Source organism: Nocardia sp. NBC_00511 (assembly GCF_045161165.1).
In the GTDB taxonomy this organism is placed as follows: domain Bacteria; phylum Actinomycetota; class Actinomycetes; order Mycobacteriales; family Mycobacteriaceae; genus Nocardia.
The window spans coordinates 4,994,207-5,224,185 of the sequence record NZ_CP107849.1 but is presented as its reverse complement, the minus strand read 5'-3'; the positions used below and the strand labels follow the sequence as shown (position 1 = coordinate 5,224,185).

Sequence of the window (229,979 nt, the reverse complement as noted above, 5' to 3'; positions counted from 1 at the left end):
CGTCCCAGGCGGCGGCGAGTTCGGCGACCTTGTCGGGGAGTTGCTCGGACAGGTCGTGCAGTTCGGTGGGGTCGGTGCGGACGTCGAAGAGCTGCCAGCGCGGGTTGTCGATGCCGCGTTCGGGTTCGTAGAGGGCCAGGAGTTTCCAGCCGTCGCGGTAGAAGCCGCGGTGGCCGGTCATTTCGGAGTACTGCTCGACGTGTTCGGAGACGGCGGCGGTGTCGCGCAGGACTTCCACCGCCGAGACGCCGTCGAAGTCCTTGGCGGGCAGGCCGTTGCGGACGGTGGGGATCTGTAGTCCGGCCAGTTCCAGCAGGGTGGGGGTGAGATCGGTGATGTAGACGTATTCCTGGCGGACGCCGTCGTCGGATCCGTTGCGGGGCAGGCCCTTCGGCCAGGAGAGCACGAAGGGGACGCGGACGCCGCCCGCGAAGGTCTGGCCTTTGTAGAAGCGGAAGGGGGTGTTGGAGGCCTGGCCCCAGCCGCGCGGGTAGTGCACGCCGAGCTTGGCGGTGCCGATGAGTTCGTCGTCGTGTGGGACGTCGCGTTCGAAGTCGGGTTCGTCGACCTGTGCGAACTGGGCGAAGTAGGTGCGGGTGCCCTCGGGGCCGCCCTCGGCGGTGCCGCCGTTGTCGGAGGTGAACACGATGATGGTGTTGTCGAGTTCGCCGAACTGCTCCAGGGTTTCGACGATGCGGCCCAGGCTCTGGTCGATGCTGTCGACCATGCCCGCGTACACCTCCATGTAGCGTTCGAAACGGGACTGCTGCTCGGGGGTGAGCGAATCCCATTCCTGCGCTTCGTAACCCGGCTCGGTGTTGCGTGGCTTCTGCTGGGTGCCCTCGGGGAACAGGCCCTGCGCCAGCTGGGCGGCGAATCGGGTCTGGCGCAGTCGATCCCAGCCCTCTTGGTAGCGGCCCTGGTACTTGGCCTGGTCGTCCGGCTTGGCCTGGAGGGGGCCGTGCATGGCGGTGTGGGCGAAGTAGAGGAAGAAGGGTTTGGTCGCGTCGTGGGCGCGCAGGTCCTTCAGGTAGGAGATGGCGCGGTCGGTGTAATCGTCGGTGAGGTAGTAGCCCTCGGGGTATTCCTCGATGTTCACCGGGGAGCTGTCGGAGACCAGTTGATTGGGGTGGTAGAAGGAGTTCAGGCCCTCGAGGGAGCCGTAGTAGCGGTCGAAACCGCGGTGGGTCGGCCAGGAGTCGCGGGGGGCGGCGGGGTGCAGCGTGGCGTCGCGCACCAGATGCCATTTGCCGACCGCGTAGGTGGCATAGCCGTTGGCGCGCAGGATCTCCGGCAGGGTCAGCACGTCGTCGGCGAGTTCCAGGCGCAGGCCGGGGTAGCCGGGATCGGCGTTGGCGACGAAGCCGAAACCCGCGCGGTGCGAGTTGACGCCGGTGAGCAGGGCCGCTCGCGACGGGGAGCAGAGCGGGGTGGTGTGGAAGTTGGTGAGGCGCAGGCCTGCCGCGGCCAGGCGGCTCAGTGTGGGGGTGTCGATTTCGGAACCGAAGGGCGCGATATCGCTGAAACCCATATCGTCGACGAGGACCACGACGATATTGGGTGCGCCCGCGGGGGCGGTGGGCGGGTAGAGCCAATCGGGCGTCGAATCGGCGGTGGTGCGACCGGCGGTACCGGCGAAGTCGTCATAGCCACGGGCATGGGAGGGGACAGCCATGCGCCCAGCAAAGGATGGCATCCGGTCCTCGGGCCAGGTTTGAATTCTGGCTGCGCGCAATCGCTGATCTGTGCTGTGGGCGCTGTTAGCGTCGCCGCATGCTCAGCTGTCGAAACTGTGCCTGACGCGCAGGCCCGCGCGTCCCTCATTGTTCTTCTCGCCCCCTCGGTGCAGGTCTGCACCCCCGCCGCCCCCGACGCGGCTCGTATCTCGAGGATTTCCAGATGAATTCGTCCCCCGGCGGGCTCGATCGCCGTCATTTCCTGCGCAGCTCCGCGGTCGCCGCGGCCGCCATCTTCGGCGGTGGCGTGCTGGCCGCGTGCACCTCGGCGGTCAACCAGTCCAAGGGCAGCGGTGACGACAACGCGCAGCCGGTGCGCGGCGGCACCCTGAAGTACGGCGTCGCGGTGGACCTGGTGCCGTCGAACATCCTGACCAACACGGGAACCACGCCGTACGTGGTCGGCCTGGTCTTCGAAAGCCTGACCCGCTACCCGCACGACAAGCTGGAGCCGCAGCCGCTGCTGGCCACCAAGTGGACGGTGTCGCCGGACGGCAAGACCGTCACCCTGGATCTGCGCGACGACGTCAAGTTCCACAGCGGGCGTCCGTTCACCTCCAAGGATGTCGAATTCTCGATCCGCACCTACGCGGATCCGAAGTGGTCGGCGCAGCTCAAGAGCACGGCGGCCGTGGTCACCGGTTTCGACACCAGCGACCCGCACCGGGCGGTGCTCACCCTGGCCCACCCGCTGAGCAACCTGTTCGATCTGCTCGACACCGTGCCGATCCTGGACAGCGAATCCATCGACCAGCTGGGCACCGGTGACAAGATCGTCGGTACCGGGCCGTTCAAGTTCGCCCAGCGAGTTCCCAACTCGCAGTTGGTGTTCGAGCGCAACCCGGATTACCGGATCAAGGACCGGCCCTACCTCGACCGCGTCGAACTCAATGTCATCTCCGACAGCCAGGCTCAGCTCAACGCGCTGCGCACCGGGCAGATCCACCTCGCCGACGCCATCACCTACCGCGACCTGGAGAACCTGGCCAAGACCGACGGCTACGGCACCGTCCGCTACGAGGGTGCGGAACTGCAGTTCTACGTGGGCGCCAATGTGGCCAACCCGGCGCTCGCCGACGTCCGGCTGCGGCAGGCCATCGCCTACGCGCTCGACCGCGACCGCATCGTCAGCGAGGTGTTCCGCGGCGCGGGCTACGCGCTGAATGTGCCGTGGCCCAAGAACTCTCCCGCCTACGACGAGTCCCGCAACACCCGGTATTCGCGAGACCTGAACAAGGCCAAGCAGATTCTCGCGCAGCTGCCCAAGCCGCCGAAGCTGCCGCTCACCTACAACACCTCGCTCAAGACCTACGAGGAGACCGCGCAGATCGTCCAGGCCAACCTGGCCGAGATCGGCATCGAGGTCGAGCTCACCCCCGTCGACAACGCCACCTTCGTCAAACAGCTGATCGGCGGCCAGTTCCCGGGGCTGTGGGTCACCGACCACTCGTGGGCGCAGTTCGTGCCCTCCACGCTGACCGTCAGCGCCTACCCGTTCAACGCGCTCAAGAACGCCTCGCACTACGAGAATCCGGCCTACGTGGCCGCCGCCGACGCCGCCTGGCAACTGCCCGACGGCAGCGGACCGGACGCGGTGCGCGCCTACCAGGCGCTCAGTGATCAGCTGCTGGACGGGCTGTTCCTGATCGAGATCGGCGTGCGCCTCGCGCAGGCGGGCGTGAGCAAGAAGGTGCACGGGTTCAACTGGACCAAGCGCCGCGAGACCGTGTTGACCGAGGCGTTCCTGGCATGATCGCCTACCTGCTGCGCCGGGTGCCGTCGGCGGTGGCGGTGCTGTTCGGGGCGTCGGTGCTGATCTTCCTGCTGCTGCGGCTGGTGCCCGGCGACCCGGCCACCATCCTGGCCGGGCCGGACGCCACCCCGGCGACGGTGGCGGCCATCCGGCATCAGCTGGGATTGGATCGGTCCATTCCGGCCCAGTACCTGAGCTGGCTGCACGGCGTGGTGACCGGCGATCTGGGCCGGTCCTACCTCATCGGCGGGCAGATCTCCGAACTCATCGGCCGCGGTCTGGCCAACACCCTGGTGCTGACGCTGTCGGCACTGAGCCTGGCGGTGGTGGTGAGCCTGGCGCTCAGCGTCTCCGCCGTGCTGTTCGATCGGCGGTGGCTCAATGCCGTTGTGGCCGCGATCAATACGGTCGCGGTGGCGGTGCCCGCGTTCGTGACCAGCGTGCTGCTGGTGCTGCTGTTCGCCGTCGTGATTCCGGTGCTGCCCGCGGGCGGGATCCCGCCGGACGGGTTCCTCGCGCATCCGGACATCACCGTGCAGTACCTGCTGCTGCCCTCGGTGTGCCTGGCGTTGCCGGTGACCGCGGCGCTGACCCGGTTTCTCACCGAGGCGCTGCGCACCGAGCTGCGGCAGCCGTATGTGCTCACCGCTCGCGCGCTGGGAATTCCGCACGGGCGCATCGTGACTCGCGGGGCGCTGCGCAACGCGCTGCCGACCATGCTGACCGTGCTCGGTATTCAGACCGGGCAGCTGCTGGGCGGCGCGGTGCTGGTCGAGGCGGCGTTCGCGTGGCCGGGCATCGGGGAGTTGATCGAGCAGGGCATCAGCCGCCGGGACTATCCGGTGGTGCAGGCGCTGCTGCTGTTCTCGGTGGCGGTGTTCGTGGCCATCCAGCTCGTCACCGATGTGGTGCACGCGTCGCTGGATCCACGGATCCGGATCGGAGGGCGGGCATGAGTACCGACGTCATCGTGGCCGACGAGACCGAAATCGTGCGGCATGCGGAGGATTCCGCGCCGGCACCGCTGCGCTCGCTGCTGCGGGGGCAGGGGCTGGCGGGGCTGGTGCTGATCGCCATCGTCGCGGTGTTGGCGCTGGCGGCCGGACTGCTCACGAATTACGGTCCGCTCGAACAGATTCCGAACGCCAATCTGCTTGGACCGAGTGGCGCGCACTGGCTGGGCACCGATCAGCTCAATCGCGACGTGTTCGCGCGGCTGCTGCACGGCACCCGGGTGGACCTGCTCATCGCGCTCACCGCGGTGCCGCTGGGGGCCGTCGCGGGGTCGCTGGTCGGGCTCGCGGCCAGCCTCAACGGGTTCGCGGATGTGCTGGCGCAGCGGGTGTTCGACCTGATCCTGGCCTTTCCGACGCTGATCTTCGCGATCGCGCTCACCGCGGTCACCGGACCGGGGGCGCACGCGGTGGTGATCGTCATCGTGGCCACCGAGATTCCCATCTTCGGCAGGCAGATCCGTACCGCCGTGCTGGCCGTACGGGAGCAGCCGTACGTCGAGGCCGCCGCGGTGATCGGGGCGGGCAACGGGTGGATTCTTCGAAAGCATGTGCTGCCCAACGTGATCGAGCCGCTGAGCGTGCAGTTGGCGTTGTCGCTGTCGCTGGCCGTCTTCGTCGACGGGGCGATGAGCTTCATCGGCATCGGGGTGCGGCCGCCGGATCCGTCGCTGGGCTCGCTCATCGCCGAATCCACCCGCACCCTCGACGCCAACCCGGCCATGGCGGTCGGACCGCTGCTGGTGGTCTCCGCCCTCACCCTCGGATTCCTGTTGATCGCCCAGGCACTGGGCCGCGCCCGGAGGCTCGGATGAGCGACCACGACGACACCGCACCCCTGCTCGACATCCGGGATCTGGTGATCCGCTTCGGCGACCGCACCGTCGTGGACGGCGTGAGCCTGCGGGTGGGGCGGGGCGAAACCCTGGCACTGGTCGGCGAATCCGGCTCCGGCAAGTCGCTGACCGCGCGGGCCGTGCTCGGGCTGCTGCCCGACGGCGCGACTGTGAGCGGGTCGATCCGGTTGGACGGCACCGAGATCGTGGGGGCCGCCGAGGCGGAACTGCGACCGCTGCGCGGGACCCGGGCCGCCATGGTCTTCCAGGAACCGCAGACGGCACTGAATCCGGTGCAGCGCATAGGAACCCAGATCGCCGAGGCGCTGCGGGCGCACGGGAGGATCGGCAAGGCGCAGGCGCGGGCGCGGGCGGTGGAACTGCTCGGGCTGGTCGAGATCCCGGAACCGGAGAAGCGGGTCGACTGGTATCCGCACCAGCTCTCCGGCGGGCAGAAGCAGCGGGTGGTGATCGCGCTGGCGCTGTCGGGCGAACCGGAGCTGCTGATCGCCGACGAACCGACTACGGCTTTGGACGTCACCGTGCAGGCCGAGATTCTCGAGCTACTGCGAGACCTCCAGCGGCGCAACGGGACCGCGGTGCTGTTCATCACCCACAATCTCGGTGTGGTGGCGGCCATCGCCGATCGGGTGACCGTGCTGCGGGCGGGGCGGGTGGTCGAAACCCAGCCGGTGCGTGAGCTTTTCGCCGCCCCGCGCGAGGACTACACCCGCGAGCTGCTGGCGGCGGTGCCCTTGCTGCCGGATGCCGGGGCCGCCGCGTCGGACGTGGACGCGGACGTGAAGGCCGCGACCTCGGTGCAGAGCGGTGCGGCCGTTGTGGCGATCGCATCCGCACCGCAGGTGGCCGCGACGTCTGCGGCTGCGCGCGTCGACCACCGCGGGCTTGGTGATGACGGAGTCCACGGCGGTGAATCCGGTGGTCGCGGTGAACCGGAACCGGTGCTGGAGATCTCGGACCTGTCGGTCGTCTATCGCAGCCGGGGGCGCAAGTTCCAGGCGTTGCACGAGGTGTCGCTGACCCTCGCGCCGCGCGAGGTGGTCGGGCTGGTCGGTGAATCCGGTTCCGGCAAGAGCACTCTCGGCCGGGCCGCGCTCGGGCTGGTGCCCGCGAGTTCGGGTCGGGTGGTGTTGCAGGGCATTCCGCTCACCGGGTTGTCGCAGCGTGATCTGCGCGGGCTGCGCAAGCAGGTGGCGCTGGTGCACCAGGATGTGACCGCGTCGCTGAACCCGCGGCGCTCGGTGGTCGACGCCATTGGGGAGCCGCTGGTGGTGCATCGCGCGGCCTCGGGGGCGCTGTTGCGTGCCAAGGTCGGCGAGCTGCTCGAATCGGTGCGGCTGCCACGCGAATACGCGCAGCGGCGGCCGGGGGAACTCTCCGGCGGGCAGCGGCAGCGGGTCGCGCTGGCGCGGGCGCTGGCTCTCGCGCCGCGGCTGCTGGTGGCCGACGAACCCACCAGTGCGCTGGATGTGTCGGTGCAGGCGCAGGTGCTGGAGTTGTTCGCGGACTTGCGTGCGGAATATGGATTCGCGTGCCTTTTCATCAGTCACGATCTGGCCGTGGTGCATCAGGTGGCGGATCGGGTGCTGGTGCTGCGGGAGGGGCGTACGGTGGAATCCGGGCCGGTGGCAGCGGTTTTCGGGGCGCCGCGCGAGGAGTACACGCGCCGCCTGCTGGACGCGGTTCCGGCACCGGATCCGGTGCGGGCACGAGCCTCGGAATCGGCGCCGATCGCGGTGCCCCTGGCGCTCGGGGCTTGACGGAATTCGTGAAGCACTAATTCCGCATTGCGTGCAGAGACACACCGGACATATACCAACAGGAGTATTCGGTGATACTGATTGGATTAGTCGTACTGACCGGTTTGTTCTGAAATCTGTGTAATTATCCGTCCCGAAGGTGATCTCGGCGGCGCTTCCACCGGGAAGCGCGGTGGGCGTGGAGATTCCGTGAAGGAGGGACCGTGGTGGGTGTCGGAGCTGCATGTGGACAGGACTATCGGGAACTCGAGGCGCCCACCTTCGGAAACATGCTCCGGCGGTTGCGCGACAATCGCGGTGTTTCCCGCGAACGTCTGGCATTCAACGCCGGGGTAAGCGCCAGCTATATAACGCATTTGGAGAAGGGCGACCGCGGCAACCCCACCCGCGAGGTGGTCGAGGCGCTCACCCGCTACCTGGACCGGCTGCTGCCGCTGTCCGCCTCCGACCGGCGCCAGCTCACCGACCTCGCGGGCCTGGTCGGAGGCGAATTCCCGACCGTGGAGCAGCTGCGTGCGGCCATCACCCCGGAGATGCGGCGGGTGCTCGAACTGCATCGACCGAATCTGGCCGCGCTGCTGGACACCCGGGCGAACATGCTGGCCAGCAATGAGGCTTGGGAACAGGCTTTCCCGGGCGTGTCGGAAGACGGCAATATGTTGCGTTGGTTCTTCGGCAATGAGCTGGCCACCCGCGTCATGGTGAACTGGGAGGCCGATGCCCGGCAGATCGCACGGTGGATGCGCGGATTGATCGGGCGGTCGGGCCACGCCGAAGGATTCGCCGATCTCATTCGCGAACTCGGGGAATTCCCGAAATTCCGGCAGGCGTGGTCGGACGGCGGTGTGGAGTTCGCGCCGCACGTATGGACGCTGCAACTGCGCAACCCCGTGACGGGGTTGCGGCGCAAGATCTACGCGCAGACCGGGCGAATGGACGGCGGGGCGTACCCGGGACATTTGCTGGCGATTCTCGGACTGCCCGGCTGAGGGGGTGCTGACGCCGCGCTGTCAGCGAGAGGTACTGCAAAAGCATTGGAGTGCAGCGGTTCTGCCGTGGGCGAGCCGTGGGGTACCTTGGATGCGGCACGGATACTAGACGGTTGGTTCAGCCAGGATGGTGTGGTCATGCGAGACGCGGTGATCGTCGCGGCGGTACGGACGCCCATCGGACGGGGCAAACCCGGCGGTGCACTGGAATTCGTGCACCCCGTGGATCTGATGGCGCACAGCCTGCGCACCGTCGTCGACCGCACCGGCCTCGATCCCCGGCTCGTCGACGAGGTGATCGGCGGCGTCGTCAGCCAGGTCGGCGAACAGGCCACCAATGTCACCCGCCGCGCGGCCCTCGCCGCCGGCTACCCGGAATCCGTGCCCGCCACCACCGTCGACCGGCAGTGCAGCGCCAGCCAGCAGGCCCTGCGCTTCGCCGCGCACGCCGTCATCGCCGGAGACTGCGAGATCGCGGTCGCCAGCGGCGTCGAATCCGTCAGCCGCATCCCCATGGGCACCAGCCTGCTCGACGCCGACAACCTCACCGGCGCTGCGTTTCTCGAGCGATATCCGCAAGGCGTGCCCTGGCAGGGCATCAGCGCCGAACTCATCACCGCCCGCTGGAATCTCAGTCGCGCCCAACTCGACGACTACGCGCTCGAGAGTCACGCCCGCGCCGTCGAAGCCACCAAGAACGGCCTGTTCGACACCGAACTCACCGCGCCCGTCGAGGACCTCGCCGTCGACGAGGGCATCCGCTTCGACAACAACGCGGCCGCGGTCCGCACCCTGCCCGCCGCCTTCCACAACGACGCCATCGCGCGGCGCTTCCCGGAGATCCGCTGGCACATCACCGCGGGCAACTCCTCGCAGCTCGGGGACGGCAGCGCCGCGGTCATGGTCACCACCACCGAGAACGCGCGGCGGTTGGGGCTCACCCCGCTGGCCCGCATCCACAGCCACATCGCGGTCGGCGACGACCCCTTCCTGATGCTGACCGCGGTCGTACCGGCCACCGCGAAGGTGCTCGGCCAGACCGGATTACGGCTGTCGGACATCGATCTCATCGAGGTCAACGAGGCGTACTCGAGCATCGTGCTGGCCTGGGCCCGGGAGACTGGCGCGGATCTGACCCGGGTCAATGTGCACGGCGGCGCGATCGCCCTGGGGCATCCACTCGGGGCCAGCGGCGTGCGCATCACGGCCACCCTGGTGCATGCCCTGCGCGCTCGCGGGGCCCGCTACGGACTACAGACCATGTGCGAGTCCGGTGGTCAGGCCAACGCGATGATCATCGAAGCGCTGTACTGACGAGCGAATCGGGCCTCAGCCGCGCAGCGGGATGAACTCGGCCAGTGCGCCGTCCTGCGCGTCGGCGGGCACGATCACCACGCCCTCACGGTCGAGTAGGTCTGCGAGATGGGCGGTTTGGAGGCGGAGGTCGCCCTGCCAGCCGCCGGTCGCCAGGGCGCGGGCGGGCACGATGCGGGCCACGGGGGCGGTGAGTTCGGCCGCGTTGACCAGCGGGCCCAGCAGTGGGCGGGGGGCGCTGGCGCCGGTCAGGCCCTCGACGGTGGCGGGCAGCAGGGCCAGCAGGGTGGCCACGGCGGCGAAGGGATTGCCGGGCAGGCCCAGAAGCATTGGGCCGGAGGACAGTTGAGCGGCCACCGTGGAGCCGCCGGGGCGCAGGCGCAGGCGGCGCAGCAGCAGGGTGGCGGCGGTGCGGTCCAGGGCCGCGCGCAGCTGGTCGGCCGCGCCGCCGCCGGTCGCGCCGATCACCAGCAGCAGATCGCAGTCGGTGGCGGCCGCGAGCACCTCGTCGAAGGCGTTGGCGGTATCGCGCAGATGCACCAGGTCGAGGGTGGTGACGCCGTACCAGGACAGGATGCCGGGCAGGATCGGGCCGATCGAATCGCGGGTCTGGCCGGGATGCAGCGGACCGCTGCCGCGAATCTCGTCGCCGGTCATCACGATTCGCGCGCGCACCGGGCCGCGCACCGCGGCGGTGATGACCTCCGCGCTCGCCGCCACCGAGATCAGCGCCGCGGTCACCGGGGTGCCCGCGGGGGCCACCGGATCGCCGGGCTGCCAGTACTCGCCGCGGCGGCGGACGTCCCCGCGGATCGGGGTGTCGGGTAGTCGATGCAGCAGGCCGTCGGGGCCGTGCTCGGCGAACTCGTCGCGGACCACCGAGGTGGTCCCGTCCGGCACGTGCGCGCCGGTGGCGATGCGCACCGCCTCACCGCTCAGCAGGCCCGCCGGGCGCTCGCCGCCCGCGAATCCGATATCGCGGCGCAGCCGCCACGGGCCCTCGCCGCCGACCGCGTAACCGTCCATGGCCGAAACATCGAAGCGCGGCAAGGCATCCGCGGCCAGCAGCGGTTCGGCGAGGGTGGCCCCGCGGGCGGCGCGGAGGGTGGCCGGGCGCACCGGCAGCCGGGAGATGCGGGTGCGCAGCACATCCCGGGCCTCGTCGAGCCACAGCGGTTCGGCCGCGCGCCCGGCGGCGGTGCGGGCCTTGCGAATATCGTCGGGGGTGTCGCAGTCCTCCACCCCGGCCAGTGGCAGCGTCGCGGTGTCGGCGGGGACCAGGGCCTTCATCGGCCGATTCACCACGGAGTCCAGCTCATCGAGCGCCCGGGTGAGCGCGGCGCGCCGCCACACGCCCACCAGGTACTGCGGTCGGCCCGAGGCGTCCGCGGCGAACACCGCGTCGCTGCCGGATTCCTGTGCGCGGGAGAGCAGTTCGTCGACCGCCTGCGCGCTCAGGAACGGCATGTCGGCGGCCAGCACCACGATCAGCGCGGCCGGGAACTCGCATCCGGCCAGGGCGCCCAGGCCCGCCGCGATGGCCGCGACCGGACCGGCTCCGGCCGGTACCTCCTGTGCCTGAAGGACTTCCGGCGGCAACTCCGGCCGGTGCGGGCCGACCACCACCACCCGGGTGCAGGCGGTGACGGCGGCCAGCGCGGCATCCAGCATGGACTGGCCGCCGACCACGATGGCAGGCTTGTCGACGCCACCCATCCGGCTGGCCTTGCCGCCCGCGAGCACGATCGCGTCGATGGTCGTCACGATTCGAGTCCGCGCGCGCCGAGGGTCATGGTCGAAGATCGTAGTGGTGGCGGGTGCCGTCCGAACCAGCGGTGCCCGTGGTCCGAATACTGGTCGGCACTGTCCGATAGTTGGTACGTATCACCCGAAAGCTGTGCTTGCTAAGCAATTGCCGATAGCCGTTACGTTATGCGATTGGTCACGACACATAGTAGAAATGGTGATGTTTTAACCTTTGACACAATGGCATATGGCAGTATCCGAGCCGAGTGACCGGCGGAGTATGAGGCGTTCGGCTGTTTGCACCAGACGTCACACCGAGTCCCACTGTCCGGAACCAGAGGGTCTCAGAGCGATGAAGGTTGGTTTGCTGAATGTTTGTGGAGAGGGAACGGCGTGGGGCTTGGCGTGAAACCGAATAGGGACTCCGATGATCTGAAGCCACCGACATTCGGACTGCTGCTGCGCCGCCTGCGTGACGCCCGGGGTGTATCGCGCGAAAGGCTCGCCTTCAACGCGGGCGTGAGTGCCAGCTACATCAGCCATTTGGAGAAGGGTGATCGCGGCCATCCCACCCGCGAAGTGGTCGATGCGCTGCTGCGATATCTGGACCGAATAACCCCGCTGTCCGCCGTCGAGCGTCGTCACCTGCTCGACCTGGCCGGACTCGGGGTGGGGGAATTCCCCACCGTGGATCAGCTGCGCGCCGAAATCACCGACGACATGCGCCGGGCGCTGGACCTGCACGAACCCAATCTGGCCGCCTATGTCGACACGCGCTGGAATGTGCTGGCCTGCAACCAGAGCTACGAGCGGGCGTTCCCGGGCCTGGCGCAGGACGTGAATATCCTGCGCTGGCTGCTGGGCAACGAACGCTCCCGCGAGGTCATGGTCGAGTGGGAGGACGAGGTCCGGTTGACCGTGCACTGGTTGCGCGGTCTCATCGCCGGTTCTGGAGATACCGCCTGGTCGGTTGAATTTCTCGCAGAACTCGGGCGATTCGGACTATTCCGGGAAATGTGGGACGAAGGCGTCGCCGCCTATGGGCGACCCCGCGCCACCATGCATCTACGCGAATCCGGCTCCGGCCGCCGCCGCGATATCGCGGTGCAGATGTTCAGCGTCTTCAACGCGGCCTACCCCAGCCAGATTCAGATCTTCCTCGGCATTCCCAGCTGGTACGAGAACATCACCGCCGCCGAATAGGGCGATCCGCTCCAGCAGCCGGATCAGCAGCGGCGCAACCACATCCGGATGCGTCCAGGCCGCGCCGTGCCCCGCGCCGGGGATGGTGACCACACCGGCGGCCCCCGCCAGCCCGGCGGCCAGCGCCTCGGACTTCTGCGCGGTGCTGGTGCCGTCGTGACTGCCGCGCACCACCAGCGCGGGCGCGGTGATCTCCGGTAGTCGGTGCAGCACCGAGCGGCGGTCCATCAGGCAGCGCGCGGCCGGGATCACGGCCTGACGGTCCGAGCCGTACCAGGCGCTGGTCCAGGTGCGCCACTGGCGCGGATCGGTGCCGCCGATCAGCTGCGGGGCCAGCTCGGCCACCAGCGGCGCCAGGGGCTCGGCGCTCGCCCAGCGGTCGAAGAACTCACGGTAGTAAGCCAATTCGGCCGCGCTGCAGGCTCCGGCCTCGGTATCCACCAGCGCGAGCCCACGCACCCGCTCGGGCGCCAGCAATGCCATGCGCAGGGCGGCCCAGCCGCCCTGGCCGGTGCCGCCGACGACTGCGGTGTCGATGCCGAGCGCATCGAGCACCGCCAATCCGTCGGCCGCCAGATCCCAGCTGCTGAAGGGTTCGCCATCAGGTGACTGGGTAGCTCCGTGGCAGCGCGCATCGAATGTCACGAGATTGATGCCGGAGGCTGCCAAAGGTTCGCGCAACGGCTGAAACATGGTGGCGTCCATGAGGAATCCATGGGCGAGCAGGAGGGTGGGTCCACTGATATCGCTGGTGACGTAATGGATTGTGGCTGAACCGGATCGCACATAAGGCATGGTCAGACCGTAAACGTCGGGAGTGGTCGCTCCCTATATGTTTGCCCGAGTGGTGCCAGGCACCCTTCGGTGACGTTCCCGATGGGTACCCACACTGGCCAGTGTCAGTACTGCTAGGGGTTTGCCCCAGATCTCCCCAAAACTGGACAACAAGATCACGCGCCATTTTTAATCAGGCCGTAGCGCTTTTGGGACAAGCGCAAATTTCATAGGGAGGTAACAATGTTCGACGTCACCACCGCAGCTCGCCGCAACGACTTCCGAGTCGACCGCGGCGCCGGATTGCGAGCGTCGCTGGAGGGATTGCTGCTTCACGACGGTGTCGGCCTGGACGCGCGTATGCGCCATGCGATTGCCGCCGTAGTCCACCTCGCAGTAGACGCGCCGCTCGGGATCCCGGAAGACGCCGAAGAATTCCTCGGTCGCCTCGACGCCTCCTGGCTGTTCGCGGCCTGGAACGACAGCGATCAGGAACTGTCCATGCTCAACACCCTTGCCGGGGGCGAAGTTCCGGCATTGAGCTGGTGCGAACTCATGTTCACCACGGCATTGGCGCCGTGGTCGGGCACCCCGGCGGCAGTGCACGCCAGGCGCGTCTTCGTCAGCGGCGAACAGGCCAAACTGGCCGCCGTCAGCGGTGACTGCGCAATGGGCCGCGGGTAATCCACGGCGCGCACGTATTTCGAACCGAAAACGTTTTGAAGGGATGTCAGAAGTGAAACTGCTTTTCACCAATTTCGATGCGATGTTCGAAAACCTTGCGCGCCGCGATGGATTCGAGAACGAATCCTGGCATCAGCAGGCGCTGTGCACCCAAACCGATCCGGAAGCGTTCTTCCCCGACAAGGGCGGCTCCACGCGCGAAGCGAAACGCATTTGCTCGGGCTGCGAAGTTCGCAAGGAATGCCTGGATTACGCGCTGAGTCACGATCAGCGCTTCGGCATCTGGGGTGGGCTCTCACCGCGTGAACGCCGACGGCACGAACGCGGCGCCGCCTGAATTAGCGCTGCAGCAGACAGAATTCATTTGTTTCCGGATCGGCCAGCACCACCACCGGACCATTCGCCGGTGGAATGCCCGGGCCGACCGGTAGGGCGCCCGCGGCCTGCAGCCGGGCCGCCTCCGAGGCGGGATCATCGGCGGGGAAGGCGATGAGATCCAGATGGAGGCGGCCACGATCGCCCGGAGCGTCCGGCGTGCGCAGGAACTCCAGCCACGGGCCCTGCCCGGTGGCCGCGCGAATGCCCGCGTAGTGCTCACCGTCATGGGTCAGCGGCCACCCGGACGCCGCCGACCAGAAATCGGCCAGCCGCCGCGGGTCACGGGTATCCAGCACGATGGCCGCGACCGCACCCGTATCCACATACTGCTCACGCGGTTCCAGGACACAGAACTCGTTGCCCTCCGGATCCGCCAGCACCGCCCACGGCACCTCGCCCTGGCCCACATCCACCCGGCGCGCGCCCAGCGACAGCGCCCGATCCACCTGCACGCCTTGATGGTCCAGCGAACGACTCGACAGATCCAGGTGGATGCGGTTCTTCGGCAGCGGGCAGTCGGGGACGCCGCGGCGGGTGGCCAGGAAGGTCAGCGACACATCCGGGGCATCGGGATCCGGGGCGGCGACATCGACCGCGACGGCTCGCTCCACGGTGACCTCCCAGCCCAGTAGCTCCGCCCAGAAATGAGCCATCGTCCTGGGGCACACCGCATCGAACACCACGCAAGCCAGCCGGGTGGACATGCGTTCCACGGTAGCCGCCCGGCGGGGTGGCGCGGGTCAGGTTTCGTCGAACCGAAAGCGGGCGCGCCGCAACACCACCCGGCCGTCCGCGACGGGACAGCCCTCGGCGATCAGCTCGGCCAACTGCCTGTGCGCCAAATGCGGTGCGGGCGTACCGTTCGCGCGCAACACCCGATGCCACGGCAGGTCCGCGGAATCGGTGCGCATGATCCAGCCGACCGTGCGCGGCGTCGACAGACCGGCGGCCGCCGCGATATCGCCGTAGGTCGAGACCCGGCCCGGCGGAATCGAAGCCACCAGTTCCCGCACCCGCTCGATCTCGGCGTCGGTGGTCGCCATCTCAGAGCACCGACCGCAGCAGCGCCGCCGTCTCGGCGGGACGGGACTGCGCGACCATGTGATCGCAATCGAATTCGTGCACGGTGAGATCGGCTCCCAGTCGCTCGGTGAGGGCGGCGCGGAACGCGGGTGTCACGAAGGGCGGCTGCACCTTCATCGCCTGCACCAGCACGGTCGGCAGACCGCGCGGCGGCAGCACGAACGGGCGGGCCAGCTCACCCCAGTAGGCGACGATGGCGGGCAGCGTCATCCGCCAGCCCACCCGGCCGCCGGGGGTCGGCACCAGGTGCTCGGCCAGTTCGGCCTCCAGGATCCCGGGGTCCACATCCGCCCACGCGGTCTCGAGCTTGTCGAAGCGGGCCTGCTCGACGTTCGCGTAATCCGGGGACTCGAGCATGGCGGTCGCGATGTGCAGCATGAAGTCCGGATCGAGGCCGATCGCCGGATCCAGCAGCACCAGCGCGCGCACCAGCTCCGGATGGCGGTGCGCCAGCTGCACTCCCGTGGCCGCGCCGAACGAATGCGCCAGCACCACCACCGGTTCGCCGGTCTCGGCGCTCAGCGTGGCCACCAGATCATCGACGAGGGTCTCGAAATCCCAGGGCGGCACGCCGGGCGACCTCCCGTGGCCGCGCAGGTCCGGTGCGATGATCCGCACGTCGGGCAGGTGCGATTCGGCCAGCGCCGCCCAGCGTGCACCGTGCCCGGTCAGCCCGTGCAGCGCCAGCACAACCGGACCGGTCGAGGGACCGAAACGATGAATATGAAGATCCGCCACCCCGCCCATTCTGCTGCCTCGCGGCCCGATGAACAGCGCCTGCACTGTGACCGGCGGCACGGACAACTCATGGCAAACGAAAACTGTCGGGCCGGTCTGTTGAAATAGCCGACGTGATGCGATCGGATAGCTCGGTGCAGTTGGTGCGCCGAGCCGAGGCAGAAACCCACTCCCGGGAGTGGTCTGCCGAAATCCGCCCGCTGCTCGAGGACTTCGGAGCCGACCCCGGCTGGCGGCCGTGGCAGGTGCTGGGCGGACCCGGCACCGGCAAGACCACCCTGCTGGCCGAGGTGGCCGCCGCCCGCATCCTGGCCGGGGCCGATCCGGAATCGGTGCTGGTGCTCACCTACACCAAGCGGGCCGCCACCGCCGTGCGCACCGCCATCACCGCCCGCGTCGCCGCGGCCGCCCCGGAAATCGGCGGGGTGCCCGGGGCCACCCGCGCACCCCTGGTCCGCACCCTGCACTCCTACGCCTTCGGACTGCTGCGCACCTTCGCCGCCGAACAGGGCAATCCGCCGCCGCGGCTGCTCACCGGATCCGAACAGGACATCGTGATCCGGGAGATGCTGCGCGGCGACCTCGACGACGGCGCCGCGGACTGGCCCGAGCGACTGCACCCCGCGCTGCCCGCCGCCGGATTCGCTGAACAGTTGCGAGACCTCATGTTGCGGGCCACTGAACGCGGCCTCGGACCCGAGGACCTGATCGAACTCGGCCGCGCGCACCGGCATCCGGAATGGGTCGCCGCCGGGCGCTTCGCCGAACGCTACGAGCAGGTGATGATGCTGCGCTGGTCGGTCGGCATCGACGTCCCCGAGGCCAGCGCCCCCGCCCTGGACGCCGCCGAACTGGTCACCGCCGCCCTCGACGCCTTCCTCGCCGACCCGGAACTGCTTGCCGCCGAACGCAATCGACTGCACTGCCTGCTCGCCGACGACGCGCAGCACCTGGACCCGCATGCCGCCCAACTGATCCGCGCCCTCGGCAGTGGAGCCGCCACCACCGTCCTCGCCGCCGACCCGGACCAATCCGTCTTCACCTTCCGCGGCGCCGACTCCCGCTTCGCCACCGACCCCGGAGCCGCACCCGACCGCCGAATCATCCTGCGCCACAACCACCGTTCGGTCCTGGCTGTCCAGGAAGTAGCCGACCGGCTCGCCGCTCGCATCCCGGGGAGCCCGGCCCACCGCACCCCGCCCACCGCGCCGCCGAATCCCGAAACCGGTGGAAACGACCACCGGGCGAAGCGATCATCCCGGCCCGACAGCGGCGCGGCGGTTCCGTCCGGATCCCATGGCGAACCGGGGTATCCGTCGGAGAGCGGCGACCGCTTCCACGGCGCGCGGGTGGCCAGGGACCGAGCGGTCGAGGCCAGGCATGCGCGCACCGCCGCGGACGAGAATGCCTGGGCCAGTGCGCCACCCGAGGGCGATGTGCAGGTCCGCGTACTGACCACGCCCGCCAAGGAAGCGGCGCTCATCGCCGACCATCTGCGCCGAGCGCATCTCACCCATGGCGTGCCGTGGTCGCAGATGGTCGTGATCGTGCGCTCGGTGCCGCTCTCCCTGGCTCCGCTGCGCCGCGCCCTGCTGGCAGCGGGCGTACCGGTCCGGCAGCCACCGGCCGATGTGCCACTGGCTCGCCGTCGCGGTGCGGCCTGGATGCTCCAGGCCCTGCGCGCGATCACCGCGGGGGATCCGACCGCGCGACGTCATCCACGACCCATGCCGTTCACCGCCGACGACGCCTTGGACCTGCTCGCCGGTCCGCTCGGCGGCGCGGATCAGATCAGCCTGCGCCGCCTGCGTCGCGGAATCCGCCGCGCGGTCCTGGAACTCGGCTACCCGGAGCAGGCCGAGGACGAAGACGCGGCTGATGCGGAAAGCGGTGCCAGCCGGGCGGATCGGGCTGCGGTCGTCTACGAGGGTGGGGTGGACGGGGAGGCGGCGCGGTTCGCGGATCTGGATCGGTCGTCGGCGGAGATACTGCGGGATCTGCTGGTGGGCAAGGGGAATCGGGTACTGCTGGAGAAGTTGACGCGGGTCGAGGCCGCGCCGTTGCAGCGGGTGTTGAAGGCGCTGGGGCGGGCCGGGAAGGTGCGGCGGGACGGGGGCGGGCTCGAGGACGTGCTGTGGGCGGTGTGGACGGCGTCCACGCTGGAGCGGCGGTGGGTGGGGCAGTCCGAGCGCGGGGGAGCGGTCGGGATGCAGGCGGATCGGGATCTGGACGCGGTGGTGGGGATGTTCGAGGCGGCGGCCGCGTATGTGGACCGGCTGCCGCGCGCCACCATCGAAGGGTTCGTGGAATACCTGGAGCAGCAGCAGATTCCACAGGACAACGCGCCGGTCACCGACCCGGGGGAGGCTGTGACCATCTGCAGTGCGCACGCCGCGGCCGGGCGGGAGTGGGACACGGTGGCGGTCGCCGCTGTGCAGGAGGGGATCTGGCCGAACCTGCGGCCGCGCGGCACCCTGCTCGGCGTCGAGGAGCTGGTGGATCTGCTTGCGGGCGTGGGTGGTTCGGGCGAGAAGGTGAGCCGGGCCGCGCCGCTGCTGGCCGAGGAGCGGCGGCTGCTGCTGGTGGCGTGCAGCCGGGCGAAGCGTTCACTGCTGGTGACCGCGGTCGAATCCGTCACGGGGGACCAGGATCTGGTGCCGTCGCGGTTCCTCGCCGAACTCGACGCCGACGCGGACGCCGGGCAGCCGGGCCGGATTCCGCCGCCGATCGACCCGGGGCGGGCGCTGGCCATGCACGCCCTCATCGCCGAATTGCGCGCCGCCGCTTGCGATCCGGAGGCGCTGCCGGAACGCCGGGCGCGGGCCGCCCGACAGCTGGGACGACTGGCGGAGGCAGGCGTACGCGGCGCGCACCCCGACGACTGGTACGGCACCGCCGAACTCTCCAGCACCGATCCGCTGTGGGACAACGTGGACGGGGCCATCGCGCTGTCGCCGTCCACCGTGGACCAGCTCTCCACCTGCCCGCTGCGCTGGGCGCTGGAACGCCACGGCGGCGGTGACGGCGAGAACCCGCACGCGCTCAAGGGAAATCTGGTGCACACCCTGGTGCAGGCGCTGGCCGGGCAGGTCAGCGAGGCGCAGGTGAAGCAGGCGCTGGTGAAGGCGTGGAAGAAGGTCGACCCGGGCGCGCAGGAGGGCGAGAACTGGTATTCCCGTGCCGAACTGCGCCGCACCGAGACCATGGTCGACACCTTCCTGTCCTGGCTGCGCAATACCCGCGACGAGCTCACCTCGGTCGGCGTGGAGGTGCCGGTGGACTGCATCCTGCCCGCGCGCGGACCGGGCGAGCAGGCGGTGCGGATCAGCGGCCGGGTGGATCGGGTGGAGCGGGATGCGTTGGGGCGCTTCGTCATCGTCGACGTCAAGACCGGCAAGACGCCCATCTCCCGGCAGGCCGCCGAGGACCACGCGCAGCTCGCCACCTACCAGGTGGCTGCGGCGGAAGGCGCGCTCGGCGACGGCGAACCGGGTGGCGCGCGACTGGTGTACGTGGCCAAACCGAACGCGAAAGAAGGTGCGACTCAGCGCATGCAGCCGGGTCTCGACGCCGACGGCATCGACGCCTGGCGCGGAGTCATCCACGACGCCGCCGACGCCTCGAAGGGACCCAGCTACCTGGCCATGCGCAATGACGGCTGCCGGCACTGCAAGGTCGCCGGCAGCTGCCCGGTGCAGGACACCGGTCGGCAGGTGACCGACGAGTGATCAGCCCGCGTCAGCTCGCCGACGCTCTGGGCCTGCCGCCCCCGACCGACGAACAGGCCGCCGTCATCTCGGCCGAGCCGGGACCGACGCTGGTGGTGGCCGGTGCGGGCGCCGGCAAAACCGAGACCATGGCCGCCCGGGTGGTGTGGATGGTCGCCAACGGCCTGGTCGAACCCGAACAGGTGCTGGGCCTCACCTTCACCCGAAAAGCCGCCCAGCAGTTGACGACCCGCATCCGCACCCGCCTGGCCCGCCTGGCGGGTGCGCCGCTGCTGCGCGACGTCGACCCCACCGGCCGGTTGCGCGGCGTCCTGTCCAACTCCGAACCCGAGATCAGCACCTACCACTCCTACGCGGGCCGCCTGCTCACCGAATACGGCCTGCTGCTCCCCGTCGAACCCACCGCCACCCTGCTCACCCAGACCCAGCTCTGGCAGCTCGCCTACCGGGTCGTCTCCACCTGGGACGGCGACCTCGACACCGACCGCAGCCCCGTCGGCGTCACCGAAGCCGTCCTCGCCCTGTCCGGCCAACTCGCCGAACACCTGGTGGAGCCGCACCAATTGGCAAGCGCCCACCTGGAATTGGAGCGCCTGGTCGATACGCTGCCCGCCGGTCCGAGGCAGAAGGGCGGCCCGAAGAAAGCCCTGCGCGACATAGTCGACGCCCAGAAGGACCGCGTCGCCCTCCTGCCCCTGGTCGAGCGTCTGGCCGAAGAACTCCGCCGCCGTGGCGCGCTGGACTTCGGCGCACAGATGTCACTGTCTGCCCGCCTCGCGGCGACCCATCCGGAAGTCGGTGCGGCAGAACGCGACCGCTTCGGCCTCGTCCTACTCGACGAATACCAGGACACCGGCCACGCTCAACGCATCCTGCTCTCCGCCCTCTTCGGCGCGTCCCGCCCGGCCGCCGCATCGGACAGACGCGACGGTCGCGCCGCCCGGCGGACGGATGCCTCGGCGGCGAAATTCGCTGGCGAAGAACCGCCTACAGGCAGTGGTATTCCGAGGGAAGCCGATCTCGTCGGCCGGACCCCGCCCGACACCAACGATTCATCGGTGGAGTCTGCTGCCGGTGCGGGCCTCGAGAATGGCCGCGATGCGCGCGCGGGTGGACCTGCCGCGCTGCTGGGGGGTGGGGCGCGGCGGAGGCTGGCGGTGACCGCGGTCGGTGATCCGATGCAGTCCATCTATGGGTGGCGTGGGGCTTCGGCGGCGAACCTGCCACGGTTCGCGACCGACTTTCCCTTTGCGCCAGGGGTTCCCGCGCCGATCCTGCCGTTGCTGACCAGTTGGCGGAATCCGCCGGAGGCCCTCGATCTGGCGAACCTGGTGGTGGACCCGCTGCGGCAGCAGGCGATACGGGGCGGTGGGGTCACGGTGGACGCGTTGCGGCCTCGGCCCGGCGCGACCGCTGGGGTGGTGGCCTTCGCGCTGGCGGAAACTGTTGCTGAGGAACGGGATTGGGTTTCGGAGCGGATCGCCGCGGAATGGGCGGCGGCGGCGGACGCGGGGGAGCAGCCGCCCACTTCGGCGGTGCTGGTGCGGCGCAATGCCGATGCGGCGCCGCTGGCGGAATCGCTGCGTGCGCACGGGCTTCCGGTGGAGATCGTGGGTCTGGGCGGACTGCTGCACACGCCCGAGGTCGCCGATATCGTCGCCACCCTGCGCCTGATCGCCGACCCCGCGGCCGGTAGCGCGGCGATGCGGCTGCTGACCGGGGCTCGCTGGCGCATCGGGCTTTCCGATATCGCCGCGCTGTCGCGGCGGGCGCGGGAACTGTCCATTCGGCGACCGGCGGGGCAGTCCGACGCCATCACCGACACCGCGACCCTCGACGAGGCGCTGCGCGAGGTCGCGCCCGAACCGGCCGAGAAGGCGGGGCTCGGCGATGCCATCGCCGATCCCGGTGAGGCGGAGGAGTATTCGCCGCTCGGGTTCGCCCGCATCACCGTGCTCGGTCAGGAACTCACGGCGCTGCGTGAGCGGGCGGGGCAGCCGCTGGCCGAACTGGTCGCCGATGTCGAGCGCACCATCGGCGTGGGTGTGGAGACACAGGCGCGGCGCGCGGTGGCCGCCGCCGGGCGCGAGCACCTCGACGCCTTCGCCGAAGTGGTCGCCGGATACTCCGTGGATCACCGGTCATCGCTCAGTGGCCTGCTCGAATTCCTTTCCGCCGCAGAAGAAGTCGAGAACGGCCTGGAACCCGGCGAGGTCGAGGTCGCGCACGACCGGGTGCAGATCCTCACCGTGCACGCCGCCAAGGGCCTGGAATGGGAGGTGGTCGCGGTGCCGCACGTGGTGGAGGGCACCTTCCCGTCCGGCACCGGCACCGCCACCTGGATGGGCGCGCTCGCCGAACTCCCCACCACCCTGCGCGGCGACCGCGCCCAGGAAGACGCCACCGACGGCGTCCCGGTCCTCGACCTGTCCGACATCTACGACCGCACCGACCTCGAACGTGTTCTGGAGCAACACAAGAAGGCCCTCGCGCACCGCCGCCTCGACGAGGACCGGCGGCTGTTCTACGTGGCCCTCACCCGCACCGAACGCGCCCTGTTCGTCTCCGCTCACCACTGGTCGGAGACCGGCGCGAAACCCAAGGGGCCGTCGGACTTCCTGCTCGAACTCAAGAACGAACTGGAATCCCCGGATTCCGCGCTGTCGCAGGCCATCAGCGTCGATCGCTGGGACGATCCGCCGCTGCCCGACACTCCCAACCCGTTCACCGACAACCCGCAGAGCGCCGCCTGGCCCCGCGACCCGCTCGGCGATCGGCGCGAATCCGTCGAAGCGGGTGCGGCACTGGTGAAGACCGCGCTCACCACCCTGCGCACCGAAGCCCGCCCCGAACAGGCCGCCTTCGACTTCGGCCCCGAATTCCGGCTGCCCGCAACGCATCCCGGCCGCCACGATCCCGCCGAGGACGATCCGGAGGGCTGGGCCACCGACGTGGACGCCCTGCTCGCCGAACACCTCGCCGCCGGGCAATCGGTGCGCGAGGTGGAACTGCCCGGCCAGCTGGCCGCCACCGCCCTGGTCGACCTGCGCGCCGATCCGGCCAAACTGGCCGCGCGCCTGCGCCGTCCACTGCCGTACCCGCCCAGCCCGTACACGCGCCGCGGCACCGCCTTCCACGCCTGGCTGCAACGCTGGTTCGCGGGCACCCGCCTGCTCGGCTTCGACGACCTGCCCGGTGCGGCCGATGTCGCCGACACCGACGCCGACCTGATGCGCCTGCAGGAGGCCTTCCTCGCCTCGCCGTGGGCCGAACGCAATCCCGTCGAGGTGGAGATCTCCTTCGAAACCTCCATCGCGGGCACCGTGATCCGCGGCCGCATGGATGCCGTCTTCCGCACCCCGGACGGCGGCTGGCTGGTGATGGACTGGAAGACCGGCGCGGAACCCGCTGCCGCGGAAGAGGATTCGGTTTCGGTTCAGCTGGCCGTCTATCGGCTGGCCTGGGCGCGCCTGGAAGCCGCCCGCAGCGGCCTGCCGGAAGCCGACATCCTCGCCCGCATCGGCGCGGCCTTCCACTACGTCCGCAGCGGCCGCACCATCTCTCCCGAACACCTCCCCGGCCCGACCGAACTCGCCTCCATCATCACGACCGCCGCCCCCCGCAAACTCCCCCCGATCCCACCTCACGACCCGGAGGACGACGCCCCCACCGCCGTCGAATTCCTGCGCCCCCCTCCGGATCCCGCCGCAATTCCCCTCCCCTTCGACGACTACGACCCGGGCCCACCACCCGAGGACCGCATCTACCCGCCGATCGACCCGGCCTATCCGCCGATCGATTTCGAGCCCCCGCCGGACCCCGAATGGTTCCCACCCGACCCGCTCGGCGGCTGATTCCGCGCGCGATCGCCGGGCGACGCGCGCGCCCGGCGACCGCGTCCCGCGGCCGTTCGCCCGGTACGCTGCGGACCTGTGCCGCAGCTAGCAATCCCCGAAATGGCCGGTGATCCCCGTGTTCGGTGATTCGTCGCGCGGATTCGCGGGTCTCACCGCCCGCCCCGATTTCGCCCTGGTCGGCATTCTGCGAGTGCCGTCCGCGCAATCGAGCCCCTGGTATTCGCTGGTCCGACGGCTCGGACTGGCGGTGGGACTGCTGGTGCTGGCGACCGTGGTCGTCTACATCGGGCGCGAGGGCTATCACGACAACGCCCGCGAGGAGATGGGCTGGCTGGACGCCGCGTACTACGCGACCGTCTCGCTGTCCACCACCGGCTACGGCGACATCACACCCGTCACGCCGACGGCGCGGCTGATCAATATCCTGGTGGTCACCCCGCTGCGGATCATGTTCCTCATCGTGTTGGTCGGCACCACCCTGGCGGTGCTCACCGAACGATCCCGGCAGGCGTTCAAGATTCAGCGATGGAGGCGCTCCGTGCGTAATCACACCGTGGTCGTCGGCTACGGCACCAAGGGCCGTACCGCCGTCGACGCCATGCTCGCCGACGGCGTCCAAGCCGCCGACGTGGTGGTCGTCGACACCGACCCGCAGGTGCTCGAGGCCGCCGCCAACGCCGGACTGGTCACCGTGCAGGGCTCGGCCACCCGCTCGGATGTGTTGCGGCTGGCCGGAGTTCAGCACGCGTCCGCCGTCGTGGTCGCCGCCAACCGCGACGACACCGCCGTCCTGGTCACCCTCACCGCCCGCGAAATCAACCCGCGCGCAAAGATTTCCGCCGCCGTGCGGGAAGCCGAGAACACCCACCTGCTGCGGCAGTCCGGCGCGGATTCGGTGGTCGTCTCCTCCGAGACCGCGGGCCGCCTGCTCGGCATCGCCACCACCACCCCCAGCGTCGTCGACATGATCGAGGACCTGCTCACCCCAGAAGCCGGATTCGCCATCTCCGAACGTGAGGTGGAGACCGAGGAGGTCGGCGGCTCCCCGCGCCACCTGCGCGACATCGTGCTCGGCGTGGTCCGCGAGGGCCGTCTCTACCGGGTCGGCGACCCGGAAACCGATGCCCTGGAATCTGCCGACAAACTGCTCTACGTACGGCGCGTCCAGGGCTGAGCACCCGACCCGGCTAGTCTCGACCTGTGTCAGGTTTTCAGCTGAATGCTGTTCCGCTGCTGTCTCGTACCTCGCTCGACCGCGCGGAGGACCTCCGCGCCGACGAGCAAGCACTCAAAGAGGGCTGGGCGCAGGCAAAACTGCTACGCATGAACAAGCGCGGGCAGGTCCGGGTCGAGGACGGCACGGTGGTGCTCGAACCGGCCGTCGGCCTCGCCGCCGACCCCGCGCCCGAGGCCGTGTTCCTCGGTGTCCGCGACGGCATCCACCTGTGGGCGGTGCGTGACAACGCCCTCGACGGCACCCTGGCCGACCTGCGCGCCTACGGCACCACGCTGCAACTCGACGATTTCGGCACCGGGCTGCTCTCCACCGCCATCGCCCTGCTGAACTGGCACGACCGTGCCGGATTCAGTGCGGCCGACGGCGGCACCACGCGCTCGACCAACGGCGGCTGGTCGCGTACCAGCGAGACCGGGCACGAGGAGTTCCCGCGCATCGACCCCGCGGTCATCTGCCTGATCCACGACGGTGGCGACCGCGTCTTGCTGGGCCGTCAGAACAGCTGGCCGGAAGGCCTGTTCTCGCTGCTCGCCGGATTCGTCGAGGCGGGGGAGTCTCTGGAGCGCTGCGTCGAGCGCGAGATCAAGGAGGAGGTCGGCGTCGACGTCCGCGACATTCGCTACCTGGGCAGCCAGCCGTGGCCGTTCCCGCGCTCGCTGATGCTGGGCTTCACCGCGCAGGCCGATCCGGAGCAGCCGCTGACCTTCCATGACGGTGAGATCGTCGAGGCCCACTGGTTCACCCGCGCGGAGGTGCGCCAGGCCCTGGCGGCCGGGGCGTGGGGCGCGCAGGACTCGGGCGAGTTCGCGGCCACCGACCGCAGGCTGCTGCTGCCGGGCTCGATCTCCATCGCCCGCACCATCGTCGAATCCTGGGCGGCCGCAAGCTGATTCGGGCTCAACGCACAAGAAGTAGCCGCACGCCGGAAAGGTGTGCGGCTACTTTTCTTCCCCGGGGCAGGCTCAGCCGATGGCGGCGAGCGCCTCTTTGACCTGTACGAGGGTCGGGTTGGTGGCGGTGGAGCCGTCGCGATACTTGATCGTCGGGACCACGTGGTTGCCGTTGTTCACGCTGCCGACGAACTCCGCGGCGTCCGGGTGCTCTTCGATATCGATCACCTCGTAGGTGATCCCCGACTCGTCGAGCTGCGTCTTCAGGCGGCGGCAGTAGCCGCACCAGGTCGTCGAGTACATGGTCAGGTCGGTTGCAGTCACGGTTCGTGCAACGCCCGCCCGGGTGATCGTGTTCCCTGCGAAAACTCGTTCGCTACCGGGGGTTGACGGAAAAGTACTAAGCGCGCATACTAAATGCATGACGCACATCGCCTCCGCCACCGCCACTTCGACCGCCGCCCCCGAGGCCTTCTTCACCAAGTGGGCCGACATGGCCACCTGGCCGGAATGGAACGGTGACACCGAATGGGTCACCCTCGACGGCCCCTTCGTCCAGGGCGCCACCGGCACCCTCAAGCCCAAGGGCGGCCCCAAGACCAGCTTCGTCGTCGCCGAGCTCACCGACCGCTCCTTCGTCGACGTCTCCAAGCTCTTCGGCGCCCGCCTCACCTTCGACCACCGGATCGTCACCGGCGAGCAGACCACCGTGTCCGTGAGCATCTCCATCGACGGCCCGCTGGCCTTCTTCTGGACCAAGATCCTCGGCGGCGACCTCGCCAAGTCCGTCCAGGCCGACCTCGACTCGCTGGTCACCTTCGCCGAGGCGGTGCGGGCATGACCAGGTACTGGCTCGCGGTCGTCTCCCGCGATCACGTCCGCCGCGGCGTGGAACTCGGCTTCATGCAGGCCAATCACGGCAAGCGCACCGCCGTCGAAAAGCTCGGGCCCGGAGACGGACTCGTCTACTACTCGCCCCGCACCGGAATGCGCGAGGGCGACCCGATCAAATCCTTCACCGCCATCGGGACCGTCGACGACGGGCCGGTCTGGCAGGTGGAGGAGCAGGGCGGCTGCTTCAAGCCCTGGCGGCGCGCGGTCAGCTACGACCGCGACGCCCGCCAGGTCTCGATCGACGACCTGCGCACCGAACTCGACCTGACCAGCAGCCCCAACTGGGGCTACGCCCTGCGGCGCGGACTGCTCGAACTCAGCGCCCATGATTTCGAGCGCATCTCCCGCGCTATGGTCGGCCAGTGACGGGATTGCACACGGAATTCGAGCATGCCGACGAAAGCCCCGGGCTCTTGCTCTGGCAGGTGACCAACCGCTGGCAGGCCGCGATCCGCGCGGCCCTCGCCCCCTTCGATCTCACCCACGTCCAATTCGTCCTGCTCGCCTCCCTGACCTGGCTCACCGGCCGATCGGGCGGCGACCCCGTCACCCAGCGCGACCTCGCCGACCAGGCCGCGACCGATCCGATGATGACCTCGCAGGTGTTGCGGGCGCTCGAGCAGAAGGGGCTGCTCGAACGCCGCGACCACCCCACCGACCGCCGCGCCAAATCCCTGGTCGCCACCGAAACCGGTGCGGCCCTGGTGAATCGGGCCGTCGTCGCGGTGGAAGCCTGCGATCAGGAGTTCTTCGCACCGTTGGGGGAGACCACTCCGCGCTTCACCGATTCCCTGCGCCGCCTGCGCGACCGCGACTGAAATCCCCTCGAACTAAATGGGATCCGGTTCGACCGGGCCCGTGGTCCGGGCGCGGTTGCGGCGCGGGGTGCGGTGTGGGCGGTCGGGGCCGGAACCCTTGCGCCACTTGCCATTCGTCCAGGTCTGCCACAGCAGCGCCCAGGTGATCAGCGCGACGATGCCGTAGACCAGGGCGGGCGCAGGGGTGTGCGGGGCGAAGACGCCCAGTACCACCGCGATCAGTATGCAGGGCAGCTGGACCGCGAACAATGTTCGCCAATCATGCTGGCCACGTAGGGAACTCAATGCGATGATCGCGAAATACGCTGCGGTGCCGCCGCACAGGGTCCAGCCGATGCCCGCGGACAGCTGCCCGTCGGCGTGCTCGATGGTCATGCCGAGTCCGGCCGCGATCATGGCGATCACGCCGGTGACCCAGCAGTGTGTTGCCATCACGTGCTGCCACGGCACTCGGTCGGCCGGGTCGTTGCCGCTCATCAGGCGGGGAATCGTGCCGAAGAGCAGCGTGTTCGCCCACAGTCCGGCCAGGATCAGGAATGCGCCCAGGCCCAGCGAGAGCAGATGGAAGGTCCACGCCTCCGCGCCCACGGCATTGATCACGGTGATCACGCCCTCGCCGAGCACGATGATGATGTACAGGCCCAGCCGCTCGCCCAGGTGTTCCGGATCCGCGTGCATCGCTTTGAGTTTCGGCGGTTCGATATCGTCGAAGCGATGGCTGCGGCTGAGCCTGCGATCCAGTTCCTCCTGGGCGCGGGCCAGAATGCGATCACCGGTGACGGCGAACATCAGCCACAGATCGATGGCCAGTCCGGCCGCCCACAGCCAGTACTTCCAGGGCTCGGGCACCCACAGCGAGACGATCCACGGCGTGACGCCGACGGTCAACTGCGCGGTGGGCCAGTCGACCACGATCCGGCCGTGACCCCACACCTGGCCGAGCACCACTCGGACCACGACGTAGACGGCCGCGAAGGTCGTCGAATGCCGGTCCGGGACGCCCGCCACCGCGGCCGCCATCACTCCGAGCCCCAACATCGAGGCGAGCATCATCATCGGGTGCGCGTGCTGCCCGGCGATATCGCCGTACATCGTGATGCAGGCCCACGCGGTCCAGAAGGCCAGGTACAGCACCATATACAGGGCCAGGTCGCCGAACGACGGGCCGTGGTGCAGCAGGTGGGTCAACTGACCGATCCCCGCGACCGCGACGAGGTCGAAGAACAACTCCATCCAGCTCGCGTGCCGGTCGTGCGTGTGCGTGCCCGTGGTGGGCGTCTCATCAACCACGGTCGCACGCTAACCCGGCCGCCCGGTACGCACCCAGCTCCCACGCGGTATCCGCACACCTGTCGGAGGCCACTGTCATGATGGTGCGCGTGACTGCCGCGACCACCAGGGACCAGCTCCGGCTCGACGACCTCGACGCCGAGCAGGCGGCGGCCGTGCGCGCACCGCGCGGCCCGGTCTGCGTGCTAGCGGGCGCCGGCACCGGCAAGACGCGCACCATCACCCACCGCATCTCGCACCTGGTGGCCGCCGGGCACGTGCGCGCCGACCAGGTGCTGGCGGTGACCTTCACCGCCCGCGCCGCCGGAGAACTGCGAAACCGCTTGCGCGCCTTGGGTTTGAGCGGTGAGGCCGGGCAGGTGCAGGCCCGCACCTTCCACGCCGCCGCGCTCCGGCAGCTCAAGTACTTCTGGCCGCAGGTCGTCGGGGACGTGCCGTGGCGACTGCTGGACGGCAAGTTCCCCATCGTCGCCCAGGCCGCGGGCCGGGCGGGGCTGTCCACCGAAACCGACAGCCTGCGCGACCTGATCAGCGAGATCGAATGGGCCAAGGGCTCACTCATCGCACCCGAGGATTACGCGGGCGAGGTGGCGCGCCGTCACCGCGACGCGCCCTACGACGCCAAGAAGGTGTCGGCGGTCTACACCTACTACGAGGCGCTCAAGACCACCCCTGACGGCCTGCTGCTCGACTTCGACGACCTGCTGCTGCACACCGCCGCCGCGCTCGAGGACTACACCTCGGTGGCCGAGGAATTCCGCGGCCGCTACCGGTCTTTCGTGGTCGACGAATACCAGGACGTCACCCCGCTGCAGCAGCGGGTGCTCGACGCCTGGCTCGGTGACCGCGACGATCTGACCGTGGTCGGCGACGCCAACCAGACCATCTACTCCTTCACCGGTGCGAGCCCGTCGTTCCTGCTCGACTTCTCGCGGCGCTTCCCCGACGGCACCGTGGTCCGGCTGGAACGCGACTACCGCTCCACCCCGCAGGTGGTGTCGCTGGCCAACCGGGTGATCGGGGCGGCGCGCGGCCGCATCGCGGGCACCCGGCTGCAACTCATCGGCCAGCGCGCGGACGGACCGGAACCGCTGTTCGCTGAACACGACGACGAGCCCGCCGAGGCCGCCGCCACCGCCCGCGCGGTCGCCAAACTGCTCGGAAACGGTGTTCCCGCAGCCGAAATCGCGATCCTGTACCGCATCAACGCGCAGTCGGAGGTCTACGAGCAGGCCCTCACCGAGGCGGGCATCCCGTTCCAGGTGCGCGGTGGCGAAGGGTTCTTCAACCGCCCCGAGGTGCGGCAGGCGGTCTCGACGCTGCGGCAGGCCGCCAACCGCGACGATCTGCCCGACGCGCGCGGCGACAAGCTGGTCACGCTGGTGCGGGCCGCGCTGGCCCAGATCGGCCTCACCAAGGAGGAGCCGGTCGGCGTCCAGGCCCGCGAGAAGTGGAACTCGTTCATGGCGCTGGTCCAGCTCACCGAGGAACTCTCCGGCCACGAACCCGACCTCGACATCTCGGGTCTGCTGCGCGAACTCGCCGCCCGCGCCGAGTCCCGGCACCCACCGACCGTGCAGGGCGTCACCCTGGCCTCGCTGCACGCGGCCAAGGGCCTGGAATGGGACGCCGTGTTCCTGGTCGGCCTGGCCGACGGCACGCTGCCGATCCAGCACGTGCTCGGCCCGGACTCGACGGTGTCCGACGAGACGGCCCTCGAGGAGGAACGCCGCCTGCTCTACGTCGGCGTCACCCGGGCCCGCGAACACCTCCACTTGTCTTGGGCCCTGGCCCGTTCCGAGGGCGGGCGCAAGGTCCGCCGCCGCTCCCGGTTCCTGATCGGCCTGGTGCCCGACGATTCGCCCGCCTCGCGGATCGCCACGCCCACCACCGACCGCCGCTCCGGTCCCAAGCGTGTGCACCCGACCTGCCGGGTCTGCGGCCGCCCGCTGCTCAACACCACCGCGACCATGCTCGGCCGCTGCTCGCGCTGCCCGGCCGACATCGATCAGGAACTGCTCACCGAGCTCAAGGACTGGCGCAAGGACAAGGCGGACGCCCAGTCGCTGCCGCACTTCGTCATCTTCAGCGACACCACGCTGACCGCCATCGCCGAGCAGCGCCCGACCGACGACAAGTCCCTGGTGGCCATCCCCGGCATCGGGGCCAAGAAACTCCAGACGTACGGGGCGGATGTACTGGCCATCGTTCGCGCCCGCGTCTCGGACTCTTCGTAGTCCGCGTCGCGGATGTGGGCAAGCCCCTAAAACCGCAGGTCAAAAATAGGTTGTGCGCATTCGTATATCTACCTAGAGTCGTTGGCATGCACCCGGGGTGACACCCGGCGCGCAGAGAAACTGATCGCAAACGAGTGAAGGAGGGAGGCAGACCAATGAACAACATCAAGAACTTCGCATTCACCGGCAATATCGCCGGCGCTTCGGCGACGGGTTCCGTCATGTCCGTCCTGTCCGCCTCCCGGGGGGTCCTCGCTTCGCAGGGGATTCGTCTGCTGTCCAGCACCAGTGGTCTCGATTACCGGGGCGATCTTGGTCTTCAGGTCTTTGCAAGCAAAGCCCAAGCCGTTCGTCAGATCGTGATCAAGCAGGACAAGCCCATGGGCGGTTGGCAGCCGGTAGTCGCATATGCGGCCACCGAGGCCATGTCGGCAGTGGAAACGAGCGGAATCGCTCCGACCCATCTGCCCACTCTCCGCCCCCGCAACACCGACCCAGCGACCGTGATCAGGAGTCGACACCGAAGTCGACTCAGGTAGGGATAACCTCCCAGACCTTCTGGCCACGGATCGCGACACAACGCGAAAACCGTGGCCATATTTGTATCGGCCCCTCAGCCACGGCACCGGTTTTCGCGAAACAACGAAACGACCGCTGCACGAGCTGAAGGAGAACGACGTGTCCACCACGGTCATCCGTGAACGAGTGCTCACTCGAGAGACATGCCGCAACACCGTGGCCTCCACCCCGCGTATCCGCCGGGGCGTCACTCTCACCCTGCCCTGCCGAGTCGGCAACCCCGATCTGTGGTTCGCCGAGTCCCCGACCCAGCTGGAAGAGGCGAAGACGCTGTGCGCCAGCTGCCCGATCCGTCAGGGCTGCCTGTCGGCCGCGCTGGATCGCGCTGAGCCGTGGGGTGTTTGGGGCGGGGAGATCTTCGACCAGGGTGTCGTGATCGCCCGCAAGCGGCCGCGTGGCCGCCCGCGCAAGGTCACGGTGGCATGACCGCCCCAGCTTCCGGGGGAATCGAACGCATACGACCCGCTTACCAGCCGGTAAGCGGGTCGTTTTGCGTCCGGGGGTGAATCAGCTGGCGGCGCTGCGGGTTTCGGCGTAACCCGGCACCCAGTCGTTCATCAGCTTCATGAACGGGACTTCGGCGTCGAGCTGGGCGCAGATGCCGACCGAACCGCCCAGCACGCGGAAGATCATCACGTGCTCGGCCGGAAGCTGTAGGGACCGGGCGGTTTTCATCATCTCGGAGTTGGAGATGTCGGTGGCCTTGCCCGCCACGCGCTGCATCCACTTGCGGGTGAAGTGGAAGGTGGGGGTCTTGATGGGGTCGGTGAACGGGCGCAGGTAGTCCTGAATCTCCTGGTGGCTCAGCGTCTTACCCGGCAGTACCCAGCCGTTGTCGTGCAGCAGCGCGGTGAGCTCGTCGATGCGGTCCTCGACCTCGAGCGCCACCATCTGGCCCAGGATCTTGGGGAAGCCATTGGGCAGGGGAGCGCAGGCGCCGTAGTCGATGACGGCCAGACGACCGTCCTCGAGGACCATGAAATTGCCCGGATGCGGATCGGCGTGCAGCAGGCCCGCGATACCCGGTGAGCTGAAATGGAATTCGCCCATCAGCGTGGCGGTGCGATTGCGCAGCTCCACGGTGCCCGCCGGATCCTCCGCACCCTGCTGGATGATCTTCGAGACCGGGGTGGCGTTGTCCAGCCACTCGGTGACGATCACCTTGGGGGCGCTGGCCACCACCTTGGGCACCAGGAAGCGCGGATGGCCGTCGAAGGCCCGGGCGAACTGACGCTGATGCCCGCCCTCGATGCGATAGTCGAGCTCCTCCTCGGTGCGCTCGCTGATCTCGGCGAGGATCGGCTTCACGTCCGCGCCCGGAATGAGCGCGGACATCATGCCCGCCATCCGGTTGAGCGTCTTGAGATCCGCGCGCAGCGCCTCGTCGGCACCCGGGTACTGCACCTTCACCGCGACCACGCGGCCGTCCGACCAGACCGCCTTGTGCACCTGGCCGATGCTGGCCGAGGCGGTGGGTGCGTCGTCGAACTCCCGGAAGCGTTGCCGCCAGCCGGTTCCCAGTTGCTGGTCGAGCTGGCGGTGCACATCGGCGATCGGCATCGGCGGGGCGGCGGCCTGCAGCTTGGTGAGGGCCTCGCGGTAGTGCTCGCCGAATTCCTCGGGCACCGCGGCTTCCATCACCGAGAGCGCCTGGCCGAACTTCATGGCACCGCCTTTGAGCTCACCGAGTACGGCGAACAACTGCTCGGCGGCCTTCTGGTTGAGCTCGGCGTTGATCTCCTGCTTGTCTCCCCCGGCAAGTTTGCGGCCGAAACCCACGGCCGCCCGCCCTGCGATGCCGAGCGGTATCTTGGCCAGCTTGGCATTGCGGGAAGAGCGCTTGCTCACAATCTCTGACACGTTCCCATCATGCCGATGTCCCAGACGGTGCGCCATGAGAATTGAGTGTTCTGCCGGGTCGGGAGGGTTAGTGGTTTCCATCACACCCCCGCGTCCGCACCGCAACCGCAGTTCGGATGCGGCTGCCAGGGACGCCGATCCAGGTGCAGCGCGTCGAGATCCAGCTCGAGCGTGGTGTCCAGGGTGGCCGGGGGATGGTCGGCGCTGCCGTGGCGAATCGTCTCTATCTCCTTGAGTGTCAAGGCCGCCGTCATGGCGATACCGGCGGGTGAGGCGGTGCCGACCCGGCCCAGCAGCTGAGCCGCCAGATGCGGCCACTGCGGGTCGCGTCCGGTGCGGAACAGGTCGGCGCAGCGCAGGCAGCTGGTCTCGCCGGGCAGCACCAGCGGGCCGACGATGCCGCGGCCGTCGCGAATACGGACCTGCAGGTGCGGGACGCGGTGGCGCATCAGCGCGGTGACCAGGCTCGGATCGGGGACCAGGGTGTCGGCGAGCAGGACCAGATCGGGGCGCTCGGCGCACTGCCGCGCGCGGGTCGTCTCGGCGCGGCGATCGTGAGAATGCCCGGGCCGCAAGCCGATTCGACGCAGGCCCTCGAGTAGCGCGTCCGAGAGGGGACCGCGACCGTGCACCCGCACCGTGCGCAGCCGGGACCGCGGTTCCTCGGTGACCAGCAATCCGGCGGCGGCCAGCTGCTCGAGCACCGCGGTGGTGGTGGCCGCATCGAAGCCCAACTCCGCGGCGTCGCGGAGCACCTGCGCCGTGGAGTGCGTGCCGTCCAACAGCCGTAGCAGCGCGGGCACGGATTCGACCGGACCGGCGGGGCACAGCCGCACCGCGCTACCGGAATGCCAGCCGAGCTGCACGGTGCCATCGGGGCGGCGCAGCACGGTGATTCGCGGATCGAGTTCGGGGCCGCGGGTCGAGGCGAGCGTGGTCATCCGTCGAGTGTGCGCGCACCAGGAAATGCGAAAACCCGCGAAAACGCCTGTCCATCAGGGCTTTCGCGGGTTATCCACAGGTACTACTTCGAGGTTTCGCCGTCCTGATCGTCCGGCTTGTCCGCGTCCTGTGCGGCCTTGGCTTCCTTCTCGGCGCGTTCGCGCGCCTCTGTCTCGGCCAGTTGCTGCAGCGGATCGTCGAAGACCGCCGTGCCGCCGCCGAGGATCGAATCGATGAAGCCCGCAGGCGAATCCAGATCGGCGGAGTCCGGCAGCAGGTCCGGATGCGCCCACACGCCGTCGCGCTTCTCGATGCCGGTGTCGGTGGTCAGTCGCCGCCACAGCGCCGCGGCCTCGCGCACCTTGCGCGGACGCAACTCCAGCCCGACCAGGGTGGCGAAGGTCTGCTCGGCCGGACCGCCGGTGGCGCGACGGCGGCGCAGCGTCTCGGCCAGCGCGCCCGCACCCGGCAGCCGATCACCCACCGCGTCGCCGACCACGGTCTCCACCCAGCCCTCGATCAGGGCCAGCAGCGTCTCGAGCCGTTCCAGCGCGGCCTTCTGCTCGGGGGTGGTCTGCGGCTCGAAGGTGCCCTGCGACAGCAGTTCCTCCAGCTTGGAGGGATCCGCGGCCAGCGTCATCGGGTCCAGGTTCTGGGCGGCCTGCTCGATGGCGGAGAAGTCCATCTTGATGCCGCGCGCGTAATCCTCGACCGCGCCGAGCACCTGCTGACGCAGCCACGGCACATGGGCGAACAACCGCTGATGCGCGGCCTCGCGGGCCGAAAGATAAACCAGGATCTCGCTTTCGGGCTGCTCGAGCCCCTCACTGAATTCGGCGATCGCCGTGGGCATCAGCGCCGCGGTGCCGTCGGGGCCCAGCGGCAGCCCGATATCGGTGGAGGTCAGCACCTCCTTGGCGAGCTGTCCGAGGGCCTGTCCCAGCTGCGAACCGAAGGCGAGACCGCCCATCTGCCCGAGCATGCCGACCATCGGCCCGGCGAACTCGCGCGCCTCGGCGGGCAGCGTGGAGGTCCACATGCCCGAAACCTGTTCGGCCACCGGATCACACAGCCGCTTCCAGGTCGGCAGCGTCTCCTCGATCCAGTCGTTGGCGGTCCACGCCACCGTCTTGGTCGCACCGGCCGGGAACGTGGTGGCCGCGTCGAGCCACAGTTCGGCAAGATGCGCCGCATCGCTGACCGCGCTGTGCGCGCCCGAGCTGATCGGTGTGACCGTGGTGCCGAGCTGCTGGCGGGCCAGTCGCTTGGCGATGTCGTAGTTCACCGGCCCGGACTGCCCACCCGGCTGTCCCATGGTGGAGAACATGGCACCGAGCTGAGAGAGCATCTGCCCGATCTGCGAGGGATCGAACCCGCCGCCGCCCATGGCGCCGAACGGGTTGTTCGCACCGGAACCACTCGACTGATCGCCGGGCTTGCGCTCCGGGTCGTCGTCGCGATTCGAGAATCCGAACGGGTAATCACTCATGGTCCCCATAGTAGGCGGGCCGGATAAGCCGACCATGAGCGCGAACCCCGCTTCGCGCAGAGAGAACACCCCACCCGACCCCTGCCCGCCCGGAACCCGATCACGAACTGCCAGTTGCTCTCCGACGCCCGAATTCGGCGGTAACCCAAATCACAGCCGCGCGACGGCGAGCGGTGATGAGGGGCCCGGCCACGCGAACCGCCGAGCGGAGCGCGGCAATGGCGTTGGTGACCAGTACCCTTGGCCGCGTGAACCGTCGGATATTCACCCTGCTGGCCGCTCTGATCCCGATTCTGGTGCTGGGGGTCGTGGGCAGTGTCGTCACCGTTCCGTTCGTGGCGCTCGGACCTGGGCCGACATTCAACACGCTGGGCGATGTCGAGGGAAAACAGGTCGTCGACGTGCAGGGCGTGCCGATTCACGCGACGTCGGGCAACCTCAATATGACGACGGTGTCCGTTCGCGATCGGCTGAATATCTTCGACGCGCTCGGGTTGTGGATCGACGGGCAGCACGGTTTGGTGCCGCGCGCGGAGGTGTATCCCCCCGGGCAGTCGCGTGACGATGTGGACAAGTCCAATCAGCAGCAGTTCAAGGATTCCGAGGATTCCGCCGAATTGGCGGCCCTGAATTATCTGAAGCTGCCCACCGCGGTGCAGTTAGCGAACGTCGCCGACGACGGTCCGGCCAAGGACGTGCTGCGCAAGGGCGACGAACTGATCACCGTGGACGGCAAGCCGATCGCCACCACCAAGGACGTGGTGAACGCGGTCTCCGGAGCCAAGCCCGGCACCGCGATCCCGGTCGTGTTCAAGCGGGACGGCGCGCAGCAGACCGCCGAGATCACCCTGGGCGCGCGCCCCGACGACGCCACCAAGGGCTACCTGGGCATCACGCCCGACCAGATCTCCACCGGCCCGATCAAGGTCGACTTCAACCTGGGTGAGATCGGCGGCCCCTCGGCCGGTTTGATGTTCACCCTCGGCCTCATCGACAAGCTCACCACCGGTGACCTCTCCGGCGGCAAGTTCGTCGCGGGCACCGGCACCATCGACCCCGACGGCAAGGTCGGCCCGATCGGCGGCATCCAGTACAAGATGATCGCCGCCCACGACGCCGGCGCGCAGACCTTCCTGGTCCCCGCCGCCAATTGCAGCGAGGCCGCTCAGCGCACCCCGGCCGGTCTGCGCCTGGTCAAGGTCGACACCCTTTCCAGCGCAGTCGATTCCCTCGAGGCCATCAACGCGGGCAAGGACACGCCCACCTGCGGCTGATCTCGATCAGAAGTCGTCTGGGTCGTTCTCGAGGGTGTGGCGGAGGGCCTCAACGAGATTGGGGGCCAGGTTGGGGGCCGTGCGCAGTTCGAGGTCGGCGAAGGGGTCTTCGTCATCCTCGCCGGGGCGGACCTGCAGCAGCGACAGCGAGGTGCCGTCGCGCAGGACGCCGACGAGCAGGCGGGCGTCGCGGCGCTCCGGGTGGGTGACGGCGGCCTGGCGACCGGCCTGGTCGGCGGCGTCGCGGTCGGCCAGCAGCGGGGCGATGGCCTCGTCGAGGTCGTGTTCGGCGTCCGGGGGCAGCACGACGATCTGCTGGACCAGCACGCAGCCCTCGACCGAGGACGGCCAGCTGGTGGTGCCGAGGAATTCGTCGAGGGCCATCGCGTCGGCCTCACCGGCGATGTCCACCGGGAACGGCTCCTGCGCAATGGGAGTCAGCGCGTTGTGCTGGTCGAGCTGATCCAGCAGTCCGGGTTCGGCGGCGACCAGGTCGACCGTCGGGACCAGCGCGAACATCTGCGGCGGGCGGTCCCAGCCCTCGCCGTCGACATACTCCGCGACTTCCCGAATAGACCGGTACAGGGCCGACGCCGCCCACTGCTCTGGATTCACGTAGCAATCCTCGCATCGTCTCGGGGGTGCCGGGATTTGGGGGCGACGCTCGTTTCCGGCAGGTGTTGGGCCGCCGGGCGGGCGTTTTACGTAGAGTGGGGCGCGAACGGTCCCCTGGGACCAACTCGAAGCATCGGAACGCGGCACTCCGGGCCGGGAAACCCGGCGTGGAATGCCGCCGGACCCTGGGAGAGTGGATCGTGGGCATGCGCCCCCCGACCGGATTACCTTCGCTGTCCCGACGCAGTCGCATACTGCTCGTCACGGCGCTGGTGCTGGCAGCTTTGTTATTGGTCGGGCCGAGGCTCACCGATGCCTATACGAACTGGTTGTGGTTCGGGGAGGTGGGATTCCGCAACGTCTACACCACGGTGTTGTTCACGCGGATCGTGCTGTTCCTGGTGGTCGCACTGGTGGTGGCGGCCATCATCTGGCTGGCGTTGCTGCTGGCCTACCGATCACGGCCGGTGTTCGTACCGGTCAGCGGTCCCGGCGACCCGATCGCCCGCTACCGCACCACCGTGATGAGCCGCCTGCGCCTGTTCGGCCTCGGCATTCCACTGCTGATCGGCATCCTGTCCGGCCTCGTCGCGCAGTCCAGCTGGGTGACGGTTCAGCTGTTCCTGCACGGCAGTTCGTTCGGGGTGAAGGATCCGCAGTTCCATCTGGACGTCGGTTTCTACGCCTTCGACCTGCCGTTCTATCGCATGGTGCTGAACTGGCTGTTCGTCGCCGCGGTGATCGCGTTCTTCGCGAACCTGGTCGCGCACTACGTGTTCGGCGGCCTGCGGCTGTCGGGTCGCGAGGGCACGCTGAGCAATTCGGCGCGCGTCCAGCTGGCGGTACTGGCCGGAATCTTCGTGCTGCTCAAGGCGATCGCCTACTGGTTCGACCGGTACGCGCTGTTGTCGAGCACCCGTAAGGAGCCGACCTTCACCGGTGGTTCCTACACCGATATCAACGCGGTGCTGCCCGCCAAGCTGATCCTGCTGTCCATCGCGGTGATCTGCGCGATCGCGTTCTTCGCCGGAGTGGTGCTGCGCGACTTGCGGATTCCGGCGATGGCGGCGGCGCTGCTGGTGCTGTCCTCGATCCTGGTCGGCGCGGTGTGGCCGCTGCTGGTGGAGCAGTTCTCGGTGCGCCCGAACGCGGCCACCAAGGAGCACGACTACATCCAGCGCAATATCGACGCCACCCGCCAGGCGTACGGGATCACGCCCGACAAGGTCGATTACGTCGACTACAAGTCCGGTGGTCAGGAACCGCCCGCGCAGCAGCAGGCCGATTCGCAGACCATCGGCAATGTGCGACTGCTGGATCCGAACCTGTTGACGGCGACCTTCACCCAGCGCAACCAGCTGCAGAACATCTACGGCTTCCCGGACACCCTCGCCGTCGACCGCTACAACATCAACAATCAGATCGGCGACTACGTGGTGGCGGCGCGCGAGCTGCAGCCCGCGAATCTGGCCGACAACCAGAAGGATTGGATCAACCGCCACACCGTGTACACGCACGGCAACGGTTTCGTGGCCTCGCCCGCCAACAAGGTGAACGCGGCCCCGCCCAACGATCCCAAGCAGGTGCAGCAGAGCGCGGGCGGGGACGTCACCGGCGGCTACGGCTATCCGGTCTTCTCGGTGCCCGGTCCGAACGGGACCACCCTGACGACGGTCAGCGACCTGGGTACGCCGGTCAACACGGAAGCGATCAAGGTCGACCAGCCGCGTATCTACTACGGCCCGTTGATCTCCAAGACCGACGCCGACTACGCCATCGTCGGTTCGAACAACCAGCCCGCCCGCGAATACGACACCAATGATTCGCAGTACACCTACAACGGTGCGGGCGGTGTGTCGCTCGGAAACTGGTTCAACCGGGTGGCTTTCGCGGCCAAGTACGCCGAGCGCAACATCCTGTTCTCGGGTGCGATCGGCTCGGATTCGAAGATCATCTACAACCGCAATCCGCGTGACCGCGTCACTCAGGTCGCGCCGTGGCTGACCGCCGACAGCGACGCCTACCCGGCCGTGGTCAACGGCCGGATCCTGTGGATCGTCGACGCCTACACGACTCTCGACAATTTCCCGTACGCCCAGCGCACTTCGCTGGACGGGGTCGTCGAGGACAGCATCGACCAGACCACCGGCCGGGTGCTGCCGCGCAAGGAAGTCTCCTACATCCGTAACTCGGTGAAGGCCACCGTCGACGCCTACGACGGCACGGTCACCCTCTACGAGGTGGACAAGACGGATCCGGTGCTGAAGGCGTGGAGTTCGGTGTTCCCGGGTTCGGTGAAGCCGGAGAGCGACATCAGTCCGGAGTTGCGCTCGCACTTCCGGTATCCGGAGGACATGTTCAAGGTGCAGCGCGAGATGCTGGCGCGCTACCACGTGAACGATCCGCGAGAGTTCTTCACCAACAACGCCTTCTGGTCGGTGCCCAACGATCCGACGCAGGAGGGTGCTGCCGCGACCGCGCATCAGCCCCCGTACTACGTGCTGATCGGTGATCCGAAAACCGGTAAGGCGCAGTTCAATCTGACCAGCGTCATGGTCGGCTACAAGCGGAACTATCTGTCCGCCTATATCCAGGCGCATTCGGATCCGGACAACTACGGCAAGTTGACGGTGCTCCAATTACCGGATTCGGCGGCCCAGGGTCCGGGCCAGACGCACAACCAGATGACGAGCAACGGCGCGGTCGCCGCCGACCGCACCCTGTTGACCGGAACCAATGGCAACAAGCTCAAATACGGCAACCTGCTGACCCTGCCGGTCGGCAACGGCGGCATCCTCTATGTCGAGCCGTGGTATCTGGAACGAGCGACCTCGAGTAACGCGCCGTCCTTCCCGCAGTTGGTGAAGGTGCTGGTCAGTTACAACGACAAGATCGGTTACGGCTCGACGGTCAAGGAGGCGCTGAGTCAGATCGGGGCGTCCGACCTGGCCAGCTCGGCGCTCGACCTGCCGGGCACGGCCGTGACACCGCCCACCCAGGCCACCACGCCGCCACCGTCCACCGGCACCACTCCACCCGCCACCGGGTCGAGCGCCAAGGACACGGCCGTCAAGCAGCTCGATGACGCGCTGAAGGCGGTCCAGGATGCCCAGAAGTCCGGGGATCTCGGACAATTGGGCAAGGCGCTGGAGGGTCTCCAGACTGCGGTGAACTCCTATGAGAAGGCCGGCAGTTAGCCGCTGACCGAACTGTGAATGGCGCTGTCACCAATGGTGACAGCGCCATTCGCGTATTCGGCTGCCGATCGCGGGTCAGTGTCGTCGCGGCGGCGGCTGATTGTGAAGTGGCGACGTGGCTTTCACGGTGGCCAGCACCGGGGCGGTTTCCAGGGTGTGGATGGCGTCGAACTCGCCGAGTCGCTCGGTCAGATAGCGGTGCAGCGCGGCCGGGTCGGGGCACAGCGCCTCGGCGATGAGGTTGGTGCGACCGGTGGTGGCCGCGACGAACGCCAATTCCGGATGCCGGGCAAGGGATTTCGCGACCGTGTCGAGCTGACCGGGCGCGATGGCCGCCCACAGCAGTGCGCGGGTGCCGACGCCCAGGACTCGGTCATCGACCTCCACGTCTAGGAACAGGTCGCCCGCGCCGCGCAGTTCCGAGATGCGCCGGGCCACCGTGGACTGTGACCATCCGGTCGCATCGGCCAGGTCGGCGAGGGTGGCGCGGCCTTCGTCGCGGAGCGCGGCGAAAAGCGTTTCATCGGTGGGGGATACCGGTCGGCGACGCTCCGAGGTGAACTGCGGCAGCAGGTTTCGCTGCTGCTCGACATCCAGCGCCGACAGTCGTCCCGGCCAGGCGGTGGGACCGCCCAGATAGGTGTGCAGCACGTAGTGCGCCGAGATGCCGGTGATCGCCGAGGTGCGGGGCAGGTCGTCGAGCAGCAGCGCCGGGGCGTCGGGACCATTGCCCTCGACGATCAGGAACACCTCGGTGCCACCGGAAGTCAGCATCACCCAGCTGGTTTCGGGGCGGCGGGCCAGCGCCTGCGCGAGCTGCCGGGCGGTGGCGGGCGTGCTGGTGAGCCGCACCAGCCACTGGGTGCTGCCGGTGCCGCCCGGATCCGGCAGCCCGACCACGCGCAGCCCGAAGTCGTTGCGCAAGCGGCGATATCGGCGGGTGACGGTCTGGGTGGAGACGCCGAGCACCTCGCCGATCCGGTTGAACGGTGCGCGCCCGTCAATGTGCAGGGCGTGGATCAGGCCGCGATCTACCTCGTCCAGCATGGAACAAATCATCGCAGATCCGGACGATATGGAAAATTCCCGCGATATCCCATCGCTGGATGTCCTGTATCCGTCGCGGCTCGCAGTATTGAGGAGCGGCATCGAGACCGCGACAAAATCTTTGAACGGAGTACCCATGTTTCTCGTGACCGGAGCCACCGGAACCGTCGGCCGCGCGGTCGTCGGCCAACTGCTCGACGCGGGCCTGCCGGTGCGGGCCATCACCCGCAACCCCGGGACCGCGGGCCTGCCCGCCGGTGTCGAGGTGGTGCGCGCCGACCTGAGCGACCCGGCGAGCCTCACCTCCGCGCTGGCCGGTGTCCGGCGCGTCTTCCTCGCCACCGCCGGACCCGAAATCCCCACCCACGACGCCAATCTCGCCACCGCGGCGACTGCTGCCGGAATCGACGCGATCGTGAAACTGTCCTCCGGCCGCGCGGGTGACGATGCCGCCACCGACCCGATCCCGTCGTGGCATCGCGCGGGGGAGCAGGCGGTCATCGACAGTGGTGTCGACTGGACCATGGTGCGCCCCATGGGTTTCATGTCCAATGCTCTGCACTGGACGCACGGGATCCGGCAATCCGACACCGTGCGTGCGCCTTTCGGCCAGGGCCGGATCGCGGTCGTCGATCCCCTCGACATCGCGGCCGTCGCGGTACGGGCACTGACCGAGCCCGGTCACGCGGGCGAGGTCTACACCCTGACCGGACCGCAGGCGCTGTCCCCGGGCGAGCAGACCGAGACCCTCGCGCAGCTGGTTGGCCGGCCGCTGAAGTTCGAGGAGATCTCCGCCGAGCGGGCCCTCGAGGACCTGCTGCGCTTCGGGGTCGATCCCGAAATGGCAAGGGCCATCATGGCTTTGCGGGCCACCGCGCTGGAGTCGTTCACCTCGGTGGTGCACCCGACGGTGGCGGACGTGACGGGCCGGTCACCGCGCACCTTCGAGGAGTGGGCGGCCGACAACCGTGCGGAATTCGTCTCCGAATAAGAGCGGGTATTCGCCACCCGAATACGACGAAAGGCGCTGTCGTCGCCATTGACTGCAGCGCCTTTCATTTCTTCCGATAAAGGAAGAGGAATTCGGGTTATTTGCCCAAGGATTCGATGAGGGGCGCGTTCGCGTCGAGGATCGAGTTGTACTGATCCTGCACGCCGAACTGCTGGGCCAGGCCACCGGTGACGCTCTTGGCCTGGTCGATCACGGCCTGCCGGTCGTTCGGGGCGACGGGGATGGAGACAACGGGCTCGGAGAAGGCGGGCTCCGGGGCGGCGGGTTCCACGACCGGCTCCGGCTCGGGCGCACCGGTGCGCAGGTACTGGCCGCAGACCGGCCAGGCGCCGGCGCCCTGCGTGGCGAGCACGTTCTCCGCGACGCGGACCTGCTCGGCCTTGCTGGCATTGCTGGCGGTGCCGGCACCGCCGTTGGCGGCCCAGGTGCTCTGCGAGAACTGCAGGCCGCCGTAGTAGCCGTTGCCGGTGTTGATGCCCCAGTTGCCGCCGGACTCACACTGGGCGACGCCGTCCCAGTCGTGGGCGGGGGCCGCGGAGGCGGTTGCTGTGAAGCCGAACGGGACGGCAACAAGTGCACCGGTGACGGCCGCGAGGCCGAGGGTACGGGTGTTGAGCTTCCGGTTCTGTTTCATGTGTTGTCCCTCCCTGCGCCCTACCGACCCGGCGCGTCAGCTCCGCCGTGTCCCTGTCCCCAGGAGTCGGGGTGCCCGACCGCGGGACAGGGTTTCCGGAGTGCAGCGGTTCGGGTCGAGTGCCCATCTCAGGTTTGATCCGGGCCGAAACAGACGATAACGAGGAAATATCGGTAGATCACGTCTTGATAACTTCAGAATTGCATGAAGCGAATAACGCTGAAAACCGCGTTGATGCAGGTTGGCTATGCTCCAATTGCCATTACCGATCGGTCTGTTATGCGCCCGTGATGTGACCGAGCTCACCGGTGAATAGTGACACCGGTCACGTTTTATGGGCCCTCCGGCGGTCATACGCGCGGGCGAACCGCTCGAGACGGAGGTTTTTCGCGACCTACCCTCCGGTTACCTACCGGCCACCCGCCTGACGGCACCCCGGCGCACCCGCCCGGTCTGTACCGTTTCCCCGACTAAATGCCACTTGACCAGCCGATTTGGTGCGTGGACAAACCCGTGTGTAATGTTGTGTTCACCGACGCGGGGTGGAGCAGCTCGGTAGCTCGCTGGGCTCATAACCCAGAGGTCGCAGGTTCAAATCCTGTCCCCGCTACTAGCGAAGTGGCCCGGAACCATCAGGTTCCGGGCCACTTTCGTATTTCCGGGAATTCGATCCAGAAGGTGCTGCCGCTGCCCGGCCGCGAATCGACCCCGTAGTCCCCGCAGTGCGCGTGCATGATCGCCGCGACGATGGCCAGGCCGAGCCCGTTGCCGCCCGCGCTGCGGGCCCGTCCGGCGTCCACTCGATAGAAGCGGTCGAAGAGGCGGTTCAGGTGTTCGGGTGCGATGCCGGGCCCGCTGTCCGAGACCGAGATTCGCACCCCGTTCGCGGCCCGCACCCGGATGGTGATCGGGGCGTCGGTCGGAGTGTGGCGCAGGGCGTTGGTCGCGAGTGACAACACCGCCTGGGTGACGCGATCGGGGACCGCGTCGGCCACCGCGGCGGCCGGGGCGTCGACCTCGATGCGGCGTCCGGGCGCGATGACGCGCAGATCGTCCACCACGGCCGCGACGACTGCGACCACCTCGACGGGTTCGCGCTCGGCGAGCCGATGTTCGTCGAGATCGTTGAGATCCAGCAGCGCCTCGACGATCCGGCTCATCCGCTGCGCCTCGTCGTTGATGCGCCGCATCGCGTCGTGCACCGGATCGGCGTCGCTGCCGGCGGAATGCAGCGCGGAGTAGCCGCGCAGCGTGGTGAGCGGGGTGCGCAGCTCGTGTGAGGCGTCGGCGACGAAGCGTCGCATCCGATCCTCGGTGGCCTGGGTGGTGTCGAGCATGGTGTTGAGGGCCTTGCCGAGCCGGGCCGCCTCGGTGCCGGGCGGACCGGGTTCGATGCGCCGATAGGAAGCGCCCGCTGAGATGGCGTCGGCGGCCTCGGTCATCCGGGCGATCGGGGCCAGTCCGAGCCGATGCACCCAGAAGACCATCGAGCCGACCACCAGGGCCAGTACCAGGCCCGCCGCGGCCAGCGTGGTCATCAATCGTTCGGTGGCGTCCAGTGCGCTGCGCGCCGAGATGGCGATGACGACGGTGCCGGTGCCGACCCGGGCGGTGACCACGCGCATCATGGTGTTGCCGGAGACCGTGGGCCGCCCTGTCGGCGTGGGCAATTCGTCGACGCCGGTCAGGTCGGGGACGAGCGTGGGGTCGTTGCTCGGCGGCTGCACGGTGGTGAGGGTTCCGTCGGCGTCGCGGATTCCGAGATAGATATCGCCGAAACCCAAGGGCGAGCGCGCCGGTCGCACCGGATGCTGGGTGGCCAGTATGCCGACCATAGGGCTCTGGGCGAGTTTGACGATCTGCGCGTCGAGTTGTTCGACCAGATAATGCCTTTGGATGATCACCACCGCGCTGCTCGCGGCCAGCAGTGTCAGCGTCAGCGCGACCAGCGCCAGGGTCAGTCGCCGGGCCAGCGACATCAGGGTTCCCGGATGCCGTAGCCGACGCCGCGCACGGTGTGGATGAGTTTGGGTCCGCCGCGATCGAGTTTCTTGCGCAGGCTGCTGATGAAGGTTTCGATGACGGCCGATTCGCCTTCGAAGCTGTACTGCCAGACATGGTCGAGGATCTGGCCGCGGGTCACGACCCGGCCGGTATTGCTCATCAGGCAGCGCAGCAGGGTGAATTCTGTTGCGGTCAAATATATTTCGTCGGCACCGCGCCAGACGCGATGGGCCTGGTCGTCGAGGACGAGGTCGGCCACCCGGCGTTGCGCGGGCAGGTCGGCGATGGTCCCGCTGCGCCGCAGCGCGACCTGGACGCGGGCGACGACCTCCTCGAGGACGAACGGTTTGACGATGTAGTCGTCGCCGCCACTGGTCAGGCCGTGCACGCGTTCGGCGGTGTCGGAACGCGCGGTGAGGAACAGAACCGGTGCCTCGCAACCTCTTCCGCGCAGGCGCCGCAGCACCGTGTAGCCGTCGTCGTCGGGCAGCATGATGTCGAGCACGATGGCGTCCGGTCGCATGGCGTCGGCAGCCTCCAGCGCCTCCCGGCCGGACGATGCCGTGCGCACCTGGTATCCGGCCATGCGCAGGCCGGTGCCCACCAGATAGGCGATGTTCTCCTCGTCGTCGACGACCAGCACGAGGGGCGAATGCGTGCCTGGGGGACGGCTGTCCGATTCCGGTGCCGCTGTGGTCGGTTCGCGCATGAGCCGACCCTTTCGCGCGATATTCGCGACCACCTGAAGGTTTGCTGACGTCTTCCTGTGAATCCGTCGGCGTCGCCAGGAAATCGCAAGGAACTCTTCACACACCCGCCAGCCCCGCTGCCGAGACTTCGGTGGTCGTCGCGGCTGGCGGCGACATCGATGAAAGGAAGTATCCGATGCGGATCATCCGCTTCTCGTTCCTGGCTGTCGCCGCGGCCGCGGTCACCCTGTCCGCGGGCCTGGGCGCCGGTACCGCGTCGGCCGCTCCGGCCGACGGTCAGGGCACGCACCTTCAGCTCACCGACGATCAGCGGCAGTGCCTGGCGGATCACGGCATCACCCGGGATTCCCGCCCGGCGGGCAAGCCGACCGATGATCAGATTGCCAAGGTGGAGGCGGCATTCCAGGCCTGCGGCATCCCGAAGCCGCAGCGTCCGCAACTCACCGACCAGCAGCGCCAGTGCCTCACCGATCAGGGCCTGACCCTCGAACGTCCGTCGGGGAAGCCGACGGATGATCAAATCGCGAAGGCGAAGGCGGCGTTCGAGGCGTGTGGAATCGCGATCCCGACTCGCTAGTGGACGCCGGACCGCCGAAATAGCTTTTACCGCAGTCAGTTCCACCGAGGGCGATCGGATAGCCGGGGTAGTCCCAGTTGTCCGATCGCCCTCGGTCTTGCGTGTTGTTGACGCGAATAATGTTGGGGGAGTGCACTACTGCTCCCGGCCGACGTGGCAGAGTCGGCCGTGAGCAACTTCATGGTGACCGTCACACGGTGAATCCCATGCCGTGCATGACCGTCCGCAGGTGCGCCTCGTAGAGGGCGTCGGTGTCGGAGATCAGCGCGCCCAGACTGCCGAGCACCTCCGCGCCGATGAAACCCAGGATCGACGCCCAGGCATTGAGCACGATCCCCGGCACCGGACTGTCGGGAACCGTGTCCGTGCCGAGCAGGGAGGTCAGCAGCGGGCCCGCGCTCAAAGACGGAACCTGGGTGGCTGCCGGATCGGCCGCGCCCGCCGAAATCGCCGTCAGGTACACCGCCGAGACGACGCCGAGCAGTCGTCCCGCGCCCGGTCCGGTGTCCACGGGCCGGGGTTCGAAACCGGGGATGGGCGTGCCGTTGATCAATGCGAAATCGGCGGTGTGGTCGAGCGCCCAGCGTCGGGTCGCGATGCACACCGCCTGCCACTGCGCGAAGGGCTCGGGGTCGGCGGACCGCTGGGCCTGTGTGATCGCGTCGGTGAGTTCGTCGTAGGCGTCGACGCGCAGCCCGGTGATCAGCGCGGATTGGCTGTCGAAGTAGCGGAACAGCGCGGCCGGGGACATGCGCATGGCTCTGGCGATACCGCGCATGGACAGCCCGCCGGTGCCCTCGGTGGAGAGTTGGTGGCGGGCGTGCGCTTTGATCTCGGCCACGGTGGCGGCTCGACGCTCGGCCCGGCGGGTCACCGACCCGGTGGGGTCGGGTGCAGCGGGCATCGGGTCGGTCCTTTCGTCGGGCCGCGGCCGCACGGAAACTGCGATATCGCGTTCACATAGTGAACACTGTGCGCGGTTCGAAGGGGTGGTTTCACAGGTCGGTGCGTCGGTTCATTGACAAGCGGGCATGGCAGCGTGAGCCTCGGGAACTTCTTTCGGCTGAGTGTGTAAGCGCCGGTATTCCGTAAGCCCTTATATAAGGAGAAGATCGGCGTATGCGTTCACCCTTGGCTTCCGCGACCGCGCTGCTCGGCGGTTCCGAGTTGCGTCCACTCATCCGGCAGGAGCGTGCCGACCTGCTGGCGTTGCTGCGCACCCTGACCCCGGCGGAGTGGGACGCCCAATCCCTGTGTGGCAGTTGGCGAGTGCGGGATGTGGCTGCTCATCTGCTGCACGATTCGATGCCCGCCGCCACCTATCTGGCCGACGGTGTGCGCGGCCGGGGATCGCTGGAGCGGATCAACGCCGTGCAGGTCGATCGCGCCTCGAGCTGGTCGACCGAGGAATTGCTTTCCCGGGTCGAGGAATCGGTGAACGGCGGCCTGGGTGCGGCACTGCTGCCCCGATTGTCGTTCGTGGACTTGGTGATTCACCAGCAGGACATTCGGCGTCCGCTGGGTCGCGTCCGGGAGATTCCGTCCGATCGGCTGCTCGCGCTGCTCGACAATCCCGATCCGTTCACCGGAGCGCCGAAACGGATGGCAGGTCTGCGCCTGGTCGCCACCGATGCCGAGTGGCAGCACGGCCACGGCCCCGAGGTGCGCGGTCCCGGCGAGGCGCTGGCCATGAGTCTGGCCGGTCGTGCCGCGGCCCTCACCGATCTCGCGGGCGACGGTCTCGAGGTGCTGTCCGGTCGCGTCCGGTCCTGACCGGATGGGTGTCTACCTGGTGTTTGTTCGTTCGTTAGTGAACCGTTAGTGCGGGCAACCAGACTGACGCGCGCTGCGGCCGAACGTTCCGGGCCGCACCGAGCCTCCGAGGAGACATCTTGTTCCGCACCGGTTTTGCCTGCACCGCCGTAGTGCTCGCCGCGCTGACCCTCAGCGCCTGCAACAACGACACCAAGTCCGCCGCGACCACCGAGGCGAAGGCGTCGGCGACCGTCGCGGCGCAGACCACCGCGACCACGTCGGCGGCCGCCCAGCCCGGTGGCACCGGTGACGCGTGCACCGAGGTCGGCTACGAGATCGATCTGGCCCACCAGTTGCAGCAGGGCCAGGAGCCCTCGGACCCGAGCGCCGCGATGCTGCGGCTCAACAAGTTCCGCACGTCCGCACCCACCGAGATCATCGCCCCGTTCGCGCAAGTGAACGCGGTCATCGTCGGCCACCTGCAGAAGAAGGGTGAGGATCAGATCAACTCCGACGCGGCGAACATCCTGCTGGGCAAGTTGTCCACCTGGAAGTCCGCGCACTGCTGAGTCTTTCGGCCCCGGGCAGCGCCGATCAGGCCAGGGCGCTGCCGTGCTGCCAGTCGGGCCAGGCGATGGTCCAGTCGCCGCCCTGCCAGATGTCGAGCGGGTCGCCGCCGGTGTTGCGCACTTCGACGATGTCGCCCGGGTTGGCGAAGTCGAAGAACCACCCGGCGTCGTCCGGGCTGAGGTTGAGGCACCCGTGTGAGACGTCGGTATTGCCCTGCGCCCACACGGTCGCCGCCAACTCGTGCAGGTAGATCCCGTCATGGCTGATGCGAACGGCGTTGCTGATGTCCTCGCGGTAGCCGAGCCCGGAATTCACCGGCAGCCCGTAACTCGACGAGTCCATCTTCACGACCCGCTTCTTGTCCAGCACCGTGTAGACGCCGGGATGCGTCCAGAACGACAGCACCCGCCCACCGATCACCGCGGTTCCACCGCGCCCCATCGAGGTGGGCATGGTCCGCACCAGATTCCCGTTCTCGAACACCTCGACCTGATGGGTGTTGTCGTCGGCGATGGCCACGTGCGCGGGCCCGATCGTCACCGTCACCCGCTGATCATCCTGCCCGTACAGCCCATCGCCGAGTCGTGCCCCGAACAGATTGGCCGCCAAGGTAATTCGCGTGCCCGGCGCGTGATAGTGCTCGGGCCGCCAATGCGCGTTGCGGTCGTCGAGCCAGTACCACGCTCCGGCCGGTGCCGCGGGCTCGCTGCTGACCTGCAAGGCCCGCTCGGCCGCCGCCTTGTCCACCACCTCGTCGAAATGCGCGACCAACACCAGCCCGACCCCGTAGGTGCCGTCCGCCTCGAGTTCGTTGAGATCGTTGGAGCGCAACGAAACCCCGGTCAACGTGTCCGGCTGCACGGTGGTGAACACCGCCCCGGCGGTGACGTCCCCGGTCTCGCCGTTGGCGACCGCGTTGACGGTGAAAGTGTGCCCGTACCCGAGCGGTTCGGCCCCCGTCCAGCTCCTGCGGTCCGCGCTGAACCCGCCCGGCATCGCCCGCCCGTTCTCGTCGACCCAACTGACAGTCGTCAAAGTCCCGTCGACAGCGTCGACCCGAGCCACCTGCCGAGCGGAAAGCTCCCCACCATCAGCGTTGAGCGGCAATACAATCCGAGCCGTTTTCGGCACCCGATGCGGCCCCACCAGCACCACCGGCGCACTCCCCGCCGCCAGTAATCCACTGACCCCCACGATCCCCGCCAACACCTGCCGCCGCCGCAACCCCATCGACCCACTCCCTTCACCCGGAGCCAGCCCACGACTCGGTCGTGCCAGCATCCCGCCCCCCACCCCCGACTTCACCCCGACGTGCCCACCTCCACCGTTCCGTCGCCCAACCGACACCTCGCAGATACCGCCCCCACCCCCAATCCCCCCAAATCACCCCCCTGACCACCCGATTAGGCGTCTACCCCACCCACCCGATAACGTAGTCCTCACCCAACGCGGGGTGGAGCAGCTCGGTAGCTCGCTGGGCTCATAACCCAGAGGTCGCAGGTTCAAATCCTGTCCCCGCTACAAACGAGGGCGGTCCTGACCGGTTGGTTCAGGACCGCCCTCAGCTTTTGTTGAGGTCCCTGGCAACGGATTTGGCAACTTCCCGAGATGCCCGCGCCTGATTGGCGCGCCGATACTGTGAAATGCTTTGCTACCAGGTGGTTCTCGGCGAACCAAGCGGGACGCAGTGGGACAGTGCGATCGCTGGGGTGCCAACCCAGCGATCGTATGAAGCGGTAGGTTCGAGTCCTCGGGGTCGTGGGGACAGCCCATCGGGCACATCCCTGGCTGATCCGTGCTTCGGAGGCTGTAGCTGGCTTCGGTGGACTCAAGTGCGCGCTAAGTAGGCTCCCCTTTATGTCAAGACACCCCAGCCGGTGTCGGGTTAGCCTGGGTGTTGGCAGGTCCGGGAAGTGGCTTTTCCGAAGGATCGGTGTGCGGGGTCAGGCCGGTCACGCTGGAATCAAGAGTCGTTCCCGAGTGCCCTCCCGGGCTTGCCTTTTCACGTCGCCGCTGGTCAGCGAGCATGCGACGGAAAATGACGTTGGACAGTTGTCGTTTGAGTGAGCGCATCGCTTCCATCGAGGTTTTCCCCGCGCTTTTGCGGGCGTCGAAATATGCGCGGCCGGTGGTGCGATGGCGGAGTTGGACAACGGCCATGACGTGCAGGACTCGGTTGATGCGCCGGTTCCCGGCCCGGGAAAGACGGTGTCGTTGTTGCTCTCCCGAGGACGCGTCCAAGGGGGCGGTGCCGTTCCAGGACGCGAACCGATTCCGGTCCCGGAACCGGTGGATATCACCGACATCGGCGAGAAGTCTTGCGGCGCTGGAGGGTCCGATGCCGTGCAGGTCCATCAGGGTGGATCCGCGGTCGGTGACCAACTGCCGCAGTTCGGCGTCCGCGGCCTTGATCTTGCGGTCGATGCCCTCGAGTTCGGCGATCAACTCGACCGTCAGCCGGCGGCGGGTCTTGCCGACCGGATCACGTGGCTTGATCGTCGCGACGAGTGCGCGTGCCTGCATCGCGGACAGAAATTTCTTGGCTCCACCAGGGAAAAGCTCGAGCAACAGTCGGTGCAGGCGGTTGACTGTTTGAGTGCGGGCCCGGCCGAGTTCGTCGCGTCGGTCCGCGAGCATGCCCAGCATCACCAGCTCCGGGTCGGTCTCGACTCGTCGAAGATTGGGTGAGTGCAGTGCGGCCATCGCGACCGAATGGGCGTCGACGGGATCGGTTTTGCGGCCGTTGCCGGTGGCGAACACCCGCACCTGGGCCGAGAGTTTCGCGGGGACATCCAGGACGGTTTCCCCGTCGTGGACCAGGCGGCGGGCGATGTGCCGGCCGATACCATTGCTGCCTTCCACCGCCCACACCCGGTTCTGGAATTTCCTTCCGGCGGTGAGCATTTCGGCGTAACCGGTCTTGTCGGTGCCGTATCTTCCGACAGCGAGAACACTCCCGGTGTCGTTGATGATCTCGATCGTGGCTGAGCGTTTGTGTGGATCCATCGCGATGATCGTCATCGGTGTCCTCCCTGGCTGGCATGGGTTGTCGGCGAGGGAGGGCACCGCTACTTCGAGCCTGGGCAGACCCCTTTTCAGCCACTCCGTGCCGCGCGGTGCCCGGTGAGAGGCATGCCATGAGAGAGCCACACCGATCACGATGGTGGGCAGCCGATTAAGGGAGCATCTCACCGGGCACCTGGACCAAAGCTTGGCCGAGCTTCGGTCCTACCACCAGTCTTAAGTAGCCGAATTGAGTGTGGTTGGGAATGGGTGTGTTGTTGAGCCACTGTGTATCAGCCGTCGCCGGGTTGCGCCCCCGTTGTGTGCCACCGTTCAACGGCTTGGACCATCTCGCGGCCGAGATAGTCGAGGTATCGGGCGATTTCGGTCAGGCGCAGGCCCGCGGGAGTCGTTGCGCCGAGAACTTCGGCGCCGCGGCGGGCAGCTTTGAACTTTTCCTCGGAGGCACGGGCAAGGTTGAGCGTGGTGCGGTACCAGGTTCGATCGTCGATGTAGTAGCGGTCGCGGCGTGGCGAATCGCGCTCCCGGCGAATAAGATCCCGCTGCTCGAGTGCACCTATAGCCGTCGAGATCGAAGCCGGGCTCACGCCGAGGCGATGTACCAATTCGGCGGCGGTGAGGCTGCCCGAATCGGTGAGGTGCAGGCAGGTCAGCACTCGCGCCTGCATTCGAGGCATCCCGTCGTATACGAACAAATCGGTAAAATGGACCGCGAAGGCAAGCACGGCATCGTCACGGTTGGACTCGGCTGTGGGCGCTGACGCCGATCGCGGAGGCGCGGTTGTCCGACTTCGTCGCGATCGTGTTGTCGTTGCCCGGTGTGCTCTGTCGGCGCGGTACCGGCTCGGACCACCGTTACGGCTCACCTCGCGGCCGACCGTCGAGGCCGGACGCTCGAGCTGACGCGCGATCTCGGTGTATCCCAATCCCTCGGCCAGTCCCGCGGCGATGCATTCCCGTTCCTGCAAGGTAAGCCTGGCTCCCGGCATCAGTGTGGTTCCCCTTCGACGTCACCGTTCCGCGCCGACATGCGTTCAGCGGCAGCTCATTGCAAATTCACTGTTCGCTCGTGCATTCCACGGCACGGTCATTGCATTCTCGATACCCAGCCTAGCTGTGCGAATAGCCGCTTCCTCAGCCATTCACCTTGAACATCGCCGAAAGGGATCTACCGTTCGGCGCAGACTGAATGTTGTACTCCGGAAGGAACCCGATGACCGATCCCGCCCGTCTCGATGCCGAAACAGCAACCGCCGCTCCGACATTCGTGTTTGTGCACGGCCTGACCAGCAATAGCTTCTATTGGGCACCAGTGGTTCGTGAACTCGCCTTGCTTGGCTACCGCAGCCTGCCGGTGGATCTACCCGGACACGGACTCGACGCCTCGATACCGCTTACCTACCAGGCGCAGGACATTGCCGCTTTCGCCGCATCCTCGTCCCCGATGGCCGCGATTACCGTGCAAGACAACGTCGCCCACGTGATCGAGGTACTGCAGGAGGTACGGCGGCACGGACCCGTCATCCTGGTGGGGCACAGCCTCGGGGGCATCACGATCGGTCTGGTCGGCAATGCCATACCCGAGGCCATCCACAGCCTGGTCTACCTCTCCGCATTCTGTCCATCCACGCCAGATGCACCCAGCGCGATGGCGCTGAGCCAGACCTCGGAGGCCCTCAAAGATGTGCCGGTCCCGGACACCGAGCACTCGCTGTTTCTGGGAATGGAACCAGTATCCCGCGGCCTCATCCGGTTCAATCTCCGTTCCCCAGACCCCTTGGCACTGGAAGAGTTTCGGCGGACCAACATGCCCGAAGCCACCCTGGAACAGACATTGATGCTGATCAACTACGGCATGCAGCCCGAAGACGGGGCGCAGACCAGCTTCGCCGACGCCCGCGTAGAAGCCGACACCTGGGGACGGATACCCCGCAGCTACATCCGCCTCACCCGAGACAACGTGATCTCTCCGGCACTTGCTACGAAAATGATCGACGACGCCGACCATCTCACACCGAACAACCCGTTCGACGTCCACAATCTGGCGGCGGGACACGTGGGTGTCGTCCTACAAGCGCGCGAGCTGGCAGCCATCCTCGTCCGCCTCGTGTGAAGTTCTCCAAGACGCCTGGCCGTGGCCTCGAACGCACTATTCTGCCGCATAGTGCGCGGTTCGAAACGGCCACAGCGGGTGTCAAGTCCGATCGTGACGTCAGCTTTCGCCGATACGGCATCCAGCTGGCTGTGACCGCCGTCGAGATTCACCAATGAACGACGTCATGATTCGCCTATGTAGCCAGCGAGTGAATAACTCGGGATCATCTGTTCTCCTGCTCGTAGGTTCCCTGCTGATCGATGACGCTACGAAGCACGAACCCGCCCGGAATCCGTCAAGTGACTGGCGCTCCCACACCCAGTCGATAACTGGGACCTACTGATGCCGTCCTGGCAGTTCGGGGGCGTAGGAGTCGGGATCGGGGAGGAGTTCGCTGTCCCACAGTCGGACTCGGGCGCGGATATCGGCGCTGCCGGTTCCGCGTGGTCAGCAGTCTCGACTAACTGTGACCTCGGACCCGGCGCCCACCCCTCCGGCTACCCACAATCGATCGAATGTGCTTGGACACAGGCCATTTCGGCTCGATGCCGACCAGAAGAGGAGGGCCGAGCCTGAGCGGGGCTTGCCTTCGAGCGCGCTCGAACCTTTAGCGTCGGGGCCATGACGAACGAGACGAAGACTTGGCTCATAACGGGCGCGAGTTCGGGCCTGGGTCGGGCGCTTGCCGAGGTGGCGCTCGAGGCTGGTGAGCAGGTGATCGGGACCGCGCGACGGGTCGACCGGTTCGCCGGGCTCGAGGCGCGGTACGGGGATCGGTTCCTCGCCGTCGAGCACGATGTGCGTGACACGGCGGGAGCTGCCGCGGTCGTGCAGCAGGCGCTGGAGGTGTTCGGGCGCGTCGACGTGCTCGTCAACAATGCCGGCACCGGACAAGTCGGCGCCGCCGAGGAGATCACCGATACCGCGCTGCGGGCCATGCTCGAGCAACACCTGTTCGGCCCGGCCGCGTATGTGCGTGCCGTGCTGCCCCACCTCCGGGGGCGTCGCTCGGGTGCGATCGTGCAGATGAGCAGCCAGGGCGGGCGGATGTCGTTCCCCGCCGTCGGCAGCTACTCGGCAGGCAAGTTCGCGCTCGAGGGCTGGTCGGAGGCGCTCGCGGGCGAGGTCGCACCATTCGGGATCCGCGTCCTCATCGTTGAGCCCAGTCGCTTCCGCACCGCGTTCAACGCCGCCGACGTGCTCGAGACAGCGCAGCGAAGCTCGATCTACGACGAGGTCATCGGTGCCGTGCGCGTGAACATGGCCGAGGCCGACGGCCGCCAGGAGGGCGACCCGGCACGCGCCGCCCGGGTGATCCGCGACATGCTCGAACACCCCGACGCGCCGCTGCGGCTCCCATTGGGCGCCGAGGCGGTTCGCAATCTCACCCGCGTCTACCGTGGTGCGCTCGACGATGTCGAGAAATGGGCGGCTGTGAGCGAGTCGGCGGACTATCCGGGCATGGCGCCCGCTGTGCGCGCGTTCTGATCGAACTACGCTGTGCGCCATGGCCACTGAAGCGCTGATCGAACGCATCCTCGCCGCCGGCGACGGGCCATCATCGTCGGCGATCGACGCACTGCACGAGCTGCTCGACGACGCCACGATCGAAGACTCGGCGATGCCCAAGAGTGTCGCCGAGGCCGCCCGGCTCGTCGGGCTGTCGACGCACACCCTCCGGTACTACGAGCAGGAGGGACTCGTGCGGCCCGCGCGCAACGCCTCCGGTTACCGCGAGTACTCCGCGTTCGACCTGCGCCGCCTGGTCTTCCTCACCCGAATGCGCCTGTCCGGCATGACAATGACCGACCTCAAGCGCTACATCATGCTCGTCGAGCAGGGTCCGAGCACCATTCCAGAACGTCGCCGCATCATGCTCGACCAGCGAAACCGGATCATGCGGCAGATCCGTGAGCTCGGCCTGGCGCTCGAGACCACCGAGTACAAAATCCGTGTCTACGACGGACACCCGGAAGGCTGACGCCCGCCGTCCGGAGGCTCAGCTCTGGCACAGCGAGGCTGGCACAGCGCCCAGTTTGCCTCTAAAATAGAGGCATGACTGACAGCTTGGTGCTGCAAGTGTGGCAATTAAAAGACCCCACACATCTGCCGGCCTTGCTCGCCGAGGACGCGACCTTCTCGAGTCCGGTCGCCGATTACCACGGCCGGGACCGTGCGGCACACCTGCTGGCCACGATCGCTACCGTGCTCGACTCGGTGCACCAGACCCGACAGTGGACCGACGGGCCGCAAGGGATATTCGCCTTCGCCGCACGGTTCGCCGATGAGGAACTGCAGGGGGTGCTGCGGGAGGAGCTCTCCGAGTCCGGCGAGCTGACCCACGTGACACTGTTCCTGCGCCCGTATCGGGTACTACGCGCGGCCATCGCGGAAATGGCACGGCGACTGGAAGATTCGCCCCCGCCACGAGCGGCGCAGGTCGCTCGGATCACTTACTCCCAAGGGTAACGGCCCGCTTCGTATGCGGCTGCCTTGTCCTTGTCGTGCAGGAAGCGCGCGTGCGTGTCGTGCCGGAGCGAGGTGTCGCTGATCGGGTATGGGTGCCATTGATCGCGGAGGAGCGTAAGTAGGAATTCGGCCATACCGCACGGGTATACGGTCCACTCGAGATTCATGCGTGTGTAGACCGCAACCGGCCATTGGTCCGGGTCCGGGTCTGTGGTGACCCAGCACAAAGTATCGGCCGCGGCTGTTCCGCCCCAGATGAGCAGGTCCTCCAGCCGATACCGGCCTTGGTCGGCGGGTGCCCAATTGCTCACTTGTTCGGCGGCGAGCGCTGTCTCGGAAAGCCTCGAGACTTTGGCAATCTGTGGCTCGGCCGAAGAGACAGCGGGTGTGAAGACACCGACCGTATCCTCGATCCCGCCGCTGCCGAAGGCCGCGATGAAGGCTCGGTAGTCGGCCGGGAAGGAGATTCCGTAGACCTGCTCCGCTGCACCCCAGTCGATGGAGTCCCCGCACGTGGGCCCGATACAAGACAACACTCTGGTGAGATTCGCCAGGGCGGCGAGCTGGTCCTCGCTCATGCTCCAACCGCATCGGGTCCGGGCTGGGCTTGCTCATGATGTGGCATTGTTCCGTCTCGCTCGTCGAACTGTGTCCGCTTGGTTCTCGGCGAATGCTATTGCACGGCTACGACATATCCGTAGATACGAATACAACGGAATTGACCTGCGCCAGAAGGCTTTACAGTTCCATAGGCAATCCAGTGGGGCTGGCCGCATTCCCGCGGCCAGAGAGCCCCTCCCAGCCCGACGAACCCGCGACAGTTGATTACGCGACATCACCAGGCCGGGACCCCCGGACATGAGATTTCCCCTGCACTCGCGCGGAGTCGTGTGATGGGTTGGACAGCGTCCGAACCGCCGAGGAGACGGAGTCGCGCAACCGGTCCAGCGGGTAGTCGGGTCCGAGGACCATGCGCCGCAATTGCGGCATGGCCAGGCTCCATCCGACCAGGCCGAGGGTGAAGAACAGCAGTGCTCGCGGGTCGTCGTCACCGGTGGTCGTTTCGGTGGCGCGGATCTTGTCGAGGTAGTGCTCGGTGCGTGCCTGTTCGTCGGGGACCGGTTCGTCGCCGAGTTCGAGCGCTTCCCACAGAAGCAGCCGCAGGGCTTCGGGATGAGCGCGGTGGTAGTCGAACAAAGCGCCGGCGTAGGCGTCGAGGTCTTCGTCGTCGCGGGGTGGGGCAGCTTCGGCGAGTTCGGTCAGCAGTCGTTCCAGCACGGCACCGAACAGCGCCTTCTTATCGCCGAAGTAGTCGTATATGGCCCGCTTATTGGCCTTCGCGGTAGCCGCGATGCGGTCTACCCGCGCGCCCGCGACGCCATAGGCGGCGAACTCGGTCGCCGCGGCGGTGAGGATGCGTTCCTTGGTTGCCGCTGAGTCGTATGCCACAGCCAAAATTGTAACGAACCGGTTCGTTTGACATCGAAGGCCGTCGGCTCCTACTATCCGAACTAACTAGTTCGCTCGGTTTGGAGATGTTGATGACCTCGACTCACCCCCCCGCGGCAGCCCGGCTCGGCGCCGGTGCCGGAACGAAGGTGCCTCCGCTGCTATTCGCGGTGATGGCGATCTGCAGTGGCGTGACGGTGGCGAATGTGTATCTGGCACAACCGTTGCTGACGTTGTTCGCCCGTGCACTCGGGATCGCACCGTCGTCGGCAGGGTTGGTGGTGACGTGCGCTCAGTTCGGCTATGCCGCGGGAATCTTGTTCCTGGTACCGCTGGGTGATGTGCGCCGACGACGGCCGCTGCTGATGGTGATGCTGGCCGCGACGGTGCTCGCGCTGCTGCTGGCCGCGCTGTCGCCGGGCCTGTCGCTGCTGGCCGCGGCCGCGGTGCTGGTCGGCGGATTCACCGTGGTCCCGCAGGTTCTCGTGCCGCTGGCCGCCGAACTCGCCCCGCCGCAGCGGCGAGCCTCGGCGGTGGCCGGAGTCCAGATCGGGCTGATGACCGGCATCATCGGCTCCCGGGTGATCGGCGGCGCGGTCGGTGAAGCGTTGGGGTGGCGGGCGGTCTACGTACTCGCGGCCGTGTTGACCGCAGCATCGGGGCTGCTGACCGTAGCTCTGATTCCGCGAGAACCCGACCGCACCAACACGATCGGGTACGGGCAATTGCTGGCGTCCCTGCCGCGGCTGTTGCGCAGCGAGCCGGCGTTACGGCAGTCGTGCCTGCTGCACGCCAGCATGTTCGGTGCCTACAACGCCACCTGGACCTCGCTGGTCCTCGTACTCACCCACGACCCGTATCACTTCGGCACCGCGGCCGCCGGGCTGTTCGGTGTGCTGGGACTGGCGGGCGCGTTCGCCGCACCGTGGGCCGGACGGTTCATAGACCGGCGCGGCCCGCTGCCGATCATCACCGCCGCGCTGGTGCTGGCCCTGGTCTCGGCGGGAGCCTATGCCTTCGGTCGGACCGTGCTCGCGTCGATGATCGTGGCGATCGTCGCGGTCAATGTCGCGGTGCAGTGGAGCCAGATCGCCAACCAAGCGCGCATCTTCGCCTACCTGCCCGAGGCACGCAGCCGCGCCAATACCGTCTACATGGTCGCGGTTTTTCTCAGCGGCGCGATCTGCGCCGCCGCGGCGGGCGCCTGTTACGCCGGCCTCGGCTGGGCGGGCGTGTGCGCGCTCCAGGCGCTGCTCGCCGTCACCGGCCTCACGGTTCTGCCCTTCGCGCGACGCTACGACCGACACCACCGCACCCCAGTAGCAGCGTGAATGCCAACGATTTTCCCACCACTATCAACCCAGGAGATTCCCCGATGACCATGCCTGCCATGCCCGCCGCCGTGATGCAGTTTTTCGCCGCATCCCAATCCGCTGATGCCGATGCCTGGGCCGATGCCTTCGCCGTCGACGGCGTGTTCCATGATCCGGTCGGTGAGCCGCCGATCGTCGGCCGCCCCGCGATCCGCGAGTTCATCGCCTCGGTGCTGCCGAATTTCAGCCCGTTCCTCGGCCTGACCCCGCGCGAAGCCCACACGGTCGGCAACGCGGTCGCGGTCTGCTGGTCCGGAGCGGCGGTCACCACCACTGGAACCCCGGTGAACTGGTCGGGGATCAACATCTATGACCTCGATGACAACGGACTCATTCACGAAGCCCGCGCCTATTTCAACCGAGCCATCTTCCAAGCCCAACTCGACCGATAGCACCCGCCGAACTGGTCGGCTGTGACACCACACGGTGCGCCGCTACGTTCAGCACCGTGTGCGTTTCAGGTGAGCGATGCTCAGCGATGGCTGAGCCCGCCGGTTAGTCGATGCTTTCGATGATGCGGAAGTCGCGCTCGACGCCGTCGGGGAGCGCCACCAGCGCCTTCTGGTATGCCTCGCTCTCGTATGCCGCGACGGCCTGTTCGAAGCTGTCGAACTCGATCAGAACAACCTTTTGCGTGATTCCGGCCTCGTGGGCGACGACTCGACCTCCGCGGGACAGGACGCGCCCGCCACCTGCCTGGACAGCCGGACCGGCCAGCTTGTTGTAGGCAGTCAGCGTCTCAGGGTCGGAAATGGCGGGGTAGACACTGACCCAGTAGCCCTTAGTCATGGAAACCTCCTGTGTTCGGAACGATGCATAAAGCATTCATATAAATGATGTATGTTTAATACATGAAACGTCAAGCCGCCACTCGTGGCGCATCCACTGCGATCGGGTCGGCCCTCTATGGGCTGGCCACCGCGGCTGTCAGACGCCTTCCGCGCGATATGAGCATCACGTCCGCCGCCACCCTGGCCACCCTGCAGAGGACCGGGCCGCGACGCATCACCGATCTGGCCGTGATCGAGGGTGTCACCCAGCCCGCGATGACCGTGCTGGTCCGGGTGATGGAGGAGTCCGGACTGGTCGAGCGGACTGGCGACGCGTCCGACAAGCGGGTCACGCTGGTGTGTTTGACCGAGGCCGGCGCGTCGTACGTTCAGACGCGGCGCCAAGCGGGCGTCGACGCGTTCGCGCGGATGATCGACGAACTCGCCGATGACGAGGTCGAGGCCCTGGTGGCAGCGCTTCCGGCGCTGGCGCACCTGGCAGAGCTCGAAAGCCAGGACCGCGAAGGGCCGAAGCGGTGACGGGGCGCACCCCGGAGCGCTCCGAGGCGCGGCTGCTGGTCCCCGCCCTGATGTTCATCGCCCTGGTCGTTGCGGCGGTCGCCAGCCTCGGGACGCCGCTGATCACCAGTGTGGCGACCACGTTCCACGTCTCGCTCGACAGCGCGCAGTGGACGCTGACCGTCGCATTGCTGAGCGGCGCCGTCGCCACGCCCGTCCTCGGTCGTCTCGGAGCCGGCCCGCACCGACGGGCCACGATACTTGTCACGCTGGCGGTCGTCGTCGTCGGCAGTGCGCTGACCGTGCTGCCGCTGCCGTTCGCGGGGTTGCTCATCGGTAGGGCGGCCCAAGGCGTCGGGGTCGGTCTGACGGCGCTGATGATGGGCGTTGCCCGGGACCACCTCCCCGAGGAGCGCAGCGCGGCGACGATTGCCCTGATCTCGGTGGTCTCGATCATCGGCGCCGGCGTCGGCTACCCACTCACCGCGCTGCTCGCCGAGATCGGCGGGGTACGGGCGGCCTACAGCTTCGGTCTGTTCATCACCGCTGTCGCATTCCTGACCGCGTGGCGTTTCATACCCGCGGCTCCCGAAGGCCGCTCTGCTCACGTGGCCGTGGCGAGCGCGCTCGTCCTCGCGGGTGGACTGTTCCTCGTCCTGTTCCTGGTCGGCCAGCGGAGCCTGTGGAGCCGTCACCTCGCCGTGGCGGTGATCCTCGCAGTCGTCGCCGTGCTGCTGCTGTGCGTCTGGACCGCCTCCGAGCTGCGCAGCAAGGCGCCCCTGGTCGATGTCCGGGCGGTACGGCACCCGGCGGTCGCCGGAGCGAACATCGCCATGTTCGTCGGCGGGAGCGGCATGTACCTGCTGCTCACGCTCATCACGCGGTACGCGCAGACGCCGCACAGCGCAGGGTATGGCTTCGGGCTGACCACCTTCGTCGCCGGGCTGGTCCTCGTCCCGTTCTCGGTGCTGGGGTTCATCGCCGGCAAACTCACACCCCGGGTTCGGACGCTGATCGACGCACCCGTGCTGCTGGCCGGCAGCGCCGTCATCGTCGGTGGCGGGTTCGTCCTCTTCGCCGCAGCTCGGTCGAACCTGGCCGAACTGCTCGTCGCAATGGGTGTGCTCGGCTTCGGCGTCGGCAGCTTCTCAGCCGCCATGCCCGGCGTCATCCTGGCCGTCACGCCCAAAAGCGAGACGTCGAGCGCGATGAGCTTCAATTACGTCGTCCGCAGCCTCGGATACTCCCTGGGCAGCGCGATAGGCGGCCTGATCCTGGCCACCGGCACAGACACCGGTCATCTCTTCCCGAACGACCACGCCTACACCACCGCAGCGCTGTTCGGCATCGCCGCGATGGCGGTCACCGCCCTGACCGCCACCGCTCTCGCCCGCCAACGCCCGCCCGAGATCAGCCCCACCGCCGCCACGGCCAGCGTGCCGAGTCAGGGCAGGTCGAGCAGATGACCGGCCCGCCGACCAGGGCGTCGGTCCCCGGTCGGCGCTGAGGAGCTCGCCGGGACGCTTCTCCGGACCGGAGTTGTTGCGCGCCAACGGCTTTCTCGAGACATCAGGGCAACTATCGCTTGTACTCGGGCCGGCTGCGGTGGGTGTGCTGATTGCGGTATCTGGTCAGCAAACGGCTTTGCTGGCGAACGCGGGGACGTTCGCGGTCTCGCTGGTCCACCCTCCGGCGTACCCACAGCAGGCTGGCGGGCACCGAATTCACCGGTGGCGCACCAACATCGATGGTCAGAGGGCGGGGGAGGGTAGATCGGGAGAATTTCGGGTCCGTCGGTGCCGAGCTGCGGACCGGACTGCGATACCTGGTGACCTCGCCGCTCATTCTGGGAATCACCCTGCTCCAGGCGGTGACCGCGCTCGGCCTGGGGGCAGAAGCGTTGATCCCGTTCGTCGCGCGTGATCGTCTCGGCGCGAGCACCGATCTGGTGGGCCTGGCGGTGGCGGCAGGTGGGGTCGGCGGGGTGTTCGGCGCGCTCGGCACGGCCGCCGTCGGTCCCCGCCTGGCACCGGTGCCGATGTGCCTGATCGGCGTGCTGCTGATATCCGCCGGGCTATCGCTGGTGGGCGCCGCGCCCAGCCTGCCGTGGCTGGCCGCCGCAAACGCCTTGTTGGTCGGGGCATCGATGGTCGTGGTCGTCGTCGTCCGCACGCCGCGCCAGCAGGTGGTGCCGCGGGCACTGCTCGGGCGGGTTACCAGCACGGCCAGATCTCTAGTGCTCACGACCGGGACGGTCGGCACGATGCTCGCCGGACTGCTGACCGGGCTCAACGGCGATAACCCCCGTCCGGTGTTCATCGGCGCGGCCGCGTTCGTCGCGGCCTCCGCCCTGCTGGTGTGGGCCGCCGTCCTCGGCCCCACCCCTCATCCCCTCGACGCGTTGGACAGGAGTAATCGGTACGGCCCCATATCCTCGTGATCCATCGCGCGCGCGGTCCTGTCGCCCCCTATCTCGAGCGCATCGATCACACCGCCCATCGTGTGACCTATGTATGCGCCTGGCTGCGCTGGTGAATTCCGACGTCGATTATCGGTCAACTGTGACGCCCTCCAGCGCAGTCAAGATCCGCTGGTATCGGCGAAAACTGACGTCGCTGGGTGGCGTGTCCCTGATCCGTCGGCGCGTCTGCTGAACGCACTATTCTGCCGAATTCAGGACGCCCTCAGACCGGAGGCTTGGTTGGTTCGCCTTGTCACTATGGTGGGTCGCGGAGCTTGCAGAGTCTGATCGCGAGAGGCTTGGAAGAATGACGTCGATCAATACCTATCCGTACTCGGTGCAGATCGAGAAGGCCCAGCGCCACTTGAGAACTGGTGATGAAAGCGAGATCGACACCCTGATAGGTCTGCTGGGTAGAGACCTGGACGAACTTCGTCAAGAGTGGGCAGACGAGGAGCGCGCCCTGACTCCCGAGGACGCCCTGCGATGCATCGTTACGGGCGTCAACCAACACGGCAGGGATATCTTGTACGACGCCACCGACTGGAACGACGGCAGTTACATCCGAGTCTTCGAACTGCTGGTTCAGCACTACGGCGAAGCACTGGACGGCTGGGAGCAAACGCGGCGGAGCTGGTTCGGCACAGTCGACAAAGCCCTGGCGGCGCATGGCAGTTTGTTCTCTGTAGAGAGTCTCATGTGCGAAGGGGTCGAAGAGCTTCCGGTGGGTGTGAGCGGCGCATCGGTCGGCTACATCCTCTTGGAGGATATTCCAGAAGCGCTCACCGATCTTGCCGACGCGATCAGGCGTGGCCTGCCTTCGGAAGTCGAGTCGAACATCGCCGATGTTCAGGGATGGCTTCAGCATTGTGTCGACCACGGGACTGACTTGGCCTGCTTCGCGGGTTAGTGGTACTTGGTCGGAATCGGCCAACGCTGGTTCGTGGACGGCCCGGTGGCCTTGCGGATCTAAGGCGCCGCGGAACGCACTGTCATGCCGCATACCGCGCTGACCGAACCGGCCAGCGCGGTGCAGTGGAAGATCAATCAGCGGTGGCTATTCAAGGCTTCGGGTTCTCGGTCATTTCAGGTAGTCGGCGAACTTTGCACGCAGGTCGGACCAATAGATCGGGTCGTCGGAGGGGAGCAGCTGGAACCTTGCTTGACGGTCGGTCGCATTGATGTGATCGATCGCTTGGGACTGCCCCCGGTTTGGTTGACTCCTGACCTGTGAGGACCTCCTCGCAGTGGAAGGATCACCGACATGCCCAAGCCCTATCCCGAGGAGTTCCGCCGCGACGTAGTCGCGGTCGCCCGCAAGGGCGAGATCCCGTTGACCCAGATCGCGAAGGACTTCGGGATCTCGCAAAGCTGCGTGAAGAACTGGGTGAAACAGGCCGACATCGAGGATGGACATCGCCCCGGCGTCACCGGTGATGAGTCGGCCGAGCTTCGCGAGGCCCGCAAACGGATCCGGCAACTCGAACAAGAAGCCGAGGTCATGCGCCGTGCGGTCGCCTACTTCTCGCGCGATGTGAACCCAAAATGATGTACCCGCTGGTCCTGGACCTGGCCGCAGACAAGATTCCTGTCGCGGTGACCTGTCGGGTACTCGGATTCTCCACCCAAGCATTCTTCAAATGGAAGAAGAACCCTGTCTCGCAACGGGATTGGGACGATGCGCATCTGATCAATGCCGCCTACGACATCCATGCCGACGACCCTGCGTTCGGCTACCGGTTCATCGCCGATGAGTTGCCCGCCCGCGGCATCCGCGCGGGTGAGAACCGAGTCGCCAGATTGTGTTCACAGCAACGGATCTGGAGCGTATTCGCCAAGAAACGCGGGGTGAACCGCAAGTCCGGCCCACCGGTCCACGACGACCTCGTCGACCGCAAATTCACCGCCGACGCCCCGGATGCCGTGTGGCTGACCGATATCACCGAGCACGCCACCGGCGAGGGCAAGCTCTATCTGTGCGCGATCAAGGACGTGTTCTCCAACCGGATCGTGGGCTACTCGATCGATTCTCGGATGAAGGCATCGATCGCGGTATCGGCGCTGCATCACGCCGTCGCGTTCCGCTCACCAGACGCGACGGTCGTTCACTCTGACAGGGGCAGTCAGTTTCGTTCCCGAAAGTTCGTGAATGCATTGTCAGTCAACGGTTTACGAGGCTCGATGGGCCGCGTCGGGGCGTGTGGTGACAATGCGGCCATGGAGTCGTTCTTCGCGCTGCTGCAGAAGAATGTCCTCGACCGGCAGCGCTGGGCGACCCGCGCGGAACTGCGGTTGGCGATCGTGGTCTGGATCGAGAAGACCTACCACCGCACTCGTCGGCAACGCCGACTCGGCCGGCTCACCCCGATCGAGTTTGAGACAATAAACCGGCCCGCGCTCGCGGCCTGAACCACTACACCCGCGAGTCAACCAAACTCGGGGCAGTCCCCTTTCAGCTCCTCAGCGGTGTAGTGCCATGGACCCGTCACCTGAATTGCCCCGGGCTCTTTCCCGGTGCTGCCCAGTACGATCTGCTTCTGAGCAAGAACGTCCGCCCCTTGTGAACCCAGGCGCTGCAAGACCGATGGGCTCCGGACGGTCACCCAGTAACTCTTGCGCGACTCCTCTGCTGCGGACAATTTACTAAGTGCTTTGCTCTCGGAGTAGATGTAGACACTCGCACCCCCGCCTGCGTCCTTGTATACGGCGGTCAACGATTCGCTTGCGGCGATCTCGTCGTCGACAACGATGTAGCCATCCGCTTTGTACTGCGGCTCGTTTATCCACTTCAGGACAACCTGGTCGATCAAGCCTCGCTGATCAACACGGGTGAAGGTAATCACGTCGTTCTTCCTCCGAAATCGTCAGTACCGCTGCGGAACTCGCGTATCGAACGGCAATCACAATATCGGCTTCAGCCATGATTGCGAGCTCGAACCCGCAACCCGAGGTCGAGCACCAGGCAGCCCAAGCGATACGGCAGGAAGATCCGCTCATGCCGCGACCCGCGCGTTGGGCGTTCGTCCAGATCGCTTGGTCTACAAGGCTTCTCGACGCACCGGAATTTTTCAAGCCGTATGAGACCAGTCGGTGTTAAGCGGCGGTGGTTGCGGGCTCCTGGCTGGTGGTGGGTTTTTCGGTCGGTGGGTTGATCCAGACAGTGTCGGGCAGGTCGAGGATCTTCGGGGCTGTGGTGGTGGCGAATCGGTGCGGGTGTCGTGCGCGTGCGGCGGCCAGGACGTCGCGGCGGTCGGCGGCTTTGGCGGCGGCCAAACCGAAGTGGACGTCGGCGGGGGTGTGCAGTCCGAGGCCGGTGTGTCGGTGTTCGTGGTTGTACCATTGCTCGAACTCGGACATGAATTGCCTTGCTTCCCAGAGTGATCCGAAGCGTTCGGGGAATTCGGGCCCGTACTTCAGGGTCTTGAACAGGCTTTCGCTGAACGGGTTGTCGTTCGATACCCGGGGCCGTGAGTGTGAGCGAGTTACTTCGAGGTCGGCGAGCAGCGCGGCGACGGTTTTACTGGTCATCGAGGTGCCGCGGTCGGCGTGCACGACCTGCGGGATGCCGTGGACGGCGAAGATCTGCAGCATCAATTCCTTTGCCAGCAAACCGGATTCGTGAGTATGGACGTGGATTCCGACGATGTAGCGGGAGTAGATGTCGATCATCATGTAGGCGTCGTAATAGGTGCCCTTCACCGGTCCCGCGAGCTTGGTGATGTCCCACGAGTACACCTGCCGGGGTGCGGTCGCGACCAGTTCGGGGCAGGCTTTCGCCGGGTGGCGTGCCAGCCGCCGCCGTTCTTTGACTTGCCGGTTTTCGGCCAGGACCCGATACATTGTGGACACCGAACACAGGTAGGTGCCCTCGTCCAGTAGTCGGGCGTAGACCTGCAGCGGTGCGGAATCGACGAACTCGTCGCTGTTGAGTACCTCGAGGATTCGGCGGCGTTCGAGATCGGTGAGCTTGTTGCTCGGCTCGGCCGGCGCTACCGTGACGGCCACGGCCGGCCCCGCCGCGGCGGTGGCGCGGCGGAACACGGTTCCGCGCACGAGTCCGGTCAAATCGCTTGCTCGCCTGGTGGTTACACCGGAATCGGCGAGGGTGGTGTAGGTGTAGCTCAACGTTTGTTCGGTCGCTGCTCGTGCTCCGCGCTCTCGGAGATCGTCTGCAAGAGCGCGTGTGCTTTTCCCATGATGTCGAGCGCGGCCTCTGTGGTCGTGAGGCGCTTGTTCAACCGGTCGTTCTCCCGCTTCAAGCGGGCGATCTCGGCCTGTTCGGGGGTGAGTTTGCCGACCTTCTCGCCGGGGGATTTGCCTTGCAGCACACCGGCGTCGCGTTGTTTTCGCCATTCTACGATCGATGACGAATACAGGCCCACGCTGCGCAGGTACGCCCCGCCGCCGGTCCCGTCCTCACACGCGCGGTCGTAGGCGACCAGGTGCGCGAGTTTCTGGGCCGGGGTGAAACTGCGGCGCTTGCCGCCGCCCGAGCGCGGCTGGGTCGAATCCATCCGACCATTGTCGGTCATCGGCACGGTGGTGGAAGTTCTCAAGGGGAATCGGTCCGTCTCTCGCCCCGCGTCAGGTCGAGTTGCTGTGAAGTGGCGGTCTCAACTCAGCCTGACACGCAGGGCACTCATCTGCCGAATAGCGCGTATCAAGGTTGACACGCGCTACTCTCTGGCTAGCGGATACGGTGCGGGGAACCGGCCGTCAATTCAGATGCTGCACCGGGTTTTCGGTGCCGCTCAGTGAGGGCCCGGCCCCGCTTTTCGTCAGCTGACCGATACTGGCAGGGCCAGGATCTCCTGAGTTGTCATCACGGGTACCCCAATGCTGGGCATCGTGCCCAGGGCTGTCTTGTGGGTGGTGTCGCTGTCGATGGTGGTGCCGCTTTCCCCGGTCGTAGCCCGTGCGGCGCAGGCATCGCCGACAACGGTCGCGACGGCGAAGCCCTGTTTGACGGCATCGAGGGTGCTGCTGGCAACCTCGGCATCGGTGGTGAGCCCGCACACCAGCAGGTGATTGACACCGGCCCTGCCCAGTTGCTCACCGAGGTCGGTGCTCTCGAACGCACTGACCTGGCTCTTGGTCACTATGTGGTCGCGGCTACTCGGCTGCAAGTTGGGGTGGAACTCAGCTCCCGAAGTTCCTTCGGCGAAAGCCGTGGAGTCTTTGGGGGCGAGGTGCCGGACGTAGAAGACGCTCATGCGTTCCTTGTGCGCATGGCTGACCAGGCGCTTGGCGTTCGCGAGTGCTCGTTCCGCGCCGGGGACAGGCAAAGCTCCGGTGAAGTGCTCGTTTTGGAAGTCGATGAGGAGCACCCCTGTCTTGGATGCGATCAACGTGGAGGGGCGAATTACAGGAAAGTCTGTGTCGGTCATCGTAGAAACTCCATCCACTTCGGTCGTGAGCAGACGCGCGTAGTCAGGTAGCTGCAATCGACCAGCTCACGCCAGGCAATCACATCTAACTCACAGCGAACGTCGCTAGATCCCAATGCATTTCAACGATCGACAACACTACAAGGCTCGAGGCGAGAGCATTCCCCGAACGAGATGGCACCAACCAGACGCCCTCTTCTGCCGCGACCCGCGCGTTGGTCGGCCGTCCAAACTGGCTGGCTGACAGCGCTTCCCAACGCCCGCACATGCCGAGTTCAGCGCGTTGAGATTCCGTTGGGGCGGTGGTGGTTTCGACGCGTTTGCCCGCCTTGACACATCGATCGTTCTCGATCGACACTTGTTCGGTGCGGTCAGCGGTCGAGAATACTTGGGCCGCTGTCCGACTGGTGTTCAATGCTCTGCACCCCCAGGCTTTTCGGGGATACCTCTGTTGTCGCTCTGCCCTTGGGTTGGGTGAATCAGCCCGTGACCCAAGGTATTCCACAAGGAGGCCGTAATCGTGTCTGTGATCACCGATGGACGCTTCACGATCAAACCTAGTCAGGGTAGTTTCGACAGTCGAAGCATGTACGCCTTCAAGGACGAAGTGGGTGAGGAGGTAACTCTCCAGCCCGGTCCGGCGCAGTCGTACGATGTTCGACCGGTTCCAGTTGAAAACGAAGACGAAGACGACGGCTATGTCACGATCGCCCACAGTGGCAGCGGGTTGTTCTTCACGCTGCCCGAAGGGTCCGAGCAGGTAGTCATGACCGATGATGCATCGGGCGAGCGTTCGTGGTGGTCGATCATCGCGGACCCCTCCAGTACCCTGCCGGATTGCTTTACGATCCACAACGTCGGTCGAGACAGCTACGTGGTCCCGCAGTCCACTTCCACTGGCTCGCTGGTCATCTCATCGGATACGGGCTATCCATGGTCGATCATGAAACTCAAGCAGCGGTGACCTTCTACTCCTCCGACCAGAGCAGCTAGGTCGGCCAACGTTCTGCATTGCCGCCGCGCCGCGTTGACCGAACCGGCCAGCGCGGCGCGGCGGAAGATCGACTGGCGGCGGCAATCCGAGGCGGCTGAACGCACTGATCTGCCGCGACCCGCACGTTGGTCGACAGTCCAAATCAGTTGGTCGACAGCCGCTTCTCAGAGCGCACACATGCTGAGGAGCGTGCGTCGAACGAGGTTGGTCAGCCCGGCGGCAGTGGGAAGCCTGCCTGGAAGTCCCAGTGGTGCCTAGGTCGATGTCTAAGCCGATAGTCCGTTTCCGCGACCGGCCGCCCCCACGACCGCCGGTCGCGGAACGGACTATCGCCTGAAACCTCGACGTTGCCGGGAGGCGGTATTCGCGCAGGTGCCGTTATCGCAGTACAGCCGCGGTCGACCGTATTGGTTGGCGGGCTCAGGCAACGGGCTTCCACACATCCGGCAGTACCGCTCTCCTTTGGGAACCTCGACGTGGACGAGCTCAACCAGCAGTCGACGGTTCTCACCGTTGTAGAAGGTGTTGCGGACGTAATCCAGCGCGGCCAGAACCGCTGCGGGTGACTGCCCGTGCTCCGCGGCGACTTCCTCTACACTGCGGCCGTCCACCAGCACCCCATAGGACTGCAGCGTCCAGCGTGTAATGGTCTCTCGGTCGTCCCTGATCTCCGGGCACACCTCGCTGAGCAGTTGTGCCCAATCGGGCAGTCGCACGCGGCCCACCACACTGTCGGCCAGCCCGTCACGGTTTCGGCGATGCTTCACTTGGTCTCCTCCGCAGACTCAGACGTCAGCTGTCGATGCTCCTCGGTGCACATGCTGCGACGACGGCCGAAGCCGGTAACGAACGCGGAGAACACTTTCGGCACATCTTCCGGACGCGCACGCACCAGAGCGACGGTCGCGATGACGATCACCGCCACCGCCACGACCAGCGCGGGAAGCTGGATCCAGAACATCGCCCACCCACTGCCCAACACGATCCACGACGCCATACCGGCGACCATCGTGACCTCCAAACACGAAGAAGGCCCCCAGCATTCGCTGAGGGCCTCGAGATTGCGGAAATGAAAAAAAGCTCCAACCGACACGGTTGAAGCCTCCGAAAGGCACATTGGTGCCTGAACTCCCCAAAGCCTAGAACATGCGAAAGATCCGGTCAATGATCTGCATTCACGCAGGTAGATCCGGGTGCGTTCCAGAACCGCAAGGACACTGAACCGAAGACGGGTGCGGCCGACTTTGCAGGAAAATACGTCCGTCGCCGCTGGTCCGGCAGCGTGTCAGCTCTCCCCGAACCGCGAAGGGACAGTCGTTGTTTGGCCGAGCCGACGTCGAGGCCAGGGTCGGGGCTCGTGGGTTCGCTCGACCAGCGGTATCCGGTCCACACCATCTGCCAGGGCCCCGGCGGCCATCGTTGCCCGCGGCGGGACATAGGTGCCGCCGTCGATGCGTCCGCAGCTTACCGATCCGGTTTCCCACCGTTTGTAGGGCCGTACGGCACCGAATTCCGCCGCGCCGTGATTAGACCGCGATAGGTGCGCCCCGCCATCTGTGCGGCGATGCTGAAGACAAACTGCGAGTGGCCGCGACGATCGGATGGGTACCGCCGTGATTGCGAAAACGCTGGTCATCGGTAGGGATTTGGCATCAGATTTGGCATCACGACGGGGCGTAACCCATCGGACCGGGTGGGACTAGCCGGACGCTATGGACGACTGGAGCCCTTTTGACCTGCAAATATGAGACAGGGCGGTACGCCTAGGCATGTCCAGGACTGTTTCCCGTTGGCTCATAACCCAGAGGTCGCAGGTTCAAATCCTGTCCCCGCTACTAGGCGTTACCAACAAAAACGGCCCCGGAACCAATGGTTCCGGGGCCGTTTTCCATTGAATGGCAATGGATTTTCCAACATCAGCCAATTCGACCGCAGTCCTGCGGGGATTACTCGAAGACCTCATCGAGGCTGTTGGCCGAAAGCGTCCGGGCGGTCCAGAGCCGCAGCTGTGCTGTGTCGGCGGCGCTGACGGTGGCGGTAATGGGCGTCGGCAGCGGCCCGAATTTCAGTGCCAGCAATTCGAGCACAGTCTCGGCGCGGCCTTCTGTGCGGCCTTCGGCGCGGAGTCGTTGTGCGGTTGTCACGATGACCTCCTTGGCGAGGGGACCGAGCCGGTCGATGACAGGTCCCAGATCAGAACAACTGGTTTCGCCGACAGTAAGAATGTACGTCACTACGCACTCCAGGTCATCTATACCGCCCGGGCCGGTCAGCAACGTCTGCAGGTCTCCCAACAGCGGAAGTAGCTGCGTGTCGAGGTGTTTGTTGCCGGGGGCGGTCTTCAGTAGCACCAGCAGCACTCGGGCCGCAGGTGTTAGGTCGCGTGCGTGTATCGCGGGCACCTCGTCCGCGGTCAGGTCGTCGAGTAGGAAGCGAAATCGTGGCAGGTGCTCACCGAGCGCGTCGCGGGTGGCGGGGTCGATATCGATGAGCTCGGCTAGTTCGGTCGGGCTGTCCCAACGGCGGCCGTCGGGACTGGCGTGTACTACCAGGGGGATAACGGCCGGGAGGGTTTTGGTTTTGGGGTGCTCGCGCACGTACCGGTTCCAGATGCCGATCATGTATTCCAGCATTCGCATCGGCATCAGCGGGTCCGGTCGGCTCTGGTGCTCGATGAGCAAGTACACGAACGCGTCGTGCCCGTCCACGCGGGCGCTGAACAACAGGTCGCTATAGCGCGAGCGCAGCTGCTGGGATACGAAGCTGCACGGCTGCAATAGCAGTGTGTCCCAGTCCATCCGCGCTGCCAGCGCGGGCGGGAACACCGCTCGCAGCTCGCTGGCTGCGTCGACGGGCCGAGCCAGTACCTGCCGGAAGTAGGCGTCGTGCGGATTCGACGGCGAGTCGGCCATGGTCGGGCAACCTACTCTCAGAGCAGTTGCGACACGCAGTTTTTCGCCTGCTTCGGCAACGGTGGTCCGTTATGGCGCTCTGCGATTTGCCGGTGGGCGCGGCGTTCCTGTTCGAGGCGGGCGGCTATCGCTCGTACCGTTGGGCCTTCGCCGGTGCGAGGGTGTGATCGGGTGGGTTGGTCGCCGCCGAGTGCGGCGGCGAGCAGCAGGATCAGTGTCGCTCCCAGGACGAGCCCGATCGCAAAGGGTGTCAAAGTGGACATGGAACAGCCTCCTCATCGGTGAAATATGCTGGAGAACAATCTGTTTCAGGCGGCTCGGGTGTGACGGGAGCGCCTGGCTACGGGGACACTTCGTAGACTCGGGCACCGGCCCGCGCGGCCAGTAGTCCGAGTAAGCAGGCTCGCGGAACGGTCATCCCCGATAGGTGCCCGGTCGCCGTCATAACCAAATGCGCTTGGGCGCGGCGACATTCGTGAAGTAGGTCCAGGTAGGCGGGTGGCACGGTCGCCTCGGGAGCGTGCTCCCGGAAGACCGCGGCCAACTCGAAGCCGAGTTCGAGCGCGGCGGCGGCGAGTCGGCCTTCCCAGGTAGCGATTTCGCCGCCGAGTAGCTCGAGGCGGAGATAGCCGTACGCGAGTGGAAGTGTTGCGCCGCAGGTCGGCGCGGGATGCTGCTCCATCAGGTCCACCCTTCGGCGGTTGTGGCACAAGGCATTTCGGGGCTAATTCGACCTAAATCAAGGATTGGGTGAATCGTGTTCCGGCTGAGGCGAGACCGCCGACCGCTGAAGATTTGTGATGCAGACCACATTAAAGCGGGCCGGGCTGTTGGTCAAGGTGTAATCACATGTCAGATGCATATTGGAATGACATGTGTCATTTGGCTGGTGGTGTACCGTATCGCTGCGGACTCGGACACGGGGAGAGGCGGGCAATGGCTCCACAATCACCTGCGGTAGCGCGATGGGAACTTTCGTACCGGCTGCGACGTCGACGCGAGGATCTGGGCATCACCGGCCCGCAACTTGCCAAGGATCTGGGATTCTCGCGTACCTATTGGCCAAAGATCGAACGCGACCAGCGCATTCTGACCGAGGACAAGCTCACCGCTCTCTTGGCGCTGCTCGACTTTCCGGACGGCGAACGGGTCGAACTACTGCAACTGAGAAGCCTTGCACGGCAGCGTGCCTGGTGGAACTCGTACGAAGGTCTGTTCAGTGAGGAGCAGCTACGACTGTGGGGGCTGGAGGCGGGCGCGGAGGAAGTCAGTACGGCAGAATGTCTGTTGATTCCAGGGTTGTTGCAGACCGAGAGTTACGCTCGTGCGCTGATTACCGCCGACACGGCCTTTATTCGTCAGATCGAAGTGGACCAGCGGGTGGAAGCGCGCATGCGGCGGCAGGAACGGCTGTCCGACTCGGACCCGCTCCGCCTGAACGCAGTGGTCAGCGAGGCAGCTCTGCGGCAGCGGACAGGTGGCGTCGATGTACTTCGAGGACAGCTGCACCACATCATCGAGATGATCGATAACCACCCCGACACCATCGACTTTCGGGTACTGCCCTTCGAGAGCGCCACGGGAGCGATCTTCGGGTGCAGCACCTTCCACATCCTGGGTTTCACCCGGCCGCAACAGCCCACCCTGGGCTGGTCGGAAGCCCTGGACTGGGGAGAGCTCATCGAGGACGAGAACAGAATGCGAATGCTGACTGTTGGTTTCGGGCATCTCCAGAGCTGCGCGCTTACGCAGGAAGAGTCACGTACCCTCATTACGCGACTGGCCGATAGTCTTGAGTCAGTACGTCGTTAGGGATGTGAAGATGAGCATCAGATTGACACCCTCGGGGTGGTTCAAGTCGTCGTTCTCGAGCCAGTCCTCCAACTGTGTGGAACTGCGATCGTTCGGCACGACGGTTCTCGTTCGCGATAGCAAATACACCGGCTCCGCTGTGCAGCAGCCGATTGTCTCCGTGGACTCCGACCACTGGCCCGCCTTCCTCGAACTGGCACGCGATCGCGTATCCGGCGCGGTGGCCGAGTCGGTCGCGATCGCTGTGCATGAGGACGGCGGAGCCGTGATCACCGGTCAGGGTGTGCCACTGGTGTATGACCGTCAGGAGTGGGACGCGTTCGTACGAGGGGTTGCGACAGGTGAATTCGACTTCGAGTAGCGGCTGAGCTCTGGGTTGCCGACTTCTTCAGAGGTTCAGTTTGCGGGGGAGGTCTTTGGCGTCGAGGAGGCGGAAGACGGTACCCACGAGTTTGGCTTTGGTCGCGGAGTAGGGGAACCACAGCAGTAGGGGGACGAGGGGGGTGGTGATGCGATCGACGAGTACGGCTTGGGTGCGGCAGTATTTGCGTAGGCCGTATGCGCCGCCTAGGCGGGCGCCGATGCCGGAGTTCTTCCATCCCGATTGCGGGAGGGGGAAGAAGGCGAGGTGGGCGGAGACGTCGTTGATGTCGACCGAGCCGACCTCGAGTTGTTCACCGATCATGGTGGCGCGGTGCTTGTTCCGGGACCAGACGCTGGCGGAGAGGCCGTAGTCGGAGTCGTTGGCCAGGCGTACGGCCTCATCGGCGTCGCGGACTTTCATGACCGGTAGCAGTGGGCCGAAGGTCTCCTCGGTCATGACGGTCATGGTGTGGTCGACATCGGCGAGAATGGTGGGCTGGAAACCGAAGCCTTCGCCGGTCGGCTTGCCGCCCAGCAGAATTCGCGCGCCTTTGGCGACGGCGTCGTCCACGTGCCGCTGCGTGGTTTCCAACTGTGCGGCGCTGATCAAGGTGGTTACGTCGATGTCGAAACCGGGGCCGACGCCCTGGCGGATCTTGGTCACCGTCTTGACGAGCTCGTCGAGAAATGCTTCGTAGACCGGTGATTCGACGTAGACGCGTTCGACGGATGTGCACATCTGCCCGCTGTTGGACAGCCCGCCGAAGGCGACGCCCGCCGCCGCCCGGGTGAGGTCGGCATCTGCCAGCACGAGCGCGGGGTCCTTGCCGCCGAGTTCGAGGCTGTAGGGGATCAGCCGCGCGGCGGCGCGCTGTGCCACCTGGATTCCGGTGGCCGTGGAGCCGGTGAACTGTACGTAATCCACGGTGTCGATGACGGCGGTGCCGGTATCGGCTTCGCCTGTCACGTAATCGAATACGGCCGGAGCGCCGATCGCACGCCAGCCGTCGACGCAGGCGGCGACGACGGCGGAGGCGATCGGGGCCGGTTTGACCACCACGCTCCCGCCCGCCAGCAGCGCGGCGAGCGCATCGAACAGGGTGAGCGCGATCGGGTAGTTCCAGGGCGAAAGAATGCCGACGACGGGGTATGGCCGGTATCGGGTGCGGAGCTGTTTGGCTGCCAGCAGCACGCTGTGCGGGCGCGGTTTCTCATCGCCGAGGAACTTCGCGGCGTTCCGTCCGTAGTAATTGATGACGTCCACCGTCAACAGGATCTCGATGGGTGCTTCGCCCGCGGGCTTACCGGTGACTTCGTGCAGCAGCGCCGAAAGCCGATCGGCGTTGTCCAGCAGCCAATCCCGGTACCGATAGACCCAGCGCACCCGTGCGGTGACACCGAGCTGCTCCCAGGCGGGCTGGGCCGCGCGCAGTTCCGCCACGGTGCGTTGCACCTGAGTCTCGTCGTACATCTCGACCGTGGCGGTGAGATGCCCATCGAGGGGGCTGTGTGTGTCGAAGGTGGTCGTCACGACTCAGCCTTCCGTGCGTGCCCGGTAGGCGGCTCGCACCGACTCGTCGGAGTCGAGGGTGACCGCGTGCAGGCCCAGCACCTTGTAGATCCGGTTGCGCAGGTTCTCCGGCATCATGGTGAGCGCGGTGATGGTGACCCCGCCCAGCTTGGGCACGAACGCGAGGCCCCCCTTGCCGCGCTCGACCTGATTCGCGATGGCCTCGGCGACGTCTTCGGGGTCGACCACACCGATCTGCTCGATCAGCTTGTTGGGGGACAGGCCCGCGATGAGCTCGGTGCGCACGAAGCCGGGCGCGATGGTGGTGACCTGCACCCCGAGCGGCGCGAGTTCCTGGTGCAGTGCCGAGCCCAGACCGACGACCGCGTGCTTGGTGGCGCAGTACACCGCCACGCCGGGCGCGGCGGAAACCCCTGCGACCGAGGCGATATTGACGATGTGTCCGCTGCCGCGTCGCGCGAAGCGCGTACCCGCCAGCTTCGAACCGAAGATGACGCCGCGCAGGTTGATGTCGAGCTGGCGGTCGCTGAGCTTCTCGCTCTCCTCGAGGAACGGTCCGGTCGGCATGATGCCCGCGTTGTTGACCAGCACGTCGAGTCCGCCGAGTTCGGCTTCGGCGGCGTCGAAAAAGGTTTCGAACTTGCCGCTGTCGGTGACGTCGAGCGGCAGGCCGACGATCCGGCCGCCGGTGCGCTCGGCGATCTCGGCGGCGGTCTTGCCCACGAGTTCGGCGTCGATATCGCCGATCACGACCTGCGCGCCACGGGCGATGAACGCTTCGGCGGTGGAGCGGCCGATACCGCGTGCGCCTCCGGTGATGGCGATGCGGCGGCCTGCGAGTGACTTCTTCGTCATGACTGTTGTTCGCTCTCTATGGATTCGGGATTCGGGATTCGGGATTCGGGATGCGGGATCAGCGGTCGGCCGGGACGAACCGGTAGTCGGCGGGATTCACCTTGGCGGTGCGACGGCGGTACTCGGACATCAGCCCGGGCCAGTTATTGGTGACCTTGCCTTTGTCGTTGGTGTACCAGCTGTGGCAGCCGCCGGTCGCCCACACCGAATTACGCAGGCGGCGTTGGGCTTCGGTGCTGAAAGCGTCGAACGCCTCCGGCTTCACATCCATGTAGGCGACCTTGCGCGCGGCGAGGGTGCGCACGGCGTCCACCAGATAGCGGGCCTGGCTCTCCAGGATGTAGACGATCGATCCGCCCCCGAAATTGGTGTTCGGGCCGTACATCAGGAAGAAGTTGGGGAAGCCGGTGACGGTCAGGCCGAGATAGGCCTGCGGTTCGCCGTTCCAGCTGCCGCTCAGGTCCTGCCCGTCGAGTCCGCGCACCGTCATGGGCGCGACGAAGCCACCCGCCTGGAAGCCGGTCGCGAAGACGATGGTGTCGACCTCGTGTTTGGTGCCGTCGGCGGTCATGATGCCGTTCGGCGTGATCTCGGTGATGGAATCGGTGACCACATCCGCGTTCTCGCGGGCCAGTGCCGGATAGTAGTTGCTGGACAGCAGGATTCGCTTGCAGCCCATCTGATAATCGGGGGTGAGCTTGCGGCGCAGTTCCTTGTCCCGGATCTGGAGTCGCAGCTGCGCTTTCGATGCCAGATATAGCGGCGCGAGGTAGGCGTGCCGGGCGGTGCGGCTCATCGGCAGAGTCAGCGCCGGGTTCACGTATTCGCCGATGGACCACCACGCGCCGCGCAGCGCCCGAAGCACACCGGGTACCCGGTCGTAGAGCTTGTGCTCCCAATTCGCCTGCAGGTAATCGGGTTTCGGGATCAGGTACTCGGCACTGCGCTGGAATACCGTCAGTGTTCTCGTCTTGTCCACGATCTGCGGTACCAGCTGGACCGCGCTGGCTCCATTGCCGACCACAGCCACGCGTTCGCCGGTGAGGTCGTGGTCGTGGTTCCACTCCGCGGAGTGGAACACGGTGCCGTCGAAGGTCTCGATACCGGGAATCTTGGGGAACGAAGGCCTGGTCAACTGGCCTCCGGCCGCCACCACGATGTCGAACTCACTCTTGTCCCCGGTGGTCGTCTCGATAGTCCAGGTCCCGGACTCCTCGTCGAACGTGGCCGCCGCGATCTCGACGCCGTACCGCATGTGCCCGGTCAGCCCATATTTCTCGACGCAGTGCTCGAGATAGCCCTTGATCTCCGGCTGCGGTGCGAACGGCCGGGACCAGTTCGGGTTCGGCTCGAAGGAGAACGAGTACAGCGAGGACGCCACATCGCACGCCGCGCCCGGGTAGGTGTTGTGCCGCCACACCCCGCCGGGTCCCTCGGCACGTTCGAAGACGACGAAGTCGTCGAACCCGGCCTGTTTCAGGCCGATCGCGGCGGCGAGACCGCTGAATCCGCTGCCGATAATGCCGATCGATGGCTTCTTTGACATACCTGAAACGGTAGGAAACGGGTGTGACCTGGGCCATCGCATCCACGGCCAGGCACTTTCGATTTTCGGCCAACCAATGCGATGATGGCGGCATGCTCTCGCTCGATGCGCTGCGCCCGGTGACCAGCGCCGCGCTGCTCGCCGACTTCGCCGCCGAGCACGGCGTGGACGCGGCGACGAGTCTGCTGGGTACCGGCATGACGGCTGCCCGATTGGCGGATGCCGACGCGGAGATCACCGCGGGCCAGGAACTCCAGCTGGTGCGCAATATCGTGCGCGCGCTGGGCGATCGGCCGGGACTCGGGTTCGAGGTGGGGCCGCGCTATCGCGCCGCGATCCACGGTATCTGGGGTTATGCGCTCATCAGCAGCCCGACCGTGGGTCAGGCCATCCAGACCGTGGCCCGCTATTTCGAACTGTCGTACTCGTATTCGCGTGCGAGCCTGGAGATTTCCGGTGACGAGGCGCGTATCGGATTCGACGACAGTGATATTCCCGCCGACGTCCGCGGATTCCTGCTCGAGCGTGACGTGTCCGGCAGCATCGCCAATTGGCGAGAGGTCTTCCAGCGCCCGCTCTCCTTGCGCCGCATCGAGATCGGCGGCGGACTGCTGTCGCGGCTGCGACCTCTCCTGGCCGACATGGGCGTCGACGCCGAGGTGATCGCCGCCCCCGGCGAGACCCACTTCTTCGTGGTGGAGGCCGCGATCCTGGCCGAGCCCATGCCCGCCGCCAGCCCGGAAACCGCGCGCCTGCTCGAACAGCAGTGCGCCGCACTGCTGCACCGCCGCGTCCAGCGCACTCGACTCGCGGGCGAGGTCCGCGACCTGCTGGTGCGGCGCGGCCAGGCATCACTGGGCCAGACGGAAGTGGCTGCGGCACTGCATATGAGCGTGCGCACCTTGCGCCGCAGACTCGTGGAGGAGGGAACCTCGTTCCGGGACATCTCCGCGGAGACCTTCGGCATCCTGGCCGAGGAACTGCTGAGCACCGGACTTCCGGTCGAACAGGTCGCCTATCGCCTCGGCTACGCGGGCGCACCGAGTTTCACCACCGCCTTCAAACAATGGCGCGGCATCACCCCCGGCCGCTTCGCCCGCGAACATCCCGGCCGCTGAGGACGATCAGCAGCCCGATCGGGGGTCCGACTTTTCGATTGCCGGCCGGAGGCGGGTGGATCAGGCGGTGGACGAGGTGCGCCGGGCGTTGTTCGCCAGGTTGCGCAGCGCACCGCTGATCTGTCCCGGGTGCTCGAGTGGACTGCAATGACCACCGGGAACCTTCACCAGCCCAAGCGAATTGGGTAGCGATGCTTCCAGTCGACGCGAATGCGCGTACGGCAATAGATGATCGAATTGCGAGCCGATCACGAGCGCCGGGACCGTGAGGCTTCCCGCATCGAGATCGCCCGTGCGCAATACGGCCAGGCTGCGAATGAACGCCCCGCGGGTGCTCGACGGTGTGTCCAGGATCAGTTCCCGGACCATCGCGCGCACCGCCGGGGTTGCGTCCCTGCCGACGGTGCCGGGATCCATCAGTGCCGCCCGCAACGGGAGTCGCGCGGGCAGTGGGATACCGCCGAACACCAGGGCTCCTGCGGTCAGCACCCGGTTTGCCACAGTCGAGAGTGCGGAGGGATTCGGGCCGCCACCGAACCCAACCAGCTCACCGGCGGTGGTGTTGAGCAGTGCTACCGCGTCCGCGAACCGCCCGACCTGGGCGGGAAAGCGATCCGCCCAGGCTTGAATCGTGATGCCGCCCATGGAATGTCCCGCGATGACCGCGCGCTCACCCGGTCGCAGTGCGGTGCGCAGCACGGCGTCGAGGTCCTCGGCCAGGCGGGCGGTGGTGTAACCGCCGCGCGCGGGGCGATCGCTGCGGCCGTGCCCGCGATGGTCGAAGGCGATGACGCGGAAATCCGGGGACAGGTCCGCGATTTGGTAGTCCCAGAAGCGCAGGGCGCAGCAGATGCCGTGCGAGAGCACGATGGGGTAGCCGTCGGCGGGGCCGAAAACCTCGGTGTGGAGGCGGGTTCCGTCGGCCGAGCGCACCTCGAGGACCTGCCCGCGCGGCGGGGTGCCGAGGAAGACGAACTCGGCGTCATCGCGCAGCCCGGACCATTGCCGATCGCTCAGGGTGCGCCATGCGCGCCGATCGGACCGCACCGTGGTGGTCATAGCCGCCCTGCCATCGCGGCACAGGTAGGAAGGGGCAGCGGTCCCCAAGGTGTACGCCGGACTACTCGCCATTGAGTACGCATGTAGCCAAAATAGCCAAGGATCGGACGAATCCGACCTGCCCTGGCCGAATATCTAAAGCAATTGGCCGCTTCGCTAATGCGTTCGGAGCGCGGCCGAATATCGAAAGCATCTGACCGTTCCGCTTATGGTCCCGGATCTCGGGTCCGCCCTACCGTGAACCCATTCGAGCCCACGACAGCCATGTCACCGAGGCTCGGTGTCACTTCGGTGACCGGACGAGGAGGTCCAGACCTGTGAGCATCGCGCAGCACGTGCGCCGCACCCGCACCGAACTCGAGCACCTCCGATTATGTGTCGGCAGTGGCATTCTCGGCATAATGCCGCCGCAGACGCTGCTGCGTGGCGGGCGTGCGGTGCGCGACTACGGGTCCATGGCCGGTTTGCTGGGCATGTCGGCGGCCCGGTACCCCGAACGCACCGCCATCATCGATGAACGCGGGTCGCTCACCTTCGAGGAACTGAACTTGCGCTCCCACTCCCTCGCCAATGCCTGGCGGGAGCGGGGACTGGCCCCCGGCGAGGGTGTGGCGATTCTGGCGCGCAACCATCGCGGGCTGCTGGAGGCCACCTTCGCCGCCGCCAAATGCGGTGCTCGAATCGTCCTGCTGAACACCGATTTCGCCGGACCGCAGATTCGCGACGTGGCAACCCGCGAAGGCACCGACCTGCTGGTGTACGACGAGGAGTACGCCTCGATGCTCGCGGGCGTGGTCCCGCCGCGCGGGGCCTACCGGGCCTGGACCGAGACGGCAGCGGCCGACAGCCTGGAGGCGCTGATCGCCTCCGGTTCGCGGGAAGCCCCGCCTGCGCCCGGTGTGGCTCCGAAGATCATCCTGCTGACCAGTGGCACCACCGGCACCCCTAAGGGCGCGCCGCGCCCTGAACCGCGCTCGCTCGCCCCGTTCGGCGCGCTGCTGAGCAAGGTGCCCTTCCGGTCCCGCGAGGTCACCGAGATCTGCGCACCCATGTTCCACACATTGGGCTTCGCACACGCCATGGCCGCGATCGCCTTCGGATCGACCATCGTGGTGCGCCGGCGCTTCGATCCGCAGGCCGCATTCGACAGTCTCGCCCGGCACCGCGCCACCGCCATGGTGGTGGTGCCGGTCATGCTGCAACGCCTACTCGACTTGGGTGCCGATGCCCGTACCGGCCGCGATTTATCCAGTCTGCGCATCGTTTTCGTTGCCGGATCACAGCTCGGCGCGGACCTCGCCACCCGTGCCCTGGATGCCCTCGGCCCGGTCATCTACAACATGTACGGCTCCACCGAGGTCGCGTACGCCACCATCGCGACTCCGAGTGATCTGCGCGCGGCCCCCGGTTGCGTCGGTGGTCCGGTGCTCGGTGCGGTAGTCAAGGTCTTCGGCGACGACGGCGCTGAACTCCCGACAGGCCGGACCGGCCGCGTCTTCGTCGGCAATGGCATGCAGTTCGAGGGCTACACCGGCGGTGGCGGCAAGGACGCGCTCGAGGGTCTGCTGGCCTCCGGCGACGTCGGCCATTTCGATTCCGCCGGAAGGCTTTACATCGACGGCCGCGATGACGACATGATCGTCTCCGGCGGCGAGAACGTCTTCCCCGCCGAGGTCGAGGAACTGCTGCACACGCACGCGGCGGTGCGCGAGGCCGCCGTGGTCGGCGTACCCGACGAGAAGTTCGGTGCACGCTTGAAAGCCTTTGTGGTGCTGCATGATTCCGAGCTACTGGTGGAAGGCGACCTCCGGGACTACGTGCGAGCCAACCTGGCCCGCTACAAGGTGCCCCGCGAGATCACCTTCCTCGACGAACTGCCCCGCAACCCCACCGGCAAGGTGCTCAAACGAAAGCTGCAGGAACTGTGAAACTTTCGACCGAACTGGTCCGGCTGACGATCAACGTCCTGACCCCACCGCGCACACTGCCCCGTCCGTTCGGCCCGACTCTGCGTGATCGGGTGGCCGGGAAGACCGTGCTCATTACCGGTGCGTCGAGCGGCATCGGCAGGGCATTGGCCGAGCGGGTCGCGGCGGCGGGTGCGATCGTGATCGTCACCGCCCGGCGTGAGCCGGAGCTCCTCGAGGTGGTGGCGGGGATCCGCGCCCGAGGCGGTTCGGCCCACGCCGTCCCCGCCGACCTGTCGACCGACGAAGGCATCGACCAACTCGCCGACCGCGTACTGGCCGAATTCGGCGCTCCGGACATCCTGGTCAACAACGCGGGTCGCTCGATCCGCCGCTCGATTGCCCTGTCGGAGCACCGATTACACGACTACGAGCGGGCCGCCCGAACCAACTATCTGGGCGCGGTCGGGCTCATGCTGCGCCTGCTGCCCGCGATGCGCCGCCGCGGCAGCGGCCATGTCATCGCCAGTTCTTCGATCGGCGTGATCGCCGACCTGCCGCGATTCTCCGCTTACATCGGATCGAAGGCCGCGTTGGAAGCGGTCATGCGCGTCGCGGCCGTCGAATGCCTCTCCGACGGAGTGGTGTTCACCAATATCCACATCCCGCTGGTGGACACCGACATGATCGGCCCGACCGGTTGGTCCGGCTACACCGCACTGGCCGTACCGGACGCGGTCGACATGTTCATCGACGCCCTCATGCGCAGACCCGCCACCGTCGACAATCCGCTGGGCACCCTGGCCCTGTGGAGTCGACGGCTCACCCCCACCCTCGCTCGCGCCGCACTGCACACCTTCCATCGCCTGATGCCTGACTCCGAGGCGGCGAAGGCCACTGTGCCGCAACCTGTCAGCTGATGCGGCAGGAGCGCTGATCCAGGATTGTCAGCTGATGGGCACACGACCGAGGGATCGCTGTTTCGAGGATTCTCTCGGTCGCTTCCACGTGCCGGAGGCGTCGCAGGGCACCGCGCCGAGCCGCTGGTGGTGGCATCCGGATTTCCTGCAACGTCGCATCGATGCGGCCGGTCATCCCCCTGGCCGCGCTCAATGCGTGCAGGCCGGGCATGAGGCGGTCGACGCCGGGATCCGACTGACCCAACGCCCCCGGCATGCCCGGCCGACTGAGTGTCGCCGTTGGCCCGGTACCCCCGGCCCGTCGATCAGCGTGGCGTGACCGACCCGGGCAGCGCGGCCTGGCCGGCGTCGGCGGTGGCCGACGGTTGAAGGGCGGGGGCATCCAGTTTGCTTACCAGCCAATGGTTGTCGATCTTGTCCATGGTGGCTACCAGGGACATTTGGCTCGGTACCGGTTTGCCCTCGGTGCCCAGGCTGCTGATGGTCAGGCTCAGGGCCACCACCACTTCGGCGTGGTTTTCGTCGCCGGTTGCTATGCCGCAGTGAGCCTCTCGAATCGCGGAGGTTATCTGGGCGGCGACTATGACCTGGGCGAGTTCGGTGCTGGTTTTGGCGAATTCGGTTTTGAAGTCGCCGCTCGCACCGGCCAGGACGCTGGTGACGTAGGTGTCGACGTTCTTCGAGTCGTAGTTCGTCAGGGTGCGGACGTAGTCGCAGGCCGCCTCGCGCGCCGAGTGCTGGGCGTCGATGACGGACTGGTTGTCGTCATAGCGGGTGAAGTAGAACACCGCCGCCGCGGTGGGGAGCAGTACGGCCGTGCCGAGCGCGGTCCAGCGCAGTGGACGTGACCAGCGTTGCGGCGAAACAACTTCCGCGGCGGCCATGGCTTCCGGAGTGGCGGCGTCTGTGTCGGTATCGGAGGAGGTCATGGCGAGGGTTCTCATTTCGGGACCGGTGCGGATTGTTCGTTGGGGTCGACGCCCGGTGGCCGTTGCGCACCGTTGTCGGGCAGATCGGGGCGGGGTGCGTTGGCCGAGCCGCGGATCTGGAGCGCGGGATTATCGGTGGCGCAGTAGTTCCAGCGGCGGACGGTGTTGCCGTTGAGTTGTGTGGGGGATACCGGGACGGTGTCGTATTCGCAGGTCGGGCGGGGCCAGATATCTACCAGGGTGTGGAACGCGCCCCCGTGCGCGATGACCGCCAACGCGCCGGAGCCGTCGCGCAGCGCCGGGAAGAGTTCGCGCATGGCCGGGGTGCGCAGGCGAGCCGACTGGGCGATCGCCAGGAAATTCGTCGCGAGATTGGTCAGCGGGTCCGACGTTTCATTGAGCACACCGCCCAGCGTGGCGAGCTGTCCCGGCCCCAGCTCGAGCATGCGCCGCACCTCCGCGTCGGCCGCGCCGAGCTGCCCGAACAGGATGCTCGAATTACGCAGCAGCGTGGTGAGATCGGGTTGGATCTGTGCGGTCGTCCCCGCGATGACCCGCAGGTTCCGCAGCAGCGCGACGGTCTGGGGCAGCACATTCTCCATGCCGACCGTGATGGCGCTGATCCCGGAGACGAGCCCGCGCAACTGATCCGGTCCACCGCCGAGCGCCTTGTCGAGCTCGGTGATGATGGTCTGGAAGCGCACCGGATCGCTGACCGGATCGAGTTGCGCGATCAGCGCCTCGGCATTCTCCAGTACATCGGACATGGGCAGCGGGGTGCGCACGTCCCGCGCCACGATAATCGAGCCGTCCGAGAGATAGGGTGCCTCGTCGGTGGTCGGCCGGAGGTCGAGATACTGCTCCCCGATCGCCGAAAGCGACTGCACCGCAGCGATTCCCCGGGCGGGTATGCGCGCCGAAGAGTTGATCGTCGCCTGCGCCTCGAGGCCCTTGGCGGTCAATCGAATCGAGGTGATAGTGCCGACCCGGTAGCCCCGGAAGGTGACATCGCTCTTGCGCATCAGCCCGCCGGACCGGTCCATCTCGATGGTGACCGTATAGCTCTCACGCAGCGGGTTGATACCGGCCTGGCCGACGAAAAGGTATGTAGCACCGAGGATCAGCGCGACCAGCAACCCGAGATTCGTCAGCATCACCTTGCGTTGCAGCAGGTTCCGGACGACCTTCATCGGTTTCCTCCCAGGACCCGGCCGTAGACCCGGTTCAGCACATCGAGCAGGCTGCCCGCGAAAGCGCCGGCATCAGTGCCGTCCGGCAATTTGCTGCCGGGGTCATAAAGCGCCCCGATTCCCAGATAACTCGCCGTTCCGTAGAACGTCATGGCATTTCCGCGCATGACGGACAGCAATTGCGGCGCGACGGCGTGCAGTGCGTCGAGGGTGCCGCCGAAATTCTCACCCATCCGCGCCAGACTGGTGGTCAGGGCGGCCGTGCTGTCCAGCAGCGCGCTCAGATCACCGCCCGAGGTGGTGGCGAAATCGTCGAGCGCGGTCATGGTGACCGAGATCTTGCTCAGCAGCCCAACGATTTTGGCATTGTCGTCGGCAATGGCGCTGATCATGCCCGGCACCGTGTCGGCGACCGCCCCGAGTTCGCTCTTGCGCTGCGCGAAGGTGGCGAGCACCCCGTTCATCTGCCCGAGAAGCACATCGAGTTCCCCGGAGCGCTGGTTCAATCCCGCTGTCACATCGGTCATCTCGGTGATCAGATGCGAGAGTACCGGCCCGCGGCCTGCGACCATGGAGTCGAGTTCGGTGGTGATATTCGCGATCCGATTCAGCGCTCCGCCGTTGACCAGCGTGGCTACCGACAGCAACAGATCTTCCACCGAGGCTCCAGCCGAAGTGTTCTGCTGCGCAATGGTGCCCCCGTCCAGCAGCTGCTGTTGATCGGCGGCTCGCGGCGGCAGCGTGATGGCCACATACACATCTCCGAGCGGCGTGGCCTGTCGCAGTTCCGCGGTGACATTCGCCGGTAATCGCACATCCCCGCGAATGCTCATCTCCACATCGGCGAGGAAGTCACGCGTCGAAATTGCGCTCACCTCACCGACATCCGCGCCGCCGACCTTCACATGCGCGGAAGCGGGCAGGTTCAGCGCATTGTCGAAAACCGCGTGAACGGTGTAGCCGTCCGAGCCGATGCCCGGTCGGGGCAGCGGCAGATTCTCGACGGTGACCCCGCATCCGGCGGTCAGTCCGGCCACTGCGGTGACCAGCAGTGCGGCGGGTACTCGTGCGAACGTCATTTGGTACCAGCCAATCCGAGCAGCAGGGCCGTGAGACCGAAGTCGGCTCCGAAGTCTTCGATCTTCCCGGTGCGGCAACCGTCGGATCGCATCTGAACGCGCTCAGCAGCTCCCCGTCGAGCAGCGACTTGTCCACCAGGAAGTGCAACCGAATCTGCCCGGCATCACGCAGGGTGGAGTTGTCGATATTGCGGAACAGCAGCGGCATGACATCGACGACCTCGATGAGATTGCGTGCATTGGCCCGCAATTGATCGGTGGTCGCGGTGAGCCCGGTCAGTGCCTCCCCGAGCTGCCCGCCCCGCTGGCCGAGCACGGTGCTGGTATTGGCGAGGAAGTCATTGAGCTGGGCGAACACCGCTTGCAGCCCGGGCGCCTGCTCGGCGAGCAGCTGACTCAGCTGGGTCGTCTGCCCGCCGAACTCCCGCACCGCCTGATCGTTGGCGGCAATGATCTGCGTTATCTCGTTGAGCCGGATGATGATTCGCGAGATGGCATCACCATTGTCCACACCCAGCTCGACCGAGCGTGAGAGCGCCCCGATGGTCTCCCGTATCCGATCGCCATTGCCGCGCAACGCCTGTTCGAGCGCCGCGCCCGAAAGAGGTCCCTCCGCACCGCCCTTGCCTTTGAGTGAGGTGGCGATGCTGTCCACGGTCGTCAGCACCCGATCCAGGTCGACCGGTGTGCGCGTGCGCCCGGGACCGGGCTGCCCGCACGGGCTCCCGCACGGGATATGCGCTCCGTCAGCGAGTTTCGGACCGGATCCGGAGTAGGCGGGTGCCAGTTCGATGTGCCGGTTGGTCACCAGCGATGGTGACAAGGTCGCCGCGATGGCCTCGGCGGGCACGGGGTTCTCGGCACTGATGGTCATCCACACGGTGACGTAGGTGCCATGCGGTTCGATCTTGTCGACCTGCCCGATCCGCAATCCGAGCAGCGACACGTCATTGCCCTCGTAAACTCCCGCGATGTTCGCGAAATCGGCGGTGACCCTTATCTTGTCGTCGAAGGAATCACCGAGGGTGGCACACCCGGCGAGCGTTGCCGCACAGAGCGCGGCGACCGCGAGGGCGAGCAGGCGTGGGGTCCTCATCGGCACCCCTGCACGATCGGACCGCCCGGCGCACCGCACAGCATCTGGTCGGTGAACACGGCCCAGGGCGCCCAGATATCGCCGTAGTTGCCGTTGCCGAACACATTGTTGAACTGCCGCACCGTGATCGGCAGCAATTGCAGCAGCTGTTCGAGCTGCGCCCGGTTCTTCTCCAGCCCGGCCCCCATGGTCGCGAGCTGTGCGATCAGTGGTCCGAGCTGTTCGTCGTTCTCCGCGCCGATCTGCTGAAAGCGCTGTGAGAGCGCCGCCATATTGTCGAGCAGCCCGCGAATCATCTCTTTGCGTTCATTGGCGCGGTTCCCGATGGCCCCCGCCTGCACCATGATCAGCAGAATATTGTTCCTGTTCTCGTCGAGAATCCCCGCGACCTGGTCGAGGCCGGTCAGCAATTGCTCGACCTGTCCGCGCCGCGCGTCGATGGTCTTGGCCAGTGCGCCGACACTGTCCAGCGCCGTGGCCGCCAACTGCGGTGAATCACCGAGCTGCGTGCCGAGCACCCCGATGGCCTCGGCGACCTTGGCGGTGTCGATGCGTTCGATCCGCTCGAACTGCGTGGAATAGTCGGGATCCTGCACGATCTTGGCGAGGTTGAAGGGAACCACTGTGTGCGAGAGTGTGATTCGTCCGCCCGGCAGGCCATCACCGCGCCCGGTGTCGAGTCCGACGTAGGTGCCGCCGAGGATGGTGGAGGTCTTGATCTCGGCGCGCGCGTCCGGACCGAAGGTGAGACCGCTCTCGATCTGCAGGCCGACCAGAACATGGTTGCCCTCGATACGAGCCGCGGCCACCCGGCCGACCTCGATCCCGGCCACGCGCACCTTGTCACCGACTCGCAACCCGGCCGCCTGCGCGAATTCGGCGTGCACGGTCTTGTCCCCGATGCCGAACGACTTGTACGTACTGGAGCCCACGAGCAGTGCGATCACCACCCCCGCGCCGATGACACCGGTGCGAATGTGGCGGCCGCGCTGGGTATCCGGTCGTCTGGGTAGGAGCCGAATCATCGGCACACCTCCGTGTGATGGGTGCCGATCAGCTGATTCAGGACCGCGGGCAGCACGCCCGGCGGCAGCAGCATGTCGTACAGCGAGACATCGAGCTCGCAGGCATAGGCATTGCCGTACGCGCCGTTCTCGGTGAGTTTCGCCAGCCCGAACAGGATTTGAGGTAGTTCGATGGCCGCCTGATCGAGTTTCGCGCCATTGCCGACCAGTAGATCGAAGGCCTGGGTCGAGGAATTCTGAGCCAGCCGCAGCCGGTCCTGTATCTGCGCGACCATCGCCGCCACGGAGCCGGAGGCATCGGCCACGATTTGGGTCGAGGTCAGCAGCGACTGCCCCTGCTCGCGCAGTCCCGAGACGAGATCAGTGGTGCGGGTGAGCAGCGTATCCAATTCGCCTCCGCGCGCGGCCAATCCGGTGACCACGCCGCTCAGGTTGGCAATGACCTCGCCGAGGATCTGATCGCGCTGCTGGAATTCCGCGGCGACCGAAGCGGCCTGGGCGAGGAAGGTGCTCAACGAGACACCGTCACCCTGCAACGCGAGAATCAGTGTGTTGGACAGCGAGTTGATCTGCTCCGGCCGCAACGCGCTGAAGAGTGGTTCGAAACCGCCGAGCAGCGCCGAGACATCGAAGGACGGTTCGGTCTGGAAGGTGCCCCGCGGCGCGCAGGGGAATCGCGCCATTGTCGGGCAGGACGGCGGCCGTCCCCGGGCCGCGCACCAGTGCGACATACCGCTGACCGATGAGGTTCTGATACCGGATCATGGCCTTGGTGTTCACGAACAAGGTCTGCTCGCGCTGCACCTGAAAGGTCACTCGCGCATTGTGATCCGCGTCGAGGGCGACCGATTGCACCCGGCCCACCCGCACACCCGCCATGCGCACGTCGTCACCCGGATGCAGACCGTAGGCGTCGGAGAAGGTGGCCGAATAGTTGTGGGTGTCGCCGGGGACGCTGCGTTGCAGGGTCGCCCACACCACCCCGGTGACCAGCATGGAAATCAGTGCGAACACCCCGAATCCAATGAGCGGTTTGCGATAACTCATCGGGATCCTCCTTCGGCGACGGGGCGGACCGAGCCGCCGGCCATGGCCGCATTGAGCACGAGTAGTTCGGTGGCGGTCGGATTGCGGCCGAGCATGGCCGCCACTCCGGCCGGCCCGCGCAGGGCGGCAGGCTGGATGCCCGGCAATAAGCCGGTGGGGAGGCCGGGTACCGCGGGGAGGCCGGGCAGCGTCGGGAGGCCGGGGATCGCGGGCAGGCCGCCCGGCGCCAATTCCGGTGCGGGAATCGCGGACAGGGCAGGTATGCCGGTATCGACGGTCTCGGGCGCGGTGCCGCAACTGGGCCCCGCCAGCCCGCCGTAGCGCGGGCAATCCGCGCGCGTGTACTGCTGAAACGGCGTGAGGGAGGCATCGATACTCCACTGCCATTTCCATCCGCCCGCACCGTTGTCGTGGAACGTGGTGGAGAATTTCCGCAGTGCGTCACCGAGATTCGCCATAGCCACGGGCAGCGCGTCGGGCTGATCGGCGAGCGCGCCGAAGGTATCGGCCAGTCCCGCCACCAATTCCTTACCGGTATTGGGATTGCGGGCGAAGAGCCCGTTCACGGTGTCGACCGTGTTGCCCGCGCTGGTGAGCAATGCGGTCAGCTGGTCTCGCCGTTCGGACAGGGTCCGGGCCGTGGTCACCGACCGGCCGAGCACGTCGAGGAGTTCGGGCGCGGATTGGCTCAGACCCGCTGCGGCCGTGGTGAAGTTGTTCAGATCCGCGCCGATCTCCACCTGGTCGATGGCGGTGAGCCAGTGATCGAGTCGCTCCAAAGTCGAGCCCGGCATCCGCGAGCTGCCATCGAGCGCCGTCGACAGCGAAGCCAGGATGCGGCCGATCTTGTCGGGCTCCAACTTGGTGAGCACATTGCGGAAGGTCGTCAAAGCCGATTGCAGGGCAACGGTTTTCGCCGAGCGATCCTGCGGAATCACGGACCCGGCGGTCAATGACTTCCCAGGGCCGTTGTCGAGTAGTTCGATCGAGGTGACGGCGAAGATATTCGCCGGGGCCACTCGCGCGGTGACCGTGGACGGTACCCCGTCGGCGTACTCTGGATTCAAATCGATTGCCACCCGCTGGGTTTCGCCGGTCGCCGCGACCTCGGAGCTCTGCACCCTGCCCACGGTGAGCCCGCGGAACTTCACATCGGACCCGGCGGGCAACCCGTCCCCGGTGGAGGTCATCTCGGCGATCACCGGCACCTTGGCGGTGAAGGTTCCCCCGTAGCGCAGCAGCAGAAGTGTCGTGGCCGTGGCGATCACAGTGCACAGCGCCAGGCCCGCGAGCAGTAATCGGCGTCCGCTGGGCCCGCGTCCGCTTGGGTCGGAGATCATTCTCGTCCCGCCTATCCCGAGAACCGGATACCGGGGTCGATGCCCCAGATGCCGAGTGTGAGAAGCAGATCCGCCAGCACGACCACGACGAAGGAGACCTTGATCGCTTGCCCCGCCGCGACGCCGACCCCCTCGGGCCCACCTTCGGCGAAGAAGCCGTAGTAGGACTGAATGAAGGTCGTCAGCGTGACGAAAACGATCGCCTTGAGGATCGAGAACAGCAGGTCGGTGCTGACCAGGAACTGATGGAAGTAGTGGAAGTAGGTGCCGCTGGACGTTCCGCCCAGCAGCACCACGGTGAACCGCGCCGACAGATAGGCCGCGCTCAGTCCGATCAGATACATGGGCACAATCGCGATGAGCGCGGCCATGATTCGCGTGCTCACCAGGTAGGGGAGCGGCCGAATGGCGAGTGAGTCGAGGGCGTCGATCTCCTCGGAGATCCGCATGGTGCCCAGCTGCGCGGTGATCCGGCAGCCGCCCTGTACGACGAAGGCGATCACCGCGATCATCGGCCCGATCTCCCGGGTGACCGCGAAGGCCGTGATGGCCCCGGTGACCGGCCCCATGCCGAGCAGATCCAGCTGCGAGTACGCCTCCAGGCCGATGGTGATGCCGACGAAGATGTTCATCGCGATAATGACGCCCATGACGCCGCCGCCCACGACGAGCGAACCATTGCCCCAGGTCAGATTGGACAGCAGTCGCCACAGATCCTTGCGATAGTGCCGGAACGCCAACGGAATATCGGCCAGGCAGCGCACGAAGAAGAAGGCCTGATGTCCGGCGCGCTGCATACCTGTCACCGGCACCTGGGCCGCGCGGCGCAATGCGTGCACGGGCCGCAGCAGCGGCGGAACCCGCGAGCAACTGCTGGACTTGCTCTGGCGGCTACACCAGGGCCCCCTGTTCGCGGCCGCCATCGAATTGTGGGTCGCCGCGCGCGCCGATCGGCAACTGTCGGGCCAGCTGTGCGCACTCGAACGGCGGGTTTGCGAGCTCGTTCACGACATAGCAGTGACACTGACTCCAACCGGTGTCTCGCCTATCCCCTTGCGGCAATGGGTGTTCACCGCCGTGGAGGTGATCCAGGGCCTGCTCGTGACAATGCCGCCGCCGCACGACCGAGCGTGCGACGGTGCACAGTGGATTAGAGCGCGAGACCAATTGCTCCGTGCCGCACAACACGGCCTTGCCGGTCCGCCGACAGCAGCGCACTCGGTGTCATCCGACGGTTGCCGCGCTTGCCTCGGGACTCTTTCGGTCGACAGCTGTGGTCTGATCAGGTGAATGTCGGCGTGTGCCAAGCTCCTCATCCTCTGCCGCGCGCCCCAGTGTTCGTTGCTATCTCACCGCACCGGTACTCGAGAACTCTGCTATCTCGACTTCGGAAAGGCCCCAACCTGCCAGTGCGGCAGCGACATCGCGCCCGCTGGCGTCCATGGCGACCGGACGATCGAGTTGCGTGCGGCTGAATCGCGGGGCGGGTGCGGGCTGGATGAGCCCGCCGACCTCGACGAAGGCGTCACGTGCCCGGTTGTGCGGGTGTTCGTGGGCTTCCCACGGCGAAAGCACCGGGGACACACAGGCATCGGAGTCCGCGAACACTTCGGACCACTCGTCGCGGGTCTTGGTTCGGAAGGCGTCGCCGACGACCTTGCTGACTTGCTCGAACCCGCTCGGGTCGATTTGGAACGGCAGCTCCGAGGCGTCGATGCCGAGCTTGTCCAGTAGCTGGGCGTAGAACTGCGGCTCGACACAGCCGACCGCCATGTACTTGCCGTCGGCGGTTTCGTAGGTGTCGTAGAAAGGGGCCGCGCCGTCGAGCATGTTCTCTCCGCGCGGGTTCGGCCACATGCCACCCGCTCGCATTCCGTGCAGGAAGGACATCAGAATGTTCGCGCCGTCCACCATCGCGGCGTCGATGACCTGGCCTTGGCCCGATCGGTCGCGCTCGTAGAGGGCGGCGAGTACGCCCAGCGCGAGGAACAGACCGCCGCCGGCGAAGTCGCCGAGCAGGTTCAGTGGTGCGTGCGGGCGTTCCCCGACCCGGCCGATCGGCTCGAGTGCGCCCGCGATGGCGATGTAGTTGATGTCGTGGCCCGCGCGGGGCGCGAGCGGACCCTCCTGACCCCAGCCGGTCATGCGGCCGTAGATCAGCCGCGGATTCACGGCCAGCAGCGCGTCCGGGCCGATGCCGAGGCGTTCGGCCACACCCGGGCGGAACCCTTCGATGAATACGTCGGCCTCACGCACGAAACGGTGCACGGCGGCAACGCCTTCCGGGCTCTTGAGGTCCACGGCGACGCTGCGGCGGCCGCGATCGAGCGGCCCGGCCGGCGGGGTGACCGCGGCCGATCCGCCGGCCCGATCTACGCGCAGGATCTCCGCGCCCAGATCGGCGAGGATCATGCACCCGAAGGGAGCCGGTGCGAGACTTGCGATTTCGACAACTTTGACACCGGTCAACGGGCCCATGATCACGTCACTTTCTTAGCGAGAACGGTGGTGGCACTACAGGCTGCGGGAAATCAGTTCCTTCATGATTTCGCTGGTGCCGCCGTAGATCTTCTGAATTCGAGAGTCGGCGTACATCCGCGCGATCGGGTACTCGACCATGTAGCCGTAACCGCCGAAGATCTGTACGCAGCGGTCCACGACGAGGCACTGCTGCTCGGTGAGCCACCACTTGGCCTTGGCCGCGGTCGTGATGTCGAGTTCGCCGCGCAGGTGCTTGTCGACGCAGCTGTCCAGGTAGGTCCAGCAGACCGAGGCGAGGGTGTCGCATTCGGCGAGTACGAATTTGGTGTTCTGGAAGGCGAAGATCGGCTTGCCGAAAGCGGTGCGTTCCTTGGCGTAGTCGACGGTGATCCGCACCGCCTTCTCGACGGTGGCCGCCGCCGAGACGGCGAGAATGAGCCGCTCCTGCGGGAGTTGCTGCATGAGCTGGACGAAACCCTGTCCCTCGATGCCGCCCAGGACATTGGCCTGCGGCACTCGCACATCTACGAAATTCAGTTCGCAGGTGTCCTGGCCGTGCTGGCCCACCTTCTCCAGATTGCGTCCGCGGGAGAATCCGGGCAGATCCTTGGTCTCCACACCGATCAGCGAGACGTCGCCGATCCCGCCGGTGTCCGCGGTCTTGGCGACCACGATCACCAGGTCGCACAGGAATCCATTGGAGATGAACGTCTTCGCGCCATTGATGACGTACGCATCGCCTTCTTTGATGGCGCGGGTCTTGATGTTCTGCAGATCCGACCCGGTGCCGGGCTCGGTCATGGCGATGGCGGCGACCAGCTCACCGCTGGCCATCTTCGGCAGCCAGTTCACCTTCTGCTCTTCGGTGCCGTAGGCATTGATGTAGTGCGCGATGATGCCGCTGTGCAGCACGCCGCCGAAGCTGGGCGCGAGCGACCGGACCTGCTCGATGGCGATGACGGCCTCGTGTGCGAAATCGCCACCGCCACCGCCGTACTCCTCGGGGATGCTGGCGCACAGCAGGCCGTGTTTGCCCGCCTCGAGCCAGACGTCCCGGTCGACATGCTGTTGCTTGCCCCAGCGGTCCTCGTGCGGCACACAGAATTTCGTGAAGAAGTTGCGGGCGAGGTCGGCGACCTGATCGAGGTCTTCGTTCATCCAAGTGGATCGGTGCACGGTCACGAGATCTCCCTCGAGTGGTTCGTCATGCCCGCCAATTCGCGGGCGTGCTGGGCGATTACGGTGGCGGCGTCCAATTGTGGGCAGTGTCCCGAATGCGGCAAGACGACCAGGCGACTCCCCGGATTGGCCGCGTGCAATGTGCGGCTGGCCGATATCGGGACCAGTCGGTCGCGGGCGCCGTGGACGATGACCAGCGGGACTCGCACTCCGCCGTGCTCGCGCGTGCGGTCCAGCTCCGCTTTGAACCTGGCGCCGAGCCGGAACAGCCGGTGGGCCTCGCGGAGGTCGGGGAAGACCTCCGCGAGCTGCGCCACCACCTCGGGATCGACCGCGGATCTGCGGCCGTACAGCAGATGGCTCATTGCGTGCTGGGTACAGGCCCGGTACAGACGCCCGGAAACTCCGATCGGCGCAAGGAGTCCACTACTCGCCAGGAGTGGCCCGAGCCCGACCGAGACCGTCTTTTTCCAGGTGATTCCGGCGATATCGAGTGCCATGACCGCGGTGACCGGCAGGTCGCGGTGCCGGCCCGCCCGGGCGGCCAAGGCCGCACCGAGCGAGTTTCCCACCACCACAACACCTTCGGCAGCTCCGTAGCGGCGGATCACCTCGACGAGAAACATGTCGAGCTGGGACAGTAACTCGCCCGGTGCGAGCGGATCCGCCCCGCCGAAGCCGGGCAGGTCGACCGCGACCGCCGCCCGCCCGGCTTCGTGCATCATCTCGAGTACCTGGACCCAGCACTCCGACGCGTGCCCGAATCCGTGCACGAACAGCACGGTGGGGCCGTGTCCTGCTACCGCCAGTTCACGGGTGCGGAATCCGGCGTAGTCTGCTCGTCGCTCCACGATGAACGACGTGCTCATTACGACCAGCGATCGAACTGCGCGGGCAGCTCGTCGAGCACCCAGGGGCCGTCGACTTCCACCGTCTCGGCGAAGGTCCAGCCTTGGAGCAGGGAGATCGCGCCGCCCTGCACCGCGAGCACTTTGCCGTTGAGCGGGCACTTCTCGCTCGCCAGGTAGGCGACGACGGGGGCGATATTGGCCGGGCTGAAAGCGTCGAATTCGCCTTCGGGCACTTCATCGGCGAAGATCGCACTCATGCCGGGGGTGGCCAGGGTGAGCCGGGTGCGGGCCACCGGGGTGATGGCGTTGACACGGACGCCGTAGCGTGAGAGTTCTTCGGCGGCAACGAGAGTCATCGCGGCGATGCCCGCCTTGGCGGCGGCGTAGTTGACCTGTCCGGGCAGTGTGGAGAAGGTGCCCGAGGCCGAGGCGGTATTGATCACCGAGGCATTGCGCGGGGTACCCGCCTTCGACTGGTCCTTCCAATAGACCGCGGCATGGCGCAGCAGATTGAAATGGCCATTGAGGTGCACGCCGACGACGGAGTCCCACTGCGACTTCTCGATGCCCGCGATGAACGCGTCCCGCAGAATGCCCGCATTGTTGACCACGACATCGAGGCCGCCGAACTCCGAGATCGCCTGGTCGACAAGCTTCTTCGCGCCATCCCAGTCCGCGACGTTGTCGGTGTTGGCGACCGCCTTACCGCCCGCCGCGATGATCTCGTCGACTACTTCCTGCGCCGGACCGACATCGGAGCCGCTCCCGTCATTGGACCCACCGAGGTCGTTGACCACGACGCTGACGCCCTGTGTCGCGAGCAGCAGTGCGTGTTCGCGGCCGATGCCGCGACCCGCGCCGGTGACGATCGCGACGCGATTCTCCATTGAACCCATCTGAATTCCCTTGTCTAGGTGCCGAAGTGGCGGGTCAGGCGAGAAGCTCGGCGAGCTTGTTCAGCGAGGCCTCGAGCTCCTTGGAGGCGGTGCGCTCGATGGCCTTGCCGATCGCGCCGACCATCATCTGGCTGATGAACTCCGCGTCGATCTTGGCGATCGAGCTGTCGCCCTTGACCTCGACGGACATGGTGAAGCTGACCTTGGCATTGGCCATGCCGGTGCCGGAGATGGTGAAGGTGTTCGGGGCGTCGTACTCGACGACATCCCAGATGATGGTGTTGGGCATCCCCATGATGGAGACGACCTCGCTCATCTTGTCGCCCTGTGCGATGACCGTGGGCGCTGCGCTCTTCCACTTGTCGTGCAGGGTGTTCCATTCCGCATTGCGGCTCGGGTCGGCGATGATCGCCCACACCTTGTCCTGCGAAGCCGCGATTTCCTTCGATGCCGAAGCCAGTGCCATGAGTTGAGCCTTTCTCAAATCTTTGTGTCGGAGTGAGGGGTTGCCGCAGCGCGGGATCAGCGCTCGGCGGGGCGGTACGCGGTCACGACGACGCTGCCGCCGAGTCCGATATTGTGCGCGAGGGCGACCTTCGCACCGTCAACCTGGCGCTTGTCCGCCGAACCGCGCAGCTGCCAGGTCAATTCGGCGGTCTGCGCCAGGCCGGTCGCACCCAGGGGGTGACCCTTGGAGATCAGTCCGCCGGACGGGTTGACGACCCAGCGCCCGCCGTAGGTGGTGTCACCCGCGTCGATGAGCTTGTGCGCCTCGCCTTCGGCGGCGAGTCCGAGGGCCTCGTAGGTGAGCAGTTCGTTGGCCGCGAAGCAGTCGTGCAGTTCGATCACGTCGATGTCCTCGGGCCCGATCTGCGCCTGCTCGTACACCCGCTGCGCGGCCGTGCGGCTCATATCCGCGCCGACCAGACTGATGAGGCTGTTGCGTTCGAAGGTGCCGGGAACATCGGTGACCAGGGACTGTCCGACGATCTCGATCGCCTGTCCCGCCAGATCGTGCTCCTCCACGAAACGCTCGCTGGCCAGGATCGCCGCGCCCGAACCGTCGGAGGTGGGCGAGCACATCGGGCGAGTCAGCTCCGCGGCGGCGTAGACCATCTTCGCGGACTTGATCTCGTCGGCGGTGTAGCTGTTCTGGAACTGGGCGTACGGATTGTTCACCGAGTGCCGGTGGTTCTTGACCGCGATCTGCACCATGTGTTCCGGGGTGGAGCCGTACTTCTCATGGTGTTCCAGCCCTGCCGCACCGAACATCCACGGCGCGGGCGGGAACGCGATCTCGCGCAGTTCCGCCATGGCCAGCAGGTGGCGCTGCATGGGCGGTTCGCGGTCGTCGTAGGTGGAGCCCAGCGAGCCCGGCTGCATCTTCTCGAAACCGATGGCGAGCGTGCAGTCCGCCAGTCCGCCCCGAATCGCCTGTGCGGCAAGGTACATGGCGCTCGAACCGGTCGAGCAGTTGCTGTTGACATTGAATACCGGGATGCCGGTCAGGCCCAGTTCGTAGACGGCACGGTGCCCCGAGCAGGAATCGCCGTAGCAGTAGCCGGCGTAGGCCTGCTGCACCTTGTCGTAGGCGATTCCGGCATCGGTGAGGGCATTGGTGCCGGACTCGCGTGCCATGGCCGGGTAGTCCCAGCCCTCGCGCCCACCGGGCTTCTCGAACTTCGTCATGCCGACGCCGATGACGTACACGCGGTTCATGGTTGAACTCCTCTGATTAGCGTTGTGGCCGTGGTGATTACGCGATCTCGGCAATGCCGTCCTTGATCAGCGCGTCGCCCTCGCTGCTCGCGCTCTCGAACGCGTAGACCTGACGCCCGTCCCGCTCGCCGGTGTGCCAGATGGACGTGGTCATTCGCTGTTCGGGTCGCGCGGGCTTGCTGAACCGCACCGCGAGCCGCTTGAGTCGCGCGGGATCGTCCACGGCGACTTGGGACAGCACGGCGTGCGAGGTGAACGCCATCGTGCACAAACCGTGGATGATGATGCCGGGCAGGCCCATCTGCCTGGCGAACTCGTCGTCCAGGTGGATCGGCATGGGATCACCGGCCGGTTCGGCATAGCGGAAGGTCTGGTCCTTGTCGAACTGCTGCTCGACCACGAAGTCGGCGGCGCGGCTACGCAGGGTCTCGTCGAAAGTGTGTGCGGGGGCGAAGGTTCCGGCCTCGTGCGGCCACACCCCGCCCTTGAAGAACCCGGAGAAGTACTGTTCGTTGACCAGTGCGCCCGCAGCGTCCCGGGTCTCGCCGATCGTGGTCACCACGACGCCGGTCGACTTTCCGTGAATGCCGACGACCTTCGACCGGACGGTGACCGATTCGCCGGGCACGAGCGGGCGGTGGAAGCGAAAGTCCTGCTCACCGTGCAGGATTCGGAACATCAGCTCGTCCGGGACGACTGACATGGTGTTGTCTGCCATATCCGTCAGCGCGGGTACGACCGCGAATACCGGGGGAGCGAAGGTGCCATCGAGGTGTTGCGCGATCGGGTCGTTGGTCGCCTCGGCGTAGGCGATCGAGCGTTCCTTCTCGACGGGGAACTCGATTTCGGGGTTCCACCTGCCGATTCCGTCGGCATTGAACGCGTGTTCGGACATGCACCATCCTCCTCGAGGGCAACATCGTGCGTCGTGGCCGGTCGCCGGCCTGATCGCTCGTATGTCGAGCCTAGGAACGGGAGAGATCGTGCGAAATGACTCGACTTCGCACAGTTCGTGACAGAAGTGCGCATTGCTGCGCTGGTAGGTTGCAGTCGCGGCAATCCGGTCGAAGGAGGGGTCTATGGCGAATCGCACCGTGGCGATTCAATTCGTGCGCGCCGCCATGGATACCGCCGCCACTCGCGGTATCGATATCCGCGGCGCGCTGCGCGATGTGCGCATCACCCCGGAAATGATCGGGCACGATCGAGTTCGCGTCACCGCGGAGCAAGCCGCCCGGGTCGTGCAGGCGCTGTGGGATCAGACCGACGACGAATTGGGCGGGCTCGGTCCCCGTCCGGTCGCGCGCGGCACCTTCCGCATGATCACGTTCGGCGTTATCCACGCCCCGGACCTGCGCACCGCATTGACCCGTTTCACCGAGTTCCTCGCGCTCAGCACCGGGCTGCGCTCGGATCTGGTCGAGGAGGGCGGGTGCGCGCGCATCGTGATTCACGGGAATCCGGAGGCGCAGCTGGACCCGCTGACGCTCGATATCGCCGTCGCGGTCATTCACCGATTCGCATCCTGGTTGATTCGCAAGCAGATTCGGCTCACCGCGCTGGAATTCCCCTATCCCGCACCGACTTACGTTTCCGACTACCGACTGATATTCGGTGTGACGCCAGACTTCGGCGGAACCGGAACCGCATTTACTTTCGACCCGATGTACCTGTCGGTGCCGGTGGTGCGCACCGAGGCCGAATTGGCCGAGTTCCTGCGCAGTGCCCCCGCCGGATTGCTCTTCCGCAGCCGATACGACGTCACCACCGCCGACCGGGTACGAAACATACTGGAACGCAACACATCCACCGAGTGGCTCAGCACCGAAGAAGCCGCGAAACGGCTGTCGCTGAGCGCTCAGCACGTCCGCCGCCTACTTCGAGAGGAAGGCACGTCCTTTCGCGCCATCCAGGAGGACATCCTGCGCGACCGCGCCATCGAAAGCCTCGTGCGCGGCGAGGAGACCATCGAGGAACTCTCCGAGCGCTTGGGCTACTCCGAACCCAGCGCTTTCCGCCGCGCTTTCCGCCGGTGGACGGGTATTTCGCCGGGGTCCTACCGACCCGCACTCATTTCCCCGCCACCTCGGCCTGCGTCATGAGGAAGTCGAGAACTGCTCTCGCAGTGCGCGTTTGAGGATCTTCCCGGAGAGATTTCGCGGGATCTGCTCGGTGATCACCAGGTCGTGCGGCAGTTTGTAATGCGCGATCCGTTCCGCGCAGAACTCGCGTAGTGCCTCCAGGGTCAGCGCCGCACCTTCCTGGACCACGGCCACGGCGACGATACTTTCGCCGTATTCGGTGTGCGTGCGGGCGATGACAGCCGTGTCAAGGATGTCCGGATGGGCGGCGATCGCGTTCTCGACCTCGACCGAGTACACATTGCGACCACCGGTGATGATCATGTCCTTGAGCCGGTCGACCAGGGTCATATAGCCGTCTGCGTCCAGGCGGGCGAGGTCGCCGGTATGCAGCCATCCGTTGCGGATGGTCTCGGCGGTGGCATCGGGCTTGTTCCAGTAACGCTTCATCACGCTTTCGCCGCGCAGCACCAGTTCGCCGACCTCGCCCGGGCCGATGTCTCGGCCATCCGGATCGACGATCCGGCACTCCATCATGGGAATTGCCTGGCCGCCACTGGCATCGGGGCGTGCGCGTACCTGCTCATGGTTGGAGAAGATGCCATTGGGCCCGGCTTCGGTCTGACCGCAGGCCTGCATGAACTCGACGTTCGGCAGTGCCGCGACGAGCTGTTCCACCGTGCTCGCGGGCATCGGCGCCGCGCCGAAAATCCCAGTCCGCCAGGCGGATAACCGCCGCTGCGCCAAATCGGGCGTTCGGAGCAGGAATTGGTACATGGTGGGGACACCGAAGAACGTAGTGATTCGCTCGTTCTCCATCGTGGTGACCACGGCGACCGGGTCGAATCCGCCCAGCACGACATGGGTAGCGCCGACGAGGGTGCCCGGAATGATCAACATGCACAGTTCGGCGGCGTGATACAGCGGTGCGACGTGCAGGATTCGGTCGCCGTCACGCAGTCCGCCGGTAGCCATCACACCCACGCCGACCCATAGTGCGCGGTGATGGTCGAACAACGCGCCCTTGGGTGATCCGGTGGTGCCGGACGTGTACAGGATCTGTGCGTCATCGGATTCATGGACCGCGACATCGACTCTCGGTCCGGTGTACGCCTCGGCCAGCGCGAACAGATCCGAGAACCCCTCGAGCTCGGACAACGCGAAAGTGTGCAGGGCCTCGGGCAGGCCATTGGTCACGGCCTTGCGCACGGTAGGGGCGACGGCGGCATCGAAAACCAGTGCGGTCGCACCGGAATCGCGCAACAGGTAGTCGAGCTCGGGCGGAGCGGATCCCGGATTGATCGGAACGAAGATCGCGCCCAGCCGGTGTGTGGCATAGAAGGCGATGACGAACCGATCAGAGTTGGTCGCCATCAGCGCAAGCCGATCACCCTGGGAAACCCCCTGCGCGGCAAGCGCACCCGCGACGCGATCGACCTGGGCATCGAGCTCGGCATAGCTGTAGCGACGGTCGCCGAAAACCAGCGCCTCACGGTCCGGGACACGTCTCGCCGTCGAGCGCAGTGTCTCACCGATTGTGGCCATGGATCCTCCAGAACTGCGATATGTGAATGTCCAGTAGTGTAACAGTGGTCACATAGCAATTGTCTAGCCCTGGCGTTGAGGCATTGAACGGCTCTTATTGGGGAGATTCGAACCGGTTTACGCGAAGGGGCGGATGATGAATCCCAATAAGTGAAGATTGAGTAGTATAGACGCGAGAGATGGTTTGCACGGGCGTGGTCATCGACGACGGAGATATTCAGCAGGCAAGCAGGGCTGCGTCTTCAGACTCGGCCTGCGCGTAGGCGGTCGCCTGTGACATGGAAGGACCGGGTAGGCCTTGAGCGCTCGAGCGTCGGTGAATCGTTTTCGATCATCACCAACTTCGGCGAGAAGGCGAGCTCCGGTGGTCTTATCCAGGCCCCGGAAGCTGGTGATGACCTCGCAGTCGGGGTACCGCATTCGGCATCGGAACGGCGATGTAGGAGGGGAGTCGCCTGCCGATCACTGGTCCGCGGTCCGTTGCCACCGGCGGCGAAATCGCTGGTCACGGCGGGGGATTTGGCATCAAATTTGGCATCACAACAGGGCGTGACGTATGGGTCAGGGTGGGACCAGGCGGACACCATGGACGAATAAGATCCCGCTGACCTGCACGAGCGGGATGTGGCGATACCCCAAGACACGTCCAGGACTGTTTCCTGTTGGCTCATAACCCAGAGGTCGCAGGTTCAAATCCTGTCCCCGCTACTAACGAGGGCGGTCCTGACCGGTTGGTTTAAGGACCGCCCTCGACTTTTGTCGAGGTTCTTGGCAACGGATTTGGCAACTCGCCGACAGATCTGGACTCGCCTGGTGTACGAGAACTGCGAAATGCGTTGCTAGCAATTGAGTCTCGGCGGATCGAGCGGGACGCGGTGGGACGGTGCGATCGCTGGGGTGCCAACCCCGCGATCCCAGCGGCGGTACGGGAGCCCGGACGCATAGCCGATTGAGGGGCAAGCAGTCCGGGGTTCGCAGGGGCGATGGTCCCGTCCGCGAGAGGTGGCTGGTTCGACCTGATCGTGCGGCGCGTTCTATGCCGTGGAGGCTCGGTTCGGGTGGGAGGCCGAGGTGTCGAGGTCTGCGATGAATCGTTGGATTCGGTCGAGGGCGTCTCGTGCTTCGGGTAGAACCCGGTAGAAGATTTGGAAGACGTGGATTTGACCAGGCCAGATCTGCAATTCGCAAGTGCCGCCAGCGAGTTGGAGGGCGGCGGCGTACTGTTCGGCGTCAGCGCGCAGGATTTCGCGGCCGCCGGCTTGGATCAGCATCGGTGGCAGATCCGCGCCGACGTCGCGGCATACGTCCAAGCGTGGGTCGGTGGTGTCGGCGCCGGCGGTGTAGAGGCCGGTCAATCGGCGCGCGATACCGACTCCGATGAACGGGTCGCGCGACACCGACTCATGTTCGGCGGCAACGTTGTACGTGGGATCGATCAAAGGTGACATCAGGACGGCACCTGCGGGCTGCGCGATGCCGCGCCGCCGCAACTCGCCGCACAACGCCACCGTCAGATGCCCTCCGGCCGAGTCTCCGGCCACGACGATGTCGGCCGGATCGAAGCCCTGGCCCAACAACCAGAGGAAGCCGTCGACCGCGTCCTGGTGGGCCGCCGGAAAGCGGTGTTCGGGACCTCGGCGGTAGCGCAGGACGAAGGCGGGTCTGCCGGTGCGGGAGGTCAATTGCGTGACCAGGCCGCGGTGTGTGGCCGGTGAGCATCCGATGTATCCGCTGCCGTGCAGGTAGTAGAGCACCCGCTGGCCGGGCCGGGCCGGGCCGCCGACCCACTCCCCGCGTACCGTGCCCGGTTCGTCGACTCGGAGTACCCGTGACCTGCGTGGGCGTTGGTATCCGATGACGGACATGGCGTTGAGCAGTCCGCGTCCGGCGTAGGCACCGGCGCGATTGCCTGGAATCAGCGCCGGCAGCCAACGCGCCATCGACGCCACGGTCAGAATCCGTCGGCTTACCGGTGATGCCGTCCACGCTGACGGCCCAGTAGAACTGGTCATTCCACGATTGAACCACGCCTGATCGCTAAACGGAACTATTAGGCATTCACATGATGGAAGTTTGACGCATTGGCGATCATGTCGATGGTGGCGTTATTTAGTTGGGGTGCAACATGATTCATGAGAACTGCTCCTTGCTTCTGCCTCTTTCGAAGTGCCACCGAAGTCAATGTGGAGACAAGCGCAACAACACTTGTCGATTGTCGGGCCTTTGCCGGCCGAGGCAACCCCGGCATGCCGACCTACCCGGAGATGGGTGACGAGGAGCTCCGCCGGCATCGAAATGCCGGAAGTTGCGCGAGCTTCCTCCATGCGGTGATCCGTGGGGATCATCGCACCGAAACAGCAGATCGCGGCCGATCATCCGGCGAGGGTCAGTCGGCTGAAATGGCCAGCAGGCGAGCAGCAATCGTGTGCAGGGCGGTGAGAACGCCCGGGCGCGTTCGCAGGTGGGGCATGAGGGCGATGTCGTTCATCATGGTTTGGGTTGCTTGTACTCGGATGCGGGCGGCGACCGGGTCCCAGGTGGGGTGGATTTGGGTTGTCAGATATACCCACTCGGCGATGTAGGAGTGCTGGGCGGCGCGGGCGCGGTGCCTGTCGGTGTCGGGCAGGTGCATGGATTCCGCGACGAGCAGTTCGATCAGTTCGGGGCTCTCGAAGGCGAATTCGCTGTAGCTGGTGAGCAATCGCTGCAAGCCGTCGCGGGCGTCGGTGGCGTGGGCGAAGGCGCGGTTCATCTCGACCTGCAGCCATTCGTCGCCGCGGAACATCGCGGCGACCAGGATGTCGGATTTGGCGGGGAAGTGGTTGTAGACGCTCGGGCCGGAGATTCCGACGGCGGCGCCGATGTCCTCCATGCTCACGGCCGCGAATCCGTTCCTGGCGAACAGTCGGATCGCTTCGGTGAGGATGGCCTCGCGGCGTGAGCGCCGCACCAGTGCCGGGGTGTGCTCGGTGCTGTGGCTGGGCTGGTCGGGCAGTGTGATCGGCGCATCGATGATCGTGGTGAGGAGTTCCTCGATTAGTGCGGTGAATCCGGGCTCGGGGAGCGAAAGGCTGTGAAGCGAAAGGCTGTTCGTGGTCGTCAGCGTGCACCAGGCCAGCAGATCGGACTCCGTCGGGCTCAGTTCGGGTCGGCGTTCGCGCAGGAGTTCGGCCAGCCGTGCGCCGACGCGTTTGGTCCCCTGCCGGATCGCCAGGCGGTCGTCGGCCGGAAGCTGGCGGGATTCCCGCCGCACCAGCACGCCGACGGGCCGGTGTTCGAGCGCCGCTGCCGCCACTGTCGAGACCAGATTGTCGGCCGTTGCCGCGTTCAGCGCACCGTCCACGGCGCTCAGCGCCTCGCTGACAACGGCGGCCAGCAAGTCCTGCTTGCTGCGGAAGTGCCGATACAGCGCGGACGGACCGATGGCCACCGCTTCGGCGACATCGCTGATGGCGACTTTGGCGTAGCCCTTCTCGTAGAAGAGATCCGTCGCCGCGCGCACGATCAGTTGACGCCGATTCGCGGGCCGCGTGCCGCGGACCGGGTCGCCGAGGGCGCGCCTGTCCGACCCGCTCACCATGCCGTTCGCCTCCGATCCTCGCCTCAGGACGAGCGTGTGATGCTACCGCGTCGTCTTGGTGTCTCGGCACAGGACATCGCCGCCGTGACGGCGTCCGCACCCTGCCTACCTGGCTCTACCGGTAGTCGCAAATCGATCCTTATCATTGCTCAATGAACTATCTCATATTCACTTATTGCTCAGGGTCTACGCTGCGTGGCCTCGATAACCACTGTTCATTTGCAGGAAAAGCCTAGTGGAAACCCTCGAAATCTCGCTCTTGCCTCAAGTCATGTGACTGCTGTTACACTACGCCGAGTTCACATATGGCACATCTGGAGGATCAATGGCGTCACCCGGCAGTAGTCGCTCGACTTCCACGGACGGGTGAGGCATGGTGCAGTCGATCAGGGATTTGCGCGGCCCGTCCGTGGCCGCGTTGCAGTGGGGCCGGGGCTACTACCGTGACCACCCGGTGCGATCGATCGAAACGTTCGGCAGGCAGATCACCATGGGCCGCCAAGCGATTTCGCAGCTGATCGGAGACCTGCTCCGGGGAAGATTCCACTTCGGCGAGTTCATTCGCCAGTGCGCGTTCATGACGAACGCCTCGGCCGCGCCGACCGTGCTGATCGCGATTCCGATCGGCGTCATCCTGTCGATTCAGGTCGGTTCGCTGGTGGTCCAGGTGGGCGCCACCTCGTTCATGGGCGCGGCCAGCGGGCTCGGCATCATCAAACAGGGTGCGCCGCTGGTGACTTCGCTGATGATCGCGGGTGCGGTCGGGTCCGCGATCTGCGCCGATCTGGGTTCGCGGACAGTGCGCGAGGAGATCGACGCCATGAAGGTGATGGGTGTCGATCCGCTGACTCGCTTGGTCGCGCCCCGACTGCTCGCGGCGATGCTGGTGAGCGTGCTGCTGTGCGGGTTCGTCGTCTTCGTCGGATTCATTACCGGCTACATGTTCAACGTCTATGTGCAGGGCGGCACGGCCGGCTCGTTCGTGAGCACCTTCGCCGCCTTCGCCGGTCCCGCCGATCTGGTTGCCGCGGTGACCAAGTCGCTGATCTTCGGACTGCTGACGGCGATCATCGCCTGCGATACCGGCCTGAACACCCACGGCGGTCCCGGTGGCGTGGCGAACGCGGTGAACTCTGCGGTGGTCAACTCCGCGCTGCTGCTGTTCGCGACCAACGTGATCCTCACCCAGGTGTTCAACGCCCTGTTCCCGCACCAGGTGGTCTGAGATGGCGGCTACCTATGTGCCCCCACTGCTGCGCCCGGTCCGCGCCCTGCGCCGGGCGGCCGACGCGCCGCTGAACGCGGTGCGGCAGGCGGGCCATCAAGCGTTCTTCTTCGTCCGCTGCCTGGCCGATATTCCGTTGGCGTTCAAGCACTATCGCAAGGACGTGTGGCGACTGCTGTCCGACGTCACCTGGGGCAATGGCTCGCTCGTCGTGGGCGGCGGGGTGATGGGGGTGATCATCGCGATGAATATCTTTGTCGGCATCACCATTGGCCTGGAGGCGTTTTCGCAGCTGGACCTGCTCGGAATGGGGCCGGTCACCGGTGCGATCACCGCGTTCGCCGTGACCCGGGAGATCGGGCCGATGATCGCGGTCGTCGCCTTCGTGGTGCAGGGCGGTTGCCGGATCACCGCGCAATTGGGCACGATGCGGATCTCCGAGGAGATCGACGCGTTGGACTCGCTCGCGATCCGGCCGCTGCCGTACCTGGTGAGCACCCGAATTCTGGCCGCGTGGATCACCATCGTCCCGATGTATCTGGTCGGGCTCACCGCCGCCTATGTGTCCGCGCGGCTGACCGTGACGCTGATGGGTGGCACCTCCAGCGGCACCTACTTCCACTATTTCCATCAGTTCTTCGTCAGCACAGACCTGCTCTTCTCGATTCTCAAAGCGGTCGTGTTCGTCACGCTGACGACCTTCATCCAGTCGTACTACGGGTTCTTCGCCGAGGGCGGTCCCGAAGGGGTCGGTGTCGCGGCGGGCGCGGCCATCAAGGTCTGCTTCGTCGTCGTGGTGCTCGCTGATCTGCTTCTGACGCTGGGTATCTGGGGTATCGACCCTGGAATTCGATTCTCGGGATAGGGGGACGGCACATGATCGAAGATCCCAGTGGGCGCGGCCCGACCGGTCGCCAGCTACTGCTCGCCGGAGTCGCGCTGATCGTGGTGATCGCCACGGCCACCACGCTGCTGCTACTGCGCTACAGCGGCAAGTTCACCGACAAGGTGCCGGTCGTCGCGGAGCTCACCTCCACCGGCGACGGGCTGGCCGCCGGTTCCGATGTGAAGTTCCGGGGGCTCACCGTCGGCCGGGTCCAGAGTTCGGCCGTCGCCGCGACCGGCGATATCCAGCGGGTCGCGATCGACCTGAAGCCCGAGTACGCCGACGGCGTGCCGTCCACCGTCACCGCGCGCGTGGTGCCCGCGAACATTTTCGCGGTCACCTCCATCGAGTTGCTCGACAACGGCCCGGCGAAGCCGGTGACGTCCGGCTCGGTGATCCAGCAGGATCGGACCCGGGAAACCGTTGCGCTGCAATCGGCTTTGACGACGTTCCGCAATGTGCTGACCAAGCTGGAGCCCGACAAGCTCGGACGGATCCTGACGTCGCTGTCGGACGCGCTCAACGGCAGCGCCCGGATGCCGGGCTCGACGCTCGAGCGCCTGGATCGCTGGCTGACCGCCGTGGACCAGGTGGGGATCGCCTCGGATCTGCAGAACTTCACCACTGCCGCAGCAGGTCTCAACCAATCGGCGCCCGCACTACTCGATGTCCTGAACCAGTCGGTGGCGACCGCGCGGACCATCGCCGATCGCCGAGACCGGCTGACCGCGTTGCTGACCGGCGCGAGCGGCACGGTGGACGTGGTGAACGGACTGTTCGCGCGGAACCCGAACACCGGTAAGGAACTCGTCGCCGGACTCGGTGACACCTTCGGCGCCATGGCCGCCGATCCGGATGCCCTGCCGCAGTCGATGGTCAACTTCAGTGACACCCTGCGCAAGTTCTCCACCACCTTCCACGAAGGCGCCGGCGGCGCCCTGATGTGGCAGTGGAACATCGCGGTGTCGCTCACCCCGTTCCGGCCCTACACCCGCGCCGACTGCCCGCGCTACGGCGAGCTCGCCGGGCCGAGCTGCGCCACGGCCCCGGCCGCTCCCGATACCTCGGAAGGAGGCCCGGGACAATGAGTTACCGCAAACCACTGATCGGTTTCAGCCTGTTCGCCGCGGTGTCCGTACTGCTCACCTGGATCGTCTGGTCGACACTGCAGCGCACCGTCCCCGGTGAGACCTACAGCTACTCGGCGACGTTCTCCGATGCGTATGGACTGCATCCCGGTGACGACGTGCGGATGGCGGGCGTGCGGGTGGGCCGGGTGCAATCGGTCGCGCTCGACAAGGATCACAATGCCCGGGTCGCGTTCCAGGTGCAGCGCACCCAGTCGCTGTTCACCGATACCAAAGCCATGATCCGCTACCAGAATCTGATCGGTCAGCGCTATGTCGCGCTCGCACCGGGCAAGGGTGGCGGTGCCCGGCTCGCCGACAACGGCGCTATTCCGCTGCACGCCGCGGACGGCTCGTTCCAGACCGAACCCTCCTTCGATGTGTCGGCGCTGCTGGGCGGATTCGAACCGCTGTTCAGCGCGCTGAAGCCCGATCAGATCAACTCGCTGTCGAACACGCTGATCTCGGCGCTGCAAGGCGACGACGTCTCGTTGAGCGCGTTCATCACCCAAGCCGCCGCGGTCGCCGCCGAGTTCCAGCAGCGCGACCAGATTCTCGGCGACGTGATCGACAACCTGAGCGGTGTCATCACCGGATTGGCCGCGCGCGGCGGCGAACTCGACACGCTCGTCAATCGGACCACCGACCTGGTCACCGGGTTACACGAACAGGGGCAGGCGCTCCTGGCTTCGACTCAGCAGGTGGCCGACGCGACCGGGTCGGTGGCGAACATGGTCGGGCAGGTGCAGTCTCAGCTGCGTGCGGCGCAGAACTCCACGACCGCGGCCTTCGACCTGCTGATCGGCAATGGCGCGAAGCTCGATCAGGCCGCCGTCGACCTGCCGAAGATTCTGCTCGGACTGGCGCACCTCACCGAGAACGGCGCCTACGCCAATGCCTACGCCTGTGAGCTCGACATCTCGCTGTACGGCGTGCTGTTCCCGCCGGGCATGTTGCCGTCCATCTTGAATTCCGTTCTGGGCAAACGTCATTCGGAGGTATGTCGATGAAGCTGCCGACCTGGGTGCGTCCGGCCGGGCTGATATCCCGATTCCGAAGCGCCACACCGGCTCGCCGCCATCGGCGGACCGGACTGCTCGGCGCACTCGTCATCGTCGCGCTGCTCGTCGGGTCGAGCATGTACCACTCGCTCGGTATCGGGGACAAGACCGTGTTCGCCGAATTCGCGCAGGCGGCGGGGCTGAAGTCCGGTGACAAGGTTCGGGTCGCGGGCATCGAGGTGGGCCGGGTCGCGGACGCCGAGATCGAGGGCGATCACGTGCTGGCGTCACTGCACATCGACAGCGGCCTGGAGCTCGGGCCGGATGCCGCTGCGGAGATCAAGACCTCGACGATTCTCGGTGGTACCTATGTCGCGCTGGTGACCGGTCACGGAAACGGATTGCCGGGACGGCGAATCACGCTGTCGCACACGGTGGTTCCCTTCAATCTCGCCAAGATCGTGCAGGATCCGGACTATCCCTCGCAGTTCGATCGCCTCGAGGGCATCGACACCGGCAAGGTCGCCGACGCGATCGGAGTGCTCGGCACGCAGCTCGGCGATTCACCGCAGCTCGCCGCGACGGCGCTCGATAGCGTTGGCGCACTGGCGAAGACGATCGACGCCCGGCGCGGGCAGGTGGAGGCGCTGGTCAAGAGCCTGGACCAGGTCGCGGGCATCCTCGACGACAACCGGAACAACATTCTGCTGATCATGGTGAAGGCCGGTGCGATCGGCGACCGGGTCAACGAACGCAAGCAGATGGTCCAGGGGCTGCTGGACAATATGGCGACGCTCTCGCGCCAGTTCCAGGCGATCGGTGCGGACAACGACGAACAGTTCGGGCCGATGATCGCCCAGCTGGCCACCATGGGCGCGGGTCTCGAGAAGAACCGGCAGCAGCTCGACCAGTTGCTGCAGGTCATGCCGATCGCGGTGCGCCAGGTCAACAATGCCTTCGGCAATGGCAATTACGGCGATGTCTGGGCGCCCTGGGGGCCCATTACCGACCAGATGCTCTGTGGTGTTCCCGGAGCTCCGATTATCCAGGGGTGCCGGTGATGAGACTGCGCAGTATCGTCATGGCCGCGGTTGCGGTCTGTGCCGTGGCGGCGACCGGTGGCTGTGGGGTGCTCGCCGAGCACGGGCCCTTCGCCGACAAGATCCATGTGACAGCCGATTTCGCGAATATCGCGGGCGTATACGAGGGCAATGACGTCTCGCTGCTCGGGTTGAAGATCGGCCAGATCGACAAGATCGTGGCGCACGGCACCTACGTCACCGTGTGGATGACCATCACCGCGCGCACCCCGGTCCCGGCCGATGCCATCGCCGCGACACTCTCGCCTTCGCTGGTGACCAACCGGCACATCGAGTTGGCACCCGCCTACTCCGGCAAGGGGCCGAAACTCGCTGACGGGGACCATATTCCGTGCGGCAGCCCCTGTGGAATGACGGGTCCGGCACGCACCCGGACCCCGGTCGACCTGGACCGGGTGCTGGCCACCGTCGACAGCATCGCCACCTCCCTGAAGAGCAAGGGCGGCGCCGAGGGGCCGCTGTCGGGTGCGGCGCTCGCAGAAGTGCTGCGTGGTAATGGCGACAAGATCAGGGAGACGATCACCGCGCTGTCACAGGCGGTGCGGCTGGGCGTCGACAATGGCGACGCCATCTCCCGAATCGTGGTCCGGCTCAACGACATCACGCAGATCATCGCCGGTAACGATCAGGCGGTCCGCGACTTCAGCGGCCAGACCACCCAGCTGAGCCAGCTGCTCGCCGATCAGGCCCCCGGCCTGCAGGCGGTGCTCACCCAGCTCAACGACTTCCTCGCCAACACCGCCACGGTGCTGCAGCAGCATCGCGGTCAGCTCGGCGATGCCCTGACCGGGCTCACCGCCACCACCGGCCAGCTGAAAGACAACGCGCGCAACCTGATCGAGATCGTCGATGTCACGCCACTGCTGTTCGGCAATATCGACAGCGCGGTGCTGCGCGATCAGGGGCAGATCCGGCTGCATTTCCTGGTGGACAAGTCATTGCTCGACGGCGAGGCGTTGAGCCTGTTCTGCTCCCGGATCCAAATGCGGTCCGACGGCTGCCGCACCGGCAAGCTCTCGGACTTCGGCCCGGACTTCGGTCTCACCGCCCTGCTGCTCGGATTGACGGATACCAAATGACATTCACTCGTACGCGCCTGCTCACGCCGCTGCTGGTGACCGCCGCGCTCGGCTCGATGACCGGCTGCGGCGTCACCGTCGAGGACCTGCCGCTGCCCCGGCCGGGCGTCGGCTCGAACGGCTACACCATCCACGCGATCTTCGGCAATGCGCTCAACCTGCCCGCATCCGCCCACGTGAAGATCGGCGGATCGGATGTCGGTGAGGTCACCACGATCTCGACCCGCGATTTCCTCGCCGACGTCCAGATGAGTATTCGCGGTGACGTCCAGCTGCCGGCGAACGCGACCGCCGAACTCCGGCAGGCGACCCCGCTCGGCGATGTGTTCGTTGCGATCACGCTCCCCCCGCGCACACCCGACCAGCGGCTGCTGCGTCCCGGCGACACGATCGCGCAGCAGAACACCTCGGCGGGCGCTTCGGTCGAGGACCTCCTGCTGTCGGTTGCCACGCTGGTCAACGGCGGTGCGCTGAATCGGATCGCCAACGTGGCCACCGAGCTGGATTCGATGGTCGCCGGGCGCGGCCCGGTGCTCTCGCATCTGATCACCGAAATGACTTCCGTGACAACGGCATTGAACCAGCGCTCCGACCAATTCGACGGCCTGCTCGGGCAGCTGAACGGCGTGTTCGCGCAATTCGAGCAGCGCCGCACCGAGCTGGGGGCCGTCGCCGACACCGTCCCGGGGATGATCGGTGCGATCGCCGACGACAACAAGAAGATCGGCGAGCTGCTCGGCAAGATCGCAGTCACCAGCGGGGCTCTCGGCGATTTCGCCCAGACCTCGACGAACGACCTGGCGGCATTGCTCGACAGCACCGCCAAGCTGACCTCCAGCCTCGCCCGCATGGGCGACAACTTCGCGGGTACGCTCGACGCCCTGCACGAGGTCACACCGAAACTACTGAGCACCTTGCGCGGCAACGCCATGGCCTTCTACGGCACCGCGACCTACCTGGGTATCGGGGCGCTCTACGACCCCGGCAGCAAGTTCCCCGACGGCACCGACGCCAATGCCTTTGCCGGCAGCCTGCTCGATGTGCTGCAGCGGGTCTACGCCCGCGTGACAGGAGGCCAACGATGACCCTGCTGCGGGGACTGCTGCGGCGCAAGGTGCTGCTGACCAATCTCGGGCTGGTGTTCGCGCTGATTCTCGGCGGCAGCTACCTGTTCGTGGGTCTGGCCGGGATCGACCCGCTGCGTGATACCTACACGGTCCGGATCGAGCTGACCCGCTCCGGCGGGCTGATGAACAACAGCGATGTCACCCTGCGCGGCTACCGCATCGGCCGGATCAGCTCGATCCGATTGACCGGCAGCGGGCTCGAGGCGCTCGCGCGAATCGATTCCTCCGCGCGCGTACCGGCGGGGGGAGTCGTTGCCGTGCAGTCACTTTCGGCGGTGGGGGAGCAGTATCTGGACTTCCGGCCGACCACCGACGACGGACCCTACCTGTCGGACGGCGCGGTGGTCCTCGCCAAGGACGTCACCACCCCGGTACCGATGGCCGATGTGCTGCAGAATTCGGAGGCCTTGATCGCTCAGCTCGATCCGGCCACCGATCCGAATCGATTCCAGACCATCGTCGACGAGCTCGACAAGGCGCTCGGCGGCGGACCCGACCAGCTGCGCAATCTCGTGTCCGGGATCAGCGCCATCACCGTCGGCATGGACAACCTGCTGCCGCAAACCGTTGCGCTGCTGCGGAATCTGCGGACGATCGCGGCCACGACCGCGCAGATCCAACCGGATCTGAGCACCCTGACCCGCAATTCGAGCACCCTGTTCGGGCAGCTCTCTGCCGCGGACGGCGAACTGCGTCGCATGCTCGACCTCGGGCCAGGGCAACTCGCGACGCTCGGCGGAGTGCTGAGCGAAACCACCGATCCGGTCACCGATCTCGCGACGAACTTCCTGGCGATCGCCCGTTCGGCCCGGCTGCGCACCCCCGCGATTCGGGAGCTGTTCCCGGCACTGCGCGACGGCGCGGGTGCGCTCGGGATACCGATCCACGGCGGCCAATTCAACACCCTCGTCGATATCTGGCCGCGCCCGACCTGCGAATACGAGACCGTGCCGGTATCGCCGACGCAGCTCAGCGGGCCCACCGTCCGGCGGTGGAACTACTGCGTCACCAATAACCCCGCGCTGCAGATCCGCGGATCGGCCAATGCGCCGCGACCCGATCTGCCCGACAACGGCGCGACCCGGCCGCCAGGCGTGGATCCGGACGAGTACTCGATTCCGGTCGACACCGGGAATCCGCCGCACTGACCTTGGCCGCGAAATCCTCTGCCCGGCTACGAGTTCGACAAAAGTGAGAACCAGATGACCTCCACCAGTACCGATCCCGCAGTACCGACCGATCCGCCGGAAGCCTCGACGGCCTCATCGCCGCCTGCCGATCCGCCGGAAAAGCATACGGCCTCATCCTCGCCGGACGACGTGGCCGCGGCCGCAGTGGTCGACGAAGGTGCCGATGCCGAACCGGACGCCGAGTCCGTGCCGGTCGATCCGAAGCGCCGCTGGTCGCGCCCGGTCCGCATCGCGGCGGTGGCGGTGGTCGTGTCGGTGCCGATCTCCTTGGCCGCCTTCGCATTCGTCCGCTACCACAGCAGCCAGGACACCATCCACGCCGAGAGCTCCGCCCGCGACGTGGCGTGTGCCTACGCCAAGACGATGACGAACTACGACGCCCAGAGCATCGACAGTTACATCTCGACCGTCCTGGCCGGGGCCACCGGGGATTTCAAGACGGAGTTCGCCAAGACCAGCAATGAACTCAAGGACGTGATCGTCCAGGCGAAGATCACCTCCCAGAACCGGGATGCCCGATGCGGTGTCGAGTCCGCGAACGACAGCCGCGCGGAAGTCGTTGTCGCCATGAGCGTGTCCATCAGCAGCCTCGGCACTCAGGGTCAGCCGGTGCCGAGCCAGATCTCGCTGGTGGCGTCGCTGGACAAGGTCGACGGCCACTGGCTGGTCAGCAAGCTCGACGCACCCGCCCTGCAACCGCTGAAGGCCGCCGAACCCGCCACGCCCGCGAAATAACGGGCCCGAATGATCGCGGGTGCGGGAGACGTAAGCAGCGGTCTGCAGGAACAGCGCATCGCGAACACCCGGGCTCGGATATTGGACGCCACCGTCGATTGCCTTGCTGCGTACGGGTACTCGGGAACGACGATGGTGCGGATCGCCGAGCGGGCGAAGGTGAGCCGTGGAGCTCAGGTGCACCACTTCTGGTCGAAGACCGGTCTGGTGCGCGCGGTGATTCCGCACCTCGCGGCCGCGAGTTCGGCTGCTCTGGCACGGGAGATCGGCCGGTCCGTAGCGGTTGCCGATCCACTGGATGATGCGCTGCGGCTGCTGCGGGAGGTCTATCGCGGTCCGGAGTTCGCGGCGATCGTGGAGCTGTGGATCGCGGGGCGCACCGATTCGGCGCTCGCGAGTGAGCTGGCCCTGTTGGAGCGAACCACCACGTCGAACTTCTCGATGGCGCTGCGACCGGCGTTTCCGGGTCGAGAGTCGAGCCCTGAGTTCAAGTCGTTCGTCGGCTGCGCGATGGTCGCGGTAGTGGGGGCGCTGTTGGCCAACCTGGTGGATCTCGACCCATCGCGGGCGCGGCGGCGATGGGAACAGGCAGTCGACGGCTTGCGGATCACGGCTGCGGAGGTGTGGCGGGAACAGGGCTCCAGCGCGTCACGGGCCCTCTGATATTGGGCTATTCGAGATTCACATACCGATGTCAAATATCATCCAGACTGGACTGTTGCCTACTTACATGCAGATGTGTATGTTAATTGAAAATCTCTCGCTGCGGCGCGGTGGGGAGTTGGGGTATCGCAACAGGAGGTGTTCAATGACGAACAGGGTCTTTGTCGTCGGCGTCGGCATGACGAAATTCGAGAAGCCCGGGCGTCGCAAGAACGAGGACGGCAGTGCCTGGGACTACCCGCAGATGGCGCGCGAATCCGGTACCAAGGCGCTCGCGGATGCGGGGATCGACTATTGCGAGGTGCAGGAGGCCTACGTCGGTTACGTCTACGGCGAATCCACCTCCGGGCAGCGCGCGGTCTACGAGCTCGGCATGACCGGCATCCCGGTCGCCAATGTCAACAACAACTGTTCGACGGGCTCCACCGCGCTCTACCTGGCGGCACGGGCCATCAAGGGCGGTCTCGCGGACTGCACGCTGGCGCTCGGCTTCGAGAAGATGAACCCCGGCTCGCTCGGCACCATGTACGAGGACCGCGAGCAGCCGATGGCCAACCATATGGAGAAGCTGGCGCAGATCTCCGAGGTGCTCTTCCCGCCCGCACCCTGGATGTTCGGCGCCGCCGGTCGCGAGCACATGAAGGAATTCGGCACCACCGCTGAGCATTTCGCGAAGGTCGGGTACAAGAACCACAAGCACTCGGTCAACAATCCGTACGCGCAGTTCCAGGACGAGTACACCCTGGAGGAGATTCTCGGCTCGCGGATGATCTACGACCCGCTGACCAAGCTGCAGTGCTCGCCCACCTCGGACGGTTCCGGCGCGGCGATCCTCGCCAGCGAGGCGTTCGTCGACAAGCACGGGCTCGCCGGGCAGGCGGTGGAGATCGTCGGTCAGGCCATGACCACCGACTTCGAATCCAGCTTCGACGGGACCGCCAAGAACATCATCGGCTACGACATGAATGTGCAAGCCGCGCAGCAGGTTTACCGGCAGGCCGGACTCGGCGCCGAGGACTTCCAGGTCATCGAGCTGCACGACTGCTTCTCCGCCAACGAACTGCTGCTGTACGAGGCCCTGGGTCTGTGCGCGGCGGGTGAAGCGGGCGCGTTGATCGACGCGGGCGACACCACCTACGGCGGCCGGTGGGTCGTCAATCCCTCCGGCGGCCTCATCTCCAAGGGGCATCCCCTGGGCGCGACGGGTTTGGCGCAGTGCGCCGAACTCACCTGGCAGCTGCGCGGTACCGCGGACCAGCGTCAGGTCGAGAACGTCACCGCCGCACTGCAACACAATATCGGGCTCGGTGGCGCGGCCGTCGTCACCGCCTACCAGCGCGCCGAACGCTGAGCCTGCGCAGCGTTATTCAACGCAGTGCTGATCATCGCCGAAATCTGAACGAGGAGAACGAAAATGGGACACGTCGAAGCCACCAAGGAACTGGCCGCCACCCCCGCGGCCGTGTGGAGCGTCATCTCCGACCCGCAGACGTGGGACAAGTGGTTCACCATCCACGACGGCTGGCTCGAGGAGCCCCCGGCCACCCTGTCGCTGGGCACCAAACTGGTCGAGAAGATCGTCATGCTCGGGATGGCCAACAAGCTCGAGTGGAACATCGTCGCGTTCGACGAGCAGTCCAAGATCACCCTCGCGGGCACCGGTATGGCGGGCGTGAAGGTCGAATTCTCCTTCCTCGTCGAGTCCGCCGCGGCCGGCTCCAAGTTCTCCGTCCTTGGTGACTTCGAGGGCGCGTTGATCAAGGGTGCACTCGGTAAGGCGGTCGAGAAGGACTTCGGCAAGCAGCTCGACAAGTCCGTCGCGCAGTTGGACGCGCTCGCCGTCGGCGCAGCGGCCTGATTCCGGAATTGGAAGGACGGCAACGATGTCCGAGGGAGAACTGGCATTCGACGATGCCGGTCTGAATGTATGGAGCGACGAGGAGAAGTTCACGGTCGAACGTGAGCGCCTCGTCGAATACGCCAAGGCGACCAATGATCCCATCGCAGTGCATCTGAGCGGCGATCTCGCGCCGCCGGTGTTCGCCATCGTCCCGGTGTTCGATTCGATGCTCTCACCGGCGCTGGATGTGGTGCCGCTCGAGCTGATCGGGCGAGGTGTGCACGGCGAGCAGGATTTCCGCTTCCACCGACCGATCAGGCCGGGCGATGTGCTGATCTCCCGGGCCCAGATGACCGGCTACGAGGGTCTGGAGAACGGCACTCGCGCAGCGGTTTTCATCGAATGTCGCACCGAGTCGGGCGAACTCGTCAACGAACAGTACGTGACGATGTTCTTCCGCGGCTTCGATGCGGGCAAGGTGACGGGCGAGCTCACCCCGGGGCACAAGTTCGAGCCGAGCCTGCGCGAGGAAGCGCCGCTCGCCACCCTGGTGCAGCACGTCGACAAGGACCAGACGTTCCGGTACGCACCGGCGTCGGGCGATCCGATGCCGATCCACCTCGACGAGGAAGTCGCCAGGGACGCCGGTCTGCCCGGCATCATCGCGCACGGACTCTGCACCATGGCCTTCACCTCCTGGGCGGTGCTGACACAGGTCGGCGGCTCGGATGTGAACCGGCTGAAGCGATTCGCGGTGCGCTTCTCCAAGATGGTGCTCCCCGGTGACGAACTGGAGACGCGGATCTGGCGTAAGGGGTCCGAGAACGGCGTCACCACCTACGCCTTCGAGACCGCCCGTGGTGCGGACTTCGTCATCACCGACGGCCTGGCGGAAATCGCCGACTGAAACTCGCCACGGCGCGCGTGAATTCCCGGGCGCCGCGGCGGCACCGACTACAACAGGAGTGAATGACCATGGGTGCATTGGCAGGGCGCGTCGCCGTCATCACCGGCGCCGGTCGCGGCATCGGCCGTGAGCACGCGCTGCTTTTCGCGAAGGAGGGCGCGTCCGTTGTGGTGAACGACCTCGGCGGCAGCAACTCCGGTGAAGGCGCCGATATCGGGCCCGCACAGGAAGTCGTCGACGAGATCCTCGCCGCGGGCGGCAAAGCTGTCGCCAATACCGACAATGTCGCGACCTGGGCGGGTGCGCAAGCGCTTGTCGCGCAGGCGATCAGCGAGTTCGGCGGCCTGGACGTGGTGGTGAACAACGCGGGCATTCTGCGGGACAACTTCATCGCGACCATGGAGGAGGCGCAGTGGGATGCGGTGCTGGCGGTTCACCTGAAAGGCCATGCGGCAGTGCTGCATCACGCGGCCGCCTACTGGAAGGCGCAGTCCAAGGCCGGTAATCAGCCCAACGCAGCAGTCATCAATACGGCGTCGGCGTCGGGGATCACGGTGCCGCAGGCGGGGCAGACCAATTACGGTGCGGCCAAGGCGGGGATCGCCGCACTGACGCTGGTCGCCGCCGATGAGCTCGAACGCTACGGCGTGCGGGTGAACGCGATCGCGCCGATCGCTCGCACGCGGCTCACCGAGGCCACCCCGGGCATGGGTGCGATCTTCTCCGCCGAGGTGGAAGAAGGCGAATACGACTACTTCAGCCCGGCCAATATTTCCCCGGTCGTCGCCTACCTCGCGACGGAGAAGTGCCCGCTGACCGGTCAGGTGTTCGCGGTGCAGGGCGGTGCGATCTCCACTCTCGCGGGCTGGCACGACGTGAAGACGATCGAGGCCGACGGGCCATGGCTGATCGACGATATCGCCGCCCGCCTGCCCGACTGATTCGCGATCGCCCGCCGAAGCGCACTGCCGTACAAAGGAGTACACGCCATGATCGAGTGGTCCGAGACCGACCTGATGATCCGCGACAGCATCAAGGGATTCATCGACAAAGAAATCCGTCCCCAGATCGATGACCTCGAACATGGCGATCTCCCGCCCTACGAGATCATCCGCAAGATGTTCGCCGCCTTCGGCGTCAGCGATATGGCGCGGGAGACCTTCGCCAAGACGATCGCCCGGGAGAAGGCGAAGGTCGCCGCGCTCGCGGCCGGTGAAGAGTTGCCGCCCAGAAAGAAGTCGAGCGGCGGCGGCATGCCGATCTCGATGCTGCTGGTCGCGTTCTCCGAGATCTGCAAAGTGTCGATGGGCGTCTCCACCGCGGCCGGAGTCAGCGTCAGCATGGCCGCGACCACGATCATGAGCCGGGGCACCATCGCGCAGAAGGAACGCTGGGCGCTGGATCTGCTGACCTTCGACAAGGTCGGCTCATGGGCGATCACCGAACCCGATGCGGGCTCGGATGCGTTCGGCGGCATGCAGACTACGGTCAAACGCGACGGTGACGACTACCTGCTCAATGGGCAGAAGACCTTCATCACCAACGGTCCCTACGCCGACACCATGGTCGTCTACGCGAAGCTCGACGATGGCACCGGTGCGGACAAGCGCACCCGCCCGGTGCTCACCTTTGTTCTGGACAAGGGGATGGAGGGGCTGACCCAGTCCAAGCCGTTCCGCAAGATGGGTATGCATTCCTCACCGACCGGGCAGCTGTTCTTCGACAATGTGCGCCTGGGCAAGGATCGTCTGCTCGGTGAGACCGAGGAGAACAAGGGCGGCGACGGACGCGCCAGTGCCCGAGCGAATTTCACCTTTGAACGCGTCGGGGTCGGTGCGATGTCGCTGGGCATCATCGAGGAGTGCCAGCGGCTCAGCATCGAGTACGCGCAGTCACGTCAGCTGTGGGGCAAGCGAATCGGCGACTTCCAGCTGATTCAGCTCAAGCTCGCGAAGATGGAGATCGCGCGAATCAACGTGCAGAACATGGTCTTCCGGGCAGTGGAGATGGCGGCTGCGGGCAAGCCGCTGAGCCTGGCCGAGGCTTCGGCGATCAAGCTCTACAGCTCCGAGGCCGCCACCGAAGTGGCGATGGAGGCCGTGCAATTGTTCGGCGGCAACGGCTATATGAGCGAGTACCGCGTGGAACAGCTCGCGCGGGACGCGAAGTCGCTGATGATCTACGCGGGCAGTAATGAGGTCCAGGTGACCCACATCGCCAAGGGGCTACTGGGGAAATGATCACCGAGACCCGCGCGTCCTACAACGGCGTGCACACGCGGGTGCTTTCGGTCGCGGGCACGGGACTGCCGATCGTGTTGTTGCACGGCTTCGCCGACAGCGCCGATACCTGGCGCGGGCTGATGGCGGAATTCGAGGCGGCGGGACGCTCGGCGATCGCCGTCGATCTGCCGGGTTTCGGTGCGGCCGATGCGCTCGCGCCGGGGGACTACCTGCCCCAACTCGACGCCTTCGCGGCAGCGCTGGTGGCCGAGCTGGGTCCGGTGGTATTGGTCGGCAATTCACTCGGAGCCTGTACCGCGGTGCGGGCCGCATCGCGCGGCTCACGCGATATCCGGGGAGTCGTCGCGGTGGACGAGCCGGTGCTCGCCGCACATTGGCTCGCACGCATGGCGCGGGGCCGCAGTGACCCGTTCCGGCTACTCGGAAAGCGACTGCGCCTGCCGAAAGTCGCGCACCAGCAGGCGATGCGAGCGGTGTTCGTGCGGCTGCTCTACGGCGATCCGGGAACGGCCGACCCCGAGGTGGTCGCGCGATTCACCGACCAGGTCCCCGATACCGCGGATGCCCTGCTGATGCTGACGAATGCTCGTCAATTCGGACTCGAGACCGCCGCCGGATACGACCTGGCGCGTTTCGCCTGCCCATTGCTCGTCGTCCACGGGCGCAAGGACCGAATAATTCCTGTGCATGCCAGCGTGCGGCTGCACGAATCCGTCCCCGGCAGCACGCTGATCGTCATGCCCGAGTCCGGGCATTGCCCCCAGCTCGACGATCCGTCGGGCTTGACCGCACATGTGCTGCGATTCCTCGATTCGACACTCGATGGCCGGAACCATCGAACGGGATAGGTGGAGAGTTCCTCAGTGACTGAAATGATTGTGGCCGAATCGAATTCGACGGCACCGCGCACGCTGTGCGAGGCGTTCCAGATGAATGTCACGCGGTATGCGGACCGGGTCGCGTTGCGCACGCCGGGTGGCGTCGAACAGGTGACCTGGCGCGAATACGGCAAGCGGGTGCGCGCGATCGCGTCCGGCTTGGCCGGATTCGATATCGGTAAGGGCGACACCGTCGCGCTGATGCTGACGAACCGCCCCGAGTTTCATCTGTGCGATACCGCAGTGCTGCACACCGGGGCGACACCGTTCTCGATGTACAACACGAACCCGTCGGAGATGCTGGCCCACCTCTTCGAGAACTCCGACTGTCGCCTGGTGATCTGCGAAGAACAGTTCGTGCCACAGGTACTCGCGGCGGCGAAGCTGGGCGGCAATGTCGAACACGTGGTGTGCGTGGACGGCGAGGTCGATGGTGTGGTCGCCCTCGATGACGTCGAGAAGGCGCCGGCCGCCGGATTCGATTTCGACTCGACCTGGCAGCAGGTCGACGGAGACGATGTGCTGACGATCGTTTACACCTCGGGCACCACCGGCATGCCGAAGGGTGTCGAGCTCACCCATTCGAACTTCATCGCCAATGCTGAAACGCTCGATGAACTGGGTGGAATCGGCGTCGATGATCGGGTGGTGTCGTATCTGCCCGATGCGCACGCGGCGAACCGGTGGATCTCGCACTACTCGAATCTGCTGTATGGCGCCCAGGTGACGACCGTCGCCGATCGCACTCAGGTGCTCGCGGCCTTGTCCGACGCGCGGCCGACGCTGTTCGGGGGCGTCCCACAGATGTGGATCAAGATCAAGGCCGCGTTGGAGTCGTCGGTGGCCGAGGACCCCAGCCTCGTCAAACGGGCGTTGGCGGACTGGGCGCTGAAAGTCGGGCAGGACAGGGCGCGTCGGGAATCCGACCGCGGTTGTGTTCCTTTCGCATTGCGGGCCCAGCACGCGGTGGCCGACAGGTTGGTGCTGTCGAAGGTGCGGGCGAAGCTGGGCCTGGATCAGGTCCGCATCGGCGTATCGGGTGCCGCGCCCATCCCGCCCGAGGTGCACCGATTCATGCTCGCTCTCGGCATCACCGTGTGCGAGGCGTGGGGCATGTCCGAACTGACGGCGGCGGCCACGGTCAACCGGCCGGACGATATTCGAGTGGGAACAGTGGGCCGCGCGGTACCGGGCGCCCGGATCAAGGTCGCCGACGACGGTGAGCTGCTGGTGCGCGGGCCCATGATGATGCGGGGCTACCGCAACGATCCCGAAAAGACCGCTGAGGCAATCGATTCCGAGGGTTGGCTGCGCACCGGTGATATCGGGACCATCGATGACGACGGGTTCGTGCGGATCGTCGACCGCAAGAAGGAACTGATCATCAATACGTCGGGGAAGAATATGTCGCCGACACATATCGAGAACGCCGTCATCGTCGAATGTTCTTTGGTCGGGTCGGTAGTCGCGATCGGCGATCGGCGTCCCTATATCACCGCGCTGGTGACCCTCGACCCGATTGCCGTTGCCGCGTTCGCGGACAAGCACGGACTGGGTACGGCATCGGTGCGCGAGCTGTCCGCGCACCCGGCGATCAAGGCCGCGTTCGATGCGGGGATCGCGGCGGCGAACAGCAAACTTTCACGGGTCGAGCAGATCAAGAAGTACACGATTCTCCCCGATGTCTGGGAGCCGGGCAGCGACACGGTGACACCCACCATGAAGCTCAAGCGCAAGCCGATCGATGCGAAGTACGCGCGCGAAATCGACGCACTGTACGCCTGAGCGCCCTGATCCGACGCCTTGAAAGGCATTCTGTGAACACTCGTCCCGACACCGACTGGCTCGTCATCGGATCCGGATTCGGCGGCAGCGTCTCCGCGCTGCGCCTCGCCGAAAAAGGATACGACGTACGGGTACTCGAAGCAGGCCGGCGCTTCTCCGATGCGGACTTCGCCACCAGCACGGCGAATGTGCGCCGGTACTATTTCTTTCCGGCCTTGGGCATGAAGGGGATCTTCCGAATCACCCTGTTCCGTGACGTTTTCGTCGGCACTGGTGCCGGTGTCGGTGGCGGCTCGCTCGGCTACGCCAACACCCTGTACCGCTCGCGACCGGAATTCGCGCGTCACCCACAGTGGGCGGCGCTGGGGGACTGGGACAGCGAGCTGGAACCGCACTTCGACACGGCCGAAAAAATGTTGGGCGTCACCACCAATGACGCCGACGGCGCGGCCGATATCCTGCTGCGCGAATACGCCGAGGAGATCGGAGTCGGCGACACCTATCATCGCACCCGGGTCGGGGTCTTCCTCGGCGAACCCGGCAAAACCGTTCCGGACCCCTACTTTTCGGGTGCGGGTCCGGACCGGCAGGGCTGCATCAAATGCGGGGGCTGCGTCCTCGGCTGCCGGCACAATGCCAAGAACACCTTGACGAAGAACTACCTGTGGTTCGCCGAACGCCGGGGCGCGCGGATCGAACCCGAACGCACGGTGACCGGTATACGGCCGATCAACGGGACCGACGGGCACGACGGCTATCTGGTGACGCACGTGCGCACCGGGTCGTGGTTCCGCAAGGATCGGCGCACCGTCACCACGCGCGGCGTGGTGATCTCTGCGGGCCCACTGGGCTCGAACCGGCTGCTGCAACGCTGCAAACTCGACGGCTCGCTGCCGCGGATCTCGGATCGGCTCGGCTACCTGGTGCGCACCAACAGCGAATCGATCGTCGCGGTGACCGCTCCCGATGACGAACGCGACTTCACGAACGTGATCGCCTTGACCTCGAGCATCTACCCGAGCCCCGACACGCACATCGAACCGGTCACCTACGGGCCACACGCGGACAGTCAGCAACTGCTGTTCACTCTCGCCACCGAGGCCGGTCACCGGGGCACCAGACCACTGTTCTTTCTGCTGAATGTGTTGCGCAGCCCACGGAAGTTCTTGCGCACCACCCGAATCCGGAACTCCTCGCGGCGAACCGTGATCCTGGCGGTAATGCAGACTCTGGACAATTCGATCCGGCTGAAGGTGCGCCGGCGACTGCCCGGCGGCTATCCGGTGCTGACCACCGAACAGGACCCCCTCCACCCCAACCAGGATTCCGTACCGGCCGCTTATCACGCCGCGAACTGGCTCGCCGAGCGCATTGGCGGCACCGCCCAGGCCGTGGTGACCGAAGCGGTCCTCTCTATCCCGACCACCGCACACCTGCTGGGCGGGGCGGTGATCGGCGAAACCGCGGCGACCGGTGTGGTCGACGCCCGGCATCAGGTCTTCGGCTACCGGAATCTCCTCGTCTGCGACGGCTCGGCGATCCCGGCGAACGTCGGAGTCAATCCGAGCCTGACCATCACCGCCATGGCCGAGCGTGCGATGACGTTCGTGCCAGCGAAGGCCGGAGCGGAAACCGCGGAGCCGATCCGATTCTCCGACTGAGGAATTCGGCGGCACGGCCGCCCCGCCCCGGGCTACTGGGTGAGGAGGGCCGTGCCGATATCGGCCAGGGTTCGGCGGGCGGTGGGGGTGCTGCGCAGGTGGGGGGTGAGAGCTATGTGGTTCAGCATGGATTGGGTGGCTTGGACTCGGACGCGGGTGGCGTCGAAGGGCCGGTCCGGATGTACTTGGCGGACCAGATGGATCCATTCGGCGATGTAGGTGTGCTGGGAGGTCCTGGCGTGGTGGCGGTCGGGAGCGGGGAGGTGTACCGATTCGGAGACCAGGAGTTGGATCATTTGGGGTTCGTCGAAGACGAAGTTGGAGTAGCTGTCCACCAGGCGGCGTACGCCGTCCCGCGGAGTTCTGGCGCGGACCAGGATGCGGTGCAGGTCGGTGCGGAGCCAATCGTCTCCGCGCTGCAAGGCTGCGGCCAGGATGTCGGACTTGGCGTTGAAGTGTTTGTAGATGCTGGATCCGGCTATGCCGACGCCGGCGCCGATGTCGTCGACACCTACATTGGCGAATCCATTGGCGGCGAACAGCTTTGTCGCTTCGGTGAGGATCGTCTCGCGTCGTGAGCGTGTTGTCAGATTTCCCGGTGTGAGGGTGCGGTCCGGATCCGGGCCGAGTGAAGTGATTTCCGCGTCGAAGACCGTGGATACGAGGTTGGTCAGCAGCGAGCGGAATTCGAGCTCGGGAAGTTCCACGGTGTGGAACGACACGCTGGTGGCCACGGCGAGACCGGACCGGGCGAGCAGGTCGGCGTCGTTCGCGCTGAGAGCGGGGCGTCTGGTGCGGATCAGCTCCGCACACCGTGCGCCGATTCGCTTGACCGCCGCACGGAACTGCGCGCGGTGTGCATCGGTGAGATGGCGAGACTCACGCTGCCAGAGCACTCCCACCCGGCGCTGCGCCAGGGCGGCGGCGGCCAGCGCTGCGGCGAGGTCGCGTGACGGATCGTTCGACACAGCCTCGATAGCGGCCTCGACGGTGGCGAGGCCCTCGTCCACCACCGTGGCGAGCAACTCCTGCTTACCGTGGAAGTGGCGGTACAGGGCGGACGGGCCGATGGCGACGGCGTCGGCGATATCGCCCACCGCGACTCCGGCATAGCCGTTGCGGCAGAACAGATCCGCGGCGGCCTGGGTGATCAGTTGCCGCCGGTTGGCCGGTCGCGTTCCGCGGACCGGCGGCGCGGTACCGTGCCTTGCCACCATCGGGTTCCCTCTCCGGTTTCGAGCCGCTACAGCGAGCGGGCGATCAGTTCGCGCATGACTTCGGTGGCACCGGCATAGATACGCTGCGGGCGGGCGTCGGCGAACATGCGGGCGATCGGGTATTCGAGCATGTAGCCGTAGCCGCCGAAGAGTTGCAGGCAGCGGTCGATCACCTGGCATTGGCGTTCGGTCACCCAGGCCTTGGCCATGGATGCGGAGACGTCGTCGAGTTCGTCGCGCAGGTGCCGTTGGATGCAGTCGTCGACGAAGACGCGGGCCACGCGGGCCAGGGCGGCGCATTCGGCGAGTTCGAAGCGGGTGTGCTGCATGTCGAACAGGGGAGCGCCGAAAGCGTTGCGCTCCTTGGTGTATCGCACGGTTTCCGCGACGGCCGTCTCGATGACGGCGGCGCCCCAGTCCGCGATGAGGAGTCGTTCGTGTGCCAGTTGGCGTTTGGCGTAGCTGTAGCCCTTGCCTTCCTCGCCGAGCAGGTTGCCGACCGGAACCGGGATATCGTCGAAGAACAGTTCGGAGGTGTCCTGCGCCGCCATCCCGATCTTGCTCAGCACCCGGCTGACGTGGAACCCGGGTGCGTCGGCGGTTTCGAGCACCAGCAGTGAGAAGCCCTTGGCTCCGGCGTGCGGGTCGGTCTTGACGACCAGCACGAAGAGGTCGGCCTGACTTCCATTGGAAATGAACGTCTTCGAGCCGTTCAACCGGTAGTGGTCACCGTCCCGGATCGCGGTGGTGCGCAATGCCATGAGATCCGAGCCGCCGCCGGGTTCGGTCATCGCGATGGCACCGATGAACTCACCGGAGGCCATCTTGGGCAGCCAGCGCAGCTTCTGTTCCTCGGAGCCGTACTCGAGGAGATAACGTGCGACCAGCCCACTGTGTACCTGGTTGCCGAATCCGCTTTCCGTGCAGGCGGCTTGCGCCTGGAAGATCGCGAAATCGTGTGCCAGCGTGCCGCCGCCACCGCCGTATTGCTCGGGAACACTGGCGCAGAGCAGGCCGAGTTCGCCTGCCCGGAGCCAGAATTCACGATCGACGCGCCGTTGCTTCTCCCAGCGTTCCCGGTGCGGTAGTGCTTCGGTGCGGAAGAACTCGGTCGCCATGTCTTTGAGGGCGACGATCTCGTCGTCGACCCAGGGCGACCGGTACGCAGTGGTTGTCACGAGAACCTCTCCAGCGGTCAGAGTGAGCGGGCGACGAGTTCCTTCATGACCTCGTTGGCGCCCGCGTAGATCCGCTGCACGCGCGCGTCGGCGTACATGCGGGCGATCGGGTATTCGAGCATGTAGCCGTAGCCGCCGAACAACTGCACGCAGCGGTCCACGACCTGGCCCTGGACGTCGGTGGTGTACGCCTTGGCCATGGAGGCGGTGGGGCCGTCGAGCTCGCCGCGTAGGTGGCGTTCGATGCAGTTGTCGACGAAGACCCGCGAAACCTGTGCGAGGGTGGCGCATTCGGCGAGTTCGAAGCGGGTGTTCTGCATCTCGAACAGGGGAGCGCCGAAAGCTTTGCGCTCCTTGGTGTATTGCACGGTCACCTTGACGGCGGCCTCGGTTGCGGCTGCGGCGCAGACGGAGACGACGAGCCGCTCGTGTGCGAGCTGCTTCATCAGGTAGCCGAAGCCGGCGTTCTCCTCGCAGAGCCGGTTGGTGACCGGAACCCGGACATCCACGAACGACAGCTCGGCAGTGTCCTGGCCCTTCATACCGACCTTGTCGAGCAGTCGCCCGACCTGGTACCCGTCGGCGCCGGCGGTCTCGACCACGATGAGCGAGATGCCCTTCGCGCCCGCGGCCGGGTCGGTCTTGGTCACCACGATCACCAGATCGGCATGCTTGCCGTTGGAGATGAACGTCTTCGCGCCATTGATGACATAGCTGTCGCCGTCGTGAACGGCCATGGTGCGCAAGGCTTTCAGGTCCGAGCCCGCGCCGGGTTCGGTCATGGCGATGGCGCCGACCATTTCCCCGGACGCCATCTTGGGCAACCAGCGCAGCTTCTGCTCCTCGCTGCCGTAGGCGAGGATGTAGTGCGCGACCAGACCGCTGTGCACCATATTGCCGAAAGCGGTGTCGCCCAAACCGTATTGCGCGTCGAAGATGGCGAAGTCGTGGGCGTACGTGCCGCCCCCGCCCCCGTACTCCTCGGGGATCGATGCGCACAGCAGGCCGAGTTCGCCTGCCTTGTTCCAGAATTCGCGATCGACATGCTTCTGCTCGGCGAACCGCTCCTGGTGGGGGAGCAATTCGGCTTCGAAGAACTTGGTGGCCATCTCCTTCAGAGCGGCGACTTCCTCGTCGACCCAGGAGGATCGGTACACAGCGGTGGTCACGTCGGCCCGTCCTAGAAGTTGAAGCCGCCGCCGCAGAGCAGGGTCTGCGCGCTGACGTAGTTGGATTCGGGGATGCAGAACAGGTACACCGCACCGGCGGCCTCGGACGGTTCGCCGCCGCGGCCGAGCGGGATCATCTGCTCCATGGCGGTGAGCAGTTGCGGGTTGACCCCGACCTTGAGCTCCTTGCCTTCGATGTTGATGGTGCCGTCGCCGTCGGCGGGGGCCGAGGTCAGCCGGGTCTTGATCAAGCCGAACGCGACCGTGTTCACGGTGACGTTATAGCGGCCCCACTCCTTGGCCAGGGTCTTGGTCAAGCCGGTGATGCCCGCCTTGGCGGAGGAGTAATTCGCCTGTCCCGCATTGCCGCCCGTGCCCGCCATGGAGGAGATGTTCACGACCTTGCGGCAGGGGATCGGCTCGCCGGCTTCCTTGGCCTTCTTCACCGCGGCGGCGATCACCGGCTGCGCGGCGCGCAGGATCCGGAACGGGGCCTTGAGGTGTACGTCGAGGATGGCGTCCCACTGCTCGTCGGTCATCTTCTGGATGACCGAATCCCAGGTGTAGCCGGCGTTGTTGATGATGATGTCGAGCCCGCCGTAGTTCTCGACCGCAGTCTGCACGAAACGCTCGCCGAAGTCGGCGTCGGTGACGCTGCCGACGCACGAAACGGCCTGCCCGCCAGCGGCTTCGATCGCGGCGACGGTCTCCTTGGCGGGTTCGGCGTCGAGGTCGTTGACCACGACCTGCGCGCCCTCCGAAGCCAGCTTCAGCGCGATCTCCCGGCCGATGCCGCGGCCGGAGCCGGAGACAATGGCGACCTTGCCATCCAGAGTTCCCATGTGTTGCTTGTCCTTTCTACAGTGCGACGACGGCGTCGCCGGTCAGGGTGACGGTGCCGTCGGCGAGGGTGACGGTGAGTTCGACGGTGGCGCGGCGCTCGCCGTCCACCTCGTCGATCGAGACGACCTTGCCGGTGGCGGTGGGCTTGCCCAGGACCGGTGTGATGGCGGCGAAACGCACGCCGTAGGTGCGGATCGACTGCTGCGGAACCCAATTGGTGAGCAGTCGGCCGAGGTAGGCCATCGACAGCATGCCGTGGGCGAAGACGTCGTCGAGCCCGGCGGAGCGGGCCACGTCGAGGTCGATGTGCATCGGGTTGTGGTCGCCCGAGGAGCCCGCGAACAGGGCGAGGGTGGTGCGCGAGATGGCGCGGATCTTCAAGGGCGGTAGTTCGGTACCGACCTCGACGGTTTCGGTTGTGGTCATTTGCCTGCTCCTGGATTGCGGACGACGATCACGGTCTTCAGGTCGGCCACCGGGGACCCGTCCGCGCGGGTGACGGCGGTTTCCTTGACCATGAATTCGAGCGCGCCGCCCTTCTTGCTGTAGACGTCGGTGATGCGCGGCGTGGCGATCAGCACGTCACCGGCGATCGCGGTCGAGTGGTAGGTGAAGGTCTGCTCGCCGTGCAGCACGAATCGCAGATCCACGCCCGCGGCGGTGGCGAAGGCGAACGGGTCCGGGTTCTCGAGCTCGATCGAGAACAGGAACGTCGGGGGTGCGGGCAGGTCGGCGTAGCCCGCCGCCTTGGCCGCCTCAAGGTCGGTGTACACCGGATTCGTCTCGCCGATCGCCTTGGCGAAGAACCGCAGCCGCCCGGCATCGACGGTCAAAGTGGTTGCCGGAAGCTCGGTTCCGACAATCGAGGGATCGATGGCCATGCTCAGCTCACCTTCTCGTACAGGGTGACGACGGCCGCGCCGCCGAGCCCGATATTGTGCTGCAGCGCGAGCTTCACGCCCTCCACCTGACGGGCCTCGGCTTGCCCGCGCAGCTGCCACACCAGCTCGGCGCACTGCGCCAAACCCGTTGCGCCCAAAGGATGTCCCTTCGACAGCAGGCCGCCCGACGGGTTGGTGACCACCCGCCCGCCGTAGGTGTTGTCGCCGTCGGCGATGAACTTCTCGGCGGTGCCTTCGGGTGTGAGCCCGAGGCCCTCGTAGGTGAGCAGCTCGTTGGTGGTGAAGCAGTCGTGCAGCTCGACGACACGGATGTCGGCGGGGCTCACCCCCGCCGCCTCGTACACCTGGTCGGCGGCGGCCTTGGCCATGTCGTAGCCGACGACGCGGATCATGTCGGTGGTGAAGCTCGACTCGAAGTCGGTCGTCATGGCCTGCGCCTTGATGACCACGGAGGTGTCTAGGCCGTTGGCTTTCGCGAACTCCTCGCTGCACAGGATCGCCGCGGCCGCACCACAGGTGGGCGGGCAGCACTGCAGTCGAGTGAGCGGTCCGAAGATCTGCGGCGAACCGAGCACTTCGTCCACGGTGACCGGATCACGGAATACCGCATACGGGTTGTTGGCCGCGTGCTTGCGTGCCTTCACCGCGATCCGCGCGAACACCTTCGGATCCATGCCGTACTTGTCGGCGTACGCCTGACCCGCCCCACCGAAGTACTGTGCGGCCATCGGCGCCTGCTCGTCCCAGCCCTGCAACCGAGTGGTTTGCGTATCGAAGCGCCCGAACGGAGTCGGCCGATCGGTTCACGCGGAAGCGAGCGCGCCGCGCCCCATCTGCTCGAACCCCAGCGCGATCACACACTCCGCCGCGCCGGTCTCGATCGCCTGCCGGGCCAGGAACAACGCCGACGAACCGGTCGAACAGTTGTTGTTGACATTGACGACCGGAATACCGGTCTGTCCCAACCCGTACAGCGCCGCCTGCCCCGAGGTGGAGTCGCCGTACACGTACCCGACGTACCCCTGCTGGACCTTGCTGTAGTCGACACCGGCGTCGGTCAGCGCCTTGCGCGCGGCGGTCTCGCCCATCACGTCGTAGGGCTCGGTGTTCCGTGGCGTAGTGAACGGGATCATCCCCACACCGGCTACCACCACACGTCTGCTCATCGTCAGTCCTCTTCTCAATTTGGAAGCTATTCGAGATTCACTTAGTGAACACCATCGACAGTGGTGTGCGCAATGGCCCCACGGCTGATCAACCATAGGAACTGGTTCATTCAAGCTTCATAGGGTGGGTCGAGACGTTGCTCCTGGTGGCTTCATTGGGCTATCGGACATTCACATCACGGCCTGCAACCCCTTGCGGAGGCCACCCATCTGCGCTTCACTAAGTGAATTATCACTAGCAGAAGATTCCAATGAGAGGCAGGTTGGTGTGGGACCGTTGAGCGGTGTACGTGTGACTGGCAGCGCGACCGTGCCCACGGGGGAGCGAGCCGATATCGAGGTGCGTAATCCGGCCGACGGCCGGGTCGTCGGGCGGGTGCCGGACGAATCGGCGGCAGCGGTCGCGGCGAAGGTCGCTGCGCTGCGCGGGGCTCAGCCGCAATGGGAGGCGATCGGTCCGGCCGGGCGGCGGCGCTGGCTGCTGAAATTCCAGGGCTGGGTGCTCGACAATGCCGAGCGCGTCTGCGACGTGCTGCAATCGGAGACCGGCAAGACCCGGGCCGACGCGAGCATCGAACCGCCCGCGACCGCAGACCTGCTCGACTACTTCGCCGGCAACGCCGGAAAGTGGCTTGCCGCAGCACATCCGAAGCCGCACGGTCCACTCGGCAAGGTGAAGCGGCTCAGCGTCGCGTACCGGCCGTATCCGGTGGTCGGGGTGATCACGCCGTGGAACTTCCCCTTCGCGATGCCCGCCCTGGACGTGGTGCCCGCGCTCGCCGCCGGTGCGGCGGTGCTACTCAAACCGTCGGAGGTGACGCCGCTCAGTGCCGTCGAATTCGTCCGCGGCTGGACCGAAATCGGCGCGCCGCCGGTGCTGGCGCTGGCCACCGGCCCGGGCGAGACCGGCGCGGCGGTGGTGGCGAATGTCGACTACGTGCAGTTCACCGGATCCACCAGGACCGGGAAAGCCATTGCCGCACAGTGCGTCGAGCGGCTCATTCCCTACAGTCTCGAGCTCGGCGGCAAGGATCCGGCGATCGTGCTCGCCGATGCCGATCTCGGCTGCGCCGCTCATGGCATCGCCTGGGGCGGACTGTTCAATGCGGGCCAGGTCTGCATCTCGGTGGAACGGGTGTACGTCGAGGCCCCGGTGTACGAGGAGTTCGTCGCCGAGCTGGTGCGCAATGTGAGCGAACTGCGCTTGGGACAGGATGACCGGCACTACCGATTCGATATCGGGGCATTGGCGAACGAAGCGCAGCGCGACATCGTGGCGCGGCACGTGGAGGAAGCGGTCGCGGGCGGAGCCCGGGTGGCGACCGGCGGTCGCCCGACCAGCGTCGGCACCTTCTTCGAGCCGACCGTCCTGGTCGACGTCGATCAGTCGATGTCGTGCATTCGCGAGGAGACGTTCGGTCCGACCCTGCCGGTGGTGAAGGTGGCCAGCGAAGCCGAGGCCATTCGGCTGGCCAACGATTCGCCCTATGGGCTGTCCGCCAGCGTCTGGACCCGCGACAAGGCGCGTGGCCGACGCGTCGCCGCCGAACTCGAGGCCGGTGCGGTCAATATCAACGACGTCTTCTCCAACATGTTCAGCTTCGCCCTGCCCATGGGCGGCTGGAAGGAATCCGGCAGCGGCGCTCGGTGGGGCGGTGCGAGCGGCGTGCTGAAGTACTGCCGTCAGCAGGCGGTGACCGAGCCGCGCATACCGACCCAGAGCAAAGAGCTGATCTGGTTCCCCTATTCACCCGCGAAGGTCAAGTTCGCGCTGGCGCTCATGCGGTTCGGTGCCGCACACGGGCTACGTCGTTTCGGGGTCGCACCGCGGGGACGCGGATGAAAGGCGCTCCGCCGCAGACGATTGCGCGATCGCCGCATCGGCGCCCGGTCCGAGTATCTCGCGAGGCGCGCAGGCGGCAATTACTCGACGCCGCCGGTGCGGTCTTCGTACTCAGGGGCTATCACGGAGCCACCATGGATGAGATCGCGCAACGGACCGGTCTCAGTAAACCCGTTCTGTACCAGCACTTTTCGGGGAAGCTCGAACTTTATCTGGCGGTCCTTGCGGACTATGTGGACCTGCTGGTGACCGGTGTGCGGGAAGCGGTGCGACTGACCACGGATAATCGTGAGCGCGTGCATGCCGCGGTCCGGGCGCACTTCGATTTCGTCGATCACGAAGCACAGGGCTATCGGCTGGTCTTCGGATCGGATGCGATCAGTGAGCCGACGGTGCAGCGGCTCGTGGAAGGCGCCTTCGACGCGTGCGTGGATGTGGTGTTCACCCTGATCGTGAAGGACTCCGCGCTCGGTCGGCACCGCTCGCGGATGCTGGCCGTCGGGCTGGTCGGCCTGACCCAGTTCACCGCGCGCGACTGGCTGGAGACGAATCGCCCTGTGCCGAAAGAGGAAGTGGTCGGCAGCATCGGCGACCTGTGCTGGCGAGGCCTGTCGCAGGTGCCACTCAGCCCGTCCGGGCGACGACCGTCGGAGGAGATACCGCGATGACGACCGTGGCCATGGGCGGACTGATCGATTGGGAGATGTCCGGGCAGTCGCGGCTCATCTTCGACCTGGTGACCTTCTCGCTCTTCAGCGCTCTCGCGGGCTGGCTGACCAACTGGACCGGCGTGCTGATGCTTTTCTGGCCGGTGGTTTTTCGCGGCATCCGCATCCCGGGTCTGGCCGTCGCCTACCCGTATTTCCCGCGCCGGATGCAGGTGCTGCCGACCTTCTCCGGGGATGGTGAGCGGCTCGGATTCCAGGGCTTCATTCCCGCGCGGGCGGAGAAGATGGCCAGCATCTGTGCCGACAAGGCGCTGCTGCGGATCGGGAGCCCGCGCGAGTTCATCGAAGAGCTGGATCTGGACGGAATCGCCGACCATATCGCCGAACTCGTACGTCCGCAGGTGCCGTCGCTCGTTGACGAGGTGATGAACCGCGAGCACCTGGACCTGTGGCGGGGTGTGCCCCGGCCGGTGAAACAGCTCGTCTTCCAGCAGGTGGACCGGGAACTTCCGATGCTCCACCGCCGCGCCTTCGACACCCTGGGCGGTACCGTCGATCAATTGATCGACGTCAAGAGCTTCGTGATCCGCTACCTGCGCGACAACCCGGGGATCCTGAAGGACGTCACCACCACGGTCGCGGCTCCGGAACTGCGGTTCATGGTCCGTGTCGGCCTGCTCGGCGGGCCGTTCGGGTTGATACTCGCGCTGTATCTGCAAGTGCACCATCGGATTCCGGTGCTGGGCTGGCTTCCGGACTGGGTGATCGTGCTGCTGGCCGCCGCCGCCATCGGTGTGATCGTCAATGTCATCGCGATCAAGATGGTGTTCGAACCGGGTGACCCGCAACCGTGGTACCGATACCTCTGGCGGCAGGCGCTGCTGGCGAAGCGGCAACCGCAGGCAGCGGCGGATTTGGCGCACATCCTGGCCTACCAGGTGCTGACGCTGCCGAACCTCTCGCGGGAATTGCTGGACGGACCTAACGGTGACAAGACTCGCCGTCTCCTCGGACACATCATCTCTGTTGAGGTCCAGCACCGGTTGGGACCCGCCCGCTCGATGGTCCGGGCGGCCGTCGGCGCCAACCGATTCGACGCGCTCGAGACGGGCGCGCTCGATGCCGCGGTGGGCCTGGTCCCGAACCTGGTCCAGGACGAGGTGTTCACGCGGGAACAGGCGCAGAAGATCGACGAGTTCGCCGCTCGCAAACTCGGCTCGCTCGCACCGGGTGAATTCATGGAGATGTTCTACGCGTCCGTAGAACAGGACGCGTGGCTGCTGTACCTGCACGGTGCGGTGTTGGGCCTCGCGGTCGGCGCATCCCACCTACTGCTCTTCGGCTGGTGAATTGTCTCGTTTCGCGCAGGGCTACCGCGGGGCGATGTGACAGAGTCACGAGGTCTCCGCGGTCCAGCGAACCAATGGCTACACGGAAGGGTGGGCATGCCCCCAGAAGTCGTTTCCGAAGAACCTGAATCCACCCTCGCGGGCAGTCGCATGGTCGAAGAACTGCTGGCGGTGCACCGTCCCTTGCGCGCCGACATCGTCGTGCTCGGCTGCGCCCTGGAGATCCTGACCGACGCCACCGGCGACCACTCGGCGGTCCCGGAAATGATCAACGGCCTGACCATCGCCGACTTCGTCTGGCAGCTGCGCCTCAACTGCGACTACTACTGCAACGTGCTGACAGCCCATCACTCGCTCGAGGACCACCGCATGTTTCCCGTCATGCTCCGAACCTTCCCCGAGCTGGCCTCCGCCATCGAACGGCTCTACGCCGAACATGCCGACGTAGTCGACCTGATTCGGGAAACCCGCTCGGCCACGGCAAATCTCACAACCGAGCCGGACACCGTCGACCGCGCCCGGGTTGCCGTGTCAGTACTCGCTGACCACTTGACTGCGCACCTGGACTTCGAGGAGTCGACGCTCTTCCCGTACTTCCGGAGAATGGACTCCGACTGGCACTACGGATAGCCGAGCCGTCGGTATTCGCTGGCGTGGTTCCGGTCGGTGACCGGTGTTGAGCAGTGCACGTCTTGTTTCGCCCCCGAATCGCCGAAATTGGCAACGGATTTGGCAACCGGACACAGCGGAATCCCACGGGATAGGTGAGGGGACACGGACAGAGCGGACGATCGAAACCTCGCTGACCAGCGCAGAACGGATGCTCTGGGACGAGGAGGTTCGTGTGGGACCGCGCCTGGTTGGCTCATAACCCAGAGGTCGCAGGTTCAAATCCTGTCCCCGCTACTAGCGAAACGGCCCGGAACCAGTAGGTTTCGGGCCGTATTCGCGTTCATTTGGCATCACGTTCGGCATCTTTCGCCAAACGCAGTTTCAGGATGTGGTGTCGTCGCAGGGTGTTCGCGGTGTCCCAGCAGGTAGCTGGCGGCGCGGGTCGCGGCGTCTTCGTCCTCGCGTGATCTGCTGTGCGTCGGTCCGGCGGCCAGTGCCATGACCGCGGCTTTACTGGCCGGGTGTAGCTGCTCTGCAACAACTTTCGGCCCACACCGAAAGATCTCGTCAGCCAGGCGGGGGCGGCAACCGCACCCACGCTCGCCCAGGAACTATTACGGGCGAACGTCGATCACGATCTCGGCCGGGTTCGGATTGGTGCTCATCCGCAGTGCGATGCGACCTTTGCCGGTGGCGAGATAGAGGTAGTCGCTGCTGCCGCCGTGGCTGGTGTTGAACGACAGCGGGTTCGGCGGCACGATGTCGTGCGGGACCGCACCGGCATCGCCGGTGTCGAGGTTCTGCCAGAACACCGTCACCGGGACGGCGCATTGCGGAACGAGCGGAATCGTTGGGGCGAAATCGAATCGGGCCGCGACGTCGCCGCCGAGACCGGAGTTGATCGGCCGCGCTTCGGCGGCGAGTGTTCCGAAGCAGGCCGCCGAGTTACCGGTGACTGTAACCGGGTCGAATGCGGTCGCTTCCGAATCCCGGGGAGCCGTCGCGTGCGCGCCGGCCGCACCGCCGACCACGAACGCGCCTGCGATCGTCAACGACAGGATCATTCGTCGCATGTGAGGATTCCTTTCACCATGTCAAAGCTGTTGACGTAGCGCGAGTTAGGGAAGAACCCAGCCGATCAGGGCGCCGATCCCGGCGCCGATCACGCCGCCCGGAATCGCGCCGACGATGTCGAAGGGGAGGCCGAGGAGTATCCCGATTCCGAGTCCGATGAGCGCGCCAACGCCCGCGTTGTATTGATGGCGGTTGAGATCGGCTGCGGCATCAACGAACTGGCGTTGAGCCTGGATGCTTTGTGCTGGGCTCGGTATGGGCGCGCCGACCGGGCTCAGGGTGAGGGTCTGGCCTGCCTCGTCGATTCGAGGCTCTAGCGGGTATTTGGTCTCCGCGACCTGGATCGCCATCGGTAGTGTCGCGATCGCGGTGCCGGACCGGTCGAAGATCGTGACCATCCTGCCGTCATCGGACAAACCGAAATGTCCCGCGTCAAGCGTGGTGGTGACACTTCTACCGTCTCGGTTCGGACCGGTTGTATAGGACACGCCCTGATCGACGCCGGATACTTGATCAATGCCGGGTTGCGCATGCGCCGCGCCGACTGCGATGGTGGTGGCTCCGATCGCGAGCATGGCGGTTGAGGTAAGTCTTTTGATCATCGTCGACTCCGTGATCTCGTTCGTTCGAGATACGATCCGCCCATCGTGTGCGGCCGGATTTATTGTGTGCCAACGGTTTCGATAGCTACCGTCGGCCGTATCGCATGAATCGATTCGCCGATACCGAGGCACGTATTCCTGGAGCGATAGTCCTTCGAAACGAGTGTGTGAACTCGTCACCGATAGGTGGATTCCCCGATGCTATCCGCTTGGTCAGAATCTGACCAGTGGGTCAGTGGAAGTGTGTGTGCGATCACACCAGGGGGTGCCCTCCTGGAAAATGGCAGGTCAGACCGGTGTTATCGTCACCAATGCGGCGTGCAAGCTCGCCGACAGAACTTCACGAAGGTCGTTTTCGGGCACATCCGGAAACCGCAATGGCGTATGAAACAACCCGACCAGCGCGAACCTGACACGAATACGGTCGACAACCGTTGCCTCCTCGTCCATCAGCAGCGCGTTGACCGCTCCCGCCGTCGAGGTCCACCGGGCGACCGCCGGGTGCTCGGGCAGCTGATCGATCAAACGGCCGTGGCAAGCGACCTCGAGGCGATATCTCAATGCCAAATCGACCAGGGCCGACAATGTCCGATCCCAGCGCTGCGGCCGGGGCAGTGGGGTCAACTCGTCCACCAGCGTTTCGATTCGCTCGCTGACCGGATCCAGGATTTCGCCGAGCAGCTGGTCCTTGGAGCCGAAGTGGTAGAGCAGTGCCCCTTTGGAATAGCCCACCTGCTCGGCGATTTCGGCCAGCGTGGTGGCGTCATACCCTTTGGTCGCGAACATTTGCAGCGCGACGGCCCGGATTTCGGCCAGCAGTTCCTCGCGGGTCTGCCTCGGCATGACTTCCTCCTCCGGCACTGACAGGACTGTCGACCGTCCGGGCAATGATTGACCGTGGGGTCAGACGCCTACGCTAGCCGCTGCTCGGCGTCCCGCACCGCTAGGTCGTCGAATGTCCGAGTGCCAAGGCATTTCGGGCTGCTGACAAGACACGGACGGCGCGGACGAACGGATGCCCCCGCCGACCCTCAGCTGCGTGACGACGGCGTCACGGCCACCGCGAGCAGGGCGTCCGCGATCTGCTGGCAGAATTCGTCGGCGGCGTCGGTGCCGTGGGTGAGGGCGCGGAACAGGGTCGCGCCGCGCAGTAGTTCGAACACCGCGTCGGCATCGCAGTCGGGGGCGGCGTGGCCCGTGTGTGCCGCGCCGGTCAGCAACTCCCGCAATGCATTTCGTGTCGGCAGCTCGCCGCGGTCGAGCAGGCGTCGGTAGCTGTCGTGGTCGTCGTGGTACTCCGAGAGCAGCCCGGGGATGGCCGAGCGGGCCGCCGGATGTGCTGATGCGGACAGGAACAGGCGGGTCCAGGCCAGGAGGTCCGCGCGCAGATCCCCGCTGGGTTCCGGGTGCTCGAATGCGTCGAGGGCGAAGATGGCGTCTTCGACCAGTGCCCGCTTGCTCGGCCAGCGGCGATAGATCGAGGTGGTGACCACGCCTGCCCGGCGGGCCACGGCGGCCAGGGTGGTGGCCTGGTAGCCGTCGCTCACCAGTAGTTCCTGCGCGGCGGCCAGTACCTGGGCATCCAGCTGCGGGTCGCGCGGCCGGCCCGGACCGGACCGGGTCGGCCGTGGGGTTGCGCTCACTGGACTCTCCCGCGGGGTCGAAGAAATTCTCCGATTGAGGTTACATCCGTGGCCCGTTTCAAATACGCTACGACCCGTATTCTAATTATGTGGCCGCGGCCATAGCACCGAGAGGCACTCGCCGATGCTCACCCCTCAGGACGAACTGCTCTGCCACCAGCTGCCCACTACTTTCGATCATGTCCAGCAGAGTGATCTGCGCTGGACCGAGCGCGTGGTGATGTACGGCTTCGACAAGACCCGCCGGGTCAGCGTCATGACGGGGATGGCGCGCTACCCCAATCGCAATCTGATCGACGCCTACGCCATGATCACCGTCGGCGACAAGGCGCACACGATCCGCCTGTCCCGGCAGATCGACACTCGCTACGACGGACTCGGGTCCTGGCAGGTCGGGCCGTTCACCTACGAGATCGTCGAACCGTTGAAGAAGGTGCGCGCCACGCTCGCCGACAACGAGCACGGCATCAAGCTCGAGCTCGAATTCGATGCGCAGTTCCCGGCTTACGAGCAGGAGCCCGCCTTCTTCCGCACCCGGGGCCGGGTGCGTGAGGACGCGCGTCGGTACTACCAGAACGGGCGGGTGTCCGGCTGGCTGGAGTTCGAGGGCGAGCGCATCGAGATCGATCCCGCGGATTGGTGGTTCGGCCGCGATCACTCCTGGGGCACCCGGCACGGCGGGGGTGGCGGCGCTATCAACGAGGGCGGCGGCATTCTGCAGCCCGGCGAGATTCCGGATGGCGTCCTCTACTACATGGGTATCTTCCAATTCGATGACGAGCTGGTGCATTTCGCGCAGCGGGAGACGCCGGAGGGTGCCCGCTGGCATTTCGAGGGCACCGTGTTGTCGCCGCTGGGTTCGGACACGCAACCGCAGCCGGTCCGCGACGCCGGGCACGATCTGACCTTCCGCGACGACTTCCGCATTGTCAGCGGCGGCACCTTCACCATCGTCGACGCCGTCGGCAAATCCCGGGAATTCACCATCTCCCCGGTTGGCGACTTCTGGCCCGGCATCGCGGGATACGACTTCTACCGCGGCTACGCGTCGGGTATCTGGAAGGGCGAGGACTGGAGCGACAGCTTCGTCGCCGATCTCACCGACACCCAGGATCTGAAGCAGGCCAGCATGCTCAGCGAAACCTTCTGTCGCGTCGAGACCGAGGGCAAGGTGGGCTACGGGCTGGTCGAAATGGTCTTCATGGGCCGCAACGAGCGCTACGGGTACGAAGGGTACTGAGCTTGAGCATCACTCGACTGCCCGCAGAGCAGCTGGCAGCGGCGCTGGAACCCGCCGTGCATCGGAACTTCCCGATGTCCGGTGCCGCCCGCATCCGCGATTTCTCCCGCACCCCTCGCGGATTCGCCACCGAGACATTCCTTTTCGAGGTCGAGGACGACCGAGGCTCGCTGCCGCTGGTCTTCCGGCGACCACCGGAGATGTCGCTATTTCCCGACTACGACCTGCTGCGGCAGGTGCTGGTCATGCAGCGGCTGGCCGCCACCGATATCCCGGTCGCCACACCGCTGTGGCTGGACCGCGACGGCGGCGGGCTCGGCAGCCCGTACTTCGTGATGAACCGGCTCGCGGGCGAGGCCCCCAGCGACTATCCCTCCTACCATTCGGCGGGCAACTATTTCGAGGCCACTCCGGAGCAGCGGCAACGCATGTGGTGGGGCTGTATCGATACCATCGCCGATATCCACCGATTGGATTGGCGGGCACTGCGTCTGGACTTCCTGGCCCTGCCGGAATACGGCGCGGGTCCGGTCGAGCAGCTGGTGAACTATCTCGACGCCGCACTGACCTGGGCCACCGAGGGCGATCAGCCCGAAACCTATCGGCGGGCCATCGCCTACCTCCGTGACAACCTCTACGAGCCGGAGCACACCACGCTCTGCTGGGGTGACGCCCGCATGTCGAACATCCTGTACGACAGCGACTTCCGAGTAAGCGGCGTACTGGACTGGGAGATCGCCTATCTCGGCGATCACGAGGCCGACCTGGGCTGGTTGCTGTTCCTGGACTGGGCCAGCAGCGAATTCGAGGGTCACGCGCCCCTATCGGGCACCCCGACCCGCGAGGAGACCATCGCCCACTACGAGAACCGCACCGGAATGCTGGTCCGCAACCTCGTATTCAACGAGATCCTCGCCGCCGTCCTACTCTCAGTTCCCTTGCTGCGCATGGCAAATCGTGTGCAATTGCCACCGGAAATGAACATCACCGGCTTCTGCACCACCCGAATCGAGCAACTGCTGCCCTGACCGACAGAAAGTAGCCCCACCCCCGGCGCGCATCACCGGGGGTGGCTTCCTCGACTCCATCGACGCACGCGTCGTGATGCATCGCGCCCCGGGTTTCACGGATGCCCCGGCCCAATTGGATTCGTATCCGAGGACCACCCGCGAAAAGCGTTGTCATCGTTGCGGAGCAACGGCATCGGACGACGGGCGTGGGTCTCTTCCGGACTCACGGTGATGACGTCCAACCGCTGCACCAAGTCTCCCGGAATCTCCCCGTCAGCAAAGTGCCCCGGACTCGGCACGATCACCGCTTCGGCATCCAGGCGGTTCGCCTGCGCCTTCAGTCGTGCCAGCGGCGGACGCCCGGAGCTCGGATCGAAGACAACTACCTCAGCCAGGTCGTACCCGAGCCGCTCGGCCAACCGTCTGATCCGGGTCTCGTCCCACAGCTGTGCCACACCGGACACATCAGTCCGGAGGTAGCCCAAACATGTTGTTTTGTAACGCATTACTGCCCCTCCGTCTTCGTGCCCGTCGAGTGTGAGATGTCCGTGAATCTCGAGGTAGAACCCGGAATGGTCCGTTGAGTCGTCTCCGGTGCACTGGAGCTCCAGTACGCCGCCGGGGAACTGGAACGCTCGGGTGCGCGATACGGCCCTTGATTCCTCTGGTTCATTGGTCACGACTGCCCCTCAGGTCGCTTGAAGAGGCCACTCGGGGCCGAGGCGACTGCACCGGCCTCGAACGTCATGAACCGACGCTACGAATCGGCGGTAAGTGAACACCATCAGTTTGCAGTGATTTGCAGCAAATCGTGCGAAACATTCCCCTCTGGGCACTGGCAAGGGACGATGAGAAGTGTCGGAATGGCAAGCGGCAGGCTGCAAGTCAGGAGATTGGTCATGCGGTTGACGTTCTTGGGTCGGGGCGGCTCAGATGTGGGCGAATGTCCGACCTTGTATCGGACCGATCACGGGTCGTACGTGATCATCGGATGGAAGACGGGAGCGGCGGAGACGGTCGAAATCCCGCATCTGCTACTGGGATTCGCTGAATCGAACACCTTCATCGGCGCACAGTTGACAGACACGGGGAGGGGTACGTTCAAACTCGCCGGCCGTCCGATCACAGAGGCCGATACGCTCGCACAGATGAGCATTCAGCCTCACGAAACGGCAATCGAGGTGCCCAAAGCAGGAAGGGCTTTCTACGGTGCTCCTACGGCCTAGAGATGAACCTCGCCTGTGGCCGAGCTTGTTCGCCGAATGCCGGGTCTCGGCATTCCACTTCGAACAACGGGATACCTATGCGGTGCCTGAGGAAGCGGAACGGATCCGCCGGTACCTCTCGGGTGAGGAAGCGATACCCGCACCCAGCAGGGAATGGCCAGACCTCGTCCGAGACGCCGTCGTCAGGGGCTTGTCCATGTCCAGGGTGCGGGTGGTAACCGTGCCGCACACGGAGTATCACCGTTGGCTGCTGTCCATAACCAAGGTCCGGGTAGAAGATGGCGAGGACATCCGCTACCTGCCCAGGCATCTCGCGGGCGATGTGCCCCCGGATGATTGGTGGCTCATGGACGCCGAGCGGGTGGCGTACAACGTGGTCGATGTGACTGGAGCGCCGATCGGGATCGCGATCACCACTGATCCCAAGATTGCGGCCTACTGCGAGGAAGTTCGGCAACGACTCTGGAAACTGGCTATCCCGTACGCCGACTACGTCGAAAGTGAGTTTGTCGATCGGTGACGAACAGCGTTTACGACGCGCGGGAAGCTCTGGGTGCACGTCTTCGGGAGCTTCGCCGTGCCTCGGGCCTCACCGGGCGCAGGCTGGCCGAATTATCGGGGTGGCACGAGTCGAAGGTGTCGAAACTCGAGTCCGCCATTACCAAACCCAGCGACGCTGACCTGCGGGCGTACTGCGAGCACACCGGCCGCCCGGACCAACTGCCCGATCTACTGGCGACCTGCCACGACATCGACGCCGCATACGTCGAGTGGAGGCGCGTCCTCAGCACGGGATTGAAGCGTCGCCAACAGAAGTCGCTTCGCATCGAGGCTGAATCGACCGACATTCGTGTCTACCAGCCGCAGATCGTTCCGGGCCTACTGCAGACTCCCGAGTACGCGGAGGCGAAGCTCAGAGCTGGAATCGACTTCTACCGGATACCAAACGATCTGGCGGCAGGCGTCGCAAAACGTATGGAGCGTCAGCAGATCCTCTACAGGCGAGATCACCGGTTCCACTTCATCATTGCGGAGCAAGCCCTCTATGGAACCGTAGGTGACGACGATGTGATGGCCGGGCAACTCGATCGGCTCCTCTCGGCCATCGGGCTGCCCCGCGTAACCATTGGCATCGTGCCTGTCATGGCCGAGATGCTGGTCGTATCCAGCAATTTCGCCATGTACGACGATCGCCTCGTGATGGTGGAGGGCACAGCCGCGGAGTTGACCATCACCCAGCCGCGAGAGCTCGCGATCTACGGCCGCGCATTCGATACCTTGGCCGGCCAGTCGGTGACCGGCAACGCCGCGCGAACGCTGATTCATGAGGCAATCAGCAGGCGAAGTCAGCGAAGTGAAAGATAGACGTGGCATTTGCGGGCTGGGAACGGGCGAACATCAGGTTTGAACTCTGCCTCGCTACTACTACAGAGATCGGCCCCGGAACCACTGGATCCGGGGCCGATCTCATATCGGCGCGGCGTTGAGTGTCGCCTCGAGGGTGGCGGTCTCGATCAGTTCATGGTCACCGTGTGGGGGAGGTCGGCGACCGAGGTTCCGACGTGAAGGTTGAACGAACCTGGTTCGGTTGCCCAGCCTTTGGACGTCCAGTGTTCGAAAGCGCGCCGGGGCAAGGGGATTTCGATGGTGCGGGATTGTCCGGCCGCCAGCGTGATCGCGGTGAATCCGGCCAGCCACTTGATCGGTCGATCGATCGTGCTGTCGGGGCGGGAGAGGTAGGCCTGGAAGACCTGTTTTCCGGTGCGGTTGCCGGTGTTGGTGACGGTGAGGCTCGCCGTGCGTCCGGAGACGCGCAGGTCGCTGGAAGTCCATGTGGTGTAGCCGAGTCCGTGGCCGAAGGGGTAGGCGGGTTCGGTTCCGGCGCGCAGCCAGGCGCGGTAGCCGATGTGGATGTCTTCGGTGTATTCGAGCACGCCTTGTTGCGGGGTGGTGTTGAGGACGGGGACGTCGGCGATGGTGGCGGGCCAGGTGGTGGGTAGGCGTCCGCCGGGCTCGACCACGCCGGTGAGTACGTTCGCGAGTGCGTCTCCGAATTCTTGACCGGGGAACCAGGTGAGGAGCACGGCGGCGACGTCGTCGCGCCACGGCATCTCTACCGGCGCACCGGAATTGACCACCACGATGGTGCGCGGATTCACCGCCGCTACGGCGGCGACGAGTTCGTCCTGGCGATCCGGTAGGCGTAGCGAGGTGCGGTCGGCGCCTTCGCTTTCGATCTTTTCGCTGGTGCCGACCAGTACCACCGCGACCTCGGCGTTGCGCGCCAATTCGACTGCGGCCGTGAACTCTTCGTCCTTCGGGCGTTGCGGTCTGACGATGCCCAGCAGGAAGGCCAGCAGCACTCCGAGTCCGGGCAGTGCCTCGGGGACGTCGATGGTGATGCGGATATCGACCTGCTGACCGCTGGTCAGGCTCCGGGTCACCGAGCGCTGCGGCGGCTCCATCAGCGCCGCGACCGGATCGCCCGCCGCATCGGTGACGTTCTCGTCGATCACCTCGGTCCCGTCGATCGCGAGCCGCACCCGGCCGGTGCCGCCGAAGCCGAGTTGCCAATCGCCCGCCACGTCGGCGCGCAGCCGGGCATGCATATCCATATGCGTTGCCCGGGTGGCCAATTCGTCACCGAGCAGCACGAGGTGTGCGCTGCCGCGATGCCGGGAGCCGATCTCGGTCTCACCGTCGAAGTACCGCACCCGCACGCCCGGCGTGCCGATCTCCGGATCGGTGACCAGCTCCGCCGGGGCGGGAATCAATCCCTCGATCAAGCGGACGCCGGGCGTATGTGTCACGGGCAGTACGGCCCGCAATCCGGCCAGTGGCGTGCTCACGTGGGTGGGGATCACCGTGGCGCTGCCGCCGCCCATGATGCGGGGTTCGGCCGCGGACGGTCCCAGCACCGCGACCGCCGTCCCGGTGCGCAGCGGGAGTGTTCCGTCGTTGCGCACCAGCACCATCGACTCGGTGGTGAGGCGGCGCACCACGTTTCGAGCGTGATTCTCGGTGAAAAACAGTGTGGGCCAGGGTATTCCGTCGAGTGCTCCGACACGGGTGGCGAATCGCAGGATACGCCGGACCTTCTCGTCGATCGCGGACTCGTCGATCTCACCGTTCCGCACCGCCTCCAGCAGCGGCTCACCCCACAGCATCGGTGGTCCGGGCATGCACAGGTCGGTGCCCCCGGCCGCGGCCGCGGTGGACCGGACGCCGCCCCAGTCCGAGACCACGACGCCGTCGAATCCCCATTCACCCTTGAGTGGTTCGGCCAGCAGCGGGTTGTCGGACATGGCCGCGCCGTTCACCCCGTTGTAGGAGTCCATGATCATCCACGCGCCCGCCTCGACGGCCCGTTCGAACGGGTAGAGGTAGAGCTCGCGCAGTGCGCGATCGGAGACCTGGACGTCCACGCTGTAGCGTTCGGTCTCGGAGTCGTTGGCCACGTAGTGTTTCGGGCACGCGCTCACCCCGTGGTCTATCGCTGAGCTTCCCGATCAGCGGCGACACCGCGGCGCCGATCACGCCGAAAACGATGATGGCCCAATTGATATTGGCGCCTTCGCTGGGGAATGAGGGAGCGATCTGCCGCAGCGGCGCCGCGACCATCACGTACTGCATCGGGGAGATTTCGGTGAACAGCACGATGACGGCGAGAACTGAGTAGATCCTCAGTTTCGAAGCGCCGTCGAGCCGAGCGGAATCGTCGAGGCCGGGGCTGGGAGGCCCCGCCTGGTCGACAGAGGTGGACATAGCGCGTCCTCCAGAAGGGGTGGGTAGCACGTCGGCGTGAAACGTGTCACATCCCTGACCTGGGCTGCGCTGGGCGATTCCACTCAGCGGGACTCGAGAATGCGTTCTTGTTCGAAATATGCCTAGCCGGAATAGAACTGGACCAGAATACTGCAGGCCTGCACGCTACCGCGCAATCCCGGATCGTTGAGGAGCGTGGCGAGGAGGCGACTGTCAGCGGAGTTCGCGTATCGGCGTGGTCGGGTCGAGGGTGATGCCGAGGATGCGTAGCCGGTTGTCGATCAGCAACCAGGCTTCGGCCGTGAGGAGTTCGACCAGTTCGTCCTGCGTGGTTTCGCGGTGGGTGAGCCACCAGCGCACCGAGGCGTCTATGAGGCCGAGCAGGGCGACCACGAGGCGGTCGGCGACGAGTGGGTCGGCGGCGAGCTGTGGGAGGTATCGCGTTGCGGCGGAGGAGATTTCGGACGCGAATGCGCTTCCGCCGATGCGGGGTTCGTCGGTGCCGCGTCGGTAGTTGCGTCTGAGTAGGAACCGGTAGAGGTTGGTGTGCTCGCCGGCCCACGCGACATGTTCGGCGATGGGTGCCCTGATCACGTCGAGCGGTGTGCCGTCGACATCGAGGGCCGCGCGGATCCGCTGGGTGAGCTCCTGGTGCGCGCGCCGGGCGACCGCGAGGTCGATCTCTTCCTTGCTGGCGAAATGCCGGTAGAAGTGGGTGCGGGTGAGACCGGCGCGATCGGCGATCTGGCTGGTCAGCGCATCCGGTCCGTGCTCCTCGATGGCTGCGATGGCCGCGTCGACGATGCTCCGGCGCCGCTCGTCGCGTCCAGCGCCGCGGCTGGTCGATCGCCGCACTTGCGCGGTGTCGGTCCAGCGTTGTTGTTCCACGTAGCCACGCTATCGAGGCCGGGGGCGGCGAACAAATAGGGCTGCGGCGGGGGTTGTCACACGTACGGTTCCGGGTACACACTGTACCCGTTATTTCCGGTAACAAATATCTACCGGCATGCCGCGAAACGGAGGACACCCGATGACCGGGTACAGGTCCAGCTGGATGGACGACGATCTCGATGCGCTGCGCGAGTTGGCACGTGCCTTCTTCGCCAAGGAGGTCGCACCGAACGTCGACAAGTACATCGAGCAGCATCACGTCGACCGCGACCTCTGGAACAAGGCCGGTGAACTCGGCCTGCTGTGCCTGTCCATCCCCGAGGAATACGGCGGTGGCGGTGGCACATTCGCGCACGAGGCGGTGCTGATCGAGGAGCAGGCGCGGATCGCCGACACCGCGTGGGGGCAGAGCCTGCACAACGGCATCGTCGCGCACTATCTGCTCGCGTACGGCACCGAAGAGCAGAAGCGGCAGTGGCTGCCCAAGATGGCCAGCGGTGAAGTGGTCGGCGCGATCGCCATGACCGAACCGGGCACCGGCTCGGACCTGCAGAACGTGAAGACCAAGGCGATCCGCGACGGCGACGAGTACGTCGTCAACGGTTCCAAGACCTTCATCACCAACGGCGCGCAGGCCGACCTGATCATCGTCGTGGTCAAGACCGACACCAGCCAGGGCGCCAACGGGATCAGCCTGGTCCTGGTCGAGGCCGACCGCGCGGGCTTCCGCCGCGGCCGCGTCCTCAACAAGATCGGTCAGAAGGGCCAGGACACCTCCGAGCTGTTCTTCGAGGACGTCCACATCCCGGTCACCAACCTGCTCGGCAACGCGGAAGGCCAGGGCTTCGTCCAGCTCATGCAGCAGCTGCCGCAGGAGCGTCTGATCATCGCGGTCGGCGCGGTCGCCGGAATGGAGGCGGCCCTGGACCACACCCTGCGCTACACCAAGGAGCGAGAAGCGTTCGGCCGTAACATCTTCGGCTTCCAGAACACCAAGTTCAAACTGGCCGAGGTCGCCACCGAAACCAAGGTCGCACGGGTCTTCACCGACCACTGCATCACCCAGCACATTATCGGCGAACTCGATATCCCGACCGTCGCGATGGCGAAATGGTGGACCACGGATCGCGCCATGTCCGTCGCGAGCGAATGCCTTCAGCTACACGGCGGATACGGCTACATGGCCGAATACCCGATCTCCCGCATGTGGGTCGACAACCGCGTCCAGATGATCTACGCGGGCACCAACGAGATCATGAAGGAAATCATCGCCCGCACCCTCTGACCGCTCCACCGGTCGGTCGTCCGGATACGAGAACGGCCCGGAACCATCGGTTCCGGGCCGTTCTACGGTTCGACCTGCCTAGTCGAACTCGGAGGCTTGCTCGCGGCGAACCGCGTGAAGTTCTACTTCGGGGCGGCGGCCGAGCCGCTGCCGAGGGCGTTGAAGAACGCGGCGGAGGAGCCGACGGCCGGGGCCGGGGTGTCCGCGGTGGACTTCGGGGCCTGGGCCGAGCCGCTGCCGAGCGCGTTGAAGAACGCGGCCGAGGAGCCGACGGCGGGGGCCGGGGCCGGGGTGGTGTCGGCGGAGGCGACACCGGTGGCACCGAGGGCCAGGCCGGCGGCGACGACGGTCATACCCAGCAGGTGGATCTTGCGCATGTATTACTCCTTGAATCACGAACCAGCGAAGCGCTTCGCTGATAACGAATGAATATCATCCCCGAGCCTGGGAACGCAATATTTCTCCGCACTGGCACAGATTGTGTCGATCCAATTGTTCGCCGGTACGACACGAGGAATTAACCTCGCGCGATTTAGCCAGGTTTCGAATCAATCGAATTCTGGGATCTATCGCACAGTGTCATTTATGCCAATGCGACATCGAGCGCGTCGACGGCCTCCACCAGCACGGTCCGGCCCGCAGCGCCGAAGGCGGTGCCGTAGATGATGCCGTGGATCAGGCCGCGGTGACGGCGCAAGGTAGTCGGGACGCCCGCTTGTTGAAGCCGGTGTGCGTATTCTTCGCCTTCGTCGCGGAGTGGATCGAATCCGGAGACCGCGATATAGCTCGGGGGGAGACCGGCGAAGTCCGTTGCCAATAGTGGCGAGGCGCGGGGGTCGAGGGCGTGTTCCGGGTTCGCGAGGTAGTTGTCCCGGAACCAGTCCATGTGGGCTTCGGTAAGAACGTAACCGTCGGAAAACAGTCTGTAGGAGCGCCGTTTTCGCGACAGGTCGGTGATCGGGCAGAACAGCAGTTGGAAGATGGGCGGCAGGCCCGCGGTCGTCGCCTGCTGGGCGATGACCGCGGCCAGGTTGCCGCCCGCGCTCTCGCCCGCGACGACTATGCGATCGGCTCGCGCGCCGAATCGGTCGGCGTTGTCGCGGGCGTAGCGGTAGGCGGCCGTGGCGTCCTGGATCGCGGCGGGGAACGGGTGTTCCGGCGCGAGCCGGTATCCGATCGACAGCACCGGGATTCCGGAGCGATCGGCGAGGAAGCGGCACACGTTGTCGCAGGCGTCGATGCTGCCCACCGTCCAGCCGCCGCCGTGGAAGAACACGATCAGCGCGCCGGAGTCCGCCGAGGTCATCGGGGTGTACAGCCGTGCGGGGATCGGACCTCCCTCGCCCGGGATCTCCAGATCGTCGATCCGGCGCTGCGGTATCGCGCGGCCGAGCATGCGGCCGCCGAAGTTCATCGCCGCCCTGGAGTAGTGAAGAGGTATGTCGTGCATGGGTTTTCGCGGCATCAGGCTGAACAGCCCCATGGCCCGGCGGATGCCGGGATCGAGTTCCTGACCGTCGATCACCACGTCGAAGTTCCGGATCGCCTGCGGGCGTAGCACTTTCAACGCCCGCGACGAGCCGCGCAGCAGCGTTCGGGCGAGGCGATCCACGCCCGGCGCTGCGTCGTGCCTACTGATCACCGGGCCAGGAAACCCTTCTCGACCGGAATCTGCGCGCCCGTGATGACCCCGGCACCGTCACCCGCGAGCCACACCACCACCTGCGAGATCTCCTCCGGCTCGACGAGCCCGTCGGTCTTCAACAGCGTCGGGGTGTAGCTGTAGACGTAGGAGGGATGCTCCTCGAACATCTTGTACATGGAGGTGTCGTTGCCGAGCGGGGTATTGGTTCCGTAGGGGAGCAGCGTGTTGACCCGGATGCCGTACTCGCCCAGCTCGATCGCCAGCGACTTCGTCAGGCCGACGACACCGAATTTGCTTGCGGCGTAATGCCCGCAGCCCGGCGGTGCCTTCACGCCCGCCGACGAGCTGATGGTCATGATCGATCCGCCGTTCCCGGCATCGATCATCGCGGGCACCGTCGCCCGGACCGTGTTCCAGACGCCGGTCAGGTTGACGTCGATGGTCTCGGCGAACTGCGCGGCCGAGATCTCCCACAGTCGGCCCCAATTGCACACGCCCGCATTGGCGACCACGATGTCGAGTCGCCCGAAGCGCGCGATGGCGTCGGTCACCGCGCGCTGCTGGCCCTCGAGGTCGCGGACATCGACCTGCGCGGTGAGTACCTTGCCGCCCGCCGCCTCGACGAGCCGGGCGGTCTCCGCGAGATCCTCCGGTGCGGCCATGTCGTATCCGCTGAACTTCGTGTTCGCACAGGCGTCCACGGCGACGATGTCGGCTCCGGCCCCTGCCAGGGCGAGGGCGTGCGAGCGGCCCTGTCCCCGCGCTGCTCCGGTGATGTAGGCGACTTTCCCGGCCAGTGTCTTGTCGATCATGCGGTTTCCTCGATCTCGTAATGTGCGGTGGGGGAGTTCTTTCGGCTGTCGCGCGCGAATTCGTAGTCCCCGAACGGCGAGTACCGGCTGAACCACCAGGCCCCGCTGATGGTTTGGGGACGGTAGTAGAGCGCCTCGCCCTGCGAGTTGACGAAATAGGTGCGCAGCCCGGGATTGCAGTCGACGGTGTAGGTCTGAATGAGCTTCTCGTTGCGCCGCATTCGGCTCACCCAGCGGTCGAAGGCAGCCGGGCGCACCCGCGCGACCGTGGCCTTGCGCCGGGTGGTCTCGGCAATGATGCGGACGGCGTGGCGGGCGGTGAGGTCGATGAAGGTGTGCCAGGCGACGCCGACGTAGCCCTGCGGACCCACCAGGGACCACCGGTTGGGAATCCCGGGATACGCGCTACCGCCATAGCTGCGCAGGCCGTTTCGCTGGTATTCGAGGGCCAGGTCACGTCCGGATTCGCCGACGACGCAACCGATCCGGTAGGACTCGGGGTCGGTGAACAGCTCGTAGCCGGTGGCCATGACGATCAGGTCGTAGGGCCGTTCGACCCCGCTCCCGGTCCGGATCCCATTGGCGGTGACCCGTTCGATCGGGTCGGTGATCAGTGCGACCGAGGGCGATTCGAGCGCCGGGAAGAACCCGCTGCTGAGGATGGGTCGTTTCGCGAGAATCCCGTACCCGGGGACGAGCGCTTCCCGGTCGGTGGCGCTCGAGACTTGCTTGCGCAGCAGTACCCGGTACAGCGCCCGCCAGATCTTGTCGTACTGCGGCAGCACCGCCGCCAGCACCGAGCGTGGAAGTCGCGGCAGCACATTGCAGATGAGCTGCAACGGCAGTTCCATCAGAGCCAGCACCGTGCCGTTGAGCGCCGCGACGACGCCCGGCACTGCCAGCACTCGCTGCACCCGGGGTGAGATCTCGGCGTCCGGCTTGGGCAGGATCCAGGCCGGTGTCCGCTGATAGACATCCACGCTCGCGGCCTCCCCCGCGATGGCGGAGAGGATTTGCACCGAACTCGACCCAGTGCCGATCAGCGCGACTCGCTTTCCGGCACAGACGTATTCGGGATCCCAGGAATTCGGGCGCAGGATCGTGCCGGTGAACTCCGCGGTCCCCGGTATCTGATCGGTGGACTTCGGGTTGATGTAGCCGCCCACCGCATTGATGACGAACCGCGCGGACACCGCTTCCCGGCCCGCGATATCGAGCACCCAGACCTGCCGAACCTCGTCCCAGACCTCACGCCGCACTTCGGAATTGCCCTGGAAATGACGGTAGAGCCCGAGCCGCTGCGCGACCTCCCGGTTGTACCGCTGAATCTCGGGCCCATCGGGAAAGAGCCTGGACCAGTCCGGCTTTCGCGCGAACGGAAATTGATAGAACAGCGTCGGCACGTCGACGGCGAGCCCGGGATAGAAGTTGTCCCGCCAGCTGCCGCCGAAATCATCGGCGCGTTCCAGGATGACGAAGTCGGTGATGCCCGCGCGCTGTAGATAGTGCGCGGCGGTGATGCCACCGGGTCCGGCCCCGATGATGGCGACCTCGAAATGGTCTCTGGCCATTCGCTTGTTGATCCTTACGTCAAATGGTCAGCCGAGTACCGGCTGAATCCGCGAAAATCTACGAATTGCTCACTGCGGAAGACTGTTTCGACCCGCGCCGAGCTTCCGGGTGAATCCGGGCGGCATGACCACGTCGGCCCGCGTCAACTCCCGCACGCTGCCGTGGCCGAGACCGCGCAGCGCGGAATCGATACCGCCGCTGAGGATGTCGAGCACGTTCTCCACCCCCGGCTGCCCAGCGCTGGCCAGACCCCACAGGTAGGCCCGGCCGATCATCACCGCGCGTGCACCCAGCGCCAGCGCCTTCACCACATCGCTGCCCCGGCGGATACCGCCGTCCAGCACGACCTCGATCTGATCGCCGACCGCGTCCGCGATTCCGGTCAGCGCCCGAATGGACGCGGGCGTGGTGTCGAGGTTGTTGCCACCGTGATTGGAGACCGACAGTGCGGTGGCCCCCGTGTCGACCGCGCGTCGGGCGTCGTCGACGCGCATGACGCCCTTGAGCATGACCGGGCCACCCCACTCCTCGACCAGCCAGCGCAGGTCGTCCCAGGTCGGAGGCGGGGTCTGCATCCATTCCCCGTACGCCTCGAAGAAGGTCGGCGCCGGCTGGCCCGGCACACCCATATTGGGGACGGTGAGATCGGGGATGCGGCCCGAGCGGACGAACCGCGCGAGCCAGCGTGGATGAGTGAGGGCCTGGGGGCCATAGCGGATCAGCGCTCGCAGGTCGATCCGCTCCGGGATGGCGGGGCTGCCCCAATCGCGTCCGTGGCTGAACGACCAGTCCAGGGTGACGATCAACCCGACGACACCCGCGGCCCGGGCCCGTTCCATGCGCTGGATCAGCTGATCCTTGCTGCCGGACCAGTAGATCTGTAGCAGCGTACGGGGATTCGCCGCCGCGACCTCCTCCACCGACTTGCCCGCGAACGAACTGAGCCCGACCAGGGTGTCGCGGGCCGCCGCCGCCCGCGCGACGGCCACTTCGCCATCGGGATGGATGGCCTGGGCTCCCACCGGAGAGATGATGACGGGCAGGCCGATTCGCTGCCCCATGACTGTCGTGGACAGGTCACGGTCGGCGGTTTGCCCGACCAGGTGTGGCGCGAAGCCGAGTTCGCCGAAGGCTGCGATGTTGTCGCGCAGCGTCACTCCGGATTCCGAACCGGCGATCAAGGCGCCGTACACCGATTTCGGCAGGCGGCGTTCGGCGCGGCGTTGCGCCTCGGCCACTGTCTCGAACCAGGGATCGGCCATTACTGAGGTCCTTTCGACGATGAGGGTGCAGCCGCCGATCCCGTTGCGGCCCCGCTGATTCGGCGGGGTCGCCGGGCGAGCTGCGGGTTGATCGGTGCGGCCGTGCGGTGGCGCAGGCAACCCGCCCAGACGCCCGCGCCGTACGCGATGTGGTCGGTGAGCTGGCCGAGTGCGAAGCGGAACGGGTCCAGCCGCGGACGTGTTCGGAAGTAGGCGGTCACCGGAGTGCTCAGGAGCAGTACGGCGGCAGACACGCGGCGTGTTCGGCGTCGCGGCGAAGAACCACGGTGGGCCAGCAGTAGCACGAGCAGCGGGCCGGTGAACTGAATCATGAAGCGGCCCAGGCCGAGCCAGGTCTGCCACAGCCCCCTGGTGGTGTGAGTGAGCGCGTCGGTTGTCGGCAAGCCGACCCGGCGCAGCGTCCGTCTCGTCTGCGACATGGAAAGTCCGAACGTCAGTGCGGCTACCCCGGGGTGCCCGGACAGTGCGGCGAGCACGGTGGCCGAGTGCCACCGATGCACGATCAGCGGAGCCGACGCGGACGGATGCCGCTGTGCCAGTGGGGCGGCCGAGGTCCCGTAGTGGAATCGCCTGGCCAGTAACTCCGGCCAGGTCCGCGGTTCCCGGTGGTACACCCGCGCGGCAGGCTCGTACCGGATGCGCAGCCCGGCCTCGTGCAGCCGCCAGATCAGGTCGACGTCCTCGCCGTAGCGCAGCCGCTCATCGAATTCTCCGATGTCTCGCAGGACATTTCGGCGGACGACGAGCGCGGCACTGGGCACGTAGGCGATGCGTGAACCGGGGACCACCCGGCCTTCGACCGCACCCATATCGAGGCTGCCCGCGACCTCGCCGTAGCGCCCGGCCGAGGTCTGCCCCGCGATCGCGACGATGCGCGGTGCGACCGCCGCCACCAGCGGATCGGCGAAGTGGGGGAGGAGCTTGTCGAGCCAGTCCGGCGTCGTGATGCAGTCGCTGTCGAGGAAGGCGACCAGGTCGGTGTCCACTGCCGCCAGGCCGGTATTGCGGGCCGCCGCGGGACCGCCGCAGCGCGGCCTGCGTATCAACGCGGCCGAATGCGCGGCAGCGATGTCCGCCAAGGCTTCTCGGTCCAGCGACCCGTCGTCGACCACCACGATGGGTCGGTCGCCGCCGAGCGAGCGCAGGCAATTCCCGAGCAGGTCCGCCCGCTCCTTGACGGGGATGACCACGGTGACCCCGAGTCGAGCTGCCGACTCCGGGGGCCGGGGGTGCGCCAACCCCGCATCGGTGAGTCGCCGCGCCAGCGCCGCGCCCGCAGCGGAACGAACAGGCCCGCAGCGCAATTCGTCCCACGCCGAGCGTCCGGTCGATGACAGTCGAAGCACTCTGGAAGGCGAACCGCCTCGAAGCGTCCCGGCGTCGACCTGCACCGTGGCGGTATCCATGCAGATTCGAAAGCCCTGTGGCAGTGCGAGAGTCACAGCGCGAGCCCACCGTCGACCGGTAGCACTGCTCCGGTGATCGCACCGGCCGCCGGGGAAGCCAGAAAGGCCAGCGCAGCAGCGATTTCGCGTGGCTCCAGCAGCCGCCCGACCGGCTGCTGCGCGGCGAAGGCATCAGCACCGGCGAGGTCGTACAGCCGGGCGCTCTCGGCGAGTACGGGGGTGTCGGTCGAGCCCGGGCTGACCGCGTTCGCGGTGATGCCGGTGCCGCCCAACTCCACGGCGAGCGCTCGAATCAGCCCCGCCACACCGGCTTTCGCCGCGCAATACGCCGCCAGCATGGGCAGACCCCTGGTCGCGGCGGCGGAGGCCACCGCCAGGAACCGACCCGAGCGTGGTTCGGGCCGTTCGAGCAGCACCGGAATTACCGCGCGGGCCAAGGCGATCACACCACCGAGGTTGACATCGAGCACCGCCTGCTGCTGTGCGCGCGGCACCTCCCACATCGGCACACCGCCCGCGACGACTCCGGCGCAGGCGATTCCGGCGTCCACCCGCCCCCACCTGTGCTGTGCCTCGGTCACCGCCGCCTCCATGGCGTCGGGGTCGCGAACATCCGCGCGGTGGGCGTGAATTCGGTCCGGCAGCCAGCAGTGTTCCCGGGCCCGCGCGACGACCTCGGCGAGATCGGCCGGTGTCGCCATCGCATAGGGCAGCGCCGGGTCGTCGGCGACGGAGTCGACAGCCAAGACGGACCAGCCGTCCGCGACGAGTGCGTGCGTGGTGGCCGCGCCGATACCGCGTGCGGCCCCGGTGACCACCGCGACCGGGCCGGTCACGATCGCTCCCGGGGAATCCAGGCGGTGAACTCGTGCAGCAGTGCGGCACCGAGTGATTCGAGCAGCCGATGGCCGGTCTCGGCATCCGCGTGCGTGGGGTCGCCGAGTACCCCCGTATCCGTGACGGCCCGGACGCCGCCGGTACGCAGGAGGGGCATGATCTCGCCGAGCGGACGGGTATCACCCGGCACCGCGCGTTCCATGCGCACGTGCTCGGGCGCGAGTGCCAGCATCATGGACGTCTCGTGGTGACCGGCATGCGGATCGCCGTCCCACCGCGGGCAGAACAGCTGCACCGCACGCGATTCCGTGCGCAGCTGCCGCACGGCCCGGACCAGTGGATCGTGATTGCCGCCGTGCGCGGAAACCAGCAGTACCCGGTCGAAGGTGTCGAACGCCGAGCGGCACAGCTCCACGACGAGCAACTCCAGCGCGGCCTGGCCGATCGAGAGGGTCCCGGAGAATCCGGCGTGCTCGCCGGAGGAGCCGTAGGCGAGCGCCGGTGCGACCAGTACTTCCTCCCGGGCGGCGCGGAGTCGTTCACACAGGGCTACAGCGATATCCGTGTCGGTCGACAGCGGCAGCTGCGGGCCGTGCTGCTCGGTCGATCCGATGGGTATCGCGAGCACCGAATCCTCAGCGCGCACTTCGACTTCCGGCCAGGACATCTCGGCGAGCCGTGGCATCACCGACCACCTGGCGGGGTGAATCCGGCGAGCGGGCTTTCGTCACAGCCGCGATCCGGGATGCGCTGCTCGGGCGGACCCCAGCCGATCTGCACCGGCACGCTCTTACGGGTGCGATGTGAGTGATCCAGCGATGGTCGCGGCCGCTCGCCGACACTCGGCACCGATAGCGCAGTCTCCCCGAAACCCTTGACGCACTCCGGATCCGGGCCGTCCAACGGCAGCCCGGTGAAGAACTTGGCCGCCATGCACCCGCCCCGGCACGCGTCGAAGGCCGAGCACGAGGTGCACGCGCCCCCGGTCTGCGGCCCGCGCAGCTCGGTGAACAGATCCGAACTCTGCCAGACCTTTTCGAACCCACCGGCGTCGAGCACATTGCCCGCCAGGAAGTTCTGGTGGATCGCGAACGGGCAGGCGTACACGTCGCCGACCGGGTCGATCAGGCAGACCACCCGCCCCGCGCCGCACAGGTTGAGCCCCGGCAGCGATTCGCCGTATCCGGCCAGATGGAAGAAGGAATCCCCGGTCAGCACCTGTTCGCCGTGTGCGAGCAGCCAGTCGTAGAGTTCGCGCTGCTGGGCGGCGGTCGGATGCAGTGCGTCCCACACGTCCGCGCCGCGACCGGACGGCCGTAGCCGGGTGATCCGCAATTGCGCGTCGAACCGGTCGGCGAGCGCCTTGAAGGCATCGAGCTGACCGACGTTCTGCCTGGTCATCACCACCGAGATCTTGAATCCACGAAATCCGGCGTCCGCGAGATTCCCCATGGCGCGCAAGGCGGTCGCGTACGAGCCCGGCCCGCGCACCGCATCATTGATCTCGGCGGTCGCGCCGTCGAGCGAGATCTGCACGTCGACGTAGTCACTGCCGGCCAGCCGCCGCGCCACCTCGGGGGTGATCTTGACGCCGTTGGTGGAGAACTTGACCCCGACGTGATGCGCGGTGGCGTAGTCGACCAGCTCCCAGAAGTCCTGGCGCACAGTCGGTTCGCCGCCACCGATGTTGACATAGAAGACCCGCATGCGTTCCAGCTCGTCGATGACGGCCTTGCACTGCGCGGTGGTCAGCTCGCGCGGATCGCGCCGCCCCGAGCTGGAAAGACAGTGCACGCACGAGAGATTGCAGGCATAGGTCAGCTCCCAGGTCAGGCAGATCGGGGCGGTGAGGCCGAATTGGAATTGATCGACGAGCGATCCGGCGGGGTCCGCGGCCAGTGTCATGGCTGTCGGCCTTTCATCATCGTGGGCAGATCATCGTCGAATCGGCCAGCGTGGCAAGGGCATTCGCGTAGGTGCGCAATTGCCGCGGCGCGACTCCGGCGGCGGTGCAGGCCGCCCGGGCGCTGGGCGCACTGCCGAGGTGCTCGACGACCCGCAGCAGCGTGGGGCTGCGCAGGAACGACAGCCGCCGGGTGCCGAAGTGGTACAGCAGCGCGCCGAACCGCTCCGGCCGCACCGACACCTGCTCGTGCAGACCCCAGCGCCCGTCCAGGTCGAACCCCGGCGGCGCGGTGTCAGTAGACACCGCACATGCCATCGATAGAAACCTCTTCCACCAGCATTTCTTCAGAGATGACGTCCTCGGTGGCCTGGTCGAGGGGTGCTGTCGCGGGGATGGATTCGTCGATCATTGCCGACTCCTTCGAACGCCGTGCCAATTACGGCACTGTGTGACAAATATGGTTTCGAAGATTAACGACACCGTGTGACAGAATCAATACCCCGGCCAGAAAAGGACCCCGATGACTCTCGACGAGCAGGACCGCGCACAGGCGCGCCGCGGCCGACCGCCCGGCACCACCGCCCGTGCCGTGGAGGTGATCGCGATCCGCCTGTTCGCCGAACAGGGCTTCGACGCCACCACCGTCGAGGAGATCGCCGCCGAGGCCGGTATCAGCCGCCGAACCTTCTTCCGCTATTTCGAATCCAAATCCGCCGTGCTCTGGTACCAGTTCGACGGCGAAGTAGACCGCCTCCGTGAAGCATTCGCTCAGGTCCCCGACGACGTACCCCTCATGGACGCGATCCGTCAGGTGGTAGTGGCCGCCAACGTCTACCTGGCCCAGGACGCCCCCCAGCTACGCGCCCGAATGCATCTGCTCGGCACCGCCCCCGGCGCACAAGCCAGCGCGGGCCCGCACTACGACGCCTGGGAACGAACCGTCAGCGAATTCGCCGGCCGCCGCCTCGCCGAACCCGCGGATGCCCTGTACCCCTTGGCAATCGGCCGCGCCACCCTCGCCGTCTGCCGTGCCGCCTTCGACCGCTGGGTGGTCACCGCCGACAGCGACCTCTCCGAGTACCTGGACCTCGCCCTCCGCGCTCTGGGTAGGGGATTCGCGCCTGGAGCGCAGTAGGAGCCGCAGTCGGACAGCGGGTTCGATGAATTCGGAGGCTAGTCGTCGAAGACCGGCGACTTGCGCTGGTACGAATAGTCCTCGTCCCACTGCTCCCGGGCGGAGTGCGGCGACTCGCGCTCGGGCGTATCACCGAGTCGCTCAACGATTGTCGCGACCCGTGGATCAGCTTGGACCTCGGTCGCCAGGTGCTCGACCTGTGCCTGCGCTCGATCGCGAGCCTGATTGATCAGTCCGGCGATCATCGGGCCCAGCCGCTGGCCATCGGGAATCGTCGCGTCGTCGAGCGTGAGGGCGATGACGTGGCCGTTCGCCCGGACATCGACGGAGATGCCGTCGGAGCTCAGCGAGACATGGCTGCTCGTCACCGAATCGGCGAGGCGATCCATTCGGCTGGAGAGTGATTCGGTCATGCTCCGAAACCCTGTGCGCTGTGCTGGTCCGTCCCCGTGTACTCGGCGGCGCCCGAGGCGGAGTGGTCACCCAGCTCGCCGAGATGATCCGCGAGGATTTGCAGGGCCAGCGCGCCGATCCCGGCGCCGAAGTGGCAGGCATCGGGGACGGTGGTCCCGCTCAATCCGCTCTCGACGCCGGGAAGCGCGCGGTGCGTGGTGATCTCACCGATCCCGCTGCCCGCAGTGGTGAACGTACCGCCGAGCTTCAGCACGGATTCGGGGTGCACTTCTAGCGGTCGATCCGACATCGTCATCTCCGTAACGCCAGCTTCGTGAATGTCAGTGCGACGATCAGCAATCCGATCAGGATCAGTGCGATGCCGCCGGGAAGAGTGGGGAAGCCCCGGCTCGAGGGCGAATGCGTCCGGCCGTAGTCGACCAGCCGGGTGGCCAGATCACGAAAATTCACCACGAGCATGAGCCCGAGGGTCGATACCGCCAGTCCCACCACGATCAGGACCAGATCGCCCAGATATCTCACGGTCACCAGATCCTGAACATGTAGCTGCCGGTGAGGGCCGCGCCGGGGGTTCCGAGACCACCACCGACCTCGGTGGAGTAGTCCTTGCCGTGACTGAAATCCGGTATCCCGCCCCAGGTTTCGCCGACCGACCCGACCACGCCCGGCCCGGCCTGACCGGTCGCGGTGACGCCCCACCCGTGGATGTAGCTGTCGATGTCCTTCGAGGACGGCTTCGCGCCTTCGTCGATCCAGCCCGCCCGAGCCGTCGGCAGTTCGATGTCTCCCGGTGTGCCAATCCCGATCTGCGGCCCGATGTAGACATGCCCGTCACGGGTGATCGTGACCACCCCACCGCCGCCCACCAACCATGGTGAGAACGCACCGAAATCGACGGTGTAGTAGTCGGGCTGCCGCAGTCCGCCGAGACCCGAGAGACCAGCCAATCCCTGGAACGCACCGGTGATGCTGCGTGCGGAACTATCGAGCGTGTCCCCCAACGATCCCAGCGCAGACATGATCAGATTGCCGTGCTGCGACGCACCCCGCGACATGGATCCCAGACTCAACAGCCCCGCCACCGGTCCCAACGCCGCCGAGAACAGCTTCTGCGCCATGGACAGATGTACCGATCCGTCCTCGGCGACGTGATACCCCGCGTCCTCGGCATCCTGAATCTTGTTCTGCGCCTGCTGATGACTATCCGTGATAGCCGCATGCCCATCGCGTGCGGCAGTGTCACCCGCCACCAGTGCGTTGATCGTATGCGTCAGAAACTCGTCGGTTTTCCCATGCCGCTCCCGCATGGTGTCGCCGCCAACACCACTCCAAAACGCCTGTGAGCCATCAACTGTCGCCGCCACAGTGCTCTGATGTCCACTCGCGGCCTGATGCCCCTGCCGCCACTCGTCGGCAAGGCTGAGCAACGGCCCCACATCGAGAGCCCGGACCTGACTGACTGTTGGCGTTCCCACGACCCCCCTTTGACTGGCGACAGTCGGGAAAAACTACCGCCGAGCCTCGAGGCCCCACCAGATCCACTAGCGCTTTCCTTACACCTTCTCCCCGGTCGAATCACGTTTCTGCACAGAATGAGTTGCCGTGCAGGCAGTCTCGATCGAATCGTGCGGAGCCCTCGATCGGGAAGGCGCACCTCGGGGCTATACGGGTGCGAACCCGGCGCCGGGACCGCCTGCGGCATCCAGTGCGGCCAGGACCGGGCCGATCGGCTGGAAGTACTCCGGTTGATGGATGGGGTTGGCCGCGACCTCGCAGGGGGCGGGGATGTCGATGCCGACGAGTTTGGTGAAGCGGCCGCGGTTGAGGCCGACCAGCTGGTCGCCCGCGGTGACCGGGCCGCCGGAATCGCCGGGCTGCGAGCACACCTGGGTGAGGGTGACGGCGCCCATCGTGCTCCACACGACGCCGCAGTCGAAGCCGCTGGATCGGCCGTTGGCGCAGACCACCGCACCCGGCGGCGGGGGGCCGCCGACACCGGCGATCGTGGTGCCGCCCACCGATCGGACCGGATTCACCTTGGCCGGATCGAACTGGATGACCGCGTAGTCGGCGTCGGTGCGGAACACCGACGCCGTCACCGTGCCGAGCACGCCCGCCCCCGGATTCTTCTCGGCGGAGACCTCATCGCCCGCCTCGGCGCAGTGTCCGGCCGTGAGGCCGATCAGGCGGCCTTCGCGGTCGTGGCCGATCGCGGCCAATGAGCACACCGCATTGCCGGGCAATCGGATACCGGAGCTGCCGCCCAGTACGGCGGGGGCCGGATCGGCCTGTGCGACAGCGATTCCGGGGGTGGCCGCAGCGGCCATCAGCCCGAACGAGACGGTGCCCAGTATGCGGGTGATCGTCATGGGATTCTCCTTGCATCGGTGCCGCGGATGCGGTGTTCCGCCACACGAAGTGGTGCGAAGAACCTCTCAGCAATTCACCAGCTACACAATTGGTGATCGGCGTCCGTGATCGCGGCGTGACTGCCGAGTGATCAGGTGGCGGACTCGAATTCCGTGGTCGTAGCCGCTCGGGCGACCGTTGGATCACGACTGCATGAGGTGCGTCACGACCGAAAATCAGCATTCGATAACGACGATCCGGTGACGCGGATCGCAGGTCGAGCACTGTCGCGATCAGATTCCCCGGCTGGGTCGATGCGGAGGTAACCGTTCAGTTAACCGAAGGTCTCGGCGGCTGCCGGGTTCGTCGGCGGCGCTCCGGGATCCGCCGGATTCGTGGGCGACCTCGACTCGAGATTCGGCCCCGAATCGAAGCGATAGGCAAATGCACAAGTCGCTGTCTGGGATACTTGGCGTTTGCCAATGTTCGGTGAGCATCCCCACATGTGATGTTTGTGCACATGACGACACAATGGCGCGTGGCTCCGTCGGTGTGGCGGGCTCGGATGCGGAGGATCGCCTCCCATGGATGGTTGTTCGCGGTGGCGATGCTGGCGGTTGCCATCGTGGTCACGATGGTTCCCGCGAATCGGGCGCAAGCCGATCCGGGACAGGGGCCCGCATTGCCCGCGCCCGCGGGATTCGGGTTGCCCGACGGGTATACGGCGAGCCCGGACCTCTATCAGACGGGGTACGACGTCGCGCAGGACGTGCGGATGAGCGACGGAGTGGATCTACATGCGTCGATTCGGTTTCCGCTGGATCCGGTTTCGCATCAACCCGCGAAAGGTCCCTTCCCCGTGGTGCTTTCGGTGACGCCGTACGGGGCGTACAACGGGCTGCTGGTGTCGGCGATCGGCGGGGTGTTCGAGGAGTACCACCTGCCGGTGCCGGGTGACCTCGGCGGCGTGATCAATTCGGTGTCGCAGGAGGTGAGCGCGCCGGTCGATCTGGTGAATCGCGGCTACATCAATGTGATCGCGGATGTGCGTGGCACCGGCGCGTCCAATGGTCAGTGGTCGCCGATCAGCGACCGCAATGCCCAGGACATCAAGGAATTGGTCGATTGGAGTTCGCGGCTGCCGAACTCCAGCGGCAAGGTGGGCATGTTCGGGTATTCGTTCCCGGGCGTGGAGGCCATGCACGCGGCCACGAAGATCGGCGAAAACTCGCCGCTGAAGGCCATTTTCGCGATGAACACCGACTACGACCTGCTGCAGGACGTGCTCGGCGACGGCCAGTGGGCGCCGCTGATCTCGCTGTTCGTGGTGATCTGGCCGGGACTGTGGCTGCAGTACGCCAATCTGTGGGAGGCGGCACTGATTCAACCGCTACGCGCCGTCGGGATCATCATCGACCGGTTGAAGGGCCTGATCGGCGACGATGGTCAGGGCATCCTCGGCCTGGCGGCGACGCTGCTGACCCACGGCCTCAACGGCGACGATCCGGTGGTCGAACCGCGACTGCTGTCCAACGACATCGCCGACATCGTGCACAACGACGTCGCCGTCTACGCGGTCGGCGGCGACACCGACATCTTCCAGGGCGCGACCTTCAAACTGTATGCGGCACTGCAGAATGTGGCCGCCGGGCGAGATCCGTACGGCCCGATGGACGCATCGATGAAACCCGACCCGCGCTATCAGATCCTGCAAGGCCCATGGCCGCACGTCACCACCGGTTTCGCGCCCACCGGCCGCCTCCGCACCGAGGAGCACACCGCGGCCTGGTTCGACCACTGGCTCAAGGGAATCGACAATGGCGTGGAGCGAAACACCAAGCCGATCAACGTGATCGACGACAGCGGCAATGCGCTGAGCACCAGCGCGTACCCGTTCGCGGAGACCACCCCGACCAGCTACTTCCTCGACGGCAACCAGCTGTCGGCCAGCGCGCCCGCCGGTGATCAGGCACCTGACCGCTGGGACTACTCGCTGTTCAGCAATCCGTGCAGTCGCGAGTTCGGCAAGGCGTCCGGCGGCGTCCTGGAATTCGTCATCAACCTGCTGTCCCTGGGTAACCTGCACGACCCGTGCAGCCGTGGCGAGATCGGTCCGCAGACCGGATTGACCTACACCACACCGAGTTTCGACGAGCCCATGACGCTGGCGGGGCCGATCACCGCCGACCTGTACGCCAGCTCCACCGCCGCCGACGCCGCCTTCGACGTGGCCGTCGAGGATGTGGCTCCCGACGGCAGCGTCCGCCAGCTCACCGAGGGCGCGCTCACCACCAAGCGTCGATCCGTCGACGAGGACCGCTCGTGGCGCACCGCGGACGGCACCCTCTACGCCGTCGTGCACCAGAACACCGCCGAGTCGATCCAACCGCTCACCCCGGGCGAGGTCACCGAACTCCAGATCCGGGTCTTCCCGACCGTCGCGAAGATCGACGCCGGTCATCAGCTGCGAATCCGCGTGTCCAGCAGCTCTTTTCCGGCCACCATGCCGCACCCGGCCGATATCCCCGGCCTCTTCGGTTCGAGTGTCGACATCCAGCACTCGGCGCGGTACCCGTCGAAGGTGGTGCTGCCTCTCGGCCCCGCATCGGGTACGGCCTGGCGGTGATCAGAAGCGCAGACGGGCGATGACCGCGCGGTGGTCGGTGTCGGGCATGGTGACGGAGTGGATCGCCGTCGCCGTGCCGTTCGCGACCAGTACGCGGTCGATGCCGATCACCGGCCCGAAGGAGCGGTCGGTGGGCCAGCTCGGCAGTGCGCCGACACCGAGGAGCTCGGCGGAATCGGCGTAGCGGCCGATGGTGAGGGCCCGGAACTGAGCGTGGTCGTAGGTGGAATTGAAGTCACCGCCTACGGCTACTCGGCCGGGCTCCGCTTGCAGTAGGTCGCGGATCTGGCCCAACTCGTGCGACCACTGCCCGGCATTCGACAGTGGCGGGATCGGGTGGAGTCCGAAGATCGTGATCGGTCCGAGGCTGGGGTGGGTCATGGTGGCGCGCAGGTTGTTCAGCCAGAAGCCGTCGAACTTCATGCCGTCCTGGAGTGGATATCGGCTGAAGATGCCGGTGCCCTGCCCGCCACCGGAGGGGGCCGTGAATCGGTAGGGGAGCGCGTCCGCCAGCCCGGCGGCGTCGAGCCGGTCGAGCAGCTCCGGTGTCAGCTCTTCGAGTGTGAGTACCTCCACCCCGTTGTCTCGCACCTGCTGGACCACGGCCTTGGCGTCGCCGCGTCCGAGGTACTGATTGGACTGCATCACCACCAGATCCGTGCCCGCCGCAGGACTTCCGTCCGGCCACAGCATCGGCAGCTGCGACCACAGGGCCGCACCGGAAACCGCGACCGCGATCAGCGCTCCGACCCGCTGCCGAGCCAGTCCGAGCACCAGGAGCGAGACCACCGCGCCCACCATCAGATAAGTCGCGAACGACGTGGCCAGTGTCGCGGGCTCCCATACCGTCGTGTTGTAGTGCAGCCCGACCCCGAGCACCCCCGCGAGCAGCAGCGGCCATCCCGCCACCGCACCCAGTACCCGCCACCGGCGTCGCGTGCGCCGCACCGGCGGCTCGACCTCCAGCGGTCGCTGTGCCAATCCGTCAACCATCGTGTGAACCCCTCCCACCCTGTGTCCCGCCGACCCTACCGGGCCGCGTGACCACCGGATCCGGCCCGCAGCCGATGCCACGGGCCGGTCCGGGGTGGTCAGGCCGTGCTGCTCGCGCCGCCGTTCTCCAGGTGCCCGGCGAAGTGCCTGCGCCAGTTCGTGTTTCCGGACAGCGTGAGGTTCAGGTCGTACCAGCCCTGGTCGAGTGGTGCGACGATGTCCTGCCTGGCTCCGGCCCCGACGGTCGTGGGAGAGCCGCCGCTGACCTGGACTGTGACCGCCGAGCTACCCGAATTACTCACGGTGACAACGAAAGTGGGTTGGCTCGCACTGCCCCCGATCGCGGCGGTCGCGGTGATGGAGGCGGTGTCGCCGGTCCCGGCGGCCTCGACGAGGAAGCCGTTGGGAGCGTGCACGGCGAAGTCGTAGGAGCCATTGATCTGGAATCGCTCCTGCGCCGTCGCGGCGGGTGCCACGACTGTCTGACGAATCGAATTGTCCTGGTAGGCAAAGGTTTGGAACGGCATGGCGACCGATCCCTGATTGCCGAACCGAACCGTCGCGGCCGACCCGGCCACCTCCAGCCACGCGACCGGCTGATACGGCAGCGGCCGGGCATTGGCGCGCCCACCGTCCTGAACCGGCATCTGCTGCCCACCCGGCGACGGCGGAGTGGGTTTGGGCAGGTTCTTCTGCCCCGCCGCCCGGGCGCGTTCGGCATTGGCGTCGGGCAGGGTGGGAATGCTGGTGTCGCGCTTGCCGAAATCGAAGCAGCTGGTGAGGTCGCCGCAGATCGCGCGCCGCCAGGCCGAGATATTGGGTTCGGCGACACCGGTCCACTGTTCGAGGAACCGCAGGACCGAAGTGTGGTCGAACACTTGCGAATTCACGTATCCGCCGCGACTCCACGGCGAGATGACCAGCATCGGCACCCGCGGCCCGAGACCGATCGGGGCCTGCCCGCTCAGCAGTGCCCCGGCCCGGCCGATCAGGGCGTCCATCGCGGCCGACCCCGACGCCAGCCCGAGGGTGGCGGAGCCGGAACTGAGGTCGGTGCCGGTGATCTCCAGTGACGCCAGGATCTCGTCGGGCGTACCCGGCGGGGCGGTGGGCGGCACCAGATGGTCGAAGAACCCGTCGTTCTCGTCGTAATTGACCAGCACGACAGTCGATTCCCACAGTTTCGGGTTGTCCCACAGGGCTTGCAGGACGCGCTGGATGTACGCGGCACCGTCGGCGGGCCGGTAGGCGGGATGCTCGGAGTACCCGGCGGGCGCGACCACCCACGACACCTGCGGCAGCGTGTTCGAGGCGCAGTCCGAGATGAACTGCTGCAGAACGTAATCCACGTTCGTGCCGTCGGTTCCCGCTGGCGGCGGCGACATTCCGGCGACGGTCACGTTGGCGCGGTCGGCCAGCTGCCGGACGGCGGGATCGGCGGAGGCCGCCGCGTCGTGGTAGGCGCGGAACAGCCACAGCGGATTGTCGCCGAAGTCCGCGAGGAAGTCGCCGCCGCTGTGCGAATCGGCATACACCTGCCACGAGATTCCCGCCTGCTGCAGGCGTTCGGGATAGGTCGTCCAGGTGTAGACGGGCCGGTAGTCCGGAGGATTGGAGACCGCGGGCCCGCCCGCACGCCCGGCGGCGTCGATGGTGCCGGACCAGTGGAACAGTCGATTCGGGGTGGTGGGTCCCTGAATAGAGCAGAAGTAGTGGTCGCAGACCGTGAACGCGGCCGCCAGCGCCCGATGGAACGGAATATCGGCCTCGGTGAAGTAGCCCATGGTCATCTTGGACTTGGCCGCGATCCACGAGTGATACGCGCCATCAGCCCAGGCCAGATGCGTGGTGTTCCAGTCGTGGGCGAGATCCCCGAGATCCTGCCCGTCCACCCGCGTGGTGTCGACGTGCCAGGGCAGCAGGAAACCGGTGCTGCTGAACGCGTCCGGCTGATGGAAGGCATCCAGGCTGCCGCCCGCCGACCCGCTGCCACTACCCGACCCGCTGCCGCTACCGGAACCACTCGCCGACCCGCTCGCACTACCGGTGCCCGCCGATCCGCTGCCCAGGTCGGTGCCCACCCCGCCGGAGAGCGCGGTATCCATGGCCGCCTGGAGAATCGGGTTGTATCCACCCGCGGGCAGTCGCACAGCGCGCTTGTCGCCGAAACCCCGCACGCCGCTCATGGTTCCGAAATAATGATCGAACGAGCGGTTCTCCTGCATCAGGATCACCACGTGCTGAACCTGATCCAGCGACCCCGATCGCCCGGGTTCCGCCAGGGCTTCCGCCATGCCCTCGGGTAGTCCAGCAACCCCGGCAGCTCCCGCCGCGAGCATCGACCCCAGCACCGTCCGGCGATTCGCCGTACCGAACGCACGTCCCATTACAAGTCTCCATTCAGCCTGTAGGTCAACACTTTCCGGCCCACACCCGCCGACCTGTCGTTCACCTTCCGGCAACGCGGCAGACGCTACAGCGTGACCTCCGGATCCGCATCGTTGGAAATTGGTGTCCTGCGGACATCGCTCAGCAACATGGGCACGAGCGGATGCGGCGAACAGCCGGAGGTCGCTCGGTCCGGATCGCGGCGAGTAGAAGGGTTCTGGCGGTCCGTCCCGATTCCTAGGCTCCCGTGTCGTGAGTGAACTCGATCATTTGGTCTTGGCAACGCCGGACTTGGCGGCCACGGTAGCCCACCTGACCCAACTGCTGAGGGTGGCACCGATCGCAGGCACCCGCCCCACCCTCATCGCCACCATCGGCACCGACGCGAACGCGATCGTCCTGCTCTGACATCCGCGCTGATCACGTCGATCAGTTCACCGGGGTGATGTGGTTGCTGATGACGTCCTCGATCGGCTGTGCCGCGCCGTCGTCCGTGGTCGCTTCCGCGCCGTCGAGGATGCTGTCGAGGATGGCGGCATGGTCCAGCGTGGCGGGTATCCGGTGCGCGTCGCGCGCACTGACGATGACCGCGAGCAGCACGATGGCATAGACCCGCGAGCGCGGCACGGTCAACCGCCACCCCCGCTCCTCCTTCTCGCGCAGCCGCGCCTCGACGGTGTCGAGAACGTCCTGAATGACCTGCAATTCGATCTGCTGGGGGTCATCATCCCTGGATTCGACCTCCCATTGTGCGCACATGTCCTCACCTGGCCCGATGCCGGCCGTGACGGCGGTGAGTATTGCTGACTGGCACGCGGTGAAAGCGTCGATCACCCGCGACGACCATCGAATTGCGTTGCGCATCAGGGTATTCGGTGCGATCGAGGCCGATTCCCCACGCGGCAGCGATGCACAGTAGTAGCGCGGCAATGACCGAAAGCAACTGGATCGTGGCGGACAGCATGTGAATCCCCTTGGAATGAAGGCATTTACAAATCGGACATGATGTCGATGCGGCTGTGTGGACAACGACACCACCGCTGCCGTGCGCGGATCTCACCTTTCTGGAATTTCACCGGAGAATTGCCATTTCCCCAGGACGGTTTCCATGAGCGGCGCACACTGATTCCGTTCGATGCGGTCCAAATATTCCGTGTACCAGGGGGTAAGCGTGATGGGAGACGAAGACAGCACCCTGCCGCGACGGCAGCTTGGTCGTTACCTGCGCCAGTACCGTGAGGAAATCGGTTTGACGATGGCGCAGGCGGCGAAGCTCGTCGAGATCGGTACGAGCACACTGCACCGGCTGGAGAAGGGCACTGCGGAAAAGGTTCGAGTCCGAATCATCCTGCACCTGTGTGAGATCTACGAGTGCACGGTGGATGACACTGCCGCGTTGAAGAGGCTTGCTGAGCAGGCTGCGGTCAAGACGTGGTATCAGGAGCTCGGCGATCTGCTGCCCGGTAGCTTCGATCACTATGTCGGACTGGAAGCGGCTGCACGTCAACTGATCTCATATCAGGAAGTGGTACCAGGGCTGCTACAGACGCCGGACTACGCCCGCACCTTGATCCGTGGTTACCGTACCGACATGCCCGACCGGGATATCGAGCGTCGCGTGGAGTTGAGACTTCGGCGGCAGAAGATCGTGACTCGAAGGGCCGAGCCGGTAGGGCTCGACGTGGTGCTGCACGAGTCAGCTCTACATCGGGTCGTCGGCGGCCCGAGGATCATGGCAAATCAGCTGCGGCGCTTGGCCGATGCCGGGACGGGGCCCACGATCGAGGTGCGGGTGCTGCCCTTCGCTGCCGGTATGCCGATGGGGCTGTTGCCCGGTTCCTTCGTGATCCTCGATTTCGGTCTCGACTCCAAGGGGCGCGCACTGGAACCCCCGGTCGTCTACGTCGAGAGCGTGCTGACGGCGCAGATCTATCTTCAGAAGGAACCGGACATTCAGCGCTATCGTGCGGTATGGGCCGCGCTTCATGACGCATCGCTGGGTGTCGAGGAAAGCCGCGCGCTGCTGAGGAAGATCGCAAAGGAGTACGAGACGTGAATTCGAATCTTGCCACCTGGTTCAAGAGCAGCCGCAGCCAAGCGGATCAGGAGTGCGTCGAGGTCTGCCACGCTGTCGACAAAGTAGGGGTCCGCGACTCCAAGGATGGCGGTGTAGGTCCTGAGCTCTGGTTTTCGGCTGCCGCGTGGGATGGCTTCCTGTCCAGCGGGATCTGGCGGCGTTGACTCTGCGTCAGTTTCGCGGTGCTGTCTGCCGCTGACGTGGAGTTCGTCCGGATGCGCTGGCATCTGAAACAACTATGTGTCTGAAAACCCTGCGAAATCGGCGCCGAGTCGCGAGAATGGGCTGTTACTGCGCAGCGGGACCCGAGCCTTCGCGCACGGGCCCCGAAACACCGTCGGCAGCAGAGGATTTGGACGATGAGCAGGCTGGCGCCCTGGTGCGCGGCGATCTTGGTCGCCGCCACCGTCTTGGTCGGGAACGTGGCGGTCGGTGACGGGCGGGCGGAGGCGCGGGGGCCGAAGTCCTGCACCCCGTACACCGCGATCTTCGCCCCGGGAACCTGGGAAACCAACGCGAACGCGGATCCGGCGGTGCCAGTCGGCATGCTGCGGCCGATCGGTGACGGACTGCAACAGCAGTTCGGCAGCGACATCAGCGTGCTCTACGCACCTTATGCCGCAAGCGCTTTCGATCAGGGGCTGAGTTACGCGCAGTCGCTGAGCACCCTCGAGGACCGGCTGCACACCATGATGAGCGGCCTGTGCGCCTCGACCCGGGTGATCCTGGCCGGATACAGCCAGGGTGCGGACGGCATCGGCGATGTCGCCACCGAGATCGGTAATGGGCAGGGGCCGATCAGCGCCGACCGGGTGATGGGCGTCGGACTGCTGGCCGACCCGCATCGCGACCCGAATACCACTATGTCCCTGGGCAATCCGCAACCCGGCCACGGTATCGCCGGAACCCGCGGCCAGGACTTCGGCGCACTCACCGACCGGGTGCGCACCCTGTGTGTGGCCGGAGACCTGTACTGCTCGCTCAATGCCACCGCCTCCCCGTTCCTCGCCGCGCTCGGCCGGGTGCTCAGCGGTGATCCCGCCCCGATCTCCGCACTGGTCCCGTCCGCCATCGACCCCGCGACACTCGTCGCGCAGGTCGTGAAGATGGGTGCGGGTTGGACGGCGACCGCCGCCAACATGCCCACCATCCTCGCCGGACTCACCGACCTTCCGACCGTGATCCAACTCGGCGATATCGGTGAGGCGCACCAGATCGCGAGCGACCTCAACGACATGCTGACCCCGATCGTCCAGGCGGCCGCCGGCGTCGATCTGCCGCTGGTCGCCTCGGTCATCCACGCGGTCGCCGCCGTCGACCCCTCGGGCCTGGCCGGTGCGATGAGCGTCTTCGCCGACGCGCTCACCAAGATCGACATCCTGCACATCGCCGACGTGGTCGGCCAGATGCAGGAAACCCTGTGGCGCGCAGTCGGATCCCTCAACACGACCGGTCCGATCGCAGCCACCGCGGACCTGTCCGCGCTCGTCCCCTCCGCGATGGAGCTGGCCGGAGCCGTCGTCGGCCCCTTCGCCAACGTCGTCCACGGCAACCTCCTCACCGCCGCGCAGGCCCTGCTGAAACTCGGCGGCCCCGACAGCGTCAACGACCTGGTACAGCTGAGCCGCCAGGGCGTCGCCATGGCCTCCTTCTACGCCTCGAACGCACACGTCGACTACGGCGACGACGCCCAGATCCTGCTGAACTACCTCGGCTCCCGAGTCGCCTCGTAGGCCACTATGTTTGGCTGGCCGAATTGACTTCCCCCGCAACAATATTCAGCTACTGAGGCCGGGTAGGAGACTGCCGAGCCCGCGTCCCGGATGGTTGGTGCCGGGCTGGCTCGTGCCGGGTGTATCCGAATCACCCTGTCCCAGGCCAGGAATGGGGGAGTTGTCCTGCTGATGATTCTGCGGATAGAGCGGGCTCGCCGGATTGTTGGGGTTCAACGGGCTGTTGGGATCCTCCGGATTCGCCATCAGGCACGCGGTATCGGTGAGATCGCAGGGGCTCGGTCAGATTCGGTCCCGACGGGGTCGGTATGGGCGTCGGTGTCGGAGGCTCTGGCGCGACCGGGGTGGGAGACGAAGGCGCCTCGGGCCCAACGGGATTCACCCCACCCGGCGTTCCCGTGCCCGGCGTTCCGGCACCTGGAGTACCAGTGCCCGGCGTTCCGGCGCCCGGAGACCCGGTGCCCCGGGTGCCTGCGCCGGGAGTACCTGTGCCGGAAGCGTCCGCACCGGGCGTCCCCGCGCCTGGAGTTCCTGCGTCCGGACTTCCCGCGCTCGGTGTCCCCGCCCCCGAGGTCCCTGCCCCGGTCCCTCCCATATCCATACCGGTCCCAGCTCCCGCCCCACCACCCAAACCGCCTCCGGCACTGGGAGTGTCCGGCGAGGTAGCCGCCGGAGCGCTGGCCCCGCCATCCCCCAAATCGCCGGGCGCAGCCCCGGCAACAGCCGGAGCCGCCGCGAACGCGGCAACCACCAGCACCGCCGTGAGCACTCTCCTGGTCCGGGACACGAGTGAAGTAGTCAACCGCTCTCCTACGATCGTGGCCCGCCGCAATCCGGCGCGCCTCGACTCGACCCAACCAGCCCCAGGTGCGAACACAATTGGCATTCGATGGCAGTCCACTGTGAGTCGCCCACCCGCCCCTTCCCCTGCGAAAACCCTTTCTGAACAGCCGATTAGGCGCTCACTCACGCACCCCGTAGTGTTGTACATACCGACGCGGGGTGGAGCAGCTCGGTAGCTCGCTGGGCTCATAACCCAGAGGTCGCAGGTTCAAATCCTGTCCCCGCTACTCACGAGGGCGGTCCTGACCAGTAGGTTTCAGGACCGCCCTCAACTTTTGTCGAGGTTGTCGGCAGCGGCGTTGGCATCATGCCGAAACGGTCATGTCGGTCAGCGCCTGAAACATGGCGAAATGTATCGCTACCAGATGCTTTCCAGTGGACAAAGCGGGACGAGTGGGGCCGTAATCGCTGGGTTGCCGACCCTGTGATCGCACGACCTCGCCGAGGTGCCCTCGGGCTCCGCACGGCCATGGGCTGGGTGCCGGCAATGGCGGTCGTGCCGGTTCGAATCTGTGGGGTGGTTCGAACAGCATCCACAACAACGCGTGCCCGTGGAGAACTGCAGATTTCCGCCGATCTCGAGGCGCGTCGATTGAGCGGGTGGCGCGGATGGTTCGGACGCAGGTCGTCGCTGACCGGTAGTCCTCATTCGGCGCAGTGGCGAGATGAGCGCGCGACGTTTTGTAGACATCGAATGCAAACAAAACACAGTGTGCCGCAACCCATCTGCCAATCAGCATTGGGGCGCTTTACGCGTGTGCCTATCGCGACTCGAATCGTCGCGCCAACAGGAGCTGTGGTCGCCTGCCACGATCGCAGTGGCGGCGGCCGCGTTCAGCACCGACATCTCCCGACACGGCGGACCGGGTCTCCAGGAGTCCTCATCAACCACGGGCGCAGACAAGCCCCCGCCGATCAGGGCCTCGGCTCGGACGAAGAGCGACGGCGCACTCGACAGTCGTCTCGCAGAGCAGTCGCACGGCTGCGCGATGCTGATTCGCCGATTGGGAGTCTTTCCAGGACGGTGCTTCCCTATGCTCGACTGCGCCGGCAGGACGCCCTGCGTGTGGCACAGCGAGGTGCCTTGCAGAGAGAACAGGCGGCGGACTTTCGGACTGGTAGTACTGCTGGTACTGGTCGACGCGTTGGCCGCACAGTTGTCGGACACTGCAGGAACCGAGATCGAACGAGCGAGCGCGGCTTTCCTGGCAAGCGTCAGGTAGTGGCTGGGGCGATCGACGGTCGTTCGGCCGGGATATTTGTTGCCAAACTATTTGCAGCAGAATCTATTTGAAGGACTGCCATCCAACGCGTGGACGGTTGTATTACCGACTGGTTTCGCTGAGAACTCTCTCAGGAACACTGAGGTGGCGATGACTTCGGATCGGCACCCGCTCAGCATGTTGAAAAGATCGCTACCAGGCCATTTCCGGCAGGCGGAGGTGAGGATGGACGGGGCCGAGATTGCTGGGTTTGGGTTCGATGGATACCACCGTGACGATCCGGGCTCGCCGCGTTGCTCTGCTGGACACCGTTGTGTAGCTTCGGGTTTGAGCTGTCAGGGCAGGAGATGCCTGACTGGAGGGGGCCCTGTGGTTGGGGATATTGCCGATTTGTTGGTTCGTTCACGCGAGTTGCTGGATTCCGCGCTTTCCAGGATTGATTCTCCGGTCGGCAACGCCGACCAGAACGCGGATATCGCGCAGGTGACGCCCCGGGAGAACTGGGGTGAGACGCTGCAGCAAAGCCTTCGGGGGGTGCAGGAGGAGGTGACGATCGCGATCTCGGATCCGATCCGCGCACGTCGAGAGTATCTCGCCGGGGATGCGCTGATACGGGAGCTGATCGATGACGGTAAGCGGGTACGGATGCTGGCGTCGTCCCGTTACGCAGACGAACACGACCTGGAGGAACTGCTGCACGACTACTCGTTCAGCGATCGAATCCGAGTCACACACACCAAGTTCCACAACACCATGGTCATCGACAACCGCCTCGCGGTGGTGTGGACGCATGTGGACGGACAGGCGCAGGCATACTTCGCCAGTGAATTCACCTTGATCGGTGCCATCCAACAGTTCGTCACGCAGACCTGGGAGACCGCCCTTCCGTTGCGTGACCATGTCGCCCTGCGCCAGCGGGGATTCGACGAGATGGGCATCGCGGTATTGCGCTTCTTGAACGCCGGCGTCACCGATGAGGTTGCGGCGCGCCGACTTTCGGTCTCGACGCGCACATATCGTCGCTATATTGCCGACATCATGATCCGTTTGAACGCCACGACTCGCTTCCAGCTCGGTTCACGCGCCGCCGAGCTCGGCCTACTCAACAAGGATGAGGATCGCGCGGATGCCTGAAAGTGGTTGTGAGCTACTGGCCAGGCATCCGCGCGAACCTGTTCACCGCGGCGAGCGTCTCAGTCCGGCGTTCTCCGCGGCGTGTTTCTTGGCGGCGGGGTAGTTGGCCTTGCCGCTGGGCTGGCGCATCATCTGCTCGACGATCCAGTAGCCGCGCGGCGCCTTGTATCCGGCGACCTTGGTACGAACATGCCCGTCGAGGGCGGCGAGGTCGAGCTCGACCTCGCCGCGCGGCTGCACCAGCGCTGCGACCGAGTTCCCGAAACGCTCATCCTTGATGCCGATCACCAACGCGTCGAAGACATCTGGATGCGACTTGAGCGCGCCCTCGACCTCCTCGGGGAAGACCTTCTCGCCACCGGTATTGATGCATTCCGATCCGCGCCCGAGCAGGGTGACGGTGCCGTCGTCCTCGTAGCGCGCGTAGTCGCCGGGCACCACGTACCGGGTTCCGTCCACCTCGACGAAGATGGTCTTCGTCTTCTCCGGATCCTTGTAGTAGCCAAGGGGTACGTGTCCCTTGCGTGCCATCCGGCCGACCGCGCCGGGTTTGGGCTCCACCAGCTTTCCGTCGTCGTCGATGAGTGCGGCCTGCGCGTTGTACTTCACCCGCGGTCCCTGGGAATGATCGGAATCCTTGCTGACCACTGCGAGACCAGTGCTGCCGCTCTCCGAGGATCCGATCACATCGGTGATGAACAGCTTCGGGAAGAGCTCGAGGTACTGCTCCTTGAGCGCCTGCGAGAACAACGCGGCATGGCTGCTGAACGCCCACAAAGACGACACGTCGTAACTGTTCGCACGGTAGGCATCCAGCAGCGGCTTGGCCATGGCATCACCGACCACGGTCAGGACGTTGACCTTCTCCCGCTCTACCGTCCGCCACACCTCATCGGCGTCGAACTGTGGCACGAACACGACGGTGCCGCCGGAGTTCAGCGTGAGGAACGCCGCCCACTGCGCGGCCCCGTGGATCAGCGGTGAAAGTGGTGCCATCACAATGCCATTGGGCGCGGACTTGGCGTTGTTGGCCAGTTCCCATTCGTCGGCGACGTATTCGCCGGTGACATGGTTGATACCACCGCCGAGCGTGCGCCACACATCCTCGTGGGTCCACATGACGCCCTTGGGGAACCCGGTCGTGCCACCGGTGTAGAGGATGTAGAGGTCATCGGACCGGCGTTCCTCGAAGTCGCGGGCAGTGGACTGCCCGGCACGCGCTTGGTCGTAAGAGATACCGCCGTAGCGGGTGTAATCCCCGTCGGTGCCATCCTCGACCACGATGATATCTGTCAGCCGGGGACCGGCCGGGGCGACCTCGGCGACGATATCGGCGTATGCGCGCTCGTGGACCAGGGCCTTCAGGTCAGCGTTGTCCACTATGTAGCGGACTTCCTCGGCCACATACCGGTAGTTGACGCTCACGGAGACCGCGCGCAGCTTGTAGGCCGCGAGCATCGTTTCGAGCGCCTCGATGGAGTTGCGCGAGTACACCCCGACGTGGTCGCCCTTACCGATTCCTCGTGACGCCAGGTGGTGCGCGAGCTGGTTCGCGCGCTCGTCGAGTTCCCGGTAGGTCACCCGGCGATCGCCGCAGATAACGGCGGTGCGGTCGGGCACCGCGTCTACCGCGTGTTCGAAGAGGTCTGCAACGTTGAAAGCCATGCGACACAAACTAGAACCGGTTTCAGTGTGTGGCAACGAAAGTTCTTGCCGACTGTTGGCAAAAAGCTGACAGCCTCGGGAGAAGTCATCGATCGGGAAACAAGTTGCCATTCTTCGCCCTAATGATGTCCGGTAATTGTCAGCATGTCCCATTGTCGGATATGGGAACGCGTTCTAATTTTCTAGCTGTGGATACAACCTATGAAGCCACGAAACGCGAAGTGGTCACGGACACGGGTGTTTTGCGCTACCACGAGGCGGGTGACGGGCCCCCGCTGTTGATGCTGCACGGTTCCGGGATCGGGGTGAGTGGTTGGCGAAACTACCGGGGTAGCCTGGCGGCGTTCGCCAAGGAGTACCACTGCTACGTTCTGGAATTCCCCGGGTTCGGGCTCAGTGATCCCGTCGAGGGCAATCCGGTATGGACGGCGTTGGACTCGGTTCTGCGCTTCATGGACGCGCTGGGCATCGAATCCGCCGCCGTCATCGGGAATTCGCTGGGCGGGGTGGTCGGGCTGAACCTGGCGATCCATCACCCGGGCCGCGTCGGCAAGCTCGTCTGCATCGGCGGGGTAGGGCCGACCCTGTTCACCCAGCCCCTCAGCGAGGGGTCCCAGATTCTGCAGGACTTCACCGAGCAGCCGACCCGGGAGAACCTGCTCCGCTGGCTGCGGTGCATGGCCTACAGTCCCGAGATCGTCACCGAGGAGTTGATCGAGGAGCGCTGGCAGACAGCGCTGGACCCGGCTGCGCTGGAATCGATCAAAGCCATGTACGGCAAGGAGGCTTTCGCGGCACGCCAGCGTCTGCTGACCGACACCGACCGACCACCGTATTGGGCGATGATGCACAAGGTTGGGTGTCCGACGCTGCTCGCCTGGGGGCGCGATGACCGCCAGACCCCGCTGGATATGGCCTTGCTGCCGATGCGCAGCATCCCGAACGCTGAGCTGCATGTGTTTCCGAATTGCGGGCACTGGATCATGCTCGAAGCAAAGGAGGCGTTCGAACGAATCACCTTGGAGTTCCTGCAACGCTAGATAGTTGGATCCGCAGTTCGGTGTTGAGCGATTACGTAGCACAACACCGAGCGGGCTGGCTTGGCACACCGTACCAACGGTGGTTGCTCATCGAGTACATGGAAGACGAGAGCTGGCTCGATGCGGTCGAGGAGCTCGATCACCTGATGAGAAAGAAGCAGCAGGGCTAACCCGCACATCCGCTTCTGTCCTATGGCGCGCGGCTCGGAACGGCCACACCCGGCCCCCGAATCCGCCGGAATTGGCAACGGATTTGGCAACCGGACGCGGCGAAATCCAGCGGGCCGGGTGATACGGCGCGGACAGGACGGACTGACGAAACCCCGTTGACCAGCACGGAACGGGTTCCGCCGAACGCGGAGGGACCCTGCGCGACGGGTCCTCGTTGGCTCATAACCCAGAGGTCGCAGGTTCAAATCCTGTCCCCGCTACTAGGGGAAACGGCCCGGAACCAATTGGTTCCGGGCCGTTTTCGCGTTGGTTTGGCATCATTGGCCAAACTCAGTGTCATGGATGTGGTGCCGCCGCAGGGGGTTCCATGCCGTCCCAGCATGAAGCTGGCGGCGAGGTCGGCGGCGTCTTCTTCCATGCCGTAGAAGCGGATCTCTGGCAGACCGGCTCTGGCAGCGAGCCTTTTGAATCGTTCCCGGATAGAGCCGGGTAGACGGGCGGCCGTCGTCGTAGGTGAAGACCAGGTCGGTGTTGCGGAAGTCGTCACCGTAGAGCGCTCGCTCGGCGTCCTGGATCGATTTCCATACGCGCAGCGCGGTGGCAGTCTCCTCGTCGAGTGTGATCAGGCGTGCGGAGTCCTCGGTCTTGATCTGAGCGTCCTGGGCGCGCCCGGCGACGACTACCTGGCCATGGTCGCATCTGACCGCCGCGCACTCGATCGTAGATGTACGCGCTGTGCACGATGCGGGTGCGATCGCTGAGCACCTGGCGAGTGTCGGGCCCGATCTTGCGAAGGGCTGTCAGCGCTGTCCGCGCCCGTGCTCGACTGCGAGTGCCGCGGTTCGGGCGCCTGCGCGAAGTATTAGATGCTTTAGAACATAAACTACTAAGAATTCGTTGTGATTTAGCCAGGTGACATGCGCATGCGGTTCGGATTGTATATGTTCGAACGCATATATAAACCGATGGAGCGCCGCTGTCATGTGGCGATCCGACCTGCAAGGAGTTCAACGACGATGAAGTGGCGTGCCCGGGCGGCCGGTGTTGCCGTGACCGTGGTGGGGTTGGTGTTGGCGGGGACGGTGCCGGGGTGGGCGATCCCGTGGGACGGTTTGGGGATCGCGGCCCCGGGGGCGGTGCCGCCGCCGGTTCAGCCGGACCCGGAGTGCACCCAGAATTACGCGACGGATGCGCCGGGCGGCGGAGCTCCGGTGGTCTGGGGGATCGGGCCGATGGAGTCGGGCGGCGGTGGAGCGAAACAGACAACTCCTTTCACGCCCGAGGATCCGGCGCGGGCCGATCAGGCGCTGCGACAGCTGAAACCGGCGGGCAAGCCGTTCGTGGTGCGACTCAACCGCATGTTTTCCGCTGACGGCGACGACGGCATCGCCCGTTACTGGGCGCTGGTCGATCGCTACACCGCACTCGGCCTACAGGTCGAGCTGCAGGTGCGCTACCACCCCGACCCCGCGGACAACGGCAACATCGACAAGTGGCTCGACTATGTGCGCCGCGCGGTCGACGTGTTCGGGGCTAACCCGGGTGTGACCGGTTTGCAGATCACCAATGAGGTCAACATCAAGGTCTCGGCGAATACCTCCGACGGCTACTACGAGGATGCGGAGGAGGCGCTCGTCCGCGGTGTCATCGAGGCGAAAAGGCAAGCGCAGCTCCGGAATTACACCCAGCTCGGCATCGGGTTCAACTATGCGGTGCTGCAGCCGTGGCTGTCGATCGCAGGTAGTACCGCGGGATTCTGGCGGGATATCGGCGCGCTCGGCGGCAACGAGTTCCGGGACGCGGTCGACTGGATCGGCTTCGACTACTACCCGCAGGGACGCCTGCCCTCGCAGCTGGTCGATCCCTATAACAGCATGGTCGGAGCGATGGCGCTGATGCGTAAGTGCTATCTGCCCCTGGCCGGATTCGACAACCGCATTCCATTGCACATCGACGAGGTCGGCTGGGCCACCGGTAGCCAGAGCACCGAAGCCGAGCAGAGTGACGCGATGCAGAGCATCGTTCGCGCGATCAACGACTACCGCGGCGTCTACGGAGTCTCCGAGGCGTACTGGTTCGACCTGCGCGACAACAACAGTCGCAGCCCCAAATCCGACGACTACTACGGGCTGCTGCGTGATGACTACACGCCCAAGCCCGCGTACGACCGGTTCCGGCGCCTGGTCGCCGACTACAGCTGACCCGAGGGGACTTCAGTGCACGTCATCACCAAAATCGGTGCCGCCGCGGCGATTACCTGCATCATGACTGCTACCGCCGCAGCCAACGCTCACGCGGCGCCGCCGCAGACCGCGACTCCGCTGGCCTCGCTCGAAGCATGCCCGGATGGCACCGGTGCGAGTGCGCCGGTGCTCCTCGTCCACGGCACCAATGCGTCGGTCGAGCAAAGCCTGGGTCCGGTGCGCGACGGCCTGCTCGAGGACGGCCGTTGCGTCTACGGACTCGATTACGATTCCCGGCAACCACTTTCGACATCGGCCGACTACTTCACCGCCGCCGTCGACCGGATCCTCGAGCTCAACCACACCGATGCGATCGACCTGGTAGGCAAGTCTCAGGGCGGCTTGATCGCACGCGCGGTGAGCCTCGAATTCGCTGCCCGGCCGGTGAATCCGATCAAGACGGTGGTCGCGATCAGCGGCCCGCAGCACGGCGTGAACCAGACCGTCGCGGGCATCGACGTCACGGCGCTGGTCGCCCAGGTCCCAGGATTGCACGACAGGATGCCGGCGTTGGCCGACATGCTCGCGGGTTCTGCGTATCTGACCGAACTCAACAGCGGTCCGATGACAGCACCCGGCGTGCGCTACACCATGATCGCCTCTCGCGACGATCAGATCGCGACCCCGTTCACCACCGCGTTCATCGACGCCCCGGATGTCACCAATATCGTGATTCAAGACGGCTGCCCCGACGATCACGCGGGCCACCTGGCCGAGACCAGCGATCCTCGCACCGTCGACCTGACCCTGCACGCGCTCGACCCCCAGCTGCACCCCACCATTCGCTGCGCTGCTAACAATGATCGGCGATAGGCCCGACGCCGGCGTGCGGAGTGGCGAACCATCCGTACGGAAGGAGTTGGGAATGCTCGACAATCTCATTCTCGGGATGCTGTCACTGCGGCCACTCTCGGGATACGACCTGGGCAAGTGGATGGACGGGCCCGGCCGGTTCATCGGCTACCGGGTGGCGCTGCCGCAGATCTATCGCACGCTCGCCAAACTCGTCGACCGCGGGCTCGTCGAGTTCGACGTCGATCCGCGTGAGGGCAAACCCGACGCCAAGGTGTACCGGCTCACGGAAGTTGGTCGGCAAGCGTTGCTGGACTGGGCTCATTCGCCCTACGAGCCCGCGCCTCGGCCGATGGACCCCGATTTCATGCTGCGGTTCGTGTTCGCCGGAATCATCGACCGCGACATCGCTGTCCGCGTGCTACGTACCGAACTCGACTACCGGCGCACGCAAATCCGGAACCCTACTCCGATCGACGAGTTGGTCGGAGTGATCGAACCGGTCGTTGATATCGACCAGGACTGGGCCGGACGGGTCATGCGGACGGCGCACAACCATGGTCGATCCTCCATGGCTTCGTACATCGGCTGGCTCGAAATGACGCTTGCCGACTTCGAAGCCGCGGGCGGCATAGCTTGACGGGCGACAGTGTGTCTCCATCCGGCCCAGCGGCCGGATGGAGACACCCGGTTATGTGATAGTCAAGCGCCGCACAAGGATTCAGCCGTGCGACGATCCTCCGGACGAGCCGGTCTTGAGATTCTGTGATCGACTGCGGCCCGCGTCGCCGACGAGGTGGCCGGTTAACGTCGCTCGATGAGGAGGTCGCGTCGCAGCACCGCGGTCAAGGTCCGCATCGCAGCGGCCATATCGAATGATTCGTCCTGCAGCCATTGCTCCTCTAGGCCCGACATGGCCGCGATGACGATCCCGGCCACCGCGACGGGTTCCACATCGGCGCGCACATCTCCGGCCGCGATACCGGCCGTGATGACGCCGGCCAGATTCGCACGGAAGGTGCGGGTGCGTTGCTGCGCCCAGTCGCGAGCGAACTGCGGGGTGTCTTCGGCCCCGAGGTTGCCGAGGTGAGCCAGGCGGGTGAGCTCGCGATTGCGCTGGTTGCGAGCGACGAGGTCGTCGATGATATCCAGGGCTCGTAACAGTGCAGGCCCCTCGTAGCCGCGGTCGATCTCGACGGCGTCGAACGCTTGCTCGTCACGTTCGGCCAGTGCCGCCGCGAGCAACGCTTCCTTGCTCGAGAAATGGTGCAGCAGACCGGATCTGGTGATGCCCGCGGTATCCGCGACGGCAGCCAGGGAGGTGCCGCGATAGCCGCGCGTCGCGAACAGGGCGAGGGCGGCGGTGACGATCTTGGCGCGGCGGGCCGCTCCGGTCTGTTCCGCATCCCGGGTTCTCGCCACTGGTCCGGACTCCTCATGTTCGACTGCCTGGGGTTTCGCACCGAGCCTAATATCGCGGTGCGCCGCCGCGGTGCAGGCATCATCGTGCACTCCTGATGGGCAGTACCGCCAACGCTCCGGCCCCCGCGACGATTGCCACGGCGGGAAACAGCGCGCCGTATCCGCCGGTGGCCGACACGATGCCGGCGGCGGCGAGGGGAGCGATCACATTGGGGAGGGTGGCAGCGATATTGACGATGCCCAGATCCTTGGCGAAGGCTTCCTTATCCGGCAGGATCTCCGAGACCAAGGCCTGATCGACCGACAGGAAGATCCCGAAGCCGATGGTCACCGTGACGCCCCACAGCAGCAGCCCCGTGGCCGTCGGCAACGCGAGCGGCACCAGCGCGGACGCAGCGATGACCAGCCCGCCGATCAACGTGAGCGGTTTGCGCCGACCGGTCCGATCCGACCAGGGCCCGGCCACGGCGATCGCCACCACCAGGCCCGGCAAACCCACCAGCCCGATCAGCGGAACGAGTTTCGCCGCGGCGGCCGCGGAGAGACCGACGTACCCCTGCGCGATGTACATGGTGTAGGTGAGGACCATGTAGTAGCCGCCGAGAATCAAGAAGCGGCCGAGAAACGCCCACCACAGGTCCGGGCAACGCCGGGGATCGATCCAGAATGATTGCGCGGCAGTCTTTGCCGAGAACGCGGGCCGCGGCACATCCCGGTTGTCGGCATCGGGATTGAGGAGCACGAACACGACGACGGCAACCACGATCAGGCCCGCGAAGACCGGATAACCGAGTGGTATCCGGGCCGAGAAAGCCGATGCGACAAGGGGTCCGAGCATGGCCGCGACGATCGTTCCCAGGCCCGCCAGCGTCGAGTACCGCCCGCGAAGCCGGACCGGAACCCGGTCGGGCAGGATCGCCGAGAGCGGTCCGTACACGGCGTTCGCGCCGACGTGCACCACCATCACCGCGATCACCAGCATCGCCAATGAGGTCGAGAGCCCGGCGGTGATCAGACCGACCGCACTCATCAGCACGCCGATCAACATCCACGGCGTTCGACGTCCGAATGTGGACCGGGTCCGGTCGGACATGACGCCGACGACCGGCTGTGCGACCAGCGCTGCCATGGCGGCGGCAACATGCACCAGGGCGAGGTTTCCGACCTTGGCGGCATTGTTGATCTCCTGAACCTGCAGCGCGGCAAAGTAATTCGACGCCGCGAAGGCCAATTGCGGAGCGGCGCTGACGAACGGCACGGTGAGCAGCAGCCGTCGCACTCCGGTGCGGCGCTCAGCGTCCGTTCGCGACATGCGTTTCTCCGGGCACGACAAGAGCGTCGTCGGCCAGTCGCCACATGCGTTCAACCTGGTCACGGAAGGTATCGCGACTGTATTCGGGAAGCGCGAAAACGATCGGAGCGTCACGGCGGATGCCATCCACCGCCAGACGCGCAACCTCGGCGGGCTCGATGCTCATCGGAATCACCCCGGTGCCGAAGGGCTCGGCGGCCGGGCGACCGAACGCTGCGGGCCGGGTGCGCTGGGCATCGAGGATGCGGGTGGCGGCCTGGCCGGGACACAAGGTGGTGACGCCGATGCCGTCGGTGGCGAGCTCACCGCGCAAGCCCAGTGAGAGCCCGAGAATCGCGTGCTTCGTGGCGGTGTAGAGCGCCGTGCCCGCCGGATCGGGCAGAAAGGCGTGGGTGGAAGCGGTATTCATGATCTGCCGCCACCCGCTCGCGGCACGCATGCGAGGCAGGAACGCGTGCAGGCAGTTGAGCATGCCCTCGATATTCACCGACGACAGCCAGCCCCAATCGCCGATCGACGAGTCCGCCACCGACCCGAACAACAACACCCCGGCGTTGTTGCACAACAACTCGACCGACCCGAACTTCGCGTAGGCGGCCTGCGCGAGGGCCTCGGTCGATTCCGGATCGGTCACGTCCACCTGTGCCCCGAGTGCGTCGACACCATCCGCCTGCAGTGCCTCGGCGACCGCCCGCGCCCCGTCGCCATCGAGATCGGCCACGACGACCGACATGCCGCGCGCTCCGAGCTCGGCCGCCAGTGCCGCACCGATTCCGCCCGCCGCGCCGGTCACGACCGCGCTGCGACCCGCGAACCTGACGGGTTCGGGCTGCTCAATTTCGGCCATCGATGTCCCTTTCCTTGATGGATCGACGCACGGAAGCTAGCACACTGACTGCTCAGTCGGTTAGCCTTCGGCGGAGAATTCAGCTCCCCCGGAAAGAGTCCGATCATGCCCCTGAGTCGCGCCCTGGCGGTTACGCTCCTTGCCTTCGCCACCCCGATGTTCGTTCCCGCTTCGTCCGGCGCCGACCCTGTGAACTCGGGTTATACGGTGCCGGATCGGGATTCGTTCTACGCACCGCCCGCGGACCTCGGCTCCTTCCCGCCCGGCGGGCTCATCGCCGACCGCGCGATCACCACGACGCTGCATGTGCCGGTCCGCGCCTGGCAATTGGCCTACCGCAGCAATGATTCCCACGATCAGGCGCGGTTGGCGGTCACCACGGTCCTGGTTCCACTCACGCCCTGGCCGGGACCCGGACCCCGCCCAGCGGTCTCGGTGCAGGTGGCCGAGGATTCGACCGGCACCCAGTGTGCCCCCTCGTATCAGCTGGCCACGGGTGGATTTCAGGGCAACACCGTCGAGGCGCTGCTCGCCCGCAACTGGGCGGTGGCGGTACCCGACCATGAGGGACCCGGCAGCGCCTTCCTGTCCGGACAACAAGCAGGGCACACAGTCCTCGACGGCATCCGTGCCGTCGAGCAGCTCGACGCGGCAGATCTGGGACCGGGCACTCGCTGGGGATTGACCGGCTACTCCGGGGGCGGATTCGCCACGGCCTGGGCGGCGCAGCTCCAACCTGCCTACGCCCCGGAGCTCACCTTCGCCGGGGCCGCGATCGGGGGGCTCCCCGCCGACCTGCCGATCGTGGCTGCCAACGTCGACGGAACCCTGTTCGCCGGTTTCGGTTTCGGGGCCATGGTCGGCCTGCGGCGAGAGTTTCCTGAAGCCGACATCGACAGTGTGCTCAACGATCGAGGCCGCGCGGACCTCGTGCGAGCCGACGGGAAGTGCATGCTCGAGCTGCTGGCGAACTTTCCCTTCCAGTCGGTCGCGGCGGGCACGGCACTTGCCGATCCCTGGCACGATCCGCGATTGATCGCTGTCCTGCAACGCAATTCACTCGGCGCGACGGCCCCGACGATGCAGATCTACAGCTATCACTCGATGGTCGACGAGGTGGTGCCCGTCACCCAGGACGACGAACTCGTCCGTACCTGGCGCGAGCGGGACACCGACATTGTCACGGTCCGCGATCCCGCCGGCACCCACGCCGAAGAAGCGGCGAAAGGCCAAGCGGGCGCCGACGATTACCTCGCGGCGCGGTTCACCGCCACGCCACACTGAACCGACGACGAACGGCCAGCTCGATCGAAGAAGTTCTCGGATTGGGGTTACCGCCGCCACGCTTTTCAAATACGCTACGACCCGTATTCGAATTATGTGGCCGTGGCCACAGGTACCGAGAGGCACTCGCCGATGCTCACCCCCCAGGACGAACTGCTCTGCCACCAGCTGCCCACCACCTTCGACCACGTCCAGCAGAGTGATCTGCGCTGGACCGAGCGCGTGGTGATGTACGGCTTCGACAAGACCCGCCGGGTCAGCGTCATGACCGGAATGGCGCGCTACCCCAACCGCAATCTCATCGACGCCTACGCCATGATCACGGTCGGCGATCGGGCGCACACCATCCGCCTGTCCCGGCAGATCGACACCCGCTACGACGGACTCGGCTCCTGGCAGGTCGGGCCCTTCACCTACGAGATCGTCGAGCCGCTGCGGAAGGTGCGTGCCACCCTCGCCGACAACGAGCACGGCATCCGGCTGCAACTCGAATTCGACGCGCAGTTCCCGGCTTACGAGCAGGAGCCCGCCTTCTTCCGTACTCGGGGGCGGGTACGTGAGGACGCCCGCCGGTACTACCAGAACGGGCGGGTATCCGGCTGGCTGGAGTTCGACGGCGAACGCATCGAGATCGAGCCCGCGGATTGGTGGTTCGGTCGCGACCATTCCTGGGGTACCCGGCACGGCGGAGGCGGCGGGGCCATCAACGAGGGCGGCGGCATACTGCAGCCCGGTGAGATCCCGGACGGCGTCCTCTACTACATGGGCATCTTCCAATTCGACGACGAGCTGGTGCATTTCGCGCAGCGCGAGACTCCGGAGGGCGCGCGCTGGCACTTCGAGGGCACGGTGTTGCCGCCGCTGGATTCGGATACGCCACCGCAGCCGGTCCGCGATGCCGGGCACGATCTGACCTTCCGAGACGACTTCCGCATCGTCAGCGGCGGCGTCTTCACCATCGTCGACGCTCTCGGCAAGACCCGGGAGTTCACCATCACCCCGGTCGGCGACTTCTGGCCCGGCATAGCGGGATACGACTTCTATCGCGGCTACGCGTCGGGCATCTGGAAGGGCGAGGACTGGAGCGACAGCTTCGTCGCCGACCTCACCGACACCCAGGATCTGAAGCAGGCCAGCATGCTCAGTGAAACCTTCTGTCGTGTCGAGACCGAGGGCAAGGTTGGCTATGGGCTGGTCGAAATGGTCTTCCTGGGCCGCAACGAGCGCTACGGGTACGAAGGGTACTGAGCTTTGAGCATCACTCGACTGCCCGCGGAGCAGCTGGCAGCGGCGCTGGAACCCGCTGTGTACCAACATGTCCCGATATCCGGCGCGGCTCGTATCCGTCAATTCACCCGCACCGCTCGCGGATTCGCCACCGAGACGTTCCTGTTCGAGGTCGAGGACGACCGGGGCACGCTTCCGCTGGTCTTCCGTCGGCCGCCGGAGATGTCGCTGTTCCCCGACTACGACCTGCTGCGGCAGGTACTGGTCATGCAGCGGCTGGCCGACACCGATATCCCGGTCGCCACACCGCTGTGGCTGGACCGGGACGGCGGCGGGCTCGGCAGTCCGTACTTCGTCATGAATCGGCTCGCGGGCGAAGCACCCAGCGACTATCCCTCCTATCATTCGGCGGGCAACTACTTCGAGGCCACCCCGGAACAGCGTGAACGCATGTGGTGGGGTTGCCTCGACACGATCGCCGACATTCACCGATTGGATTGGCGGGCACTGCGACTGGACTTCCTGGCGTTGCCGGAATACGGCGCGCGGCCCGTCGAGCAGATCGTGAACTACCTGGACTCCGCGTTGACCTGGGCCACCGAGGGCGAGCAGCCCGAGATCTATCGTCGGGCCGTCGCCTACCTGCGGGCCAACCTCTACGAGCCGGACCACACCACGCTCTGCTGGGGCGACGCGCGCATGTCGAATATCCTGTACGACAACGATTTCCGGGTCAGCGGTGTACTGGACTGGGAGATCGCATATCTCGGTGATCACGAGGCCGATCTGGGCTGGCTGCTGTTCCTGGACTGGGCCAGCAGCGAATTCGAGGGCCGTTCGCCGCTGCCCGGCACCCCGACCCGAGAGCAGACCATCGCCCACTACGAGAACCGCACCGGAATGCCGGTCCGCAATCTCCGATTCAACGAGATCCTGGCCGCCGTACTGCTGTCGGTTCCCTTGCTGCGCATGGCCAATCGCGTCCAGCTGCCGCCGGAGATGAACATCACCGGCTTCTGCACCACTCGAATCGAGCAGTTGCTGCCGTGATTCCTACGTGCCGCCGCGCCGAGCGTCTCGGGCGGCGGCACCGATCAGCGGATGCCGGCCGTGTGGGGAAGGTCGGTCACCGAAGTCCCGACCCACAGTGTGAACGTGCCGGGTTCGACCGCCCAGCCGTCGACCGTCCAGTGCTCGAAAGCCCTTGGTGGCAGCTCGATCTGGATGGTGCGGGCCTGACCGGCGTCCAGCGTGACGGTGGTGAATCCGGCGAGCCATCGGACCGGCCGATCGATGGCGCTGTCCGGGCGGGACAGGTAGGCCTGGAAGACCTGCTTTCCGGTGCGGTCACCGGTATTCGCGACGGTCAGGCTCGCGGTGTGCCCCGAGACCCGCAGATCCCCGGAAGACCAGGTGGTGTAGCCGAGTCCGTACCCGAAGGGGTAGGCGGGTTCGGTCCCGGCCCGTAGCCAGGCGCGGTAGCCGATGTGGATGTCCTCGGCGTACTCGAGCACGCCGTGCTGTGGCGTGGTGTCGAGCACGGGGACCTCGGCGATGGTCCGGGGCCAGGTGGTGGGCAGCCGCCCGCCGGGTTCGACCACGCCGGTGAGAACGTTCGCGAGCGCGTCGCCGAACTCCTGGCCGGGGAACCAGGTCAGTAGCACGGCGGCGACGTCGTCGCGCCACGGCATCTCCACCGGCGCACCGGAATTGACCACGACGACGGTGCGCGGATTCACGGCCGCCACCGCGGCGACGAGTTCGTCCTGGCGGTCGGGCAGCCGCAGCGAGGTGCGGTCGGCGCCTTCGCTCTCGATCTTCTCGCTGGTACCGACCAGCACCACCGCGACCTCGGCGGCGCGCGCCAATTCGACCGCGGCGGCGAACTCTTCGTCCCTGGGGCGTCGCGGCCGGTCGATGCCGAACAGGAAGGCCAGCAGTACCCCGAGCCCGGGCATGGCCTCGGGGACGTCGATGGTGAGGCGGATGTCGACCTGCTGACCGGCCTTCAGGTGCCGGGTCACCGATCGCTGCGGCGGTTCCATCAGCGCCGCGACCGGATCGCCCGCGGCGTCGACGACGTCCTCGTCGATCACCACCGCCCCGTCGATCTCCAGGCGCATCCGGCCGGTGCCGCCGCAGCCGAGCTGCCAGTCGCCCTCCGCGTCGGCGCGCAGCCGCGCGTGAACTTCCATATGCGTTGCCCGGGTAGCCAATTCGTCTCCGAGCAGCACGAGGTGGGCGGTGCCGCGATGCCGCGAGCCGATCTCGGTGTCGTCGTCGAAGTAGCGCACCCGGACACCCGGCGTGCCGATCTCCGGATCGGTGACCAGTTCCACCGGGGCGGGGACCAACCCCTCGATCAAGCGGACGCCCGGCGTATGCGTCACGGGCAGCACGGCGCGCAACCCGGCCAGCGGGGTGCTCACGTGCGTCGGGATCACCGTGGCGCTGCCGCCGCCCATGATGCGAGGTTCGGCCGCGGACGGTCCGAGTAGCGCAACCGTCGTGCCCGCGTGCAGCGGGAGCGTTCCGTCGTTGCGCACCAGCACCATCGACTCGGTGGTGAGGCGGCGCACCAGGTTTCGCGCGTGATTCTCGGTGAAGAACAGTGTGGGCCAGGGTATTCCGTCGAGCGCGCCGACTCGGGTGGCGAACCTCAGGATGCGGCGGACCTTCTCGTCGATCGCGGCCTCGTCGATCTCGCCGGACCGGACCGCCTCGAGCAGCGGTTCGCCCCACAGCATCGGCGGTCCCGGCATACACAGATCGGTGCCCCCGGCCGCCGCCGAGGTGGAGCGGACACCGCCCCAATCCGAGACCACGACGCCGTCGAATCCCCACTCGCCCTTCAGTGGTTCGGCCAGCAGCGGGTTGTCGGACATGGCCGCGCCGTTCACCCCGTTGTAGGAGTTCATGATCATCCACGCGCCCGCCTCGACGGCCCGTTCGAACGGATAGAGGTACAGCTCGCGCAGCGCACGATCGGAGACCCGGACGTCGGCGCTGTAGCGCTCGGTCTCGGAATCGTTGGCCACGTAGTGCTTCGGGCAGGCGCTCACCCCGTGATCCTGCACCGCGCGCACGTATGCGGCGGCCATCTCGGCGGTGAGCAGCGGGTCCTCGGAGAAGCATTCGAAGTGCCGCCCGCCCAGCGGTGAGCGATGCAGGTTGATGGTCGGTCCCAGCACCGCGTACACGTTCTTGCGGCGGGCCTCGGTGGCGATCAGCGCGCCGATCTCGTTGAGCAGCTGCGGATCCCACGTCGCGGCCACCGCGGTGCCGGACGGCAGGCTCACCGACGGATCCGGGTCGTCCAGGTTCTCGCCGCGCACCCCGGACGGCCCGTCCGAGATCGGCATCTCGGCCAGGCCGATGCCCGGATCGCCCGCCAGTCGGAACAGGCTCGCTCCGGAGATGAGTCGGATCTTCGCCGGTAGGTCGAGCTTCGCCAGCAACTGGTCGATGCGGTCGTCCATGAGCGGGTCTTCCCCTTTCAGTTGATATTGCTCTGTTGGTCGGTCCAATGCGCGTTGTGCTCGAATTCGCCTGTTCCCGAGACGAATACGCTGTGCGCCTGGGAATCCCCGCACAGTCGGTCCAGGAGCCAGGCGGTCAGATAGCCGAGGTACCCGTCGACGCCGTCGTTGCAGCCGAGGTTCGTGCAGCCGGGCTGACCCTGGATGTCGTTGTGGCTGGCGTTGATCAGGGCTGCCCGGGCCTTGGGTATCGACGCGGGCAGCGTGTCGTAGACGCCCCGCATTCCGTCGGTCGAACCCGCGGTGGGTACCGGGTCCGCGGTGCCGCTGACGAGCAGCACCGAACTCGTGATCAGGCCGGTGGGGATATCGCAGACGTGCTGCCCGGGGATCAGCGGCGGCAGACTGGAACACAGCCCCTGCGAAGGCATTTCGATGGTGACGGTCGTCTTGACCAGACCGTTCGAATGCGCTGCCGCGTTGAGTGCGCCGAGTCCGCCCTGGGAGTGGCCCATGGCGCCGATCTCGCCGGTATCGAGCTTCCGGTAGAACTCGCTGTCAGGATCGCTGTTCTGCTGTGTCAGATAGCCCACCCCGTCGAGCAGCTGAGCGCCGGTGCCGGTGCTGGTCAGATCGGGGGCGATCACCACGAAACCCCAGGAGGCCAGGTGCGCCAGCAGGAAGTCGTATTCCCGGGGGTGTGCCAGGGTCCCGTCTCCCCAGGCGATGATCGGATGGCGGGTTCCGCTCGCGCCGAGATCCGCCGGGTACCAGATGTCGTACGCCTCGCCGGTGGAACTGCAGCAGTCGGTCCCGGCCCGTTTCGTCACCGGATGCGGGCCCGCCGCGTGATAGATGGCTTCGACCGGTCCGGCGGGCTGATAGTCGGGGGTCGCCTGGGCCGGGGTCCCGGCCGATATCGCAGCGTAGGACAGCGCGATCGCTGCTGCGACGGTACGGACACGGCCGCGCTGCCGTGCGGATTTCTGATTCACGATCGCCGACGTTAGGTGCGCGGAGTCCACCCGGAGCCCGTCCGAATCGTTCTGCAGACACTTGCAGACGGCGGCCGCCGTGGACGTATTCTGACGCGACATTCGATTCGTCCTGATCGGGTCGGTACGCGGAGAGGCGGGGCGCATGACGGAGATCGGGCGTGCGCTGCGCACCGCGCGGCTGGCCGCCGGTCTGAGCTTGCAGGGTATGGCCGGGCGCGCGAACTATTCGAAGCCGTATCTCGGGCAGCTGGAAACCGGCGCTCGCGCCGTTCGTGCGGAACATGTCGCCGCCTACGAGTCGGCGCTCGGGGTGTCGTTGAGTCCGCTGTACGCGCGGGTGCCGGTGGCCGGGCAGGACGACAGCCAGCTGCCACTCGAGTTGTCGTCGCTACTGCTGCCGGTCGCCGCGGTCGGCGGCGGCGCGGGCGGATTCACGCTCGGAGAGCTACGTACGGCCGAGCGATCGGCGCGGTGGGCGCGCGGTCTGCAATGGTCGGATTCGACGCCGCCCCGGCGGGTCGTGATCGACTGGCTGGAGGCGAATCTGCCGCGCCTGCAACAGCTCTCGTCCGGTACCCGGCGCGCGGAGCAGTCGCTACGGGTGGGCGCCGAACTCGCCGATATCGCGGCCGACATGTCCTGGGACATCGAGGACACCGACTCCGCCCGCAGGTTCTATCTGATCTCCGCCCGCCTGGCGCATACCGCGGGCGACGCCGGGCTGGCGGCCGCGGCCCTCGCCGGGCTCGCCATGCAGTATCTGGATCACGGCAGGCCCGAGGACGGGCTGGAGGTCGCGCAACTGGCGCAGTACGTCGCCCGGCGCTCGGCGACCCCGCGGCTACGGGCCGCGCTGGCGCATCTGCAAGCCACCGCCTACGGCATCGTGGGCGACACCACGGCGTTCGAGCGGGAAACCGCGTACGCCATCGAATGTCATCTGGAGGCGGCCGCGAACCCGCCGACGGATACGGCGGTCGACCGCAGCTTGACCGCGTTGAATCTGAGTTTTCTGCTCGGGCCCCGGCGCACCTGGCCGAGTCGCGGCCGGCAGTCGGAGTTGCTCGGTCCCAGCTATCGGCATGTGGTCGCGACCCGTCCGCGACTGGCCGGAGCGGCCTTCGGCATGGATCGAACTCCTTTGCCGGACAACATGGTCGAGCCCGCCATGACGCTGACATCCGTCGCCCGCCTGCAGTTGATGCTGGGTGAACCGGAGCGGGCGGCGCAACTCGTCGGCCTGGCCCTGCCGTTCGTCGGATCGCGAGCCGGTGGCCGCACGGCTGCTCGTCTGCGCGACTTCCATCATGAGTCGAGGCAATTCGCCGAGGTGTCCGATATTCGCGCCGTTCGTACCGCGATCCTGGATGTCACGGCCGACCGCTGAGGCGGCGTCGCCGAGTGCGTTACCCGAGGTTCTCGCGCTGGGTGAGAAGCATCCCCATGACGCCGATCTCCTGGCTCTGCGCGCTGATCATGTCCCGCGCGGCGAGCTTGACGGGTCCGCTGGCGAGCAGCGAATCGGCGGCCTGGGCCATGGCGATGCCGCCGTAGTGGTGTCGGCGCATCAGTTGCAGGAAAAGAACTTCCGCGTCGCGGCCGTGCGCGGCGGACAGTGCGTCGAGTTCGGCCGGGCTCGCCGTGCCCGGCATCGTGGTACCCAAGACCGGGGCGGTCGAGGTGAGGGTCGGGTGCCCGTGATGACCGGAGGCCGGGGTGTCGCCGGCCGCGTGCATCCACGCCATCGGATGCGGATCGGTGGGCGTGACACCGGTCAGCCGCAGCCAGCCCAGCATCATGCCGACCTCGACGCGCTGGTTGTCGGCAATCTGCTGGGCGAGGCCGCGCACCGTCGGGTCGGCTGCGGGATCCAGGCGCTGCGCCATGATCAGCGCCTGCTGATGGTGGGCGAGCATGTCCTGTGTGAACCCGATCTCGATGGCGTTGAGAACCGGTGGGGGAGCAGGCTTTTCCGGTGCGACCAGTGGACGGGCCGCCGCCCCGAGCACCAGCAGGAGCAGGGCCAGCGAGCCGAAGGCCAGGGTGGTGATCCGGTGTCGCCGGGTCGGGAATGATCTCATGTGCTGTCCCTCGTGCAGGGTGACGTCCGATGGAAGGCGGCAGCCGCGGGCCGGGGTGCGGCGATGTCGAGTCGAATAACGTAACAGGTTACTATGTAATGATGACCGCCGATGCGCAGTCGCGTCCCGGACGCCCGCGGGACGCCGACAAGGACCTCGCAGTGCTCATTGCCGCACGCCATCTGCTCGCGGAGGTCGGGTATCCGCAGACGACCGTGGTGGCGATCGCCAAGCGCGCCGGGGTGAACAGCCCGGCCATCTATCGTCGCTGGCCCACCCGGCAGGCGTTGCTGGAGGAGGCCATTCACGGTCCGGGTGGCCACGCGCTGCCCGCGCCGACCGGTGACCTGCGCGCGGATCTGGCCACCTGGGTGCGGATCTTCCTGGTCCGCGCCGAGAGTCCCGCCGCGCGGGCCGGAGTGCCCGGGCTGCTCGCCGACTCGCAGACCGAGGAGGCACGCCGCCGGTTGCTCGCCATCGGTGCGCCGATCCGAAAGGCCTTCGCCGAACTGCTCGGCGGCGCGGTGGACGACGGCCGCATCCCGCCGGGCGCGGACCCCGACCTGATCTTCGAAATACTCTCTGGCACAACCACATTCCATGCCCTGGTACGCGGCGGTGAGGACAGTGCGTCGTTCGTGACCGCGCTGGCCGATGCCCTGCACACCATGGCCGCGGCCGGGGCGTGAGCGGGCGGGAACCTGCCATCCCTGCCTGGCGCGGGTGTGGGGGATGACCGATCCGATTCCCGGGTGAGCCCGTGGCGCACCCGGGTCCGTGCTCAGGAGCCGACCGTCGAATGCTGGTCGGCCGGAGGCGCGTACACCTCGGGCGCGAGTTGCAGGGTCATGAAACCGTTGTCGGCGCAGGTGACCCACAGTTGCGGGCCGTGCCATTCCGGGGGCGACATGCACCAGTCGGCGGACAGGTCACCGAGGGCGACCTCGCCGCTGCGCGGGCTCACTGCCTGCGCTGGATCGAACGCCCCCTGATTCAGCGCCTGCATCACCGAAGGCGCACTGAGCAAAGGGATTCCGATGATGGAGGCCAGGGCATGCGGGGAGTTCCACAGCTCGGCGTTGTGCCCGGTGAGCGCTCCCGGGTTGTAGTACGCGATCTCGCGTACGTGGAAGGGGTCGCGGACGTCGAAGACCCGGATCCCGGAGGAGATCCATCCGCAGGCCAGCGCCGTCGGATCGGCGGGGCGATCGGCCGCGCAGTAGTGCGAGTCGTAGGCGAAGACGGACCCGCCCATGCTGGAAGCGATTGCGGCGGCGCGGTTTGCGACCAGGTTGACCTCGAGTTTGATCGAGTTCACGACGCGCGGCCGGCTGTCATCGGAGATGTCGATGACCTTCACACCACCGGATCCGGCCTCATCGGCGGCGAAGACATAGGGATGGCCGCCGTAGGTGACCGGTATCGCGTGCTGGGTCGCCCATCCGTCCGTCCACGTGGTCTGGGAAATCACCGGGACCTGTGGATCCGGGTCGCGGCGCTGAACGGCACCGGTGTCGAGCACGCTCATTCCGCCCAGATTGTTGGCCAGGTACATGCGATTGCCATCGGCGCTCATGCCCAGGCCATGCATGGACGTGCCGGGCATGCCCTGCCAGATGACGTGTGGCTGAGCCGGATCGGTGAGATCGACGGCACTGACGATGCCGGGCAGGACGCCCGAGGACCAGTAGGTGTTGCCGTCGGGCGAGAACCCGCCTTCATGGCCGGTGAGTGGAACGGGCATGGCGAGATCGGTGCCGGGGCCGGGATTGAGCAGTACGGGGTGCGCACAGTCGGAGACGTCGTACACCGCGATGAGTCCGTACCCGGTCAGCGCCGGAACCCCCACGCCCACCAGGAGTTTGCGAGTCTCGTTGACCTTGAGGCTCTCCCAGGTTCCGGCCAGCATGGCCGGTGCGGTGAGCGTGTCGGTGAGCACGGGATTCGCCGGATCGGACACGTCGAGCACCTGCACGCCGCTGGTGGGACCGACCAGATCGCCGGGGAAGAAGCTGCCCAGGTACGCGCAGTGATCGAAGGTGGTCGAGGTGATGCCGCCACCCCGACCGGCGTAGCCGCCGAGTCGAGTGATGTTGCAGCGGTAGCCGTTCGTGCTGCGGCCGCTGTCGCGGTCGGCGGCCGGGACGTCGCCTTGCAGGCCGGTTTCCGTGAGCGCGGTGTCGTCGCAGTGCGCGCGCGGCACCGCGCGGTCGGCGATGTCGTCGAATTCCTGGACCGAATCGGGGGAGCTCGGCGTCGGCTGCCCGATGGCGACTCCCGAGGGGAGAAGCGTTGCGGCGGCGGCGATTACCAAATAGTGCCGAATGCGGCGGGCTGGGATAGTTCTCATTGTTCTGCCCTCACCGATGAGGGTGCCTTCCTACTCGGATGCGGCTGTGTTGCAGGGAGCGGGCGTGACCTGAGGCATCTCGAATAACGTAACATGCTACTATGTAATTGTGAAGATCGACAGTGTGCTGGACGTGCGGCAGGGGTTCGAATGACCGGCGTGCGCGTCGAAATCGCCGGGGGCACAGCGGTGGTCACGCTCGATCGTCCGGAACAACGCAACGCCATGACCGGGGCGATGGGTCGCGCCCTCGGGCAGGCCTACCGCGAGCTCGACGGCGATGACGCGGTCCGGGTGGTGGTGCTGACCGGGGCCGGGTCCGCGTTCTGCGCCGGAGCCGACCTCTCGGCCGGCGCGGATACCTTCGAAAGCCCCAGTGACAGCGGATTTTCCGCCTCGCCGGTGGATCCGCCCGCCTTTGCCCTGCGGAAGCCGGTGATCGCCGCCGTCAACGGGCACGCGATCGGCATCGGCATGACGCTGGCCATGCAGGCCGACATCCGGATCGTCGCCGCCGACGCCCGCTACGCGATCCCGCAGGTGCGCTTCGGCGTGCTGCCCGATGCGATGGCGCACTGGACGGTGGCGCGGGTCGCGGGGATGGCGGTGGCCGCCGATATTCTGTTGTCCGGCAGAACATTCGACGGCCACGAGGCGTGCCGACTCGGGTTGGCCAGCCGCTGCCTGCCCGCCACCGACGTGCTGCCCGCCGCCCTCGACGTCGCCCGCGACCTGGCGGTCAATGTCGCACCCATGTCCGCGGCCCTGAGCAAAAGGCTGCTCTGGGACACCGCGATTCGGGGCTACCACCCCACCCGCGTCGCGGAACTCGAGACCGAACTGCACCTGCGCGTGATGGGCCGCGCCGACGCCACCGAAGGCGTCTCCGCGTTCCTCGAACACCGCGATCCGGTCTGGTCGGCTCGACTGTCGGCCGAATGGAAGGACCTGCCCGCGTCATGAACACTCCTCCGCACCGGTTCGCGGCGGCGCGAACATCCGCTCTCGATGGAGCGGTGCGAACCACCGATGAGGTACTCGACGGCGTGGATCTCACCGGGCGCACTGCCCTGGTGACCGGGGCGACCAGCGGGCTCGGCGGCGAGACCGCTCGGGCACTGGCCGCCGCGGGGGCCACCGTCGTGCTCGCCGCCCGGGACTTCGAGGCCGCGGTCTCCCGTGCCTGCCGCATCCGCAGCCTCCACCCGAAGGCCGACCTGGATGTGGTCCGGCTGGACCTGACCGACCTGGACAGCGTGCGCACCGTCGCCGGCCTGCTCGCGGTGCGGCGCTCGGGCCTGGACCTGCTGATCAACAACGCGGGGGTGATGTACCCACCGCTCACCCGAACCGCCCGTGGGCTCGAATTGCAGTTCGCCACCAATCATCTCGGGCATTTCCTGCTCACCACCGAACTGCTCCCGCTGCTGACCGCCACCGCCACCCGGACCGGGATTCCGGCGCGGGTGATCACGCTGTCCTCCGACGCGCACCGCGCCTATCCGGTCGACCTGGCGGACCCGCAGTTCGTGCATCGCCCGTACGACAAGTTCATCGCCTACGCGCAGTCGAAGGCGATGAACGTGCTGATGACGGTCGAATTGCAGCGGCTGCTCGGCGATGCGCCCGTCGGCGCGTACGCCGTGCATCCGGGGATCTGCGTTACGGGATTGGCGCGCTTCATGTCTCGCGACGACTTCGCCCGCATGCGACAGCTCACCGTGCGCATCCCGGGTCGGCTGGCCAACCCGAAATCACTCGAGCAGGCGGCCGCGACCTCGGTATGGGCCGCCACGGCAACGGAATTGGATCGGCATCGGGGTGCGTACCTGGCCGATTGCGCGGTCGGGAGAGCGGGCAGCCACGCCGTCGATCCGGACACGGCGTATGAGCTGTGGGAGCTGTCGGCCCGGCTGACCGCCGCTCATCGATGACCTTGTCCCGGAGGCAATTCGCCTCCGGGACAGGGTCATTCGATATGAAGCGCGATCATCGCGGGATCAGAACGCGGTGCCTCCGGTCGCCGGTGTCCGCCCCGACTTCATGATCACCGCACCGAGCAGCGCGATCGCCGAGGTCGCCACCACGAAGTAGAAGCTCAGCTCATATCCTCGATCGGAGAACAGCAGCGGCACCTGCTGTGTCACCGTGGGAGCTCCGGTCACCGAGACCACCGCCTCGACCGGGTTCGCGTTGAGGAACGCCGTCGCCACCGAAATGCCGATGCCCGCGCCCATGGCCTGCATGACGCCGAGCATGCCCGCACTGATGCCCTGCTGTTGCGCGGGCACCGCCTCCACGATCAGGTTCGGCATGGTGGCGTAGTACATGGCGAAGCCGGTGCCCATGATGGCGCCGAGTACGGCCATCGTCACCCAGCCGTGCCCGAGCATCGCGTAACCGAGGCCGGTGACCACGAACACCGCCAGTGCCACCACCAGAGGTCGCCGCCCGCCGACCCGGCGCACCCACAATCCACCGAGGAAGCCGAAGAGCATGGAGATCAGAGACTGCGGCAGTGTGACATGGGTGGCGAACTTCATCAGGCTGAAGCCCTCGCCGTAGCTGTAACCCGGATCCAGCCTGGCCTGCACCATCTCCGGCGACAGCCGTGAGAGTACTTCCGCCTCGGGCACTTTCACCGCCCCCGGTGGCAGCGTCACGCCGGGCGGCAGCGACGCCTGCGCCTGCGACTCGGCCTGTTTCTGTGCCTGGGCGAGCGCCTGGGTCTTCACCTGTTCATAGGTCGCCGCCCGGGCCTGCGCTACCACCTCGGACGAGGGCGGTGACTGAATCATGTAGCTGGGTCCGTAGGACTGCACGCCGATCATCAGCGAGCCCAGCAGCGCGATGAACAGCACCACGCTCACCCGCGGCGTGAACAACAGCTTCATATCCATGATCGGCTGGCGCGCACGCATTTCCACGACCGGGAACAGCACCAGCAGCACCAGGCCGCCGATCAGCCAGGCCAGGGTGCTCGGCCGCAGCCAACCCCAGTCCTGGCCCTTGTCCAGGTAGATGAGGGTGAGGGTGGCGCCCGCGCCGAGCAGCAGCACGCCGAGCACGTCGAGCCGCTGCGGGGTCCGCAGCTTGCTTTCCGGCACCACGAGGACCAGCAGCGGAATCATGACCAGGGTGAAGACGAACAGGAACCAGAACATGCCGCGCCAACTGGTGTGATCGGTGATGTAACCGCCGACCAGCGGGCCGATCAGCGCGGAGATGCCCAGACCGGTGGAGGCGATGCCCAGCCCGACCGGAACCAGCTTGCGCGGCATCAGGTCTCGGATGAGCCCGTAGGACACCACGGTGGTCGCGATGGCCGTCGCTTCGAGGCCCCGCCCCAACAGGAACAGTCCCCAATTGCTGGTGACGGCGCAGAGGGCGGTGCCGATCAGGAACAGCACACCGCAGATCAGAAACAGCTTCTTCTTGCCGTAGATATCGCTGAGCTTCCCGATCAGCGGCGACACCGCGGCGCCGATCACGCCGAAAACGATGATGGCCCAATTGATATTGGCGCCCTCGCTCGGGAACGAGGGCGCGATCTGCCGCAGCGCGGCCGCGACCATCACGTACTGCATCGGGGAGATCTCGGTGAACAGCACGATGACGGCGAGAACCGAGTAGATCCTCAATTTCGAAGCTCCGTCGAGCCGGGCTGAATCGTCGAGGGCGGGGCTCGGCGGCCCCGCGTTGTCGACAGAGGTGGACATAGCGCGTCCTCCAGAAGGGGGTGGGTAGCACGTCGGCGTGAAACGTGTCACATCCCTGACCTGGGCCGCGCCGGACGATTCCACTCACCGGGACTCGGGAACGCATCCTTGCCCGAAATATGCCTGGCCGGAATAGAACTCGACCGAAATACCGCAGGCCGCAACGAGCTATTCTTCGCCTCGCTCGACGAGCTCATCGCCGCCGCCATGGAGATGAGCGCGACTCGTCTGGTCGCCCGCATCGACGAGGCGCGGATTCGGATAGTCGACCAGCACCTTGGGGTCGAAGGACTTGTCGACAGCTTCGTCGACCTCCTGCTCGGCGTGTCCGAGACCGAGCTCGCCGCCGAATTCGAAATCTATCTCCAGTGCCGCCATCAGCCCGCGCTGCGCGAACTCGCGCACTCGATGATGGCTGGATTCGAACAGTCTGCCGCGTCGACCCTGGCGGCCCTGGGTGTGACCGAGCCGTCCGCCGCACGCGCATTCGTCGCACTCGTGGATGGTTTTGCCCTGCAACGGTTTGCGTGGCCGCGTGGTCGCGAAGATCGCGCCGCGCTCGGCGACGGGCTGCGCGCCTTTCTGCGGGCCTACGTGTCCTAGTCCGGCCTGCCGCCCTCGATCAATTTCGTGGCTGGACGTGCACTGTCAGCACCGGCTTGTCGTCGTCGGATTCGTCGGGTCCGGAGACCTGGTCCCACATGGTGTCGATCATCGGCTGTAGGAACAGCTGTCCGAGTTGGCGGACGATGATCTCGATGATCTGGGTCGAGTCGCGGCGGTGGGTGGAGGCGATGCCGGCCTCGCGCGCCTTGGCCACCTCGCTGCGCGTCAGCTCGGTAAGGCGTTGCAGCAGTTGACTTTTGGATCCATTGGGGTCGAGTAGGGCGCGTCGCAGGTAGTTCACCACCGCCGGATTCGACTCGAGCATTCGTTCCACCGCCGCGTCGCGTGCCGTGGCGACTTCGCGAGGGGTGCCGGTCGTGGGCGCCTGTGCGACGGCCTGGGCGAAGTAGTCGACGATCAGCTGTTCGACAGCGGTGCGGATGCCGTCCTTGGTTTTGAAGTGGTGCACGAGCAGCCCGACCGTGACGCCTGCGGCGGTGGCGATGGCTCGCATCGAGATGCGGTCCTCGCCCTGCTCCGCGTAGAGGTCCATCGCCACATTGCGGATGCGTGCTTTCGCGGTCAGGTCGTCCACGCCCGCGCGTGGATCGGCACTCGTTCCCATCTGGCTCGTCTTCGCCACCCGGGGCACCGACCACTGGGAAGAGCTGGCCGAGCGGGCGGACTTCCCGCTCACCGGCATTCGCAGTCGAACACAGGAGAAGTGAAGCGGCACTTCGAATCGAGCTGGGCCATACCGGGTCTGGCCGCGGTCATGCTGCAGATGAACCTGCGGCTGTCCATCGAGGATCTGAGTTACGTCACCGATCACGCCGAGGCGTCCTGGGTGCTGGTCGACGAGAGCCTGCTGCCGATCGCCGAGGCGCTGGCTCCGCACGTGCCGAAGGTCGAAGGCTGGATTGTCATGTCGGATCGGCCGCTCTCGGAAATCGAGACCGCACTGCCGAACGTGCTCCACTACGAGGATCTGATCGCCGCCGCCGATACCGAGCTCGACTGGCCCGTCATCGATGAAACATCCACCTACAGTGCGTGTTACACGTCGGGAACGACCGGCCGGCCGAAGGGCGTCTACTAACTCGCACCGCGGCAGCTATCTGCACGCGATGGCCATGGCCGCCGCGGTCGGCCTGCGCCGCGACGACACCGCCATGCTCATCACCCCGATGTTCCACGGCCAGTCCTGGGCATTGCCGCATACGGCCGTCTGGGCTGCCGCCAAGATCATCCTGCCGGGCCGCTACATGGCCGAGCACACCGAACTGCTCGTCGACATGATGATCGCCGAGAACGTCACGGTCGCCAACGGTGCCCCGGCGATCTTCCAGCCGATGCTGGACTACATCAAGACCCTCGCGGTGAAGCCGGACTTCAGCAGGGTCCGGCTGCTGTCGGGGGCGACCGAGCCCGCGCTGTCGCTGATGCGGGAGTTCTACGAGCTCACCGGAGCCGATCTGGTTCAGGGCTACGGCGCGACCGAGACGACACCTCTGATCGCCATGAACATCGGCATCAAACCCGCGCTGCGCGGCGCCATCAGCGACGACGAGAACTGGGATCTCAAGCGCTGCCAGGGATTACCCGTCTCGGGCATCGATATCCGGATCGTCGACGCCGACGGCAACGACCTGCCGCACGACGGAAACAGCGTGGGCGAGGTGCTGGTTCGCGGCCCGTGGGTCATCGAGCGCTATCACAAGCTCGACGACGACGCGGATCGCTTCCTCGACGGCTATTGGCGCAGTGGCGATGTCGGCAAGATCTATCCCAACGGTTACTTCAAGCTGACCGACCGCATCAAGGACGTCGTGAAGAGCGGCGGCGAATGGATCTCCTCCATCGACATGGAGAACGCCATCGTCGGACATCCGAAGGTGCGGGAGGCGGCCGTCATCGGCGTCGCGCACCCGAAATGGCAGGAACGCCCGCTGGCCCTCGTGGTTCCCGTCGCGGGCGCGGAACTGACCCGGGACGACATCCTCGCGGTGCTCGATGGCCTGTTCGCCAAATGGCAACTGCCCGACACGATCCTGTTCGTCGACGAGCTCCCACCCTCGCGCTGCCCAGCCAGTACGCGTACCTACTTCAGCACCTGGCCTCCTGGGGTTTCGTGGTCATCGCCGCCGAGAACACCGCGACCGGTAGCGGGACCGACATCCTGGCGGCCGCGAACTACCTGGTGCGGCAGGACAGTACGCCGTCGAGCAGCTTCTTCCGGAAGTTGAACACCGACGCGATCGGAGCGGTCGGCCACTCCCAGGGCGCGATCGGCTCGCTCAACGCCATGATCGCATCGCACGGCGCCATCAAGACCGCTGTCACGATCGAACTTCCACTGCAGCTGAGTTGCCTGCCCGGACTCTGTGCCGACACCCGCAGGCTCGACCAAGGCTCGGTCTTCTTCGTGAACGGCGCGGCGGACAGCATTGTCTCCCCATCGACCCAACCGGGGCAGGCGAACGGTTTGCAGTCCAACCAGGCCTACTACGACGCCACCCCCGCGACGATCACCAAGGCCCGGGCAACTCTGAACGGCGCCAACCACAACGACGTACAGGGCCAGCCCGACTGCGCGACCGCCAGCGTCCCCTGCGGAACCGGCGTATACGGCTACCTGGGCTACCCGACCGCCTGGTTGCTGGATCAGCTGGGCAACGACGCCCGCGCCCACAGCGTCTTCGTCGCGGGCACCGGTGAACTCTTCGACGAGACCTCGACGTGGAGTAATCAGTACAGCAACATCACCGGCTGATCGACCGATTCGGGTAGCCGACCGCAGCGAAAGCCGATGGCGCGGATGTCAGCTGTCCGATGCCCTGTCCGGCGGATTCCACCGGACAGGGCGCCTGCTCGAGCGAGAACCGAAGCGGTCGGCCCCCGCCTCCCGCGGCTCCGATCAACCGGATCGGCCACAAGAACGACCTTGCCGCCGCGGATCGAGCGGCGGTCGTTTGCTGGATATACGCTGTTGAGATGGAGCCGCCCGAGGTCACCCTCGAGAACTGTGACGCCGTCTACGACTATTACCGCGATCACCGTCAGAATCTGGTGAAGGCGAAAGCGGCGTACTGGTTGCTCGGGCGTCGCTTCCAGCCGCGCGTAGCGTTCGCGCCGGGGGCGCGAAAAGCATTGCAGAACTTCATCTCCGAAGGTCGGCCGTTGCTGATCAGCATCAACCACCTGTCGGAGCAGGACCCTTACACGGTGAGCGCGGCCGCGTGGCGCAGTCCATTGCGGCCGGTCATCGGGCACACCAGGGTGCTGGCCAAGCACGAGGTGTTCGCTGATCCCAAAATGCGGAACGCGCTCGACATGATGGGCGGCCTGCCGGTTTTCCGCAGCAAGGACCATGACAGCCGCCCGGTCGTCGTTGCTTCGGAGCGATTGATCGACACCTGCGCGGTAGTCCTGGCGCGGGGCGACAGCATCGCCTTGTTCCCCGAGGGCACCTGCAACTATGTCGACCACACGCGGGTGCTCGAGCTCGGCGGCGGTATCGGCCACATCGCCTGTCGCGCTCGCGAACTCGGCGCGGACCCCGTGCTGGTCAGCCTCGGACTCAGCTACGGCCCCCGGCCGGATCCCGCCGTCGAACTACGGAAGGCAGATGTCCGCTCGGCGAGCTTCTACTTCCGGATGCCGCTCGGCGAACTGCCGTCTGAGCCCGCCGACATCACGCGTGTGGCTCGCGAAGAACTACAGGCCGCGCTCGACGGAGCGATCGCGGGCTACTGAGCGCGGGAATGCCGCCACCGGCGCGCTCCGGGGGAGTACGGCATTGGCGGCATCGAGGTCGACCGACGAGGGGACGCGGGTCGGCTATGCCGCGCCTAGCACGAGGTGAACGAAGGTGCCTGAGAGGCCGTAGGTATTGACTCCCGCGAAGGCCGGGCCGGGGTAGGGCCAGTCGAGGCCGGTGCGTACGGGGGCGATGCCCAGGCCCGACCAGTCGACCGCTGAGGTGGGGTGGTCGCAGTGCAGGGTGGCGGGGATGTGGCGATGCTTCAGTGCGAGAGCGGTTTTGATCAGACCCGCCAGGCCGCCGGCGGCCTCGGAGTGGCCGAGATTGGATTTGACGGATCCGACCAGGCAGGGCTGTTCAGCGGGGCGATGGCGGCCGATCGCGGTGCCGATGGCTTGCAATTCGAGGTGGTCGCCAGCGGGCGCGGCATTGCCGTGCGCTTCGAGGTAGGCGAGTTGTTCGGGGGCGAGACCGGCTGTCGCGCAAGCGCGTTCGATGACCTGGAGGTAGCCGTCGATGGAGGGTGCGATCACGGCTTTGGCGGTGCGGCCCTTGCTGGCCTGGGCGCTGCCGAGGATGACGGCGTGGATGGGGTCGCCGTCGCGGCGGGCATGGGCGAGGGTCTTGAGGACGAGCACTCCGGCGCCATCGCTGCGGACGAAACCATCGGCCTCCTCGCTGCCGAAACGGCAACGGCCGGAAGGTGAGAGCATTCGGGCCGCCGCGTAGCCGAGGGTGTGATCGGTGCCGAGGACGAGGCTGACGCCGCCCGCGAGTGCGGTCTCGCATTCACCGGTGCGCAGCGCCTGACAGGCCAGATGGACAGCCAGGGTTCCGGACGAACACGCCGCGTCGACGGTGGCGCACGGGCCGCGGAGATCCCAGGCATAGCCGATCCGGCCCGAGGCCATGCTGCGGGCGGCCGCACCGGCGATGGCGTACATATCGGCGGGCCGATCGGGTGAACGGGTGTCCCAGTGTTCGGAAGTGCTCTGCCCCATGAAGATTCCGATGGGTTGCCCGCCCAGCTGATTCTCGTCCAGCCCGGCGTCACGCAGGGCATCACGAGCCGTCAGCAGCAGCGCCCGGTGCTGGGGATCCAGTTCGGCGTTCTCGCGGTCGGTGATGTGGAAGTCGCCGGGCCGGAAGTCGGCCGTGCAGTCGGGGAACTCCGTGGCGGCCAGTGCGTCGGTGCCATCGCAGAGCAGTCGCCACAGTTGCCCGTGGTCGGCGGCCCCGGGGAATCGGCAGCCCATTCCCACGATCGCGATCGGCTCGTTCGAACTCATGCACACCGTCCGTTTCATCGACACGTACTCAGCTGGAGATCGACCGAACAAGATCGCCTTTACGATAGCCGGGCGCTATCGATCGTTGGACGCCCGATGCTGGTCGGCGCGGCCGAACACCGTACTTCGGTCTTCTCGAGCAGAAAAGGTGTCCCAAATGTGCGGTATCGCAGGCTGGGTGGATCCATGCGGCCTCCTTCTGGACGGCGAGCGCATCGCGGCCGCCATGGCCGCGACGCTGGCTCGACGCGGCCCCGACGGTCACGGCGCGTGGGCCGACTCGCATGCCGCGCTCGCACATAGACGCCTGGCCGTGCTCGATCCCGAACACGGGCAGCAGCCCATGATCGTCACCGACGACGACAACCGCACCCTCGCGGCGCTGGCCTACACCGGTGAGGTGTTCAACCACGCCGAGCTGCGCAACACACTCGAGTTGCTGGGCCACAAGTTCAGAACGCGCACCGACACCGAGGTGGTACTGCACGCGTGCCGGGAATGGGGCCTGGAGGCGGTCGACCGTTTGCACGGCATGTTCGCGTTCGCCTACTGGGATGTCGCCGAGCGGCGCCTGCTGCTGGTACGCGATCGGCTCGGCATCAAACCGCTGTGTTACCAGATCGATGGCGCCGGTGTGCGTTTCGGATCCGAGCCCAAGGCGCTACTCGGTACGGGCACCGCGGCGGCGATCGATACCGATGGGCTGCGGGATTTCCTGACCTGCGTTCGCACGCCCGGCCGCACCCTGATTCGAGGCATCCGCGAGGTACGGCCGGGCACCGTGCTCGTCGTCGATCCGCGTGGCGTTCGCGAACATCGTTACTGGCAACTGGAATCGGCCCCGCATACCCATGACCTCCCCACCACCGTCGATACCGTCCGCGAACTCCTCGACGACATCACCTCCGACCAGCTACACGCCGATGTGCGCCTGGGCGCGCTGCTGTCGGGCGGATTGGATTCCAGCGCGCTCACCGCGCTCGCCCAGCGCAGGCTGCACCCGACGGGCAGCGCGCTGCCGACGTTCTCGGTCGATTTCGCCGGGAATACCACCGATTTCACGCCCGATGCGTTGCGTTCCACCCCCGACGCACCCTTCGTGCGGGATATGACGGCCCACTGTGGCTTCGACCACCGTGACATCGTGCTCGACGCCGCCGCCCTCACCGATCCCGCACTGCGAGCGGCGGTCGTGGCCGCCCGCGATCTACCCGCCGCCGGCGATATGGACGCCTCGCTGTACCTGCTGTTCCGGGCGGTGCGCGAACACGCCACCGTCGTACTGTCCGGTGAATGCGCGGACGAGGTGTTCGGCGGCTATTCGTGGTTCCACGATCCACAGGCAATCGAGCGAACCGACTATCCCTGGCGATATTTCGCGGGCCGCAGCGGCACGTACCGGGCGCTACTGCGCGAGGACGTCGCGGCCGAACTCGACCTCACCGCTCACCGCGCCGAACACTACCGCCAGGCCCTCACTCGAGTGCCCACGCTGCCAGGCGAATCCGCGAGCCAGCGGCGCATGCGCGAAGCATTCTGGCTGCATTTCACCCATTGGCTCCCGGATCTGCTCGACCGCAAGGATCGCCTGTCGATGGCCGTCGGCCTCGAGGTACGCGTACCGTTCTGCGACCACCGCCTGGTCCAGTACGCCTTCAATATCCCTTGGCAGCAACAGACTTTCGACGGCCGAGAGAAGTCACTGTTGCGCGCCGCGGTCGCTGATCTGCTGCCGCACAGCGTCATCGCCCGCACGAAGGCTCCGTACCCGATCACCAACGACCCCGCCTACGACCGAAGCCTGCGCCAGCAGGCCGTCGACCTGATCGCAGACCCCTCCGCTCCGGTCTGGGACTTCCTCGACCGCAACCGATTACGAGAGCGCCTGCACCGTCCGCTCACCGACCGTGCCACCCGCTCCGGCATCGACTTCGCTCTGCACCTCGAGATCTGGCTCCGCCGCCTCGCGACCCCGACCCGCGTCGGGTGATCGCGGGGTCACGCCGATGTCGAGTCACGTGCCTTGCGAGCCAGACGACCGAGTGCGGTGGCGACGGCGTCCGGCTGGGCGGTTGGGAGCTTCACCCAACTCGAGGGCTCGTGTCCCCGGGGATGTTGGAGGTTATGCGGTTGTTGACGCCCTGTGACAGCGGTTACATTTCCATTCGAAATGTATTGCTCGTCCTCGGGAGTCCGCTGTGTTCGATGTCGACCTCACGCGTAGATCCGTCGCGCGCGGGGGGACATGGCTGTCGTTGGCGGCGACCCTCGCCGCACCGCTCTGTGCGCTGCTGATACTCGTGTTTCACGCTTTGTGACCCGCCGGAGTGACCGGCGTTACAGTGGGGGGAACGTGAAGGAAAGCCATTGAGCACTGTTGCGCAGGGCAGCCCGTGGGTTGCCATTCGGCCGGGGGATGACGTCGGGCAGTTGGCGGCGCGAATGTCGTTCGCGCACAGGTCTTTCATCGAGGGGGACGGGTTGCCGGCGGTGCGGCCGGGTGGGGGTTCGGTGCGGCCGGTGGTGCTGGATTCGTGGGTGCGCAGTCGCAGTAGCGGGGTGGATCCGGATGGGTTCGGTGGTGCGCCCGCGTTGGCGGAGCTGGATTTGCGGAGGCATCGGGCAACGCATCCGATGGCGTTGATTCGGCCGGTGGTGGGCAAGCTGTTGGTGGAGGACGCGGCGGAGTCCGGGTTGCTGGTCGCGATCAGTGACGCGCGGGGGCGGCTGCTGTGGGTGGAGGGGGATTCGCAGGTCAAGGATCGGGTCGCGGGGATGAACTTCGTCGAGGGTGCGGACTGGAGTGAGGACCGGGTCGGCACCAATGCGCCGGGGACCGCGCTGGCGCTCGATCATCATGTGCAGATCTTCGGGGCGGAGCATTTCAGTCGGGTCGTGCACGAGTTCAGCTGTACCGCCGCGCCGGTGCATGATCCGTTGAACGGCAAGGTGATCGGCGCGATCGACATCACCGGCGGTCCGCGGGTCGCCGCGCCGGAGGTGCTGGCGCTGATCCGGGCGACGGTGGTGGCGGCGGAATCGGAGTTGCGGCTGCATCTGCTCGGTGCACCGGCGCTGCCCGATCCGGGGACCGCGTCCTTGCAGGTGCTGGGCTCTGGACGGCCCTCGCTCATCATCGAGGGTGAGCGAATTCGCTTGTCGCCGCGGCATGCCGAAATCCTCGTGCTGCTGGCCGAACATCCGGAGGGGCTGAGCGCCGACCACCTCGGCATGCTGCTCGACGAGTCCGAACTCGATCCGGTGACGGTGCGCGCGGAGATGTCTCGGGTTCGAAAGATATTGGGTGAGAACGGGATCGGGTCACGTCCGTATCGCCTGCTGATGGATCTGGATTCCGATCTGAACACCGTGCGGCGGGCGCTGGCGCGTGGCGACGCAGGTACAGCGTTGCGCGCGTATCCGGGCCTGCTGCTGCCGCATTCGCTCGCGCCCGGCATCGTCGAGTTGCGCGCGGAGTTGCACGGCCTGCTGCGTGCGCGCCTGCTGTCGGCCGGTGATCCGCGCCTGCTGGCTCGCTGGACCAGTTGCGTGAACGGGCGTGACGACATCGCCGCCTGGGCCGCGTATCTCGGCTCGCTGGACCGCAATTCGTCGCTGTATGCCCAGGCGGAGGCGCAGTTGGCGCTACTGGATCACAAGCTGGGCATCTGACCAATAAATTGCAACCTTGCTGCAACCCATTTGTTTGTAGTGTCCTGGATCACATCTGACCGTCATGTCTGTCAGCAGATCGAGGAGCCTTCGATGACCGTCTTCGCCCGCCCCGGCGCACCCGATGCCGCGATGTCCTACCCCTCCCGCTACGACAACTGGATCGGTGGCGAATGGGTGGCACCGGTCAAGGGTCAGTACTTCGAGAACCCGACCCCGGTCACCGGGCAGACGTTCTGCGAAATCGCCCGGGGGACAGCGGAAGACATCGAGCTCGCCCTGGACGCCGCGCATGCAGCGGCCCCGGCCTGGGGCAAGACCCCGGTGGCCGAACGTGCGCTCATCCTCAACAAGATCGCCGATCGGATCGAGCAGAACCTCGAGGCCATCGCGCTCGCCGAGGCCTGGGACAACGGCAAGCCGATCCGCGAAGCCCTCGCCGCGGACATCCCCCTGGCGGTCGACCACCTGCGCTACTTCGCGGGAGCCGTTCGCGCACAGGAGGGTTCGCTCTCGGAGATCAACCCCGACACCGTCGCCTACCACTTCCACGAGCCGCTCGGCGTTGTCGGACAGATCATTCCGTGGAACTTCCCGATCCTGATGGCCATCTGGAAGCTGGCGCCCGCGCTCGCCGCCGGTAACGCGGTGGTGCTCAAGCCCGCCGAGCAGACGCCGGCCTCGATCATGTTCCTGATCAGCATCATCGGCGATCTGCTGCCCGCCGGTGTGGTCAATATCGTCAACGGATTCGGTGTCGAGGCGGGCAAGCCGCTGGCCTCGAGCCCGCGCATCAAGAAGATCGCGTTCACCGGTGAGACCACCACCGGCCGCCTGATCATGCAGTACGCCTCGCAGAACCTGATCCCGGTAACCCTGGAGCTCGGCGGCAAGAGCCCCAACATCTTCTTCTCCGATGTGCTCGCCGCCAACGACGATTTCCAGGACAGCGCGCTCGAGGGCTTCACCATGTTCGCCCTCAACCAGGGCGAGGTCTGTACCTGCCCGTCGCGCTCGCTCATCCAGGCCGACATCTTCGACGAGTTCCTCGGTGCCGCGGTCATCCGCACCAAGGCTGTGCGCCAAGGGGATCCGCTCGACACCGACACCATGATCGGTGCGCAGGCCAGCAACGATCAGCTCGAAAAGATCCTGTCCTACATCGAGATCGGCAAGGCCGAAGGCGCGACCCTGATCACCGGCGGCGAGCGCGTGGACCTGGGCGGTGACCTCTCCGGCGGCTACTACGTGCAGCCGACCGTGTTCACCGGCAGCAATTCCATGCGGATCTTCCAGGAGGAGATCTTCGGCCCCGTCGTCTCGGTCACCTCGTTCACCGACTACGACGAAGCGATCAAGCTCGCCAACGACACCCTCTACGGCCTCGGCGCGGGCGTCTGGTCCCGCGACGGCGGCGTCGCCTACCGAGCCGGACGCGACATCCAGGCCGGACGAGTCTGGACCAACACCTACCACCAGTACCCCGCCCACGCCGCCTTCGGCGGGTACAAGCAGTCCGGCATCGGCCGCGAGAACCACCGCATGATGCTCGACCACTACCAGCAGACCAAGAACCTCCTGGTCAGCTACGCGGGCAAGGCCCAGGGCTTCTTCTGATGCCCACCCCCGCCCCCCGGCGGGTGCGTGCCACCGCGGCGGCGATGGATCTCCTCCGTCGCCTCCGCGCCGCCCACGGCCCCCTGATGCTGCACCAATCCGGCGGCTGCTGCGACGGCTCGGCCCCGATGTGTTATCCCGCAGGAGAATTCATCGTCGGCGATCGAGACATCCTCCTGGGCCTACTCGACTTGCGGCTGCGGACCGGGGAGCTGCCGGATTCCGAACCGAATCCGGAAGACCTTGCACCGGTCTGGATTTCGGGTCCCCAGTTCGTGGCGTGGGAGCACACCCAGCTGGTGCTCGACATGGTTCCCGGCCGGGGTTCCGGCTTCAGCCTGGAATCTCCGGAAGGCTACCGATTCCTCAGCCGTGGAAGGGTTTTCGACACCGACGAACTCGCAGCTCTGACGGCCGTCGAGGTCATCACCGGTGCGGCCTTCGAACTGGGCGACCGCCCCGCACCCGCCGACGAACCCCAGGTCGTCGGCGAGGCGATCGATGCCTGCCCCGTTCCGGGGACACGCCCAGGTGCCGGCTAGGACAACTGGTAGGAGTGGCCGCCCAGGGCCGCGGTGTGGATCGCGCCGCGACCACGGGCGGCGGCGAGGTTGCGGCGTTCGTCCGCGGTGAGGGTGTGGCGGGCCTTCACGCGCCGGGCGGAGTCGCCCAGGACGGAGAGGACGGTGAGCTGACGGGAGAAGTCGTTGAACGTCATGGCTGATTCCTCAGGGGGAATGCCAACCGCCGCAACAGCTTTCGGAAGGTCGCGGCAAGTCGGGAGTGAAAAGGGTTTTCGACCTGGACTCGGATACGGACTATCGCCGGATTTCATGTCGTCCCTTCACCTCCTTGCCGCTGGGGCGCACGGGGGCGCCGCGAATATCTGTGTCCGACCACGCAAAAGAAGGGGAGAACCGATGCCGGAAACGGCGAGGTTCTGGCACCCCTCTCGTCAGAGCTTCGGCACTGCACGACGTATCCCGGAGTCGGGAAGCCACTTTGGATCAACCCTTAATCCGGGCGGATCTGTCCTAACCCTGGGCGTCTCTCGACGTCGTCGGATCAGTGGCCTGTGTTCGTACAGGAGCCTCGCCTAGCGAGGTGCTGACTCGGTAACACTGACCACGAATGGGCGCTTTGTCAAGTTTCCGCGATGGTGTCGGCACCGGCCGGTGACGTGATCGGTCCGACGGTTGACGCGAACGGCCCTGGGCAGCTGCGTGTTTCGCCGGACAGGATGCAGGAACCAACGACCGGACAAGAGGCAGCTATGAGCGACCAGGGTAGCCCGACCCCACCCGATCGCCTTTGAGTCCACTATGTCACTGGTGACATAGTGGGACCCGACAACTGGTCGGGTGCGCGGAAGGCGATCGGGTGAAGCTGGAATTGTTGCTGCTCGGTGTGCTCGGGGTGCAGCCTGCTACCGGGTATGAGTTGAAGAAGTTCTTCGACGAGCACGGTCGGTTCATGCGGTCGAATACGCAGATGAGTCAGGTGTATCGGGCGCTGGGGCGGATGACCGAGCAGGGGTGGGTGCGGTTCGAGGTGTCGCCGCGTCCGGGGCCGCAGGATGCGAAGACCTATCTGGTGACTCCCGAGGGGATGACCGTCTTCCTCGACTGGCTGACCGGCCCGTATCAGCCACCGACCAAGTTCACGGATCCGGAGTTCCAGGCGCGGCTGATGTTCGCGGGATTCATGAACGAGGAGCAGTTGCTTCGGCTCGTCGATGTCGAATTGACCGCTCGGCGTGAGCAAGTCGCGCGGTTCCGCAATCGGGATCGGCGATTCACCTCGAGTTCGGGGTTCACCTTCAACCTCGAACTGGCGCGGTCGGTCGCCGAGCGACTGCACGGGTGGGGTGCCGAGGACATCGATCGGCATATCGTTCGGCTCGAACAGCTGCGCACCGAACTCATCGAGGGGAAGCTGTGCCCGCCCGCCGAAGAGTCGGTGCCGCAAGATATTTCGTGACTATCCATTCCCCTCGTGTAGCTGGCCGGTCAGCATGTTCTGCAAGATGTTCGCGTGCGCGAAGTAGTCGGCCATGCCCTGTTCCTGCGCGTCTCGTAGGGCCGGCGGCAGGGGTAGGCGGGTCTCCGTGGGCAACACCGTATTGATCAGCAGATCATGGAGTTGCTGCTGAAGTGGGCTCGCGCCCGCGAGGTTGTCCAACTCCGAACGTCCACGGTCGGTGGTGTAGTCGTAGAGTTCGAACTCCTGCTCGCGCCCGGTGTCGATATTGATCGTCGCGTCGGCCCAGTGCGAGTAGGTCACCAGCTTGGCGGTGGGTGTGATCAATGCCTGGATGTGTCCGGCCGGTCCCAGCCCGAACGGACGGGTGCTCTCCTCGATGGAGAACTCGTCGGTCAGATGCGCCACCCACGGCCGCCCCGCCGTGCGCGAATCCCGGCAGATCGCAGCGATATTCGCCCGATCGCGCAGGTGCTGATAGCGGAGATCCGCGCGCCAGTCGTCGCTTCCGGTGGCGAGGGTGAGCAGCAGCGGGGCGAGATCCACCGAGGACACGAGTTGTGAGCGGGTGGAGGCCGTGCCGGAGCCATAGACCCCGCGCGGGTCGTGGATGAGCAGCGGCACGCGGATGCCTTCTTCGTAAGCGGCCCCGCCCTTTCCGTGCAATCCGTGAGATGCGGCGTAGTCGCCGTGGTCGGCGGTGAAGATGACGATCGTGTTGTCGGCGACCCCGGGCCGGGACGCGAGCGCGTCCAGCACGCGCCCGATCTGAATGTCCACCTGCTGCTGCAACCACAGGTAGATGTTCTGCAGCCGAATCCATTCCGCCGCCGAGTCGGGACCCCAGTCGGGCGTCCCGAACACCAGCTTCGTGAACTCGATGAACATCGATTGGAAGGCGGGCCGCGTACGCCGAATCTCCTCATCCGTCTGGAAATTCGGCGGCAGACTTGTGATGACGGACGGAATATCCGCTGCCACATGCGCGGCCGTCTTCCAATACAGAATGTCGTGCGGATTGAGGAACGACACCGTGGTGCACCACGGGCCACGATCGCCATTGGCGTCGAACCACTCCACGAACTGATCCGCACTACCCGGATCCGCCCGAAGTCCCAGTCCCGCACCACCATTGGGTGACGGATAGGTCCCGCCGTCGAACCCGTACTCCTCCATCCCGCCGGGTACGTTGTCGGCATGGTCGGACAGATGCCACTTGCCGTACCAGTTCGTGCTGTACCCCTGTTCGCGCAGCATGCTGCCCCAGGTCGGGAAACCGGGCGACAGCGTCGTCACCGAATTCCCCGCGGTCAGCATCACCCCGGTCTGATGGGTGTACAGCCCGGACAGCATCGTGGAGCGAGCAGGCGTGCACGCGTTCGAGGCGGTGTAGTACCGCTCGAACGACACCGCCCGCTGCCGAATCCGTGCGATGTTCGGCAGCATCCGATCGAGCTCGCCGACCGACGGAAACCACTGCGGCGCCCGCATCTCATCGACGATGACAACCAGAATGTTCGGCGGCACAGTCGAATCCGCGCGCGCCACCGTCGACCTCGCGCCGAGACCGGCAGCGGTCGCAGTCCCGGCGGCGACCGCCGCGCTGCCTGCCAGGAAACGCCGTCTGTTCAGAGCCACAGAAAATCCCTCGATGCCGTCGAATCTATGCCACTAGTGTCATAGTTATAACACTAGTGGCATAGTCCTGCGGGATCGACCGCGACCGTTGGAGGCAGCCCCGGAACCGGTGGTCCCGGGGCTGCTCGCAGTGGACGACTCAGGTGGCGCTGTGGGCGGGTTCGGCCATTCCGGCACGCAGGCCGCTGTCGTAGCCGTTGGTGTACCCGTCCGAGTAGTCGCCGTGACCGGCTTCCAGGGGCGAGGCTTCGGCAGTGTCGGACCCGTTCGAGATGGCCTGCTTGAACCCTTCGCGGTAGCCGTTGCGATATCCGCGGGAATAGGCGGGTGACTGCATCTTTGGCTCCTCGACGATCAGGTGGTGCGGATTGCCGGCGGTGTTGACCGGTGGGCCGTCGGTGTCTCCCCGCACCGTGGATGGCGGAAATGGAAATCGTGACGTTCGGTTGCGAAGGGCCGCACCGATTTTCGGCCCGACGGCAATCCCCCAGATCAGACCCCGCGAGTACCGTGCTCACCCCGCGCGGCAGCTTCGATTCTCTCACGATGCGCTGTTCGCCACGCCGAGGTTCCCGGGGAATCGGGTCCGACATTGTTAGCCTGGCCAGACGATCGTGCTCGACCTGCGGTTTCGCTCCCGGTTCTTTCCGCGCGCACAGAATTGCGAGGTTCTCTTGCGAGTCGTTTCCGCCGTGCTGACCACGGTATTCACCACCACGGCGCTGACCGTGAGCGTGTGCGCGCAGGCCGCGCCGTTGCCGCTCTACGCACCCGATACCGCCGTGCAGGCCGAGGCGTCGGGAGCGGATCAGCCGTTGCTCAGTTGCCCGTCGCAGCCGGACGCCGACAATCCGCTCGCAGCGATCCCGCCGCGCGATCCGCTGTGCGGTGAGAACGATATGGGGCTGACCAGTGACGTCTACCTGCGCAGCAACGCCTATCACCGGCTTTCCACCATCTATGGCCCGGACGTGTCGGTCAGCATCATCGGCAACAACCACTATCAGCTGCGGGATCACAGCGGCAATCTGATCCTCGGCGAGAACGGCAGCACGCTGCACCACCTGCCGTTCGGGCACGAGATCCCGCCGCCGCTGCCGGGCAACACCGCGGACCTGACGCCGCACGAACAGGCTGTCCGCGAGGGTATTTCGCGCGTCACCGTCGGTGTCCTGCCCGGCGTCACCTACACCGGCGACCTGACGGACATGTCGGCATACCTGACCACCCCGATCGGTTCGCTGATCGTGCAGGCCCCGGGCACCGGCCCCGACCCCACCCAGCCGGGCCCCGGCGGTGAGCGGCAGTTGCAGCTGCTCAACAACTTCCAGGCCCTCGACGCCCAGGGCCGCTACGTGATGGGCAATACCCTCACCCTCGGATCGCCGATGGCGTTGTGGCCCAACGCCGCCGTGCCCTGCCCCCTGGGCACCGTGCCCATCTCGTCGCTGCCCTCGCATCCCGAGGTCGAGAAGGTGGCGGAGCTGCCGGATCCGACCTGCAAGGCCCCGGCCAGCGTGCCGATCACCGGATTCATCGACGACCAGCCGGCCGATCCCGCCCCGGGCCCGAAGCAGCAGACCGATCCGGTGCAGCGGCAGAAGGACATCAACGACGCCTACAGCGCCGTCGGAACCCAGTTCGGTCTCGCGGTGGCGCTCGGTACCGTACTGGGCGGGGCCCTCGGATTGACGGTCGGCTGTCTGGCGGGCGGGATCGGCGCGGGCACGGCGGGGACGTTCTCCGCGGCGCTGGCCGGTACCGCCACCGGCTTCGCGGGCGGATGTCTCACCGGCGCAGCGATTCTCGGCAGTATGGGAGGCACGGCCGGCGCGTTGATCCTCGGTGTTCCGGTCGGCATCGTGTCCGGCGTCAATGCCTACAACACCCTGCGCCTACAGGGCGACGTGGCGCGCAAGCCGATCGCCGAGTCCGCACCGATCGTCACCGAGGCCGAGAATGTCGCGACCGCACCGCAGCCACTGGCCGCCATGGTGCCGCCGGACCTCGCGCCCGCGGTGGCCGCGGTGACCGAGCCGATCGCCGCCGCGGTCTCCGATGCCGCCCGGCAACTCGAGGCCGCGTTCGCACCCGCGGTCTCGGCCGTCGCCTCCTTGCTCGCCCCTGCGGCTCCCGCTCCGCTGTAGCGGTCCGACAGCAGCGAAACGGCCCGGAACCAGCGGTTCCGGGCCGTTCTCGTCGTGCCGTCGATATGAACAAAACAATACCGAACGGTTTCTTTACCGCGTCTCGGTCTCCCTGGCCGACCGCCTGCAATGGCGGGTCGGCTTCGCGCCGACCATGGTCGAGGCCATCGACCTCGCACACCGCTTGATCGACTGAAAGTCCGAAGACTCCGTAGCCTCCGAAGACTCCGCAGCCCTGGCGCAGCGCGCGTAAGGCGCTGCGCCAGACACTGATTCGACTAACGCCCCGCGTCGGCCTTGGCCTTGGGTTGCGGCTTGGCCTTCGGCTTGGGCTTGTGTTCGCCGCCGCGGTGCAGCGTCTCCAGGGCCTCGACGAGGACCTTCGGATTGTGCTGGCCCTTGTAGACCGGCTTGGGCTGGGTGTCGAGCCCGAGCAGGGTGGCCACCGCGACCTGTGCGGTGCGGACCGAGTACTCGACGGTGAACACGACGTCGTCGGGGACCTCGGCGTACTGGCCGATGAAGGCCATATTGGTGGAGCCCTTGGGGACCACGTCGGGACGGTCACCGTGCGAGCGCACCAGGAACTGGCTGGTGATGTAGGGCATGATCGCGGGGATGACGATCGAGTTCTGCACGATCTGCTCGCGGTTGTCGATGGCCAGATGCGAGAGCACCTCGGTCAGGATCTCCGCACCGGTGCAGTCCCGCATGGGCTTCTTGACGTGGTCGCCGACCTTGTCCGGGAACAGCGCGTAACCCCACCACACGAAGGTGTCGGCGGGCTGCTCCCGGAAGTGTGGCTGATGGTTGAGCACGATGGTCGCCAGCCAGCTGGAATCCTTCAGCGTGATCAGGCCGCCCTTGCCCGCCTCACTGCCGCTGAACTTCTCCATCTCCCGGAAGAACGTCGGGTCCTTCGTGGTGATCGTGTAGGACTCCCAGGTGGAGTCCTTGATCGAGGTGTCGAAGGCGGCCGGATTGCCGAGCCCGGATCGCTTGGCCGCGAGGGTGCGCCACAGCTGCCACGCCCCGGCTGACCCGGAGGTGTCCAGAATCGGGGCTTTGTCGGTGGATCCCAGGGTCGAATCCGCCGTCATGGACCCGTTGGTGATCATCAGCAGATCGCCCTTGCCGAGCGTGATCTCCTGGGTCTTGCCGTCGCTGACAACCGTCAGCGCCTCGGCGGTGAGTGCTTTGCCGTCGGCCAGTTTCACATCGGTGACCCGGGCGCGGAGCCGGACGGTGACACCCTGGTCGTCGAGCCAGCGCAGTAGCGGCCGGACGATCGAGTCGAACTGGTTGTATCGAGTCCGGTAAATTCCGGACATGGTGTCGAATGTCTTGAACAGGTGCACGAATCGATTGAGGTAGCGGCGGAATTCGATCGCCGAATGCCAGGGTTCGAACGCGAAGGTCGTACACCACATCCACCAGAAATTAGTGGTGAAGAATTCGGGGCTGAAGCAATCGGTGATGCGCTTTCCATCGAGCATCTTCTCGGGCGTCGCAACGCATTTCACCAGCTCGAGCCGGTCTCGTTCGCTGAATCCCATCGAATGCGCGTCGATCGGCTGCCCGCTCGCGTCGATCAGTCGGGCGTGGTCGTCCCAGGCGAAGTCCTGGTGGAACTCGAAGGTGTCGTCGGTGACCGAGACCGTCGGATTGTCCAGCGAGGGAATGGAACGCAGCAGGTCATAGGTGCAATCGAAGTGGATCTCGAACATGCGGCCGCCGCGCATGGTGTAGCCGGATTCCGGGGATCCGGCCGCGTCCAGGCTGCCGCCCTCCCGCCCCTGCTCCTCGAGAATGGTGATGTCGGATCCCTTGAATTTGCCGTCGCGGATCAGAAATGCCGCCGCGGAAAGCGATGCGATACCGCTTCCCACCAGATACGCCTTCGCCATGATCGACCTCTTCCAGGATAGTTATCGCGGTCAGAGTGTTCTCGATGGACGGTGCACTGCGAGGTGCCCGGCGTTTTCACTGTAGGCCATATTTTCGTGAAGCGGTTTTCGGTACCACAATCGGTCGCGGGCATTCGTCCGATCAGGCGGTGCGCTACTCCTTTTCCCTGGTCCGGGCGGCGAATTCCCGAATTGCGACCGAGAGCTGTTCCGGCGCTTCGATATTCGGTGAATGCCCGGCGGAGTCGATGACCACGACCTCCGCGCCCACGCCGAGGTAGCGGGCACGCACCTGCGCGACCGGATACAGCTGATCGCGACCGCCGTGAACGGCCAGCGTGGGCAGGCCGAGTGCGCGCACCCGCACGTCGAGGGGCCGCAGCTCCAGTGCGTGGCGGCGGTCGACCGCCACCGCGCGAATCGTGCGCCACGACATGTCCTTGAAGTCGCGCCGCAGCTGTGGGAAACCCGGAACGGAGGTGTTCACGTCGAAGCCGGGAGCGAAGCCCTTCGCGATCATCGCCCGGATCACCGGGTTCGGTGCGTATCGGTGGAACGAGCGAACCAGTGGGTCCCGCAGCACCTTCCCGAGCCCGGCGGGCAGCCGGAGGTCGCCGTAGTCGGGAGCCTGGTCCACGATGACGACCGCGCTCACCCGGTCGGACAAATCCGCCACCGCGAGCGCGGCATCCGCACCCCAGGAGTGCCCGACCGCGACCGCGTCGTGCACCCCGAGCTGATCGAGCACCTCGGTCAGCATGCGACCTTGCGAGGATGCGTCGAATCCGGTGTCGCCTCCGGTGCAACCGAATCCGAGCAGATCGACCCGGATCACCCGATGGGTGTCGGCCAGCAGCGGGGTCACCGCGTCCCACCAGTGCACCGAGCCTTCGAAACCGTGCAGCAGCAGTACCGGCCTGCCGTCGACCGGACCGTCCTGCCGGACGTGCACATTGCCGGTCGGGACGGTGAGGATCTCACCGATCTGCTCCCGAGGCGTCGCGTTGTCGCGTCCCACTCTGCTCACTGCTTCTCCTGAACCTCGCCCCGGAACCCGACCCCATCGGCGGTCCATCGGATCGGTACAACCCTCCGGCAGCGTAATACGGACATCGATCAGGCAGCGCGCAGCGAGCGGCCGATCAGCACCCGGAGCAGCCGGGAGAACACGGGCCGGGCGAGGAAGGTGACCGGGGCCAGCCGGATGCCGGGGAAGCCCGCCGGTGCCACGGCGATGGTGTACGTGACGGCGCTGCGCTCCGGCCCGAGGTCTTCGAGGCGAAGTCGCTCGGCGATGGCGCGAATGCCCGGCAGCGGAATCTCCCCGATGAAGAACGACATTTCGCGGTCGGTCTCCACCCGGGTGACGAATTCATTGCTGAGCAGCAGCGGGCCCAGGCCCAGTCGGCGGCGGGAGCCGGGACCGTGCGGCGCGGGGGTCTCCCATTCGGCGGATACGACCGGCAGCCAGCCGAAGTCCTCCACCTCCCGCCACAGCCGGGCGGCCGGTACATCGAATTCGGCGCGGCCACTGAGGATCAGGGGAGCCCGGTCATAGAAATCGGAGGAGGCATCGACGATCTCCGGATGAAAAACCATGGGGTGGTGCACCTTTCGGCGAGAATCGGGCAGCTACCCGTGGGTCGCTGCCGCGCGGGCGGTGATCAGGTCGCGGAAGGCCGCGATGACCTGGTTGTGGTACTCGCGGATCAGGATCTCGACGATCGACAGATCGGCCGGACCGGATCCGGTCTCGAATTCCCGGATATCGCCGAGCCGCTGCACCAGCAGCAGGTGCCCGGCCGGTTCGACGGGTTCGTAGAAGGCCTGTGCTACTTCGGGGATGGTGATCAGCACCTCGCCGAGGGTGTTGAACAGGCTGAGCACACCGGGCTTGCCGATGGCGACGAAGGCGCAGCGCAGCAGGTGCAGTTCGGCCGCCATGATCACGCCCAGCGGCGAATCTCCCGCTGCCACCAGCGATTCCATCTGCGCGGCCGCCTCGACGACCTGACTGAGGTCGTAGCGGTCCGGGTCGGCGGCGTAGGTGCGCATCGTCTCCATGATCAGCAGGTGATCGATGTCGATGATGTCGGCGAATAGTTCGGCGGCCTGCTCGGGGACCCGGTGCGCGAACCGGAACAGATACCGCCAGGTGTCGATGCCGCCGAACACGCGGATGTCGCGGACCGTATAACCCAGGCCGCGACGGGGTTCGGCGAAACCGAGCGCGGCCAGCCTGCCGAGCGCGCTGTTGGCGGTGGGCGTACTGGATCCGAATTCGGTGGCCAGCACGCGCACCGACGGCAGCAGCTCACCCGGCTGATAGCCGCCGCTGGCGATCCGATAGGCCAGCTGCTCGGTGATCGCGTCCACGACCGTCGGCTTCGACCCGGCGCGCTCGCCCCGTGCGGGGGCCTTCCGGCCGGTAGCCGAGCGGGTGGCAGCGGTCGCCGCACCCGCCCGGACGTACGAGGTCATCACTGCTCCAAACGGTTTCGCGCTTACGAGGTGGCAGCGAGCGGTGCGTCGGCCTGGACCGGAGCGGTCTCGTAGCTGTAGTCCTCCAGCGGGAACTTGCGGTTGCCGCGCCGAGCCTCGAAGAAGCCGGAGGGTCGCAGATAGGTGCTGTCGCCCTGCGAGTTCCGGTAGTAGGTCGGCACGTGCCCGTTGAGCTCGTTGAAGTAGAACCGCACAGGTTCGTTGCGCTGGTACACCTTCCGGTGATACGCGTCCATGGCGTCCTTGCGGACCTCGATCACCTTCGCACCGCGGCGCACGCCCTCGCTGATGGCGCGCACGGCATGATCGGAGGTCATCTCGACGAAGGCGTGCCAGCCGGAACCCGTCCACGAGTACGGCCCGACCAGCGTCCACCGGTTGGGCAGCCCGTGCACCGAGACGCTCTCGTACGCCTGCAACCCCTCCTCGTTGTAGAACTTGCCGAGGTCGAATCCATTGCGGCCCAGGATGGTTCCGGGCCGGTAGGTCTCCGGGTCGGAGAACACCTCGTACCCGGTGGCCAGGATGATCATGTCGAATTCGCGCTCGACGCCGTCGCGGGTCCGGATGCCCTTGGGTGTGATGGTCTCGATGGGATCGGTCACCAGCGCGACATTGTCGCGGTTGTACGCCTTCAGGTACCCGTTGGACATGGTGGGGCGCTTGGCGATCACGCCGAAGTTCGGCGTCAGGCCCGCGCGGGTCTCGGCGTCGTCGATGATCAGCCGCAGATACCGCTCGTAGGCCTTGATGGTGATGGCGTCGAACCGGGTCATCACCTTCTTGCTGGTCTCCACCGGTGCGCCGACGGCCAGCCGCAGCACCAGGTCGACGACGACCAGCACGATGCCGTTCATAGCGGCCTGCAATCCGGGCACCGCCAGCACGCGCTTGCCGAATTCCGGCATCACGAAGTCCGGCTTGGGCACCGACCAGACCGGGGTGCGCTGGAACACCGTCAGTTCCCCGACCTCGGGTGCGATGGACGGAATGATCTGCACCGCACTGGCTCCGGTGCCGATGATGGCCACCTTCTTCCCGGCGTGATCCCAGTCGTGGTCCCAGCTGGAGGGTCGCTGGTACTTGCCCTCGAACGCTTCCCGGCCGGGAATGCCCGCCTCCTCCTTGGGGCGCACGAACGCGCCGACCGCGCTGATCAGGAACCGGGCGGTGATGTCGTCGCCGGAGCCGGTGTGCAGCCGCCAGTACTTGTTGGTCTCGTCCCATTCCTCGCGCACCACGTTGGTGCCGAAGCGAATGTGCCGGTAGAGCCCGAACCGTTCCGCCACGTCCTGGTGATACCGCTTCACCTCCGCCCCGTACGGGAACACCCGGCTCCAGGTGGCGTTGCGGGCGAAGGAGTACTGGTACGCGATGGCCGGAATATCAACGCCGATACCGGGATAGCTGTTCTCGTGCCAGCTGCCGCCGACATCCTCGGCACGTTCCACGACGACGAAGTCCTGTAGTCCGGCCTGCTTCAGCTTCACCGCGGCCGCGAGCCCGCCGGGGCCCGCGCCGATGATCGCGGTCTGGAAGTCGGGTTCAGCCTTGGCGACGGGCTTCTTGGCGGTGCGGCGCTTGGGTTTCGGAGCGGTCATGATCGAAAGTCCTTCTGGGAGAGAGCGGTCAGCGGCGGATGGCGACGGTGAGCACGTCCGGCACCGGGCGGCTGTACCAGGGCCGCCGCACCGGGCGCTGCTCGGCGAGTTCGAATCCGGCGGCCGTGATCAGCTCGACCATCTGCCGCGGTGACGGGGTGGCGGCCGGGCTGAGCCGGGCACCCGTCAGCCGCTGCACCGGCGCGGCCCATCGGGCCCGCAGATTCAGTGCGTCGATGGCGAGCAGTCCGCCCGGCCGCAGCACGCGCTGGAATTCCGCAAGTGCCGCAGCCTGATTGAAGAAATGGAACGCCGTAGTTGTGATCACCGCGTCCACCGACTCATCGGGCAGCCCCAGTCGCTCGGCAGGCTCGTTGCGCCACTGCACCAGCGAGCTGCGCTGCCGCGCCTTGGCCAGCATGCCGGGGGACATGTCGATCCCGTACACCACCTCGGTGTCGAGCTCCTTGGCCATGCGCGCGGTGAGAATTCCGGTGCCGCAACCGATATCGATGATGCGACGGGAACCGTAGCGCTCCAGCAGCGAGACCATCTCGTCCTGCGGCGGCAGGTACACGACGCGCTGCAGGGTGCGCTGATCGTAGGCGCGGGCGGCCACCGAGAAGAAGGCGGCGATGCTGCGATTGAAGCCGCGGCGTGCGTCCAGCGCGACCGAGGTGGCGGTACTCATGACAGCTCCTGATCGGTTCGGGCGGGCACGTTGCGCAGCCCGCGCCGGGTGGGAACGGCGCGCAGCAGGGATCCCGCGCGGTCGGAGGCGCTCAGGCCACGCCCGAGCTGTTCGATCTCGGGCCCGGTGGCGACCCGCATGATCGCCCGGTGCGCGGTCGGCGAAAGCCGGGACAGCCCATAGGAAAGCCACGCCTCGGCCCGGATCGGCCTGATCGCCTGATTCCGCTTGATCGCCGACACGATGTGCCGTCCGGCCTTGTCCGGGTCCATGGCGATCAGCGCCATACTGCGGGCCACCGCCTCCTTGATGACATCGGTCTGCCCGTCGGTCATGGTCGCCATCTCCGCGGTCTCGGCGAGATTGGTGGCGATCAGGCCCGGGCACACCGCCGTGACACCGATACCGTGCGGCGCGAATTCGGCACGCACGCAATCGCTGAAGTGTTTGACCGCCGCCTTGGACACGCAGTACGGGGTCCCGAGCCGGTAGGGCGCGAAAGCCCCCATCGACGCGATATTCACCAGATGTCCGCCCCGCCCGCGCGCCACCATGCGCGCGCCGAAGATACGGCAGCCGTGGATCATCGCCATGGTGTTGACGGCCATGATGCGCTCGAAATCCTCGAGCGGGACATCGAGAATCGGCCCGCCGACGAGGATCCCGGCATTGTTGACCACCACGTCCGCCACCCCGAATTGGTCCTCGACGTCGAGGGCGAACTGTTCGAGGGCCGCCGTGTCGGACACGTCGATCCGGTAGGCGGCCGCTGTGCCCCCGGCCGCCCGGATGATCTCGGCGGTCTGCTCGGCTCCAGCTATATCGAGGTCGGCGACAACGACTTTCGCGCCCTCTGTAGCCAGCGCCTTGGCGGTCCCGCGGCCGATGCCGCTGCCCGAGCCGGTCACTACCGCGACCGTCGAATCCAGCTTCCTCATACCGTCGGCTCCCCACCGTGCGCGCCCAGCAGCCGCTCGATCTCCGGTGTCTCGGCGGGATTGCCGACATCCTTGACCGGCATCCGGGCGACGAGCGCGGAGACGCGAGCGGTGGCGTCGGGCCGGGCCAGGTACCTCCGTCCGAAGTTCTCGAGTTCCGGCCCCATCGTTGCTCTCGCGACACCGCGCCAGAGCCCGGGAGCGACCCGCCCGATGGCTTGAAAGGCGTACGCCTCCGGCCGGATCGGCCGAATCGGCAGGTTGCGGACCATAGCGTCGACCACGATCTGCCCGGCCCGGTCGGGTTGCATGCCGAACCTGGCCATCAGCCGCCGTGTCGCGACCCGGCCGATGTCGACCTGCTCGTCCTCGATGCTCGCGATCGCGGCGGTATCGGCGAGGTTGGTGGCGATCAGGCCGGGGCAGATGGTGGTGACCCCGATGTCGTGCTGCGCGAACTCGGCGCGAATGCAGTCGCCGAAATGCTTGATCGCGTACTTGCCGATGCTGTATCCGCTGGTGAAGCGGGCGGGTCCGAAGGCGGCGAGCGATGCCACATTGGCGAGTCGTCCGCCCCGCCCGCGCTCCACCATCTGTGCGCCGAAGATGCGGCAGCCGTGGATCATCGCCATCATATTGATGTCGATGATCCGGGCGAAGTCCCGCTGCGGCGTATCCAGGAACGGTCCGCCGACCATGATCCCGGCATTGTTGAGCACCGCGTCGGGCACCCCGTGCTCGGCCCGCACCCGGGCTCCGAAGTCCTCGAGCGCCGCGGTATCGGAGACGTCGATCGTGTAGGCGACCGCCGACCCGCGTGCCGCCTCGATGATCGCGACCGTCTCGTCGGCATGCGCCCGATCAATATCGGCGACAACGACTTTCGCGCCGAGCGCCGCGAACGCCTTCGCGGTGCCGCGGCCGATGCCGCTGCCCGCGCCGGTGACCACGGCCAGTTCGGGATAGAAGGGCTTGTTCGACATGTCTGCTCCGAATGCGGTTCAGGCGGCGCTGGGCCGGGATTGCTGAGTCGTGCTGTCCGCCAGGCGTTCCCGGATGAACTCACCGATGACGCCGATGGCCTGCCGGGCGTCCGGGAGAATGTCCGCACCGGCCTGGAAGACGTGGATGGCCCGGTCCCACACCTGCATCCGGCACGGCACTCCGGCCTGCTCGCAGCGATCGGCCAGCTGATGCGAGTCGGCCAGCAGCACCTCGGTGGAGCCGACCTGTAGCAATACCGGTGGCATGCCCGCGAAGTCGTGGTTGACCGCCGACCAGGCGGGGTCGAGCCTGCCGTCGCGCAGCAGGCCGAACTGTGCGGGAGTATCGAGGGCCCGCGCACCCAGCATCGGATCGAGCGGGTCATTGGGGTGGGCGTAGCGCAGTGTGGAGTCGTAGTTGGCCCACGGGGCAATGCCGACGATGCCGCCGGGTATCGGAAGTCCGCGTTCGCGGGCCGCGAGGGCGAGGCGGAAGGCGAGTCCGCCACCGGCGGAGTCGCCTGCGACGATCACGCGCTCGGCCGGAAAGCCCTGTGCCAGTAGATGTTCGTAGGCTTCCACGCAGTCGTCGATGGTCTCGGTGACATGCGCCTTGGGCAGCTGGCGGTAGTCGACCTGGAAGACCGGCGTGGCGGACGCCTTCGCGATGCGGGAGACCAGGCGGCGATGCGAGTTGAGCCCGCAGGCGACCAGCCCGCCGCCGTGGAAGTAGAGGATCGCGGCGTCGGTGTTCACCCCGGGGTCGAAAGTGCCGCGCTGCCAGACCCATTCGGCGCGGAAGCGGGGGAACTCGACGCGCCGCACCCGGGTTCCGCGAATGGGCACCAGTGGTGCGAGCAGGGGATCGAGCAGGTTGCTGAGGTGGAAGATCCGGACGTCGCCGACCGGGATTCCGCGCCAGGCCAGGCCGACCAGTGCGTTCATCCCCATTCGTAGTACCGCGTAGGACAGCGGATGCGCGACGCGCAGGACCCAGCTCGCCCGGCGTGGATATTCGATCGTCACGGTCGACGGCAGGTTCCGGTCTCCGGTGAGCGCCTGCGAATCGGTACGCATGCTGCAACTCCTTCTCAACGGCAACTCCGCCGTTGTCTGCACTGTGTTACACAGTATATGCTGTCTGGGACGCTTGCAAGAGTTGCTCTAGAGCGGAGCGGGAAGTCGGCAGAGTCCGATCTTCATGGTGTGCGTCAGGGCGTTTCCGCACCCGCGAAAACGCTCGAAACAGCTGCTCGAAGTGGCTTTTTGTGATCAAGCAAGAAGTCTTGTCGGCACTGTGTTCTACAGTGTAGCGTGGCTGGGACAGTAGCACGACGATGTGCGAATTCGAACCGGGGTAGACATGGCCAAATTCGAAAACAAGCTGGTAATCGTGACTGGGGCAGGCAGCGGCATCGGCCGCGCCACCGCGAAACGCTTCGCCGTTCAGGGCGCCCGGGTGATCGTGAGCGACCTCAACGGTGAGACCGCCGAAGCCACCGTGGGCCAGGTCGCGGCCCTCGGCGGCACCGCGTTCCCGTACGCCGTGGACGTCTCGGATGTGGATGCCATGGAGAAGTTCGCCGAGAGCGTGCACGACGCACACGGCGAACCGACGGTCGTGGTCAACAACGCGGGGTTCACCACCGCCGGTCCGTTCCTCAATCACACTGTGGCGGACTGGGATCGGATCATGGGCGTCAACTTCTGGGGCGTCGTGCACGGCAGCCGCCTGTTCGGCCGCCAGATGATCGACGCCGGACACGGCGGCCGCATCCTCAATGTCACCTCGCCCGCCGCGGTGCTGCCGATTCCGCTCTCGACCGCCTACTGCACCAGCAAGGCCGCGGCGCAGATGTTCACCGAATGCCTGCGGCTGGAATTCGCCGGGACCGGCATCGGCGTCACCGCCGTGCTGCCCGCCTTCATCAACACCGGCTTCTACCCCAACGCGCAGGTGGTCGAGACCGAGGGCAAGTCGGTCGGCCGCGGCAAGAACCTCTCGGTGCTGGCGGCGCAGATCGTGGCCCGCAGCCCGGAAACGGTGGCGCGCAATATCGTTCGCATCGCCGGCCGCAATCCCGCGATCGCGCCGACGCCGTTCGAATCCCGGCTGGCCTGCACCAGCGCCCGGGTCTCCCCGGCGGGCGCGCGGCTGGCGGCCCGCATGATGGACATCGATTCGCTGGTTGGCCTCGTTGATCGGCTGCTGCCCGCCACCGCCGTCCGCAAGCTGGACGAGGCCGCCGCGCGCGCGGTGTCCCGGGCGTGAGCGCGAATCGCCAGAGGAGCACGAGTATGTCGAACAACGTGAATTACCAGGGTGAACTGGCCATCCGGCCCACCACCGGCCTCGATCAGTGGTGGGGCAACCGGCACTTCCCGTTCCGGCACTACGCGTTCACCACCCGCCCCGCACTGGTGGCGGCGCGAGATCGCCAGCCCGCCATCGCCTCGGTCTAGCCAACGGCTGGGACGCCCGCGACGGCGGGCGTCCTTTTGCCCGAAATCAACTGTGACGCAGCACCTATCGCAATACCTGAAGTGACGCGAGTAACCCGGGGGAGTGGAGTGGTAATGACGGACACGATCGAAAGGCCGCCCGGCCGTGAAGGATTGACACGTATCGCGCGGCGCAACGTGTCGGATACCACCCTGTCGGGCCTGCGCACCTTTGGCCGGGTCGTCGCCATGTCAATCGAATCGGTGATCGGCGCGGTCACCGATGTGGTGACCGGTCGCTTCCAGTGGCGCGAAATGCTGCGCCAGTGCTGGTATCTCGTCACCGTCACCGCGATTCCGGCCGTGCTGATGGCGGTGCCGTTCGGTGTGGTGGTGTCGGTGCAGGTGGGCAATCTGATCCACCAGGTCGGCGCGGATTCGCTGCTGGGCGCGGCGGGCGGCATGGGCGTCATCCAGCAGGGCGCGCCGATGGCCACCGGGCTGCTGCTCGGCGGCGCGGGCACCGCCACCATCGCCGCGGATCTGGGAGCGCGCCGCATCCGCGACGAGATCGACGCCCTCGACACCATGGGGATAAGTCCGTTGCACCGCTTGGTGATTCCGCGCATGGTCGCCATGCTGATCGTCGCCCCGCTGCTCAATATCCTGATCATGTTCACCGGTGTGCTGGCCGGGTACGCCATGGCCACCGGGGTGCAGGGCGTGACGCCCGGTAGCTACTGGGGCACCTTCGGGTCCTTCGCCTCCCTCAATGACGTCTACATCTCCATGTTCAAGGCGGCGCTGTTCGGCTTCATCGTGGTGATCGTGGCCTGCCAGCGCGGGCTGGAAGCCAAGGGCGGCCCGCGGGGTGTCGCCGACGGCGTCAACGCCGCGGTGGTGCTGGCGGTGCTCGCCATCGCCGTGGTGAATGTCGGCATCACGCAGCTGACCACGATGTTCCTGCCGGTGAGGATCGCCTGATGGCCGCGCCGTACGTGCCGCTGCGGCTGGGCCGGGTGTACCGGGTGGTCCGGGAACACAATCCGATCCTGGGCCCGCTCGACTCGCTCGGCTTCGTGCTGGGGTTCGTGTGGGAGGTCTTCGCCTCGATCCCGTTGACGCTGCGCAGGTATCGCGCCCAGACCATGCGCGCGATCACCGATCTGACCTGGGGGCGCGGTTCGATCATCGTGGGTGGCGGGACGGTGCCGGTGCTGGTGGTGCTCGGTGTCGCCATGGGCGCGGGTGTCGGCATCGGTGCCGTCCCGGTGCTGGACATGCTGGGCATGGGTCCGATGACCGGGGTGGTCTCGGCCTTCGCCAACACCCGCGAACTGGCCCCGATCGCGGCTGCCGTCGGATTCGCGGCACAGGCGGGCTGCCGTATGACCGCCGAGATCGGTTCCATGCGGATCTCCGAGGAGATCGACGCCATCGAGTCGCTGGGGTTGAAGTCGGTGCCGTTCGTGGTCACCACCCGGCTCATCGCCGGAGCGGTCACGGTGGTGCCGACCTTCCTGGTGGCGTTGCTGCTGAGCTACCTGTCCTGCTCGGCGGTGGTGCTGGTGGTGCACGGTCAGTCCAGCGGCGTCTACAACCACTACTTCTTCGAATTCGTCAGCGGCCGTGACATTCTCGCGGCGGTGGTCAAGGTGCTGGTGTTCAGCACCGCCGTCATCCTGATCCACTGCTATCAGGGCTTCTTCGCCACCGGGGGACCCGAGGGCGTCGGCATCGCGTCGGGCCGGGCGGTGCGGGCCAGCTTCATCTCGATCATCACGCTCGACATGGTGCTGACGATCCTGCTGTGGGGCATCAATTCGTCGATCACGTTCACGGGGTAGCGCGATGCCGTCATATGGAATGCCGGGAGTCGCCACCAGCCCGCGCCGGTCGCGGATCCTCGGATTGGGTGCGGCGCTGCTGGCGGTGGTGCTGGTGATCGGCTGGCAGATCACCGACCGGGTGCAGACTCCCAGCGACATCCGGATCCAGTTGCGCACCAACGGTGTCGGCGACGGCGTGATCCCCGGGGCCGAGGTGCGGCTCAATGGGATCAAGGTCGGCGCGATCGCCGCCATCGCCGGTCAACCCAACGGACAGCAGCTGGTCACCCTGACCCTGGATCCGGCCCAGACCTTCGGGCTCACCGACACCTTCGACGTCGACTACGCGCCCTCGAACCTGTTCGGGATCAGCGAGCTCACCCTGAAACGCC

Annotated in this window: 212 protein-coding genes, 4 tRNA genes, 5 pseudogenes and 1 riboswitch (2 of these 222 running past the window's edge); of the genes and pseudogenes, 108 read left to right on the top strand and 113 right to left on the bottom strand. The window is 66.4% G+C overall.

Annotated features, from left to right (window positions below; translation table 11 throughout):
* Nucleotides 1-1,675: the 5' portion of an arylsulfatase gene (locus OG300_RS24555; protein WP_405485356.1), read on the bottom strand. It extends 638 nt beyond the left edge of the window; the window shows 1,675 of its 2,313 coding nt (coding positions 1-1,675); its start codon is at nt 1,673-1,675; the stop codon falls past the left edge of the window.
* A 224-nt stretch (nt 1,676-1,899) separates the two neighbouring features.
* Between OG300_RS24555 and OG300_RS24550 the strand changes: the two genes are divergently transcribed.
* The 6 genes from OG300_RS24550 (at nt 1,900) to OG300_RS24525 (ending at nt 9,422) form a co-directional block, all read left to right on the top strand.
* Entirely contained in the window at nt 1,900-3,489 is a 1,590-nt protein-coding gene (locus OG300_RS24550; RefSeq protein WP_405485354.1) for an ABC transporter substrate-binding protein, read from the top strand.
* Nucleotides 3,486-4,445, top strand: a complete 960-nt coding sequence (locus OG300_RS24545) for an ABC transporter permease (protein ID WP_405485352.1) — start codon at nt 3,486-3,488, stop codon at nt 4,443-4,445. The genes OG300_RS24550 and OG300_RS24545 overlap by 4 nt, the downstream gene beginning before the upstream one ends.
* Nucleotides 4,442-5,317, top strand: coding sequence for an ABC transporter permease (locus OG300_RS24540; RefSeq protein ID WP_405485350.1), 876 nt, complete (start codon nt 4,442-4,444; stop codon nt 5,315-5,317). Before OG300_RS24545 ends, OG300_RS24540 begins: the two co-directional genes overlap by 4 nt.
* The gene (locus tag OG300_RS24535) at nt 5,314-7,119 is read left to right on the top strand and encodes a dipeptide ABC transporter ATP-binding protein (RefSeq protein ID WP_405485348.1); all 1,806 of its coding nucleotides are present in this window, start codon (nt 5,314-5,316) and stop codon (nt 7,117-7,119) included. The genes OG300_RS24540 and OG300_RS24535 overlap by 4 nt, the downstream gene beginning before the upstream one ends.
* Nucleotides 7,120-7,325: 206 nt before the next feature.
* A complete protein-coding gene (locus OG300_RS24530; RefSeq protein ID WP_405485346.1) occupies nt 7,326-8,108 on the top strand; it encodes a helix-turn-helix domain-containing protein in 783 nt (260 codons plus the stop codon).
* A 138-nt stretch (nt 8,109-8,246) separates the two neighbouring features.
* Nucleotides 8,247-9,422 (top strand): thiolase family protein, encoded by a 1,176-nt coding sequence (locus OG300_RS24525; RefSeq protein ID WP_405485344.1) that lies wholly within the window; start codon nt 8,247-8,249, stop codon nt 9,420-9,422.
* 15 nt (nt 9,423-9,437) lie between these two features.
* On the opposite strand, the gene OG300_RS24520 is transcribed toward OG300_RS24525, so the two are convergent.
* Nucleotides 9,438-11,186, bottom strand: a complete 1,749-nt coding sequence (locus OG300_RS24520; protein ID WP_405485342.1) for an NTP transferase domain-containing protein — start codon at nt 11,184-11,186, stop codon at nt 9,438-9,440.
* A gap of 387 nt (nt 11,187-11,573) precedes the next feature.
* On the opposite strand from OG300_RS24520, the gene OG300_RS24515 reads away from it, so the two are divergent.
* Nucleotides 11,574-12,371 carry a helix-turn-helix transcriptional regulator gene (locus OG300_RS24515; protein ID WP_405485340.1) on the top strand — a complete coding sequence of 266 codons (798 nt, stop codon included), beginning with the start codon at nt 11,574-11,576 and terminating at the stop codon, nt 12,369-12,371.
* 45 nt (nt 12,372-12,416) lie between these two features.
* Here the strand turns inward: OG300_RS24515 and OG300_RS24510 are convergent.
* Nucleotides 12,417-13,166 (bottom strand): annotated as a pseudogene (locus OG300_RS24510) (alpha/beta fold hydrolase); the annotation flags it as partial.
* Nucleotides 13,167-13,388: 222 nt separating this feature from the next.
* Between OG300_RS24510 and OG300_RS24505 the strand changes: the two are divergent.
* Complete coding sequence (locus OG300_RS24505) at nt 13,389-13,829, top strand: hypothetical protein (RefSeq protein WP_405485338.1); 441 nt, start codon at nt 13,389-13,391, stop codon at nt 13,827-13,829.
* An 82-nt stretch (nt 13,830-13,911) separates the two neighbouring features.
* On the top strand, nt 13,912-14,166 hold the full coding sequence (locus OG300_RS24500; protein ID WP_405498650.1) for a WhiB family transcriptional regulator: 255 nt from the start codon (nt 13,912-13,914) through the stop codon (nt 14,164-14,166).
* 1 nt (nt 14,167) lies between these two features.
* Here the strand turns inward: OG300_RS24500 and OG300_RS24495 are convergent, their stop codons facing one another.
* The 3 genes from OG300_RS24495 to OG300_RS24485 are packed head-to-tail and all read right to left on the bottom strand — an operon-like array spanning nt 14,168 to nt 16,037.
* On the bottom strand, nt 14,168-14,911 hold the full coding sequence (locus OG300_RS24495) for a VOC family protein (protein WP_405485336.1): 744 nt from the start codon (nt 14,909-14,911) through the stop codon (nt 14,168-14,170).
* A 36-nt stretch (nt 14,912-14,947) separates the two neighbouring features.
* Entirely contained in the window at nt 14,948-15,250 is a 303-nt protein-coding gene (locus OG300_RS24490; RefSeq protein ID WP_405485334.1) for an MGMT family protein, read from the bottom strand.
* Nucleotide 15,251: 1 nt separating this feature from the next.
* Nucleotides 15,252-16,037: an alpha/beta fold hydrolase gene (locus tag OG300_RS24485; RefSeq protein ID WP_405498649.1), complete on the bottom strand. Its 786-nt coding sequence runs from the start codon at nt 16,035-16,037 to the stop codon at nt 15,252-15,254.
* Between the two features lie 107 nt (nt 16,038-16,144).
* On the opposite strand from OG300_RS24485, the gene OG300_RS24480 reads away from it, so the two are divergent.
* The 4 genes from OG300_RS24480 (at nt 16,145) to nudC (ending at nt 25,740) form a co-directional block, all read left to right on the top strand.
* Nucleotides 16,145-19,756, top strand: a complete 3,612-nt coding sequence (locus tag OG300_RS24480) for an ATP-dependent helicase (protein WP_405498648.1) — start codon at nt 16,145-16,147, stop codon at nt 19,754-19,756.
* A complete protein-coding gene (locus OG300_RS24475; protein ID WP_405485332.1) occupies nt 19,753-23,610 on the top strand; it encodes an ATP-dependent helicase in 3,858 nt (1,285 codons plus the stop codon). The genes OG300_RS24480 and OG300_RS24475 overlap by 4 nt, the downstream gene beginning before the upstream one ends.
* A gap of 118 nt (nt 23,611-23,728) precedes the next feature.
* Nucleotides 23,729-24,787: a potassium channel family protein gene (locus OG300_RS24470; RefSeq protein ID WP_405485330.1), complete on the top strand. Its 1,059-nt coding sequence runs from the start codon at nt 23,729-23,731 to the stop codon at nt 24,785-24,787.
* 26 nt (nt 24,788-24,813) lie between these two features.
* Nucleotides 24,814-25,740 (top strand): NAD(+) diphosphatase, encoded by a 927-nt coding sequence (gene nudC, locus OG300_RS24465; RefSeq protein WP_405485328.1) that lies wholly within the window; start codon nt 24,814-24,816, stop codon nt 25,738-25,740.
* 72 nt (nt 25,741-25,812) lie between these two features.
* Here nudC and OG300_RS24460 read toward each other — a convergent pair whose 3' ends face one another.
* Nucleotides 25,813-26,064 (bottom strand): mycoredoxin, encoded by a 252-nt coding sequence (locus tag OG300_RS24460; protein ID WP_405485326.1) that lies wholly within the window; start codon nt 26,062-26,064, stop codon nt 25,813-25,815.
* A 97-nt stretch (nt 26,065-26,161) separates the two neighbouring features.
* On the opposite strand from OG300_RS24460, the gene OG300_RS24455 reads away from it, so the two are divergent.
* Genes OG300_RS24455 through OG300_RS24445 form a run of 3 tightly spaced genes read left to right on the top strand, consistent with a single transcriptional unit; the run spans nt 26,162 to nt 27,452 of the window.
* A complete protein-coding gene (locus OG300_RS24455; protein ID WP_405485324.1) occupies nt 26,162-26,581 on the top strand; it encodes a hypothetical protein in 420 nt (139 codons plus the stop codon).
* Complete coding sequence (locus OG300_RS24450; RefSeq protein WP_405485322.1) at nt 26,578-27,000, top strand: EVE domain-containing protein; 423 nt, start codon at nt 26,578-26,580, stop codon at nt 26,998-27,000. Before OG300_RS24455 ends, OG300_RS24450 begins: the two co-directional genes overlap by 4 nt.
* Nucleotides 26,997-27,452, top strand: a complete 456-nt coding sequence (locus tag OG300_RS24445; RefSeq protein WP_405485320.1) for a MarR family winged helix-turn-helix transcriptional regulator — start codon at nt 26,997-26,999, stop codon at nt 27,450-27,452. The genes OG300_RS24450 and OG300_RS24445 overlap by 4 nt, the downstream gene beginning before the upstream one ends.
* A 12-nt stretch (nt 27,453-27,464) precedes the next feature.
* On the opposite strand, the gene OG300_RS24440 is transcribed toward OG300_RS24445, so the two are convergent.
* Nucleotides 27,465-28,742, bottom strand: a complete 1,278-nt coding sequence (locus OG300_RS24440; RefSeq protein ID WP_405485318.1) for a low temperature requirement protein A — start codon at nt 28,740-28,742, stop codon at nt 27,465-27,467.
* Nucleotides 28,743-28,822: 80 nt separating this feature from the next.
* Between OG300_RS24440 and OG300_RS24435 the strand changes: the two genes are divergently transcribed.
* The 3 genes from OG300_RS24435 to OG300_RS24425 all read left to right on the top strand — a co-directional run bounded on the left by OG300_RS24435 (nt 28,823) and on the right by OG300_RS24425 (nt 31,984).
* Nucleotides 28,823-30,979: an ATP-dependent DNA helicase UvrD2 gene (locus OG300_RS24435; protein WP_405498647.1), complete on the top strand. Its 2,157-nt coding sequence runs from the start codon at nt 28,823-28,825 to the stop codon at nt 30,977-30,979.
* 155 nt (nt 30,980-31,134) lie between these two features.
* Nucleotides 31,135-31,518, top strand: coding sequence for a hypothetical protein (locus OG300_RS24430; protein ID WP_405485316.1), 384 nt, complete (start codon nt 31,135-31,137; stop codon nt 31,516-31,518).
* A 196-nt stretch (nt 31,519-31,714) separates the two neighbouring features.
* Nucleotides 31,715-31,984, top strand: coding sequence for a WhiB family transcriptional regulator (locus OG300_RS24425; RefSeq protein WP_405498646.1), 270 nt, complete (start codon nt 31,715-31,717; stop codon nt 31,982-31,984).
* An 81-nt stretch (nt 31,985-32,065) separates the two neighbouring features.
* On the opposite strand, the gene OG300_RS24420 is transcribed toward OG300_RS24425, so the two are convergent.
* The 3 genes from OG300_RS24420 to OG300_RS24410 form a co-directional block, all read right to left on the bottom strand.
* Complete coding sequence (locus OG300_RS24420) at nt 32,066-33,454, bottom strand: ABC1 kinase family protein (RefSeq protein WP_405485314.1); 1,389 nt, start codon at nt 33,452-33,454, stop codon at nt 32,066-32,068.
* A gap of 44 nt (nt 33,455-33,498) precedes the next feature.
* Nucleotides 33,499-34,359: a TOMM precursor leader peptide-binding protein gene (locus tag OG300_RS24415; RefSeq protein WP_405485312.1), complete on the bottom strand. Its 861-nt coding sequence runs from the start codon at nt 34,357-34,359 to the stop codon at nt 33,499-33,501.
* An 83-nt stretch (nt 34,360-34,442) separates the two neighbouring features.
* Nucleotides 34,443-35,849 carry a zinc-dependent metalloprotease gene (locus tag OG300_RS24410; protein ID WP_405485310.1) on the bottom strand — a complete coding sequence of 469 codons (1,407 nt, stop codon included), beginning with the start codon at nt 35,847-35,849 and terminating at the stop codon, nt 34,443-34,445.
* A gap of 248 nt (nt 35,850-36,097) precedes the next feature.
* Here OG300_RS24410 and OG300_RS24405 point away from each other — a divergent pair, with 248 nt between their 5' ends.
* Complete coding sequence (locus OG300_RS24405; protein WP_405485308.1) at nt 36,098-37,123, top strand: PDZ domain-containing protein; 1,026 nt, start codon at nt 36,098-36,100, stop codon at nt 37,121-37,123.
* A gap of 6 nt (nt 37,124-37,129) precedes the next feature.
* Here OG300_RS24405 and OG300_RS24400 read toward each other — a convergent pair whose 3' ends face one another.
* Nucleotides 37,130-37,738, bottom strand: a complete 609-nt coding sequence (locus OG300_RS24400) for a PPA1309 family protein (protein WP_405485306.1) — start codon at nt 37,736-37,738, stop codon at nt 37,130-37,132.
* Between the two features lie 200 nt (nt 37,739-37,938).
* Between OG300_RS24400 and OG300_RS24395 the strand changes: the two genes are divergently transcribed.
* Nucleotides 37,939-40,935: a UPF0182 family protein gene (locus tag OG300_RS24395; RefSeq protein ID WP_405485304.1), complete on the top strand. Its 2,997-nt coding sequence runs from the start codon at nt 37,939-37,941 to the stop codon at nt 40,933-40,935.
* A 75-nt stretch (nt 40,936-41,010) separates the two neighbouring features.
* Here the strand turns inward: OG300_RS24395 and OG300_RS24390 are convergent, their stop codons facing one another.
* The gene (locus OG300_RS24390; RefSeq protein ID WP_405485302.1) at nt 41,011-41,982 is read right to left on the bottom strand and encodes an Lrp/AsnC family transcriptional regulator; all 972 of its coding nucleotides are present in this window, start codon (nt 41,980-41,982) and stop codon (nt 41,011-41,013) included.
* Between the two features lie 136 nt (nt 41,983-42,118).
* On the opposite strand from OG300_RS24390, the gene OG300_RS24385 reads away from it, so the two are divergent.
* A complete protein-coding gene (locus OG300_RS24385; RefSeq protein ID WP_405485300.1) occupies nt 42,119-42,973 on the top strand; it encodes an NAD(P)H-binding protein in 855 nt (284 codons plus the stop codon).
* Nucleotides 42,974-43,070: 97 nt separating this feature from the next.
* On the opposite strand, the gene OG300_RS24380 is transcribed toward OG300_RS24385, so the two are convergent.
* Complete coding sequence (locus OG300_RS24380; protein WP_405485298.1) at nt 43,071-43,628, bottom strand: transglycosylase family protein; 558 nt, start codon at nt 43,626-43,628, stop codon at nt 43,071-43,073.
* 536 nt (nt 43,629-44,164) lie between these two features.
* Between OG300_RS24380 and OG300_RS24375 the strand changes: the two genes are divergently transcribed.
* A tRNA-Met gene (locus tag OG300_RS24375) sits at nt 44,165-44,238 on the top strand.
* 22 nt (nt 44,239-44,260) lie between these two features.
* On the opposite strand, the gene OG300_RS24370 is transcribed toward OG300_RS24375, so the two are convergent.
* Together OG300_RS24370 and OG300_RS24365 are read right to left on the bottom strand one after the other, a co-directional pair.
* A complete protein-coding gene (locus tag OG300_RS24370) occupies nt 44,261-45,607 on the bottom strand; it encodes a sensor histidine kinase (RefSeq protein ID WP_405485296.1) in 1,347 nt (448 codons plus the stop codon).
* A complete protein-coding gene (locus OG300_RS24365; protein ID WP_405485294.1) occupies nt 45,607-46,341 on the bottom strand; it encodes a response regulator transcription factor in 735 nt (244 codons plus the stop codon). The genes OG300_RS24370 and OG300_RS24365 overlap by 1 nt, the downstream gene beginning before the upstream one ends.
* Nucleotides 46,342-46,517: 176 nt before the next feature.
* Here OG300_RS24365 and OG300_RS24360 point away from each other — a divergent pair, with 176 nt between their 5' ends.
* Nucleotides 46,518-46,919, top strand: a complete 402-nt coding sequence (locus OG300_RS24360) for a hypothetical protein (protein WP_405485292.1) — start codon at nt 46,518-46,520, stop codon at nt 46,917-46,919.
* 190 nt (nt 46,920-47,109) lie between these two features.
* On the opposite strand, the gene OG300_RS24355 is transcribed toward OG300_RS24360, so the two are convergent.
* On the bottom strand, nt 47,110-47,823 hold the full coding sequence (locus OG300_RS24355; RefSeq protein WP_405485290.1) for a TetR/AcrR family transcriptional regulator: 714 nt from the start codon (nt 47,821-47,823) through the stop codon (nt 47,110-47,112).
* A gap of 215 nt (nt 47,824-48,038) precedes the next feature.
* On the opposite strand from OG300_RS24355, the gene OG300_RS24350 reads away from it, so the two are divergent.
* Together OG300_RS24350 and OG300_RS24345 are read left to right on the top strand one after the other, a co-directional pair.
* On the top strand, nt 48,039-48,692 hold the full coding sequence (locus tag OG300_RS24350; protein WP_405485288.1) for a maleylpyruvate isomerase family mycothiol-dependent enzyme: 654 nt from the start codon (nt 48,039-48,041) through the stop codon (nt 48,690-48,692).
* A gap of 119 nt (nt 48,693-48,811) precedes the next feature.
* Nucleotides 48,812-49,243: a hypothetical protein gene (locus OG300_RS24345; RefSeq protein WP_405485286.1), complete on the top strand. Its 432-nt coding sequence runs from the start codon at nt 48,812-48,814 to the stop codon at nt 49,241-49,243.
* A 25-nt stretch (nt 49,244-49,268) separates the two neighbouring features.
* On the opposite strand, the gene OG300_RS24340 is transcribed toward OG300_RS24345, so the two are convergent.
* The gene (locus tag OG300_RS24340) at nt 49,269-50,474 is read right to left on the bottom strand and encodes an Ig-like domain-containing protein (protein ID WP_405485284.1); all 1,206 of its coding nucleotides are present in this window, start codon (nt 50,472-50,474) and stop codon (nt 49,269-49,271) included.
* A 217-nt stretch (nt 50,475-50,691) separates the two neighbouring features.
* On the opposite strand from OG300_RS24340, the gene OG300_RS24335 reads away from it, so the two are divergent.
* Nucleotides 50,692-50,765: transfer RNA gene (locus OG300_RS24335), tRNA-Met, on the top strand.
* A 339-nt stretch (nt 50,766-51,104) separates the two neighbouring features.
* On the opposite strand, the gene OG300_RS24330 is transcribed toward OG300_RS24335, so the two are convergent.
* The 3 genes and pseudogenes from OG300_RS24330 to OG300_RS24320 all read right to left on the bottom strand — a co-directional run.
* Nucleotides 51,105-52,250: an IS110 family transposase gene (locus tag OG300_RS24330; protein WP_405498645.1), complete on the bottom strand. Its 1,146-nt coding sequence runs from the start codon at nt 52,248-52,250 to the stop codon at nt 51,105-51,107.
* Nucleotides 52,251-52,540: 290 nt separating this feature from the next.
* Nucleotides 52,541-52,993 carry a GbsR/MarR family transcriptional regulator gene (locus OG300_RS24325; protein ID WP_405498644.1) on the bottom strand — a complete coding sequence of 151 codons (453 nt, stop codon included), beginning with the start codon at nt 52,991-52,993 and terminating at the stop codon, nt 52,541-52,543.
* Nucleotides 52,994-53,179: 186 nt separating this feature from the next.
* Nucleotides 53,180-53,257 (bottom strand): annotated as a pseudogene (locus tag OG300_RS24320) (MarR family transcriptional regulator); the annotation flags it as partial.
* Nucleotides 53,258-53,481: 224 nt separating this feature from the next.
* Here OG300_RS24320 and OG300_RS24315 point away from each other — a divergent pair.
* The 4 genes from OG300_RS24315 to OG300_RS24300 all read left to right on the top strand — a co-directional run bounded on the left by OG300_RS24315 (nt 53,482) and on the right by OG300_RS24300 (nt 56,832).
* On the top strand, nt 53,482-54,381 hold the full coding sequence (locus OG300_RS24315; RefSeq protein ID WP_405485282.1) for an alpha/beta hydrolase: 900 nt from the start codon (nt 53,482-53,484) through the stop codon (nt 54,379-54,381).
* Nucleotides 54,382-54,984: 603 nt separating this feature from the next.
* Nucleotides 54,985-55,851: an SDR family NAD(P)-dependent oxidoreductase gene (locus OG300_RS24310; protein ID WP_405485281.1), complete on the top strand. Its 867-nt coding sequence runs from the start codon at nt 54,985-54,987 to the stop codon at nt 55,849-55,851.
* A 19-nt stretch (nt 55,852-55,870) separates the two neighbouring features.
* The gene (locus OG300_RS24305) at nt 55,871-56,344 is read left to right on the top strand and encodes a MerR family transcriptional regulator (protein ID WP_405485279.1); all 474 of its coding nucleotides are present in this window, start codon (nt 55,871-55,873) and stop codon (nt 56,342-56,344) included.
* Between the two features lie 74 nt (nt 56,345-56,418).
* Nucleotides 56,419-56,832, top strand: a complete 414-nt coding sequence (locus tag OG300_RS24300) for a hypothetical protein (RefSeq protein ID WP_405485277.1) — start codon at nt 56,419-56,421, stop codon at nt 56,830-56,832.
* Here the strand turns inward: OG300_RS24300 and OG300_RS24295 are convergent.
* Both OG300_RS24295 and OG300_RS24290 read right to left on the bottom strand, forming a co-directional pair.
* Complete coding sequence (locus OG300_RS24295) at nt 56,817-57,410, bottom strand: hypothetical protein (RefSeq protein WP_405485275.1); 594 nt, start codon at nt 57,408-57,410, stop codon at nt 56,817-56,819. The two genes, OG300_RS24300 and OG300_RS24295, sit on opposite strands and share 16 nt — an antisense overlap.
* 247 nt (nt 57,411-57,657) lie before the next feature.
* Nucleotides 57,658-58,281, bottom strand: a complete 624-nt coding sequence (locus OG300_RS24290; protein WP_405485274.1) for a TetR/AcrR family transcriptional regulator — start codon at nt 58,279-58,281, stop codon at nt 57,658-57,660.
* 92 nt (nt 58,282-58,373) lie between these two features.
* Between OG300_RS24290 and OG300_RS24285 the strand changes: the two genes are divergently transcribed.
* Both OG300_RS24285 and OG300_RS24280 read left to right on the top strand, forming a co-directional pair.
* The gene (locus OG300_RS24285) at nt 58,374-59,612 is read left to right on the top strand and encodes an MFS transporter (protein WP_405485272.1); all 1,239 of its coding nucleotides are present in this window, start codon (nt 58,374-58,376) and stop codon (nt 59,610-59,612) included.
* Nucleotides 59,613-59,656: 44 nt separating this feature from the next.
* Nucleotides 59,657-60,046 (top strand): nuclear transport factor 2 family protein, encoded by a 390-nt coding sequence (locus OG300_RS24280; RefSeq protein ID WP_405485270.1) that lies wholly within the window; start codon nt 59,657-59,659, stop codon nt 60,044-60,046.
* Nucleotides 60,047-60,149: 103 nt separating this feature from the next.
* On the opposite strand, the gene OG300_RS24275 is transcribed toward OG300_RS24280, so the two are convergent.
* Entirely contained in the window at nt 60,150-60,443 is a 294-nt protein-coding gene (locus OG300_RS24275; RefSeq protein ID WP_405485268.1) for a DUF1330 domain-containing protein, read from the bottom strand.
* A 62-nt stretch (nt 60,444-60,505) separates the two neighbouring features.
* Here OG300_RS24275 and OG300_RS24270 point away from each other — a divergent pair, with 62 nt between their 5' ends.
* The 5 genes from OG300_RS24270 (at nt 60,506) to OG300_RS24250 (ending at nt 65,813) form a co-directional block, all read left to right on the top strand.
* Complete coding sequence (locus OG300_RS24270) at nt 60,506-60,964, top strand: MarR family winged helix-turn-helix transcriptional regulator (protein WP_405485266.1); 459 nt, start codon at nt 60,506-60,508, stop codon at nt 60,962-60,964.
* A complete protein-coding gene (locus OG300_RS24265; RefSeq protein WP_405485264.1) occupies nt 60,961-62,409 on the top strand; it encodes an MFS transporter in 1,449 nt (482 codons plus the stop codon). The genes OG300_RS24270 and OG300_RS24265 overlap by 4 nt, the downstream gene beginning before the upstream one ends.
* 362 nt (nt 62,410-62,771) lie before the next feature.
* Nucleotides 62,772-63,383, top strand: coding sequence for a hypothetical protein (locus OG300_RS24260; protein WP_405485262.1), 612 nt, complete (start codon nt 62,772-62,774; stop codon nt 63,381-63,383).
* A 328-nt stretch (nt 63,384-63,711) separates the two neighbouring features.
* The gene (locus OG300_RS24255; RefSeq protein ID WP_405485260.1) at nt 63,712-64,314 is read left to right on the top strand and encodes a hypothetical protein; all 603 of its coding nucleotides are present in this window, start codon (nt 63,712-63,714) and stop codon (nt 64,312-64,314) included.
* Between the two features lie 354 nt (nt 64,315-64,668).
* Nucleotides 64,669-65,813, top strand: a protein-coding gene (locus OG300_RS24250) for an IS3 family transposase (RefSeq protein ID WP_331722933.1) whose coding sequence is annotated in 2 segments (ribosomal slippage) — nt 64,669-64,948 and nt 64,948-65,813 — 1,146 coding nt in all. Because the reading frame shifts where the segments join, the coding sequence is not laid out codon by codon here.
* A 17-nt stretch (nt 65,814-65,830) separates the two neighbouring features.
* On the opposite strand, the gene OG300_RS24245 is transcribed toward OG300_RS24250, so the two are convergent.
* The 3 genes from OG300_RS24245 to OG300_RS24235 all read right to left on the bottom strand — a co-directional run bounded on the left by OG300_RS24245 (nt 65,831) and on the right by OG300_RS24235 (nt 68,791).
* Nucleotides 65,831-66,247 (bottom strand): PTS sugar transporter subunit IIB, encoded by a 417-nt coding sequence (locus OG300_RS24245; protein ID WP_405485258.1) that lies wholly within the window; start codon nt 66,245-66,247, stop codon nt 65,831-65,833.
* A 250-nt stretch (nt 66,248-66,497) separates the two neighbouring features.
* Nucleotides 66,498-67,918 (bottom strand): IS3 family transposase gene (locus tag OG300_RS24240; protein WP_405485256.1). Its coding sequence is split into 2 segments (ribosomal slippage): nt 66,498-67,558 and nt 67,558-67,918, totalling 1,422 coding nucleotides; the frame shifts between segments, so codons are not numbered across the junction.
* Nucleotides 67,919-68,182: 264 nt separating this feature from the next.
* The gene (locus OG300_RS24235; protein WP_405485255.1) at nt 68,183-68,791 is read right to left on the bottom strand and encodes a cysteine hydrolase family protein; all 609 of its coding nucleotides are present in this window, start codon (nt 68,789-68,791) and stop codon (nt 68,183-68,185) included.
* Nucleotides 68,792-69,311: 520 nt separating this feature from the next.
* Here OG300_RS24235 and OG300_RS24230 point away from each other — a divergent pair.
* Nucleotides 69,312-69,755 (top strand): hypothetical protein, encoded by a 444-nt coding sequence (locus OG300_RS24230; RefSeq protein ID WP_405485253.1) that lies wholly within the window; start codon nt 69,312-69,314, stop codon nt 69,753-69,755.
* Nucleotides 69,756-70,111: 356 nt separating this feature from the next.
* Here the strand turns inward: OG300_RS24230 and OG300_RS24225 are convergent, their stop codons facing one another.
* The 4 genes from OG300_RS24225 to OG300_RS24210 form a co-directional block, all read right to left on the bottom strand.
* Complete coding sequence (locus OG300_RS24225) at nt 70,112-70,552, bottom strand: hypothetical protein (protein WP_405485251.1); 441 nt, start codon at nt 70,550-70,552, stop codon at nt 70,112-70,114.
* Nucleotides 70,549-70,878: a hypothetical protein gene (locus OG300_RS24220; RefSeq protein WP_405485250.1), complete on the bottom strand. Its 330-nt coding sequence runs from the start codon at nt 70,876-70,878 to the stop codon at nt 70,549-70,551. Before OG300_RS24220 ends, OG300_RS24225 begins: the two co-directional genes overlap by 4 nt.
* Before the next feature lie 853 nt (nt 70,879-71,731).
* A complete protein-coding gene (locus OG300_RS24215) occupies nt 71,732-72,697 on the bottom strand; it encodes an Rpn family recombination-promoting nuclease/putative transposase (RefSeq protein ID WP_405485248.1) in 966 nt (321 codons plus the stop codon).
* Between the two features lie 17 nt (nt 72,698-72,714).
* The gene (locus tag OG300_RS24210) at nt 72,715-72,960 is read right to left on the bottom strand and encodes a hypothetical protein (protein WP_405485246.1); all 246 of its coding nucleotides are present in this window, start codon (nt 72,958-72,960) and stop codon (nt 72,715-72,717) included.
* Nucleotides 72,961-73,546: 586 nt separating this feature from the next.
* On the opposite strand from OG300_RS24210, the gene OG300_RS24205 reads away from it, so the two are divergent.
* The gene (locus tag OG300_RS24205; RefSeq protein ID WP_405485244.1) at nt 73,547-74,509 is read left to right on the top strand and encodes a helix-turn-helix domain-containing protein; all 963 of its coding nucleotides are present in this window, start codon (nt 73,547-73,549) and stop codon (nt 74,507-74,509) included.
* Between the two features lie 10 nt (nt 74,510-74,519).
* Nucleotides 74,520-74,870 (top strand): DUF397 domain-containing protein, encoded by a 351-nt coding sequence (locus OG300_RS24200; protein WP_405485242.1) that lies wholly within the window; start codon nt 74,520-74,522, stop codon nt 74,868-74,870.
* 27 nt (nt 74,871-74,897) lie between these two features.
* On the opposite strand, the gene OG300_RS24195 is transcribed toward OG300_RS24200, so the two are convergent.
* Genes OG300_RS24195 through OG300_RS24185 form a run of 3 tightly spaced genes read right to left on the bottom strand, consistent with a single transcriptional unit; the run spans nt 74,898 to nt 78,804 of the window.
* Nucleotides 74,898-76,403, bottom strand: coding sequence for an aldehyde dehydrogenase family protein (locus OG300_RS24195; protein WP_405485240.1), 1,506 nt, complete (start codon nt 76,401-76,403; stop codon nt 74,898-74,900).
* Between the two features lie 3 nt (nt 76,404-76,406).
* Complete coding sequence (locus OG300_RS24190; RefSeq protein ID WP_405485238.1) at nt 76,407-77,258, bottom strand: SDR family oxidoreductase; 852 nt, start codon at nt 77,256-77,258, stop codon at nt 76,407-76,409.
* Nucleotides 77,259-77,316: 58 nt separating this feature from the next.
* Nucleotides 77,317-78,804: a flavin-containing monooxygenase gene (locus OG300_RS24185; RefSeq protein WP_405485236.1), complete on the bottom strand. Its 1,488-nt coding sequence runs from the start codon at nt 78,802-78,804 to the stop codon at nt 77,317-77,319.
* A gap of 92 nt (nt 78,805-78,896) precedes the next feature.
* On the opposite strand from OG300_RS24185, the gene OG300_RS24180 reads away from it, so the two are divergent.
* A complete protein-coding gene (locus tag OG300_RS24180) occupies nt 78,897-79,922 on the top strand; it encodes an AraC family transcriptional regulator ligand-binding domain-containing protein (RefSeq protein WP_405485234.1) in 1,026 nt (341 codons plus the stop codon).
* Between the two features lie 60 nt (nt 79,923-79,982).
* Here OG300_RS24180 and OG300_RS24175 read toward each other — a convergent pair whose 3' ends face one another.
* Complete coding sequence (locus OG300_RS24175) at nt 79,983-80,981, bottom strand: alpha/beta fold hydrolase (RefSeq protein WP_405485232.1); 999 nt, start codon at nt 80,979-80,981, stop codon at nt 79,983-79,985.
* Between the two features lie 317 nt (nt 80,982-81,298).
* On the opposite strand from OG300_RS24175, the gene OG300_RS24170 reads away from it, so the two are divergent.
* Together OG300_RS24170 and OG300_RS24165 are read left to right on the top strand one after the other, a co-directional pair.
* Nucleotides 81,299-82,909 (top strand): acyl-CoA synthetase, encoded by a 1,611-nt coding sequence (locus tag OG300_RS24170; RefSeq protein WP_405485230.1) that lies wholly within the window; start codon nt 81,299-81,301, stop codon nt 82,907-82,909.
* Nucleotides 82,906-83,808 (top strand): SDR family NAD(P)-dependent oxidoreductase, encoded by a 903-nt coding sequence (locus OG300_RS24165; protein WP_405485228.1) that lies wholly within the window; start codon nt 82,906-82,908, stop codon nt 83,806-83,808. The genes OG300_RS24170 and OG300_RS24165 overlap by 4 nt, the downstream gene beginning before the upstream one ends.
* Nucleotides 83,809-84,113: 305 nt before the next feature.
* On the opposite strand, the gene OG300_RS24160 is transcribed toward OG300_RS24165, so the two are convergent.
* From OG300_RS24160 to OG300_RS24085, 16 genes are all read right to left on the bottom strand, one after another.
* Nucleotides 84,114-84,737: a hypothetical protein gene (locus OG300_RS24160; protein ID WP_405485226.1), complete on the bottom strand. Its 624-nt coding sequence runs from the start codon at nt 84,735-84,737 to the stop codon at nt 84,114-84,116.
* Nucleotides 84,738-84,748: 11 nt separating this feature from the next.
* A complete protein-coding gene (locus OG300_RS24155; protein WP_405485224.1) occupies nt 84,749-85,927 on the bottom strand; it encodes an MlaD family protein in 1,179 nt (392 codons plus the stop codon).
* Nucleotides 85,924-86,916, bottom strand: coding sequence for an MCE family protein (locus OG300_RS24150; RefSeq protein ID WP_405498643.1), 993 nt, complete (start codon nt 86,914-86,916; stop codon nt 85,924-85,926). The genes OG300_RS24155 and OG300_RS24150 overlap by 4 nt, the downstream gene beginning before the upstream one ends.
* On the bottom strand, nt 86,804-88,102 hold the full coding sequence (locus tag OG300_RS24145) for an MCE family protein (RefSeq protein ID WP_405485222.1): 1,299 nt from the start codon (nt 88,100-88,102) through the stop codon (nt 86,804-86,806). Before OG300_RS24145 ends, OG300_RS24150 begins: the two co-directional genes overlap by 113 nt.
* A complete protein-coding gene (locus OG300_RS24140) occupies nt 88,099-89,127 on the bottom strand; it encodes an MCE family protein (protein ID WP_405485220.1) in 1,029 nt (342 codons plus the stop codon). Before OG300_RS24140 ends, OG300_RS24145 begins: the two co-directional genes overlap by 4 nt.
* A complete protein-coding gene (locus OG300_RS24135) occupies nt 89,124-89,744 on the bottom strand; it encodes an MCE family protein (RefSeq protein ID WP_405498642.1) in 621 nt (206 codons plus the stop codon). The genes OG300_RS24140 and OG300_RS24135 overlap by 4 nt, the downstream gene beginning before the upstream one ends.
* On the bottom strand, nt 89,653-90,174 hold the full coding sequence (locus OG300_RS24130) for an MlaD family protein (RefSeq protein WP_405485218.1): 522 nt from the start codon (nt 90,172-90,174) through the stop codon (nt 89,653-89,655). Before OG300_RS24130 ends, OG300_RS24135 begins: the two co-directional genes overlap by 92 nt.
* Nucleotides 90,171-91,514, bottom strand: coding sequence for an MCE family protein (locus tag OG300_RS24125; RefSeq protein WP_405485216.1), 1,344 nt, complete (start codon nt 91,512-91,514; stop codon nt 90,171-90,173). Before OG300_RS24125 ends, OG300_RS24130 begins: the two co-directional genes overlap by 4 nt.
* A gap of 11 nt (nt 91,515-91,525) precedes the next feature.
* Entirely contained in the window at nt 91,526-92,311 is a 786-nt protein-coding gene (locus OG300_RS24120; protein WP_405498641.1) for an ABC transporter permease, read from the bottom strand.
* 547 nt (nt 92,312-92,858) lie between these two features.
* Nucleotides 92,859-93,998 (bottom strand): CaiB/BaiF CoA transferase family protein, encoded by a 1,140-nt coding sequence (locus tag OG300_RS24115; RefSeq protein ID WP_405485215.1) that lies wholly within the window; start codon nt 93,996-93,998, stop codon nt 92,859-92,861.
* A 30-nt stretch (nt 93,999-94,028) separates the two neighbouring features.
* On the bottom strand, nt 94,029-95,153 hold the full coding sequence (locus OG300_RS24110; RefSeq protein ID WP_405498640.1) for an acyl-CoA dehydrogenase family protein: 1,125 nt from the start codon (nt 95,151-95,153) through the stop codon (nt 94,029-94,031).
* Between the two features lie 20 nt (nt 95,154-95,173).
* A complete protein-coding gene (locus OG300_RS24105) occupies nt 95,174-96,043 on the bottom strand; it encodes an alpha/beta fold hydrolase (RefSeq protein WP_405485213.1) in 870 nt (289 codons plus the stop codon).
* Nucleotides 96,043-96,921, bottom strand: a complete 879-nt coding sequence (locus tag OG300_RS24100; protein ID WP_405485211.1) for an SDR family oxidoreductase — start codon at nt 96,919-96,921, stop codon at nt 96,043-96,045. The genes OG300_RS24105 and OG300_RS24100 overlap by 1 nt, the downstream gene beginning before the upstream one ends.
* Nucleotides 96,922-96,955: 34 nt before the next feature.
* A complete protein-coding gene (locus OG300_RS24095) occupies nt 96,956-97,387 on the bottom strand; it encodes an SRPBCC family protein (RefSeq protein WP_405485209.1) in 432 nt (143 codons plus the stop codon).
* 56 nt (nt 97,388-97,443) lie between these two features.
* The gene (locus OG300_RS24090) at nt 97,444-98,640 is read right to left on the bottom strand and encodes a lipid-transfer protein (protein ID WP_405485208.1); all 1,197 of its coding nucleotides are present in this window, start codon (nt 98,638-98,640) and stop codon (nt 97,444-97,446) included.
* Nucleotides 98,641-98,677: 37 nt separating this feature from the next.
* On the bottom strand, nt 98,678-99,535 hold the full coding sequence (locus tag OG300_RS24085; RefSeq protein WP_405485206.1) for a MaoC/PaaZ C-terminal domain-containing protein: 858 nt from the start codon (nt 99,533-99,535) through the stop codon (nt 98,678-98,680).
* Between the two features lie 184 nt (nt 99,536-99,719).
* Between OG300_RS24085 and OG300_RS24080 the strand changes: the two genes are divergently transcribed.
* Nucleotides 99,720-100,742 (top strand): AraC family transcriptional regulator, encoded by a 1,023-nt coding sequence (locus OG300_RS24080; protein ID WP_405485204.1) that lies wholly within the window; start codon nt 99,720-99,722, stop codon nt 100,740-100,742.
* Here OG300_RS24080 and OG300_RS24075 read toward each other — a convergent pair.
* Both OG300_RS24075 and OG300_RS24070 read right to left on the bottom strand, forming a co-directional pair.
* Nucleotides 100,737-102,266 (bottom strand): class I adenylate-forming enzyme family protein, encoded by a 1,530-nt coding sequence (locus OG300_RS24075; protein WP_405485202.1) that lies wholly within the window; start codon nt 102,264-102,266, stop codon nt 100,737-100,739. The genes OG300_RS24080 and OG300_RS24075 overlap by 6 nt on opposite strands.
* A gap of 291 nt (nt 102,267-102,557) precedes the next feature.
* Nucleotides 102,558-102,668, bottom strand: a pseudogene (locus tag OG300_RS24070) (transposase); the annotation flags it as partial.
* Nucleotides 102,669-102,882: 214 nt separating this feature from the next.
* Here OG300_RS24070 and OG300_RS24065 point away from each other — a divergent pair.
* A tRNA-Leu gene (locus OG300_RS24065) sits at nt 102,883-102,974 on the top strand.
* A gap of 326 nt (nt 102,975-103,300) precedes the next feature.
* On the opposite strand, the gene OG300_RS24060 is transcribed toward OG300_RS24065, so the two are convergent.
* Both OG300_RS24060 and OG300_RS24055 read right to left on the bottom strand, forming a co-directional pair.
* Entirely contained in the window at nt 103,301-104,206 is a 906-nt protein-coding gene (locus tag OG300_RS24060) for an alpha/beta hydrolase (RefSeq protein ID WP_405485200.1), read from the bottom strand.
* A 446-nt stretch (nt 104,207-104,652) separates the two neighbouring features.
* The gene (locus OG300_RS24055) at nt 104,653-105,846 is read right to left on the bottom strand and encodes a TetR/AcrR family transcriptional regulator (RefSeq protein ID WP_405485198.1); all 1,194 of its coding nucleotides are present in this window, start codon (nt 105,844-105,846) and stop codon (nt 104,653-104,655) included.
* Between the two features lie 373 nt (nt 105,847-106,219).
* Between OG300_RS24055 and OG300_RS24050 the strand changes: the two genes are divergently transcribed.
* From OG300_RS24050 to OG300_RS23965, 18 genes are all read left to right on the top strand, one after another.
* Entirely contained in the window at nt 106,220-107,071 is an 852-nt protein-coding gene (locus OG300_RS24050) for an MlaE family ABC transporter permease (protein WP_405485197.1), read from the top strand.
* A gap of 1 nt (nt 107,072) precedes the next feature.
* Complete coding sequence (locus OG300_RS24045; protein ID WP_405485195.1) at nt 107,073-107,936, top strand: ABC transporter permease; 864 nt, start codon at nt 107,073-107,075, stop codon at nt 107,934-107,936.
* An 11-nt stretch (nt 107,937-107,947) separates the two neighbouring features.
* Nucleotides 107,948-109,045, top strand: coding sequence for an MlaD family protein (locus OG300_RS24040; RefSeq protein WP_405485193.1), 1,098 nt, complete (start codon nt 107,948-107,950; stop codon nt 109,043-109,045).
* Nucleotides 109,042-110,094 carry an MCE family protein gene (locus OG300_RS24035; protein WP_405485191.1) on the top strand — a complete coding sequence of 351 codons (1,053 nt, stop codon included), beginning with the start codon at nt 109,042-109,044 and terminating at the stop codon, nt 110,092-110,094. Before OG300_RS24040 ends, OG300_RS24035 begins: the two co-directional genes overlap by 4 nt.
* Entirely contained in the window at nt 110,091-111,146 is a 1,056-nt protein-coding gene (locus tag OG300_RS24030) for an MCE family protein (RefSeq protein ID WP_405485189.1), read from the top strand. Before OG300_RS24035 ends, OG300_RS24030 begins: the two co-directional genes overlap by 4 nt.
* Complete coding sequence (locus OG300_RS24025; RefSeq protein WP_405485186.1) at nt 111,146-112,264, top strand: MCE family protein; 1,119 nt, start codon at nt 111,146-111,148, stop codon at nt 112,262-112,264. The genes OG300_RS24030 and OG300_RS24025 overlap by 1 nt, the downstream gene beginning before the upstream one ends.
* Nucleotides 112,261-113,349, top strand: coding sequence for an MCE family protein (locus OG300_RS24020; protein WP_405485183.1), 1,089 nt, complete (start codon nt 112,261-112,263; stop codon nt 113,347-113,349). Before OG300_RS24025 ends, OG300_RS24020 begins: the two co-directional genes overlap by 4 nt.
* The gene (locus OG300_RS24015; RefSeq protein ID WP_405485181.1) at nt 113,346-114,539 is read left to right on the top strand and encodes an MlaD family protein; all 1,194 of its coding nucleotides are present in this window, start codon (nt 113,346-113,348) and stop codon (nt 114,537-114,539) included. Before OG300_RS24020 ends, OG300_RS24015 begins: the two co-directional genes overlap by 4 nt.
* Nucleotides 114,540-114,593: 54 nt before the next feature.
* A complete protein-coding gene (locus OG300_RS24010; RefSeq protein WP_405485180.1) occupies nt 114,594-115,316 on the top strand; it encodes a hypothetical protein in 723 nt (240 codons plus the stop codon).
* A 9-nt stretch (nt 115,317-115,325) separates the two neighbouring features.
* Nucleotides 115,326-115,979, top strand: coding sequence for a TetR/AcrR family transcriptional regulator (locus OG300_RS24005; RefSeq protein ID WP_405485178.1), 654 nt, complete (start codon nt 115,326-115,328; stop codon nt 115,977-115,979).
* Between the two features lie 145 nt (nt 115,980-116,124).
* Nucleotides 116,125-117,330 (top strand): lipid-transfer protein, encoded by a 1,206-nt coding sequence (locus tag OG300_RS24000; protein ID WP_405485176.1) that lies wholly within the window; start codon nt 116,125-116,127, stop codon nt 117,328-117,330.
* 63 nt (nt 117,331-117,393) lie between these two features.
* Nucleotides 117,394-117,837, top strand: a complete 444-nt coding sequence (locus OG300_RS23995) for an SRPBCC family protein (RefSeq protein ID WP_405485174.1) — start codon at nt 117,394-117,396, stop codon at nt 117,835-117,837.
* 25 nt (nt 117,838-117,862) lie between these two features.
* Nucleotides 117,863-118,726 (top strand): MaoC/PaaZ C-terminal domain-containing protein, encoded by an 864-nt coding sequence (locus OG300_RS23990; protein ID WP_405485172.1) that lies wholly within the window; start codon nt 117,863-117,865, stop codon nt 118,724-118,726.
* A gap of 68 nt (nt 118,727-118,794) precedes the next feature.
* Nucleotides 118,795-119,667, top strand: coding sequence for an SDR family oxidoreductase (locus OG300_RS23985; protein ID WP_405485170.1), 873 nt, complete (start codon nt 118,795-118,797; stop codon nt 119,665-119,667).
* A 48-nt stretch (nt 119,668-119,715) separates the two neighbouring features.
* On the top strand, nt 119,716-120,966 hold the full coding sequence (locus OG300_RS23980; RefSeq protein WP_405485168.1) for an acyl-CoA dehydrogenase family protein: 1,251 nt from the start codon (nt 119,716-119,718) through the stop codon (nt 120,964-120,966).
* Nucleotides 120,963-121,817, top strand: coding sequence for an alpha/beta fold hydrolase (locus OG300_RS23975; protein WP_405485166.1), 855 nt, complete (start codon nt 120,963-120,965; stop codon nt 121,815-121,817). The genes OG300_RS23980 and OG300_RS23975 overlap by 4 nt, the downstream gene beginning before the upstream one ends.
* A gap of 24 nt (nt 121,818-121,841) precedes the next feature.
* The gene (locus OG300_RS23970; RefSeq protein WP_405498639.1) at nt 121,842-123,632 is read left to right on the top strand and encodes an AMP-dependent synthetase/ligase; all 1,791 of its coding nucleotides are present in this window, start codon (nt 121,842-121,844) and stop codon (nt 123,630-123,632) included.
* 32 nt (nt 123,633-123,664) lie between these two features.
* A complete protein-coding gene (locus OG300_RS23965; protein ID WP_405485164.1) occupies nt 123,665-125,293 on the top strand; it encodes an FAD-dependent oxidoreductase in 1,629 nt (542 codons plus the stop codon).
* Nucleotides 125,294-125,325: 32 nt separating this feature from the next.
* Here the strand turns inward: OG300_RS23965 and OG300_RS23960 are convergent, their stop codons facing one another.
* The 7 genes and pseudogenes from OG300_RS23960 to OG300_RS23930 form a co-directional block, all read right to left on the bottom strand.
* Nucleotides 125,326-126,510 carry a TetR/AcrR family transcriptional regulator gene (locus tag OG300_RS23960; RefSeq protein ID WP_405485162.1) on the bottom strand — a complete coding sequence of 395 codons (1,185 nt, stop codon included), beginning with the start codon at nt 126,508-126,510 and terminating at the stop codon, nt 125,326-125,328.
* Nucleotides 126,511-126,536: 26 nt separating this feature from the next.
* Nucleotides 126,537-127,688, bottom strand: a complete 1,152-nt coding sequence (locus OG300_RS23955) for an acyl-CoA dehydrogenase family protein (protein ID WP_405485160.1) — start codon at nt 127,686-127,688, stop codon at nt 126,537-126,539.
* Nucleotides 127,689-127,705: 17 nt separating this feature from the next.
* Entirely contained in the window at nt 127,706-128,857 is a 1,152-nt protein-coding gene (locus OG300_RS23950; RefSeq protein ID WP_405485158.1) for an acyl-CoA dehydrogenase family protein, read from the bottom strand.
* Nucleotides 128,858-128,868: 11 nt separating this feature from the next.
* The gene (locus OG300_RS23945) at nt 128,869-129,699 is read right to left on the bottom strand and encodes an SDR family NAD(P)-dependent oxidoreductase (RefSeq protein WP_405485156.1); all 831 of its coding nucleotides are present in this window, start codon (nt 129,697-129,699) and stop codon (nt 128,869-128,871) included.
* 16 nt (nt 129,700-129,715) lie between these two features.
* A complete protein-coding gene (locus tag OG300_RS23940) occupies nt 129,716-130,126 on the bottom strand; it encodes a MaoC/PaaZ C-terminal domain-containing protein (protein WP_405485154.1) in 411 nt (136 codons plus the stop codon).
* Nucleotides 130,123-130,581: a MaoC family dehydratase N-terminal domain-containing protein gene (locus tag OG300_RS23935; protein WP_405485152.1), complete on the bottom strand. Its 459-nt coding sequence runs from the start codon at nt 130,579-130,581 to the stop codon at nt 130,123-130,125. Before OG300_RS23935 ends, OG300_RS23940 begins: the two co-directional genes overlap by 4 nt.
* A 2-nt stretch (nt 130,582-130,583) precedes the next feature.
* Nucleotides 130,584-131,768 (bottom strand): annotated as a pseudogene (locus OG300_RS23930) (lipid-transfer protein).
* A 292-nt stretch (nt 131,769-132,060) separates the two neighbouring features.
* Between OG300_RS23930 and OG300_RS23925 the strand changes: the two are divergent.
* The 4 genes from OG300_RS23925 to OG300_RS23910 all read left to right on the top strand — a co-directional run bounded on the left by OG300_RS23925 (nt 132,061) and on the right by OG300_RS23910 (nt 136,258).
* Entirely contained in the window at nt 132,061-133,611 is a 1,551-nt protein-coding gene (locus OG300_RS23925; RefSeq protein WP_405485150.1) for an aldehyde dehydrogenase family protein, read from the top strand.
* Nucleotides 133,608-134,279: a TetR/AcrR family transcriptional regulator gene (locus OG300_RS23920; RefSeq protein WP_405485149.1), complete on the top strand. Its 672-nt coding sequence runs from the start codon at nt 133,608-133,610 to the stop codon at nt 134,277-134,279. Before OG300_RS23925 ends, OG300_RS23920 begins: the two co-directional genes overlap by 4 nt.
* Nucleotides 134,276-135,628 carry a hypothetical protein gene (locus tag OG300_RS23915; RefSeq protein WP_405485147.1) on the top strand — a complete coding sequence of 451 codons (1,353 nt, stop codon included), beginning with the start codon at nt 134,276-134,278 and terminating at the stop codon, nt 135,626-135,628. The genes OG300_RS23920 and OG300_RS23915 overlap by 4 nt, the downstream gene beginning before the upstream one ends.
* Nucleotides 135,629-135,724: 96 nt before the next feature.
* Nucleotides 135,725-136,258, top strand: a complete 534-nt coding sequence (locus OG300_RS23910) for a hemerythrin domain-containing protein (protein WP_405485145.1) — start codon at nt 135,725-135,727, stop codon at nt 136,256-136,258.
* Nucleotides 136,259-136,854: 596 nt separating this feature from the next.
* Here the strand turns inward: OG300_RS23910 and OG300_RS23905 are convergent.
* From OG300_RS23905 to OG300_RS23890, 4 genes are all read right to left on the bottom strand, one after another.
* The gene (locus OG300_RS23905; RefSeq protein ID WP_405485143.1) at nt 136,855-137,313 is read right to left on the bottom strand and encodes a hypothetical protein; all 459 of its coding nucleotides are present in this window, start codon (nt 137,311-137,313) and stop codon (nt 136,855-136,857) included.
* A gap of 45 nt (nt 137,314-137,358) precedes the next feature.
* Nucleotides 137,359-137,916, bottom strand: coding sequence for a hypothetical protein (locus OG300_RS23900; RefSeq protein ID WP_405485141.1), 558 nt, complete (start codon nt 137,914-137,916; stop codon nt 137,359-137,361).
* A 288-nt stretch (nt 137,917-138,204) separates the two neighbouring features.
* A complete protein-coding gene (locus OG300_RS23895; RefSeq protein ID WP_405485139.1) occupies nt 138,205-138,759 on the bottom strand; it encodes a TetR/AcrR family transcriptional regulator in 555 nt (184 codons plus the stop codon).
* Nucleotides 138,760-138,947: 188 nt separating this feature from the next.
* Entirely contained in the window at nt 138,948-139,559 is a 612-nt protein-coding gene (locus OG300_RS23890) for a TetR/AcrR family transcriptional regulator (protein ID WP_405485137.1), read from the bottom strand.
* A gap of 124 nt (nt 139,560-139,683) precedes the next feature.
* On the opposite strand from OG300_RS23890, the gene OG300_RS23885 reads away from it, so the two are divergent.
* Nucleotides 139,684-140,799 carry a hypothetical protein gene (locus OG300_RS23885; protein WP_405485135.1) on the top strand — a complete coding sequence of 372 codons (1,116 nt, stop codon included), beginning with the start codon at nt 139,684-139,686 and terminating at the stop codon, nt 140,797-140,799.
* A gap of 2 nt (nt 140,800-140,801) precedes the next feature.
* Nucleotides 140,802-141,827 carry a phosphotransferase family protein gene (locus tag OG300_RS23880; RefSeq protein WP_405485133.1) on the top strand — a complete coding sequence of 342 codons (1,026 nt, stop codon included), beginning with the start codon at nt 140,802-140,804 and terminating at the stop codon, nt 141,825-141,827.
* Between the two features lie 95 nt (nt 141,828-141,922).
* Here the strand turns inward: OG300_RS23880 and OG300_RS23875 are convergent, their stop codons facing one another.
* The gene (locus OG300_RS23875; RefSeq protein ID WP_405485131.1) at nt 141,923-142,489 is read right to left on the bottom strand and encodes a hypothetical protein; all 567 of its coding nucleotides are present in this window, start codon (nt 142,487-142,489) and stop codon (nt 141,923-141,925) included.
* 219 nt (nt 142,490-142,708) lie between these two features.
* Between OG300_RS23875 and OG300_RS23870 the strand changes: the two genes are divergently transcribed.
* The 3 genes from OG300_RS23870 to OG300_RS23860 are packed head-to-tail and all read left to right on the top strand — an operon-like array spanning nt 142,709 to nt 144,400.
* Entirely contained in the window at nt 142,709-143,035 is a 327-nt protein-coding gene (locus OG300_RS23870; protein WP_405485130.1) for a hypothetical protein, read from the top strand.
* On the top strand, nt 143,019-143,555 hold the full coding sequence (locus OG300_RS23865; protein WP_405485128.1) for a DUF6879 family protein: 537 nt from the start codon (nt 143,019-143,021) through the stop codon (nt 143,553-143,555). Before OG300_RS23870 ends, OG300_RS23865 begins: the two co-directional genes overlap by 17 nt.
* The gene (locus OG300_RS23860; RefSeq protein ID WP_405485126.1) at nt 143,552-144,400 is read left to right on the top strand and encodes a helix-turn-helix domain-containing protein; all 849 of its coding nucleotides are present in this window, start codon (nt 143,552-143,554) and stop codon (nt 144,398-144,400) included. The genes OG300_RS23865 and OG300_RS23860 overlap by 4 nt, the downstream gene beginning before the upstream one ends.
* Nucleotides 144,401-144,549: 149 nt before the next feature.
* Here OG300_RS23860 and OG300_RS23855 read toward each other — a convergent pair whose 3' ends face one another.
* Both OG300_RS23855 and OG300_RS23850 read right to left on the bottom strand, forming a co-directional pair.
* The gene (locus OG300_RS23855; protein WP_405485124.1) at nt 144,550-146,517 is read right to left on the bottom strand and encodes a glycoside hydrolase family 3 C-terminal domain-containing protein; all 1,968 of its coding nucleotides are present in this window, start codon (nt 146,515-146,517) and stop codon (nt 144,550-144,552) included.
* A 496-nt stretch (nt 146,518-147,013) separates the two neighbouring features.
* Nucleotides 147,014-147,688, bottom strand: coding sequence for a TetR/AcrR family transcriptional regulator (locus OG300_RS23850; RefSeq protein ID WP_405485122.1), 675 nt, complete (start codon nt 147,686-147,688; stop codon nt 147,014-147,016).
* 142 nt (nt 147,689-147,830) lie between these two features.
* On the opposite strand from OG300_RS23850, the gene OG300_RS23845 reads away from it, so the two are divergent.
* Nucleotides 147,831-148,976: an acyl-CoA dehydrogenase family protein gene (locus OG300_RS23845; protein ID WP_405485120.1), complete on the top strand. Its 1,146-nt coding sequence runs from the start codon at nt 147,831-147,833 to the stop codon at nt 148,974-148,976.
* Between the two features lie 122 nt (nt 148,977-149,098).
* On the opposite strand, the gene OG300_RS23840 is transcribed toward OG300_RS23845, so the two are convergent.
* The 11 genes from OG300_RS23840 to mftA form a co-directional block, all read right to left on the bottom strand.
* Entirely contained in the window at nt 149,099-149,353 is a 255-nt protein-coding gene (locus OG300_RS23840; RefSeq protein WP_405485118.1) for a hypothetical protein, read from the bottom strand.
* Nucleotides 149,354-149,559: 206 nt separating this feature from the next.
* Nucleotides 149,560-150,618: an alpha/beta hydrolase gene (locus OG300_RS23835; RefSeq protein ID WP_405485116.1), complete on the bottom strand. Its 1,059-nt coding sequence runs from the start codon at nt 150,616-150,618 to the stop codon at nt 149,560-149,562.
* On the bottom strand, nt 150,615-151,433 hold the full coding sequence (locus OG300_RS23830) for a mycofactocin-coupled SDR family oxidoreductase (RefSeq protein ID WP_405485114.1): 819 nt from the start codon (nt 151,431-151,433) through the stop codon (nt 150,615-150,617). The genes OG300_RS23835 and OG300_RS23830 overlap by 4 nt, the downstream gene beginning before the upstream one ends.
* Entirely contained in the window at nt 151,430-153,004 is a 1,575-nt protein-coding gene (locus OG300_RS23825; protein WP_405485112.1) for a flavin-containing monooxygenase, read from the bottom strand. Before OG300_RS23825 ends, OG300_RS23830 begins: the two co-directional genes overlap by 4 nt.
* Before the next feature lie 69 nt (nt 153,005-153,073).
* Nucleotides 153,074-154,267: a pre-mycofactocin synthase MftD gene (mftD, locus tag OG300_RS23820; RefSeq protein ID WP_405485110.1), complete on the bottom strand. Its 1,194-nt coding sequence runs from the start codon at nt 154,265-154,267 to the stop codon at nt 153,074-153,076.
* Complete coding sequence (gene mftF / locus OG300_RS23815; protein WP_405498638.1) at nt 154,267-155,694, bottom strand: mycofactocin biosynthesis glycosyltransferase MftF; 1,428 nt, start codon at nt 155,692-155,694, stop codon at nt 154,267-154,269. Before mftF ends, mftD begins: the two co-directional genes overlap by 1 nt.
* Nucleotides 155,695-155,726: 32 nt before the next feature.
* Nucleotides 155,727-156,530 carry a mycofactocin-coupled SDR family oxidoreductase gene (locus OG300_RS23810; RefSeq protein WP_405485108.1) on the bottom strand — a complete coding sequence of 268 codons (804 nt, stop codon included), beginning with the start codon at nt 156,528-156,530 and terminating at the stop codon, nt 155,727-155,729.
* Nucleotides 156,527-157,216, bottom strand: a complete 690-nt coding sequence (gene mftE, locus OG300_RS23805; RefSeq protein WP_405485106.1) for a mycofactocin biosynthesis peptidyl-dipeptidase MftE — start codon at nt 157,214-157,216, stop codon at nt 156,527-156,529. The genes OG300_RS23810 and mftE overlap by 4 nt, the downstream gene beginning before the upstream one ends.
* The gene (gene mftC, locus OG300_RS23800) at nt 157,216-158,436 is read right to left on the bottom strand and encodes a mycofactocin radical SAM maturase (RefSeq protein WP_405485104.1); all 1,221 of its coding nucleotides are present in this window, start codon (nt 158,434-158,436) and stop codon (nt 157,216-157,218) included. The genes mftE and mftC overlap by 1 nt, the downstream gene beginning before the upstream one ends.
* Before the next feature lie 16 nt (nt 158,437-158,452).
* Entirely contained in the window at nt 158,453-158,752 is a 300-nt protein-coding gene (gene mftB, locus OG300_RS23795) for a mycofactocin biosynthesis chaperone MftB (protein ID WP_405485102.1), read from the bottom strand.
* Complete coding sequence (gene mftA, locus OG300_RS23790) at nt 158,730-158,846, bottom strand: mycofactocin precursor MftA (RefSeq protein ID WP_405485100.1); 117 nt, start codon at nt 158,844-158,846, stop codon at nt 158,730-158,732. The genes mftB and mftA overlap by 23 nt, the downstream gene beginning before the upstream one ends.
* A gap of 111 nt (nt 158,847-158,957) precedes the next feature.
* Here mftA and mftR point away from each other — a divergent pair, with 111 nt between their 5' ends.
* Complete coding sequence (gene mftR / locus OG300_RS23785; protein ID WP_405485098.1) at nt 158,958-159,572, top strand: mycofactocin system transcriptional regulator; 615 nt, start codon at nt 158,958-158,960, stop codon at nt 159,570-159,572.
* A 38-nt stretch (nt 159,573-159,610) separates the two neighbouring features.
* Here mftR and OG300_RS23780 read toward each other — a convergent pair whose 3' ends face one another.
* The 5 genes from OG300_RS23780 to OG300_RS23760 all read right to left on the bottom strand — a co-directional run bounded on the left by OG300_RS23780 (nt 159,611) and on the right by OG300_RS23760 (nt 162,355).
* The gene (locus OG300_RS23780) at nt 159,611-159,985 is read right to left on the bottom strand and encodes a hypothetical protein (RefSeq protein WP_405485096.1); all 375 of its coding nucleotides are present in this window, start codon (nt 159,983-159,985) and stop codon (nt 159,611-159,613) included.
* On the bottom strand, nt 159,982-160,275 hold the full coding sequence (locus OG300_RS23775) for a hypothetical protein (protein ID WP_405485095.1): 294 nt from the start codon (nt 160,273-160,275) through the stop codon (nt 159,982-159,984). The genes OG300_RS23780 and OG300_RS23775 overlap by 4 nt, the downstream gene beginning before the upstream one ends.
* A 2-nt stretch (nt 160,276-160,277) precedes the next feature.
* Complete coding sequence (locus OG300_RS23770) at nt 160,278-160,514, bottom strand: hypothetical protein (RefSeq protein WP_405485093.1); 237 nt, start codon at nt 160,512-160,514, stop codon at nt 160,278-160,280.
* Nucleotides 160,511-161,461, bottom strand: a complete 951-nt coding sequence (locus OG300_RS23765; RefSeq protein ID WP_405485091.1) for a hypothetical protein — start codon at nt 161,459-161,461, stop codon at nt 160,511-160,513. The genes OG300_RS23770 and OG300_RS23765 overlap by 4 nt, the downstream gene beginning before the upstream one ends.
* Nucleotides 161,462-161,647: 186 nt before the next feature.
* A complete protein-coding gene (locus tag OG300_RS23760) occupies nt 161,648-162,355 on the bottom strand; it encodes a S1 family peptidase (protein WP_405485089.1) in 708 nt (235 codons plus the stop codon).
* A gap of 500 nt (nt 162,356-162,855) precedes the next feature.
* On the opposite strand from OG300_RS23760, the gene OG300_RS23755 reads away from it, so the two are divergent.
* Entirely contained in the window at nt 162,856-164,961 is a 2,106-nt protein-coding gene (locus OG300_RS23755; RefSeq protein WP_405485087.1) for a CocE/NonD family hydrolase, read from the top strand.
* Here the strand turns inward: OG300_RS23755 and OG300_RS23750 are convergent, their stop codons facing one another.
* Entirely contained in the window at nt 164,962-165,954 is a 993-nt protein-coding gene (locus OG300_RS23750) for an endonuclease/exonuclease/phosphatase family protein (protein WP_405485085.1), read from the bottom strand. It lies immediately after the preceding gene.
* A gap of 98 nt (nt 165,955-166,052) precedes the next feature.
* Nucleotides 166,053-168,248 carry a phosphocholine-specific phospholipase C gene (locus OG300_RS23745; RefSeq protein WP_405498637.1) on the bottom strand — a complete coding sequence of 732 codons (2,196 nt, stop codon included), beginning with the start codon at nt 168,246-168,248 and terminating at the stop codon, nt 166,053-166,055.
* Between the two features lie 346 nt (nt 168,249-168,594).
* Between OG300_RS23745 and OG300_RS23740 the strand changes: the two genes are divergently transcribed.
* Complete coding sequence (locus tag OG300_RS23740) at nt 168,595-168,750, top strand: hypothetical protein (RefSeq protein ID WP_405485083.1); 156 nt, start codon at nt 168,595-168,597, stop codon at nt 168,748-168,750.
* A 21-nt stretch (nt 168,751-168,771) separates the two neighbouring features.
* Here the strand turns inward: OG300_RS23740 and OG300_RS23735 are convergent, their stop codons facing one another.
* Both OG300_RS23735 and OG300_RS23730 read right to left on the bottom strand, forming a co-directional pair.
* A complete protein-coding gene (locus tag OG300_RS23735; RefSeq protein WP_405485081.1) occupies nt 168,772-169,101 on the bottom strand; it encodes a hypothetical protein in 330 nt (109 codons plus the stop codon).
* Between the two features lie 4 nt (nt 169,102-169,105).
* Entirely contained in the window at nt 169,106-169,306 is a 201-nt protein-coding gene (locus OG300_RS23730; RefSeq protein WP_405485079.1) for a hypothetical protein, read from the bottom strand.
* Nucleotides 169,307-169,516: 210 nt separating this feature from the next.
* Between OG300_RS23730 and OG300_RS23725 the strand changes: the two genes are divergently transcribed.
* From OG300_RS23725 to OG300_RS23715, 3 genes are all read left to right on the top strand, one after another.
* The gene (locus OG300_RS23725; RefSeq protein WP_405485077.1) at nt 169,517-170,398 is read left to right on the top strand and encodes a helix-turn-helix domain-containing protein; all 882 of its coding nucleotides are present in this window, start codon (nt 169,517-169,519) and stop codon (nt 170,396-170,398) included.
* Nucleotides 170,395-170,583, top strand: a complete 189-nt coding sequence (locus OG300_RS23720; protein ID WP_405485075.1) for a DUF397 domain-containing protein — start codon at nt 170,395-170,397, stop codon at nt 170,581-170,583. Before OG300_RS23725 ends, OG300_RS23720 begins: the two co-directional genes overlap by 4 nt.
* A gap of 195 nt (nt 170,584-170,778) precedes the next feature.
* Nucleotides 170,779-172,152 carry a cutinase family protein gene (locus OG300_RS23715; RefSeq protein WP_405485073.1) on the top strand — a complete coding sequence of 458 codons (1,374 nt, stop codon included), beginning with the start codon at nt 170,779-170,781 and terminating at the stop codon, nt 172,150-172,152.
* Nucleotides 172,153-172,197: 45 nt separating this feature from the next.
* Here OG300_RS23715 and OG300_RS23710 read toward each other — a convergent pair whose 3' ends face one another.
* On the bottom strand, nt 172,198-172,398 hold the full coding sequence (locus OG300_RS23710; RefSeq protein WP_405485071.1) for a hypothetical protein: 201 nt from the start codon (nt 172,396-172,398) through the stop codon (nt 172,198-172,200).
* A gap of 750 nt (nt 172,399-173,148) precedes the next feature.
* Between OG300_RS23710 and OG300_RS23705 the strand changes: the two genes are divergently transcribed.
* Together OG300_RS23705 and OG300_RS23700 are read left to right on the top strand one after the other, a co-directional pair.
* A tRNA-Met gene (locus tag OG300_RS23705) sits at nt 173,149-173,222 on the top strand.
* A gap of 1,365 nt (nt 173,223-174,587) precedes the next feature.
* Nucleotides 174,588-175,352: a hypothetical protein gene (locus tag OG300_RS23700; protein WP_405485069.1), complete on the top strand. Its 765-nt coding sequence runs from the start codon at nt 174,588-174,590 to the stop codon at nt 175,350-175,352.
* Nucleotides 175,353-175,394: 42 nt separating this feature from the next.
* Here the strand turns inward: OG300_RS23700 and OG300_RS23695 are convergent, their stop codons facing one another.
* A complete protein-coding gene (locus tag OG300_RS23695) occupies nt 175,395-177,017 on the bottom strand; it encodes an acyl-CoA synthetase (protein ID WP_405485067.1) in 1,623 nt (540 codons plus the stop codon).
* A gap of 188 nt (nt 177,018-177,205) precedes the next feature.
* On the opposite strand from OG300_RS23695, the gene OG300_RS23690 reads away from it, so the two are divergent.
* The 4 genes from OG300_RS23690 (at nt 177,206) to OG300_RS23675 (ending at nt 181,903) form a co-directional block, all read left to right on the top strand.
* Nucleotides 177,206-178,057 (top strand): alpha/beta fold hydrolase, encoded by an 852-nt coding sequence (locus OG300_RS23690; protein WP_405498636.1) that lies wholly within the window; start codon nt 177,206-177,208, stop codon nt 178,055-178,057.
* A 1,187-nt stretch (nt 178,058-179,244) separates the two neighbouring features.
* On the top strand, nt 179,245-180,429 hold the full coding sequence (locus OG300_RS23685) for a hypothetical protein (protein WP_405485065.1): 1,185 nt from the start codon (nt 179,245-179,247) through the stop codon (nt 180,427-180,429).
* A gap of 63 nt (nt 180,430-180,492) precedes the next feature.
* A complete protein-coding gene (locus OG300_RS23680) occupies nt 180,493-181,284 on the top strand; it encodes an esterase/lipase family protein (protein WP_405485063.1) in 792 nt (263 codons plus the stop codon).
* A gap of 52 nt (nt 181,285-181,336) precedes the next feature.
* Nucleotides 181,337-181,903 carry a PadR family transcriptional regulator gene (locus tag OG300_RS23675; RefSeq protein WP_405485061.1) on the top strand — a complete coding sequence of 189 codons (567 nt, stop codon included), beginning with the start codon at nt 181,337-181,339 and terminating at the stop codon, nt 181,901-181,903.
* 164 nt (nt 181,904-182,067) lie between these two features.
* Here the strand turns inward: OG300_RS23675 and OG300_RS23670 are convergent, their stop codons facing one another.
* The 3 genes from OG300_RS23670 to OG300_RS23660 all read right to left on the bottom strand — a co-directional run bounded on the left by OG300_RS23670 (nt 182,068) and on the right by OG300_RS23660 (nt 184,844).
* Nucleotides 182,068-182,685: a TetR family transcriptional regulator gene (locus OG300_RS23670; protein WP_405485059.1), complete on the bottom strand. Its 618-nt coding sequence runs from the start codon at nt 182,683-182,685 to the stop codon at nt 182,068-182,070.
* 79 nt (nt 182,686-182,764) lie between these two features.
* Nucleotides 182,765-183,997, bottom strand: a complete 1,233-nt coding sequence (locus tag OG300_RS23665) for an MFS transporter (RefSeq protein ID WP_405485057.1) — start codon at nt 183,995-183,997, stop codon at nt 182,765-182,767.
* The gene (locus OG300_RS23660; RefSeq protein ID WP_405485055.1) at nt 183,978-184,844 is read right to left on the bottom strand and encodes an SDR family NAD(P)-dependent oxidoreductase; all 867 of its coding nucleotides are present in this window, start codon (nt 184,842-184,844) and stop codon (nt 183,978-183,980) included. The genes OG300_RS23665 and OG300_RS23660 overlap by 20 nt, the downstream gene beginning before the upstream one ends.
* A 207-nt stretch (nt 184,845-185,051) precedes the next feature.
* Here OG300_RS23660 and OG300_RS23655 point away from each other — a divergent pair, with 207 nt between their 5' ends.
* The 3 genes from OG300_RS23655 to OG300_RS23645 all read left to right on the top strand — a co-directional run bounded on the left by OG300_RS23655 (nt 185,052) and on the right by OG300_RS23645 (nt 188,405).
* Nucleotides 185,052-186,128 (top strand): lipase family protein, encoded by a 1,077-nt coding sequence (locus tag OG300_RS23655; RefSeq protein WP_405485053.1) that lies wholly within the window; start codon nt 185,052-185,054, stop codon nt 186,126-186,128.
* Between the two features lie 132 nt (nt 186,129-186,260).
* Nucleotides 186,261-187,376 carry a hypothetical protein gene (locus OG300_RS23650; protein ID WP_405485051.1) on the top strand — a complete coding sequence of 372 codons (1,116 nt, stop codon included), beginning with the start codon at nt 186,261-186,263 and terminating at the stop codon, nt 187,374-187,376.
* Nucleotides 187,377-187,379: 3 nt separating this feature from the next.
* The gene (locus OG300_RS23645) at nt 187,380-188,405 is read left to right on the top strand and encodes a phosphotransferase family protein (RefSeq protein WP_405485049.1); all 1,026 of its coding nucleotides are present in this window, start codon (nt 187,380-187,382) and stop codon (nt 188,403-188,405) included.
* Nucleotides 188,406-188,449: 44 nt separating this feature from the next.
* Here the strand turns inward: OG300_RS23645 and OG300_RS23640 are convergent, their stop codons facing one another.
* Together OG300_RS23640 and OG300_RS23635 are read right to left on the bottom strand one after the other, a co-directional pair.
* Nucleotides 188,450-190,834 carry a glycoside hydrolase family 3 C-terminal domain-containing protein gene (locus OG300_RS23640; protein ID WP_405485047.1) on the bottom strand — a complete coding sequence of 795 codons (2,385 nt, stop codon included), beginning with the start codon at nt 190,832-190,834 and terminating at the stop codon, nt 188,450-188,452.
* A 17-nt stretch (nt 190,835-190,851) separates the two neighbouring features.
* Nucleotides 190,852-191,829 (bottom strand): hypothetical protein, encoded by a 978-nt coding sequence (locus tag OG300_RS23635; protein ID WP_405485045.1) that lies wholly within the window; start codon nt 191,827-191,829, stop codon nt 190,852-190,854.
* A 145-nt stretch (nt 191,830-191,974) separates the two neighbouring features.
* On the opposite strand from OG300_RS23635, the gene OG300_RS23630 reads away from it, so the two are divergent.
* Complete coding sequence (locus OG300_RS23630; protein WP_405485043.1) at nt 191,975-193,219, top strand: helix-turn-helix domain-containing protein; 1,245 nt, start codon at nt 191,975-191,977, stop codon at nt 193,217-193,219.
* Nucleotides 193,220-193,238: 19 nt separating this feature from the next.
* Here OG300_RS23630 and OG300_RS23625 read toward each other — a convergent pair whose 3' ends face one another.
* A complete protein-coding gene (locus OG300_RS23625; protein WP_405485041.1) occupies nt 193,239-193,913 on the bottom strand; it encodes a DUF305 domain-containing protein in 675 nt (224 codons plus the stop codon).
* A gap of 101 nt (nt 193,914-194,014) precedes the next feature.
* Between OG300_RS23625 and OG300_RS23620 the strand changes: the two genes are divergently transcribed.
* Nucleotides 194,015-194,602 carry a TetR/AcrR family transcriptional regulator gene (locus tag OG300_RS23620; RefSeq protein ID WP_405485039.1) on the top strand — a complete coding sequence of 196 codons (588 nt, stop codon included), beginning with the start codon at nt 194,015-194,017 and terminating at the stop codon, nt 194,600-194,602.
* A 92-nt stretch (nt 194,603-194,694) separates the two neighbouring features.
* Here the strand turns inward: OG300_RS23620 and OG300_RS23615 are convergent, their stop codons facing one another.
* The gene (locus OG300_RS23615; protein ID WP_405485038.1) at nt 194,695-196,263 is read right to left on the bottom strand and encodes an LVIVD repeat-containing protein; all 1,569 of its coding nucleotides are present in this window, start codon (nt 196,261-196,263) and stop codon (nt 194,695-194,697) included.
* Between the two features lie 150 nt (nt 196,264-196,413).
* On the opposite strand from OG300_RS23615, the gene OG300_RS23610 reads away from it, so the two are divergent.
* On the top strand, nt 196,414-197,226 hold the full coding sequence (locus OG300_RS23610; protein WP_405485036.1) for an enoyl-CoA hydratase/isomerase family protein: 813 nt from the start codon (nt 196,414-196,416) through the stop codon (nt 197,224-197,226).
* Between the two features lie 53 nt (nt 197,227-197,279).
* Complete coding sequence (locus OG300_RS23605) at nt 197,280-198,197, top strand: SDR family NAD(P)-dependent oxidoreductase (RefSeq protein WP_405485034.1); 918 nt, start codon at nt 197,280-197,282, stop codon at nt 198,195-198,197.
* A 66-nt stretch (nt 198,198-198,263) separates the two neighbouring features.
* On the opposite strand, the gene OG300_RS23600 is transcribed toward OG300_RS23605, so the two are convergent.
* Nucleotides 198,264-199,982, bottom strand: coding sequence for an MFS transporter (locus OG300_RS23600; RefSeq protein WP_405485032.1), 1,719 nt, complete (start codon nt 199,980-199,982; stop codon nt 198,264-198,266).
* A gap of 213 nt (nt 199,983-200,195) precedes the next feature.
* Between OG300_RS23600 and OG300_RS23595 the strand changes: the two genes are divergently transcribed.
* Nucleotides 200,196-200,585, top strand: coding sequence for a hypothetical protein (locus OG300_RS23595; RefSeq protein WP_405485030.1), 390 nt, complete (start codon nt 200,196-200,198; stop codon nt 200,583-200,585).
* A 19-nt stretch (nt 200,586-200,604) separates the two neighbouring features.
* Here the strand turns inward: OG300_RS23595 and OG300_RS23590 are convergent, their stop codons facing one another.
* Complete coding sequence (locus OG300_RS23590; protein WP_405485028.1) at nt 200,605-201,213, bottom strand: TetR/AcrR family transcriptional regulator; 609 nt, start codon at nt 201,211-201,213, stop codon at nt 200,605-200,607.
* A 102-nt stretch (nt 201,214-201,315) separates the two neighbouring features.
* Here OG300_RS23590 and OG300_RS23585 point away from each other — a divergent pair.
* The 3 genes and pseudogenes from OG300_RS23585 to OG300_RS23575 all read left to right on the top strand — a co-directional run.
* Nucleotides 201,316-202,660 (top strand): annotated as a pseudogene (locus OG300_RS23585) (AMP-binding protein); the annotation flags it as partial.
* 170 nt (nt 202,661-202,830) lie between these two features.
* Complete coding sequence (locus tag OG300_RS23580) at nt 202,831-203,361, top strand: hypothetical protein (protein WP_405485026.1); 531 nt, start codon at nt 202,831-202,833, stop codon at nt 203,359-203,361.
* Between the two features lie 221 nt (nt 203,362-203,582).
* Complete coding sequence (locus OG300_RS23575; protein WP_405485024.1) at nt 203,583-204,344, top strand: lysophospholipid acyltransferase family protein; 762 nt, start codon at nt 203,583-203,585, stop codon at nt 204,342-204,344.
* A gap of 84 nt (nt 204,345-204,428) precedes the next feature.
* On the opposite strand, the gene OG300_RS23570 is transcribed toward OG300_RS23575, so the two are convergent.
* On the bottom strand, nt 204,429-205,640 hold the full coding sequence (locus OG300_RS23570) for a polyketide synthase (RefSeq protein ID WP_405485022.1): 1,212 nt from the start codon (nt 205,638-205,640) through the stop codon (nt 204,429-204,431).
* Nucleotides 205,641-205,797: 157 nt separating this feature from the next.
* On the opposite strand from OG300_RS23570, the gene asnB reads away from it, so the two are divergent.
* From asnB to OG300_RS23550, 4 genes are all read left to right on the top strand, one after another.
* On the top strand, nt 205,798-207,630 hold the full coding sequence (gene asnB / locus OG300_RS23565) for an asparagine synthase (glutamine-hydrolyzing) (protein ID WP_405485020.1): 1,833 nt from the start codon (nt 205,798-205,800) through the stop codon (nt 207,628-207,630).
* A 452-nt stretch (nt 207,631-208,082) separates the two neighbouring features.
* Nucleotides 208,083-209,312, top strand: coding sequence for a transcriptional regulator (locus OG300_RS23560; RefSeq protein ID WP_405498635.1), 1,230 nt, complete (start codon nt 208,083-208,085; stop codon nt 209,310-209,312).
* 93 nt (nt 209,313-209,405) lie between these two features.
* Nucleotides 209,406-210,929 carry an aldehyde dehydrogenase family protein gene (locus OG300_RS23555; protein ID WP_405485018.1) on the top strand — a complete coding sequence of 508 codons (1,524 nt, stop codon included), beginning with the start codon at nt 209,406-209,408 and terminating at the stop codon, nt 210,927-210,929.
* Entirely contained in the window at nt 210,929-211,471 is a 543-nt protein-coding gene (locus OG300_RS23550) for a DUF779 domain-containing protein (protein WP_405485016.1), read from the top strand. The genes OG300_RS23555 and OG300_RS23550 overlap by 1 nt, the downstream gene beginning before the upstream one ends.
* Here the strand turns inward: OG300_RS23550 and OG300_RS23545 are convergent.
* Complete coding sequence (locus OG300_RS23545) at nt 211,468-211,647, bottom strand: hypothetical protein (protein ID WP_405485014.1); 180 nt, start codon at nt 211,645-211,647, stop codon at nt 211,468-211,470. The genes OG300_RS23550 and OG300_RS23545 overlap by 4 nt on opposite strands.
* Nucleotides 211,648-211,869: 222 nt before the next feature.
* A riboswitch (M-box (ykoK) riboswitch) is annotated at nt 211,870-212,040 on the bottom strand.
* 269 nt (nt 212,041-212,309) lie between these two features.
* Here OG300_RS23545 and OG300_RS23540 point away from each other — a divergent pair.
* Complete coding sequence (locus OG300_RS23540) at nt 212,310-212,909, top strand: PadR family transcriptional regulator (RefSeq protein WP_405485013.1); 600 nt, start codon at nt 212,310-212,312, stop codon at nt 212,907-212,909.
* On the opposite strand, the gene OG300_RS23535 is transcribed toward OG300_RS23540, so the two are convergent.
* On the bottom strand, nt 212,910-214,547 hold the full coding sequence (locus OG300_RS23535; protein WP_405485011.1) for a sulfatase-like hydrolase/transferase: 1,638 nt from the start codon (nt 214,545-214,547) through the stop codon (nt 212,910-212,912).
* A 139-nt stretch (nt 214,548-214,686) separates the two neighbouring features.
* Nucleotides 214,687-214,884: a hypothetical protein gene (locus OG300_RS23530; protein WP_405485009.1), complete on the bottom strand. Its 198-nt coding sequence runs from the start codon at nt 214,882-214,884 to the stop codon at nt 214,687-214,689.
* Between the two features lie 337 nt (nt 214,885-215,221).
* Between OG300_RS23530 and OG300_RS23525 the strand changes: the two genes are divergently transcribed.
* Nucleotides 215,222-216,694: a hypothetical protein gene (locus OG300_RS23525; protein ID WP_405485007.1), complete on the top strand. Its 1,473-nt coding sequence runs from the start codon at nt 215,222-215,224 to the stop codon at nt 216,692-216,694.
* Between the two features lie 278 nt (nt 216,695-216,972).
* Here the strand turns inward: OG300_RS23525 and OG300_RS23520 are convergent, their stop codons facing one another.
* The 9 genes from OG300_RS23520 to OG300_RS23480 all read right to left on the bottom strand — a co-directional run bounded on the left by OG300_RS23520 (nt 216,973) and on the right by OG300_RS23480 (nt 226,393).
* Nucleotides 216,973-218,601 carry an oleate hydratase gene (locus tag OG300_RS23520; RefSeq protein ID WP_405485005.1) on the bottom strand — a complete coding sequence of 543 codons (1,629 nt, stop codon included), beginning with the start codon at nt 218,599-218,601 and terminating at the stop codon, nt 216,973-216,975.
* 154 nt (nt 218,602-218,755) lie between these two features.
* Entirely contained in the window at nt 218,756-219,628 is an 873-nt protein-coding gene (locus OG300_RS23515) for an alpha/beta fold hydrolase (RefSeq protein WP_405485003.1), read from the bottom strand.
* An 89-nt stretch (nt 219,629-219,717) separates the two neighbouring features.
* Nucleotides 219,718-220,200, bottom strand: a complete 483-nt coding sequence (locus OG300_RS23510; protein WP_405485001.1) for a hypothetical protein — start codon at nt 220,198-220,200, stop codon at nt 219,718-219,720.
* 33 nt (nt 220,201-220,233) lie between these two features.
* Nucleotides 220,234-221,082 carry a FadR/GntR family transcriptional regulator gene (locus tag OG300_RS23505; protein WP_405484999.1) on the bottom strand — a complete coding sequence of 283 codons (849 nt, stop codon included), beginning with the start codon at nt 221,080-221,082 and terminating at the stop codon, nt 220,234-220,236.
* Nucleotides 221,083-221,105: 23 nt separating this feature from the next.
* Nucleotides 221,106-222,704: a flavin-containing monooxygenase gene (locus tag OG300_RS23500; RefSeq protein ID WP_405484997.1), complete on the bottom strand. Its 1,599-nt coding sequence runs from the start codon at nt 222,702-222,704 to the stop codon at nt 221,106-221,108.
* A 28-nt stretch (nt 222,705-222,732) separates the two neighbouring features.
* Nucleotides 222,733-223,395 carry a class I SAM-dependent methyltransferase gene (locus tag OG300_RS23495; protein ID WP_405484995.1) on the bottom strand — a complete coding sequence of 221 codons (663 nt, stop codon included), beginning with the start codon at nt 223,393-223,395 and terminating at the stop codon, nt 222,733-222,735.
* Nucleotides 223,392-224,333 (bottom strand): SDR family NAD(P)-dependent oxidoreductase, encoded by a 942-nt coding sequence (locus OG300_RS23490; RefSeq protein ID WP_405484993.1) that lies wholly within the window; start codon nt 224,331-224,333, stop codon nt 223,392-223,394. Before OG300_RS23490 ends, OG300_RS23495 begins: the two co-directional genes overlap by 4 nt.
* The gene (locus tag OG300_RS23485; RefSeq protein WP_405484991.1) at nt 224,330-225,316 is read right to left on the bottom strand and encodes an SDR family NAD(P)-dependent oxidoreductase; all 987 of its coding nucleotides are present in this window, start codon (nt 225,314-225,316) and stop codon (nt 224,330-224,332) included. Before OG300_RS23485 ends, OG300_RS23490 begins: the two co-directional genes overlap by 4 nt.
* A gap of 18 nt (nt 225,317-225,334) precedes the next feature.
* Entirely contained in the window at nt 225,335-226,393 is a 1,059-nt protein-coding gene (locus OG300_RS23480; protein ID WP_405484989.1) for an alpha/beta hydrolase, read from the bottom strand.
* A 316-nt stretch (nt 226,394-226,709) separates the two neighbouring features.
* Between OG300_RS23480 and OG300_RS23475 the strand changes: the two genes are divergently transcribed.
* The 5 genes from OG300_RS23475 to OG300_RS23455 form a co-directional block, all read left to right on the top strand.
* Entirely contained in the window at nt 226,710-227,588 is an 879-nt protein-coding gene (locus OG300_RS23475; protein ID WP_405484987.1) for an SDR family NAD(P)-dependent oxidoreductase, read from the top strand.
* 26 nt (nt 227,589-227,614) lie between these two features.
* Nucleotides 227,615-227,779 carry a hypothetical protein gene (locus OG300_RS23470; RefSeq protein WP_405484985.1) on the top strand — a complete coding sequence of 55 codons (165 nt, stop codon included), beginning with the start codon at nt 227,615-227,617 and terminating at the stop codon, nt 227,777-227,779.
* A gap of 114 nt (nt 227,780-227,893) precedes the next feature.
* The gene (locus OG300_RS23465; RefSeq protein WP_405484983.1) at nt 227,894-228,742 is read left to right on the top strand and encodes an MlaE family ABC transporter permease; all 849 of its coding nucleotides are present in this window, start codon (nt 227,894-227,896) and stop codon (nt 228,740-228,742) included.
* On the top strand, nt 228,742-229,605 hold the full coding sequence (locus OG300_RS23460) for an ABC transporter permease (protein WP_405484981.1): 864 nt from the start codon (nt 228,742-228,744) through the stop codon (nt 229,603-229,605). Before OG300_RS23465 ends, OG300_RS23460 begins: the two co-directional genes overlap by 1 nt.
* Nucleotides 229,606-229,609: 4 nt before the next feature.
* A protein-coding gene (locus tag OG300_RS23455) for an MlaD family protein (protein WP_405484980.1) crosses the window boundary here: on the top strand, nt 229,610-229,979 show its 5' portion. Its footprint extends 680 nt past the window's final position; only the first 370 of its 1,050 coding nucleotides appear in the window; its start codon is at nt 229,610-229,612; its stop codon lies beyond the right edge, outside the window.

Bases quoted from the DNA above. Each gene is read 5' to 3' on its own strand.
- OG300_RS24550 (WP_405485354.1), top strand. From the start codon at position 1,900: ATGAATTCGTCCCCCGGCGGGCTCGATCGCCGTCATTTCCTGCGCAGC.
- OG300_RS24545 (WP_405485352.1), top strand. From the start codon at position 3,486: ATGATCGCCTACCTGCTGCGCCGGGTGCCGTCGGCGGTGGCGGTGCTG.
- OG300_RS24540 (WP_405485350.1), top strand. From the start codon at position 4,442: ATGAGTACCGACGTCATCGTGGCCGACGAGACCGAAATCGTGCGGCAT.
- OG300_RS24535 (WP_405485348.1), top strand. From the start codon at position 5,314: ATGAGCGACCACGACGACACCGCACCCCTGCTCGACATCCGGGATCTG.
- OG300_RS24525 (WP_405485344.1), top strand. From the start codon at position 8,247: ATGCGAGACGCGGTGATCGTCGCGGCGGTACGGACGCCCATCGGACGG.
- OG300_RS24505 (WP_405485338.1), top strand. From the start codon at position 13,389: ATGTTCGACGTCACCACCGCAGCTCGCCGCAACGACTTCCGAGTCGAC.
- OG300_RS24500 (WP_405498650.1), top strand. From the start codon at position 13,912: ATGTTCGAAAACCTTGCGCGCCGCGATGGATTCGAGAACGAATCCTGG.
- OG300_RS24495 (WP_405485336.1), bottom strand. From the start codon at position 14,911: ATGTCCACCCGGCTGGCTTGCGTGGTGTTCGATGCGGTGTGCCCCAGG.
- OG300_RS24490 (WP_405485334.1), bottom strand. From the start codon at position 15,250: ATGGCGACCACCGACGCCGAGATCGAGCGGGTGCGGGAACTGGTGGCT.
- OG300_RS24485 (WP_405498649.1), bottom strand. From the start codon at position 16,037: ATGGGCGGGGTGGCGGATCTTCATATTCATCGTTTCGGTCCCTCGACC.
- OG300_RS24480 (WP_405498648.1), top strand. From the start codon at position 16,145: ATGCGATCGGATAGCTCGGTGCAGTTGGTGCGCCGAGCCGAGGCAGAA.
- OG300_RS24455 (WP_405485324.1), top strand. From the start codon at position 26,162: ATGACGCACATCGCCTCCGCCACCGCCACTTCGACCGCCGCCCCCGAG.
- OG300_RS24450 (WP_405485322.1), top strand. From the start codon at position 26,578: ATGACCAGGTACTGGCTCGCGGTCGTCTCCCGCGATCACGTCCGCCGC.
- OG300_RS24435 (WP_405498647.1), top strand. From the start codon at position 28,823: ATGGTGCGCGTGACTGCCGCGACCACCAGGGACCAGCTCCGGCTCGAC.
- OG300_RS24430 (WP_405485316.1), top strand. From the start codon at position 31,135: ATGAACAACATCAAGAACTTCGCATTCACCGGCAATATCGCCGGCGCT.
- OG300_RS24420 (WP_405485314.1), bottom strand. From the start codon at position 33,454: ATGGCGCACCGTCTGGGACATCGGCATGATGGGAACGTGTCAGAGATT.
- OG300_RS24415 (WP_405485312.1), bottom strand. From the start codon at position 34,359: ATGACCACGCTCGCCTCGACCCGCGGCCCCGAACTCGATCCGCGAATC.
- OG300_RS24410 (WP_405485310.1), bottom strand. From the start codon at position 35,849: ATGAGTGATTACCCGTTCGGATTCTCGAATCGCGACGACGACCCGGAG.
- OG300_RS24390 (WP_405485302.1), bottom strand. From the start codon at position 41,982: ATGCTGGACGAGGTAGATCGCGGCCTGATCCACGCCCTGCACATTGAC.
- OG300_RS24385 (WP_405485300.1), top strand. From the start codon at position 42,119: ATGTTTCTCGTGACCGGAGCCACCGGAACCGTCGGCCGCGCGGTCGTC.
- OG300_RS24380 (WP_405485298.1), bottom strand. From the start codon at position 43,628: ATGAAACAGAACCGGAAGCTCAACACCCGTACCCTCGGCCTCGCGGCC.
- OG300_RS24370 (WP_405485296.1), bottom strand. From the start codon at position 45,607: ATGTCGCTGGCCCGGCGACTGACCCTGGCGCTGGTCGCGCTGACGCTG.
- OG300_RS24365 (WP_405485294.1), bottom strand. From the start codon at position 46,341: ATGCGCGAACCGACCACAGCGGCACCGGAATCGGACAGCCGTCCCCCA.
- OG300_RS24360 (WP_405485292.1), top strand. From the start codon at position 46,518: ATGCGGATCATCCGCTTCTCGTTCCTGGCTGTCGCCGCGGCCGCGGTC.
- OG300_RS24355 (WP_405485290.1), bottom strand. From the start codon at position 47,823: ATGCCCGCTGCACCCGACCCCACCGGGTCGGTGACCCGCCGGGCCGAG.
- OG300_RS24350 (WP_405485288.1), top strand. From the start codon at position 48,039: ATGCGTTCACCCTTGGCTTCCGCGACCGCGCTGCTCGGCGGTTCCGAG.
- OG300_RS24340 (WP_405485284.1), bottom strand. From the start codon at position 50,474: ATGGGGTTGCGGCGGCGGCAGGTGTTGGCGGGGATCGTGGGGGTCAGT.
- OG300_RS24330 (WP_405498645.1), bottom strand. From the start codon at position 52,250: ATGGATCCACACAAACGCTCAGCCACGATCGAGATCATCAACGACACC.
- OG300_RS24315 (WP_405485282.1), top strand. From the start codon at position 53,482: ATGACCGATCCCGCCCGTCTCGATGCCGAAACAGCAACCGCCGCTCCG.
- OG300_RS24310 (WP_405485281.1), top strand. From the start codon at position 54,985: ATGACGAACGAGACGAAGACTTGGCTCATAACGGGCGCGAGTTCGGGC.
- OG300_RS24305 (WP_405485279.1), top strand. From the start codon at position 55,871: ATGGCCACTGAAGCGCTGATCGAACGCATCCTCGCCGCCGGCGACGGG.
- OG300_RS24300 (WP_405485277.1), top strand. From the start codon at position 56,419: ATGACTGACAGCTTGGTGCTGCAAGTGTGGCAATTAAAAGACCCCACA.
- OG300_RS24295 (WP_405485275.1), bottom strand. From the start codon at position 57,410: ATGAGCGAGGACCAGCTCGCCGCCCTGGCGAATCTCACCAGAGTGTTG.
- OG300_RS24285 (WP_405485272.1), top strand. From the start codon at position 58,374: ATGACCTCGACTCACCCCCCCGCGGCAGCCCGGCTCGGCGCCGGTGCC.
- OG300_RS24280 (WP_405485270.1), top strand. From the start codon at position 59,657: ATGACCATGCCTGCCATGCCCGCCGCCGTGATGCAGTTTTTCGCCGCA.
- OG300_RS24275 (WP_405485268.1), bottom strand. From the start codon at position 60,443: ATGACTAAGGGCTACTGGGTCAGTGTCTACCCCGCCATTTCCGACCCT.
- OG300_RS24270 (WP_405485266.1), top strand. From the start codon at position 60,506: ATGAAACGTCAAGCCGCCACTCGTGGCGCATCCACTGCGATCGGGTCG.
- OG300_RS24255 (WP_405485260.1), top strand. From the start codon at position 63,712: ATGACGTCGATCAATACCTATCCGTACTCGGTGCAGATCGAGAAGGCC.
- OG300_RS24235 (WP_405485255.1), bottom strand. From the start codon at position 68,791: ATGACCGACACAGACTTTCCTGTAATTCGCCCCTCCACGTTGATCGCA.
- OG300_RS24215 (WP_405485248.1), bottom strand. From the start codon at position 72,697: ATGGCCGACTCGCCGTCGAATCCGCACGACGCCTACTTCCGGCAGGTA.
- OG300_RS24210 (WP_405485246.1), bottom strand. From the start codon at position 72,960: ATGTCCACTTTGACACCCTTTGCGATCGGGCTCGTCCTGGGAGCGACA.
- OG300_RS24205 (WP_405485244.1), top strand. From the start codon at position 73,547: ATGTCAGATGCATATTGGAATGACATGTGTCATTTGGCTGGTGGTGTA.
- OG300_RS24200 (WP_405485242.1), top strand. From the start codon at position 74,520: ATGAGCATCAGATTGACACCCTCGGGGTGGTTCAAGTCGTCGTTCTCG.
- OG300_RS24190 (WP_405485238.1), bottom strand. From the start codon at position 77,258: ATGACGAAGAAGTCACTCGCAGGCCGCCGCATCGCCATCACCGGAGGC.
- OG300_RS24185 (WP_405485236.1), bottom strand. From the start codon at position 78,804: ATGTCAAAGAAGCCATCGATCGGCATTATCGGCAGCGGATTCAGCGGT.
- OG300_RS24180 (WP_405485234.1), top strand. From the start codon at position 78,897: ATGCTCTCGCTCGATGCGCTGCGCCCGGTGACCAGCGCCGCGCTGCTC.
- OG300_RS24175 (WP_405485232.1), bottom strand. From the start codon at position 80,981: ATGACCACCACGGTGCGGTCCGATCGGCGCGCATGGCGCACCCTGAGC.
- OG300_RS24160 (WP_405485226.1), bottom strand. From the start codon at position 84,737: ATGACCTCCTCCGATACCGACACAGACGCCGCCACTCCGGAAGCCATG.
- OG300_RS24155 (WP_405485224.1), bottom strand. From the start codon at position 85,927: ATGAAGGTCGTCCGGAACCTGCTGCAACGCAAGGTGATGCTGACGAAT.
- OG300_RS24145 (WP_405485222.1), bottom strand. From the start codon at position 88,102: ATGAGGACCCCACGCCTGCTCGCCCTCGCGGTCGCCGCGCTCTGTGCG.
- OG300_RS24140 (WP_405485220.1), bottom strand. From the start codon at position 89,127: ATGATTCGGCTCCTACCCAGACGACCGGATACCCAGCGCGGCCGCCAC.
- OG300_RS24130 (WP_405485218.1), bottom strand. From the start codon at position 90,174: ATGAGTTATCGCAAACCGCTCATTGGATTCGGGGTGTTCGCACTGATT.
- OG300_RS24125 (WP_405485216.1), bottom strand. From the start codon at position 91,514: ATGATCTCCGACCCAAGCGGACGCGGGCCCAGCGGACGCCGATTACTG.
- OG300_RS24120 (WP_405498641.1), bottom strand. From the start codon at position 92,311: ATGCAGCGCGCCGGACATCAGGCCTTCTTCTTCGTGCGCTGCCTGGCC.
- OG300_RS24110 (WP_405498640.1), bottom strand. From the start codon at position 95,153: ATGAACGAAGACCTCGATCAGGTCGCCGACCTCGCCCGCAACTTCTTC.
- OG300_RS24105 (WP_405485213.1), bottom strand. From the start codon at position 96,043: ATGAGCACGTCGTTCATCGTGGAGCGACGAGCAGACTACGCCGGATTC.
- OG300_RS24100 (WP_405485211.1), bottom strand. From the start codon at position 96,921: ATGGGTTCAATGGAGAATCGCGTCGCGATCGTCACCGGCGCGGGTCGC.
- OG300_RS24095 (WP_405485209.1), bottom strand. From the start codon at position 97,387: ATGGCACTGGCTTCGGCATCGAAGGAAATCGCGGCTTCGCAGGACAAG.
- OG300_RS24090 (WP_405485208.1), bottom strand. From the start codon at position 98,640: ATGAACCGCGTGTACGTCATCGGCGTCGGCATGACGAAGTTCGAGAAG.
- OG300_RS24085 (WP_405485206.1), bottom strand. From the start codon at position 99,535: ATGTCCGAACACGCGTTCAATGCCGACGGAATCGGCAGGTGGAACCCC.
- OG300_RS24080 (WP_405485204.1), top strand. From the start codon at position 99,720: ATGGCGAATCGCACCGTGGCGATTCAATTCGTGCGCGCCGCCATGGAT.
- OG300_RS24075 (WP_405485202.1), bottom strand. From the start codon at position 102,266: ATGGCCACAATCGGTGAGACACTGCGCTCGACGGCGAGACGTGTCCCG.
- OG300_RS24060 (WP_405485200.1), bottom strand. From the start codon at position 104,206: ATGGCGCGTTGGCTGCCGGCGCTGATTCCAGGCAATCGCGCCGGTGCC.
- OG300_RS24055 (WP_405485198.1), bottom strand. From the start codon at position 105,846: ATGGTGAGCGGGTCGGACAGGCGCGCCCTCGGCGACCCGGTCCGCGGC.
- OG300_RS24050 (WP_405485197.1), top strand. From the start codon at position 106,220: ATGGTGCAGTCGATCAGGGATTTGCGCGGCCCGTCCGTGGCCGCGTTG.
- OG300_RS24045 (WP_405485195.1), top strand. From the start codon at position 107,073: ATGGCGGCTACCTATGTGCCCCCACTGCTGCGCCCGGTCCGCGCCCTG.
- OG300_RS24040 (WP_405485193.1), top strand. From the start codon at position 107,948: ATGATCGAAGATCCCAGTGGGCGCGGCCCGACCGGTCGCCAGCTACTG.
- OG300_RS24035 (WP_405485191.1), top strand. From the start codon at position 109,042: ATGAGTTACCGCAAACCACTGATCGGTTTCAGCCTGTTCGCCGCGGTG.
- OG300_RS24030 (WP_405485189.1), top strand. From the start codon at position 110,091: ATGAAGCTGCCGACCTGGGTGCGTCCGGCCGGGCTGATATCCCGATTC.
- OG300_RS24025 (WP_405485186.1), top strand. From the start codon at position 111,146: ATGAGACTGCGCAGTATCGTCATGGCCGCGGTTGCGGTCTGTGCCGTG.
- OG300_RS24020 (WP_405485183.1), top strand. From the start codon at position 112,261: ATGACATTCACTCGTACGCGCCTGCTCACGCCGCTGCTGGTGACCGCC.
- OG300_RS24015 (WP_405485181.1), top strand. From the start codon at position 113,346: ATGACCCTGCTGCGGGGACTGCTGCGGCGCAAGGTGCTGCTGACCAAT.
- OG300_RS24010 (WP_405485180.1), top strand. From the start codon at position 114,594: ATGACCTCCACCAGTACCGATCCCGCAGTACCGACCGATCCGCCGGAA.
- OG300_RS24005 (WP_405485178.1), top strand. From the start codon at position 115,326: ATGATCGCGGGTGCGGGAGACGTAAGCAGCGGTCTGCAGGAACAGCGC.
- OG300_RS24000 (WP_405485176.1), top strand. From the start codon at position 116,125: ATGACGAACAGGGTCTTTGTCGTCGGCGTCGGCATGACGAAATTCGAG.
- OG300_RS23995 (WP_405485174.1), top strand. From the start codon at position 117,394: ATGGGACACGTCGAAGCCACCAAGGAACTGGCCGCCACCCCCGCGGCC.
- OG300_RS23990 (WP_405485172.1), top strand. From the start codon at position 117,863: ATGTCCGAGGGAGAACTGGCATTCGACGATGCCGGTCTGAATGTATGG.
- OG300_RS23985 (WP_405485170.1), top strand. From the start codon at position 118,795: ATGGGTGCATTGGCAGGGCGCGTCGCCGTCATCACCGGCGCCGGTCGC.
- OG300_RS23980 (WP_405485168.1), top strand. From the start codon at position 119,716: ATGATCGAGTGGTCCGAGACCGACCTGATGATCCGCGACAGCATCAAG.
- OG300_RS23975 (WP_405485166.1), top strand. From the start codon at position 120,963: ATGATCACCGAGACCCGCGCGTCCTACAACGGCGTGCACACGCGGGTG.
- OG300_RS23970 (WP_405498639.1), top strand. From the start codon at position 121,842: ATGATTGTGGCCGAATCGAATTCGACGGCACCGCGCACGCTGTGCGAG.
- OG300_RS23960 (WP_405485162.1), bottom strand. From the start codon at position 126,510: ATGGTGGCAAGGCACGGTACCGCGCCGCCGGTCCGCGGAACGCGACCG.
- OG300_RS23945 (WP_405485156.1), bottom strand. From the start codon at position 129,699: ATGGGAACTCTGGATGGCAAGGTCGCCATTGTCTCCGGCTCCGGCCGC.
- OG300_RS23940 (WP_405485154.1), bottom strand. From the start codon at position 130,126: ATGACCACAACCGAAACCGTCGAGGTCGGTACCGAACTACCGCCCTTG.
- OG300_RS23935 (WP_405485152.1), bottom strand. From the start codon at position 130,581: ATGGCCATCGATCCCTCGATTGTCGGAACCGAGCTTCCGGCAACCACT.
- OG300_RS23920 (WP_405485149.1), top strand. From the start codon at position 133,608: ATGAAAGGCGCTCCGCCGCAGACGATTGCGCGATCGCCGCATCGGCGC.
- OG300_RS23915 (WP_405485147.1), top strand. From the start codon at position 134,276: ATGACGACCGTGGCCATGGGCGGACTGATCGATTGGGAGATGTCCGGG.
- OG300_RS23910 (WP_405485145.1), top strand. From the start codon at position 135,725: ATGCCCCCAGAAGTCGTTTCCGAAGAACCTGAATCCACCCTCGCGGGC.
- OG300_RS23905 (WP_405485143.1), bottom strand. From the start codon at position 137,313: ATGCGACGAATGATCCTGTCGTTGACGATCGCAGGCGCGTTCGTGGTC.
- OG300_RS23900 (WP_405485141.1), bottom strand. From the start codon at position 137,916: ATGATCAAAAGACTTACCTCAACCGCCATGCTCGCGATCGGAGCCACC.
- OG300_RS23895 (WP_405485139.1), bottom strand. From the start codon at position 138,759: ATGCCGAGGCAGACCCGCGAGGAACTGCTGGCCGAAATCCGGGCCGTC.
- OG300_RS23885 (WP_405485135.1), top strand. From the start codon at position 139,684: ATGCTCACCCCTCAGGACGAACTGCTCTGCCACCAGCTGCCCACTACT.
- OG300_RS23870 (WP_405485130.1), top strand. From the start codon at position 142,709: ATGCGGTTGACGTTCTTGGGTCGGGGCGGCTCAGATGTGGGCGAATGT.
- OG300_RS23845 (WP_405485120.1), top strand. From the start codon at position 147,831: ATGACCGGGTACAGGTCCAGCTGGATGGACGACGATCTCGATGCGCTG.
- OG300_RS23840 (WP_405485118.1), bottom strand. From the start codon at position 149,353: ATGCGCAAGATCCACCTGCTGGGTATGACCGTCGTCGCCGCCGGCCTG.
- OG300_RS23830 (WP_405485114.1), bottom strand. From the start codon at position 151,433: ATGATCGACAAGACACTGGCCGGGAAAGTCGCCTACATCACCGGAGCA.
- OG300_RS23825 (WP_405485112.1), bottom strand. From the start codon at position 153,004: ATGGCCAGAGACCATTTCGAGGTCGCCATCATCGGGGCCGGACCCGGT.
- mftD (WP_405485110.1), bottom strand. From the start codon at position 154,267: ATGGCCGATCCCTGGTTCGAGACAGTGGCCGAGGCGCAACGCCGCGCC.
- mftF (WP_405498638.1), bottom strand. From the start codon at position 155,694: ATGGATACCGCCACGGTGCAGGTCGACGCCGGGACGCTTCGAGGCGGT.
- mftE (WP_405485106.1), bottom strand. From the start codon at position 157,216: ATGCCACGGCTCGCCGAGATGTCCTGGCCGGAAGTCGAAGTGCGCGCT.
- mftC (WP_405485104.1), bottom strand. From the start codon at position 158,436: ATGACACTGGCCGCGGACCCCGCCGGATCGCTCGTCGATCAATTCCAA.
- mftB (WP_405485102.1), bottom strand. From the start codon at position 158,752: ATGGCATGTGCGGTGTCTACTGACACCGCGCCGCCGGGGTTCGACCTG.
- mftA (WP_405485100.1), bottom strand. From the start codon at position 158,846: ATGATCGACGAATCCATCCCCGCGACAGCACCCCTCGACCAGGCCACC.
- mftR (WP_405485098.1), top strand. From the start codon at position 158,958: ATGACTCTCGACGAGCAGGACCGCGCACAGGCGCGCCGCGGCCGACCG.
- OG300_RS23780 (WP_405485096.1), bottom strand. From the start codon at position 159,985: ATGACCGAATCACTCTCCAGCCGAATGGATCGCCTCGCCGATTCGGTG.
- OG300_RS23775 (WP_405485095.1), bottom strand. From the start codon at position 160,275: ATGTCGGATCGACCGCTAGAAGTGCACCCCGAATCCGTGCTGAAGCTC.
- OG300_RS23760 (WP_405485089.1), bottom strand. From the start codon at position 162,355: ATGACGATCACCCGCATACTGGGCACCGTCTCGTTCGGGCTGATGGCC.
- OG300_RS23755 (WP_405485087.1), top strand. From the start codon at position 162,856: ATGACGACACAATGGCGCGTGGCTCCGTCGGTGTGGCGGGCTCGGATG.
- OG300_RS23750 (WP_405485085.1), bottom strand. From the start codon at position 165,954: ATGGTTGACGGATTGGCACAGCGACCGCTGGAGGTCGAGCCGCCGGTG.
- OG300_RS23745 (WP_405498637.1), bottom strand. From the start codon at position 168,248: ATGGCGGAAGCCCTGGCGGAACCCGGGCGATCGGGGTCGCTGGATCAG.
- OG300_RS23735 (WP_405485081.1), bottom strand. From the start codon at position 169,101: ATGTGCGCACAATGGGAGGTCGAATCCAGGGATGATGACCCCCAGCAG.
- OG300_RS23730 (WP_405485079.1), bottom strand. From the start codon at position 169,306: ATGCTGTCCGCCACGATCCAGTTGCTTTCGGTCATTGCCGCGCTACTA.
- OG300_RS23725 (WP_405485077.1), top strand. From the start codon at position 169,517: ATGGGAGACGAAGACAGCACCCTGCCGCGACGGCAGCTTGGTCGTTAC.
- OG300_RS23715 (WP_405485073.1), top strand. From the start codon at position 170,779: ATGAGCAGGCTGGCGCCCTGGTGCGCGGCGATCTTGGTCGCCGCCACC.
- OG300_RS23710 (WP_405485071.1), bottom strand. From the start codon at position 172,398: ATGGCGAATCCGGAGGATCCCAACAGCCCGTTGAACCCCAACAATCCG.
- OG300_RS23695 (WP_405485067.1), bottom strand. From the start codon at position 177,017: ATGGCTTTCAACGTTGCAGACCTCTTCGAACACGCGGTAGACGCGGTG.
- OG300_RS23685 (WP_405485065.1), top strand. From the start codon at position 179,245: ATGAAGTGGCGTGCCCGGGCGGCCGGTGTTGCCGTGACCGTGGTGGGG.
- OG300_RS23680 (WP_405485063.1), top strand. From the start codon at position 180,493: ATGACTGCTACCGCCGCAGCCAACGCTCACGCGGCGCCGCCGCAGACC.
- OG300_RS23675 (WP_405485061.1), top strand. From the start codon at position 181,337: ATGCTCGACAATCTCATTCTCGGGATGCTGTCACTGCGGCCACTCTCG.
- OG300_RS23665 (WP_405485057.1), bottom strand. From the start codon at position 183,997: ATGTCGCGAACGGACGCTGAGCGCCGCACCGGAGTGCGACGGCTGCTG.
- OG300_RS23660 (WP_405485055.1), bottom strand. From the start codon at position 184,844: ATGGCCGAAATTGAGCAGCCCGAACCCGTCAGGTTCGCGGGTCGCAGC.
- OG300_RS23650 (WP_405485051.1), top strand. From the start codon at position 186,261: ATGCTCACCCCCCAGGACGAACTGCTCTGCCACCAGCTGCCCACCACC.
- OG300_RS23640 (WP_405485047.1), bottom strand. From the start codon at position 190,834: ATGGACGACCGCATCGACCAGTTGCTGGCGAAGCTCGACCTACCGGCG.
- OG300_RS23630 (WP_405485043.1), top strand. From the start codon at position 191,975: ATGACGGAGATCGGGCGTGCGCTGCGCACCGCGCGGCTGGCCGCCGGT.
- OG300_RS23625 (WP_405485041.1), bottom strand. From the start codon at position 193,913: ATGAGATCATTCCCGACCCGGCGACACCGGATCACCACCCTGGCCTTC.
- OG300_RS23620 (WP_405485039.1), top strand. From the start codon at position 194,015: ATGACCGCCGATGCGCAGTCGCGTCCCGGACGCCCGCGGGACGCCGAC.
- OG300_RS23615 (WP_405485038.1), bottom strand. From the start codon at position 196,263: ATGAGAACTATCCCAGCCCGCCGCATTCGGCACTATTTGGTAATCGCC.
- OG300_RS23610 (WP_405485036.1), top strand. From the start codon at position 196,414: ATGACCGGCGTGCGCGTCGAAATCGCCGGGGGCACAGCGGTGGTCACG.
- OG300_RS23600 (WP_405485032.1), bottom strand. From the start codon at position 199,982: ATGTCCACCTCTGTCGACAACGCGGGGCCGCCGAGCCCCGCCCTCGAC.
- OG300_RS23595 (WP_405485030.1), top strand. From the start codon at position 200,196: ATGAGCGCGACTCGTCTGGTCGCCCGCATCGACGAGGCGCGGATTCGG.
- OG300_RS23590 (WP_405485028.1), bottom strand. From the start codon at position 201,213: ATGGGAACGAGTGCCGATCCACGCGCGGGCGTGGACGACCTGACCGCG.
- OG300_RS23575 (WP_405485024.1), top strand. From the start codon at position 203,583: ATGGAGCCGCCCGAGGTCACCCTCGAGAACTGTGACGCCGTCTACGAC.
- OG300_RS23570 (WP_405485022.1), bottom strand. From the start codon at position 205,640: ATGAGTTCGAACGAGCCGATCGCGATCGTGGGAATGGGCTGCCGATTC.
- asnB (WP_405485020.1), top strand. From the start codon at position 205,798: ATGTGCGGTATCGCAGGCTGGGTGGATCCATGCGGCCTCCTTCTGGAC.
- OG300_RS23560 (WP_405498635.1), top strand. From the start codon at position 208,083: ATGTCGTTCGCGCACAGGTCTTTCATCGAGGGGGACGGGTTGCCGGCG.
- OG300_RS23555 (WP_405485018.1), top strand. From the start codon at position 209,406: ATGACCGTCTTCGCCCGCCCCGGCGCACCCGATGCCGCGATGTCCTAC.
- OG300_RS23550 (WP_405485016.1), top strand. From the start codon at position 210,929: ATGCCCACCCCCGCCCCCCGGCGGGTGCGTGCCACCGCGGCGGCGATG.
- OG300_RS23545 (WP_405485014.1), bottom strand. From the start codon at position 211,647: ATGACGTTCAACGACTTCTCCCGTCAGCTCACCGTCCTCTCCGTCCTG.
- OG300_RS23530 (WP_405485009.1), bottom strand. From the start codon at position 214,884: ATGCAGTCACCCGCCTATTCCCGCGGATATCGCAACGGCTACCGCGAA.
- OG300_RS23520 (WP_405485005.1), bottom strand. From the start codon at position 218,601: ATGGCGAAGGCGTATCTGGTGGGAAGCGGTATCGCATCGCTTTCCGCG.
- OG300_RS23510 (WP_405485001.1), bottom strand. From the start codon at position 220,200: ATGGTTTTTCATCCGGAGATCGTCGATGCCTCCTCCGATTTCTATGAC.
- OG300_RS23505 (WP_405484999.1), bottom strand. From the start codon at position 221,082: ATGACCTCGTACGTCCGGGCGGGTGCGGCGACCGCTGCCACCCGCTCG.
- OG300_RS23500 (WP_405484997.1), bottom strand. From the start codon at position 222,704: ATGACCGCTCCGAAACCCAAGCGCCGCACCGCCAAGAAGCCCGTCGCC.
- OG300_RS23495 (WP_405484995.1), bottom strand. From the start codon at position 223,395: ATGAGTACCGCCACCTCGGTCGCGCTGGACGCACGCCGCGGCTTCAAT.
- OG300_RS23490 (WP_405484993.1), bottom strand. From the start codon at position 224,333: ATGAGGAAGCTGGATTCGACGGTCGCGGTAGTGACCGGCTCGGGCAGC.
- OG300_RS23485 (WP_405484991.1), bottom strand. From the start codon at position 225,316: ATGTCGAACAAGCCCTTCTATCCCGAACTGGCCGTGGTCACCGGCGCG.
- OG300_RS23480 (WP_405484989.1), bottom strand. From the start codon at position 226,393: ATGCGTACCGATTCGCAGGCGCTCACCGGAGACCGGAACCTGCCGTCG.
- OG300_RS23470 (WP_405484985.1), top strand. From the start codon at position 227,615: ATGTCGAACAACGTGAATTACCAGGGTGAACTGGCCATCCGGCCCACC.
- OG300_RS23465 (WP_405484983.1), top strand. From the start codon at position 227,894: ATGACGGACACGATCGAAAGGCCGCCCGGCCGTGAAGGATTGACACGT.
- OG300_RS23460 (WP_405484981.1), top strand. From the start codon at position 228,742: ATGGCCGCGCCGTACGTGCCGCTGCGGCTGGGCCGGGTGTACCGGGTG.